The following is a 228,838-nucleotide window of genomic DNA, read 5'->3' on the forward strand; positions in this document are numbered from 1 at the left end:
CGCTGCCCGACGCCGACCCGCAGGTCGCCTCGTCGTACGCCCAGGCGGTGGCCAACGAGGTGCGCCGCCTCCTCGCGCTGCCCGGCCCGGACCCCGCGCTCGAGGTCGACGCCGACCTGCGGCCCGAGGGCAAGCAGGGGGCGCTGGTGCGCACGCTCGACTCCTACGCCTCCTACTACGCGAAGTGGTCGAAGGTCTGGGAGGCGCAGGCGCTGCTGCGCGCCGACGCGGTCGTGGGCGACCGCGACCTCCGCGAGCGGTTCGAGGCGATGATCGCGCCGCTGCGCTACCCGCCGGACGGCATCAGCGACGACGACGTCGTCGAGGTGCTCCGGATCAAGGCCCGCATCGACGACGAGCGGCTGCCCCGCGGCGCCGACCCGCACACCCACCTCAAGCTGGGCCGCGGCGGCCTGGCCGACATCGAGTGGACCGTCCAGCTCCTGCAGATGCGATACGCCGGACGCGTGCCCGAGCTGCGCACCTCCCGCACCCTCGAGGCGCTGACGGCGGCCCGCGAGGCCGGCCTGATCGACGAGGACGACGCCGCCGTGCTGCAGCAGAGCTGGCGTCGGGTCAGCCGGGTCCGCAACGCGGTGACCCTGGTGCGCGGCCGGCCCGGTGACGAGCTGCCCCGGGACATCCGGGAGCGGGCCGCGGTCGCCGCGGTGCTCGGCTACCCGGCGGGTTCCTCCGACGCGATGGTCAACGACCAGCTGCGCTACACCCGCCTCGCCCGGGGTGTCGTCGACCGGGTCTTCTGGGGGTAGACCGGCGTCGGCACCTGACATTGCGGATGCCTTGAGGAAACGTCAGGTCTAGCGCCCGGGTCGCTTGAACTGCGCCGTACAGAGTTCTGGTCATCAAGCAACTCGACCGGCGCCCGCTGGTCACCGACCAAAGGAACCAGCAATGCGTCTCGGAACCAGCTCCACCGCCGTCAAGATCTTCGCGTCCGTCGTCCTCGTCGGTGGCGCCGCCTCGGTCGCCGGCCTCGGCACCTTCGGCTCGTTCACCTCGACCACGTCGTCCAGCCAGTCGGTCGGCGACGGCAAGGTCGTCCTCAGCTCCGCCGGTGGCGCCCAGGGCATGACCCTCGCCGCCAGCAACCTGGTCCCCGGCGACACCGTGCAGCGCTCGGTCGTCCTGACCCGCTCGACCGACACGGAGTCGTTCGGCTCGGTCAAGCTCACCACCGCCGGCACGACCTCCAACCTGCTCACCACCGACACCACCAACGGCCTGCGGCTCGCCGTCGACCAGTGCTCGGTCCCGTGGACCGTCGTCGGCAGCACCAAGGCGCTGTCCTGCTCGGGCACCACGACCTCGGTCATCGGCGACCGCGCCGTCGTCGGCACCAACCTGGACCTCGGTGCGGCCACCACGACGCTCAACAGCGCCGCCGCCGCGTCCAACCTGCGCGTCACGCTGTCGCTCCCGGCCGCTGCCGACAACACCTTCCAGGGTCTGTCGAACACGATCTCCTTCACCTTCGACGCCACGCAGCGCGCCGCCGAGGCTCGCTGATCCTCACCCCTGTCCGAGACCGCACCCCACCTCCAGGAGGCACGATGAGCACCGTCATCGCGACCGGCCGGCACCGGCTGGACGTCACGCCGGCCCCGGCCGTCGTACGACGCTCGCTCGGTCGTCGCCTCCTGAGGGTGTCGGGCAAGGTCCTGGGCAACCTGCTGATGCTGGTCTGCCTCGCGGTCTTCCTGCTCATCGCGGTCGGCCCGCACGTGTTCGGCTACCGCACGGCGACGATGCTCACCGGCAGCATGGACCCGGGCATCACGCCCGGCGACGTCGTGGTCACGATGCCGAAGCCGGCGTCCGAGGTGAAGGTCGGTGACGTCGTCAGCTACCAGATCCCGGTCGAGGACCACCGCGTCGAGACCCACCGGGTCGTCAAGGTCATCCACCGGGCCGACGGCGCCATCGCGATCCAGACCAAGGGCGACGCCAACGAGGCGCGCGACCCCTGGACCGCCACGATCGAGGGCGACACCGTCTGGCAGATGAAGGCGGTCGTGCCGCAGCTCGGCAACGTCATCCACCTGCTCCGCTCGCCCGCCATCCAGCACGGTGGCTTCTGGGTCGCACTCGCCGGCCTGATCCTGCTCGGCCTGAGCAGCATCTGGCGCAAGCCGCCGCCCGACGGGTCGTCCCCGAAGCAGTCGGCATGAGCACGCTCGTCTGCTTCGACCCCGACGCCGTGCGTCGGCTGGTGGACGACGACGAGGACCTGGCCTTCGCCCGGTCCTTCGTCGCGTGCTACCTCAAGCTCCTGCCCCAACGCGTACGACGCGTCGCCCAGGCTCTCGACGGGGACGACCTCGACGACACCCGCGACGCCGTCCTCAGCCTCACCGTGTCGGCCGCGACCGTCGGCGCCCTCGAGCTCGCGGAGCTCGGGCGCGACCTCGACCGCCTCGTGTGCGAGGGAGACCGGGTCAGGGCGATCACCGCTGCGATCGCCCTGACCGAGGTCGCCGATCGCGTGGCCAGCTCCCTCGAGGAGTTCCTCGCGAGCTGGAGCTAGGTCGCGAGCTCCATCCGGTAGCCGATGCCGCGCACGGTCCGGATGTAGCGCATGTCGGTGCCGCTGCTGAGCTTGCGGCGCAGGTTGCCGATGTGCACCTCGACGAGGTGCGTGTCGGAGGCCCACTCGGTGCCCCAGACCGAGCGCAGCAGCGCCTCCCGGCTCCACACGCGTGCGGGGGTGCGCATCAGCTCGGTCAGCAGGTCGAACTCGGTGCGGGTCAGCAACAGCTCGTCGCCGTCGCGGAAGGCCCGCCGGCCGTCGACGTCGACCCGGAGCCCGGCGTGCTCCAGCACCTCGTGGTCATCGGCCGGAGCCGGCGCGTCGCCGTTCGCACCGACCGTCGGCGCGGTGCCGTTGGCGTTGCGCGGGCGCCGGAACATCGCGTTGACGCGCGCCTTGAGCTCGCGGGCGCTGAAGGGCTTCGCGATGAAGTCGTCGGCGCCGGTCTCGAGGCCCAGGAGCCGGTCGATCTCGTCGTCGCGCGCCGTGATCATCACGATGTAGGCGTCACTGAACTCGCGGATCCGGCGACAGGCCTCGATGCCGTCGATGCCGGGAAGCCCCAGGTCGAGGGTGATCAGGTCGGGGTCGGTGGCGCGGGCCGCCTCCACGCCGGACAGCCCCGAGTCGGCCGTCGCGACCTCGAATCCCTGCGTCGTGAGGGTGAACTCGATGAGCGCACGGATGTCCTCGTCGTCCTCGACGACGAGCGCCCTGCGGTCAGAGCCAGAGCCCGCGTCGGTCACCATGACCCCGATGATGCCATTCCTTGTGCGCTTCTTGAGGAATGCTCCCGCGGCACTTGAGACCGCGTCGGCATTGTTGTCCCCAGCACAACTGCTCACCCACGCTTTGGCTACGTCTCGGAGACACGATGAACCGGCTCGACCTGCTACGCCGTTCGGCGTCGGTCGTCCTCGTCGCGCTCCTGCTCGTGGCGGTCCCTGCGATCGCCCAGGCGAAGTTCGCGTCGAGCAAGAGCTCCACCCTCGCGGCCAGCACCGACCGGATGGAGACGCCGACCGGCATCACCGGCAGCTACCGCTGCACCCGCTCGGGCTCCACCGAGTCGGTCTCGGTGACGGTCTCGACGTTCACCGACACCGGGCCGGCCGGGTCGTCGTACGGCTTCGGCCTGGCGCTCGGCTCGACGGTCAAGGACACGGCGTACACCTCCTCGAAGACGCAGACGCTCACCGGTTCGCGGAGCTACGACGGGTCGAGCACCACGTGGACGATCGGGATCCAGGGCTACCTCAGCCGGTGGACCAGCGACATCGGGACCACGACCGTTGTGTGCCCGGCCAGCGCGTCCAAGACCGGCACCTTCTAGGACACCCGCTCGTCGGCACCGCCTGACATCCTGGGTCCGTGCCCGTCGACCTGAGCCGCGCGCTGCGGCACCCGGTCCTCGTGGCGTGCCTCCTCGTCGTCGCCGTCCAGGCCGTGGTGCTGGGCATGGCCGTGCGTGGCGACGGCACCCCGCACCGCGTACCTGTGACGATCGCAGCGCCGGCCATGGTGGCCGGCTCCCTCGCCGACCTCGCGGACAAGATGCCCGGCGAGCCGTTCGACGCGACCCCGACCGACGACGACGCCGCGGCGCGCCGGTCGGTCGAGGACGGGACGGCGGTCGCCGCGCTCGTCGTCGACCTGCGGGGCACGACGGACCAGGTCTACCTCTTCTCCGCGCGGGACGCCGACCTCAACGCGGCCGTGCTCGACCGGCTCCGCGCCGTCGAGCAGACCTACGACCGCACCGTCGAGGTCCAGCACCTCGGTCCGGCCGGCGGGGACCGCTCCGGGAGGCTCGCGAACGTCGTCCTGCTCTGCTCCCTCGTGGGCTTCGCCACGGTCCTGGTCATCTCGCTGGTCCGCGGACCGGTCGCCCAGACCTTCGGGCGCGGGCTGCTCCGGGTCGCGATCCTGGCCGGCACGTCGCTGGCGGCTGCGCTCCTCGTCGCGTTCCTTCCCGTCGTCGACCTCGGCGACGCCCCGCTGCGCCTGACCGCGCTCGCCTTCGCGACCTCGTTCGTCGCCGGCGTACTGACCCTGGCGTGCGAGTCGCTCGCGGGCCTGGCGGGCCTGGCGGTCGCGGCTGCGAGCTTCTTCGTGCTGGCGACCCCGTTGCTGACCCACTCCAGCCGCTACCTGCTGCCGCGGCCGTGGCCCCGGGTGGCGGCCTGGACCCCCACCGGGGCCGCCCAGGACGCCGCCGCCAGCGTGCTCTGGTTCGACTCCCACCACGTCCTGCGCCCGGTCCTCGTGATCAGCGCGTGGGGCATCACCGCGGTGCTCGTCCTGCTGTTCGCCCGGTCCGCGCGCGAGGAGGCCACGCCGGTGCGGATGGCTCACTGGCGGGTGCGGGTCGTCGGGGCGGTGGTGCCGCTGGTCGCACTGATGGTGGTCACGATCGTCGTGCTCCCGAGCGACGCCGCCAAGGCGCGAGCGCTGCCCAGCCGGGCCTCCGAGACCGAGTGCACCCGGGCGAAGGTGCCCACGAGCGTGGCCGACCTCAACGCCTTCAGCGCGACCACCGACGGCTCGCCGGCCTTCCAAGGCGCCGACGTCGGTGCCGACGTGCTGCTGCAGGACGGTCGGCGGCTCTGGGTCTTCGGCGACACGTTGCGCAGCGCTGACTTCGACGGGCCTGAGTTCGTCCGCAACTCGATGCTGGTCGAGACCGGCAGCTGCGTGGCGGTCGTGCTCCCGCACGACCACGGTGCGCTGATCCCGGACCGGTACGACGACGTCGGCTACTGGCCGATGTCGATCGGGAGGATCGAGCGGCCCGGCTACGACCTGGTCGCCGTCGCCTCCCAGCGCGTCGAGTCGACCGGCTCCGGCACCTTCGCCTTCGAGAACCTCGGACCGGCGGTCGCGGTGTTCGTCGTCCAGCGGGGCGAGACGCCCCAGCTGATCGCCCAGCAGGACCTCGGCCGGGACAGCGACGACAAGTCGCGGCCGATGTGGGGAGCGGCGATGGCGGTGGACGACCAGGGCTGGCTCTACCTGTACGGCACGTCGAACCCCGAGCAGGAGGGCGTGTTCGGCTTCTCGCTGTCGGTCGCCCGGGTCCACCCGGACGACGTGCTCGACCAGTCGAGGTGGCGCTACTGGGACGGCGGGGGCTGGGCGCGGTCCGAGGGCGACGCGACCCAGCTGATCCCGGCGCAGGGCGGGGTCTCGCAGACGCTGAGCGTCTTCCACCGGGGCGGGCGGTGGTACGCCCTGAGCAAGCGTGACGACTTCCTCGGCAGCGACCTGATGTTCTGGACCGCGCCAGGACCGACCGGCCCCTTCACCCCGACCGACCCGGTCGCCGAGATCCCGTCGGACGCCGACTCGGGGGAGCTGCGCTACATGCCGCTCGCGCACCCGACCCTCCTGCCGAGGAAGCACACGATGGTCGTCTCCTACAGCCGCAACCGGACCGACTTCGACGCGGTGAAGAAGGACCCGTCGCTCTACCGGCCGCGGTTCCTGCGGGTGCCGCTCCCGGACTGACGGTGCCGCAGCTCGGTCATGCCGGATCCTCGGGGACTGCCCACTTCGGGATGATGAAGACGCCTTCGGCCTCGACCGTCGGCCCGTCCGCATCGCCGATCGAGGCGACCACCCAGACCTTGCGGCCCTCCTCGCGGTCGATGCGCGCGTCGAGGCGCAGGGGGCCGAGCGGCGTCCCGCGGCGGTAGACCATCGTCAGCGTGCCCGTGAACGTCACCCGCGTGAAGTTGGCCGCAGCGGTCTCGCCCATCAGGTGGTCGAGCAGCAGTGCCGTCACGCCCCCGTGGACCAGCCCCGGAGGTCCTTCGTACGCCGCGCCGAGGTGGACGGTCCCGTAGGACAGGCCGGACTCCACGTGGGTGATCTCCAGGGGCGGCGCGATCGCGTTGCGCAGGCCGACGGCCGCGTTGCCCCAGTTCCACGCCCGCGCGTGGGAGTTGAAGCGCACGCCGGCCGGTCCCGGGAGCTGCTGGGTGCGCAGGCGCGCGACGATCGCGTCGATCTCGGCCCGCGCGGCCTCGGCCTCCGCGCGCGGCACCGTCGTCCGGATCGTCACGTCGACCAGCTCGCGGACCGAGGCGGCCAGCGGGCCGAAGGCCGCCTCCATCTCGTCCAGCTCCTCGTTGGAGATCTCCTCGTGGGTGAACCCGCCGATGCTCAAGTCCTGCTCCTGTCGGGGTGGAGGTAGTGGGTCAGCACGTCGACGAGCAGGGCGCGCTCGCGACGGGAGTCGATCTCGCGCACCAGCATCATCTGGTTGAGCGCGAGCCCGCGCAGCGCGGAGAACATCAGGTCGCCGACGTCGGGCCGCTCGGGGGAGAGCAGGGCGCCGAGGCGGTGGAACTGGCGGCCGACCTCGGCCAGCCGGGCGTCGTCGGCGGGGTCGCGGTGCGGGCGGGTGGCGACCAGGATCTCGAAGCCTGCGCGGGTCAGCGGGCTCGAGAACGCGGCCCACGCGGCGTCGACCACCCCCTGCACGCGTTCGCGCACCGACTCACCCGCCACGGTGACGGCCTCGAGACGCGCGACGGTGTCGTCGTACCCCGCCTGGACGACCGCCTCGAACATGCCGGCCGGCCCGCCGAAGTGGTACTGCACCACGCCCCAGGTCACCCCGGCCCGCTCCGCGACGTGCTTGGCGCTGGCCGCGGGGAACCCCTCGTCCAGCACGCACTGGACGGTCTCGTCGATGATCGCGGCCCGGGTCCGGTCGCCGCGCGTCTGGCTGCCGGTGAGGGGCCTGGTGGGAGTGGGCACGGCACCTCCTCGGGGCTCGGCGAAAGCATAGAGGACTCTAGGTTTTGCGGACGGTGACGCCGCGACGCGACGGACCAGACCACTTGCGGTCGGTCGGCATCTGACACCCGCCCGAAACAGATCCGACACGTGCCTCACCTACGTTCGCGGGACCAGCCGTGGGGAGCGGCGTACGTGGGCAAAGGGAGCGGCTACACATGAGTGCGAACAAGGTCCGTCTGCAGGCGATCACGGACGTCGAGGCCTACGTGCCTCCGGCGATCAGCTTCGACCCGGGTGAAGAGCCCGGTGAGATCTTCGGGCAGAACGTCTTCAGCCTCAACGTCATGCAGAAGCGACTGCCGAAGTCGGTCTACAAGTCGATGCTCGCGACGATCGGGAAGTCGACCCCGCTCGACCCCGACGTGGCCGACGCCGTCGCCTCCGCGATGAAGGACTGGGCGCTCGAGAAGGGCGCCACCCACTACGCGCACGTGTTCTACCCGCTCACCGGCCTGACGGCCGAGAAGCACGACAGCTTCCTCGACCCGGTCGGCGACGGCACGGCGCTCGCGTCGTTCTCCGGCAAGACCCTGGTCCAGGGCGAGCCCGACGCCTCGAGCTTCCCGAACGGCGGCCTGCGCAACACCTTCGAGGCGCGCGGCTACACCGGCTGGGACGTGATGAGCCCGGCGTACGTGCTCGAGAACCCCAACGGCAACACGCTGTGCATCCCGACCGTCTTCATCTCGATGACCGGTGAGGCGCTCGACCACAAGACGCCGGTGCTGCGCTCGCAGCAGGCCATGGCCGTGCACGCGGAGCGCGTGCTGCGCCTCTTCGGGCACACCGACCCCGAGCACGTCGTCGCCTACTGCGGCCCCGAGCAGGAGTACTTCCTGGTCGACAGTCACTTCTTCCTGTCGCGGCCCGACCTGCTGAACGCCGGCCGCACCCTCTTCGGCGCGAAGCCGCCGAAGGGGCAGGAGTTCGACGACCACTACTTCGGTGCCATCCCCGAGCGCGTGCTCGGCTTCATGATGGACACCGAGCGAGAGCTCTTCAAGCTCGGCATCCCGGCCAAGACCCGCCACAACGAGGTCGCTCCGGGCCAGTTCGAGATCGCGCCGATGTTCGAGCGCGCCAACGAGGCCTCCGACCACCAGCAGCTGCTGATGACGACCTTCAAGTCCGTCGCCAAGAAGCACGGGATGGAGTGCCTCTTCCACGAGAAGCCCTTCGCCGGTGTCAACGGCTCGGGCAAGCACGTGAACTTCTCGGTCGGCAACTCCGAGCTCGGCAGCCTGCTCGTCCCGGGCGACACCCCGCACGACAACGCGCAGTTCCTGGTCTTCTGCGCCGCCGTCATCCGGGCGGTCCACCTGTACGGCGGGCTGTTGCGCGTCTCGGTGGCCTCGGCGTCCAACGACCACCGGCTCGGCGCCAACGAGGCCCCGCCGGCGATCATCTCGATCTTCCTCGGCGACCAGCTGGCCGACGTGTTCGACCAGATCGCCAAGGGCGGCGCGACGCACTCCAAGGAGCGCGGCACCCTCACCATCGGCGTCGACACCCTGCCGAACCTGACGAAGGACCCGGGTGACCGCAACCGCACCAGCCCGTTCGCCTTCACCGGCAACCGCTTCGAGTTCCGGGCGCCGGGCTCGCTGCAGACCGTCGCCGCGCCCATGGTCGTGATCAACACGATCATGGCCGAGGCGCTCGACCACTGCGCGACGGCGCTGGAGACCGCCGTCGCCGACGGCACCGACTTCAACGAGGCGGTCCAGTCGCTGCTGACCTCGATCATCAGCGACCACGGCGCGGTGATCTTCAACGGCAACGGCTACTCCGACGAGTGGCCGATCGAGGCCGAGCAGCGGGGTCTGAAGAACCTGCGTACGACGGTCGACGCGTTGCCCGAGCTGATCTCCGCCGAGGCGGTCGAGCTCTTCTCGAAGTACGCCGTGTTCAGCGAGCGCGAGATGCACAGCCGCTACGAGGTCGGCATCGAGCAGTACTGCCTGACCGTCGGTGTGGAGGCCAACCTCACGCTCGAGATGGGCACGACGATCATCCTGCCGGCGGCCCTGCGCTACCAGACCGAGCTGGCGTCGAACGTCGCTGCGCTCAAGGCCGCCGGGGTCGAGGCGGACCTCTCGTCGCTCGAGCAGGTCTCCGCTCCGATCGCCGACCTCCGGGCCGGGCTGGCCGACCTCACGGCGGCGATCCACGCGATGCACGAGCTCGGCGGCATGGAGGAGGCCACCTTCGCCCGCGACAACGTGCTGCCCGCGATGTCGGCGGTGCGCGAGGCGGCGGACACCCTCGAGGGCCTGGTCGCCGACGACCTGTGGTCGCTGCCGACCTACCAGGAGATGCTCTACATCCTCTGACCGGCATTCCGGACGGTTTGTGACCGAGATCGCCCGGCCCGCGGGAAGCGTGACCCGCGGGCCGGCGTTCTGGTCATGTGATGCAATCTTCAAGCACTCAGGTCGTCGACTCGAAGACCGCCAGCTCGGCGGTCCCGCTGCACCCGCTGCTGGCCGAGCGCTGGAGCCCGCGCTCCTTCAACGCTGACCACCGCTTGAGCGAGGCGCAGGTCACGGCGCTGCTCGAGGCCGCCCGTTGGGCGCCGAGCGCGTCCAACACCCAGCCCTGGCGGTTCCTGGTCGCGCACCGCGGCACGCCCGCGCACGCGGCCGTCCTGAACGCGCTCGCGCCCGGCAACCAGGCGTGGGCGCACGCCGCCTCCGCCCTCGTCGTCGTCGCCGCCGAGACCTACGGCGTCGACGGTGCGCCGCGCCCCTGGGCGGCGTACGACACCGGCCAGGCCGTCGCCCACCTCTCGATCCAGGCCGAGCACGAGGGCCTCGCGGTCCACCAGCTCGGCGGCTTCGACCCGGTCCGGGTCGCCAACCTCCTGGCCAGTCCCGGAACCGTCGCGCAGGTGGTGCTCGCCGTCGGGGCCCGCGGGGACTTCGGCCAGCTGGCCGAGCCGTTCGCGAGCCGCGAGACCGCCGCACGCGACCGGCTCCCGGTCGCCGACCTGCTGATCACCCCGCACGTCCCCGCGGCCGCGCTCGCGAGCTGAACCCGGTCAGCCCGCGAAGACGGTCTCCCAGTCGTCGGCCATGCTGACGACCGTCCACCCGAGGCGGGCGCCGACCTCGGTGATCGGCTCCGGGTCGGCGAAGGTCGCCGCACTGCTGACGTAGGCGGCCTCGCGCTCGGCGTCGTCGTGGTCGACCAGCACCGCGAGCGTCGGTCCGTCCCCGCCCGCTGCCCACTCGAGCATCTCCCGGTCGCCCCCGGAGTTGCCCGCCGCGAAGATCGGCCGGCGGCCGAGCTGCATCTGGATGTTGTTGACCTTGATCGCGCCCTCGTTGGCGCCCGAGACCAGCTCGCTCGTACGCCGCAGCCCCGGGCCGCCGTCGGCCGTGGGCACGAACTCGTAGGCGATCAGGCTGCCCACGACGCTCTCGGGAGGTACGCCGTACAGCTCCTGACTGACGGCACGGACGAACTCGGTCCCGCCGCCGGTCACCACGCAGACCGTGAACGCGCGCCGGCGCAGCTCCTCGACGAGCTCGAGCATCGGGACGTAGGTCGGCGCCGTCGTCCGGCTCATGAACTCGCGCACCCGAGCCGTGAACTCCTCCGGCGAGATGCCCGCGAAGAGCCCGGTCAGCGCGTGGGCGATCCGCTCGAGCCCCAGCTCGCCGATGGCCGCCTGGTCGCCGCTGATCAGGGCGGCGAACTCGGGCCGCTCGGCAGCGCTCGGGTCGTCGTGCACGGCCTGCTTCATGGCGTCGACGAAGAAGTCGAGCTGCACGTAGCTGGGCTTCTCGGACCACAGGGTGCCGTCGTTGTCGAAGCACGCGACCCGGTGCTCGACGGGCACGGCTGCCGACGCCTCGAGGAAGGCCAGGACCGCGTCGCGGGTCGCGCCCGGACGCCAGGACGGGAGCAGGTCGTCAGTCATCGACGGTCCCTCCTGTGGTCCGTCGTACGCACCGGAAGCCCTGGTGGCTCGTGCCGGTGTCGATCATCTGCGGCCGGCGCGCGGCCGGGCGGTAGCGCAGGCAGTAGGAGTCGGCGCACAGGTGCGACCCGCCCTTGACCACCTTGCGCGGGATCGCGAACTGCGGCTGGGCGGGGTCGTAGCTCTGCTCACGGACGCCGGGGCGCGGGTTGCTCGGGATGCAGCAGGGCTTGTCGGCGTCCTCGGGGTGGCTCTCGGTCCACCAGTCGTCGGTCCACTCCCAGACGTTGCCGGCCATGTCGAAGAGGCCGTAGCCGTTGGGCGGGAAGCTGCCGACCGGCGCGGTGCGCAGGAAGCCGCTCTCGCCGCTGCTGCGCCACGGGAAGTCGGGGCCGTCCCAGGTGTTGGCCATGATCCTGCCGCCCGGGCGCGCCTCGTCGCCCCAGGTGTACGCCGCGCCCTCGAGCCCGCCCCGGGCGGCGTACTCCCACTCGGCCTCGGTCGGGAGCGCGGCGCCGACCCATGCGGCGTACGCCGCCGCGTCCTCGTGGGCGACGTGCACGACGGGGTGGTCGAGCCGCTTGTCGATGTCGCTCCTCGGACCGTGGGGGTGCTTCCAGCAGGCGCCGGGCTTCCACCGCCACCACTGGCTGAGGTGGCGCAGGTCGACCGGACCCTGGGTCGGGACGAACACCATCGAGCCGGGCTGCAGGTTCTCCGCGGGAGCGTCCGGGAAGTCCGCCGGGTCGAGCTCGCGCTCGGCGACCGTCACGTAGCCGGTCGCGTCGACGAACGCCGCGAACTCGGCGTTGGTCACCGCGGTCGCGTCGATCGAGAAGGCGTCGACGCGCACGCGGTGCGTCGGTGCCTCCTCGGGGTAGTGGTCGTCGGAGCCCATCGTGAACGTGCCACCAGGGAGGGCGACTGGCATCTAGCTGCTCCCGATGCCTGCCTTGAGCTTCGCCATCACCTGGTCGACGTTGAAGCTGGCGGGCTCCTGACGGGGAGGGAACTCGATCAAGGTCTGGAGCATCTGCGCGACGTAGGTCTGCGCCGGGATGAAGAGCCAGATGTGGTCGAGCACCCAGTCGTAGTAGGTGTTCGACGTGATGTCGGCACGCTCGTAGGGATCGGTCTTCAGGTTGAAGAGCTTCGGGAAGCGCAGCTCGGTGAACGGCTCCTGCCAGATCTGCAGGGTTCCCGTTGCGCGCTGCTCCAGGAAGACGAACTTCCAGTTGTCGTAGCGCATCGCCGTCAGGTCACCGTCGTCGGACACGTAGAAGAAGTGCTGGCGCGGACTCTTCTCGGCCGCCCCCGTGATGTATTCGAGCTGGTTGTGGCCGTCGAGGTGCACCTTGTACGACGTACCGGCCAGCTCGGTGCCGCCCCTGAGCCGCTCCGCCACGTCGGTGTCGCCGGCAGCGGCGAGCAGCGTGATGAACCAGTCGTTGTGGCTGACGATCCCGTTGCGGACCTCGCCGGCGGGGATGTGCCCGGGCCAGCGGACCATGACCGGCACCCGGTAGGCGCCCTCCCAGTTGGAGTTCTTCTCGCTGCGGAACGGCGTCATGCCGGCGTCAGGCCAGCTGTTCATGTGTGGACCGTTGTCGGTGGAGTACATGACGATCGTGGAGTCGGCCAAGCCGTTCTCGTCGAGGTAGTCCAGCACCGAGCCCACCAGCTCGTCGTGGTCGCACATCACGTCGTGGTACTCCGACTGCCAGCGCCCCGCCTTGCCGCGGCTGCCGTCCTTGATGTGGGTGCGGAAGTGCATGTGCGTCGTGTTGAGCCACACGAAGAAGGGCGTACCGCTCTGCTGGGCGTCGGTCATGAAGCGCAGCGCCTCGGGGACGACCTCGTCGTCGATGGTCTTCATCCGCTCCTTGGTGAGCGGGCCGGTGTCCTCGATGCGCTGGGTGCCGTCCGCGTTGGCCCACGAGTGGATGACGCCGCGCGGTCCGAAGTTCTTCTTGAAGTTCGGGAACTCCTCCTCCGAGGGGTAGTCGTAGAGCTCCGGCTCCTCCTCCGCGTTGAGGTGGTAGAGGTTGCCGAAGAACTCGTCGAACCCGTGCGCGGTCGGCAGGAACTCGTCGCGGTCGCCGAAGTGGTTCTTGCCGAACTGGCCGGTCGTGTAGCCGAGGTTCTTCAGTGCTGTCGCGATCGTCGGGTCCTCGGCTCGCAGCCCGATGTCCGCACCCGGCATGCCGACCTTGGTCAGACCGGTGCGGTAGGGGTTCTGCCCGGTGATGAACGCGGCGCGGCCCGCCGTGCAGCTCTGTTCTCCGTAGTAGTCGGTGAACTTCACGCCCTCGGCGGCGACCCGGTCGATGTTGGGGGTGCGGTAGCCCATCAGGCCGTCGGAGTAGCAGCTCAGGTTGCTGATCCCGATGTCGTCGCCCCAGATGATCAAGATGTTCGGCTGATCGCTCATGGATCGACGCTAGACCGGCCGCTGCGCGCGGCGCCTCACCCGAGGCGGGGGATAGGAGGTCGGAGCTCAGGCCACGGCGATGGCGCCGACGGCGTACGTCGTCGCGCTGGTGGCGGCGAACCCGAGCGCGAAGAACGCGGCCACGACCACCGTGCCGGCGGCTCGGCGCAGCCGGGAGGCGTCGTGGGGGAAGAGGACCCGTCGTACGGCGGCGCCCTGGACCCGGGCGACGTGCAGGACCTTGAGCGCCCACGGCCACTCGGTGGCGAGGACGCCCACCCCGATGCCCATCACGACCAGACCCGGTCCGGGCAGCACCAGCATCGCGATGCCCGCGACGATGACGACGACCCCTGCGATCGTCGCGCCGATCTTCATCACCAGGGACCGCACCGGGCCTCGGTGCGACCAGGTGTGCAGGCGACGCAGCTGCCCGAGCGTACGGGCGATGTGATCGGACAAGACGGCCTCCAGGTGTCGCTCGACGGTAGCGTCGGACGACCACCCGAGGACAATCCGGTCAGGGTCCTCTCAGGAAGAGTCCTAGGTCACGTCCATCCCACCCCGCGGGGTGGGATTGGCTCCCCGGCGCCGGGATACCGTGAGTACGTCGGGAACACAGTCCCGACTTCACCGCGTGCGGACTATCTGCTCGTTCTGAGCCCGTCGTCGCACGCATCAGTCTCTGGGGGGAGACAACCTATGCTCAAGCCTTCTCGAATCCTTGCTGCCCTGGCCCTGATGGCCGTCGCGGTCCTCGGTCTCGCCACGCCAGCCCAGGCCCATGACGCAGCGGGTACGGCGTCGTGTTCCGGCGCCGTCCTCGACGCCGGCAGCTACGACGGCTCGCTGGCCAACACCTACACGCTCAGCGTCGACCAGGACACCCGCACCGGGACGTTCGGTGCATCGGTGCACGTCACCGTCCCCGTGCCCCAGGACGGTGCTGTCCACAGCTGGTCCTTCACGGTTGCGGCCGCTGACGGCTCCTACCACTTCGCCGACTCGGGACAGGTCGGGCCGTGCGGCACGCCGCCGCCCACTGACGTCTGCACCGGACTGCCGGGCGACCAGCCGACCGGCACCACCTGCACCCCGCCCCCCAACCAGGTCACCTCGACCCACGTGACCGAGCTGGACTGCGCGAGCACCGAGCAGGTCACCACGACGACCACCACGACGACTGCGTTCGTCTTCGACCAGCCCACCCAGACCTGGGTCCCCGGAACTCCGGTGGAGACGCAGGCCGTGACGACCCAGGCCGTGAAGCCGGGCGACTGCAGCACCACCCCTCCGGTCGATCACTGCCCGGGTGTCAAGGGCGGCACGAACGGTCACCCGTGCGTCGCCAGCCACCACGAGACCCGCCCGCCGGTCGCCGTGAAGGCCGTTCCGAAGCAGGTCGCCTACCACGCGCCGGCGCTCGTGCTCCCCGAGACGGGTGCCCCGGCAGCGTCCGGCACCTCGGACTCCGCTCCGCGCCTTGCCGGCGCGGGTGCCCTGACCGGCGGCGTGCTGCTGCTGGCCGGCCTGATGTGGTTCAGGCGCCGAGCACTGTCGGTCTGACCCATCGAGCTCGCGCTGCGCCGAACAGCACCCCTGTTCGGCGCAGCGCGGCAACCACGCGACCCGTGAACGGAACACCATGACCACGCCCCGGGGCGTCCGCGCCCTGACCGCATGCCTGACCGCCGGCCTGGCGGTCGCACTCATCGTCACCGGAGCCGTCCTGCTGCTCGACGGCCCGGACGAGTCGGCCACCGCCGGTCCGGACGTCGCCGCCCAGCAGGCGCAGGCCGCTCTTGTCCAGGGCATCGAGCGCGATCTCGCTGACCCTGCGCCGTCGCCGACGTCGTTCGCCAGGACCCGGGCGCAGCTGCCGAAGCGTCGACCGCTCGCCTCCGGCGTGTGGAGCCTGGTCACCGTTCCTCGGCTCGGGCTGCGCGTCCCGGTGCGCGGGGGCACCGATGCGCAGGTCCTCGCCACCGGTCTGGGCCACTGGCAGAACGGGGTCGGGGTGGGACGGCGGGGCAACTTCGTGCTCGCCGGGCACCGGGTGACCCACACCGAACCGTTCGCAGCGTTCCCGACGCTCCGGTCGGGTGACCGCGTCCTGGTCCGGACCAGCAACGCCGTCTACACCTATGTCCTCGACACGCCGGGCACGGACCTCCGCGTCGACCAGCACGCGCTCTGGGTCACCGGTCCGCATCCGGCCGGGAGCCGGACCCGCCACGTCATCACCCTCATCACCTGCGCGGAGACCTTCCACACCGACGACCGCTCCGTCGTCTTCGGGCACCTCGTCAAGGTCCAGCCCACGAGGTGACGCCGGGGGCCGGTCACGGTCAGCGGGCTCGGCGTACCGCCGGCGCTGGTCGCACGAGGAGGGCCGGATCGATGGTGCGCAGGGTGTCGGGCTTGAACCCGTTCTCGACGCCCCAGACCGCCGCCTGAGCGCGGGTGGTGACCCCGATCTTGCGGTAGGCGGAGCGGATGTAGGTCTTCACGGTGTTGGCACTGAGGAAGGCGCGGGCCGCGATGTCCCCGTTGCTGAGCCCCTGGGTGATCAACGCCAGGATCTCGGCCTCGCGCGACGACAGGCCCACCGAGCTCCCCGGCCAGTCCCCGGCGCCGCCCACGCTGGTCTCGTGGTCACCGGTCAGGACGACGATCTCTCCCCGCATCACACGCTCGAGAGCAGCGACGATCTCGGGTCCGGTCAGCACCTTGGACAGGTAGCCCCGCGCGCCGGCCGTGACGGCTTCGTTGATCAGGCGCGGCTCGAGGTTCCAGCTGTAGATCACGACCTTGGCGCCGCTGTCACGGACGAAGTCCTCGATATCGAGGCCTTCGCCCTGGATCTGACCGAAGGTGTCGTAGAGCACGATGTCGACGTCGCTGACGACGGACGTCGAGGCCCCGGTCTCGACCAGGTCGATGTCATGGTCGGCGAGGAACGAGGCGACACCGGCGACGACGACGGCGTAGTCGTCGACGATCGCCAGCCGCAGGGGCCGTGTCATCCGAGTTCCATGGACCGACTCTAGGCGCTCGTTGCTCGAACGGTCAGCGGTAGTCGACGGCTCCGCAGGTGCAGCCGAGCTCCCGCACGTCGACGCCGTCCTCGAGAAGCACGGCCTGCAGCTGCCAGATGTGCTCGTGAGCACCGGCGATCATGATCGTCACCGAGCGGGTGTACCCAGCGTCGTCCGGGCGCATTCCTGTCGACCGAGCGTTTGGATTCCGGCCGGTGCGGGCACCGACTGATCTCGTACGTCAATCGGAGGGAATCTCATCATGCTGTGGACGATCCTGATCATTCTGGCCATCGTTGCTCTCGTGCTCTTCATCCTGGGCCGGGTCCGTGGGGGCCGCGGGGTCTGAGCACCGCACCAGGAACATCCCTGTCGGGAACCGACCCGGCGGGCAGCCTCAGCAGCCCAGCCACCACCTCAGGCTGGTCGAGCTGCACGTAGTGGTTGCCCGCGGGCACCCGCCAGTACGCCGCCGGCGTCGGCCGATCACGGAGCTGGGTCTCCCACACGTGGTCGGCCACGCGGGTCGGCGCGATCGTGTCGAGCCCGCCCCAGATCAGCGTGGTCGGCACGGTGCTTCTCCCCAGCGCCGCGAGCCACGCGCTCTCATGTGCCTTGCGCTCGTCGAGGTACTGGATCAGCCGGTGCTGCACCCGCATACCGCCCTGGTGGGCGAGCATGCCCTCGAGCGCCGCGACCTCGGCGGCATCGGGCATCGGCGTGCACGTCTTGCGCGCCAACCCCCGGGCGAAGACCCGGGCGGGCAGGAGCCGTGACACCACCGGCCCCGTCACCGGGTTGAGCAAGGCCTTCTGGATCCCGGTGAGCTGCGCGAGCGGTAGCCAGACGTTGCCGTTGAGGACCACCAGCCCGGTGACGGCGTACGGCGCTTCGTGCCGCTGGAGGTGGTCGAGCAGGGCCAGGCCGACGCTGTCGCCCCGGTCGTGGGTGACCAGCGTGAGCTCGTCGAGCGCGAACGTCGTCCGGACCAGCTCGTCGACGAGGCGCACGTCGTCGGCGATCGTGTAGCGGTGGTCGCGAGGCTTGTCGGACAGGCCGTAGCCGGGCAGGTCCACCAGGCAGAGGAAGAACTCGTCCTCCAGCAGGTCAGCCACACGGTGGAAGTCGTAGCTGCTGGTCGGGTAGCCGTGCACGAAGAGCAGCGCCGGCCTGCCGCGGTGGCCGCGTGTCTGCGTGTAGACCTCGAGCCCCTCCCACGTCGTACGACGTCCGCGCTCGGCCCACGCTCGCGTCAGCTCTGAGGACGTCACGGGGGACATCGTGGCGGGGATGCGGGTCGCGAGGAAGGGGTACCGGCCGGACATGACCACCAGAACCGTTGCCGAGCTGCTCGTGGACGCCCTCGCCGAGCACGGGGTCACCCAGGTCTGGGGCGTGGTGGGCGACGCGCTCAACCCGGTGACCGACGCCATCCACCACAGCGACCAGGTGACCTGGATGGGCGTGCGCCACGAGGAAGCAGGGGCGTTCGCCGCCGGTGCGCAGGCCCAGCTGACCGGACGCCTCGGCGTCTGCATGGGCACCGTCGGACCCGGCGCGATCCACCTGCTCAACGGCCTGTACGACGCGAAGAAGTCGCACGCGCCGGTGCTCGCGATCTGCGGCCAGGTGCCGCGCCCCGAGATCGGCAGCGACTTCTTCCAAGAGGTCGACAACGACGTGCTCTTCGCCGACGTGGCCGTCTTCAGCGCCACGGTGAGCAGTCCCGAGCAGCTGCCCGCGCTGATCGAGCAGGCGGGCAACGCCGCGCTCCAGCAGCGCGGCGTCGCCGTGATCACGCTGCCGGGTGACGTCGGCGACCTGGACCTGCCGAAGGACACCCCGGTCCCGCGCTTCGTCACTGACCACCCGCCGGTGCCGCCCCTTGCCGCGTCGGTCTCGGAGGCAGCGGCCGCGATCAACGCGGCCGGCCGGGTCACGATGCTGGTCGGGGCGGGCGCACGCGACGCCCGGGCCGAGGTGCTCGCCGTCGCCGACCGGTTGTCGGCCCCGATGATCCTCACCCTCAAGGGCAAGGAGGGGCTGGAGGACGACAACCCCTTCGAGGTCGGGCAGTCCGGCCTGCTGGGCAACCACGCGAGCGCGGTCGCCTTCGACGGCTGCGAGCTGCTGCTGATGGTCGGGACGGACTTCCCCTACAAGGAGTTCTACCCGTCCGGGAAGGTCGTCGTGCAGATCGACGCCGTGGGCGAGCACATCGGCCGGCGGCACCCGGTCGACCACGCCGTCGTCGGCGACGCCCGGGTGACGCTCGAGGCGCTGCTCCCGGTCCTCGAGGCGAAGACCGACACCTCGCTGCTCGACAAGGCGCGCTCGTCGTACGACGCCTGGCGCGAGCGCCAGCAGCACCTCACCGACCCCGACTACGAGCGCAAGCCGGTCGGCCTGCTCCGGCGCAAGGTCGACAACCCCGACGACCGGATCCGCCCGGAGCTGCTGGCGTCGGTCCTGGACCGCCAGGCCTCCGACGACGCGATCTTCACGACGGACACCGGGATGGCGACCACCTGGCTGGCGCGGTTCGTGCGGATGCGCGGCCGCCGACAGCTGCTCGGATCGTTCAACCTCGGTTCGATGGCCAACGCCATGCCGCAGGCGCTCGGCGCCCAGGCGCTCGACCGCGACCGCCAGGTGATCGCGTTCTGCGGTGACGGCGGCATCTCGATGCTGCTCGGGGACCTGATCACGGCGGTCACCCACGACCTGCCGGTCAAGCTCGTCGTCTTCGACAACGGCAGCCTCGGCATGGTGAAGCTCGAGATGGAGCAGGCCGGGCTGTCGCCCTACGGCACCCAGCTCGACAACCCGGACTTCGCCGCCGTCGCCGAGGCGATCGGGATGAAGGGGATCCGGGTCGAGGACCCGCACGACGTCGAGGACGCGGTGCTCCGGGCGTTGACGCACGACGGGCCGGTGCTGCTGGACGTGCTCACCAACCCGGACGAGATTGCGATCCCGCCGAAACCCACGCTGGAGCAGGGCTGGGGCTTCGCGATCGCGAAGTCCAAGGAGTTCCTGGAGTCGTCGCAGTGACGTCCGAGCTCATCGACTTCGGCAGCCTACGGATCGAGTTCGACGACCGGGTGCTGCGGCCCCGGGCGTGGACGGCCGACCAGTCACGGTGGGCGGCCGAGCTGCTCGCGACCGCTCCGACCGGTCCGGTGCTCGAGCTGTGCTCGGGAGCGGGTCAGATCGGCCTCCTCGCGGTCGCCGAGTCGGAACGGTCGTTGGTCTGCGTCGACCTGTCCCCGGTCGCCTGCGACTACGCCCGCCGCAACGCGGCCGCCGCCGGGATGGCAGACCGGGTCGAGGTCCGGGAGGGGTCGATGGACGCAGTCCTGCACGAGGACGAGCAGTTCGCGCTGGTCGTCGCGGACCCGCCGTGGGTACGCCGTGCCGAGGTCGGCCGCTTCCCCGAGGACCCGCTGCTCGCCATCGACGGTGGCGACGACGGGCTGGACGTGGCCCGGCTGTGCCTCGAGGTCGCGCGGGCGCACCTGCGTCCGGGCGGGACGGTCGTGCTGCAGATCGGCACGCTCGAGCAGGTCGAGGCCCTGGGCTCCGAGGCCGACGGCTTCACCGTCGCCGAGGTTCGCCAGGGCGAGCGTGGCGTGCTGGTCCGGCTGGACCTCAGCTAGGCCGCAGATGCGCGGGCAGCACCTTGTGGGTGCCGTCGCACCAGGGGAGCGACGCCGACTTGTCGCAGCGGCACACGGCGGTGACCGGCCGGGTCGTCTCGTGGCCGACGCCGTCGGCGTCCTCGACGACGTGCTTGCCGCGCAGCAGCAACGGCCCACCTGGGCAGGTGATCTGATCGGCGTGCTCGAACGCGCTCACGCGACGTCCCGCTCGTCGTCGGCCCAGCCCGCGAGCATCCGGCTCGCGGCGCGGTCCTCCAGGTCCAGGCAGGTGAACGCGCCGAACCACGCGTCCGCCTCGAGCTCCGGCTCGTCGTCGAGCAGCGCGCCGAGCACCGTGCGGACGGCGAGCTGCTCGTGGACGGCATCGGCCTCGACATGCTCGGCGTAGTACCCGACCAGCTCGTCGGGGAAGCCGAGGCGCTCCAGTCCCTGCACCATGCGCCTCGACGGCAGTGAGCTGGTGGCCTCGAAGGCCGCCAGGTGGCCGAGCGCCGCGGACCGGAGCCGGCGGTGCAGGCCGAAGAGCGTCATCGCGTTGTTCTGCTCGAGGATCTCCGTCGAGGCGTCGTCGACGTAGGCGCCGTACGCCGGGTCGAGACCGCTGGCCTCCATCCCGAGGGCGAAGAGGTGGTGGTGCAGCCGGTTGGGGTCGCCAGCGCCGTACTCGTCGTACTGGAGCTCCATCAGCGCCGCCTTGGCGCGGACGCCGAGCCGCGGCACCAGCCAGGCGGTCGGGTCGGACTCCATCAGGTGGTAGAGCGAGCGCTCCCGGAGCATCCCGAGCACCTGCTCGCGGGTCGCGTCGCGGTGGACGTGCGTCGCGAGCGACGCGCCGTCGTGCTCGGCGACCCAGTCGAAGAAGTCGTCGACCAGGGTGAGGCCGGTCGGCGGAGTGAACCGCTCCCGGAGACGTCGCTCGAGGTCCTGCTCCAGCTCCACGCGCAGTCGGAGCAGCTGCGGGTCCCACTCGAGCTCGTCGGCCACGCCGTCGAACCCGCGGTAGTGCAGCTGGTGCAGGATCCACAACGACAGGGTGCGGTCGTCCCAGGAGGCGCTGGCCGGACCCACCGGCACCGGTACGTCGCTCGACCGCAGGCAGGCGCTCAACGTCTCGCTCAGGGGTCCGCGAGGGGTGGGCAGCTTCATGGGTGTCACGTACCCGCGGGGCGCGAACCCACCCTCACCCTTCCGGGGGACCCGGGACCCAGTCGAGTGCGAGCAGGTCGCTGGGGAGCTCCGCGACCCGGAGCGCACCGGCATCGACGAGCTCGGCGCGGCCGAAGCCGCCCGAGCGCAGGGCGACGCAACCGAGGTCTGCGCGGAGGGCAGCCTCCACGTCGTAGACCGTGTCGCCCACGAAGATCGCGGCCTCGGCCCCGTCGAGGCGTCGGAGCGTCTCCTCGATGAGATCCGGTTCTGGCTTGGAACCCTCGACGTCGTCACTCGTGACGAGGGCGGAGACGTCCTCGCCGATGCCGAGCAGGTCGATCGCCTCCTGGGCGAACTGCGGGTCGCCGGAGGATGCGAGCGCGACCACGAAGCCTTCGCGAGCGAGCCGGTGCACCAGGTCCGCGGCTCCGGGCAGCGCCCGCACCTCTGCCCGCAGGTCGAGGTACTCCTCGCGCCACGCGTCGCGCAGGTCGTCGCCGTGCCGCTCCTCGGTCTCGTCGTCGGCGACCTCGGCGACCAACCGGTCGCCGCCCATCCCGATCGTCCGGTGGATGCGCCACAGCGGCGGCGCCTCGGTGATCCGGGCGAAGGCGCGGTGCCAGGCGACGGCGTGGTGGTAGGTCGAGTCGACCAAGGTCCCGTCGATGTCGAAGAGGACGGCGGACGTCACGGCGCAGCGGCCCGCAGCTTCTCGAGCAGCGGCTCGGCCGCCTCGGCGAGGAAGCGGTCCTGGCCGTCGTCGCCGATCTGCACGAGTGCGACGTCGGTGAAGCCGGCCTCCCAGTACGCCGAGACCGCCTCGACGACGGCGTCCAGGTCGGGTCCGCACGGGATGGACTCGGCCACGTCCTCGGGCCGGACGAACTGGGTTGCGCCCGCGAAGCCGGCCGGGGTCGGCAGGTCGGCGTTGACGGACCAGCCGCCACCGAACCAGCGGAACTGCTCGTGCGCCTTCTTCACGGCCGTGTCGCGGTCGGGGTCCCAGCAGATCGGGATCTGGCCGATGGCGCGCGCCTCCTTGCCGATCTGCGGCGCGCCGTCGACGGCGTTCCACTCCTCGACCAACGACGACTTCGGCTCGACCCCGACCAGGTGGTCTGCGAGGGCGGCGAAGGTCGCGATGGCGCGCTCGCCCGCTACCGCGATCGCGAGGTCGACGCCCTCGTCCGGGAGGTCCCAGATCCGCGCCGAGTCGACCTGGAAGAACTCACCGCGGTGGTCGACGAGCTCACCGGTGTGCAGCGCGCGGATGATCTCGACGGCCTCGGCGAGCATGTCCTGCCGGTCCTGGATGGCCGGCCAGCCCTCGCCGACGACGTGCTCGTTGAGGTTCTCGCCGCTGCCGAGGCCGAGGGTGAAGCGGCCCTCGGCGAGGATCTGGAGGGTCGCAGCCTGCTGAGCCACGATCGCCGGGTGGTAGCGCAGCGTCGGGCAGGTCACGTAGGTCATCAGCCCGACCCGCTCGGTCGCCTGGGCGACTGCGCCCAGCGTCGTCCAGGCGTGCGGCGCGTGGCCCTGCTCGGTCAGCCAGGGCGAGTAGTGGTCGCTCATGACCTCGAAGTCGAAGCCGTGGTCCTCGGCGGCCACGGCGTACTCGACCAGCTCGCGCGGGCCGCTCTGCTCGGTCATCAAGGTGTAGCCGAATCGCGTCATGCGGGAGACGTACCCACGCGCGGCGATCGCATCCGCGGTTCGGGTGGAGCTAGGCGCCGAGCCGGTTGAGCACCGCGACCATGGTGTCCTCGGTGTCGCTGCCGACCTTCTCGAACACGAGCTTCACGAACGGGGCGGCCAGCTTCGCGGCGCCGTTCATCTCGATGACGGCCTCGTAGGTGACCTCGCTGCCGTCGGCATGCGGCTCGACGGTGATCGTGTCGGTCGACGTGGCGGTCTTGTTGGTGCCGACGAAGACGACGCGTCGGTCGGTCAGCTCGACGAGCTCGTAGGTGAGCTCGGTCGAGATGCCGGCGATCTTGGACTCGTTGTGCCAACGGCTGCCCACGTGGATCGGGCCGTCGTCGATGCGGGTGCACTTCTCGGTGCCGGGGTCCCACTCCTCGGTGCGGCTGAAGTCCTGGAGGTAGTCGAGGACGACTGCGGGAGGCGGTGAGACGACGAAGGTCCTGCTGACGGTGGTCATGCCTCCACAGTGCCCCGCACCCCAAGGGGTGAGACCGGCTGCATCGGTCACCGTTGTGTCAGCACGGCGACAGAAGTCGTCCGGCCGGGACCGTACTGTCAGGACCCGAAGGGGTGAAAGCACCGAACTCCGCAGTGCCGCGGAGCCACTTCACCTAGCGTGTCAGTGCGCAAACTCGGGGGCCGTGGGGGCTGTCGGGCATCCGTCCGTTCGTGAGAAGAGCTTGCCGTGCCCGGTCCGTCGTTCCGCTCCTTCCTGCCTGCCGTCGTCGTGGGCAGCCTCCTGACGCTGACCCCGGTCGCGCTCGCTGCTCCGGCGCACGCCGCCGGCTACACGCAGTACCGGCCGACCTGCGACACGTCGACGTACGGCGTGCCCGCGGGTGTCACCCTCCTCAACGTCACGGTGTACGGCGAGCCGGGCAACGCCGGGACCCCCGGCGCCTACTCGGCCGGTGCCGGCGGGCGCGGCGGCAAGGTCGAGGTGACGCTCCCGGTGACGCCGGGCCAGGTGCTGTGGGCGGCGCCGAACTCCAAGATCATGCGCGGCGGCGGCGAGTACAGCTACGGCATCGGCGGCAACGGCTCGCTGGTCACGAACATCGACCCTGCTCCCTACTGTGCGACCGGCACGACGCTGCCGAAGGACGCGATCCTGGTCGCTGCCGGTGGTGGTGGCGGTGGCGCGGACGGTGACACCGGCACCGGAGGCAGCGGCGGCGACGCCGGCGCCTACGGCGGCAACGGCGGTCACAACGACAAGAAGGACGGCGCCGGCGGTGCGCCCGGCTCGCAGACCGCGGGCGGGGGTGGCGGCAACAACGGCTCCTACCCCTTCGCCAGGTCGGGCCAGGTCGGTCAGCAGGGCAGCTACCTCCTCGGCGGCCACGGCGGCTACGACGGCGGCTTCGACAGCGCCTACCCGGGGGCGGCGCCCGTCACCCAGATGAACGCCGGAGGCGGGGGCGGCGGCTTCTACGGCGGCGGTGGTGGCGGTGGCGCGGCCGCAGGTGCTGCGGCCGGTGGCGGTGGCGGTGGCTCCAACTACGTGTCGTCGATCGTGCCGACCACCGCGCCGACCGAGATCGCCCAGGCCGGCGTGCGCTTCAACGGCGCGGCGTCCGACCGGGTCGAGCCCCGCGTCGACTTCGTCCCTGTCTACACCAGCAGGACCTCGGCGATCAGGACTCCGCTCAACCCGATCCACGAGGGCAACCCGGTGAGCCTCAGCGTCACGGTCACCAGGAACGACGGCGGCTTCCCGCAGGGGGGCACGGTCGAGTTCCTCGACGGCGACAAGGCCATCGCCACCGGTCAGGTCGACGCCAGCACCGGTGTCGCGTCCGTGAGCGTCTCGAACCTGTCCGCGGGCACCCACCTGATCCAGGCCCGCTTCCTCGGCGCCAAGCTGTGGATGCAGCAGGTCGAGACGAGCTGGGCCGAGAACCCGAACAACCAGCCGCTCCGGTTGGTGATCGACCCGGCCTTCCGGCCGGTCGCCCCGGTGGTGACGAAGGACCCGGTGGGGTCGCCCAAGCTCTACAGCTCCAGCGGTCACTTCGACGCCGAGGCGACCGGCAACCCGACGCCGGCGGCGCAGTGGCAGCAGTCGCCGAACGCCGGACGCAACTGGGTCGACATCCCGGGCGCGACCGACCGCCAGCTGGTCACTCCCGGCGCCGTCGCGAAGAACGGCTACCTCTACCGCGCGGTCTTCACCAACGGGACCGGCATCGCTATCACGAAGCCGGCCATGATGACCGTCCTCAAGGAGCCGATGCCCGTCGTCCCGGTCGACGCGTCGATGTACCCGGGTTCCGAGGTGCCGGCGCTCACCGCGACGTATCCCTTCACGCACCCGCCGTTCGGGCGCTCGGTCAGGGAAGAGGTCACGAAGGCGCCGAAGTGCACCACCACCGCGACGTCGCAGAGCCCGGTCGGCACCTACCCGATCACCTGCTCCGGCGGGGTGATGCCCAACTACGACCCCGACTACCGCACCGGCACCCTCACGATCGCCGCCCACAGCCACGCGACGTCGTTCACCGTCCCGCATGCCGCCCACGGGTGGTACCGCGGCGACTGGATCCACCTGACGGCGCGCGGCGGGGAGGCCGACAACCCGGTCGAGTTCTCCATCGACCACGGCACGCCGGCCGGACTGTGCGAGGTGCACGGCTCGATGCTGGTGCTGACGGCCAACCTGACCCACACGGACGACTGCCTGGTCACCGCCAAGCAGCCGGGTGTCTCCCACGCGCCCCCGGTCACCCGCGCCGTCCGCATCAACGTGCCGCACCGCAACGCGATGCTCCTGGCCCCGGCCACCGGCGCGGTCGGGGAGACCGCGGCGCTGACCGCTCACGGCTACCGCCTGGTCGGCGAGACGTCCACGCAGACCGCGGACGTCGAGGTCACGCGCCGTCACCACGACAGTGCGGTCTGCACCGTGTCGAAGGTCGACGGGGTCGTGCTCGTGCACTACCTGGCCGTGGGCCACTGCACGGTGCACGCCCAGCAGCCGCACCAGGACGGACGGGCCGGAGGCACGTCGGAGACCATCGCTGTCCACCTCCCGAAGGAGCAGACCATCACCTTCGGCACGGCGTTCCCGAGCGCTCCCCAGGCGGGCACGACCCTGACGGTCACCGCCACCGGCACGGGTTCGGCGACGCCGGTGGTCGTCGGCTCGGAGACCACGGACATCTGCTCGTTCAAGGGGAGCACGCTCTACCTCCTCAAGCGCGGCACCTGTGTCGTCGCCGCGACGAAGGCCGGGGGAGGCGGCTACGCCGCCACCGTCCTGCGACAGACCATCACGGTCGCCGTCAACGACCGGATCGTGTTCTTCCCGCCGGAGTCGGGACGGGCGGGCCAGGTGATCACGCTGACAGCGACGAAGGTGCCCTTTGGTCGCCCGCCGGTGAGCTTCTCCTCCAAGACCACCGGGATCTGCACCGTGTCCGGGGCGGCGTTGACGCTCCGCACGGCGGGCGCGTGCATCGTCGTCGCGACCCAGCCCTACGCGGGGGAGTTCCCCGGCTCGCGGGTGGAGCGGACGATCACGGTCACTCCCTGACCCGATCCGGTGTGGGTTGGGCCCACCGGGGCAGAGTGTCCGGGTGAGCGACGATCCGAGTGAATGGCTGCTGACCAAGGCGCAGCGGGGCAACCACAGCACCCGCCTCGACGACGGCCACCCGGGGGACCACGCCTGGTCGGACGGCAACCTGGTGCGGCCACTGGTCCACGGCGCGACCTACTTCGCCGAGCTCTACGAGCGGATCGAGGCGACCCGGGCCGGCGACCTGGTGTTCTTCACCGACTGGCAGGGCGACGCCGACGAGCAGCTGATCGGCGAGCCGGGCAGCGAGGTGTCCGAGGTGCTCGGCCGCGCGGACGAACGCGGGGTCGACGTACGCGGTCTCGTCTGGCGGTCCCACACCAGCGCGATCGGCTTCACGGCGGACGAGAACCTCCGGCTCGGGCGGGCGCTCCAGAAGCGTGGGGTCGAGGCGATCCTCGACATGCGGGTGCGCACCGGTGGCTCCCACCACCAGAAGATGGTCGTGATCCGGCACCGCGACGACCCGACCCGCGACATCGCCTACGTCGGCGGCATCGACCTCTGCCACGCGCGCCGCGACGACGCCGACCACGGCGGGGACCCTCAGGCGCAGCTGCTGACCGAGGAGTACGGCGACAACCCGCCGTGGCACGACATCCAGGCCGCCATCAGCGGCCCGGCCGTCCACGACGTCGAGACCGTCTTCCGCGAGCGCTGGGAGGACCCGACCACGCTCAGCCAGAGCCCGGTCATCCTGCTCCGCGACCGGCTTCGCGGGCTGGACACGACGCCGGACCCGTTGCCCGAGCAGGCACCGCCTCCGCCACCCGTCGACGGTGGCACCCATCACGTCCAGCTCCTGCGCACCTATCCCGACCTGCGCCGGGGCCGCGACTACGCCTTCGCCCAGGGAGGCGAGCGCAGCGTGGCGCGCGGCTACACGAAGGCTGTCGAGAGGGCGCGGCACCTGGTCTACGTCGAGGACCAGTACCTCTGGGGAGCCCACGTCGGCAGCGTGTTCGCCGAGGCGCTGCGGACCCATCCCGACCTGCACGTCATCGCCGTCGTGCCGCTGCACCCCGATGTCCCGGGCTTCAGCCGGACCGCCGAGCTCGTCGGTCGGCGCCGCGCCATGATCGAGCTGGCCCGGACCGCTCCGGACCGGGTCGCCGTCTACGGGATCGAGAACCACGAGGGCACCCCGGTCTACGTGCACGCCAAGACCTGCATGGTCGACGACACGTGGGCGACGATCGGCTCGGACAACTTCAACCGCCGCTCGTGGACCCACGACTCCGAGCTCTCCGCGGTCGTCGTCGACAGCGCCGGCGACTACGCGCGCACGCTCCGGTTGCGGCTCGCGGCCGAGCACCTCGACCGCGACGCTGACGACCCGATGACCGACTGCATCGACGCCGCCGGGATGTTCGCGGCGTACGCCGACGCGGCGGCGGGCCTGGACGGTTGGTACGCCGGAGGCCAGGTGGGTCCTCGTCCGCCCGGCCGCCTGCGGCGGCTCGCCCCGCCCGAGGTCGGGCGCTTCGCGCGTGCGCTGGCCACCCCGGCGTACCTCTTCCTGCACGACCCGGACGGCCGGCCACGATCACTCCGCAAGCGCGACGCGTTCTGACCGGCTGGGGTCAGCCTGTCGTCTCCACGTCGTCCTTGCCGGGGTGGCGGTCCTGACGCTCCTCGTTGGTGACGGCGTTCGGACCGGTGGGACCTTCGTCGGTCTTCCCGCTCTCGCCCTCGGGCGCACCCGCGACCGAGTCCTCGGGGGAGATCTCCTCGCCCGGCTTCTTGAAGCTCGCCACCTCGGAGACCTGTCCGTCGGTGTCTGATCCGGGCTTCGGCTGGGACGTGCTGGGAGAGGTCATGAGCCAGCGGTACCCACGTCGCCGTCGTTCAGCCGCAGGCGGCGCGCGAGGTACGGCGCGGTCGCGCTGCCCTCGGCCGACGCCACGGTGGCGGGCGTGCCGGTCGCGACCACCTGGCCACCCGCGTCGCCGCCGCCGGGGCCGAGGTCGATGACCCAGTCGGCGGTGGCGATCGCGTCGAGGTCGTGCTCGACCAGCACGACGGTGTTGCCGGCGTCGACCAAGCGGTGCAGCTGGCGCAGGAGCAAGGCCGTGTCGGCCGGGTGCAGGCCGGAGGTCGGCTCGTCCAGGAGGTAGAGGGTGTGGCCGCGGCGGGCGCGCTGGAGCTCGGTCGCGAGCTTGATGCGCTGCGCCTCCCCGCCGCTGAGCTCGGTCGCCGGCTGGCCCAGCCGCAGGTAGCCGAGTCCGACGTCGCGCAGGGTCTCGAGGCTGCGGGACGCGGACGGCGCGTCCGCGAGGAACGTCGCGGCGTCGTCGACCGACATCGCGAGCACCTCGGCGACGTTCTTGCCGCGGTAGGTGACCTCGAGGGTCTCGGCGTTGTAGCGCGAGCCGTGGCAGGTCGGGCACGGCGCGTAGGTGCCGGGCAGGAAGAGCAGCTCGACGGCCACGAAGCCCTCGCCCTGGCAGGTCTCGCAGCGACCCTCCGCGACGTTGAAGGAGAAGCGCCCGGCGTCGTAGCCGCGGGCCATCGCCTCGTCGGTGGCGGCGTACAGCTTGCGGACGGCGTCGAACATCCCGGTGTACGTCGCGAGGTTGGAGCGCGGCGTCCGCCCGATCGGCCGCTGGTCGACGAGCACCAGCCGGTCGAAGGACTCCAGGGCGGTCGGGTCCTCGGCGAGCACCTGGCTGACCAGGGTCGACTTGCCGGAGCCGGACACCCCGGTGACCGCGGTCAGGACGCAGAGCGGGATGTCGACCGACACGTCCTGCAGGTTGTGGCGGGACACCCCGCGCAGCTCGACCCAGCCCTGCGGGGTGCGCACGTCGTGCTCCAGCCGCTCCGCGCGGCCGAAGAGGTAGGCGCTGGTGGCCGACTCGGTGACCTCCTCGAGGCCCGCGACGGGGCCGCTGTAGAGGACGCGGCCACCGGCCTCGCCGGCGCCCGGACCGATGTCGACGACCCAGTCCGCGCGTCGTACGACGTCGAGGTCGTGCTCGACCACGAACAGCGAGTTGCCGGACGCCTTCAGACGGTCCAGCACGTCGAGCAGCGGCTCGGCGTCGGCCGGGTGCAGGCCCGCCGACGGCTCGTCGAGCACGTAGGCCACCCCGAAGAGGCCGGAGCGCAGCTGGGTCGCGATGCGCAGCCGCTGCGCCTCGCCGGGTGAGAGCGTGGTCGAGCTCCGACCGAGGCTGAGGTAGCCCAGGCCCAGGTCGAGGAGGACCTCGACCCGCGCGACCAGGTCGGCGCAGATCCGCACCGCGACCTCGTTGGTCTCCTCGGGCAGCTCCGCGACCGGTCGCAGCACCGTGACGACCTCGGTGAAGGGCAGGGCGTTGATCTCGGCGATCGAGTGACCGGCGACGGTGACCGCGAGGGCCTCCGGTCGCAGACCGCTGCCGTGGCACTCGGGGCACGGCGCGTCCTCGACGAACCGCAGGGCCCGCTCGCGCATCCGCTCGCTCTTGGAGTCCGACAGGACGTGCATGACGTGCTTGCGCGCGCTCCAGAACTTCCCGTAGTAGCCGTAGTCGATGCGGTCGCGCTCCGGCTTGATGAGCACGGACGGCTGCTCGTCGGTGAAGAGCAGCCAGTCACGGTCCTTCTTCTTGAGCTTGCTCCAGGGCTTCTCGATGTCGATCCCGAGCCCCGTGACGATGCTGCGCAGGTTGGCGCCCTGCCACGCCCCGGGCCACGCCGCGATCGCGCCGTCGCGGATGCTCAGCGAGCGGTCGGGGACCAGCAGCTCCTCGGTGACGTCGTGGACCACGCCCAGGCCGTGACACCGCGGGCACGCGCCGGCGACGGTGTTGGGGGAGAATGCCTCGGCGGCCAGGTGCTCCGCGCCCGCCGGGTAGTCACCGGCCCGCGAGTAGAGGATCCGCAGCAGGTTGGACAGCGTGGTGATCGTGCCGACCGACGAGCGCGAGGTCGGCGCTCCTCGGCGCTGCTGGAGGGCCACCGCAGGCGGCAGCCCGGTGATCTCCCGGACGTGCGGCGCACCGACCTGCTGGAGGAGTCGACGTGCGTACGGCGCGACCGACTCGAAGTAGCGGCGCTGCGCCTCGGCGTACAACGTGCCGAAGGCGAGGGACGACTTCCCGGACCCGGACACCCCGGTGAACGCGACCATCGCGTCGCGGGGGATGTCGACGTCGACGTTGCGGAGATTGTGCTCACTGGCGCCGCGCACGTGCACGAAGTGGTCGGTCGGGTCGATGGTCACTGCCTCCCTGTACCCGTTCGGACCGCCGGGCACCGACGGTGTGACTCAACGCTCCCAGTGGATCGCCGCGTGGGCGAGCGCCGGCTTCTCCAGCACCGAGACCAGGCGCTCGAAGATCGCGGCCGCCGCCGGTCCGCTCCAGTCCTTGTCGAGCAGCTCCGTGGGCAGCCCGGGGTCGCGGAACGGGAGCTTGCGCCAGTGGTCGACGACGCCGAGGTACATCGCGAAGGCCTCGGCCGGCTCGGGCGTCTGCTTCTCCACCCGACGGACCCGCGCCTTGTAGGCGGCGGAGAAGTCGCGGTAGCTCTGGTCGATCGCGGCGAGGTCCCAGCTCCCGTAGAGCAGCGCCGTCAGGTCCTGCGGCCCGACGTAGTCGCCGACGAAGATGGTCGCGTAGTCGCTGAGCTCGAGCTCCTGGACGGCGGTCTCGACGGCGGCGCGCATGCGGGCCGGCGCGATCCACATCGCGGTGCCGATGTTGCCGAAGCCCAGGTGGGCGAGGTGCGAGCGCAGCTGGTAGCGCTTGGAGCGGATCGACTCCGGCACGCTGAAGTTGACCACGCACCAGCCCTCGGAGAGGTCGGCGGGCTGGCGGGAGTGCCAGATGACCTCGTCGCCCGCGGCCAGGGTCGCTGTGGCCTGGTCGGTCAACGCATAGCCGCGTACGCCGTGCCGCGCCTCGGACTGCAGCCAGCCGTTCGCCTTGAGGCGTGACACGGCCGTGCGCACGCTGGCCGAGTCGAGGCCGATCTGCGAGAGCAGGTCGACGGTGCCGGAGATCGGCATCCACGCGCCCATGGGCCGCACGATCGCGCCGAGGAAGCTCACGACGACCGTCCGTGAGCGTTGCGCGGTGGGCGCACGCCTGCCCTCTGCTGACTCAACCATCGCGCGACATTGTGCCCGAACCCACAGTCGGCTCCCAGGTGTTCGTACCGGGCCGCCGACCGTGGTTCAGACCGGTTGCGGCTTCCACCGCAGGTGCACCTGCTCCGCGTTGCCGTCGCGCAACAGCTGGAGGCGTGGGGGGACCTTGTCGGTGCGTGCCGTCGGAGGCTTGCGACGACCGGCCTCCCACGGCACCGGCCAGGCTGCCCCGTCGCCCACGTAGTCCTGCTCGGCGGCCGCGTGGAGCGTCCAGCTCGGGTCGTAGAGGTGCGTGCGGCCGAGCGCGCAGAGGTCGGCGCGGCCGGCCAGCAGGATCGAGTTCACGTCGTCATAGCTGGAGATCGCGCCCACCGCGATCACCTTGACGCCTGCGGGTCCGGCGACCTCGTGCCGGATCCGGTCGGCGAACGGTGTCTGGTAGGACCGGCCGAAGGCCGGCTTCTCCTCCTGCGAGACCTGGCCCGACGACACGTCGATGGCGGCCGCGCCGTGCTCGATGAACGCGCGCGCGATCTCGACCGCGTCGTCCTCGGTGTTGCCGTCGGGCATCCAGTCGGTCGCGGAGATCCGCACGGTGACGGGCATCGAGGACGGGACGGCGTCGCGGACGGCGTCGAAGACCTCCAGGGGGAAGCGGAGGCGGTTCTCCAGCGAGCCGCCGTACTCGTCCGTGCGGCGGTTGGCCACGGGACTGAGGAAGGAGCTGAGCAGGTAGCCGTGCGCCGCGTGCACCTCGACCAGGTCGAACCCCGCCTCGGCCGCACGCCGCGCTGCCGCCGCGAAGTCGGCGACGACCGTGTCGAGGTCGGCGCGCGTCGCCTCCCGCGGGACGTGGCAGCCGGACCCGTAGGGGAGCGGTGAGGGGCCGATGACCTCCCAGTTGCCCTCGTCGAGGGGTTCGTCCATCCCGTCCCACATCAGCTTGGTGGAGCCCTTGCGGCCACTGTGGCCGAGCTGCACGCCGATGTGGGCGGTCGACCGGGCGTGCACGAAGTCGGTGATCCCGCGCCACGCGTCGCGCTGCTCGTCGGTCCACAGGCCGGGGCAGCCGAGCGTGATACGGCCCTCGGGTGACACGCAGGTCATCTCGGTCATCACCAGGCCCGCGCCGCCGAGCGCCTTCGAGCCGAGGTGGACCAGGTGGAAGTCGCCCGGCATGCCGTCGTGGGCGACGTACATGTCCATCGGCGACAGGACCACGCGGTTCTTCAGCTCGAGCTCGCCGATCTGCACCGGCTGGAACATCGCAGGCGCCACCTCCTTGGCGTCCTGGTGGCGCGCGAACTCCGCCTCCATGCGGTCGGCGAAGTCGAGGTCGCGGTCCTTGAGGTTCTCGAAGGTGATCCGGCGCGAGCGCGTGAGCAGGTTGAAGACGAACTGCGCCGGGTCCTGGTCGGCGTACATGCCGATGTTCTCGAACCACTCCAGCGAGGCCTGCGCGGCGCGCTGGGTCGACTCGACGACCGGCTTCCGCTCGGTCTCGTAGGCCTGCAGGGCGTGCTCGACGGCGTCGTGCTCGTGCAGGCACGCGGCCAGCGCGAGGGCGTCCTCCATCGCGAGCTTGGTGCCCGACCCGATCGAGAAGTGCGCGGTGTGCGCCGCGTCGCCCAGCAGGACGACGTTGCCGTCGTGCCACCGCTCGTTGCGGACGGTCTGGAAGCTGAGCCAGCGGGAGTTGTTGGTGAGGACCTCGTGGCCGCCGAGCTCGTCGGCGAAGATCTCGCGGATCCGCTCCACGGCGTACTCGTCGGAGGCGCCGGGCGGGAACGCCTCCGCCTCGGTCCGGTCGAACCCGGCGCGGCGCCAGACGTCCTCGTGCATCTCGACGATGAACGTCGACCCCTGGTCCGAGTAGGGGTAGCCGTGGATCTGCATCGTTCCCCACGTCGTGTGCTTGACGAAGAACTGGAACGCCTCGAAGACCAGGTCCGTGCCCAGCCAGATGTACTTGTTCTTGCGCCGGTCCAGCGTGGGGCAGAAGGCATCGGCGTACCTGCTGCGGATCGTGGAGTTGAGGCCGTCGGCCGCGAGCACGAGGTCGTACGACGCGCGCAGCTCGTCCGGGTCCGGGGCCTCGGACCGGTAGTGGACGGTGACGCCCAGCTCGACGACGCGCTCCTGCAGGATCTGCAGGAGCTCCTGGCGGTTCATCGCCGCGAAGCCCTGCCCGCCGACGGTGAAGGAGGTCCCGTCGACGTCCACGTCGATGTCGGTCCACCGGGCGAAGCGGCTCTCCATCCGCTCGTGGACGACCCGGTCGGCGCCCTCGATGCTGCCGAGCGTCTCGTCGGAGAAGACGACGCCGAAGCCGAAGGTGTCGTCGGGGGCGTTGCGCTCCCACACGGTGATCTCGTGGCTGGGGTCCAGCGACTTCATCAGGACGGCGAAGTAGAGACCGCCCGGTCCGCCGCCTGCGATCGCGATCTTCATGCGTGTGTCCTCGGCTCGAAGCCCTCGCGGAGCTTGTAGTGCTGCAGCTTCCCGCTGGTGTTGCGCGGCAGCGAGCTCACGAACACGACGTCGCGCGGGTACTTGTACGGCGCGACGCGGGCCTTGACGTGGTCCTGGAGATCCCGGGCCATCTGCTCGCCGCCGACTGCGCCCTCGCGCAGCACGACGAACGCGCAGACGATCGCGCCCCGGTCCGGGTCGGGCTTGCCGACGACCGCCGACTCGACGACGTCGGGGTGGGTGTCCAGGACCGCCTCGATCTCCGGCCCGCCGATGTTGTAGCCGGAGGAGACGATGATGTTGTCGGTGCGGGAGCGGTACCAGAAGTAGCCGTCCTCGTCCTTCACGAACGTGTCGCCCGTGACGTTCCAGCCGTTGACGACGTAGTCACGCTGACGCTCGTCGTCGAGGTAGCGGCAGCCGACCGGGCCGATGACCCCGAGCCGGCCCGCGACGCCCGGACCGACCTCGTTGCCGTCAATGTCGAGGATGGTGGCCCGGTAGCCGGGCACGGGTCGACCCGTCGCGCCGGGCTGGATGTCGTCGCCGGCCGCCGAGATGAAGATGTGCAGCATCTCGGTCGCGCCGATGCCGTCGATCACCCGAAGACCGAGCAGGCGCTCGAGCTCGGACCAGGTCTCCATCGGCAGGTGCTCGCCTGCGCTCACGGCACGCCGCAGCCCGGCCAGCTGACCGGCCTTGCCCGCCTTGAGCACCTGCTTGTACGCCGTGGGCGCGGTCGCGAGCACGGTGACGCCGTGCTCCTCGACGAGGTCGGCGAGCTGGGTCGGTGACGCGGCCTCGGTGAGCAGGGAGCAGGCGCCCGCGCGCAGCGCGAAGACCACGAGCATGCCCAGCCCGAAGGTGAAGGCCAGGGGAGCGGTGCACGCGACGACGTCCTCGGACTCGAGCGCCAGCACGGCGCGGCCGAAGGTGTCGTCGATCGCGAGCAGGTCGCGGTGGAAGTGCGTGGTGATCTTCGGGACGCCCGTGCTGCCGGACGTCGGTCCGAAGAGGGCGACGTCGTCCGCCGCACTGTCGACGGCGGTGAACTCGGTGGGCTTGCCGGCGGCCAGCGCGACGAGGTCGTCGGCTGCGTCGCCGCCGAAGGTGACGACCGTCAGGTCGGGCCCGGCCGCGCCCGCGGCCTCGAGCAGGTCATCGGCGAACCGGTGGTCCACGAGCGCGACCGACGGACGGGTCTTGTCGATGATCGGCACCAGCTCGGTCCGGCGCAGCGCGGCCATCGTCGTGACGACGACCCCGCCCGCCTTGAGGATCCCGAGCCAGGCGGCGACGGTCCACGGGTTGTTGGGCGAGCGGAGCAGCACCCGGTTGCCGCTCACGAGGCCGAGGTCGTCGACGAGGACGTGTGCGACCTGGTTGGCCCGGGCCAGCAGCTCGCCGTACGTCCACACGGCACCGTCGGGTGTCCGGAGGGCCGGCCGGTCCGCGCCGTACCGCTGCGTGGGCACGTCGATGAGCTCGGTGCCGGCGTTGAGGCGGGCGGGGTACTGCAGCGACTCGGTGGTGAACTCCAGCGTCGGCCACTGGTCGGCCGGCGGCAGGTGGTCGCGGGCGAACGTGTCGGCGTAGCCGGTCGGTTCCAGCGCGGTCATCGTCCGGCTCCTTCGCGGATCATGCCCTCCTGGGCGACCGTCGCCACGAGGACACCGTCCGTGGTGAAGAACCGTCCGGTGGCCAGCGCGCGCCCGTGGGCGACCGAGACCGCCTCCTGCGCGTAGAGCAGCCAGTCGTCCATCGGGACCGGCCGGTGGAACCACATGGCGTGGTCGAGGCTGGCGGTGACCAGGCCCGGGTCGGCCCAGGCGGCGCCGATCACGCGGAGCGCGGGCTCCAGGATCGTGTAGTCGCAGACGTAGGCGAGGGCGGCCGCGTCGCGCTGGGCCGACGTGAGGCCGTCGACCTCCCGGAGCGCGTCGAAGGGGCGGACCCAGACCGCCTGGCGCGGAGCCCGCTCGCCGTCGACCGTGAGGTAGACCGGGCCGGGCACGTGCCGCATGTCGAAGCTGCGGCCGTAGGACCAGTACTCCTTGGACTCCTCGGTCATCGTGCCGCCGTCGAGGTCGCGCAGGTAGTCCGCGCTGCTCGGCAGCGAATCCGGTGCAGGCAGGCCGGTCACGGCGGCCGACTGGAAGTCCGCGCCCGCCTCGCCGGCGGCGAAGTTGGCCAGGCAGGTGTAGACGGCCTTGCCGTTCTGGAAGGCGCGCACCTGGCGGGTGCTGTAGCCGCGCCCGTCCCGGAGCACCTCGACCTCGTAGCGGACGTCCGCACCGATGTCGACGGGTCGCATGAAGTAGGAGTGCATGGAGTGCAGCGACTTGCCGTCGTCGACGCTGCGGACTGCGGCCACCAGCGCCGGTGCGACCAGGTCGCCGCCGTACGCCTTGGGCCACGGGCAGGGCTGGGTGGTGGCGGTGAACGCGAGGTCGTAGACCTCGGCGTCGACCGGGGTCAGGGCGATGGCGTCGGTGAAGATCCGGGACGTGCCGCTCACGGGCGCACCGTCCAGTCCGGCAGCGAGGCGTCGTCGACCTGCGGGAGGTTGACCACGATGTTCTCGGGGGTGCGCGTCGTCATCCAGGTCAGGGGCTTGTTGCGGTCCAGGTTGCACTCGACGTGGGGGAGGAACGGCGGCACGAAGACCCAGTCGCCTTCGGACATGTCGAGGTAGTCCTCGAACTTTGCGCCGAAGTAGATCCGCGCCCGACCGGACAGGACGTAGCCGCCGGTCTCCGCCTCGCCGTGGTGGTGCGGCACCGAGCGGTAGCCCGCGAGGTTGTGCACCTTGCCGAACCACAGCTTCGTCGCCGGGGTGTGCTGGATGCTCACGCCGCTGATCCGGGTGGCCCCGTCGCTCTGACCGGTCATGCCGGGCTCGTCACCGGCCCGGGTCACGACCGGCACCACGAGACCGCTGGCGTTCGCGTAGGCGGAGGCGTCGCCCTCCAGGACGTAGTTGCTCAGATCTGGGTCCATCGTGGATGTCCTTCCCGTCGGGTGTCCGGTGCCGGGCCTGCGCTCAGGGCGCGAGCCGGACGGTGTTGGTGAGCGTTCCGATGCCCTCGACCTCGGTCTCGACGACGTCGCCGTCGCGGAGGTAGACGGGCGGGTCCATGGCCATGCCGACGCCGCCGGGGGTGCCGGTGAGCACGACGTCCCCGGGGCGCAGCACGGTGAACGTCGAGATGTAGGAGAGCAGCGCCGCGCAGTCGAAGACGAGCGTGTTCGTGTTGCCGCGCTGGTGCTCGACGCCGTTGACGCGGCAGCTCACCTCGAGCCCTGCGAACGGGTCGACCTCGTCGGGCGTGACCACCACGGGACCGAGCGGCGTCGTCGCGTCCCAGGCCTTGCCCTGGAACCACTGCAGCGTGCGCCGCTGCCAGTCGCGGACCGAGATGTCGTTGGCGACGGTGTAGCCGGCGATCGCGTCGCGGGCCTCGTCGGCATCGGCGTGGCGCAGGGTCGAGCCCACCACGACCGCGAGCTCAGCCTCCCAGTCGACCTCCAGGCCCGCGGGCAGCTCGATCGCGTCGCCCGGGCCGAGGAGCGTGTCGGCGTACTTCGCGAAGAGCGTGGGGTACGACGGGCGCTCCCGACCGGTCTCGGCGATGTGGTCGCCGTAGTTGAGACCGCAGCAGATCACCTTCCCGGGACGGGGGAGGGGCAGCAGCGCGGTGGCCTCGGGGAGCACGTCGCCCGGCTCCAGGTCGGCCAGCGCCCGGTCCGCACCGGCGAGCAGCGCGGAGAGGTCGGCGGCCGGGAGCCGGTGCCACCGGCCGTCGACGAGCATGCCGGCCGTGGTGCCTGCGGGCGTGGCCAACGTGGCCAGGTGCATCGGTGACTCGCTCTCACGACGTATGGCAGTTTCAGAACGATCGTTGCATACGTGTCAATACCGGGGCTACGGTGGGAGCTCGCCCCAGACAGGAGATCCGGATGCCCGACCTCGCCCCCATCGCGGTCAACCCCGCGGCCTTGCCGACCCCCAGCGGCTACTCCCACGGGACGCTGAGCGGCAACACGCTCTACCTCGGTGGGCAGACCGCGCTCGACGCCGACATGCGGATCGTGCCGGGCGGGATCGTCGAGCAGTTCCGCCAGGCGTTCGGCAACGTGCTGACCACCCTGCGCGAGGCCGGCGGCGTCCCCGAGGACCTGGTCAGCATCACGATCTACCTCACCGACATCCCGGACTACCAGGCCCACGGGCGCGAGATCGGTCGCGCCTGGCGCGACCTGGCCGGCGCCGTCTACCCCGCCATGGCGGGCATCGGTACGACGGCGCTGTGGCAGCCCGAGGCGCTCATCGAGATCGTCGGCGTCGCCGTGATCCCCGACGAGCGGCTGGTGCGCCCCGCCGGCTGATGCTGGCTCAGGTGCTGGCTCAGGTGCTGGCGAGGGTCCGGCTCGTCACGGCCCGCACGTGGCGGGCCGCCGGGCCGGCCAGGACCGACTCGAGCCGCAGGAACAGCTCGATCCCGCGGTGGCCGGGCCAGCCCGGGGGAGAGATCTCGGGCGGCAGGCCGGGGTCGAGGTAGGGGATCGCCCGCCAGTCGTCGACCAGTCGCAGGTGCTCGTCGAACGCCATCGCGTCGCTGCCGTCCCAGGCCTGCTCGGTCGCGCTGTGGTCCGCGATGAAGGCGAGGTAGCGGCTCTCGAGGTCGTCGAGGTCCCACCACTGGGCCACGGCGTCGGCCAGGTCTCCGGGCGGCTGCAGGTCGACGGCCCGCAGGATCGTCGTGTAGGCGTGCAGGTCGCGCTGGCTGAGCACCTCGCTCGCCTCGTCGAAGAGGTGACCGGGGCCGATCCAGGTGCCGGGCGCGATCATCCCGCAGCCCAGCCAGAGCAGCTGGTGGCGGAGCTGGTGGCGCAGGTGGCGCTCCGAGTCGGGCACCGAGAAGACCACGACCATCCAGCCGTCCTGGTCGGGGCGCAGCTCGCGGTGGGCGAAGATCCGGCGGTCGCCTCGCTCGAGCATCGGGATCGCGGACGGGGCGAGCCGGTAGCCCGCCTGCCCGTCGCGCAGCTCGGGCTCGACCAGCCCCTTGCTCTTCAGCCTCGACAGCGCCGAGCGGGTGCCGCCCTGGTCGCGGCCCTGCGAGCAGAGCTCGACCAGGTCGGCGACGGCGATCCAGCCGCCGAGGTCACGCAGGTGCACGCCGATGAAGGTGCGCAGCACCGAGCTCGCGCTGTGGGGTCGGACGTTGAAGTCGTCCAGCTCCTCGGGTGGCATCGGCGCTCAGCTGCCGATCTCCGTACGCACGGCGTACAGCTCGGGGAAGAACGTCAGGTCCAGCGCGCGGCGCAGGAACGGCACCCCGCTGGAACCGCCGGTGCCCCGCTTGAACCCGATGATGCGCTCGACGGTCTTGAGGTGGCGGAAGCGCCACAGCTGGAAGTTCTCCTCGACGTCGACGAGCTCCTCGCAGGCCTCGTACGCCGACCAGTCCTCGGTCGGGTTGTCGTAGATCTGCTTGAAGACCTGCACCAGCTCCGCGTTGAAGACGTGCGCCTTGGTCACGTCGCGCTCCAGCACGTCGGCGGGGACGGCGTAGCCGCGGCGCGCCAGGTAGCGGAGGAACTCGTCGTAGATGCTGGGTGCCTCGAGCAGCTCGCTCAGCACCTGCTGGGCCGCCGGGTCGTGGGCGAAGACCTTGAGCATCGCGGCGTTCTTGTTGCCCAGGGCGAACTCGATGGCGCGGTACTGCGCGGACTGGAAGCCCGACGAGTTGCCCAGGACGTCACGGAACTCGGCGTACTCGCTGGGGGTGAGGGTCGCCAGCACCGACCACTGCTGGGTGAGCTGCTGCTGGATGTGCTTGACCCGCGCGAGCTGCTTGAGGGCGGGCTGGAGGTCGTCGGCCGCCAGGCACTGCTGGGCCGACCGCAGCTCGTGGAGCGCCAGCTTCATCCAGAGCTCCGACGTCTGGTGCTGGATGATGAAGAGCAGCTCGTCGTGGTGCTCCGGCGAGCTCACCGGTCGCTGCGCGGACAGCAGCGTGTCTAGCTGCAGGTAGCCGCTGTAGGTGAGCTGGTCGGCCAGGTCGGTGACGATCGTCTGCTCGACATCCCGAGTGTTGTCGGCGGTCATGGGGGTCTCCTCCTGCTCAGGCACGCAGCTGCGCCAGCACGGTGCTGCCCAGCGTCTGGACGGCGGCCCGGGGGTCGGGACCGAGCGGTGGGCCGAAGGACAGGTGCCGGACGCCGAGAGTCATCAGCGACTGGCAGCGTGCCACGACCTCGTCGGGGGTGCCAGCGATGCCGAGCTGCAGCATCTCCGGGGTGATCAGGCGGGTGGCCGCCTCGATCCCGTCCGACTCCAGGGCCGCCTGCACCGGGTGGAAGTCGGCCTGGCTGAGCCCGGCCCGCTCCAGGAGGTACGGCGCGAAGGACGCCCCGTAGTAGGCGATCTTCTCCGCCATCGCCCACCGGGCGGCGTCGCCGTCCTCGTCGACCGAGACCCAGATGCAGGCGGCCAGGTCGATCTCGTCGGCGCTGCGGCCGGCGGCTGCTGCGCCGTCGAGGATCTGCGCGGCCGCGACCGGGTAGTGCTCCGGCGGGTAGAGCAGGGGGAGTCCTCCGTCGGCGAGCTCCCCGGTGAGCGCGAGCATCTTGGGACTCATCGCGCCGAGGTAGATCGGGACGTCGTGCGGCTCGAACCGGAGGTAGGCCAGCGAGTCGGGTCCGCCGTCGCGCTCACCGCGGAGCAGGGCGCGGATGGTCTGCAGCGCCTCGCGGGTGCGGGTCAGCGGCTTGGTCTGGGTGATGCCGGCCCAGCCGAGGAACTCGGCGGCGCCGGCGCCGAGGCCGAGGGCGAAGCGGCCGCCGGAGTACTCCTGCAGGCTCGCGGCCATCATGGCGATCTCGGACGGGTCCATCGAGTAGGGGTTCATGATCCCGACGCCCAGACCCACTCGGGAGGTCGCGGCTGCGGCGGCGGTCAGCATCACGCTCGCCGAGCGGAGGTAGAGGTCGTTGGAGACCCAGACCTGGTCGAAGCCCAGCTCCTCGGCCGTGACGCACAGGTCCACGAACTCGCTGACGGTCAGGTCGTTGTTGAGCCGCAGGCTGGTGCGGATCGCGTCGGTCATGCCGGGGTCCCGCCGTCCAGCACCAGGGCCTCCAGCTCGACCTCGACCAGGAGACCGTCGCCGATCATGCCGGCCACGTGCAGCATGGTGTTCGCCGGCGCGACGGCCGCGAACGCGTCGCGGTGGGCCTGTGCCGCACCGTGCCAGTCGGCCTCGGGAGCGAGGTAGACCCGGGTCCGGACGACGTCCTCGACGGTGCCGCCGAGCGCACGCACCGCGCGCAGGCAGCGGTCGATGGCGTCGGCGGTCTGGGCCTGCGTGTCCCCGAGCAGCTCGGCCCGGCCGTCCGGCGCGGACGCGGTGGTCCCGCTGACCGCGATGAAGCCGCCACGGCGCGCGGCCCGGGAGTAGCCCGCCTCCTCCTGCCACAGTGCGTCATCGGTGAAGCGGTCGGGCCGGCTGGTCGCCGAGGTTGGATTCACGGGGCTCCCCTAGAGCGGTAGTCTCATTGCAAATCTCTTACTATCGTCAAGATAACAGCATAGTCCCGCTCTGCCGACCCGAAGGACGACGATGCCGACCGCCATTGACCACGATGATCTGATGCTCTTCTCGGACCTGGGGGAGGTACGCATCTCGCCCGACGGGTCACGGGTCGCGGCCGTCGAGGTCCGGCTGGACCCGGTGGCGAACACCTACCGCTCCGACGTCGTCCTCGGCCCGCTCGCCGGGCCGCTGGTCACGCTCGACGCGGGTGCCCCGGGCGCCACCTCGTCGCCGACCTGGGTGGGCGACGGTGACCGGCTCGCGGTCGTGGTGCGCCAGTCCGGCGGCTGGGCGATCAAGGTCGGCACCGGGGACGGCGACTGGACGACGGTGGCGGCGGACATCCCCGACCCCGTGCAGGAGCTGACGGTCGCGCCGGACGGGAGCCGCCTGCTGTACGTCGTGCGCGAGCCCGTCGACCGCACGTGGTTCGAGACGCCGGAGGACCGCCGGCCGCCGCTGCGCCTGACCTCGCTGCGCTACCGCGAGGACGGCATCGGCTGGACGGTGAACACCCGTCGGCAGGCCTACCTCGTGCCGCTCGACGGCGGTCCCGCCCAGCGGCTGACCGACGGTGAGCACGACGACAGCCAGTTCAGCTGGGACCCGACGGGCTCGTCCGTCTTCTTCGTCTCGCAGCGGCACCCGGAGTGGGACCGCTCGCCGATCAACGACGTCTTCCGGATGACCGTGGCCGCCGACGGCACGGCCGGGGAGCCCGAGCGGCTGACGGCGACCGACGGCGAGTTCGCCTGGCCGAAGTCCTCGCCCGACGGTCGGCTGGTCTCCTACGGCTCCGTCGACGTCCTCCGCTACCCGCAGGCGGTGCAGCTCGCGGTGCTGGACCTGACGTCCGGCACGAGCAGGCTGGCGACGGAGTCCGTCGACCGTGACACCCACGCCGACGCCGTCGTGTGGACCGGTCCGAGCACCCTGGTCACCCTCGTCGACCGGTCCGGCCGGATCGAGCTGCTCGAGTTCGACGCGACCACCGGCGAGACCCGCTCGCGGGTCGGCGGTGACTTCCGCGTCACGGCGTTCGACCTGCGCGGCGACGCGGTCGCCTACGTCCGGTCGGGCACGGTCGAGCCGCCGCGGCTGCTGTCGGGAGAGTCCGACCCGGCGGAGGTCCACGCACCGAACGCCGACCTCGTGGCCGCTCGCACCCTGGTCGACGCGGAGTACCGCCCGGTCGAGGTCGAGGCCGGCGTCACGGTCGACTCCTGGCTGGTCCGGCCGACGTCGGACGCCGACTCGTGGCCGATGGTCGTGTGGCTGCAGGGCGGTGGCTCGCAGTTCGGCTACCAGTGGTCGCACGAGGTGCAGCTGCTGGCGGCCCAGGGTTTCGCGGTCCTCTACCTCAACGCCCGTGGCTCGGCCGGCTACGGCACCGACTGGATGCGCACCGTCAACGGTGCGCGCGCGGAGATCCCGGGCCAGGGCTGGGGTGCGGTCGACATCGCCGACGTCTCGGCCGTCGTCGAGCGCACGCTCGCCGACGTGGCGGAGCTCGATGCCGCCCGGGTCGGCGTCATGGGCGGCTCGTACGGCGGGCTCGTGACGACGCACCTCCTCGGCCAGACCGACCTGTTCCGCGCCGGATGGGCGGAGCGCGGGCCCTACAACCTGCTCAGCGACGCCGGCACCAAGGACGAGGCGCCGTGGTTCTTCGAGGCCTACCTCGGCAGCGACCACCTGCAGGACCCGGACTCCTACTGGACCGCCTCGCCGCTCCGCGTGGTCGAGGGCATCACGGCGCCACTCGCGATCGTCCACTCGGAGAACGACTACCGCTGCACGATCGGGCAGGCGGAGGAGCTCTTCATGGCGCTCAAGCTGCTCGGCCGCGAGGTGGAGCTCGTCCGGTTCCCGGGCGAGGGCCACGGACTCACGCGCAACGGCACCCCGGTGCACCGCCTGCAGCGCTCGCACATCCTCACCGAGTGGTTCGGCAAGCACCTGACGCCGTCGAGCTGAGCGAGGCAGCGGCCCGGCTCGGCCGGGCCGCTGCTCCTCGTCACCGCGCGTCGAGTGCGTCCAGCTCGCTCGCGTCGTCGAGCAGCTCCCAGCGCTGGAGGGCCAGCGGCACGTTGCCCTCCAGCCACAGCCGGTCGTGGAAGGCCTGCAGGTCGAAGTCCGGGCCAGCGCTCGCCTTGGCGTCGGCCAGCAGGCGCAGGATCTGCGTCTTACCGACCTGGTAGGTCATGGCCTGACCCGGGGTCGACGCGAAGAACGCCGCCTCGTGCGCAGCCGTCGCGGCGTCCATCGGGACCTCGCGCTCCAGGAAGGCGGCGGCCGCCGGGATGTCGAACTCCCCGGTCGCGAGCCGCACGTCGACCACCACCCGCAGCGCCCGCAGCCGCATGAAGTTGCAGATGATCTCGCGGGACTGCGGGTCGTCGTCGAAGAGTCCGGCGGCGAGCATCATCTCCTCGTTGTAGAAGGCGATGCCCTCGTTGGGGCAGGAGTCGTAGTACCAGCGCCGGGCCGGGCGCTCGTGCCGCCAGGAGATCGTCAGCTGCTGGTAGTGCACACCCTCGTGGACGACGCCGGCCCGCGGGTCGTGCGCGTTCGCGGCGTAGAAGTAGGGCAGCGCGTCCGACGGTGCGGGGAAGTACGCCGCGCCGTCCTGGTCGAGCCGGCTAGGGCCGGTGAGGTCGTCGGCCGTGCCCGCCCACGCGATCGGCGCGAGGAAGTCCGGGATGAGGTGCGTGTGGTACGGCCGCAGGTAGTCGGGCTGGCTCAGCAGTCCCTTCCGCACGTAGAACTCGCGGACCTCGGTCTCGGCCTCGACCTCGGCCGCGGACTGCGCCGCGGCGTCGGCGAACCGCACCTCGGGAGCCCCGCCCGCCGGGCTGTCGTTGCGTCGTCGCTCGAGCATCTCGAGGAAGACCGCGCGGTCCGCCTCCATCCGCCCGATCGTGGCGAGGTCGGACGCCGAGTAGGGGAGGAGCGCCACGGTGCGCAGGAACCACTCGAAGTCCTCGCGGCCCACGGGCTCGGCGGGAGGCAGCGAGCTGCCCACCTCCGCGAGCCAGGACCGGAACTCGACCAGCGCCCGGCCGGCTGTGCGGGCCGCGGCGGTCAGCGCCTCCCGGTCGGCGTCGGTCCAGCCGGCGACGTCCAGCAGGGCCAGGGCCTCGGCGGTGGCGGCGAGGTCGGCGTCCACCGTGCCGAGCTGAGCGACGGCGAGCTCGGCGAACTCGCGGTAGCCGGTCGTGGCGAGGTTGGCGCGACCGTCGGCCAGGATCCGGGGGGCCGCCTCGAGGGCGATCCGGACGTCGTCGAGGCGGGCGGCGTCGAGGGCCGGCACGGTGAGCAGGTCGAACACGACGCCCACGGTCTGGTCGACGTAGAACGCGGGGTCCCGCTCCCAGGTGCGGAGCACGTCGAGCTCCCAGCGGACCCGCGCGATGGCCGAGCCGATCAGCCGGTGGTCGACGGCGTCCGCCCGGTCGGAGTCGTCGGGCCGCGCGGCGGCCCAGCGGCGCTCGAAATCGTCGAGCTCGCGGCGGTAGCGGGCGACGGCCGCAGCGGAGAGGTCGGGGGTCCAGCCGGCGGGCCGCTCGACCCGGGGAATGTCGTCGCTGGTCCTCGGTTGCTGGACGACGCGCCAGCTCCAGAAGTCCTCGATCAGCTCGCGCACGTCAGATCCCTTTCCCTGTAGGCGTCTCGCGATCTGAGAGATGGTCACGGAACGACCTCAATGTCATCTCAAATCCTTGACGGTAGTCACAAAGACAGTATATTCAACCGGACGACAGCGCCAACGGTCCGACCGATGAAGCAAGGTCCGGAGGCAGCCATACATAAGGAGTCCTGTTGTGACTAGCCTCCGTCCGCAAGGCCGCCCCCGGGGTCGCCGGAAGAGCCTTGCATTCATCGCGTTGGGGCTGACCTCGGCCCTCGCGCTCACTGCCTGTTCCTCCAGCGGGAGCGACTCGGGAGGCAGTTCATCCGGGGGTGCTGGCACCCTCGTCGTCGACACGTCGTTCGTGATGACGTCGTTCGACCCGGACCGCGCTCTGACGCCGACGCTGTCGGTGGCGACCCGCGGGATGTACGACACCCTGCTCAAGACGAGCGCCGACGACAGCACGCCGCAGCCGTCGGTCGCCAAGTCGTTCGACGCGTCCGAGGACGCTAAGACCTACACCTTCCACCTGCGTGACGACGTCACGTTCTCCGACGGCACCAAGCTGACGTCGGCCGACGTGCTCTTCTCGTTCCAGCGCCTGGCGAACCTCAAGCTCGGTGGCTCCTACCTCATGGACGGGCTGACCGTCAGCGCCCCGGACGCCAGCACCTTCGTGGTGAAGTCCGCGGACCCGAAGCCCGCCATCCCGGCCATGGTCTCGACCCCGGCGTTCGTGATCCTCAACTCGGCCCAGGTCAAGGCCGCCGGGGGAACCGACGCCGCCGACGCGCCCAAGACCGACAAGGCCGACACGTGGTTCAACTCGAACTCCGCCGGCAGTGGTCCCTACGTCCTCGAGTCCTACAAGGCCGATGACTCGATCACCCTGGTCCGCAACGACAAGTACTGGGGCGAGGCGCCCAAGTTCGACAAGGTCGTCATCCGGAACATGCCAGCCGCGACCCAGCTGCTGAACGTCCAGCGCGGCAGCAACGAGATCGCGCTCGACCTGTCCGCGACCCAGAGCAAGACCCTGGCGACCAACAAGTCCGTGACCGTGCTGACCGACCCGTCCTCGGCGGTGTTCCGGCTGCAGCTCAACATGGACCCCTCGGCGTCCGCGGTGTCCTCGAACCCCGACTTCCAGGCGGCGGTCCGCGACGGCATCAACTACGACGCCATGGTCCAGCTCGCCGGCGACGGCGCGATCCAGGCTCCCGGCCTGATCCCGAGCACCGTCCCCGGTGCGCTCTCGGACTCGGACGCCGTGCAGCAGGACCTCGACAAGGCCAAGCAGGAGCTCGCCGACTCGGGCATCTCGGACCCGAGCGTGACCCTGAGCTACCCGAGCGGCATCAACGTCAACGGTCTCGACTTCGCGACCCTGGCGGCGCGGGTCCAGGCAGACCTCCAGGCGATGGGCGTCACGGTCAAGCTCCAGGGGCTCCAGGTCTCGAACTACCTGTCCGAGTGGGCCAAGGGCAAGATGGAGATGACCGTCACCTACAACCTGCCGGACTACCTCGACCCGTCCTACTACTCGTCCTTCGTGCCGGGCTCGACGTCCGACGCGGTGCGAGCGGGCTGGTCGCAGGTCACCCCGGAGAACCAGGACCTGGCTGACCTGGGCGCGCAGATCAACTCCACGGTCGACGACGACGAGCGGGCCTCGCTGGCCCAGGAGCTCCAGCGCGACCTCAACGAGTCGAGCCCGTACGTCCCGCTCATGCAGACGGCTCAGACCGTCGTGAGCAGTGCCAACCTCAGCGGCGTCAAGCTCGACCCGCTCTGGACGCTCGATGTCGCTGCAATCGGCACCAACTAGCGCCGACGCGGTGACCGCTGGGCCGGGACCTTCTGAGTCCCGGCCCAGCTGGTACCGCCGGCCGCTGCCCCGGTTCGTGGCCGGGCGATTCGTCGCCTCGCTCGTGATCCTGTTCGGCATCACCCTCATCTCGTTCCTGTTGACGCGGGCCGTGCCCGCCGATCCCGCCGTGGCCGCCCTCGGGCAGCAGGCGACGCCGGAGCAGCTCGCGAACTACCGCGACCTGCACGGGTTGGACGACCCGCTCGTGGTGCAGTACGTCCACTACATGCAGAACCTCCTGCACGGTGACCTCGGCGTCTCGCAGCAGACGCACAACCCGGTCATGGACGACCTGCGGGACTTCGTGCCGGCCACGATCGAGCTCGCGCTCCTGGCGATGGTCATGGCCACCGTCGTGGGTGTCGGCTTCGGTGTGCTGGCCGCGCTCTACCGCGACCGGTGGCCCGACCACGCGCTGCGCGTCATCTCCCTGTCCGGGATCTCGGTCCCGGTCTTCTGGCTGGCGCTGGTGCTGCTCTACCTCTTCTTCTACGTGTGGGGCCTGCTGCCCGGAGGCGGCCGGCTCGATCCGAGCGTGATCCCGCCCGACCAGATCACCGGCATGTACACCCTCGACGCGCTCCTCCAGGGCCAGTGGTCGGTGTTCGTCGATGCGTTCAAGCACATCATCCTGCCGTCGGCGGTGCTCGCCGCGGCGAGCATCGGCCTGCTGACCCGCTACACCCGGTCGGCGGTGCTCGACGTCGTCGACCAGGACTACGTGCGCGCTGCGCGCGCCCAGGGTCTGTCCGAGCGGACGATCGTGTGGAGCTACGTCATGCGCGCCGCGATGCCGTCGGTGATCACCGTCATCGGGCTGCTGTTCGCCAGCGTCCTGACCGGAGCCGTCCTGGTGGAGAACATCTTCGCCTGGCCGGGCATCGGCCGGTACGGCTACCAGGCCGCGACCACGCTCGACCTGCCCGCGATCATGGGCGTCAGCATCTTCGTGGCGCTCGTCTACCTGGTCGTCAACTTCGTCGTCGACCTGCTCTACGGAGTACTGGATCCAAGGATTCGCGTGACATGACCGACCTCGAGACCACTCCTGCCGCCGCACCTCAGGCGGCGCTGCCGATGCGCCTGCGCCGGCGACGCTTCCCGGCGTCGCTGCGCCGGCCGCTGGCGCTCACCGGCCTGACGATCGTGCTCTTCTGGGTGGTCGTGATGATCGCGGCGCCCTGGATCGCTTCGCAGGACCCGATCATCCCGAGCTCCGACCTCCTGCAGGGTCCGTCGGGTGCGCACTGGTTCGGCACCGACCAACTCGGCCGCGACGTCTTCAGCCGGGTCGTGCACGCCTCGCGCGTCTCCCTGCCGCTGGGCTTCATCCTGGTGGTGATCGCGGTCAGCATCGGCTGCGTCGTCGGCGCCGTGTCGGGCTTCTTCGGGGGCTGGGTCGACTCGATCCTCATGCGCATCGTGGACATCGTGTTCGCCTTCCCGGCGATCATCCTGGCCATGGTCGTGACGGCCGTGCTCGGGCCGAGCCTCCAGAACGCCGTCTTCGCGCTGGCCCTGGTCACCTGGCCGACGTACGCACGCGTCGTCCGCGGGCTGGTGATGTCGGCAGGCAAGGCGGAGTACGTGCAGTCCGTGCGCCTGCTCGGCGCCTCCTCGACCCGGGCGCTGCGCAAGGACGTCGCGCCCAACGTGGTCGGGCCGGTGCTCGTGCTCGCGACCCTCGACATCGGCAACGCGGTGCTGCTGCTCGCCGGGCTGTCCTTCCTCGGCCTGGGTGCTCAGCCGCCCGACCCGGAGTGGGGCGCGATGGTGTCGGAGGGCACCGCCAACTTCCAGGCGTGGTGGATCGGCACCTTCCCGGGTCTCGCAATCTTCACCGTCGTCCTGGCGTTCAACTTCATCGGAGACAGCCTGCGGGACGCGATCGACCCGCGCAGCTCGTGGGGAAGCGGGGAGCGTTCGTGAGTGCACTGGTCGAGGTCGAGGGGCTGCGCGTCAGCCTGCCCGGCCCGAACGGGCCCGTGACCATCGTCGACGGACTCGACTTCACCGTCGAGGAGGGCGAGATCTTCGGCATCGCCGGGGAGAGCGGCAGCGGCAAGACCATGAGCGCGCTCGCCATGCTGCGGCTGCTGCCGCCGCGGGCGATCGTCGAAGGTCGCATCGCCTACCAGGGCCGCGAGCTGCTCGCGCTCGACAACAAGTCGATGCGAGCGGTGCGGGGCAACGAGATCTCGATGGTCTTCCAGGACCCGATGACCTCGCTGCACCCGATGCTGACGATCGGCAAGTCGCTCACCACGCAGGTGCGCCAACACTTCGGGATGAGCCGCGCCGAGGCCCGCAAGCGCGCGATCGAGATGCTCGCCGAGGTCCGGATCCCGGACCCTGAGGGCGCGCTCGCCAGCTATCCGCACCAGTTCTCGGGCGGCATGCGGCAGCGGATCGCGATCGCCTCCGCCCTCATGTGCAAGCCACGCCTGCTGATCGCCGACGAGCCCACGACGGCGCTCGACGTGACCGTCCAGGCCGGCGTGATCCGGCTGCTCGAGCGGCTCCAGCGCGAGAACGGTCTCTCCGTCATCCTCATCACCCACGACCTCGGCGTGATGAGCACAGCCGCGGACCGCCTCACGGTGATGTACGCCGGGCGCATCGTCGAGTCCGGGACGACCCGCCGGGTCCTCCAGGACCCGTGGCACCCCTACACGCAGGGTCTCCTCGCCGCGCTGCCGCGGCCGGACCGCTCCGACGACGAGCTCGTCCCGATCCCGGGCAGCCCGCCGACCCCGGCGCTGCTGCCGGCCGGGTGCGCGTTCCACCCCCGGTGCCCGAAGGTCGTCGACGCGTGCCGGACGGCCGTCCCGCCGCTGGAGCGGATCGCGGGGGACCGGATCGCCTGCGTGGTGGCCGCACCTATCGTCACCGCAGAACCCACCGTCGACATGAAGGAGGGGCGCTCGTGAGCAGCTCCGGAGCGCCCGCGCTCGAGCTGACCGACGTCGAGGTCGTCTACCAGCGCCGCCACCGGTCGTCCGTCCGGGCGGTCGCGGGGGCGAGCATCTCGGTCAAGCCCGGCCAGATCGTCGGGCTGGTGGGGGAGAGCGGCTGCGGCAAGTCGACGCTGGCCCGCGCCGCCGTGGGCCTGGTCGCGCCGAGCGCCGGCACCGTGCGCTTCCACGGGGAGCCGGTGAAGCCCCTCGGGCTGCGCTCGCGCTCGGAGTCGCTGACCGGGCTGCAGATGGTCTTCCAGGACCCGCAGTCGTCGCTCAACCCGCGGCGCACGGTCGGCTCGCAGCTCGCCGACGCGCTCGAGATCGTCCGTCGTACGCCGCGCCAGGGCCACCCGTCCCGGGTCGACGAGCTGCTCGAGCAGGTCGGTCTCCCGGCCTCCGCGAGCAACCGCTACCCGCACCAGTTCAGCGGCGGGCAGCGGCAGCGCATCGCCATCGCCCGCGCGCTGGCCGCGGACCCGACGGTCATGGTGCTCGACGAGCCGCTCTCGGCGCTCGACGCGTCGGCGCAGGCGCAGGTCGCCAACCTTCTGGTCCGGCTCTGTCGGGACCTCGAGATCGGGATGCTGCTGATCTCTCACGACCTCGCGATCGTCAACCAGGTCGCCGACGAGGTCGCGGTGATGTACCTCGGGCTCATCGTCGAGCAGGCGCCGACCGGCGAGCTCTGGCGTACGCCCCGGCACCCCTACACCGAGGCGCTGATCGGCGCGATCCCGCAGGCCGACGGCGAGCGTTCGCAGCCCACCGTGCTGCCCGGCGAGGTGCCCAACCCGGCCGCCCCGCCGCCGGGCTGCCGGTTCCACCCCCGGTGCCCGCTGGCGTTCGACAAGTGCCGCACCGAGGCGCCGCCGCTGCTGACGGTCGAGACGGGTCGCACCCAGGCCTGCTGGCTCCAGCGTTCGGACGAGCCCGCGTGAGCGCCGGGACGCCGTACGCCAACCCGACCCCGCAGGACATCGTCGAGTGGCTGCCGCGCCGCCTGCCGGACCACCGCCTGCGGTACGGCGACGACGCGCAGCAGTTCGGTGACCTCCGCCTGCCGGCGCACGACCCCGCCACCTCGGCCGGGCACCCGGTCGTCGTGGTGGTGCACGGTGGCGGCTACTCGCCGAACTGGTCGCTCGACCACATCGCCCCGCTCGCCGAGCGGCTGACCGAGGCCGCCGGCGTCGCGACGTGGAACCTCGAGTACCGCAAGCCGGGCCAGCGCGGCGGCGGGTGGCCGGGCACCTGGCTCGACATCGCTGCAGGCATCGACCACCTCGGCACCATCGCGGAGCAGTTCCGCCTCGACCTCGACCGCGTCGTGCTCGTCGGTCACTCGGCGGGCGGGACCTTCGTGTCCTGGGCCGCCGGTCGCTCGGCCGTCGCCGCGGACAGCGACGTGCACACGGCCGCGCCGCTCGCGGTCCGGGGCGTGCTGCCGCTGGCCGGCATGCTCGACCTCGAGGCCTTCATGACCGAGGGCCCCGAGCCGCCGGAGTTCCTCAGCATCCTGCTCGGCGCCCACGTGCCGCTGCCGGAGGACGAGCTCCGGGCGCGCATCGAGCAGGTGTCGCCGATGGTCCGGTGGCAGCACGTGACCGCCGGCCAGGCGCTGATCGTCGGGAGCTCGGACGCCTCCAGCCTGATCGAGCAGTCGCACGCGTACGTCGGGCTCGGCGACGCCCCGCTCGACCTCGACTACCTCGAGGGCGCCAACCACTTCGACCTGGTCGACCCGGACGGGCTGGCTTGGCCGGTCGTCCTCGGCCGGGTGCTGTCGCTCGCCGGCCTCGAGCCGTCGGACCCCACCGGAGAGGACCAGTGATGATCGGGCACGCCGGCACACCCGTCACCCGCGCCGACTGCCTGGCGTGGGACCGCGAGGACGAGCTCGCGGCGTACCGGGAGAGGTTCGTCCTCCCCGAGGGCGTGATCTACCTCGACGGAAACTCGCTGGGCGCCCTGCCGGTGCAGACCGCACCGTCGGTGGAGTCGGTGATCCGCCGCGAGTGGGGCCAGGGCCTCGTGCGGAGCTGGAACGACGCCGGCTGGTTCGCCAAGCCGGAGGTTCTCGGAGACCTGGTCGCGCCGCTGATCGGTGCCGGGCCCGGCGAGGTGGTGATCGGTGAGTCGACGTCGGTCAGCCTCTTCCAGATGCTGACGGCCGCGGTGCGGATGCGCCCGGGCCGCCGGGTCGTCGTCGCCGAGGAGCGCTCCTTCCCGACCGACCTCTACCTCCTCGCCTCCGTGCAGGAGATCGCCGGCGGTCTCGAGCGTCGGCTCCTGGGCCCCGACAGCACGCTCGACGACGTGCTCGACGACGACGTGGCCGTGGTGCTGCTCTCGCACGTCGACTACCGCACCGGCACGATGCACGACCTCGAGACGGTCACCCGCCGGATCCACGACGCCGGCGCGCTGGTCGTCTGGGACCTCTGCCACAGCGCCGGAGCTGTCCCGATCGACCTGACCGGGGCCGAGGTCGACTTCGCGGTGGGTTGCAGCTACAAGTACCTCAACGGCGGGCCGGGCGCGCCGTCGTTCATCTACGTCGCCGCACGTCACCACGAGGCCGCCGCGCCCCCGCTCACGGGCTGGCACGGCCACGTCGACCCGTTCTCCTTCACGCCCGGCTACGAGCCCGCGCCCGGCATCTCACGCTTCCGGATCGGCACCCCGCCGATGATCTCGCTCGCCGCCCTCGAGTCGACGCTGCTCATGTGGCAGGAGATCGACCTCGACCAGGTGCGCGCCAAGAGCCTCGCCCTGACCGACCTGTTCATCGACCTCGTCGAGACCAGGCTCGGTGCGTGGGTCAGCGAGGTCGTCGTACCCCGCGACCACGCGGCGCGCGGCAGCCAGGTCTCGGTCCGCGTGGACAACGGCTACGCCGTCATGCAGGCGCTGATCGACCGCGGCGTGATCGGCGACTTCCGGGCGCCCGACCTGATGCGCTTCGGGTTCGCGCCGCTCTACCTGTCCGCGACCGACGTCTGGGATGCCGTGGCCGTGCTCGCCGAGATCCTCGAGACGAACGCCTGGCAGGCGCCGCAGTACGCCGTACGCCAGAGCGTGACCTGAGCGGCTGGCTCAGGCCGCGCTGACGGCGAACCGCTCGCCGAGGCCGGCGACCTCGCTCACCCAGAGGAACTTCGGGCTGGCCGCGACGAACGACACGGAACCGCCGACCGCCGTGGCGGCCATGCTCATCTGCACCAGGGTGCCGAGGCCGCTCGCGTCCGCGAAGGTCACGCCGGAGAAGTCGAGGGTGAACGAGACGCAGCCGCGGTCGATCGCGTCGCTGATTCGTCCGCGCAGACGGACGCCCGAGAAGGCGTCCAGCTCGCCCTTGGCGACGAGGTGGGCTGTCGGCGGATGGAGCGAGATGTTCGAGAAGAAATCCATGGGACGTGTCCGATCGGGTTGAAGCCGAGAACGGAAGTGCCTTGGATGGCGGGTCGCGAGATGCTCTTGACTAACGGCAACGGTACGGATAATGACGTCATCGTTGCTCACCCCAATGGGGGTGCTCCGGGTGCGGCTCCCTTTTGGGCAAAAGCCGTCGGATCGACCTCGGTCTCGACCAGACTGTCCGCCGACAGCCCGGCCAGAGGAGAAGACTCGTGCGTCGCACACTCGGAACGTTCGTCGCCTGCCTGATGGTCGTGGCCGGGCTCGCCGCGTCGGGCTCGTCCGCCGCCGTCGCGCGGGGCGTGACCGCACCGCACCACGGCGTCTACTCCGGGCACGACGACATCGGACGCAGGGTCGCGTTCACCTTCGGTGGTCAGGACAGCGACACGATCACCCACGTGATGGTCGAGCAGACGCCTCTCGGCGCGGCGGTGGTGACCGACGGGGTGGTCGAGGAGACCTGCGTCCGACGGATCTGCTTCCGCGGGCGCTGGGTGGACGACACCACGATGCGCTTCGAGTACCGCATCGACGACGGGCGTTGGTACGTCGTGGGCGTGGTGTTCCGCCCGCCGCACTTCATCCAGGAGGGTCACTACGTCGACCGTGGCCGCGGCCCCGACCGACGGGTCACCCTCACCTACCGCGACGGTCACGTCCTCGGGGTGGCCGTCGGCGGCGGCCTCGCCGGCGACGGGGTCGTCAGCAGCCACCACTTCGACGTCTGCAACCGCCACACGCAGGTCTGCGTGCGCGGCCACTGGCAGAGCGAGGCAGTCCTTGTCGGGACCGTCTACCAGAACGGCGGCTTCTCGCGGTTCGGCTTCGAGGCCTACCCGACCAGCTGACCGTCCCGGCGCGTCACTCGTTGCGGAACGGCACGTAGTCGCGGCACGGCTCGTTGCGCAGGCTCGGGCAGGCCGGCGCGGGGGAGTCGATGCTGAGGCCCGGCACGACGGGCAGCACCAGGCGCGACGGATGCTTGCGCGACGACACGACATGGACGGTCGAGGTGCCCTTCTCGGGGCGTGAGTGCGCGAAGGACCAGATCGGCTGCTCGCCGCCGGGCGCCGAGATCGTGACCCGGATCCGGGAGCCCGCGCGGTAGGCGTGGCCCTGGAAGTAGAGGGGGATCACGACCTTGGTGTAGTGGTCGCTCGGCATCGGCCGGGCGTCGCTCGCGCGCAGGGTCGGGATCGGCTCGAGCAGGGTCGGCCGCTGCTTCATGAAGTTGTCGGACGTCGTCGCGAGCTTCCGCTCGCTGCCGCGCATCCAGCCGCTCTGGACGAAGGTCTCGTGGCCGTCGCGGACCTCGCTCACCGTGGCCTGGAAGTCCAGGTCGGGCGTCGACGAGCGCACCCAGAGCTGCACCGCTCCGGCTCCGACCGTCGTCACGTCCTTGGCCAGCGGGGCGGACACGTAGGAGACGGCACTGCCGGCCTTGCGCTGCTTCCAGTCCCAGCTCCACTGGGAGGCGTTGCCCCACAGCCCGCCGGTGGCGGTGCCGGTCCCGGTGTCCACGGTGTAGTCGGTGCCGGACATGCGGCTCGGGTCGGAGCGGTAGCGGTCGACGTGCTGCTTCGCGGGAGCCTTGCTGTGCAGGGCGCTCCCGGCGCCGAGGTACCACGACTCGGCCTTCGTGCCCGGCACGGGCAGCGAGGAGAAGGAGTGCTCGTAGCCCGGGTAGGGATCGCCGGCCTGGTTGGTGCCGAGAGGACCGGACCCGGCGCCGTTGTCGAAGAGCACCCGCACCTGCTTGAGCTGCTCGAACGCCGACTTGGCTCCGGCGTACGTCGGCTGCAGCTGGATCGGGTCGCTCGGCAGCGTGAGCGGGTCGCTGGTGCCCATCGCCTCCTGGTAGATCAGGGGAGCGGCCGCCTTGACGATGGCGGAGTTGAGAGCGGGAGCCTGGTCGGCGACGTACAGCTCGAGGAAGTCGTACCACCGGTTGAGGGTCTCGGGATCGATCGAGTCGATGTGGGCGCCGTTGGTGAAGGTGAACCACTTCTTCTTGGTGCCGGTGAAGTGCCGCACGAGCGCCGGGCAGTGGCCGCCGGTCTGCTCGTCCTCGAACTGGCACGCCATGAAGGTCGGCACGTCGATCTTGTGCACGAAGGACACCGGGTCGAGGGGGTCGGCGACCTTCGGGCGGTAGTGCGCGTTGGCACGGATCTTGCCCATCAGCGACGCAGCTTCACCGTGCATCACCTGGTTGGCCTGGCACGTGGTGTCGCCGTCGGCGACCCGCTGCTCGGCGTACGGCTGGGTGCCCTTGGCGCCGGTGCCGGCCGGCTGTGCCTCCTGCTGGCGCTCCTTGGCCCACTCGACGGCGAACCCCGTGTTGAGGTTGCCGCCCGGGTAGAGCGTGGTCGCGGTGGCGTCGAGCACCGACAGCGGCGAGATGGCCGCGAGGTGCGGGGGTCGGGTCTGCGCGGTGAAGAGCTGGCTGATCCCGCCGTACGAGATGCCCATCATGCCGACCTTGCCGCCCTTGACCCAGGACTGCCGGGCGACGGTTTCGACGATGTCGTAGCCGTCGATCGACTGCAGCGGCTCGAAGAAGTCGAACGCCCCACCCGAGCAGCCCGTGCCGCGCATCTGGATGTCGACCACCGCGAAGCCCATGATGTTGGCGATCGCCGCGATGCCGTTCGTCGGGCTGTCCGGGTTTGCGTAGCCGTAGCCGGAGTACTCGATCAGCGTCGGGTACGGCGGTGTGTAGTCCGCGCCGACCGGCAGCGGGATCGCCGCCCCGCCGATCCCGGCCGGCTTGGTCGGCGCGTGCACCGTGTAGGCCAGCTTCGTCCCGTCGCGCGTCGTCAGGTAGCCGTAGCCGTCCGACGGCATCGTCTGGTCGTAGATGCTCTTGTTCCACTGCTTCGGGCTGTTGCTGTGCACGGTCACCGGACCCGACGTGTGGCCGTCCGCGCGCACCCGGTAGCCGCCACCCGGCTTCACGTTGCGGAAGAGCGCCCCGCCCAACGAGTCGGCCCGCTGCTTCTTCACGACGTCCCCATGAGAGTCGAGCAGGCTGACCTGTGCACCCTTCGACACCCCCACGGCGTACACCTGCCGCGCGCTGCCGTGCGCACTGAACCCGCCGGCCGCCAGCGCCGCCGGTGGCCCGGTCACCGTGGCCATACCGACCAGCACGAGCGAGACGACGGAGACGACGGCGGCGAGGACGCGGGTTCTGAGGGCAGGCACGGGACGTCAACGAGCCTGGAGTGGGGGAGGTCACGACGTCTCACCGCCGGAGCTAGCGAACGCTGACCGTCCGGATGACGTTGCGTCCGCGCTGAGTCGGGAGCGGTAGCGCGCGGGGTTGAGCGCGAGGAGTGCAGTGAGTTTGAGGCCGGTTGCGGCGACCTGGGTCCGACCTTTTCAGTCTTCGACCGGCTCCAGTTCTTTGCCCGGCACCCGTATCCAGCGAACGCCAGCAACGTCGCGGAACGACCAGCCGAGCGAAATGGTCGGGGCAAAGCCGCCCTCTGTCGGCTCGGGTGGTGGGTCCTTCTCGAGCACCGCAATCATCTGCTCCACGAGCTCGGGGGTCACGATGTTCTCGATTTCGACCTCCCCGCGAGCAACGCGGCCCTGCTCAGGGTGAGCTCGTGCGAGCCGTACGAAGCCATCACTCTCGCGATCGGGGATGTAGACGTCGATCGCCACGTTGAACACGGGGAGCGATGAGGCGTTTCCAATGGTGACGGGGATGGTCTCGGGAAACATCGGACCGGGTGCCTGGGTGATGACGTTGGGGCCGTGCGCTGGCATCTCGACGGTGACCAGCGGTCCACGCCACATCGGGCGCGAGGTGGGCCACACCGCGACCTGTGCCGCCTGCTGTCGCAGGTTCTCCTCGTCTCGCTTCCGGTCTCGATCCCGTTCGAGCCGGTAACTGCGGCTGGTCTGAATCGCGGCGTACGTCGCGGCCAACAGTGCGGAGAGCGTTGCGACCGCAGCGAGCCAGTCAGCAAGGGAACCGGGCTTAGCGTCTAGCCACCACCCGATGGCTAGTGCGAGACCAAGGAGGCCCAGGCCGACGAGGGCGAGCCCGATGATCAGGTGCCGATCGCCGTCCTGCTTGTTCACGGCGTCGCGCCGCTGGTCGGGCCCCCGCGGTCAACGGGGTCGTCGTCGAGCGCGCCCATGTACTTGAACGCGTACCAGCCTTCGTCCCAACGTCCAGTCAGCCCATAGACTTGCCAGTCGGAGGTCTCTGCCTCCTCGCCGCCGATGCAGACCGTGAGGCGCATTCCGCGCATGGGGAGGCCTGGGGTGCACTCGATGTCGATTTCGTTTCCGTCGAGCGGGCCGCCGTCTGCGTTACCGCGCCACCACGATCGCTTGCTCGGCCCGATGTCTATGTCGATGACGTCATTTCCCATGCCTCGATGGTGATGGGCTGCGTCGTTGTGCCGGGCGCGACACGCCAGAACGCGGGGGTGGCCTGACCTGGCGTGGGGCGGTTCTAAGGTGCGGCCATGGCTACCAGCCGAGGTCCGCAACCTGAGCGCATCCTCGCTAAGGCTGCGACGGTCGAGAATCTGATCACGTGGGTCATCGCGGCTTCGATCTGCCGTGACCAGCGTGGTTTCAGCCTGTTCATGCGGTACGCGGCGGACCGGATCCCGATCGCCGAGAAGATCAAGCTGGTGGGCGAGGTCGTTTCCTCCTTGCCCGACCCGACTGTGGTCTACGACGGCTTCCTCGACGACTTGAGGTTTATCAATCAGGTTCGAGTCAGGGTCGCCCACGCGGTTGTGCTCCCGAAGAATCATCCGCTCGGCCAGCACTACATCACTTTCCGCAAGGGAAAGCCCGAGCACATCACCAACGACGAGATGCGTGCGCAGGTTGCAGATGCGCTGAAGCGGGTGACGCAGGTCGGCCGTGCGCTTCGCGTAATCCAGTCGGAAGCCCCGTTGCCGTTCCCTCCGCCATCGGTTGCGCCGCTGAAGGCGACCAGCACGAAGTAGCGACTCCGTGGGGCTCCCAACTGCCGCTGGGGTCTCCCCAGCCTTCGTGTCCCACGCTGGTCCCACGGATGTCCCACGTATGCCGAAAAACGGCCCCAAACGCTGCGATGCTCCCGGAGGCGCTTTCGCAGGCCAGAGGCCGTTTTCCGGCACAGTTCAGCAGGTCGGCGGCCCGCCCGGATCAGATGTCGTAGTAGAGCTCGAACTCGTGCGGGTGCGGGCGCATCTGCACGGGCAGGATCTCGTTCTGGCGCTTGTACTCGATCCAGGTCTCGATCAGGTCGGGCGTGAAGACGTTGCCGGCCGTCAGGAACTCGTGGTCCGACTCGAGCGAGTCGAGCACGGCGTTCAGCGAGGTCGGGACCTGGTCGATGTCGGCCATCTCGTCCGGCGGGAGCTCGTAGATGTCCTTGTCGATCGGGGCCGAGGGCTCGATCTTGTTCTTGATGCCGTCGAGGCCGGCCAGCAGCAGCGCCGAGAAGGCGAGGTAGGGGTTGGCCGACGGGTCGGGGCAGCGGAACTCGATGCGCTTGGCCTTCGGGTTGGAGCCCGTGATCGGGATCCGGACGCAGGCCGAGCGGTTGCGCTGCGAGTAGACCAGCGAGATCGGGGCCTCGAAGCCGGGGACCAGGCGGTGGTAGGAGTTCACCGTCGGGTTGGTGAAGGCCAGCAGCGACGGGGCGTGCTTCAGGATGCCGCCGATGTAGTAGCGGGCCATGTCGGAGAGCCCGCCATAGCCGGTCTCGTCGTAGAAGAGGGGCGAGCCGTCGTTCCAGATCGACTGGTGCACGTGCATGCCCGAGCCGTTGTCACCGAAGATCGGCTTCGGCATGAAGGTCGCGGTCTTGCCGTTGCGCCAGGCCGTGTTCTTGATGATGTACTTGAACTTCATCACGTCGTCGGCCGCCTTGAGCAGCTCGTCGAAGCGGTAGTTGATCTCGGCCTGGCCGGCGGTGCCCACCTCGTGGTGGGCGCGCTCGACCTGGAGGCCCGACTTCTCGAGCTCGATGACCATCTCGTCGCGGAGCTCGCCGAAGTGGTCGGTCGGGGCGACCGGGAAGTAGCCACCCTTGTACTTCACCTTGTAGCCGCGGTTGTCGTTCTCGAACGAGTCACCGGTGTTCCAGGCGCCGGCCGACGAGTTGATCTCGTAGTAGCCGGCGTTCTGCTTGGTCTCGAAGCGCACGTTGTCGAAGACGTAGAACTCGGCCTCCGGCGCGAAGTACGCCGTGTCGCCGATGCCGGTCGTCGAGAGGTAGGCCATCGCCTTGCGGGCGATGTTGCGCGGGTCGCGGGAGTAGGCCTCACCGGTCAGCGGGTCGTGGATGAAGAAGTTGACGACCAGCGTCTTCGCGCTGCGGAAGGGGTCGATGTACGCCGTGGTCGGGTCCGGGAACAGCGACATGTCGGACTCGTGGATGGCCTGGAAGCCGCGGATCGAGGAGCCGTCGAAGTTCAGGCCGTCGTCGAAGACCGACTGGTCGAACGACGACACCGGGACCGTGAAGTGCTGCATGACGCCGGGCAGGTCGCAGAAGCGGACGTCGACCATCTCGACGCCTTCGTCCTTGACGTACTTGAGCAGCTCGTCGCTGTTCTGGAACATTCGTCCTCCTTGGCTGCGCGAGACCGCGCCAGCCCACATTCTGAGCGAGTGGAGGCCCGGTGCGGCGCTGCGCCGGACCAGCCCGAAACTACGTACGGGCCGTTTCTGGACCGTATCGGCTTTGTTTCTCCGATGTAACAGGTGTCCCGCCAGCGGACCTCCCACGCACGCGTCCTAGGCTGGCGCGGTGAGTGGATTCGCGGGGGACACCGGCTGGGAGACCGCCTCGTGGGGGCGGCGCGTCATCGCCCTGCTGGTCGACTGGTTCGCCTGCCTGCTGGTGGTGAGCATCTTCTACCCCGTGTTCGGTACGACGGGGGGCCCGGGCAGCTTCTACACGCTCGCCGTCTTCGTCCTGGAGTCCGCGATCCTCACCAGCACGGTCGGCGGCTCCTTCGGCAAGATGGCCACCCGCCTGCGCGTGGTCCGGGTGGCCGACGGCGGACGGATCGACCTGCTGCCCTCGCTCGCCCGGGCGATCCTGGTCGCGCTCGTCATCCCGCCCCTGGTCTTCCGCCCCGACCGGCGCGGCCTGCACGACATCGCGGCCGGTTCGGCGACCGTCACCCTTCAGGTCGCGACTCAACGCTCGTAGCAGCGCAATGGCCCCACCGGGTGGGTGTGAGGCAACCACCCCCGGGACATGCTGGGGACACCATCGATCTCGGAAAGGCACTCCCGTGACCACCTTGAACATCCGCCGCTCGCTCGCCGCCGCCGCACTCTCCTCGCTGGCGATGACCGGGCTCGTCGCCTGCGGTGACTCGGGCAGCGACACGGCTGCAGACCCCGCCGGCGCCTCGAGCTCGACCCCCAGCAGCAGCCCGAGCGAGACCGCGTCCGACGTCCAGGCGGGCGACTCCGTCACGCCGGCCGACTTCACCGCCCTCATGGCCTCGGGCTTCGAGAACATCACGACCGCCCACGTCACCCTCGAGAGCAAGGCCGGCATGACCGGCGGGATGACGGGGGAGGGCGACGTCGACTACACGGGCGACAGCCCGGCCACGTCGATGACGCTCAGCTCCGACAGCCTCGGCGGCGACCTCAAGGCCGTGCTGGTCGACGGGGTGATGTACATGAACCTCGGCCAGCTCAGTGACGACAAGTTCTGGAAGCTCGACCTCAACGCCAAGGACAGCCCCTTCGGCGCCCTCGGCTCCCAGCTCGACCCGAAGTCGTCGATGGACCTCCTCGAGAAGGGCCTCGACTCCGTCACGTACGTCGGGCAGGAGGACGTCGACGGGCAGTCGCTCGACCACTACAAGGCGACCGTCGACCCGGCGTCGCTGCTGAAGGAGCTCGGCTCCACCGGGGCGGGCGGTGCCGCGGGCCTGCCGAAGAGCTTCGCCTACGACATCTGGCTCGACGACCAGCACCGGCTCACCAAGCTGACCCTCGACATGGGCTCGATCGGCTCGACGACCACCGAGCTCTCCGACTGGGACAAGGACGTCTCGATCGAGGCGCCGCCGGCCGACCAGGTCACGAAGATGCCCGACATGCCGGGCATGACCGACTCGGGCGGGTCCGCCTCGGGCGTGTGAGCCGAGGCGGGTGGCATGCGGGGCCTAGCGGCCCCGCATGTTCTGCCGCATGCCCTTCATGCTGGTCGGCACCGGGCCCTTCGGCATCGGGACGGCAGACCGGTTGGCGTCGAGCGCCTTGAGCCGGTTGAGGATGTCGGTCATCTCCGCGGGCTTGACCTTGCGGCCGAGCTTCTGGACGTGGCGGACCAGCTTGGGCAGCGGCACCTGACCCGCGTCGTTGCCGCACAGCACCTCGTGGATCGGCACGTCGGCGACGACGCGCTCGTGCTTGCGGCGCTCGCCCGACATCAGCTGGCGCAGCCGGTTGGGGTTGCCCTCGCCGACCAGCACGATGCCGGGGGGTCCGACGACCCGGTGGACGACGTCCTGCTGCTTGGTGAAGGCGATCACCGGGTCGGTCTTCCACTGGCGGCCGCGGAGCATCCGCAGCGCAGCGGCGGCCGAGCCGATCTGGCCCTCCATCTGCGTGTACGCCGCCTTCTGCGCGCGACGGCCGAAGACGATCATCGTCAGCAGCGTGCCGACCAGCAACCCGCCGACGACGGCGATGATGGTGCCGATCGGGCCGGAGCCCGGCAGCACCCAGAAGACCGTGAAGCCGACGCCGGCAGCGAGCACGAACGTGCCGAGCAGCCACAGGGGCAGCAGGGGATCGGACTTGCGGGCCATCCGGAAGGTCTCGACGAACTGGCTCCGGCGACTCATCTCGGCCGGGTCGACGGGCTTGGGGTCCTTCGCCATCTTCTGTGCTGCCTCGTTCGTTCTCGGTGGTTCGCTGGTGGGGGTCAGACGGTCGCGTCCGCGCGCGCGTCCATCGCCTGACGGTACAACCGACCGGCGCGGTAGGACGAACGCACGAGCGGACCGGAGAGTACCCCGGAGAAGCCGATCTCCTCGGCCTCGGCGGCCATCTCGACGAACTCCTCGGGCTTCACCCAGCGCTCGACGGGGTGGTGCCGCGCGGAGGGGCGGAGGTACTGCGTGATCGTGATCAGCTCGCAGCCGGCCGCGTGCAGGTCGACGAGCGCCTGGTGGATCTCCTCGCGGGTCTCACCCATGCCCAGGATCAGGTTGGACTTGGTCACCAGGCCGAAGTCGCGGGCCTGGGTGATCACGTCGAGGGAGCGCTCGTAGCGGAACGCCGGGCGGATCCGCTTGAAGATCCGCGGCACCGTCTCGACGTTGTGCGCGAGCACCTCGGGCCGCGACTCGAAGACCTCGCGCAGCAGGTCGGGCTTGCCGTTGAAGTCGGGGATCAGGTTCTCGACCCCGGTGCCGGGGTTGAGCTCGTGGATGGCGCGCACGGTCTCGGCGTACAGCCAGGCGCCGCCGTCCTCGAGGTCGTCGCGCGCGACGCCGGTGATGGTCGCGTAGCGCAGCTCCATCTTCTGGACCGACTCGGCGACCCGGCGCGGCTCGTCGCGGTCGAGCGGCTGCGGCTTGCCGGTGTCGATCTGGCAGAAGTCGCACCGGCGGGTGCACTGGTCACCGCCGATGAGGAAGGTCGCCTCGCGGTCCTCCCAGCACTCGAAGATGTTGGGACAACCAGCCTCCTGGCACACCGTGTGGAGTCCCTCGGACTTCACCAGGCTCTGGAGGTGCTGGTATTCGGGGCCCATCTTGGCCCGGGTCTTGATCCACTCCGGCTTGCGCTCGATCGGGGTCTCCGCGTTGCGCACTTCGAGTCGGAGCAGCTTGCGTCCTTCTGGGGCGGGAGCTTGCGTCACGTGGCCCAACTGTACGCCGGTCGCCCAGCGCGGATCAGGGCACGTCTCGCCGCCGGAACGACACCACCGACACGGCTCCCACGAGCACCAGCGCGATGCCCCAGTAGCCGGCCGCAGGGGCGAGGTCGAGGTGCCGCTCGCCGCTGCAGTCGACGCCCTCCGGCGGCGCCCCGTTGAAGCACGACTGGGGCGGGTCGACGTAATAGGTCGCGCCGTTCTCGACCACGGCCGACAGGTTGACCTGCGGCTGCCACCGCTCGCCGATCCCGAGCGCGGCGATCACGATGCCGCCGGCCAGTGCGACCGCGAGGAGCACGCCGAGGGTGGCGACCGTGCTGCGGAAGAGCATCGTCATCGCGTAGCCACCGAGGGCGGCGCACGCGGCGAAGGCAGCACCCCGCCAGCCGAGCTGGAGGCAGTCGAGGAGCTCGGCGTGGCTCGCCGGCAGGCCGCGGGAGTCGGCGACGGCCCAGAGCGCCAGCCAGTACGCCGAGAACACGATCGCGCCGAGCACGGCCGAGACCCCGGTGACCACGATCGCCTTCGCCGCCCAGATCCGGCCGCGCCGTGGCTCGAAGAGCAGCTGGTTGCTCATCGAGCCGGTGTTCCAGTCGTGGCCGACGAAGGTGGTGCCGACCAGGAGCAGCAGCGCCGCGAGGATCGTCGCGACGCCGAGCCCGGTGTTCTCGTGGCGCTGTTCCTGGAGGCTGAGCGGCTGGCGGCCGACGTACCAGCCGACGATCTGGGCCTGGCAGCCGTCGGCGTCCTCGAGGCCGTAGCGGTGCGGCTTCTTCTCGCAGCGGGCGATCTCGCTGGCGTTGTCGCGGGCGACGCCGGCGATCTCGGCGTCGGAGACCTGCCGGGTGTTCCAGAGGGTCACGGCCGCGACGACCGCCGGGATGACGACGGCGGCGATCAGCAGGAGCATGACTGCTCGGCGCCAGCGCAGGCGGGTCAGCTCGACCCGGACGAGTCGCAACATCACTGACCACCGCCCATCTGGTCGCCGGCGGTCAGCTGGAGGAAGACGCTCTCGAGGTCGGCCCGCACGGGAGTCAGCTCGGTGAGCCAGATGCCGGCGGCGCCGAGCGCCTGGGTGACGTCGGCCGGCCGGTCGGTCTCGACGAGCAGGTCGTGCTCGGCGACCGTGAAGCCGGCGTCGGTCAGCACGCGGCGTACGGCGTCGGGGTCGGCCGCCGCCACACGGTAGGACGTGCTCGTGCCGATCAGGTCGTCGACCCGCCCGGAGGCGAGCATCCGGCCGTTGCCGATGATCGTGGCGGACGTGCAGACCTGCTGGACCTCCGCGAGGATGTGCGAGCTGAGCAGCACCGTCACGCCGGACTCGCCGAGGTCGCGGATCGTGTCGCGGATCTCGCGGATGCCGGCAGGGTCGAGCCCGTTGGTCGGCTCGTCGAGGATCAGCAGGTCGGGCTCCTTGAGCAGCGTGGCCGCGATCGCGAGCCGCTGCTTCATGCCGAGCGAGTAGGACTTGTAGCGGTCCTTGTCGCGGTCGGTCAGGCCCACGGTCTCGACCGCCGCGGCGACGCGCGTGGTGGGTACGCCGATGGAGCGGGCCAGCAGCGTGAGGTTCTGCCGCCCGCTGAAGCTGGGCGAGAACTTCGGGCTTTCGACCACGGCGCCGATCCGGTCGATCACCGACGGCAGCTGGTGGGGGACGGGTTGGCCGAAGAGCCGCATCGTCCCCTCGCTGGCGCGGGCGAGGCCGAGCAGCATCCGGATCGTGGTGGTCTTGCCGGAGCCGTTCGGCCCGAGGAAGCCGTGCACCCCGCCGGCCGGGACCGCGAGGTCCAGTCCGTCGACGGCGACCCGCACCCCCCGTCTGGTGCGGAACTCCTTGCGCAAGCTGGCGGTCTCGATCACGAGATCGGTCATGCACGTCCTCCCCGGGTCGGTACGTGTCTGACGACCCAAGCACCCAAAAGGTTGGGGGCTCGGCAGAACTCGCCCGGGATCAGGGATAGATCAGGGTCGACTCGGGGTGAGCAGCTCGATCCGGGGGCGCTTCGCCGGGTCGGGCCGCGCGTCGTAGTCCGGCGTGGCGTCGTACGGCGCCCAGGCGAGGTAGTCGCTCAGGTGGCGTTCGACAGTCGGGATGACCTCGGCGACCCTCACGTCGCGGCCGAGCTCGCGGCTCAGGGAGGTGACGCCGGCGTCGGCGATGCTGCAGGGCACGAACCGGTCGAACCAGCCGAGGTCGACGTCGCAGTTGAGCGAGAAGCCGTGCATCGTGACGCCGCGGCTGACGCGGATGCCGAGCGCGGCGATCTTGCGCTCCGGGCCGCGGTCGTCGGCGCGCAGCCAGACGCCGCTGCGGCCGGGCACGCGGGCGGTCGTGACGCCGAGGTCGGCGCAGACCTGGATCAGGGCCTCCTCGACGCGGCGCACGTAGTCGACGACCAGGACGTGCTCGGGCAGCGCGACGATCGGGTAGCCCACCAGCTGGCCGGGGCCGTGGAAGGTGATCGTGCCGCCGCGGTCGACGTCGATCACGGGCGCGCCCGCCGGGTCGGCCGGCCGGTCCTCCGGCTGCGTGCGCTTGCCGGCGGTGAAGACCGCGGGGTGCTCGAGCAGGAGCACCGTGTCGGGCTGGTCGCCGTCGGCGACGCGCTGGTGCACCTCGCGCTGGAGGTCCCACGCGGCGAGGTAGTCGACGGTCCCGACGTGCTCGTACTTCACGCGGTCGAGCGTACGCCGGGCCTGTGGACAACCGCCGACGTGCCCGCCCCGGCGGGTAGGAGGCTCCTGTGCCGATCCGCCTCCTGCTCGTCGCCGCGACCGTGACCGCCGTCGTGGTCGGCGCTGCGCTCCTGCTCCTGCCTAGCCGCGCGCAGGCGCCGCACCGCACCGACGTGGCGGCCGTCGCGCTGCTGCGCGCGTGGGACGACCGGCGGGCCGAGGCCTGGGCGAGCGGCGAGCCGAGCCGGCTGCGGGAGCTCTACGGCACCGGGTCGGCCGCGGGTCGCGCGGACCGGGCGATGCTGCGGGCGTGGTCGGCGCGCGGGCTGCGGGTCGAGGACCTGGAGATGCAGCTGGTCGCGGTGCGGGTGCGGGTCTGGACCGCCGACCGGGTGGTGCTCGTCGTGACCGACCGGCTGGCGAGAGGGGTCGCGGTCGGGGGCGGCGTACGGCGTCCGCTGCCGGAGGACCATGTCTCGACCCGCGTCGTCGCGCTGGCGCGGGTGGCGGGGGAGTGGCGGGTCGACGCGGTCAGCCCAGTGAGCTGATCCCGGTGCGCACGACCTCGTGGACGGTGCGGTCCGCGAACTCGAAGCCCGACTCCTCGAGCACGGTCGGCCGCAGGTTGATCGAGCCGAGCACCTCGGGCGCCATCGGGCCCGCGCCGGCCTTGATCGCGAACGACGGCGCCACCAGGAAGGCCTTGCGGTCGACCGCGCGGGCGAGCGCGTCGGTGAACTCGCCGTTCGTCGGGGTCTCCGGGCAGCAGAGGTTGACCGGTCCGGAGACCGAGTCGTGCTCGGCGAGGTGCACGGCGGCGCCGACCCAGTCGCGCAGCGAGATCATCGCCATCCGCTGGCGGCCGTCGCCGAGGCGGGTCGCCAGCCCGAGCTTGGTGAGCAGGGTCAGCTGCTTCAGCGGGGCGGACCGGCGGTCCATGACCGGAGCGGTCCGCAGGAAGCAGACCCGGGCGCCCGCGTCGACGGCCGGCTGCGCGGCGTCCTGCCAGTCCCGGGTGACCTCGGTGAGCAGGCTGTCGCCGGAGCTCCCCGACTGCTCGGTGACGACCTCCTGGCCGTGGTCGCCGTACCACGCGATGGCGTTGCCCGCGAGGTACGCCGGCGTGCGCTCGCTGTCGGCGATCGCCTGGGCCAGCACGCGGGTGGTCGTCACCCGGCTCTCGCGCAGCTCGCGCGCCCAGCGCTTCGAGTGCGGGTTGCCGATCGTGGGCGTGCCCGCGAGGTTGACGACGACGTCGGCGCGCGCGATGACGTCGCGGTCGTAGACCCCGGCGTACGGGTCCCAGGTCGACTCGTCGGGCGCGGACGTCGGCCGCCTGGTCAGCGCCACGACGGCGTGGCCTCGGGCGGTGAGCTGCGTCGTGAGATGGCTGCCGAGGAACCCGGACGCACCAGCCATCACGATCTGGAGACCTGTCATGTCCCCACACAACCACGCCACGCCAACCCGTGTCGTAGGCGCGTGGTCGTTGACCCACGGCCCAGATGGAGGACCATCAGTGCATGGTTCCGGGCCCAGGCGACGCAGCAAGCGTCGGTTCGCCGTCAGACTGGATCCTCCAGGCGGCCCCGGACGGGCTCTGGGTGCTCGACGACGCGGGCATCACGACGTGGGCCAACCGGCGGCTCGCCGACCTGCTCGGGCTCGCCGAGGACGAGGTCGTGGGATTCCCGGCCGTCGAGGCGCTCGACGAGGACGGGCGCACGCAGTTCCTGGCTCACCTCGAGCGGTTGCGGACCGCGAGGGAGGCCGGTGCAGACCTCGAGTGCTTGCTGGTCCGACGCGACGGCAGCCAGTTCTGGGCGTTGGTCAGCCACGCCCCGATCGTCGACGGCGCCGGCGAGCACCGCGGCTGGCTGCACCGGGTCCGTGACCACAGCGAGCAGCGGGCCGAGCTCCTGGCGCTCGAGCGCCGCGAGCGCGAGCTCGCGGAGGCGCAGTCGATCTCGCACATCGGCAGCTGGGAGCGGCTGATGTCCGAAGACGTCCTGCACTGGTCCGACGAGCTCTACGAGGTCCTCGGGGTCGATCCCGGGTCGATCCCGCCGACCGTCGAGTCCTTTGCGGGTCTGCTCCACCCGGACGACCGCCAGGCGGTGCGCACGGCGTACGTCGAGATGGTCGCGGCCGGCAAGCCGGTCGACGTGGACGCGCGCCTCGACCGTCCGGTCGGCGAACCGACCCGGTGGGTGCGGATCCAGGGTCGGGTGGCCTTCGACGACGACGGAGAGCTCGTCCGGCTCAGCGGCACGGTGCAGGACGTCACCGAGACCAAGGAGGCCGAGCAGGGGCTCGCCTTCCTGAGCGCGATGGCCGGTGCCGCCAACGAGGCCCGCACGCTCCAGGACGCGCTGCTCGCGTCCGACACGATCGTGCGTCCCTACACCCAGTGGCCGGCGATCGTCGTGTCCGCGCCGGACCGCGACAACGACGGGGCGCTGGTCCACTTCGACGCCGGTTGGCGCGAGTACGCCGAGCCCGAGCTCGCCTTCGCCCGGCGGCTGGCCGAGGAGGTCGCTGCCGACCACCTCACCGTCCAGCGGCTCCGCGACGACGGCATCTACGTCGTCGCTGGCCCGGCCCTGGTCGGCGACCGGCTCGCCTGCGTGATCGTCTCGGACACGAGGTCCGCCATGCCGCCCCGCGCGTACGAGCTCGCGATCTTCCACCAGATGCTCAACCTGCTCGCGAGCGTCGCCGAGCGCGAGGAGGCCGACCGCGAGCTGGCGACGGCCCGCGACGAGGCGCTCGCGGCGTCCCGGGCGAAGTCGGACTTCCTCGCCACGATGAGCCACGAGATCCGCACTCCGCTCAACGGCGTGATCGGGCTCAGCGAGCTGCTCAACCGCACGGAGCTCTCGCCCCACCAGCGGCGGCTCTCCCAGGGCGTCGACCAGGCGGGCCGGTCGCTGCTCTCCCTGGTCAACGACATCCTCGACCTCTCGAAGGTCGAGGCTGGGCGCCTCGACCTGGAGGAGATCGAGTTCGACCCGCGGACCATCGTGGAGCAGAGCGTCAGCCTGGTCTCCGAGCGCGCGGTCGCGAAGGACCTCGAGCTGCTCGTCTCGAGCGTCGACAACCTCCCGCCGATGGTCACCGGCGACCCCGTGCGCTTCGGCCAGGTCGTCACCAACCTGCTCTCCAACGCCGTCAAGTTCACCCAGGCCGGCGAGGTCGTCGTCCGGGCGAGCGGGGCCGGGTCGACCGTGCGGATCGAGGTCAGCGACACCGGGATCGGGATCACCCCCGACGTCCAGCGCCGGCTGTTCTCGGCCTTCACGCAGGGCGACAGCTCGACCACGCGCGAGTACGGCGGCACCGGGCTCGGCCTGGCGATCAGCAAGAGGATCGTCGAGGCGATGGGCGGCACGATCGGCGTGAGGAGCGAGGAGGGCAGCGGCAGCACGTTCTGGTTCACGGTGCCGTTCGGGACCGCCACCGGACCGCAACCGCAGACGGCCCGGCGGGACTCGGTCGCAGGGCTCCGGGTGCTGGTCGTCGACGACAACGCCACCAACCGCTTCATCCTCGACGAGCAGCTCACCGCCTGGTCGGTCGACGTGACGACCGTCGAGTCGGCGTACGACGCCCTGATCGAGCTCGACGCCTCGGTGCGCCACGGTCACCGCTACGACGTCGCACTGCTCGACTACATGATGCCGACGACCGACGGCGAGGAGCTGGCTCGCCTGATCCGCGCCGAGTCGCGCCACCGCGGCACCCGGCTGGCCCTGCTGTCCTCCGGGCTGGAGCCGAGCCCGGAGTGGCTCGAGGCCGCCGGGATCGACGGGTTCATCGCCAAGCCGGTGCTCGCCTCGTCGCTGCTCGACGAGCTCGCCGTGCTGGGTGGTCGGTACGCCGACGAGGACCCGGCCTCGACGGTGGTCGACGCGCCGCCGACCGGGGAGATCCGCGGCCGCCTGCTCGTCGTCGAGGACAACGCGGTCAACCAGCTGGTCGCGACCGGCATCCTGCGCGGGCTGGGGTTCGACCTCGTCCTGGCGGAGAACGGCGCGGTGGCGATCGCCATGCTCGCCGACGAGCCCGAGGGGTTCGACGCGGTCCTGATGGATTGCCAGATGCCCGTCATGGACGGCTTCGACGCGACCCGCGCGATCCGGGCGATGGGTGGCTCACCCGCCACGGTCCCGATCATCGCGATGACGGCGTCCGCGACCGCCGACGAGCGGCAACGCTGCCGCGACGCCGGGATGGACGACTTCGTGTCCAAGCCGGTCGTGCCGGCGGTGCTGGAGTCGACGCTCGACCGGTGGCTGCCGTCGGGTCGCAGCGCACCGACGGCGTCGGCGGACGCTGCGGCTCCCGTCTCGGCCTCGGAGAAGCGGCTGCGCGAGCTGGTCGAGGACGGCTTCGACGCGGAGCTGGTGCTGAAGATCATCGGGCGGTTCGGCGACGGCGCGGACCGCACGCTGGCCGAGCTGCGGGACGCCGTCACGGCCGGAGACGCGCCGGTCGCCGCCGAGCGCGCTCACCGTCTGCGGGGGAGTGCCCTCAACGTCGGCCTGGTCGACCTCGCCGTGCTCTGCCAGAAGATCGAAGAGCGCGCCCGGGTCGGGGAGCTCCCCGACCCGGACGCGCTCGCGTCGCTGGGTGTCGCCGTCACCGCCGCCGTCGCCGAGCTCGACCGAGCCCGCGCCTGGCTGGAGTGATGGTTGCCGTGCCCGCTCACCGGGTTTCGAGACACCCGGTGGGCAGCCCCTCACTTCGTTCGGGACTGCCCCAGGCCCTCAACCTCTTCGCGCAGCGTCCCCGCTCCTTCGTCGCGGTGACGGCGCTCAGACCTCGAACTGACCAGCCTCCAGGCGCTGCTTGACCTCCGCGAGGAACCGACCTGCGTCGGCACCGTCGACCAGCTGGTGGTCGTAGGTCAGCGCGAGATAGACCATGTGGCGCACGGCGATCGTCTCGCCCAGGTTGGGGTCGTCGATCACGACAGCGCGCTTGACGATCGTGCCCGGGCCGAGGATCGCGACCTGCGGCTTGTTGATGATCGGGGTGTCCCACAACGCGCCGACGCTGCCCAGGTTGGTGATCGTGAAGGTGCCGCCCGAGAGCTCGTCCGGACCGATCTTGTTGGTGCGGGTGCGCTGCGCGACGTCGGCGATCTTCTTGGCCAGGCCCGCGATCGAGAGGTCGCCCGCGTCCTTGACGACCGGCGTCAGCAGGCCGCGCTCGGTGTCGACGGCGAAGGCGACGTTCTCCCGGTCGTAGTAGGTGACCTCGCCGGCCTCGGTGTCGATCGTGGCGTTGAGCGACGGGTGCTGCTTGAGCGAGTCGATCGCCGCCTTCGCGAAGAACGGCAGGTAGGACAGCTTCACGCCCTCGCGGGCCAGGAAGTCGTCCTTCACCGACGCGCGGAGCCGGGCGATGTTGGTCATGTCGACCTCGACCACCTGGGTGAGCTGGGCGCTGGTCTGCAGCGACTCCACCATCCGCGACGCGATGATCTTGCGCAGCCGCGACATCTTCTCCGTGGTCCCGCGCAGCGGCGACGGGGTGATCGGCACGGGTCCCGCGCCACCCGAGGCGGCCGGAGCGGCCGCCGCCGGGGCAGCCGCAGCGGGCTGCTGCTGGGCCTTGGCGGCGTCGAGGACGTCCTGCTTGCGGATCCGACCACCGACGCCGGTGCCGGTCACGCCGGCCAGGTCGACGCCGTGCTGGGCGGCCATCTTGCGGACCAGGGGAGTGACGTAGCCGGGACCGTCGCCACCACCGACCGGCTCGGCCGGGGCTGCGGGAGCCGGGGCGGGCTCGGGCTTCTTCTCCTCGGCCTTCGGGGCGGGCTCGGGGTCCTTGGCGGGCTCGGGCTCCGGCTCGGGCTCCGGCTCGGGCTCCGGCTCGGGCTCGGGCTCCGGCTCGGGCTCCGGCTCGGGCTCCGGCTCGGGGGCCTTCTCCTCGGCCTTCGGCGCGGGCGCGGCGTCGGCGGAGCCGATCACGGCCAGCTCGGCGCCGACCTCGACGGTCTCGTCCTCCTCGGCCTTGATCTCGAGCAGGGTGCCGGCCACCGGGGACGGGATCTCGGTGTCGACCTTGTCGGTGGAGACCTCGAGCAGGGGCTCGTCGACGGCGACCTCGTCGCCGACGGACTTCAGCCAGCGGGTGACGGTGCCCTCGGTCACCGACTCGCCGAGCGCGGGCAGCGTGACCGACGTACCGGACCCACCGGACGGCTTCGTTTCGGCGACAGGCTTCTCGACCTCCTCGCCAGCAGGGGAGGGCTCCTCGACGGCCTCGGGCTCGGTGGCCTTCTCCTCCTCCGGCTCAGGCTCGGGCTCCGGCTCGGGCTCCGGCTCAGCGGCCGCCTCGGACCCACCGGACGACTCGCCGCTCGACTCACCCTCGTCACCGATCACCGCGAGGATCGCGCCGACCTCGACGGTGTCGTCCTCCTGCGCCTTGATCTCGAGCAGGGTGCCGGCCACCGGGGACGGGATCTCGGTGTCGACCTTGTCGGTGGAGACCTCCAGCAACGGCTCGTCGACCGCCACCGAGTCGCCGACCTGCTTGAGCCAGCGGGTGACGGTGCCTTCGGTGACGGACTCGCCGAGTGCCGGCAGGGTGACTTCGGTGGCCATGGACTTCCTTCGCTTCGGATCTGCTGTGTCTGCTGAGTGTCTGGTTACTGGATATCAGGAGTGCGCGTGCAGTGGCTTCCCGGCGAGCGCCAGGTGCGCCTCGCCGAGAGCCTCGTTCTGGGTCGGGTGGGCGTGCACCAAGGGAGCGACGTCCTCCGGGTGGCCCTCCCAGTTGTAGATCAGCTGGGCCTCGCCGATGAGCTCGCCGACGCGGTCGCCGACCATGTGGACGCCGACCACCGGGCCGTCCTTGCGACGGACCAGCTTGACGAAGCCCTGGGTCTTGAGGATCTGGCTCTTGCCGTTGCCGCCGAGGTCGTAGGTGAGCGTCTCGATGCCGTCGGCGCCGTAGACCTCCGTGGCCTTGGCCTCGTCGAGCCCGACCGAGGCCAGCTCGGGGTGGGAGTAGGTCACGCGGGGGATGCCGGCCTCGTCGATCGGCTGCGGGGCCAGCCCGGCGATGTCCTCGGCGACGAAGATGCCCTGCTGGAAGCCGCGGTGGGCGAGCTGGAGACCCGGGACGATGTCGCCGACGGCGTAGACGCCCTCGAGGTTGGTGCGCAGGCGCTCGTCGGTGAGGACGAACCCGCGGTCCATCGTGACGCCCTGCTCGTCGTAGCCGAGCCCGTCGGTCGTCGGGCCGCGACCGACGGCGACGAGCAGCAGCTCGGCCTCGATGATGTCGCCGCCCTCGACGGTGACCGCGACGCCGGTGTCGGTGTGCTTGACGCTCTGGAAGGGCGTGGCGGTGCGGAAGGTGATCTTGCGCTTGCGGAAGGCGCGCTCGAGAGCCTTGGACGACGCCTCGTCCTCGGCCGCCATCAGCCGCGGGAGCGCCTCGACGATCGTCACCTCGGCGCCGAAGCTGCGCCACACGCTGGCGAACTCGCAGCCGATGACGCCGCCGCCGAGCACCACGACCGACGCGGGCACCCGGTCGAGCTTGAGCGCCTGCTCCGAGGTGATCACCCGCTCGCCGTCGATCTCGAGGCCGGGCAGCGTGCGGGAGTAGGAGCCCGAGGCGAGGACGACGTGCTTGCCGGCGTACGTCGTGTCGCCGACCGTGACCTGCTTCGGCCCGGTCAGTCGGCCGCTGCCCTCGATCACGGTGATGCCGCGGCTCTTGATCAGGCCGGTGAGGCCCTTGAAGAGCCGGCTGACGACCCCGTCCTTGTAGGCGTTGACGCCGGCCATGTCGATGCCGTCGAGGCTCGCCCGCACCCCGAAGGTCTCGGACTCACGCGTCTGGTCGGCGATCTCCGCCGCGTGCAGCAACGCCTTGGTCGGGATGCACCCGACGTGGAGGCAGGTGCCGCCGAGCGGGCCCTTCTCGACCAGCCCGACCGTCAGGCCCAGCTGGGCGGCGCGGAGCGCACAGGCGTAACCGCCAGATCCAGCACCGAGGATGAGTACGTCGAAGTCGGTGTCGGCCACGCGACCATCTTTGCACTTCTCCATGACGTGTCCACACCGACCTCCGACGTACTGAACAGTCACTTGGCACACTGGTACCCATGGCATTCCTGGACCGGTTCCGCCGCGGCTCCTCGCCGAAGATGCGAGCCCCCGCGCGCGACGCTGCCCGCACCGGTTCCACCCGGGTGCGAGCGTCGGACTCGGTCGACCTCGAGCACCTGCAGACGTGGGTCACCGCACGTCGGGGCGTCGAGGGCTTCGTGGAGCCGCGCACCGCGGTCAGCGACGTCACGCTGCTCCTCGTCGCCCACGACGGCGAGTGGACCCGGCGCCGGGTCCCGTCCGTGAAGTGGGCGCACGAGTTCTGCAACCAGCACCAGATCCCGTCGTACGACGCCGCCGTCGTCGGCATCCCGCAGCGGATGCGTGACTACAACCGCCGCAAGAAGCAGCAGGGCCTGTAGGAATCTCGACCCGCGAGGACTGACTCACCGAAGTGTGGTTGATCCGATGCACCTGGTGCATCGGATCAACCACACTTCGACATCCGGTGTCCTGCCGGCGCAGATGTTTTGAGGTCGCGATGTCACAACCGGCTCGGTGCGGATATTTCTAGGTCTGGCTGACAGCACCGAGGCGTTCACGCAGTGCTGGCGGCGGAGACGTTCGCCCGGCTCTCGTAGCTGCCCCGACTAGGGACAGACCTTGATGGTCGTCGGCCAGCCGCCACCCAGATCGAGGGCGATCTCGAAGCACGGCCTCGGGGAGGCGGCTCCCTCTCCGGCCGCCTTCTCTCCGGCCTTGAAGGTGGACGGGACCAGTGGGGTGACCGACGCCGTCACCGGGATGGCGCCGCCTGCGATCGACTCCTGCGCCGATGCCTGGATGATCGACTGGACGACCGCGCGGCCGAAGGACTCGAAGGTGTGGACCGATCCCGCGAGAGCGAGCAGATCGGTCGTGGAGGTGCCGACAGCAGCCTCGTCGGTGTGAGCGGACATCAGATCTCCCAAGAGGTCGGTGACGTCAGCTCCGTCCGGATGACGATGCGCGTCACTGACGGCCACCATGTCGCCGCGGGCCGGCGCCGCGCATGATCCAGATGGGCCGCTCGAGGCGTCAGCTCTCGGCGAGCTTCCGCGCGTAGTCGACGAGCGTGCCGACCGCGACCCCGGTGCCGCCCGAGGTGGTGTGGCCCCAGGCCGCGCCGGAGTTGAACGACGGGCCGGCGATGTCGAGGTGCGCCCAGGGCAGTCCGGCGGTGAACTCGCGGAGGAACGCGGCGGCGAAGAGGCCGCCGCCCCAGCGGACCCAGTCGTGCTGCGAGAGGTCGGCGATCTTGCTGCTGTGGATCCGGTCGGTCATCGCCTCGGGGATCGGCATCGGCCACATCTCCTCGCCGGCGACGGCGGCCGCGGCGAGGACGTCGTCGACGACCTCCGGCGAGCCCATCACGCCGGAGACCCGGTCGCCGAGCGCGACGACCATGTGGCCGGTCAGGGTGGCGACGTCGAGGATCACGTCGGGCTTCTGCTCCGTGGCCCGCACGAGCGCGTCGCCGAGCACGAGGCGGCCCTCGGCGTCGGTGTTGCTGATCTCGACGGTCGTGCCGCCGTACATCGAGAGCACGTCGCCGGGGCGGGTCGCCGAGCCGGAGACCATGTTCTCGGCCATCGGCGCGAACGTGCTGACCTTGATCGGCAGCCCGAGCGAGGCGATCACGAACGTCGCCTGGACGACCGCGGCGGCGCCGGCCATGTCGGACTTCATCTCGTTCATGCTCTGCGCAGGCTTGATGGTCAGGCCGCCGGAGTCGAAGGTGATGCCCTTGCCGACCAGCGCGAGGTGGACCTTGGCGTCCTTGGGCGCGTAGGTCAGCTCGACCAGCCGCGGGGGAGCGGACGACCCGGCGCCGACGCCGAGGATGCCGCCGCAGCCGAGCTCGGCGAGCTGGACCTCGTCGTAGACCTTGATCGCCACCTTGGGGGCGCCGCGGCCCTTGGTGAGCTCCTTGGTCGCAGCGACGACGGCGTCTGCGAACGCCGGCGGGGTGAGGTCACCGGGAGGCGTGTTGACCCAGTCGCGGGTGGTCGCGACGGCGCGGGCGACCAGCTGCGCCTCCTCGAACGCCGCGACCGTCTCCTTGCGGCGCGCGACCGACGAGAGCACGACGACCTCACCAGGACGCTTCGGGCCGCTGTCCTTCTTGTACGCCGTGTACGTGTAGCCGCCCAGCAGGTGGCCCTCGGTCACGGCCCGGACCAGGTCGGGGGAGTCAGCGGGCAGCGCGAGCGCGACCGACGCGGCGTTGGTGACCGCGCGGGAGGCGACGCCGGCGGCGCGGCGTACGGCGGAGGCATCGGGCTTCTTGCCCAGGCCGACCAGCACCAGCAGGGGAGTGGACAGGGCGCCCGACGTCGGGACCTTGAGCAGCTCGCCGGTCTTGCCGGTCACGCCCAGGGACGACAGCAGCGGGCGCAGCTTGCGGCCGTACGCCGCGGCGACATCACCGCCCCCGTCGGCGATCTCGGGTCCCTTGGCGGTCTGGACGACCCCGACGACCACCGCATCGCATCGGGTCTTCGCGGGGTTGGCGCTGCGCAAGGTGTAGGTCGTCACCCGCGAAGGATAGTCCGGGGTCTCGGCACGCCAGTCGCGTCCTCGCGAGCTCGGCCGCGCGGCTCGCTCGACCACCATCACCGAATCCGCTGTCGCGTCTCCGGTAAGTTCGCCGCCATGTCGGACCTCCTGCGCTCACCGTTGCACGACCGGCACGAGGCGCTCGGCGCCAAGTTCGCCGCCTTCGGTGGCTGGTCGATGCCGCTGGAGTACCCCTCCGGCGTGGTGAAGGAGCACACCGCGGTCCGCGAGTCCGTCGGCATCTTCGACGTGAGCCACCTCGGCAAGGCGGTCGTGGCCGGGCCCGGCGCTGCCGACTTCGTCAACCGCACGCTGTCCAACGACCTGGGCCGGATCGCTCCCGGCCAGGCGCAGTACACGCTCTGCTGCGACGACGAGACCGGCGGCATCGTCGACGACCTGATCGCCTACCTCCACTCCGACGAGCGGGTGCTGCTGGTCCCCAACGCCGCCAACACCGCCGAGGTCGTACGCCGGCTCCAGGCCGCCGCCCCGGACGGCGTCACCGTCACCGACGAGCACCGCGACCACGCGGTGCTGGCCGTCCAGGGCACGAAGTCCGACGAGGTGCTCGCTAAGCTCGGCCTTCCGGTCGGGCACGACTACATGTCCTTCGCGGTCGCTCCCTTCGAGGGCGCCGACGTCGTCGTCTGCCGCACCGGCTACACCGGCGAGCGCGGCTACGAGCTGATCGCGCCGAACGCCGTCGCGGTCGCCCTCTGGGACGCGCTGCTCGAGGCCGGCGCGGAGTTCGACATGCTGCCCTGCGGGCTCGGCGCGCGCGACACCCTGCGCACCGAGATGGGCTACCCGCTCCACGGCCAGGACATCTCCCTCGACGTCACGCCCAGCGAGGGCCGGGTCGGCTGGGCGGTCGGCTGGAAGAAGGACGACTTCTGGGGCCGCGAGGTGCTGCTCGCGGAGCGCGAGGCCGGCCCGAAGCGGATCCTGCGCGGGCTGGTCGCGACCGGCCGGGGCATCCCGCGACCGCACATGAGCGTCAGCCTGACCCCCGACGTGCTCCTCGGCGAGGTCACCTCCGGCACGTTCTCGCCGACCCTGCGCAAGGGCATCGGCCTCGCGCTGGTGCCGTCGTTCGTCAACCCCGAGGCCGAGGTCGGGGTCGACATCCGCGGGCGCCGCGAGATCTTCCAGCTCGTGAAGCCGCCGTTCCTCGACCCGTCCGTGCGAGAGGCCTGAGCATGAACCTCCCCGAGCAGCCCCCGACCTTCCGTCCGCCGACCCCGGCCGAGCGGCCCTGGTGGTGGCGGCTGGAGAACTCCGCCGGCATCGAGGTGACCGTCACCGGCGACCTCGCCGACCAGCGGTTCGCGAGCCAGGCCGACGCCGAGTCGTGGGTCGGTGAGACCTGGTCGGACCTCGCGGCGGAGGGCGTCGACGCGGTCACGCTCTTCGAGCACGACCGGCAGGTCTACGGACCGATGTCGCTGCACGCCTGACCGTCACGGAGCGGACGGAACCTTTCTCGGGGTCTCGGGGGTCTGGTCGGTGAAGGCCTCCGCGAGAAGGATGACCCCATGGCCAGGAACGACGCCGACTTCGCCGCCTACATGGCGGCGCGCTGGCCCTTCCTGGTGCGCTCGCTGGTCCTGCTCGGCTGCCCCCGGCACGAGGCCGAGGACGTCGTCCAGACCGGGCTCGCCCGCTGCTACGCGTCGTGGGACCGGGTCCGCAAGGCCGACGACGTGGACGCCTACGTCTACCGCACCGTGCTCAACTGCTGGCACAAGAGCCGTCGGCGGCGGTGGTGGGGCGAGCAGCCGAGGGGGGAGCTGCCCGAGCGGATCGAGCCCGACCAGGTCACCGACCTGGTGCTCCTGCGCCACGCGCTGGAGGCCGAGCTGCGGAGGCTGTCGGCCGAGCACCGCGAGGTGCTGGTGCTGCGGTTCGTCGCGGACCTCTCCGAGGCCCAGGTCGCCGAGGTGCTCGACGTACCCGTCGGCACCGTGAAGAGCCGGGTCTCACGGGCGCTGTCCAGCGTCGACCTGGCCGCGCTCCGGGAGGTGATCGGGTGATGTCCGAGCTGCTGGCCGAGGAGATCTTCCGCAAGGCGAGCGAGTCGATCGACGTGCTGGCCCCGCCGCTGCAAGGTGTGGTCGACGAGGCGCGCGCCCAGCGCCGGCGCCGCCGTCGGGTGGTCGCCGCGAGCGTCGCGGCCGCGGTCGTCGTGGTCGCCGGGCTGACCTGGATCGGCACCCGCCCTCCGGCCGAGCCCGACGGCATCGGGCCGGCCAAGGTCACGCGCGCGACCAACCCCGTCGACGTCGGGTGGTACGCCGCCGGCAAGCTGCACCTCGACAAGGTGACGGTCACGGTGCCCGACCTCACCGACTTCGGCGAGGTCAACGGCGGTGCGGTCTACGGCGACCGCGCCGGCCACGTCGCCTTCGTCGACGCCCAGGGCGAGCAGCGGCTGATCGGGACGAAGGCGGCCGGCGTACCCGTCGTGGTGTCCGTCGGCACGGGCTGGGCCGCCTGGATCGAACCCGTCGGCAACGGCGGACGCATCGTCGTCTGGGACGCGGTCGCGGGTGCCACGCTCGCCGAGCTGCCGGTCGGGCGCGGGGTGCGACTCATCGCCATCGACCAGGACCACGTCTTCTACGAGACGCCCGCGGGCGACTACGGCTGGACGCCGCCGAACGGCGAGCCCGTGCTGCTCGACCGCTCCGGCCTGATCGAGGTCGAGTCCGCGACGAAGGTCTACCAGGAGGGCAAGTCCATCGACATGGTCCAGCCGTTCTTCAGCGTCGACTACAAACGGCCGGGGATCGACGCGATCCTCTCGCCGGGTGGCTACTACGCCGTGTCGTCGTCGCCCGCGAACGACGGCACCCCGCCCTTCAAGCCGCTCCTGTACGACGTCCGCTCGGGCAAGTCGCTCCCGACCGGCTTCGCGGCGGACGACTTCGCGATCGACGCGACCTTCGGCGACAACCACTCGGTGGTCTACCTGGTCATCTACTCGGGCGACATCGTCGCGCCCCACCCTCTGGTGGTGCTGCGCACCTGCGAGCTCGGCGCGGCGCGCTGCTCCGACGTCGTACCCCTGTCGACCAACGAGGGAATGCCGATTCTCGGGAGCTGACGAGCAGACTGGTGCCATGCGCTTCAGCCAGGTCGACGTCTTCTCCAGCGAGCCCCTGCTCGGCAACCCGGTCGCGGTCGTCCACGACGCCGATGGCGTGACGGACGAGCAGATGGCGTCCTTCGCCCGGTGGACCAACCTCTCCGAGACGACGTTCCTGCTCAGCCCGACCGACCCGGCGGCCGACTACCGGCTGCGGATCTGGACCCCGGGGGGTGAGCTGCCGTTCGCCGGTCACCCGACCCTCGGCAGCGCGCACGCCTGGCTCGAGGCCGGGGGAGTGCCCGCCGGCGACGAGCTCGTGCAGGAGTGCGGCGCCGGCCTGGTCACGATCCGTCGGGGCGAGACGCTCGCGTTCGCCGCTCCGCCCCTCACGCGCTCCGGTCCGGTCGACGCCGACGACGTGGCCGGCATCTGCCGCGCGCTGCGGATCCCCGGGGCGGCGATCGTCGAGACCACCTGGATCGACAACGGCCCGGGCTGGGTCGGCGTCCTGCTCGAGGACGCTGCTGCCGTGCTCGCCCTCGACCCCGACTGGGCGGCCTTCGGCGACCTGAAGATCGGCGTCGTGGGGGAGTACGCCGAGGGTCCGGTCGCCGTCGAGGTGCGCGCGTTCTGCCCGGGCTACGGCATGCCCGAGGACCCGGTGACCGGTTCGCTCAACGCCGGCATCGGCCAGTGGCTGGCGGGCGAGCGCCTGCCCGCGTCGTACGTCGCGAGCCAGGGGACGGCACTCCAACGCGCCGGTCGGGTGCGGGTGAGTCGCGTGGGTCAGGAGGTGTGGGTGGGGGGCGACACCCGCACGACCATCACCGGAACCGTGGACCTCTGAGATCTAGGCTGGTGCCGTGCAGACCTACCTCGACCTCCTCCAACGCATCCTCGACGAAGGCGTGGAGAAGAGCGACCGCACCGGCACCGGCACCCGCTCGGTCTTCGGCCACCAGATGCGCTTCGACCTGAGCGCCGGCTTCCCGCTCGTGACGACCAAGAAGATCCACACCCGGTCGGTCTTCGGCGAACTGCTGTGGTTCCTGCGCGGCGACACCAACGTGAAGTGGCTGCAGGACCGCGACATCACCATCTGGGACGAGTGGGCCGACGACAACGGCGACCTCGGGCCGGTCTACGGCTACCAGTGGCGCTCCTGGCCGACCCCGGACGGCCGCCACGTCGACCAGATCGCGCAGGTCGTCGAGCAGATCCGCAGCAACCCCGACTCCCGGCGCCACATCGTGTCGGCCTGGAACGTCGCGGACATCCCCGACATGGCGCTCGCGCCCTGCCACACGATGTTCCAGTTCTACGTCGCGGACGGCCGCCTGAGCTGCCAGCTCTACCAGCGCTCGGCGGACGTCTTCCTGGGCGTGCCGTTCAACATCGCGTCGTACGCCCTGCTCACGCACATGGTCGCCCAGGTGACCGGGCTCGAGGTCGGCGACTTCGTGCACACGCTGGGTGACGCCCACCTCTACTCCAACCACCTCGACCAGGCGCGCCTGCAGCTCACCCGCGAGCCGCGGCCGCTGCCGACGCTGTGGCTCGACCCGTCGGTCACCGCGCTCGACGCGTTCGACCTCGAGCACATCGCCGTCGAGGGCTACGACCCGCACCCGGGGATCAAGGCGCCCATCGCCGTATGAGCGCACGGGTGGTGATGGTGGCCGCCGTCGCCCGCAACGGCGTCATCGGCAACGGCCCCGACATCCCCTGGCGGATCCCGGGGGAGCAGCGGCTCTTCAAGGAGCTGACGATGGGCCACGTCCTGGTGATGGGTCGGACGACGTACGAGTCGATCGGCCGCCCGCTGCCCGGACGCACCACGATCGTGCTGACCCGCGACCCGGCCTGGTCGGCCGAGGGCGCGCTCGTCGCGAGGTCGTTCGACGACGCGCTCGCGCAGGCAGCGACGCTGCCCGGTGACGTGATGGTCGTCGGCGGTGCGCAGGTCTACGCGGCGGCGCTCCCCGTCGCCACCGAGCAGGTCATCAGCGAGATCCCGCTGTCCCCGGACGGCGACGTGCTCTACCCGGCGTACGACCTCGCCGACTGGGTCGAGACCGCCCGCGAGCAGCACGACGGCTACGAGCGGGTGTTCCTGGCGCGGGCCGGTGTTGGGGAGCATCTGACAGGCTGAGCCCCATGGAGCTCAGAGTCTTCACCGAACCCCAGCAAGGCGCGACGTACGACGACCTCGTGGTGGTCGCGCAGGAGGCGGAGCGGCTCGGGTTCGGGGCGTTCTTCCGCTCCGACCACTACCTGTCGATGGGCGGCGACCCGATGCCCGGGCCGAGCGACGCGTGGATCACGCTCGCCGGCATCGCCCGCGAGACCAGCACCATCCGGCTCGGCACGATGATGACGAGCGCGACCTTCCGGTACCCCGGTCCGCTCGCGATCAGCGTCGCGAACGTCGACCAGATGAGTGGGGGTCGGGTCGAGCTCGGCATCGGTGCGGGCTGGTTCGAGGCCGAGCACACGAAGTACGGCATCCCCTTCCCGAGCACGCGCGAGCGCTTCGACCGGTTCGAGGAGCAGCTCGCGATCATCACCGGGCTGTGGGCCACCGACGGCGGCTTCAGCTTCGACGGCGAGCACTACCAGCTGACGGACTCGCCCGGCCTGCCGAAGCCGACCCAGCCCAAGCCGCCCGTCCTGATCGGCGGCCACGGCGCGAAGCGGACCCCCGCGCTCTCCGCGACGTACGCCGACGAGTTCAACGTGCCGTTCGCGGACCTCGACACCACGAAGACCCAGTTCGCCCGCGTCGCCCGGGCGTGCGAGGCCCAGGAGCGCGACCCCGCGACGATGACCTGGTCCAACGCACTGGTGCTCTGCGTCGGTGAGAACGAGGCCGACCTGGACCGCCGCGCGGCCGTGATCGGGCGCGAGAAGGCCGAGCTCCGCGAGAACGGCCTGGCCGGCACGGTGCCCGAGGTCCTGGACAAGATCTCGGCGTACGCCGAGGCCGGCAGCGAGCGCCTCTACCTGCAGATGCTGGACCTCTCCGACCTCGACCACCTCCGACTCGTGGCGCGCGACGTCATGCCGCACGTCGGCTGAGCGGACAGAGCGATAACCTGAGACCTATGACCTCTGCTGCACCTGCTGCGCCGTTCGGCCGCATGCTCACCGCGATGGCGACCCCGTTCGGTCCCGACGGGAGCCTGGACCTCGACGGTGTGCAGCGGGTGGCCAAGCACCTGATCGCCAACGGCCACGACGGCCTGGTCGTCTCCGGCACCACCGGAGAGTCGCCGACCACCACCAAGGAGGAGGACGGCGAGGTCCTCGCCGCGGTGCGCGCCGCGGTCGGTCCCGACATCAAGCTGGTCGCCGGGGTCGGCACCAACGACACCGCCACCTCGACGTACCTCGCCCGCCAGGCCCGCGAGCGCGGCGCCGACGGCGTGCTCCTGGTCTCGCCCTACTACAACAAGCCCGGCCAGCGGGGCATCCTCCACCACTTCCGCCAGGTCGTCGACGCCGCCGAGATCCCCGTGATGCTCTACGACGTCCCCGGCCGCACCGGGAGCCAGATCGCCCTCGAGTCCTTCGAGGAGATGGCCTCGTGGGAGTCGGTGGTCGCGGTCAAGGACGCGGTCGGCGACATGCCGCGCGCGGCCAAGCTCGCCCGGCTCGGCTACGCCGTCTACTCCGGCGACGACATCAACACCCTCGGCTTCCTGGCCCACGGCGCCTGCGGACTCGTGTCCGTGGTCGGCCACGCGGCCGGGAACGATCTCGCGTCGATGATCGACGCGTTCCTCTCCGGCGACCACGCCGGTGCCCTGACGATCTACCAGCGGCTGCTGCCCGCGTTCGAGGCTGTGATGGGCGTGCCCAACTACGGCGCGACCACGGCCAAGGCGTCCCTGGAGCTGTTGGGCGTGCTCGACAACCGACACGTCCGGTCCCCGCTGGTCCCTCTCGACGACGACGAGGTCGCGGCGCTCCGCGCCGGCCTCGCAGAAGCAGGTCTCTTGTGAGTCATCCCCACCCCGAGCTCTCCGAACCGGCCGCACTGGCGAAGGGGGGCCTCCGGGTCACCGCCTTCGGCGGTCTCGGCGAGGTCGGTCGCAACATGACCGCCTTCGAGTACGACGGTCGCCTGCTGCTCGTCGACTGCGGCGTCCTCTTCCCCGAGGACCACCAGCCCGGCATCGACCTGATCCTTCCCGACTGGTCCTCGATCCGCGACCGCCTCGACACCGTCGAGGCGCTCGTGCTCACGCACGGCCACGAGGACCACATCGGCGCGACGCCGTACCTCCTGCGCGAACGCGGCGACATCCCGCTCGTCGGCTCCGAGCTCACGCTGGCCCTGCTCGGCAGCAAGCTGCGCGAGCACCGGCTCAAGGAGACCATCCACCACGTGGTGAAGGAGGGCGAGCGGCTGACGTTCGGACCCTTCGAGCTCGAGTTCGTCGCGGTCAACCACTCCATCCCCGACGCGCTCGCCATCGCGATCCGCACGCCGGCCGGGATGGTGCTCCACACCGGCGACTTCAAGATGGACCAGCTTCCGCTCGACGGCCGGATCACCGACCTGCGCGCATTCGGGCGGCTGGGGGAGGAGGGTGTCGACCTCTTCCTCACCGACTCGACCAACGCCGAGACCCCCGGTTTCACGCCGTCCGAGAAGACGATCACCCCGGTCATCAACCAGGTCTTCCGCGAGTCGCAGCAGCGGATCATCGTCGCCTGCTTCGCCTCCCACGTGCACCGCGTCCAGCAGGTGCTCGACGCGGCAGTCGCCAACAACCGCAAGGTCGCGTACGTCGGCCGCTCGATGGTCCGCAACATGGCGATCGCCCGCGACCTCGGCTACCTCACGGTGCCGCCGGGCGTGCTGGTCGACGCGAAGGAGCTCGCGGACCTCGCACCCGAGCGCCAGGTGCTGATCTCGACCGGGTCGCAGGGCGAGCCGATGAGCGCGCTGTCGCGGATCGCCCAGCGCAACCACAACTTCGTGCACATCGAGGAGGGCGACACCGTCCTGCTCGCCTCGAGCCTGATCCCCGGCAACGAGAACGCCGTCTACCGGGTCATCAACGGCCTGGCCCGCTGGGGCGCCAACGTCGTGCACAAGGGCAACGCCCACGTGCACGTCTCCGGCCACGCCAGCGCCGGCGAGCTCCTCTACTGCTACAACATCGTCAAGCCGCGCAACGTGCTGCCGGTCCACGGCGAGATCCGCCACCTGCTCGCCAACGCGGCTCTGGCGCGGGCGACCGGCGTCGAGAACGTCGTCATCGCCGAGGACGGCGTCGTCGTCGACCTCGTCGACGGCGTGGCCTCGGTGGTCGGCAAGGTCGACTGCGGCTACGTCTTCGTCGACGGCGCCTCGGTCGGCGACATCACCGAGTCCGACCTCAAGGACCGCCTGATCCTGGGCGAGGAGGGCTTCATCTCGGTGATCGTGGTCGTCGACTCCGTCAGCGGGAAGGTCTCCGGCGGTCCCGAGATCCACGCCAAGGGCAACGCGCTCGACGGCTCGAACTTCGACGAGCTGCGCCAGCCGATCATCGACGCGCTCGACCGGGCCATCGCCGAGGGCAACACCGACTCCTACCAGCTGCAGCAGACCGTGCGCCGCGTCGTCGGCCGCTGGGTGAGCAACACCCACCGCCGCCGGCCCATGATCATCCCGGTGGTCATCGAGGCCTGAGCCAGCCGCCTCCGAGGAACGAGGTCGCAAGGGCGTGTCGAGACACCGGTGAGCTGACCATCAACCTCGATCGAGGTCGCCGGCCGGTTGCGGGGGGTCTCGACGAGCTCGACCAACGGCGGCAGACACACCCGCGTGTGATGCGTGTGACTGGAGTGACCGCTGCGTAGTGTGGGTTCCATGGCGACCCGTACGTCTTCCCCGCCGGGTTCGCGGAGCAAGAGCACGTCTTCCTCGTCCTCGACCTCGCGATCCCGGAGTACCAGTCCAAGGCGCAAGCCTGCCCCCAAGAAGCCGGTCAAGAGGACAGCGAGCAAGCGCAAGCCTGCTCCGAAGCGTCCCGCCCCGCGCGCCGTACGCAACGGCCCGGGTCCGATCGCGCGCTTCTTCACGGTGCTCTTCCGCGGGGTCGCTGCCGTCTGGCTGGCGATCGCCCACGGCGTGGGTGCCGTCGCCCGCAGCATCGGGCACACCGCCCGTGACCTCGAGCCCGAGCACCGCCGCGACGGCGTCGGGCTGATGCTCTTCGGTGGCGCGGTCATCGTCGCCGCCGCCGTCTGGTGGCAGCTGCCGGGCTCGATCATGGATGCCGCGCGCACCGTGGTGGAGGGGTCGGTCGGCAAGGTCGGCTTCCTCGTCCCGCTCGCCCTCCTCTTCGTCGGCTGGCGCACCATGCGCGACCCCGAGCAGACCGGCCCGGTCGGTCGTCAGGTCGTCGGCTGGGCCTGCCTGGCCTTCGGCCTCCTCGGCATCGTGCAGATCGCCAGCGACAACCCGCAGCCGGTCATGGGTGACACCAGCGACCTGCGCACCGCCGGCGGTGCGATCGGGTACGTCGTCGCGAGCCTGCTCCTCGACCTGCTCCGCTCGGAGTACGTCGTGGTGCCGCTGCTCGCGCTCATCGCCTTCTTCGGCGTCCTCATCATCACCAGCACGCCGCTCTACCAGGTGCCGACCAAGCTCGCGGCCACCCGCGACCGGCTGCTCGGCCACGAGCCGGCTCCCGAGGTCGACCCCGACGCCACCCAGGCGATGCCGGCCGTCCGCGGCCGCAAGCGCAAGGTCCTCGACGAGACCGGCGAGATCGACCCGGACATGGGCGACCCGGCGTACGACAGCCCGGTCCTCTCGGACCGTGAGCTCCGCAAGCGCAAGAAGCGCCTCGAGACCACCGACGACGGCCTCGACATCTTCGCGCCGGACGCGCCCACCGAGGCGGCCGCGCCGGTCGTGGAGGAGAAGGTCGAGCTCGAGCCGCCGCCGCACACCCCGCTCCCGCCGCGCGTCGAGCAGCTCGCGCTGTCCGGCGACATCGCCTACTCGCTGCCGGCCAACGAGGTGCTCAAGCCCGGGTCGGTCCACAAGGCCCGGTCCAAGGCGAGCGACGCCGTCGTCGACCGCCTCACCCAGGTGATGGAGGAGTTCAACATCGACGCGCAGGTCACGGGCTACACCCGTGGCCCGACGGTCACGCGCTACGAGGTCGAGCTCGGTCCTGCGGTCAAGGTCGAGAAGGTCACCGCGCTCTCCAAGAACATCGCGTACGCCGTGGCCTCGGCCGACGTCCGCATCCTCAGCCCGATCCCCGGCAAGTCGGCGATCGGCATCGAGATCCCCAACCTGGACAAGGAGATCGTCTCCCTCGGCGACGTGCTCCGCTCCAACACGGCGCGCTCCGACCACCACCCGATGGTGGCCGGTCTCGGCAAGGACGTGGAGGGCGGCTTCGTCGTCGCCAACCTCGCGAAGATGCCGCACCTCCTGGTCGCCGGTGCCACCGGCTCGGGCAAGTCGTCGTTCATCAACTCGATGATCACCTCGATCCTGATGCGCTCCACGCCCGACGAGGTCCGGATGATCATGGTCGACCCCAAGCGGGTCGAGCTGAACGCCTACGAGGGCGTCCCGCACCTGATCACGCCGATCATCACCAACCCCAAGAAGGCCGCCGAGGCGCTGCAGTGGGTCGTCCGCGAGATGGACATGCGGTACGACGACCTCGCGAACTTCGGCTTCCGGCACATCGACGACTTCAACAAGGCGGTGCGCGCGGGCAAGGTCACGGTGCCTCCGGGCAGCGAGCGCGAGCTCACGCCGTACCCCTACCTGCTGGTGATCGTCGACGAGCTCGCCGACCTGATGATGGTCGCCCCGCGCGACGTCGAGGACTCGGTCGTCCGGATCACCCAGCTCGCCCGTGCGGCCGGCATCCACCTGGTGCTCGCCACGCAGCGTCCGTCGGTCGACGTCGTCACCGGTCTGATCAAGGCCAACGTGCCGTCGCGGCTCGCGTTCGCAACCTCCAGCCTCGCCGACAGCCGGGTCATCCTCGACCAGCCGGGCGCCGAGAAGCTGGTCGGACAGGGTGACGGCCTCTTCCTGCCGATGGGCTCCTCGAAGGCCGTGCGCGTCCAGGGCTCCTGGGTCACCGAGGCCGAGATCGCCCAGGTCGTGAAGCACTGCAAGGCGCAGCTCGAGCCCAACTACCGCGACGACGTCACGGCCCCGGCCGCGGCCAAGCGCGAGATCGACGACGACATCGGCGACGACATGGACCTCGTGGTCCAGGCGATCGAGCTGGTCGTCTCCACCCAGTTCGGGTCGACCTCGATGCTGCAGCGCAAGCTCCGCGTCGGCTTCGCCAAGGCCGGCCGGCTGATGGACATCATGGAGAGCCGTGGCGTGGTCGGGCCCAGCGAGGGCTCGAAGGCCAGAGACGTGCTCGTGAAGCCCGACGAGATCGATGCCGTGATCGCGACTCTCCAGGGGGAGATGTGAGCAACCTCAGCGCAGACCTGCAGGAGCAGACCGGGACCACCCAGAGCTCGGTCGAGGTCCGCACCGACGCCCGCCTCGCAGCGGCGGTGGGCGGTGTCGCCTCGATCGTCGCGTTCGCCTACCTGGCGCGCGCGCTCGGCGACGGCGGGTGGCTGGACTGGGTGGTGGTGCTCGTCACGAGCGCCATCGCGGCCGCCCACCTCCAGTCACTCGCCGACGCCCGGGTCCCGCTGCTCGTCGTCGACGAGCAGGGCGTCCGGATGCGGAGTGCAGGACTTCGGGGAGGCCGGGTCTGGCAGGGCCTGCCGTGGGCCGACATCGAGGTCCTCGAGCACGAGCCGCGACGCGGTCTCTTCGGCGACGGCCGGATCACGCTCGTCCCCCGCGACGAGGACGACGTGCACCGCTCGGTGCCGCTGTCGATCTCGACGCGGGTCAGCGGCGCCGACGACGACCTGACCGCGGCCCTCCTGCTGCTCGCCCCCGACGCCGACCAGGTGGTCGAGACCGAGCACGTCGGCCACGACCTGCGTCCGACCCTGGCCCGCGCCATCGACCTCGTCTCCGAGCGGCTGCGCCCGCAGCACGACGACTACGACGAGTACGACGACGAGTACGACGAGTACGACGAGTACGACGAGCACGAGCACGAGGACGCCGACCTCGACGAGGTCGACGGCGACGACGAGCCCGAGCACACCGTGCCGCTGTCACCGATCGTCGCGAGCGCGACGCCGATCCCGCTGCGCGACCCGGTCGGCGGATCGCGCGCCGAGGTCCGCTTCGACGGCGCCGCCGCGCTGGCCTCCGACCCGTCCGAGACCGACGATGAGACCCGTCCCGGTCTCCCGGAGTCGCGCGAGCTGCGCCGGCCCGGCAGCGTCGACCTGGTCGAGGACACCGTGGTCTGGAGCGACCGCGTCCAGCCGATCGCCCGTGAGGGCGAGGCCGTCGCGCCGCTGGTCATCGACGACTTCTCGGTCGAGCCGGCCGAGGACCCGGTCATCGGTCCCGAGCTGGTCGCAGCCCGCACCCGGCTCGGACTGACGGTCGACCAGCTCGCCGAGCGCACCCGGATCCGCCCCCACGTCATCGAGTCGATCGAGGTCGACGACTTCGCACCGTGCGGCGGCGACTTCTACGCCCGCGGCCACCTGCGCACGCTCGCCCGGATCCTCGGTGTCGACGCGGGGCCGCTGCTGGCGTCGTACGACGAGCGCTACGCCGACGCCCCGATCAACGCCCGCCGGGTCTTCGAGGCCGAGCTGGCCACCGGGGCCGACGGCCCGATCCGCAGCACCCGCGGTGGCCCGAACTGGTCGGTGCTCGTCGCGGCCGTGATGGCGCTCGTGCTGTGCTGGTCGATCGCCCGGCTGATCATGGACAGCCCCGTCGAGCTCCACCACAAGCCGGTGCTCAACGGTTCGCCGTCCTCGCAGACCAAGCTCGGTCCCGCCGTACCCGTCGTCCTCGACGCCGCCAACGGGGGCACCCACGTGGTGGTCCGCGACGGCGCCGGGGACGTGGCCTTCAGCGGCGACCTGGCCTACGGCGACACCAAGACGGTCAAGGCCGCTCCGCCGGTCCGCATCCAGTCCTCCGACGGCTCGCTCAAGGTCACCATCGACGGTCAGGACCGCGGTCCGCTCGGCGCCGAGGGCCAGCCCGCCCAGAACACCTTCGCCGCCAGCTCCTGATCGGCGTTTCGACGCCGTACGGGGTCGGTTGACATACTCGACAGGCGATGACGACTGAGACCACACCTGCCCCCGCCCGCGAGCTGCTGTCGGTGGCGATGGTGACCCTCGGCTGTGCCCGCAACGAGGTCGACTCCGAGGAGCTGGCCGGGCGTCTCGAGGCGGGCGGGTTCCTGCTCGTCGACGACCCGGAGGACGCCGACACCGTCGTCGTCAACACCTGCGGCTTCGTCGAGTCGGCCAAGAAGGACTCCGTCGACACGCTGCTCGAGGCCGCGGAGCTCAAGGAGACCGGCCGGACCCAGGCGGTCGTCGCCGTCGGCTGCCTCGCGGAGCGCTACGGCAAGGACCTCGCCGAGTCGCTGCCCGAGGCCGACGCCGTGCTCGGCTTCGACGACTACCCCGACATCGCCGAGCGGCTCCGCTCGATCGTCGCGGGGGAGGTCCACCACGCCCACACGCCCCAGGACCGGCGCCGGCTGCTGCCGATCTCGCCGGTCGAGCGCACGCTCTCCACGACGCCCGTGCCCGGTCACGCCTCCGGCCCGGCGTCCGTACGCCGCCGGCTCGACTCGGGGCCGACCGCCTCGCTCAAGCTGGCCAGCGGCTGCGACCGCCGCTGCTCCTTCTGCGCGATCCCGGCCTTCCGAGGCTCGTTCGTGAGCCGCCGCCCCAGTGACGTGCTGCAGGAGGCCCGCTGGCTCGCCGAGCAGGGCGCCCACGAGCTGTTCCTGGTCAGCGAGAACTCCACGTCCTACGGCAAGGACCTCGGCGACCTGCGGCTCCTCGAGACGCTGCTGCCCGAGCTGGCCGCCGTCGACGGTGTCGAGCGGGTGCGGGTGTCCTACCTGCAGCCCGCCGAGACCCGCCCCGGGCTGATCCAGGCGATCGCGAGCACGCCCGGCGTCGCGCCGTACTTCGACCTGTCCTTCCAGCACGCCAGCGCGGACGTGCTGCGCCGGATGCGCCGCTTCGGCGACCCGGAGAGCTTCCTCGGCCTGCTCGAGCAGGTCCGTGCGCTCGCGCCGACCGCGGGGGTGCGCAGCAACGTGATCGTCGGGTTCCCCGGCGAGACCGAGGCCGACCTCGAGACCCTGTGCGACTTCCTGGTCGCCGCGCGCCTCGACGTGACCGGTGTCTTCGGCTACTCCGACGAGGACGGCACCGAGGCTGCGTCCTACGACGCCAAGCTCGACGACGACGAGATCCTCGCCCGCGTCGAGCACGTGTCGACCCTGGTCGAGGAGCTCACCTCCCAGCGCGCGATCGAGCGGATCGGCGAGACCGTCGACGTGCTCGTGGAGCGCGTCGACGACGACGAGACCGAGGGCCGGGCCGCCCACCAGGGTCCTGAGGTCGACGGTGCGACGTACCTCGTCGACAGCGAGGCCCGGGTCGGTGACCTGGTGCGCGCGGTGGTCGTCGAGTCGGACGGCGCCGACCTCTACGCTCGGGCACTGTGATGACCGACGTCCAGGCGCAGCCCAGCAACTGGAACGTGCCCAACGTCCTCACGACCCTCCGCATCGTGTCGGTGCCGTTCTTCGCCTGGGCGCTGCTGGTCGACGGCGGCGACTCGATCACCTGGCGGTGCGTCTCGTTCGTGATCTTCGCCGTCGCGATGATCACCGACAAGATCGACGGCGACCTGGCGCGCAAGCACAACCTGGTCACCAACTTCGGCAAGATCGCCGACCCGATCGCCGACAAGGCGCTCACCGGCATGGCCTTCATCGGGCTCTCGATCGTCGGCGACATCTGGTGGTGGGTCACGATCATCGTGCTCGTCCGCGAGTGGAGCGTGACGCTCCTGCGGCTCTCGATCCTCCAGAAGGTCGTGATCGCGGCCGCCGACCTCGGCAAGATCAAGACCACCTTCCAGGCGATCGCGCTGGCGACGCTCTGCCTCCCGCTGCGCGACCCCGACCTGGCGAGCTGGCTCGAGGTGCCCGGCGACGTGATCTTCTACCTCGCCCAGGTCTGCCTGGCGATCGCGGTCGCACTGACGATGTGGTCCGGCTACGAGTTCTTCCGCGACGTCTGGAAGCAGCGGGCAAGTCTGCGCAAGGCCTGACGCTCACGTTTGGCGGGTTCTGCTCTTGCCACGGTGAGGCAGGCGGGCGGTCTTGCGGCCGATTGCGGTGCACGGGCAAAAGGTTGCCTGTTGTTAACCGATGGGTCTGGATTTCCTGCGGGTCGGTGAGGTTAGGTGGCGCAGTCATCGACCTTCACTCGGAAAGGTTCCACAGTGCCCCCCAGTTCTCGGGCGCGCAGGGGCATGCGTGCTCTTGTCGCCGTATCCGGACTCGCCCTCGGCGCGAGCTCCCTGGTCCTCGTCTCGACTCCCGCCCACGCGGCTGGCGCCGTCGACATCAACATCCTGGCCACCAACGACTTCCACGGCCGGATCAAGTCCAACGGCGTCGAGGCCGGGGCTGCCGTGCTGGCCGGGGCGGTCAAGCAGATCCGTGGGGAGCACCCCAACACCGTCTTCGCCGCGGCGGGCGACCTGATCGGCGCCTCGACCTTCGAGTCCTTCATCAACAACGACAAGCCCACGATCGACGCGCTCAACGAGGCGGGTCTCGAGGTCTCGGCGGTGGGCAACCACGAGTTCGACAAGGGCTACGACGACCTCGTCGACCGGGTGATGGCGCCTGAGTCGGCCACCAACCCCGACGGTGGCGCGAGCTGGAAGTACATCGGCGCCAACGTGGTGATGAAGGACTCCGGCGACCCGGCGCTCGACCCGACGTTCGTCAAGGACATGGGCGGCGTCCAGGTCGGCTTCGTCGGGGCCGTGACCGAGCACCTGCCCGAGCTGGTCTCGCCGGGCGGCATCGCCGACATCAAGGTCACCGACATCCCGACGGCCGTCAACACGGAGGCCGACGCGCTCAAGGCCGAGGGCGTCGACGTGATCGTGCTCCTGGTCCACGAGGGCGCAGCGAGCACCGACTGCGCGACGATGGACGACGACCCGACCTCCGACTTCGGGAGCATCATCTCCGGCGTCGACGACAACGTCGACGCGATCGTCTCCGGCCACACCCACCTGGCCTACAACTGCAAGTTCCCGGTCGCCGGCTGGGCGGGTCGCCCGGTCACGGAGCGGCCGGTCGTCTCGGCCGGTCAGTACGGCTACAACCTCAACCAGCTCGACCTCAGCGTCGACCCCACCTCCGGGCAGATCCAGAGCGTCGACCAGAGCATCCTGTCGCTCACGACCGCGTCGACGACGGGCACCCCGCCGGTCACGACGTACACGCCCAACTACCCGGCCGACCCGGCGACCAAGTCGATCGTCGACGCCGCGGTGGCCGAGGCCGACGTCAAGGGCGCCGTGCCGCTCGGCGACATCGACGGCGCCTTCAAGCGCGCGGCCCGGCCGAAGGCGGCCGACCCGACGACCACCGAGGAGAACCGCGGTGGCGAGTCGACCCTGGGCAACCTCGTGGCCGAGGTGCAGCGGTGGGCGACCGAGTCGGAGACCACCGGCTCGGCCCAGATCGCCTTCATGAACCCTGGCGGTCTGCGCGCCGACATGGTGGGCAACACCCCGGGTTCCTACCCGACCACGCTGACCTACAAGCAGGCCGCCAACGTGCAGCCGTTCGCCAACACGTTGGTCAACATGGACCTGACCGGAGCCCAGCTGAAGACGGTCCTGGAGCAGCAGTGGCAGCCCGCGGGCTCGTCGCGCCCGTTCCTGCGCCTCGGCGTCTCGAAGGGCTTCACCTACACCTACGACCCGACCACCAAGACGGTGACGGGGATGTGGCTCAACGGCGACCCGATCAAGCCGGGCGCCAGCTACTCGGTGACGGTGAACTCCTTCCTGTCGACCGGCGGTGACAACTTCTTCGCCTTCGCCGACGGGACGCACAAGCAGGACACCGGCAAGACCGACCTGCAGGGCATGGTCGACTACCTGGCGGAGTTCGCCGCCGACAAGCCGCTCCCGGTCGACTACAGCCAGCGCGCGGTCGGCGTGACCTTCCCGTCCGGAGCGCCCGCGTCGTACGCCGCCGGCGACACCGTCGCGTTCGAGCTCTCCTCGCTCGCCATGTCCGGTGCCGGTGACGTGCAGGACAGCGAGGTGACCGTGTCTCTCGGTGCCACGAAGCTGGGCACCTTCCCGGTCGACAACGCCGTGGCCGCGGGTGCGACCGACGACGAGGCAGGGACGGCCTCGGTCAGCTTCACGCTGCCCTCCGGCATCGCCGGTGGCAGCCGGGACCTCACGGTGACGGGCGCCGACACCGGCACCGAGGTCGCCGTGCCGCTGCAGGTCGCCCAGGCCGGCTCCACGGTCTCCGCGAAGGTGACGCCGAAGCGGATCGTGGTCGACAAGACACGCGCCAAGGTCAAGATCTCCGTCACCTCCGCCGGCACGGCGTCCGGCAAGGTCGAGGTCAAGGTCGGTGGCAGGACCTACTCGGCCAAGCTCCACGACGGCAAGGCCACGGTGACGCTGAAGAAGTTCGGCAGCACGGGCACGAAGAAGGTCAAGGTCACCTACCTCGGCAACGCCGCCACGAAGTCGTCGCACGACTCCGTGACGATCAAGGTCGTCAAGAAGTAGCAGTGCCGTCGGGGTCCACCGCGTGCGGTGGATCCCGACGTGCTCCTCTCCCCACAACAGAACCCTCTCGGAAGGCTCCACCATGTTCTCGACGTCTCGGGCGTCGCGGCGTGCACTGGCCGGCTTCGCCGGTCTTGCCGTCGCTGTCTCCGGTCTGGCCATCGCCACGACCGGCCCTGCCAGCGCTGCCAGCAGCGGCCTGGTCATCAGCGAGGTGTACGGCGGTGGCGGCAACGCCGGCGCCACCCTCACCAACGACTTCATCGAGCTCTACAACCCGACGTCCGCACCGATCAGCGTCGCCGGGATGTCGGTCCAGTACCGCAGCTCCGCGAGCACGGCTGCCGCGACCGGTGTGACCACGCTGTCCGGCACCGTGCCGGCCGGTGGTCACTACCTGGTCCAGGAGGCCGCCGGCACGGGCGGTACGACGGCCTTGCCGACGCCCGACGCGACCGGCACCATCGCGATGTCCGGTACGGCGTTCACCGTCTGGCTGGCAGCCGGAACCACCGCGCTCAACCCGGCTGCCGACGGGTCCACCGCCCGGGCCGGGATCGTCGACCTGGTCGGCGTCAACAGCAACACCTTCGAGACGGCCAAGACCGGGGCGACCGCCAACGCGACGTCCGCGAGCCGCACCGCCGGCGACACCGACAACAACGCGACCGACTTCGCGGTCGGTGCCCCGAGCCCGCAGAACGCCGGCACGGTCACCCCGCCGACCGACCCCGATCCGACCGAGGCCACGATCGCGGAGATCCAGGGCACCGGCGACACCTCGCCGCTCGCCGGTGACACCGTCACGACCGAGGGGGTCGTCACCGCGGCGTACCCCACCGGCGGTTTCAACGGGTTCTACCTCGAGACGCCCGGCACCCCCGACACACCTGGCGCGTCTGACGGCATCTTCGTCTACGGGTCCGCTGCGACCGCGAAGGTCGCGATCGGCGACAGCGTCGAGGTGACCGGTGACGTCAGCGAGTTCCAGGGCACGACCGAGATCTCCGGCGTCGCTGCTGACGACGTCACGGTGCTGGCCGACTCGCTCGGCACGGTGACCCCGCTCGCCGTCCCGTGGAGCGACCTCGACACCCCGGCGGAGAAGGAGGCCCACGAGGGCGAGCTCGTCCAGCCGCAGGGTGACTTCACGGTGACCGACAACTACGACACCAACTACTACGCGTCGTTCACGCTCGCGTCCGGCGACAAGCCGCTCGTGCAGCCCACGGACGTCGCCGACGCGCAGGACACCGCGGCGATCGCGGCGATCAACGCTCAGAACGCTGCCAGGTCGGTCACCCTCGACGACGGCGCGAGCACCAACTTCAACAGCGCCGCCAACAAGTCGGTCCCGCTCCCGTGGCTCTCGAAGACCAACCCGGTGCGGGTCGGCTCGGCCGTCACCTTCCACGAGCCGGTCGTCCTGGAGTACCGCAACAGCCTCTGGAACCTCCAGCCCACCAGCCAGGTGACCGGTGACGGCGCCGATGTCGCGACCTTCACCAACACCCGCACCGCGGCGCCGGAGAACGTCGGTGGCGACATCCGTCTGGCGACGTTCAACGTGCTGAACTACTTCCCGACCACCGGCGAGGAGTACGTCGCGTCCGGCCAGGGCAGCTGCACGTACTACAACGACCGCGACGGCAACCACATCACCGACAACGTGTGCGGCACCGATGCCTCACCCGGACCGCGTGGTGCGGCCACCGAGGAGAGCCTCGCTCGTCAGCAGGCCAAGATCGTCGCCGCGATCAACAAGCTCGGTGCCAGCATCGTGTCGCTGGAGGAGATCGAGAACTCCGTGAAGCTCGGCCAGGACCGCGACGCCGGCGTCTCGACGCTCGTCGACGCGCTCAACGCGGCCGCGGGTGCCGGCACCTGGGCGTTCGCCCCGTCGCCGGCCGCCGCGGACCTCCCGCCGACCGCCGAGCAGGACGTCATCCGGACCGCCTTCATCTACAAGCCGGCCGACGTCTCGCTGGTCGGTGGCTCCAAGGTGCTCACCGGCTCGGCGGCCTTCGCGGACGCCCGGGAGCCGCTGGCCCAGGGCTTCAAGGCGACGGGTGCCCCCGACTCCGACGCCTTCGCCGTGATCGTCAACCACTTCAAGTCCAAGGGCTCGGGCGTGGACGACGGCACCGGCCAGGGCAACGCCAACCCGGACCGGGTCGCGCAGGCGCACGACCTGAGCGCCTTCGCGAGCAGCTTCGCGTCGTCGCTCGGCACCGACAAGATCTTCCTCACCGGTGACTTCAACTCCTACACCCAGGAGGACCCGCTCCAGGTGCTGTACGGCGACGGCTACGTCGACCTGCAGACCCAGTTCAACGGCGGCGAGACGACGTACAACTTCGACGGGCTCGCCGGCTCGCTCGACCACGTGCTCGCCAACGCCGCTGCCGAGGAGATGGTGACGGGCACGGACGTGTGGCAGATCAACGCGGAGGAGTCGATCGCGTTCGAGTACAGCCGCTACAACTACAACGCGACCGACTTCTACGAGGCCAACCCCTACCGGGCCTCCGACCACGACCCGGAGGTCGTCGGGCTGGACCTGCCGGCGCTGCCGGTGCCGAAGACGGCGTCGACCACGTCGGTCACCGCGGTGCCGGGTGTTGCGATCGCGAAGCTCACGCCGGTCGCGCTGATCATCCAGGTCAAGGCCACCGGCGCGACGCCGACGGGCTCGGTCACGGTCAGCTGGGACGGTCAGTCGAAGGACGTCAAGCTGGTCCGGGGATATGCCGCCACCGCGATCGGTCCGTTCAAGACCGCCGGGACGCACCACGTCACGGTGACCTACAGCGGGACGGACACGATCGAGGGCTCCACCGCCTCGACCGACGTGAAGGTCTACAAGATCTTCTGAGCTGCCTTGGTCGCCCCAGCGCAGCTCGGGCGACCAAGTCGCAGCAGCCAGATCGAGTAGCCCCGTGACCGACGAACGAGGTCGCGACGGGCGTATCGAGATCTCAGCCGATGTCTCGATACGCTCGCTCGCGCTCGGGTCAACGTTCGATCGACTCCGCGAGGGCGAAGGCGGACCGGACCAGCGCGAGGTGGCTGAACGCCTGCGGGAAGTTGCCGACCATCCGGTCGTTGCCGACGTCGTACTCCTCGGAGAGCAGCCCGACGTCGTTCGTCAGCCCGCAGAGCCGGTCGAAGAGGGCGCGCGCGTCGTCGACACGGCCGGCTCCGGCGTACGCCGCGACCAGCCAGAACGAGCACGCCAGGAACGGGTGCTCGTCACCGGCGAGACCGTCGACGCCGCTCTGGGTGCGGTAGCGCAGCACCAGCCCGTCGCGCATCAGGTCCTGCTCGATCGCCTCGATGGTGCCGAGCATGCGCGGGTCGTCCCCGGCGATGAAGCCGATCTCGGGCAGCACCAGGAGCGACGCGTCGACCTCGGTCGTGCCGTAGTGCTGCACGAACGTGTTGCGGTCGGCGTCGAAGCCCTTGTCCAGCACCTGCGCGTGCACGCGGTCGCGGAGCTCGCGCCACTCGTCGACGGGACCCTCGAGGTCGAACTCCTCGATGGCCCGGACACCGCGGTCGAAGGCGGCCCAGACCATCGCCTGGGAGTGGGTGAAGTGCTGCTGCGGCCCGCGGATCTCCCAGAGCCCGTGGTCCTTCTTCTGCCACGTCTTCGCGAGGTTCTCGACCAGGGAGCGCTGCAACGCCCACGCGTTGGCATCGGCGTGGCCGGTGACCTGACGGGTCCGCTCCAGCGCGATCATCACCTCGCCGACCACGTCGAGCTGGCGCTGCAGGGCGGCCCCGTTGCCGATGCGCACCGGCGTCGAGCCCTCGTAGCCGGGGAGGTGGTCGAGGGTGAGCTCGGTCAACCGACGGCTGCCGTCGGTGCCGTAGAGGATCTGCAGGTCCTGCGGGTCACCGGCGACCGCGCGCAGCAGCCAGCCGCGCCACAGCTGCGCCTCCTCGGTGTAGCCGGCCTGGACGAGCGCGCCGATCGTCAGGGCGGCATCGCGCAGCCAGCAGTAGCGGTAGTCCCAGTTGCGCTCCCCGCCCGGGTCCTCGGGCAGCGACGTGGTCGGGGCGGCGACGATCCCGCCGGTCTCCTCGTCGGTGAGCATCCGAAGCGTCAGCAGCGACCGCCGCACGATCCCCGGGTGCGGCATCACGTCGGGGCACCGGCCCGACCAGTCCTCGTCGTCGGTGATCGACGCGTTGATCCGGTCCTCGTGCGTGCCGAGGTCGTCGACCTCGAGGTGCGAGGGGAACCAGGTGGTCGAGAACGTGAGCTCGTCGCCCTCCGCGACGTCGAACTCGTCGGAGTGCCGGTGGTCGGTCGCCCGCGGCAGCCGCGGGCCGCGCAGGACCAGCCGGTCCGGGCCGCCGACCGCGACGATCACCTCCTCGCCGCCGATGGTCTCGCGGCGCACCCACGGCAGCACCGCGCCGTAGTCGAGCCGGACCATCCACTCGTGGCGCATCCGGACCGTGCCGCTGCAGCCGGTGACGCGTCGTACGACGTCGGCGCGGCTGTCGCCGCGGGGCATCACGTCGGTGAGCGTCACGACCCCCGTCGCCGTGGTGAACGTCGTCTCGAGCGCTCCGGACGCGCCGATGTAGCGACGGCTGACGTCGTACTCGGCGACCGGGCAGAGCTGCCAGTGGCCGTGGTCGTCGGTGCCGAGCAGACCCGCGAAGCAGGCGGGCGAGCCGAAGCTGGGCAGGCACAGCCAGTCGATCGAGCCGTTGCGGCCGACCAGCGCGCTGGTCCGCCGGTCACCGATGAGCGCGTAGTCCGCGATGGGGAGAGCCACACAGCGAGGCTAGCCTTGCCGCCATGGCTGACCTGCTCGAACGCGTGCACCGGCTGCTGCGCGACACCGGCAGCACGATCGCGACCGCGGAGTCGTTGACGGGCGGTCGGCTCGGCGTGGCGCTGACCGACGTCCCCGGTGCGTCCGAGACGTACGTCGGGGGAGTGGTCACCTACGCGACCGAGCTCAAGGCGTCGCTGCTCGGCGTCGACGAGCGGCTGATCGCCGAGCACGGGGTCGTCTCGCCCGAGTGCGCGCGGGCGATGGCCGACGGGGTGCGGTCGCTCTCGGGCGCGACGTACGGACTTTCGACTACAGGAGTGGCCGGACCTGCCGATCAGGAAGGCAAGCCGCCGGGCACCGTGTTCGTCGGCATCACCGGTCCGGGTGTGTCGGAGGCCGTGGCGCTCGAGCTGCACGGCAAGCGGCACCAGATCCAGGACCGGGCCACGAAGGAGGCGTTCACGGCGTTCGCGGCGGTCCTGCTCCGGGAAGAAACAACCCTCGGGTAGCGTTGGGACCACAGACTTCGGAAAGGGTGACGCGCATGGTGCTGTTTCGACGGCTTCTCGGCGACGTGCTCCGCGATCAGCGGATGCAGCGCGGCCTGACCCTGCGTGAGGTCTCCGCGGAGGCCCGGGTCAGCCTGGGCTACATCTCCGAGATCGAGCGCGGCCAGAAGGAAGCCTCGTCGGAGCTGCTCGCCTCGCTCTGCGGCGCCCTCGACATCCCGCTCTCGGACGTCCTCCGTGAGGTGTCCGACGCGGTCGCCCTCGAAGAGGCCGCCGCCGGTCTGACCCGGATCCCGGTCGCTCCGCGCGCCGAGGTTGTCACCTCCGCTGCCTGAGCCTCATCTCGGCGGCTGGCACCGCGGGCACCAGTAGGCGACGCGCGCGCGAGGCTGCGCACCGAGCTCGGCCTGCTCGATCGGGGTGCCGCAGCGCAGGCAGCGCTGGTGGGAGCGCCCGTAGACCCACAGGCTGTGACCGCGACGCTTGTCGCCGGTGGTGCAGATCTGCGGCAGGTTGCGGTTCTGGTCGAGCATCGACCGCGCCAGCCGGACCATCCGCAGCGGGTCGGTGACGGCGCCGACCGGTGTGCGGGGGTCGTAGCCGGTGAGGAAGCACAGCTCGGTGCGGTAGATCGTGCCGATCCCGGCCAGGTTGCGCTGGTCGAGCAGCGCCTCGCCGAGCGGCCGCTCCGGGTCGGCGGTCAGGCGCCGGACCGCCTCGGCCTCGTCCCAGTCGGGGCCGAGCAGGTCGGGCCCCAGGTGTCCGACCACGTCGTCCTCCCGGTCGCTGCGGACCAGCTCGACGAGGCCGAGCTGGAAGCCGACCGCCGTGCGCTCCGCGGTGCCGAGCACGACGCGCACCACGTGGTCGGGCTTGCCCCACCGCTCGTCGGGCCGGAAGAGCCGCCACGAACCCTCCATCTTCAGGTGGGTGTGCAGCGTCCAGGCGCCGGTCGGTCCGTCGATCCGGGTCAGCAGGTGCTTGCCTCGCGAGACGGTCTCGACGACGCTGCTGCCGCTCAGGTCGACCGTCGCGATGGCGGGCACGCGGAAGTCGGTGCGGGTCAGCTGCTTGCCGGACAGACCCCGGTGCAGGCGCTGGGCCGTGCGCCAGACGGCATCGCCCTCAGGCACCGGTCGACCTCAGCCGGAGTCCCTTCGGCGTCGCCACGAACCCGGCCGCCTGCAGCGCCTCGCGCAGTGGGGTCGAGCCGGACCCGAGGAGCTGCTCGCCGTCGGCCTTCTCGACCGTGAGCCGGCCGAGGGAGCCGCGTCGGACCGCCTCGGCCAGGGATGCGGTCGCCGGGCCGAGGAGGTCGGGCTCGTCGGTCCAGGTGAGCAGGGTGCGACCGCCGCGCTCGACGTAGAGCGTGAGGACGCCGTCGACGAGAACCACGATCGCGCCGGCCTTGCGGCCGGGGCGGTGGGAGCCGCCCTCCGGCCAGGGGAGTGCGGCACCGTAGGGGTTGGCCGGGTCGGTCGCGGCCAGGGCGACGGCCGTCGGCTTCGCGTCGGGCGCCACCTCGCTGAAGGTGCGCAGCCGGTCGACGGCCCCGGCGGTGCCGAACTGCGCGGCACCGAGGCCGGCGACGAAGTAGCCGCGCCGGCAGCGCCCGGAGTCCTCGAAGGCGGAGAGCACCTTGTAGACGGCCGCGAAGCCACCCGGCACGCGCTCGCTGACGACCGCGCCCCGCGTGACGACGCCGTGCCGGTCGAGGAGCCGCTCGGCGGTCGCGTGGGCGCGCCGGGTCGGGTCGGCGTCGAGCTCGGGCAGCAGCGCCCAGCGGCCGGCGGTCTCGGGCGGGCCGGTGCGGGTGGGTCGGCCCGGACGGTTGGTGCGCGGGGGTGGGCGCCTGCTGCGGTGGGAGGGGGTGCCGGACCGGGTGAGCGCCCGCAGCGGGGTGAGGGTGTCGTTGCTGATCCGGCCGGCCCAGACGAGATCCCAGAGCGCTGCCGACAGGGCGCGGTCGTCCGTGGAGCGGACCGAGTCGGACAGCTGGCGGAAGAACCACGCGCCACCGGGCGACAGGGCGTCGAGGACGGCCTGGTGCAGCTCGCTGTGCTCGAAGGCGGCGTGCTCGGGGAGGGTGAGCGGCGCCTGGTCGGCGAGGTGGAGCGACACCCAGCCGTCGGCTCCGGGCAGCGCCGCGTGGCCAGCCCAGATGACCTCGCCCGACGCGGTCAGCTCGTCGAGGTAGGACGGCTCGTAGTCGCGCACGCGGGAGCCGAGCACCAGGGGTTCGAGCGCGGACGCGGGCACCGGGCAGCCGGCGAGCTGGTCGATCGCGCTGAGCACGCCGTCGACGCCGCGCAGCTTGCCGCCGACGTGCTGCCACGCTGCGACGAACCGCCCCAGCGTCTCGGGCTCGACCGGCTCGATCTCCTGGCGCAGCTTGGCGAGCGAGCGACGGCGTAGCCGGCGCAGCACCTCGGCGTCGCACCACTCCTGGCCGGACCCGGACGGGCGGAACTCGCCGTCGAGCACCCGCCCCTGGGCGGCGAGCCGCTGGAGCGTGTGGCGCACGACGGCGGCGCCGAGGCCGAGCCGCTCGGCGACGTCGGCGGTGGTGAACGGACCGTGGGTGCGGGCGAACCTCGCGACCAGGTCGGCCAGCGGGTCGTCGACCGGGTCGGTGAAGGCGTCGGGTGTCCCGGGCGGGACGGGGACGCCGAGGCCGTCGCGCAGTCGTCCGATGTCCTCGATCGCGGCCCAGCGCTCCTCGCCGGCCATCCGCAGCTCGACGGCTCGACGGGTCAGCGCGAGCGAGGCCAGGGCATCGGGCACGTCGAAGTCGGCGGTGCGCTCCTCCACCTCGGCGGTGGTGAGCGGTCCGAGCAGGCGCAGCAGGTCGGCGATCCCCTCGGAGTCGCGCGCACGTCGGTCGGCGGGCAGGCGCTGCAGCTCGGCCTCGAGCTCGGTGAGCACCTCGGGGTCGAGCAGTTCACGCAGCTCGGCGCGGCCGAGCAGCTCGGCGAGCAGGCCCTGGTCGAGCGCGAGCGCGGCGGCCCGGCGCTCGGCGATCGGGGAGTCGCCTTCGTACATGAACTGCGCGACGTAGCCGAAGAGCAGGCTGCGCGCGAACGGCGACGGCTGGTTGGTGGCGACGTCGACGACCTGCACCTCGCGCCGGTCGACGCCCCGGAGCAGCGCCACCAGGCTGGGCAGGTCGTAGACGTCCTGCAGGCACTCGCGCACGGCCTCGAGCACGATCGGGAAGGACGGGTAGCGCGACGCGACCTCGAGGAGCGCGGCGGAGCGCTGGCGCTGCTGCCAGAGCGGCGACCGTCGTCCGGGGTCGCGCCGGGGGAGCAGCAGGGCGCGGGCGGCGCACTCGCGGAAGCGGGAGGCGAAGAGCGCGGACCCGCCGACCTCCTGGGTGACCAGGGCCTCGATCTCGTCGGGCTCGAAGACGATGATGTCGCCCCCGGGCGGATCCGCGTCGGTGTCGGGGATCCGGATCACGATGCCGTCGTCGGAGGCGACCGCCTGCCCGTCGACGCCGTACCTCTCGCGCAGCCGGGCGTTGATGGCGAGCGCCCAGGGTGCGTGCACCGGGACGCCGTACGGCGAGTGCACGACCAGCCGCCAGTCGCCGAGCTCGTCGCGGAACCGCTCGACGAGCAGGGTGCGGTCGGTCGGCAGCTGGTTGGTGGCCTCGAGTTGCTCGTGGAGGTAGTTGACCAGGTTGGCGGCTGCGTAGTCGTCGAGCCCGTCGTCGCGGGCCCGCTGCTCCGCCTTGGCCTTCGGCAGCGCGGAGAGCTCGCGGGTGAAGGCGCCGATCGCGGCGCCGAGCTCGGCCGGACGTCCGAGGGTGTCACCCTTCCAGAAGGGCAGCCGGCCCGGGATGCCGGGCGCGGGGGTCACCAGCACGCGGTCGTGGGTGATGTCCTCGATCCGCCAGCTGGTCGCGCCGAGCGCGAAGACGTCGCCGACCCGGGACTCGTAGACCATCTCCTCGTCGAGCTCGCCGACGCGTCGCCCGGGTCCTTCCCCGCCGACCAGGAAGACGGCGAAGAGCCCCCGGTCAGGGATGGTGCCGCCGCTGGTGACCGCGAGCCGCTGGGCTCCGGGCCGGCCGGTGAGGGTGCCCGTGACCCGGTCCCACACCACCCGCGGACGCAGCTCGGCGAACTCGTCGGAGGGGTAGCGCCCGCTGAGCAGGTCGAGCGTGGCGTCGTAGGCACTGCGCGGCAGCTGCGTAAACGGCGCGCTCTGCTTGACGAGGGCGTAGAGCTCGTCGACCGACCAGGCGTCGAGGGCGGTGGCGGCGACGACCTGCTGAGCGAGCACGTCGAGGGGGTTGGCCGGCACGCGCAGCGACTCGATCGCGCCCGACCGCATCCGCTCGACGGCCACCGCGGTCTGGGCGAGGTCGCCCCGGTGCTTGGGGAAGAGCACGCCGCGCGAGATCTCGCCGACCTGGTGGCCGGCCCGGCCGACGCGCTGGAGCGCGCTCGCGACGCTCGGCGGCGACTCGATCTGGACGACCAGGTCGACCGCGCCCATGTCGATGCCGAGCTCGAGGCTGCTGGTCGCGACCACGCAGGGCAGTCGGCCGCGCTTGAGGTCGTCCTCGATCAGCGCCCGTTGCTCCTTGGACACCGAGCCGTGGTGGGCCTTCGCGATGACCTGCTCCGCGCCCTCGCTCCGGCCGGACTGGGCCATCACCTGGGCGGGGACGCTCGCGTCCTCGAGGTCGACGCCCGCGCGATCGGTCGCGATCTCGTTGAAGCGTGCCGTCAGCCGCTCGGCGAGCCGGCGCGAGTTGGCGAACACGATCGTGGACCGGTGGGTCTCGATCAGGTCGACGACCCGCTCCTCGACGTGCGGCCAGATGCTCTGCGCGCGTTGCGGGTCGTCGGAGTCCTCGTCGTAGTCGTCCGGCGCCGTCATGTCCTCGACCGGGACGACGACCTTCAGGTCCCACTCCTTCTCGGAGGGTGGCGCGACGATCTCGACCGCGGCGTGGCCGCCGAGGAAGCGGGCCACCTCCTCGAGCGGGCGGACTGTCGCGGACAGCCCGATGCGCTGGGCGGGGCGTGCGAGCAGGGCGTCGAGGCGCTCCAGGCTGACCGCGAGGTGCGCGCCGCGCTTGGTGCCGGCGACGGCGTGCACCTCGTCGATGATCACGGTCTCGACACCGCGCAGCGACTCGCGTGCCTGGCTGGTCAGCATCAGGAAGAGCGACTCGGGCGTGGTGATCAGGATGTCCGGGGGAGCGGTGACGAGCTTGCGTCGGTCGGCCGCCGGGGTGTCGCCGGAGCGCACGCCGACGGTGACCTCGGGGACCTTCACCCCGAGCCGGTCTGCCGTGTGCCGGATGCCGGTCAGAGGTGCGCGCAGGTTGCGCTCGACGTCGACGCCCAGCGCCTTGAGCGGGGAGATGTAGAGGACCCGGCAGCGGTGCTGCTTGTCGTCGGGCGGCGGACTGGTCATCAGCCGGTCGAGGGACCAGAGGAAGGCGCTCAGGGTCTTGCCGGACCCGGTCGGCGCGACGACGAGGGCGTGGCGGCCGGCGCCGATCGCGTCCCACGCACCCGCCTGCGCAGGGGTCGGCTCGGCGAACGCCGCACCGAACCAGGTGCGCGTCGGTTCGCTGAACCTCTCGAGTGCCTCGACTGCCACGCCACCATCCTTGCTCACGGCACCGACAGTGCCCCGGAGCCGGCTACTGGCGGTAGCTGCTGTCCGGATACATCTCGGGGCACTGGCCGCCCGGGGTGGTCGCGAGCTCGAAGTGCCAGATCTCGTTGGCGAAGACCTGGCACAGCCCGTACGCCGCCCCGTGCCGACCCAGCCAGTCGTCGGCCTCGGTCGGGCCGATGTCGACCGCGTCGCCGGTGACGTGCGCGGACGCGTCAGGCGTGGAGACGAAGCGCCGGGCCGCCTCCTCGCTGCCGTACTTGGCGACGGCGGCGTCCAGGAGCTCCTGCTGGTGGGCACGGCTGCGCCAGCCGCTGGTGATCTGCAGCGCCACCCCGTCCTTCCGGGCGTCGTCCGCCGCGTCCTCGACGGCCGCGAGCAGGTCCGGGTCGAGGTTGCCGATCATCGGGTTGCTCGTGTCGAACCGGTCCCCGGGGCGGTGGTGCCCGGCCGGGTGCAGGTCGTGGTCCGGATCGGACGCGGCCGGGTGCGTCGTACGCCACCCGGCGGCCACGACGGCGACGGTCAGCAGGCAGGCGGCGGAGGTGGCGGTGATGCGGTGCTTGGTCACGCCAGCAACGCTCACAGCCGGACCGGTCCGAGACCTCCGTCGCAGGTGCCGAGCTGCAGCACCCAGGGCCAGTTGGTCCGGTGCCGTGGTACCGCCCTGAGCCAGCCGGCAAGCCGGACCGCACCTCGGTCACCCGGTGACGACGAGCGCCACTCCGGCGGTCACGACGGCGGCACCGAGCAGGGTGCGGGCGCGCAGGGGTTCCTGACCGGTGGCGGCCAGGAGCAGCACGGCGATCACGACGCTCGTCTCGCGGACAGCGGCGACGAGTCCGGCGGGCGCCGTACGCAGGGCGACGAGCACCAGGCCGTAGGCGAGGAAGAAGCCGAGCCCGGCGAGGATGGTGCGCCACCACTCGTCCCGGCTGAACGCTGCCCTCGTCAGGTCCCGGACGCCGCGGCCGCGGGCGGCGATCGCGACCTGCGTGACGGCCGTGAGGCCGAGGACCGCGAGGAGGTACGCCGCCACGCTGGCGTGGTCGACGCCGTGCGCGTCGACGAGGGTGTAGCCGGCGATGCAGGCGCCGACGGCGAGCGCCATCAGCACCCCGGACGTCGACGCGTGCTCCGGGCTGCGGGCCAGCAGGATGCCCCCGACCACGAGCGCGGCGCCGAGCGCGGGCAGCCAGCCGACCTGCGTGCCGAGCAGCACCCCGACCACGAGCACGAGCACCGGGGCGCTGCCGCGGGCGACCGGGTAGACCGTGGACATCGGGGCGACCCGGTAGGCCGCCGCGAGGAGGACGACGTACGCGAGCTCGAACGCCACCGACGCCGCGATGTACGGCCAGACCGCTGCGTCCCAGTGGAAGCCGACGAGCGCGAACGGCAGTGTGGCGACCGCGCCGACGAGCATCGCGACGCCGACGCGGGCCTGCGGGTCGGGAGAGCCGGCGAGCAGCTGGTTCCAGCCGGCGTGGACGAGCGCCGCGAGCAGGGTGAGGACGAGGGCGGTGGTGTCCACCGCTCAGCCGACGACGGCGTCCAGCTCGATCTCGACCTTCCAGCGCGGGTCGAGGAGGCCCGCCACGACGACCATCGTCGAGGCCGGCTGCACGTCGCGGAAGAACTCACCGTGGACGGCGCCGATCGCGTCTCCGTCGGCCGCGTCCACGACGTACTGCCGGGTCCGGACCACGTCCGCCGGCGTCCCGCCCAGCTCGGCCAGGGCGGCCAGCATGATCTCGAAGCAGCGACGCGCCTGGACCGCGGGGTCCGGGTCGACGGAACCGTCCGGCCAGACCGGCGCCGTACCGCTCACGGCGACGACCGACCCCACCCTGACGGCCCGGCTGAACCCGATCGACTTCTCGTACGGCGAGCCCGAACGGGCGTGTGTGCGCTCCATGACCCGAAGGCTACGGACAAACGGGGTGAGGAATGTCGGCGTCCGCGCATAGGGTCTCTCCTCGTGGCTGACACCGACTCGATGATCCTGGCGCGCGGCCTGCGCAAGTCCTTCGGCGAGTTCGAGGCGGTCCGGGGGATCGACGTCGACGTACGCCGCGGCGAGGCGTTCGGCTTCCTCGGCCCCAACGGCGCCGGCAAGTCGAGCACGATGCGGATGATCGCGGCGGTGTCGCCGGTGAGCGGCGGCGAGCTGCGCATCCTGGGTCGCGACCCCGCGAGCGACGGACCCGAGATCCGCGCGCGGATCGGCGTCTGCCCGCAGGAGGACACCCTCGACACCGAGCTGACGGTGCGCGACAACCTCTTCGTCTACGGCCGCTACTTCGGGCTGCCGCGCAGGGAGGTCCGCGAGCGGGTCGACGAGCTGCTCGAGTTCGTCCAGCTCACCGAGAAGGCCGGCGCCATGGTCGAGGACCTCTCGGGCGGCATGAAGCGTCGGCTCACGATCGCGCGCAGCCTGATCAACCGGCCCGAGCTGCTGCTGCTCGACGAGCCCACGACGGGTCTCGACCCGCAGGCGCGCCACGTCGTCTGGGACCGGCTGTTCCGGCTCAAGCAGCAGGGCGTGACGCTGGTCCTCACCACCCACTACATGGACGAGGCCGAGCAGCTGACCGACCGGCTCGTGGTCATGGACAAGGGACTCATCGTCGCCGAGGGCTCACCGCTGACGCTGATCGCCGAGCACTCCACCCGCGAGGTCGCCGAGCTGCGGTTCGGGGTCGCCGAGGAGGGCAACAGCCACGAGGCGCTGGCCGAGAAGGTCGCCGACCTCGCCGAGCGGGTCGAGGTCCTGCCCGACCGGTTGCTGCTCTACACCGCCGACGGCGAGGAGACGGTGGCCAAGGTCCACGAGCGCGGACTCGAGCCGGTCGCGACGCTGGTCCGACGGTCCACCCTCGAGGACGTCTTCCTGCGGCTCACCGGCCGGACGCTGGTCGACTGATGAGCGAGTCCACCGCTCCCACCAGCCTGCTCGGCGGCACCGCGCGGCTGGTCGACTACTGGGCGATCGCCTACCGACGCACCTGGAAGGGCAGCGTCATCACGTCGTTCGTGTCCCCGCTGCTCTACGTGCTCGCGATGGGCGTGCTGCTCGGCGGGTTCATCGAGGGCGACCCGAGCCAGCTCGAGGGCGCGACGTCCTACCTCGACTTCGTCGCACCCGGTCTGCTCGCGTCGCAGGCGATGACGATCGTCTTCGGTGAGGTGACCTACCCCGTGATGGGGATGGTCAAGTGGCACAAGACCTACTTCGGGATGACGGCGACGCCGCTCGGCATCCCCGAGGTGATCCTCGCCCACATCGGCTTCACGACCTTCCGGGTCGCCACCTCGTGCGCGGTGTTCGTCCTGGTGATGGCGCCGTTCGGCGTCTTCGACTCGGTCGGCGGCGCGGTGGGCGCGTTCTTGGCCTCGCTGCTCGTCGGGCTGGCCTTCGCGACGCCGATCTACGCCTTCTCGGCCGGCCTCAAGGACGAGAGCCCGTTCGCGCTCGTCTTCCGGCTCGGCATGATGCCGCTCTTCCTCTTCTCGGGTGCGTTCTTCCCGATCAGCAACCTCGCCCCGTGGCTCGAGGCGCTCGCCAAGCTCACGCCCCTGTGGCACGGCGTCGACCTGACCCGGATGCTCACCCTCGGCACCATGGACTGGTCGATGGCCGCGGTCCACGTCGTCTACCTCGTCGCGCTGGCGGTGGTCGGCTGGTTCTGGGCGGTCCGCCGGCTCACGAAGCGGATGGTGAGCTGAGATGGCGATCGTGACCAGCGCCGCGGCCAGGGCCGCCGCCCGCCCGCCGAGCGGCGGCGAGGCGACCCGGTTGCTGCTCTACCGCAACTACCTCGCCTACCGCCGTGCCTGGTACATCTTCGCGAGCGGCTTCCTCGAGCCCGTCCTCTACCTGTTCTCGATCGGCGTCGGCGTCGGGGCGCTGATCACCGGGTTCGAGTTCAACGGCGAGACCATCCCGTACGCCGAGTTCGTCGCTCCCGGCATGCTCGCCGCGTCCGCGATGAACGGCACCCTGATGGACTCGACCTTCAACTTCTTCTTCAAGCTGAAATACAACAAGCTCTTCGACCAGATGCTGGCCACGCCGCTGACCACGATGGACATCGCGCGCGGCGAGCTGAGCTGGTCGCTGCTGCGGGGCGGGATCTACTCCGCCGGCTTCCTCGTGATCATGGTCGCGATGGACCTCGTCTCGTCCTGGTGGGCGGTCCTGGTCGTGCCGGCCGCGCTGCTCATCGGCCTCGCCTTCGGCGGCATCTGCATGGCACTGACGACCTGGATGCGCAGCTGGCAGGACTTCGAGTACATCACCCTCGCCACGATGCCGATGTTCCTCTTCTCGGCGACCTTCTTCCCGATCACCGCCTTCCCCGAGTGGCTGCGCTGGGTCGTCGAGATCACCCCGCTCTACCGCGGGGTGGTCCTGTGCCGCGAGCTCACCACCGGCGCGCTGTCGTGGGGGAGCGCGGTCTCGGTCGTCTACCTGGTCGCGATGGGACTGATCGGCCTGGCCGTCGTACGCCGTCGTCTCGACAAGCTGCTGCTGACCTGAGCCGTGCCGGTTGTTGAGGAAGGACCAAGTCCTGTCTCGAAACGCCGGAAACCAAGGCAGCCACGTCGGCTGCGGGGGTTTCGAGACGGTCGCTGCGCGACCTCCTCAACCACCGGACAAGCGTAGCTGCCAGATCCCGGTGTCGATCCAGCGACCGAACTTGTGGCCGACCTCCGACAGCACGCCGACCCGCGTGAAGCCGCACGCCCGGTGCAGCGCCTCGCTGCCCGGGTTGGGCAGGGCGACCACGGCGACGACGAGGTGCATGTCGTCGGCGCGGAGCCGCGCCAGCAGCTCGTCGTACATCCCCCGGCCGATGCCCCGGCCGCGGGCCGAGGCGGCGAGGTAGACCGACGTCTCGCGGGTGCGGGCGTACGCCGCGCGCGGGCGGTAGTCGCCGGAGTAGACGTAGCCCAGCACCTCGTCGCCGGCGGCAGCCACGAGCAGGTGGTCGCCCGGACGCGTGAGGTCGAGCCGGGGGCGCCAGTAGTCGACGCCGGGCGGCTCGGTCGCGAACGTCGAGATCCCGTGCCGGACCTCCTCGTCGTAGATGGCGGCGATCCCGGGCAGGTCGGGCTCGGCCGCGCGTCGGATCTCCACGGGTGCAGCAGACATGGCGCCATCTTCCCGGACGGTGTCGGTATCTCGCGCGCGCCGTGTCCGACCCGGCTGGGAGGATGACGCCATGACGATCACTCCGGACACCAAGGACTGGACCTGGGTGCTCGGCCGCCCGTGCCCCGAGTGCGGCTTCGCGGCCGACGCCGTGACCGTCGACCAGCTCGGCCCGGTCATCCGCGACAACGCGACGAGCTGGGAGGCCGTGCTCACCCTGGACGACGTCGCCGTCCGCCCGGAGCCCACGACGTGGTCGCCCCTCGAGTACGCCTGCCACGTCCGCGACGTGCACCGCATCTTCGACCTCCGGGTCGGCATGATGCTCGAGGAGGTCGACCCGCAGTTCCCCAACTGGGACCAGGACGAGTCCGCCATCACGGAGAGGTACGCCGAGCAGGACCCGGCCGTCGTCTCCGTCGAGCTGATGGACGCCGCCGTGGCGGTCGCCGACCGCTACGAGTCCGTCCCGCCCGACGCGTGGAGCCGGCGCGGCTACCGCAGCAACGGCAGCGAGTTCACCGTCGAGAGCATCGGGCTCTACCACCTGCACGACATCGTCCACCACGTCCACGACGTCCGCGCCGCCGTCGCGCGGGCGACCGTCGACGCCTACAACGCGTCCGCGACGGCCTACCGCGACGGCAGCCCGCCGATGACGGCCTCGGTCCATGCCGACCTGCGCGTGTTCGCGACCGCCGTCGGGGAGGGAGGGCGCGTCCTCGAGATCGGCAGCGGTCCGGGCCGCGACGCCCGCCTCCTGGAGGAGCTCGGGCTCGACGTACGCCGCACCGACATCTCCACCGGTTTCGTCGAGCTCCTCCGTGCCGAGGGCCACGAGGCCGACCGACTCGACCCGCTCACCGACGACCTCGACGACCCGGCCCGCCCCGGCACGCCGTACGACGGGGTCTGGGCCGCCGCGTGCCTGCTGCACGTCCCGCGGGTAGACCTGCCGACCGTGCTGGCCCGGCTCGCCGAGGCCACCCGGCCCGGCGGGGTGCTCGGACTCGCGCTCAAGGAGGGCGACGGCGAGGGCTGGTCCCGCCACGGGCACGTGAGCGCGCCGCGGCACTTCGTCTACTGGCGGGCCGAGCCGTTGCGCGCAGCCCTCGAGGGGGCCGGGTGGCAGGTCGACCACCTCAACGTCCGGCTCGGCACCGAGTCCGGTCAGCCGTGGCTCGAGGTCCGGGCGAGCCGCAGATGAGGCAGCCATGAGGCACACGGAGTTCTGGGCGCGCATGGACGACGCCCTCGGCCCGGCGTACGCACGCTCCTGGGCCGACATGTTCGTGATCACCGAGCTCGGCGGCCGGACCGCCTCGGAGGCGCTGGCGGCGGGGGAGTCGCCCAAGCGGGTCTGGGCCGCGGTCTGGCGCGTGCTCGAGCTCCCGGCCACCAAGCAGTGACCACCTCGCAGCGCACGCTCGCCGATCTCGCGGTCGTCCAGCGCCGGACGGTGCGCACGCTCGTCATCACGCAGGCGGTCGGCGCGCTCGGCATGACGATCGGCATCGCCACCGCGTCGCTGCTGGCCCGCGACATCTCGGGCTCGGAGAGCCAGGCCGGCCTCGCCCAGACCTTCCAGGTGCTCGGTACGGCGGTCGCGGCCTACCTCCTCGCCCGGCTGATGTCCCAGCGCGGCCGCCGGATCGGTCTGGTGACCGGCTACGTGCTCGGCGCGTCCGGGGCCGTGCTCGCAGTTGTCGCCGGAGTGATCGGGTCGATGGTGCTGCTGCTCGTCGGCGCGCTCCTGCTGGGCGCGACATCAGCAGCCAACAACAGCGCGCGGTACGCCGCCACCGACCTCGCCGAGGACGCCCACAAGGGCCGGGCCCTGTCGACCGTGGTCTGGGCGACGACGATCGGCGCCGTCCTCGGCCCCAACCTGACCGGTCCTGCCGGAGCGCTGGCCGACCTGCTCGGCATCCCGGAGCTCACCGGGCCGTTCGCGCTCGGCGCGATCGGGATGGTCGTCGCCGCGGTCCTGGTCGGGGTGCTGCTGCGTCCCGACCCGCTGCTGCTCGCGCGCGAGGTCGCCGGCGTCGCCGAGACGCCGCCCACCGGCACCGCCTGGGCACGCGCGATCGCCGCCGGCCGCGAGCGCCCCGTGCTCTTCTTCGCGATGCTCGGCATGGCCTGCGCGCACGCGGCGATGGTCGGGATCATGATCATGACCCCGCTCCACATGGAGCACGGTCACGCCGAGCTCGAGGTGATCGGGCTGGTGATCAGCCTGCACGTGCTCGGGATGTTCGCGTTCTCGCCGGTGGTCGGCATCCTCGCCGACCGCTACGGGCGCCCGTCGATGCTCGTCGTCGGCGCCGCGCTCCTCCTGGTCGCAGCCGCGCTCTGCGCCCGCTCGCCCGAGGGCAGCTCGTGGGAGATCTTCACGGGCCTGTTCCTGCTCGGCCTCGGCTGGTCGTTCGCGACCGTCGCCGCCTCCACGTTGATCGCGCAGCACGCCCCGCTCGAGGCCCGAACCGATGTGCAGGGCGCCACCGACCTGGTGATGGGACTGACCGCCGCCACGGCTGGTGGGCTCGCCGGTCTCGTCGTCGACATCTGGGGCTACCCCGAGCTCTCGGTCTGCGCGATCGGGCTGGTCGCCCTGGTCGCGATCGCGGGTCTGGGGGCGCGGGCGACCACCCGACTGGCAGGGTGAGGCCATGAGCATCGCTGACGTCGCCGTGATCGGCGGCACCGGGTTCTACTCCTTCCTGGACGATCCGGAGGAGCACGTCGTCGAGACGCCGTACGGCGCACCCTCGGCCCCGATCGCCGTCGGCACCGTCGCCGGCCGCACGGTCGCCTTCCTGCCCCGGCACGGTCCGCACCACGAGTTCCCGCCCCACGCGATTCCCTACCGCGCCAACCTCTGGGCGCTGCGCTCCCTCGGCGTGCGCCAGGTGCTCGCGCCCTGCGCGGTCGGCGGTCTGCGACCCGAGGTCGCCCCGGGCGACATCGTCGTGCCCGACCAGCTGGTCGACCGGACCTACCGCCGGATCCCGTCGTACGTCGAGACCGGCGCGGTGCACCTGCCCTTCGGGGATCCCTACTGCGACCGGTTGTCGGCGACCGTCGCCGCTGCCGACCCGGTGATCAAGTCCGGGGGAGCGATGGTCGTCATCGAGGGTCCACGCTTCTCCACCCGCGCCGAGTCGCGCAGCTACGCCGACGAGGGCTGGACGCTGATCAACATGACCGGCCACCCCGAGGCGGCGCTGGCCCGCGAGATGCGGCAGTGCTACTCCGCGGTCGCGCTGGTCACCGACATGGATGCCGGTGCCGAGAGCGGTGAGGGCGTCGGCCAGGAGGAGGTCTTCGCACTCTTCAAGGCCAACCTCGAGCGGTTGACCGGGATCCTGTCGCGCACCATCGAGACCCTGCCCGACCCCGACGGGTGCTCCTGCTCCACCTGGGCCGACGGCATCGACCTGACCTACGAGGTGCCCGGACAGTGAGGGTCCTGCTGACCGGCTCCGCCGGCTTCATCGGTACGGCGATCGGGACCGCGCTCGAGGCGGGCGGCCACGAGGTCGTGCGGGTCGACCTGATGCTGCCGATGGCGCACGGCTCGTCCTTCGCGCCGGAGGGCACCCACCAGCTCGACGTCGGCCGCGCGGACCACTGGCCGCACCTGCTCGACGGCGTCGACGCCGTCTGCCACCAGGCCGCCGTCGTCGGTGCGGGCGTCAAGGTCGGCGACCTGCCCGACTACGCCGCCCACAACGACCTCGGGACCGCCGTCCTGCTCGCCGCGATGCACGAGGCGAAGGTCGACCGGCTGGTGCTCGCCTCCTCGATGGTCGTCTACGGCGAGGGCCGCTACACCTGTCCCGAGCACGGCGACCAGGTGCCACCGCCCCGTGGCCGCGAGGCCCTCGACGGCGGCGACTTCGACAACCACTGCCCGGTCTGTGGCGAGGTCCTGGGCTGGGCGCTGGTCGACGAGACCGCCCGGCTCGACCCGCGCTCGTCGTACGCCGCCAGCAAGGTCGCCCAGGAGCACTACACCTACGCATGGGTCCGTCAGGCCGATGCCTCGGCGGTCGCGCTGAGGTACCACAACGTCTACGGCCCGGGGATGCCGCGTGACACGCCGTACTCCGGCGTGGCCGCGATGTTCCGCTCCTCGCTCGAGCGCGGCGAACGGCCGCAGGTCTACGAGGACGGCGGCCAGATGCGCGACTTCGTGCACGTCGCTGACGTCGCGCGCGCCAACGTCGCCGCCCTGGAGTCGGTCGTCGCCTCGGGCAACGGCCGCTACGACGCCTACAACGTCTCGTCCGGTGAGCCGATCCCGATCCTCGATGTCGCGCGGATGGTCGGTGCCGGCACCGGCGCCGGGATCGAGCCCGAGGTCACGGGCGGCTACCGGCTCGGCGACGTCCGCCACATCGTCGCCTCGCCCGAGCGCGCCGCGGCCGACCTGGGCTTCCGCGCCGAGATCCGTCCGGCCGACGGGCTGCGCGAGTTCGCGACGGCTCCGCTGCGGGCGTGACCGTTCCGAGGACCCGAGCGGCGCGGCAGGCCAGGGCGCGTTGATCCGCACCCGGTCTAAGGTCGCGGGTGCCCGTGCCCCGTCCCGGAGAGGCTGAGTCGTGCCCGAGCGTCCTGAGATCGTCTGCATCTGCGCAAGATCGACCTCTCCGACCGGGTCTTGATCGTCAACCCCGGCGGGTACGTCGGCGAGTCGACGCGCAGGGAGATCGACTACGCCGAGGCCGTCGGCAAGCCGATCACGTTCACCGATCCCGTGTCGTGAAGCTGGCAGGACGCTTTCAGTCGTCCTCGACGCCACATGACCGAAGCGCTTGCTGGCGGTGGGCTCGGGGAACGGTGGGGCCATGTCCGACTCGTTCCGGCTCGTGCTGGCGTGGAGCATTCCCGTCGTTCTCATCGTGGGCGGCATCGCCCTGAACGTCTGAGTCGTCCGTCGCAGCCGTCGGCGTGCCCGTGAGCACCTGGAGCAAATTCCGCGCGGCAAGTGGCTCATCGCTCGCGTCTCACCCTTCGCGGCCCTTGCGCTCGTGCTCGGTGCGTATGCCATCGCCATCCAGGAGTGGACGATGGTGTTCTTCGCGGCGGCCGCGCTGGCCGCGTTCGGCAGGCTGATCTACAAGGCTGCACGGCACCCGAGCTACCGCCCGCCCGCGAGCACTGACCTGTCCCGGTCATCGGCAGGTGCGAGCGCCTCGCGGCAGATGAGTGCGGCAACTGGCCAGGGCGTCATACGACCTGGTCGCCCCGGCAGCCAACTCGTATGACGTCCCGGAGCAACCGCTCATCGGCATGGGCGAGCGGAATCCACCTTCGTCGGGACCGGTGCTGACGTCAGGCCACGCCGTACCCGGTGATGCGCCACTGCCCGTCGATGCGGTCGAGATAGAAACCGAACACCTGGTCATCGCCGCCAGCGAACCCGCCGAGTCCGTGAGGGGTGAACGAGAAGATGACGTGGGCGTCGTGACCGTCGTGAGGGGTGAGCTGCATGTCGTGGACGTCGCCCCAGCTTCCCGGGCGGCTCCACAGGTGGTTGTGATCGTGGGGAAGCGGGATCTTGTTGGACGTCGCGAAGTCGCGGGCGTTGAGGGCCTCGAGATAGGTCGCCACGACCTGGATCGGCGTCGCGTCAGGTCGGGGTGCTGCGACGTCGTGGCGGGGTCGCGCCCATAGGAACGGGACGACGGCCAGGATGCCGAGAGTCAGCACGAGGACGAGCGTGGTCCGCAGCGCTCTGAACGCCAACCGTCGAGGTCGCGAAGCATGCGTCCGGGCCTCCGTTGTTGCACTCACATCCAGCTCCGTCTCACTGCCCTGCGACGTACGCCGTCCGCGATTGGTTGCGGGCATCGACGCCGATGATCGCCGAGATGATGTCCTACCAGCTCGTGTAGAGCAGCTGCTGCACGAGCAGCGCGCTGACCAGCTGGAGCGCCAGTCCCCACTTCCGCCACCGCTTCGGCAGCAGGGCCGTCGAGAGCATCAGCCACGGCACGAACGGCAGCCAGATCCGCTCGACCTCGGCCTTGCTCATCCGCGACACGTCCGCGAGCACGATCGCGGCCGCCGCGGCTGACACCAGCCACAGCACCACCCGGTCCGCGCGTCGGCCCAGGGCGACCAGCTGCGCGAGACCTGCGCCGAGCAGCGGACCGGCGCAGACGAGGAGCGCGGCGAGGTTGCCCCACATCCAGTACGACGCCGGGCGGTCGGCCGCGATGCCGTCCCAGTAGCGGTCGTTGAGCACCGGGTAGGCCTCCCACCAGGAGAAGCCGCCGACCGCAAAGGCGAGCACGACGGCCAGCGCAGCGACGGCAGCGATCGGGAGTGGCAGCCAGGACCGCGCGAGCACGAGTACGGCGAGTGCCAGCAACCCGGCCAGCGGCAGGCCGTAGGACATCATCACGGCGGAACCGAAGAGCAGTCCGGACAGCGCCGACCACGCGACCATCCGGCCGCGCGAGACCGAGGTGGCGCCGATCGCGAGGCAGGCCAGCGCCCACGCGACCACCGCCCCGAAGAGCGCGTCGCCCGACACCGCCATGAAGACCGCAGCCGGCGCGAAGACCAGGAAGGGGACCGCGCGACGCGCGATCGCCTCCGCGTCCAGCGCCCGCAACGTCACCAGCACCGCCACCACCGTCGTCGCCGCGAGCACGGTCACGACCAGCCCCGCGACGAAGTCGCCGCCGAGGCCGACCTTCACCAGTCCGACGAAGAAGAGCAGCGCGCCCGGCGGGTGGCCGGCCGGGTGCGTCGGCCAGTTGTCGGGGGCCGACATCGGGATCCGGTCGACGTACGTCGACAGCAGCGTGTGCACCGAGGTGACCTCGCGCGCGCTGCGCAGGTACTCGTAGGGATCGCCCAGCACCCGCGAGATCCCGGACGTCCCGTCGACGAACGCCAGCGCCAGCATCCAGGCGAGCGCGACGGCGTACGACGTGAGGAGCAGGCGCCGCCAAGGCAGCCGTTCGGCGTACGCGAGCGCGAAGCGCCAGCCGAGCAGCGCGAGCACGATCGCCGCCAGCGTGCCGAGGTCGGCGAGCTTGGGGTCCCAGTAGCCGTGCAGCGGCGGCAGCTCGCCCGTGTCGAGGCTGCGCGGTGCGCGGGCCCAGACCTCCCACCCGAGGAGCGGCGGCACCGCGAACGCCGCCAGCACCAGCACCAGCGCGACGACCAGACCGATCCAGGGCGCACGCGCTCGCGTCGTCGGCATGCGACAGACAGTAGGGCAGAGGTCTAGCCGTCACGGCTTCGTAAGAGTTGGCGCCGTTAGAGAACCGGAGGTTCGGGCACGGTAGGTGGAACATGGAAATCATCTGCGACCTCGTGCTCCCGTGCCGGGACGAAGCGGCAGCGCTGGAGCTGCTCCTGCCGACGGTCCCGCCCCAGCTCGCGGTCGTGGTCGCCGACAACGGCTCGACCGACGGCACCGCCGACGTCGCACGCCGGCTGGGCGCGACGGTCGTGACCGAGGACCGGCCGGGGTACGGCGCCGCGGTGCACGCGGGACTGCTGGCCTCGACCAGCGAGTACGTCGCGTTCATGGACGGCGACGGGTCCTTCGACCCGGCCGAGCTGCTGCCGATGCTCGACGACGTCCGTTCCGGGCGCGCCGACCTCGCCGTCGGCCGCCGCCGCCCGGTCAGCAGCCGCGTGTGGCCCTGGCACGCCCGGGCCGGCAACAGCCTGATCGTCTGGTGGCTGCGCCGCAGGATCGGGATGCAGGCCCACGACATCGCACCCATCCGCGTGTGCCGCCGCGACGAACTCCTAGGTCTCGACGTCCTCGACCGAAGGTTCGGCTATCCCGTGGAGCTCCTGCAGAAGGCCACGTCCGCCGGCTGGCGGCTGTCCGAGCACGACGTGACCTACCACCCGCGCACTGTCGGCACGCGCTCGAAGGTGTCCGGCTCGGTGAAGGGCACGTTCCGCACCGCCCGTGACTTCTGGCGGGTGCTGTCATGAGTGCCGCCGGGACGAACGCGCGCGTCCTCGTCGTCGCCAAGGCCCCCGTCGCCGGCCGGGTGAAGACCCGCCTCGGGGCGGACGTCGGCATGGCCACGGCCGCCGACCTCGCCGCCGCCGCGTTGCTGGACACCATCGCCGCCTGCAACGAGGGCTTCGGCCCCGACGCATGCCTGCTCGCCCTCTCCGGCCACCTCGACGACGCCGTCCGAGGGGACGAGATCTCCCGCGCCGTCGAGGGCTGGTCGATCGCCCGCCAACGGGGGAGCACCTTCGCCGAGCGGCTCGCCAACGCCTACGTCGACCTGCCGCCCGGCGGACCGGTGGTCCAGGTCGGCATGGACACGCCCCAGGTCACGCCCGAGCTGCTCCACGACGCCGTCGCCGGACTGGCCGACCACGCCGCGGTGCTCGGGCCGGCCGAGGACGGCGGCTGGTGGGTGCTGGCGCTGCGCGCGCCGAACGACGCCCGCGCCCTGCACGGCGTACCCATGTCCACGCCGACGACGTACGACGACACCCGGCGCGCCCTGCTCGACCTCGGCCTCGAGGTCGGCTCCACGGCCACCCTGCGCGACGTCGACACCATCGCGGACGCCGACGTCGTGGCGCAGGACGTGCCCGACGGCGAGTTCGCCCGGGTCTGGCGGGAGCGGCCGCGATGAGCATCGACTCGCCGGTCACCCGGCTGCGCCTCGACGAGTGGGACCGCCCCGTCGACGACCACGAGTGCACGGTCCTCGCGCTCTGCGTGGGCCCGACCCTCGACGTCGGCTGCGGCCCCGGGCGGCTGACCGCCGCCCTCGCCGAGCGCGGCCACGTCGCCCTCGGCATCGACGTCGTCGGCTCCGCCGTCGGCCAGACCCGGCAACGGGGTGCGTCGGCGCTCCGTCGCGACGTCTTCGACGAGGTCCCCGGCGAGGGACGCTGGCAGACCGCGCTGCTCGCCGACGGCAACGTCGGCATCGGCGGCGACCCCGTGGCCCTGCTCCAGCGGCTGCGCGAGGTGCTCGACCCGCGTGGTCGGGTCGTGGTCGAGCTGGCGCCGCCCGGCACCGAGTGCACCGACGACTGGGCCCGGCTGGAGTACGGCGACGGCCGCGCCCGCGTGCTGCCCTGGTCGGTCGTCAGCGTCGACGACATCGAGCCGATCGCCGGACGCGCCGGTCTCTCGGTCGTCGAGCGCCTCGAGGCCGACCGCCGCTGGTGGGTCGTGCTCGAGGAGACCGAGGGGCAGGACACGTGAAGCTCGTCCCCGCTGAGGAGGACTTCAGCTCCCGGCTGCGCAGCGCGTCGGTCACCGCCCGCGTCGGGCTCTGGCTCGGCGTCTGCTTCGGCATCTGCTTCGTCACCGGGCTGATCAGCCACTACGCACAGAACCACAGCCAGCCGATCCCGTTCCCCACCAGCCCGTCGTGGGGCTACCGGGTCACCCAGGGTCTGCACGTCATCACCGGCACGGCGGCCGTGCCGCTGCTGCTGGTCAAGCTCTGGTCGGTCTACCCCAAGCTCTTCAAGCGGCCCGAGAAGGAGGCCCGCAAGCTCGTCCTCGACGTGCTCGAGCGCGGGTCGATCGCGGTCCTGGTCGCCTCGGCGATCTTCCAGCTCGCGTCGGGGCTCGCCAACGCAGCGCAGTGGTACCCGTGGAGCTTCTCCTTCCGCAGCACCCACTTCGCCATGGGCTGGATCGCGATCGGCGCCCTGCTGGTGCACATCGCGGTCAAGCTGCCGATCATCCGGGGCGCGCTCGGCGCCGACCTCGAGGACACGACGTACGACCGGCCGTCGGCGACCGAGCCCGGGGTCCTCACCCGTCGCGGTCTGCTCCGCACCACCTGGGTCGCCGCCGGTGTCGCGGTCCTCGCGACCGCCGGCAGCACCGTGCCGATCCTGCGGAAGGTGTCGGTGCTCGGCGTCCGCTCCGGCGACGGACCGCAGGACATCCCGATCAACAAGTCGGCGTACGCCGCGCAGGTCACCGGCTCGGCGACCGCTGCCGACTACCGCTTCACCGTCGCGTACGGAGACCACGAGGTCTCGATGACCCGCGACGACCTGCTCGCCATGCCGCCGTCGACCGAGACCCTGCCGATCGCCTGCGTCGAGGGGTGGAGCGCGAGCGGCGAGTGGACCGGCGTACGCCTGCGCGACCTGCTCGACCTGGTCGAGATCCCGGGCGGCTCGGACATCCTGGTCACCTCGCTGCAGGAGTCGGGTCCCTACAAGGCCACGATCCTGCAGGGCAACTTCGCCGACGACGACCGCACGCTGCTGGCCCTGGCGCTCAACGGCGAACCGCTCGCGATCGACCACGGCTACCCCGCCCGGCTGATCGCCCCGAACCGCCCCGGCGTGCTGCAGACCAAGTGGGTCCGTCGGCTCGAGGTGGCGACATGAGGTGGCTGATCGGCGCTGTCGGCGTCGTGATCGGGGCCTTCGGTGCGTGGTTCCTCTTCAGCCGCCAGGACCTCGACCAGCTGTTCAGTGCGGCGGAGTGGCTCGTCGCCGGCGTCATCCTCCACGACGGGGTGATCGCGATGATCACCGTCGCGCTCGGCGCCCTCGCGGTGCGCCTCGTGCCGGCGCCGGCGCGTGCACCGCTCGTCGTCGCCTTCGTGGTGCTCGGCTCGGTCACCCTGCTCGCCGTACCCGTCCTCGGCCGGTTCGGCGCCCGCTCCGACAACCCCACGCTCCTCGACCGCGACTACACGACCGGCTGGCTGGTGCTCGCCGGGATCACGCTCGTCGCCGTCGTGGTCGCCACCCTCGTACGCTCTCGGGCAACCCGAGGAGGTGGGCATGGCCCGAGTGCTGGTCGTCGATGACGACCACACGGTGCGTGAGGTGGTGGTGTCCTACCTACGCGCCCACCAGCACGACGTGGTCGAGGCCGTCGACGGGGAGTCCGCGCTGAGCGCCATGCGCGAGGAGCCGGCCGACCTGGTCGTGCTCGACCTGATGCTTCCCGGCATCGACGGGATCGAGGTGTGCCGCCGGCTGCGCACCATCAGCGACGTCCCGGTCATCATGCTCACCGCCCTCGGCGAGGAGACCGACCGGGTGGCGGGTCTCGAGGTCGGCGCCGACGACTACGTGACCAAGCCGTTCAGCCCGCGGGAGCTGGCCCTCCGGGTCGACTCCGTGCTGCGGCGCACCGTGACCCCGCCCGCGCCGCGGCGCCTGGTCGACGGCGACCTGGTCGTCGACGAGGCCGCGCACACGGCGCACCGCGGTGGTGTAGCGCTCGCCCTGACCGCCCGGGAGTTCGACCTGCTCCGTTTCCTGCTGGCCAACCCGGGTACGGCGTACTCGCGCGACGACCTGCTGCGCCAGGTGTGGGGCTGGTCGGTCGGAGACCACTCGACCGTCACCGTGCACGTACGGCGCCTTCGGGAGAAGATCGAGCGAGACCCGACCCGGCCGACGCGGCTGAGCACGGTGTGGGGCGTGGGTTACCGCTGGGAGGCGACGGATGAGTGACCGGATGCAGATCGTGCTGGTCGCAGCCGCCTGTGCGGTGGCGGTCGGCCTGGTCGGGCTGCTGCTCGCCTGGCTGCTCCGGCACCGGTCGATCCGCTGGCAGCTCGGCCTGATCGTGGTCATCGCGATCGGGTCGGTGCTGGCCGGCGTGGTCGTGGTGTCGCGGCTGATGTTCCTCTCGACCCACGACTGGGGCGTCGTGAGCATGGTGGCGGGCGTGGCCGGTCTGGTCTCGCTGGTCGTCGCGCTCGCGGTCGGAACCGCCATCTCGCGCTGGTCCGAGACGCTGCGCGAGGGCGCGCGGCTGCTCGACACCCAGGGCTCCTACGTCGCGGACCCCCGCGGCCCCAGCGAGCTCCAGGCCCTCTCGACCGAGCTGGCGCGCACGAGCCAGCGGCTCGAGGAGTCGCGGCTGCGTGAGGCGCGGCTCGAGGAGTCACGCCGCGAGCTGGTGTCGTGGGTGTCCCACGACCTCCGCACGCCGTTGGCCGGCATGCGCGCGATGACCGAGGCGCTCGAGGACGGCATGGCGGCCGACCCGGACCGCTACCACCGGCAGATCCGGGCCGAGGTGGACCGGATGGTGCGGATGGTCGACGACCTCTTCGAGCTCTCGCGGATCCATGCGGGCGTGCTGACGATCAGGCCGGAGCCCGTGATGCTCGGCGACCTGGTCAGCGAGGCGATCGCCGGGGCGGACCCGGTCGCCCGGGCGCGCAACGTCCGTCTCGGTGGCAGCGTCGACGAGGGCATCGAGATCACCGCGGACGCCGCCGGCCTCACCCGGGTGATGACCAACCTGATCATGAACGCGATCCGGCACACCCCCTCCGACGGCTCGGTCGAGATCCGCGGCCGGGTCGTGCCCGACGGGGTCGAGCTGAGCGTCAGCGACCAGTGCGGTGGGCTGTCCGCCGAGGACATGGGGCGCGTCTTCGACCTCGCGTGGCGGGGCGAGGCGGCCCGCACCCCCGAGCCGGACACCCGGGCCGGGCTGGGCCTGGCCATCGTCAAGGGCATCGTCGAGGCGCACCGCGGGGCGGTCAGGGTCGAGAACGTCGGCGCCCCCGGACCGACCGGGTGTCGGTTCCTGGTGCTGCTCCCGTCCTGATCCCGATCTGATCCCGGCCGATCTCGCGACACGCCGGTCGGGGTGTGTGGATCGAACAGGTGTTCGGGCTAGTTTCTCTCCACAGGTACGACGCGGGGCGAGGTTCTCCACAAGCACGACGGCGCTGATCAGGCGATGTCGGTGGCTCGCTCTAGCGTCGCCGACGTACCTGGAACCCGACGAGAGACGAGGACTCAGCACATGGCTGGAGCAGACCGCGAGAAGGCCCTGGACGCCGCGCTCGCCAACATCGAGAAGCAGTTCGGCAAGGGCTCCGTGATGCGCCTCGGCGACGAGGTGCGTGCGCCGCTGGAGATCATCCCCAGCGGCTCCATCGCGCTCGACGTCGCGCTCGGCCTCGGCGGGTTCCCGCGTGGTCGCGTCGTGGAGATCTACGGCCCGGAGTCCTCCGGCAAGACGACCGTCGCCCTGCACGCCGTGGCCAATGCCCAGGCGGCCGGCGGCATCGTGGCCTTCATCGACGCCGAGCACGCGCTCGACCCCGACTACGCCAAGGCGCTCGGTGTCGACACCGACGCGCTGCTGGTCTCGCAGCCCGACTCCGGTGAGCAGGCGCTCGAGATCGCCGACATGCTGATCCGCTCGGGTGCGCTCGACCTGATCGTCATCGACTCGGTCGCGGCGCTGGTGCCCCGCGCCGAGATCGAGGGCGAGATGGGCGACAGCCACGTCGGTCTCCAGGCCCGTTTGATGAGCCAGGCGCTGCGCAAGATGACCGGTGCGCTCAACAACTCCAAGACCACGATGATCTTCATCAACCAGCTGCGCGAGAAGATCGGCGTGATGTTCGGCTCGCCCGAGACCACCACCGGTGGCAAGGCGCTGAAGTTCTACGCCTCCGTGCGCCTCGACGTCCGCCGCATCGAGACGCTCAAGGACGGCACCGACATGGTCGGCAACCGCACCCGCGTCAAGGTCGTCAAGAACAAGGTCGCCCCGCCGTTCAAGCAGGCGGAGTTCGACATCATGTACGGCAAGGGCATCAGCCGCGAGGGCGGCCTGATCGACGTCGGTGTCGAGGCGGGCCTGGTCCGCAAGGCCGGCGCTTGGTACACCTACGAGGGCGACCAGCTCGGTCAGGGCAAGGAGAACTCCCGCAAGTTCCTCAAGGACAACCCCGACCTCGCCAACGAGCTCGAGAAGAAGATCCTCGAGAAGCTCGGGGTCGGCCCGCAGGTCGACGCCCCCGATGACCTCGCTGACCTCAACGAGCCGATCGGCGTCGACTCCTTCTGACGGCCGGTGGTTGAGGAAGGCGCGCTAGCGCCTGTCTCGAAACCCCCGCAGTGCTGAGGAGACACGTCATGACTCTCCACGAGGACCGACCCGCCCCCGACTGGCTCGGTGACGTCGCGGCCGGCGTGGACGCCTGGACCCAGGGCGTCCGCCCTGCCCCGGTCGCACCCCCGCCCGAGGACACCGCGGTCCAGGTGCCCGAGGCCGATGCGGAAGCGGTCGCCCGCAAGATCCTGCTCGACCAGCTCACGGGTCAGGCGCGCAGCCGCAAGGAGCTCAGCGACAAGCTGGCCAAGAAGCTCGTGCCCGATGACGTCGCCACTCGCCTCCTCGACCGGTTCGAGGAGGTCGGGCTGATCGACGACGAGGCCTTCGCCCGGCTGTGGGTCCAGTCCCGCCAGCCGGGCAAGGGCCTGGCCCGGCGTGCGCTGGCCCAGGAGCTGCGACGCAAGGGCATCGACGACGACACGGCTCGCGAGGTGCTCGACGAGGTCGATCCTGCCGACGAGGAGGAGGCTGCCCGGGTGCTGGTCCGCAAGAAGCTGCGCACCCTGTCCCGGGTCGACGACACCACCGCCACCCGTCGGCTGGTCGGGCTGCTGGCCCGCAAGGGCTACGGCTCAGGCATGGCGTTCGCGATCGTGCGTGAGGAGATGGCAGCCGCAGACCGCGACTGACTGGCACAATCCGTCTCGTGGTGACTGAGCGCGAGATCCTGACCTACGAGCTGTTCGGCACCGCGGTGCAGGAGCTCGCCCAGCAGGTCGTCGACAGCGGCTACGAGCCCGACCTGATCCTGTCCATCGCCCGCGGTGGCCTGGGTCTGGGCATGGGACTCGGCTACGCCCTCGACGTCAAGAACCTGTCGGCGGTCAACGTCGAGTTCTACACCGGCGTCGACCAGCGCCTCGACGTCCCGATCATGCTGCCGCCCACCCCCGCGGCGGTCGACCTGGCCGGGCTCAAGGTGCTGATCGCCGACGACGTCGCCGACACCGGCAAGACCCTCGAGATCGTGCGCGAGTTCTGCGCCGACCAGGTCGCCGAGGCGCGGATGGCCGTCATCTACGAGAAGCCGTGGACGGTCGTGCGACCCGACTACGTCTGGCGGCACACCGAGTCCTGGATCGACTTCCCGTGGTCTGCTGCGCCGCCGCTGGTGCAGCGCAAGCGGTGACCGAGACGCCGGTCCGGCTCGTGGTCCACGACCGCGGCCGCGACCTCGAGGGCGTCGTGCACGACGGCGAGTCGTGGTCGGCGGCTGCGCGGCGTACGGCCGGGAGCGTGCACGGCGACCCGGTGCCGGTCGACCTGTCCGGCGAGGTGAAGCAGTTTCTCGTCGACCACGACAACCGCTACACGATCCGGGCGATGACGCGCGGCGACCTGCCCGACGTCACGCGCTGGCGGCAGACCGAGCACCTCCACCGCTGGTGGGCCTCCGACGGGGACCCGACGGCCGAGCGGGTCGCGGAGCAGTACGGTCCGAGCATCGACGGGATGAGCCCGACCCGGATGTGGGTGGCGGAGGTCAACGGCCGCTCGGTGGGGTTCCTGCAGGACTACCGGATCGGCGACTACCCCGACTTCGCCGTCCTGGGGCCCGACCCGGAGGCGATCGGCGTCGACTACGCCCTGGCGGAGGAGTGGTCGGGTCGTGGGCTGGGCGCTCGGGTGCTGTGGGCCTGGATGGCGCGCACCCGGCACCGGTTCCCGGACGCCAGGGCCTACTTCGCCGCGCCCGACCACCGCAACGCGGCCTCCCTGCGGATGCTCGCCAAGGCCGGGTTCACCCAGGGGCTCTGGTTCGACGAGCCGCAGGGCGACGGCTCCACGACCACGGTCGTCGGTTGCTCGCTCGACGTGGGCCGCGTGCTGGGCTAGTGCTGCGATAGTGCGGGGATGACCCCTCACCCCCTGCAGCTGCCGTCCGGTCCGGTCGACCTGGCCGCGCTCCCCACCCGCGCCAAGCTCGGCTACGACGGATCGAAGAAGGACGGCAAGCAGCTGCTCTTCTCCCTGGGCGACGAGCTGTCCGACCTGCAGGAACGGCTCTTCGCCCAAGGGGTCGCCGGCTCGTCGCGCCGGGTGCTGCTCGTGCTCCAGGGCATGGACACGTCCGGCAAGGGCGGCGTGCTCCGGCACACCGTCGGCCTGGTCGACCCGCAGGGCGTGCGGATCACGTCCTTCAAGGCGCCGACCGAGGAGGAGCGGGAGCACGACTTCCTCTGGCGGGTCGAGCGCGCACTGCCCGGACCGGGGTACGTCGGGGTCTTCGACCGCTCCCACTACGAGGACGTGCTCATCGCACGCGTCCACCAGCTGGCGCCGGCCGAGGAGATCGAGCGTCGCTACGACGCGATCAACACCTTCGAGCAGCGGCTGGTCGAGGAGGGGACCGTCGTGCTGAAGTGCATGCTCCACATCTCCGCCGCGACCCAGAAGGAGCGGCTGCTCGCACGGCTGGACGACCCCACGAAGTACTGGAAGTTCCACCCGTCCGACATCGACGAGCGGGCGCACTGGGCCGACTACCAGCGTGCCTACGAGATCGCCCTCGAGCGCACCAACACCGAGCACGCGCCCTGGTTCGTGGTCCCGAGCGACCGCAAGTGGTTCCGCAACCTGGCGGTCGGTCAGCTGCTGCTGCGCGCGCTGCGCGGGATGGAGCTCGACTGGCCGCCGAGCGACTTCGACATCGAGGCCGAGCGGGCCAGGCTCATCGGCGAGGTGCCGATCGCCTGACCCGCTGGCCCGCGAGTCAGAGCCGGTAGGTCGTGTAGATGTAGTTCGACGGGGACTTCTGGAAGCCGCCCGACTTCGGGGTGAAGGCGCGGAAGTACCAGTCACCGCGCCGCGGGGCGGGGAGCTGGACGGACCACTGGCTCTTCTTGTTGGTCCGGATCTTCTTGAACTTCTTCCACTTCCCGTGCTTGCTGGTGCGGCGCTCGACGATGATCGCCTTCTTGCTGTACTTCGGCGACACCTTGCCCTTGAGCACGATCCGGTTGCCGGGCCGGGTGAGCTTGTCGTTCAGGTCGCGGAAGACCTTCACCGACTTGCCCATGGAGGTCCGAGGCGTGAACTCGTAGTCGCCGTAGGTGCCTCCGCTGTAGACGACGCGGAAGCTGCCGGTCTTCGTGGCCTTCTTCGGGTAGAAGTAGAAGCTGCCGGCGCTGTCGTCGGTCCCCATGGACTTCCACTGGGAGCCCGACTTCGGGCTGAACTGCAAGGTGGCGGTACCGGTCGGCACCGACGCCCACGTGCCGTCGGTCTGCTGACCCTGCACCTGGCCCGAGATCGAGAGCTTGTCGCCGTAGTGAGCCTTGGGGTGGCTCACCTGCAGGACGATGCGGGTCGGCACGGCGGCGTCCGCGGGTGCGGCGGTCGTGATGACACCGACGCCGGTAGCGGCGAGTGCGGTGACGAGGAGAGCTGTGAGCTGGCGGCGTATGCGCATAAAGGGTTCCTGTCCTCCCGAGTGGCGTCCCCACCGGACGCCTGCCCTCCGATACCCGAGGAGGGCGACGGTAAACAGGACTCGGGGCGCCCGGGCCGATCGCTAGGGTGTGCCGGTGATCCCCACCGTCTCCGTCACCCGCTACGTCACGCCCCTGCGGGAGGGCGGCAGCCTGCCGGGCATCGTCGAGGGAGACGACCTCGGGACCTACGTCTGCAAGTTCCGCGGGGCCGGCCAGGGCGTGCGCGTGCTGGTCGCCGAGGTGATCGTCGGTGAGCTGGCCCGAAGGATCGGTCTGCGGACGCCCCAGCTGGTCGCCCTCGACCTCGACCCCGCGATCGCCCGCTACGAGGCCGACGAGGAGGTCCAGGACCTGCTCAACGCCAGCCCGGGCCTCAACCTCGGTGTCGACTTCCTGCCGAGCGCCTTCGGCTTCGACGGCGAGCTCCCGACCGGTGCGGGCATCGCCGCGAAGGTGCTGTGGCTGGACGCCTTCACCGCCAACGTCGACCGCTCCTGGCGCAACCCCAACCTGCTCTTCTGGCACGGCGACCTGTGGGTGATCGACCACGGTGCCGCGCTCTACTTCCACCACGCGTGGAGCGGGGGCGCCCTGCTCAAGGAGGGCGCCCCGGCGCGGTTCGCCGCTCAGCCGTGGAGCCCCGACGACCACGTCTTCGGCGACCGGGTCGCCGAGCTGCCCGAGGTCGACGCCGAGCTCACCGCGCTGCTCGACGAGCGGGTCCTCACCGAGATCCTGGCCGAGGTGCCCGACGTGTGGCTCGAGGCGGTGCCCGGTGCGGAGACGCCCGACGCCGTACGCGCGGCGTACGTCGCCTTCCTCTCGGCGCGCCTCGAGACGCGCCAGTGGCTGCCGGTGGCGGCGCCGCGATGACGACCAAGCTCGCCTACCAGTACGTCGTGCTCCGGTGCGTGCCGCGCGTCGACCGCGAGGAGTTCGTCAACGTGGGCGTGGTCCTCTACTGCCACGCGACCGACTTCCTCGACGTCGCCTGGCGGGTCGACCGTGACCGGCTCCGCTCCTTCGACCCCGGGCTCGACATCGACCAGGTCTGCGAGGCGCTCAACTTCGTCGAGGGTGTCTGCGCCGGTGACGAGCGCGGAGGAGCGGCGGCCTCGGCCCCGGTGAGCCAGCGCTTCGGCTTCGTGAAGGCACCGCGCAGCACGGTCCTCCAGCCGGGCCCGGTCCACGGCGGCGTCACCCTCGACCCGGCCCGACAGCTCGACCACCTCGTCGAGAAGCTGGTGGGTTAACCGACCAGTCCGTGCTCGTGGGCGAAGACCACGATCTGCACCCGGTCGCGCAGCCCGAGCTTGCGCAGCACGGCGCCCACGTGGGTCTTCACCGTCGACTCGCTCGCGAAGACGCGCCCGGCGATCTCGGTGTTGGACAGGCCCTGGGCCACCGCGTCGAACACCTCGCGCTCCTTCTCGGTCAGCGAGAGGTACGCCGGGGGCGTGGGCGTCCGGGACCGGAACTGACCGTCGAGCAGGGTCGACAGGTCCTGCGGCGCGAGCACGGCGTTGCCGGCATGGACCGTGCGGATCGCGTCGGCGAGCATCACCGGCGTGGTGCCCTTGAGCAGGAAACCGCTCGCTCCGTGGCGGATCGCGGTCGCGGCCCGGTCGTCGAGGTTGAAGGTGGTCAGCACGACCACCCGCACCGGCGTCGCCCGCCGTGACACCCGCTCGGGCAGGAAGATCTGCCGGGTCGCCTCGACGCCGTCCATCTCGGGCATCCGGATGTCCATCAGCACCACGTCGGGCGCCAGGTCGTCGACGAGCTGGATCGCCTCGAGGCCGTCGCTCGCCGAACCGACCACCTCCATGCCGTCCTGGGCGTCGACGATCACGCGGACGCCCTCGCGGAACAGGTCCTGGTCGTCGACCAGCAGCACCCGGATCGGCGCGCTCACCGGGCCCTCACCGGCACCCAGGCGGTCGCGGTGAACGTCGGGCCAGCGGCCTCGGCGCGACGGCGTACGTCGAGCCGGCCACCGACCCCCTCGAGCCGGCGCCGCATCCCCTCGAGGCCCTGTCCCTGGCGCTCCGGGACCGGGTCGGCCAGGACCATCGGCTGGGTCTCGTCGGCCGTCGTGTCGATCACGTTGCGGACCTCGATCCTCAGCTCGCCCTCCCAGTGGCGCTCGACCAGGATCGGCGAGCCCCGGTGCCCGTGCTTCATCGCGTTGGTCAGCATCTCCTGCAGGACACGGTAGGCGACCACCTCGAGCTCGGGTGGCAGCGGCTGGGGGCTGCCGACCTCGGTCGAGGCGACCTCGTGACCGGAGGCGCGGACGCCGTCGACCAGGCTGTCGAGGCTGCCCTGCCGGGACGTCGGTGCCGCCGTGCCGTTGGTGCTGCTCAGCACCTGACGGACGTCCTCGAGCGAGGTGCGTGCGGTGGTCGCGATGTTGGTCATGGTGCGCTTCAGCCCCGGGGTGTCGTCGTCCTTGAGGTATTGCGCCGACTCCGCCTGGGCCAGGATCACGGCCAGCGAGTGGCCGACCACGTCGTGGACGTCGCGCGCCAGCCGGGCCTGCTCCTCGCGCAGGTGGGCGATCTCCTCGGCCTGGTCGCGCTGGGCCTCGGCCTCGACCTGGGAGACCTGGGACCGGCTGGCGGTCGCCGAGAAGCGCAACGCCAGTCCGAGCAGCCACGGCGCGGCGACCAGCGCGAGGAGCATGATCCCGACGGTCGGCCGCCAGTCGCTCCCGCGAGACGCCGTCTCCGCGAGCGTGCGCAGACCGGTCCGGCTCATCACGCTGTAGAACGTGTCGATGTCCAGCCAGACCATGGCGATCGCCACGCTGGCGGGGATCGACAGCCCGCTGAGCCAGACGACCGTGGTGCTGCCCCACCGTGCGCAGCCGAAGGCGACCACGGCGAACGCCAGCTCGGTGACCATCGCCGGGGTCCCGGCCGAGACCTGCATCGCGCCGATCGCCCAGGCGAGTGCCAGCGCGACCCCCGGCATCGCCCGGGACAGGCCGACGGCGACGGCGAGCCCGACCACGATGCTGATCGGGGCCGGCTCCAGCCCGAAGAAGATGTTGCCGTCGATCTCGACGAGACCGGCGACCAGCACGATGAGACCCAGGACGGCGTCCGGGATCCACTTCTGCCAGCCGGTCATGGACGCAAGGGAATCACAGGGCGCCACGGACCAGCTCGTCGAGGAGGTCGGCGTAGGACATCCCCGCAGCCGCGAACATCCGCGGCACCTGGGAGTGCTCGGTCATCCCCGGGACGGTGTTGACCTCGTTGAGCACGGGACCGTCGTCGGTGAGGAAGAAGTCGACGCGGGCGACCCCGGAGCAGCTGAGCGCGTCGTACGTCGCCGCCGCCGCGTCCAGGAGCGCCTTGGCGTCGACCCCGCCGAGCGGCGCGGGGACGCGGAAGTCGGCGTGGCCGCCGTACTTCTGCTCGTGGTCGAAGAGACCGTCCGTGACGATCTCGAGCGCCGGCGGCACGAACAGCGAGCCGTCCGCGCGGCGCAGCACGGCGACGTCGATCTCCCGGCCGAGGACGACGTCCTCGACCAGCGCGCGGGTGTCGAGGGCGAGCGCGGCGTCGAGTGCCGCGGGCAGCGCGTCCGACTCGGCCACGAGGCTGACCCCCAGGCTCGAGCCGGCGGCCACCGGCTTCACCACGACGGGGTGGGTCCAGCGCTCGTGCGCGGCGGTCGCCCGGGTGACGAGGTGGCCGGGTGCCGTGGCGATGCCGAGCGCGTTCGCGACCAGCTTGGTCGCCCACTTGTCCATCGCGAGCGCTCCGGCTCCGACACCCGAGCCGACGTAGGGGAGACCGGCCAGCTCGCACAGCGCGGCCAGGGTGCCGTCCTCGCCGCGGGGGCCGTGGACGACCGGGAACACGACGTCGCAGCTGCGCAGCACGCAGGCCGCGCCGGAGAGCCCGATCGGGCGGCCGCCACGATCGCGCCAGGTGCCGTTCGACTCGATGGTCAGGGCCACGACGTCGTACGCCGTGACGTCCAGCGCCGCTGCCACCGACGCGGCAGAGGCGAGGGACACGTCGTGCTCGCCGTTCTGGCCGCCGCCGATCACGGCGACGCGCTTCACGACAGGCTCCGCAGGTGGGCGACCGCGCGGACCCGGCGGCGCACCCGCGCGCCGATCCCGGTCACGATCTCGTGCTCGATCGTGTCGGCCCAGGTCGCCCAGTCGGCGACCGTCGGCTCCCCGGCACCTCCGGGTCCGAAGACCGTGACGGTCTCGCCCGGCTCGGCCGCGCGGTCGCCGAGGTCGATCACCAGCTGGTCCATCGAGATCGTCCCGACGACCGGGTGCCGCCGCCCGCGCAGCTGCACCTCGGCCCGGTTCGAGGCCGAGCGGGGCAGTCCGTCGGCGTAGCCCAACGGCACCAGCGCGAGCTGGGTCGGGCGCGACGTGAGGTGGGTGTGGCCGTAGCCGACCGGCGTCCCGGCCCGGACCCGGCGTACGGACACGATCGGTGCCGTCAGCGTCATCGCCGGGCTCAGCCGGGTGCTCCCGGACGGGTCGATGCCGACCAGGCCGGCGCCGACCCGGGTCATCGTGTGGTGGGAGAGCGGGTCGGTCAGGGTGGCTGCCGTGGCGGCGAGGTGCCGCTGACCGGGTCGCAGGCCGGACGACCGGGCGGTCTCGATCGCCCAGGCGAAGCGGGTGCGCGCCAACGTGTTGCACGCGTCCCTCGGGTCGTCCGCGCACCCGAGGTGACCCATCACCCCGACGACCTCGACCTCGCCACGCTGCTCCGCTCGCCGGGCGGCCCGGCAGAGCTGCGCCCAGGTGTCGGGTGCGGCGCCGTCGCGGGCCATCCCGGCGTCGACGTGCAGGTGAATGCGGGCGCGACCCGGCACTCGTGCCACCGCCTCGAGGTGCGCGACGGTCGGCACCGCGACCTCGATGTCGCGCGAGGTCGCTGACGCGAAGTCGGCGTCGACCGGGTTGAGCCAGCTCAGGAGCGGCGCACGGATGCCGGCGTCCCGCAGGGGCCACGCCTCGTCGAGGCTGGTCACGCCGAGCCGGGACGCGCCGTGTGCGAGGGCGGTCCGCGCGACGTCGACCGCGCCGTGGCCGAACCCGTCGGCCTTCACCACAGCCATCAGCTCGCCGGTGGACCGCTCGCTCAGCAGCCGCGTGTTGCGCCCGATCGCCTCCAGGTCGATGTCGAGGCAGGGGCTGCCGCTCGTGGCGCTCCGCGCCGCGACCGCCAGGCCGGTCATGCCGCCACCGTCGCCGCAAGCGGACCGTAGAGCGCATGCCTGGCGCCGGAGACCAGGGCCCAGTAGCGATCGCCGAAGCTCCAGTGCCACCACTCGGTCGGGTAGTTCACCAGGCCCTGCCGGCCGAGCACGTCCGCCAGGAGCGCCCGGTGCGCCCGCGCGTCGGCACCGATGCCCGCGGCGGCGAAGTAACAGCGACCGTCGCTGTCCTCGGGCGTCGCGTCGATCGGCGTGCCCAGGTCGAGCTCCTCGCCGCACACGTCGACCAGCGTCAGGTCCGCTGCCGCACCGGCCACGTGCGGTGCGACGTCGACGGGCGCGACGAAACGGCTGGTCAGGCGCGCCAGCTCGACCTCGTCGGCCCCGGGGTGATGCGCGCGCACCTGGGCGGCGTACGACGTGATGATCGTCTGCTGATCGGCGAGGGGCCGGAATCCCTCGACGACACGCAGCTGGATGCCCCGCGGCAGCTGCAGGTCGGCCGCCATCAACCGGTCGGCGAGACCGGCGCGCACCAGTGCTCCGGCAGGGGAGAGGCTCGCAGGCAGCCGCACCAGCGGCTCGCCCGTCTCGACCACGGGCACGGCGCGGACACGGTCGTCCGAGAGCAGGATCGTCATGCTCGCAACGCTAGGAAGCGAGCACCCTCACCTGCCTCCACCGCAGGTGCCGTTCACCTGCCCGGAAGTGCCGTCCTGCTCAGACGGGCACCAGCTCGACGGCACCGACGGCGTAGCGCGCCAGCACCGTGCGGGCCAGCTCGGGGTGGGCGCCCAGCGGCGCGGAGACCGCGATCGCCCCGGCCTCGAGCGCCAGCTCCGCGGCCCGGTCCGGGAGGAATCCCGGCGCCAGGAACAGCGAGGCGACGGCGATGTGCCGACGGCCCTCGCCGCGGAACGCGCGGACGGCCTCACCGGTCGCGGGCGGGGACGCGGAGGCGAACGCCGCCGTCACCGGCAGCTTGTGCCGGGCGCCCCAGACCCGGGCCAGCCGGGCCACGGCCTGGTTGGCGAGCGGGTCGCTGGAGCCGGCCGCGGCGAGCACGAGTGCGTCGAGCTCGCGGACACGGGACTCCTTGAGCGCCTCGCGCATCCGGACGTCGAGCACCTCGAGGAAGCGCGGCTCGAGCCCGAGGATCGAGGTGGCCCGGATCTGCACGCCGGGGTGGCGCGCACCGGCCTCTGCGATGGCGCTCGGGACGTCGACCTTCGCGTGGTAGGCCTCGGTGAGGAGGAGGGGCACGACGACGATCTCGTCGTGGCCGGACCGGACCAGGCGGTCGATCACCGTCGTGAAGGTCGGCTTCGAGAGCTCGAGGAAGGCGGCCTCGACCTTGAGGTCGGGGCGCATCGTCCGGACCTCGTCGATGAGGGCCTTGATCGTGGCGGCGGACCGCGGGTCACGACTGCCGTGAGCCAGGGCCACCAATGCGGGAGCTGCCATCAGAGGAGCCTCCGTTCTGTGTTCGAGCCAGGGTTCGTGCTGCTCATGAGTGGATTCCGCACTCGGTCTTGTTGGTGCCGGCCCAGCGACCGCTGCGCGGGTCCTCACCGGGCGCCACGCGCCGGGTGCAGGGCCAGCAGCCGATCGACGGGTAGCCGTCGTAGACGAGCGGGTTGACCAGGACCCCGTTGTCCGCGATGTACTTCTCGACCTGCTCGTCCGACCACCGGGCGAGCGGCGAGATCTTGACCTTGCCCTTCTTGGCGTCCCAGCCGATGACCGGTGCGATGACCCGGTTCTTCGTCTCGGCGCGCCGCAGACCGGTCGCCCACGCGTCGTACTCCGCGAGGCGCTCCGCCAGGGGCTGGACCTTGCGCAGCTTGCAGCAGAGGTCCGGGTCGGTCTTGTAGAGGTCCTTGCCGTACGTCGCGTCCTGCTCCGCGACGCTCTGGACCGGCGTGATCGAGATCAGGTTGACCGGCATGGTCGCCTCGACGGCGTCGCGGGTGCCGACGGTCTCGGCGAAGTGGTAGCCGGTGTCGAGGAAGAGGACGTCGATGCCGGGCACCACCTTGGAGACCACGTCGGTCAGCACGGCGTCACCCATCGACGACGTCACGCAGAAGCGCTCGCCGAAGGTCGCGGCCGCCCACTCGACGATGACCTCGGCCGGGGCGAGCTCGAGCTCGGCGCCCCAGTGGGACACGAGCTCGCGCAGCTCCTCGGGCGAGCGACCCGCGGTCTCGATCCCGCGGTAGTTGCGGGCGGACGTGGTGGTGGCGGCAGTCATGAGGAACCAGCTCCTGAAGGGCGGATCAAGCCGAGCATCTTCAAGGAGAAGGCGCGCAGGCAGCCGCGGCATTCCCACGTGCCGTGCGGAGAGCTGATCTCGCCAGACTCTGAGACGACCTCGTGCGGGCGCAGGTCCTGCTCGCCGCAGAAGGGGCAGTGGAACGGAACGGCTCGTTCGCTCATGACCCCACTCCCTCCAACGTCCTCTCGCCGCGCAGCAGGTCCTCGTCGGCCCGGAGCACCCAGGTCGTGAAGGACTCGCCTTCCTCGCGGTCGGCCTGGAAGTTCAGGACCAGGCTGCTGACGTAGTCGTCGAGCCCGGCGCTCGTCACCTTGTGGGCCCGCAGCTTGCGACCGAAGTTGGCCTGCAGCCCGGTGGCACCGCCGAGGTGCACCTGGAAGCCCTCGACCTGCTCGCCCTCGTGCATCACCAGCTGGCCCTTGAGGCCGATGTCGGCGACCTGGGTGCGGGCGCAGGCGTTGGGGCAGCCGTTGACGTTGACGGTGATCGGGGTGTCCAGGTCGGGGAAGCGCTTCTCGAGCTCGGTCACCAGGTCGCGGGCGCGGTTCTTGGTGTCGACGATCGCCAGCTTGCAGAACTCGATACCGGTGCAGGCCATCGTGTTGCGACGCCAGTACGACGGACGCGCGGACAGCCCGATCGCGTCGAGCTTCTCGACGAGCGGCTCGACGGCGGTCGGCGGCACGCCGACCAGCACGATCTTCTGGTAGGGCGTGAGCCGGGCCCCGGCGACGCCGTGCTCCTCGATCAGGTCGGCCAGCTGCACCAGCAGCGTGCCGGAGACGCGGCCGGCGGTCGGCGCGATGCCGACGTAGAAGTTGCCGTCCTGCTGCTCGTGGACACCGATGTGGTCGCGGTGGCCGGTGGGCGAGGCGGGCGACTCGCAGGAGACGAGCTTGCGATCGAGGTACTCGTTCTCCAGGACCTCGCGGAACTTCTCGATGCCCCAGTCGGCGACCAGGAACTTCAGCCGGGCGCGCGAGCGCAGTCGGCGGTAGCCGTAGTCGCGGAAGATCGAGGCCACGCCCTCCCAGGCGTCGGCCACCTCGTCGAGCGGGATCCAGACGCCCATCTTCTGGGCGAGCATCGGGTTGGTCGACAGGCCGCCGCCGACCCACAGGTCGAAGCCCGGGCCGTGCTCGGGGTGGACGGTGCCGACGAAGGAGATGTCGTTGGTCTCGGGCGACACGTCGTGCGACGGGTGGCCGGTCAGCGCCGTCTTGAACTTCCGGGGGAAGTTCGCGAAGTCCGGGTTGCCGATGAAGCGACGCTTGATCTCCTCGAGCGCCGCCGTCCCGTCGATGATCTCGTCCTGCGCGACCCCGGCGACGGGGGAGCCGAGGAACGGCCGCGGCGAGTCGCCGCAGGCCTCCATGGTGTCGAGCCCGGCGGCCTCGAGCCGCTCCCAGATCGTCGGGACGTCCTCGATGCGGATCCAGTGGTACTGGATGTTCTCCCGGTCGGTCACGTCCGCGGTGTCGCGGGCGAAGTCGACGCCGATGGTGCCGAGGGCGCGTACGGCGTCGTGGGAGAGCAGCGCGCCGTCGGAGCGGACCCGCATCATGAAGAACTCGTCGTCGAGCTCCTCCTCCTCGAGCATCGCCGTCTTGCCGCCGTCGAAGCCCGGCGCGCGCTGCGTGTAGAGGCCCATCCAGCGGAACCGCCCCCGCAGGTCGGCCGGGTCGATCGAGGCGAACCCGCGCTTGGAGTAGGTGTAGAGGATCCGGTCGCGGACGTTGAGCGGGCTGTCGTCCTTCTTGGACTGCTCGTTCTTGTTCAGCGGCTCGGTGTAGCCGAAGGCCCACTGACCCTCACCGCGCTTGGGGCGCGGGACGTCGGTCTTGGAGGGCTTCTTGGCGGTGAAACGCAGGTCGGTCATCGAGAGACGCATTCCTTGACGAGAGTGAGGCCAGCGACCTACGACCGGCGACGTTGCCGGGAGATCAGTGACCAGCGAGCTGGGCAGAGGTCAGGAATGCCAACACATCATGCTGCGGGTGCGCCCGAAGTCCACGTGGCGTCGAACCACGAGGTACGTCGTCACAGCAGATGTCATGTCAAGCAGTCTCAGGGAGCGGACGCGCTTCCCACAAGTTGAAATCCCATGATGTGAGACCCAGATCCATGATGTGAGACACGGCGTCCGCGTCAGGCGGCCGCTCGGCGTACCCGCCCGACCGACACTAGGCTTGCGCGCATGACCGATCTTTCCCAGTTGACCAGCAGCGCCTACTCGCAGGCCCTCGAGGTGATCGCCTCGGTCGAGCCGCGGATCGCCGACGCCACCCGCCAGGAGCTGGCCGACCAGCGAGGTTCGCTCAAGCTGATCGCCAGCGAGAACTACGCCTCGCCCGCCGTGCTCCTCACCATGGGCACCTGGTTCAGCGACAAGTACGCCGAGGGCACGGTCGGTCATCGCTTCTACGCCGGCTGCCAGAACGTCGACACCGTCGAGGCGCTCGCCGCCGAGCACGCCCGCGAGCTGTTCGGCGCGGACTACGCCTACGCCCAGCCGCACTCCGGCATCGACGCCAACCTGGTCGCCTTCTGGTCGATCCTCGCCCACCGGGTCGAGGGCCCGTGGCTCGAGCGCCTGGAGAAGAAGAACGTCAACGACCTGACCGACGAGGGCTGGGAGGAGCTGCGTCACGAGCTCGGCAACCAGCGCCTGCTCGGCATGGCGCTCGACGCGGGTGGCCACCTCACCCACGGCTTCCGCCCGAACATCAGCGGCAAGATGTTCCACCAGCAGCAGTACGGCACCGACCCCGAGACCGGGCTGCTCGACTACGACGTCGTGCGCGCCAAGGCGAAGGAGTTCAAGCCGCTGGTGCTCGTCGCCGGCTACTCGGCGTACCCCCGTCGCGTGAACTTCGCCAAGATGCGCGAGATCGCCGACGAGGTCGGCGCCACGCTGATGGTCGACATGGCCCACTTCGCGGGTCTGGTCGCCGGCAAGGTCTTCACCGGCGACGAGGACCCGGTGCCGCACGCCCACCTCGTCACGACCACCACGCACAAGTCGCTGCGCGGCCCGCGCGGCGGCATGGTGCTGGCGACGGAGGAGTACGCCCCGAGCGTCGACCGTGGCTGCCCGATGGTCCTCGGCGGCCCGCTCTCGCACGTGATGGCCGCCAAGGCCGTCGCGCTCGCCGAGGCCCGGCAGCCAGCGTTCCAGACCTACGCCCAGCAGGTCGCCGACAACGCCAAGTCGCTCGCCGACGGCTTCATGTCCCGTGGCGCCAAGCTCGTCACCGACGGCACCGACAACCACCTCGTGCTGCTCGACGTGTCGTCGTTCGGCCTCACCGGTCGCCAGGCCGAGTCCGCGCTGCTCGACGCCGGCGTGGTCACCAACCGCAACTCGGTCCCGTCCGACCCGAACGGCGCCTGGTACACCTCCGGCGTCCGCCTCGGCACCCCGGCGCTGACCACGCGCGGGTTCGGGCACGACGAGTTCGACAACGTCGCCGAGCTCATCGTCCACGTCCTCCAGAACACCCAGCCCGGCACCACCAAGGCGGGGGAGCCGTCCAAGGCGTCGTACACGCTGGGCGACGGGGTCGCCGACAAGGTCAAGGACGCGTCCGCCGAGATGCTCGACAAGCACCCGCTCTACCCGGGCCTGAACCTGTCCTGAGCGCGCCGGTCGCGGTGGTCAGGACAGGGTCAGCCCGGCGCTGAGCAGCTCCGAGAGGGCCGTGACCGAGGTGCCGGGAGGCCCGCTGGGCGTCGAGGTCGCGCTGAACACGACCACGGCGATCTGGCCGGCCTGGAGGCTGACGCTCAGGCCGGTCGTCCGGCAGGTGCCGGTGGTGCCCGCGACGGCGATGGTGTTGTACGGCGGGCTCAGGGTGCAGGTGGCCGAGGGGACTGCGGTGAACGGCGTGGATCCGTCACCTGCCGCGGTGTAGAGCTGGGCCTTGATCGTCAGGAACGCGCCGGTCCCGAAGAACCCGACGTTGCTGGCGAGCGTCCCGCGGGCGGAGAACGCGCTGAGCGTCATGTTCGCGGGGATCACCTGGGCGACACTGGCCGGCCCCACGGGGCTGACACCGCTCAGCGAGCTCGTCAGGTCGAGACTGCCGACGGACCCGGTCCCGGAGATCGGCAGAGCGACGGCCGCGCCCGTGCCGCCCCCGGGGGGCGTGGTGAGCGTGGCCAGGCCGCCGCTGCTGGACGTCATCACCGTGACGCCCGAACCGTCGGTGCCGTCCGCACCGTCGGCGCCGTCCGAGCCGTCGGCACCGGGTGAACCGTCGGCGCCGTCCGAGCCATCGGCACCGGGCGAGCCTGCGGGGCCGGACGGGCCCGCAGGTCCCGAGGGTCCGGGGGGTCCCGGGGGTCCCGCCACGCCACCGCCGCCAGGACCCGCCGGGCCAGCGGGGCCGATCAGGCTGATCCCGTCCGTGGGCCACACGTCGGTCTTCGGGCCGTAGATCAGCCGTCCCACCGAGTCGAAGTAGAGGTCGCCGGTGGTCCCGAGGTCGTCGCCGGGTGCACCCTCGCCCGTCAGGATCGAGGTGCCGTCGCTCCCGTCCGCCCCGGCGACTCCGCGCTTGTTCCAGGAGATCCGTCGCTCGCGGACACTCCTCTTGCCGTCCGTGACGCACGGCGCCTTGTTCTTCTCGATCCGCACGGCTCCGGTCTTCACCTGCACGCACGCCGTGACGACGCCGTTCTTGACGGTGCGATCGACGGAGGCGGCATAGCCGACGGCCATGGTGGTGGTGAGTCCGACAGCGACGACGGCGATGGCGGCGACGCGCGACCGAGAGGGCTTCTTCACTGACACTCCTGGCGGGTGGGGGCCTTCCCAAACGCTAGAACTGTGCTCGGTCGGCCGCCGTGGATTTCCGCGAACGCGTGCTCGCCGACGCGGTGGGCTAGACCAGCCCTCGATGAGTGCGGAGATCGACGACTGTGCTCCTGGTCCGCGGTCCGGGCTGGGCTCCCTCAGCGGGCGACGGCGTCGATCTCGAGCCGCACGTAGTCGACCACGGGCTGGTCCATCGCCAGCCGCACCTCGGTCACGAAGCCGGCGCGCTCGGACTCGGGCAGCGCGTCGAGCTGTGAGCCGAGGATGACGAAGGCGAGGTAGCGCTCCAGGATCTCGACGTCCTCGCAGCGGAAGGGGTCCGGGCGCAGGGCCACGGAGAGCACCTCGAAGCCAGCAGCCGAGAGCCGCGAGCGGGTGTCGTCGACGCCCGCGAACTCCCAGCCGTCGTGGTCCTCGCCGGTCACCCGGGCGAGCGCACGGTTGACGCCCGCCACGTTGCCGAGACCGCCGCAGTCGGTCGTGAGCGTGGCGCCGGGCTTCATGACCGCGTGCAAGTTGGCAAAGAGAGTGGCGTGGTCGCTGATCCAGTGGAACGCGGCCACGCTCATCACGGCGTCGACCGGTTCGGGGACGGGGAGGGGCGCGACCGTCAGGTCGGCGCGCACCAGGGTCACCCCGTCGCCGAGGCGGGTGCGGGCCTGGTCGAGCATCTGCTGCGACCCGTCGAGCCCGATCACGCGCACGTCGGGCCACCGCTCGAGCAGCGCTGCGGCGTCGCGACCGGTGCCGCAGCCGGCGTCGAGGACGAGCTCGTCGCCCGTGAGGGCCATGCGGTCCAGCACCCGCAGGCCCCAGCCGACGTGGGGGAGCGGGAGGGCGTCGTACGACGCCGCGTCCCACTCGCGGGTGCTGCTCACGAGAGGACCGGGGTCGCGCGCTCGACGACGGCGCGCAGGTTGCCGCCGGCGAGGGTGCCGAAGACCCCGTCGTACGACGAACCCAGGCGGGACCCGCAGAAGATGTCGGACACGGCGGGCGGGGCGAACTGCACCAGCAGCGCGCCCTGCAGGCAGAGCGCCATCCGCATGGCGAGCCGCCGTGCGTGCCGCTCCATCCCGTCGGGCTCGCCCATCAGCGAGCCGAGCAGGGCGAGGGTGTCCTCGATCGCCCGGTCGAGACGGGCGTCGCCGCCGCGAGCGCGGCCGACCTCGGTGATCCACGCGTCGAGCACCTCGGGCTCGCGGCCCAGGGCGCGGAGCACGTCGAGCGCGTTGACGTTGCCCGAGCCCTCCCAGACCGAGTTGAGAGGCGCCTCGCGGTAGAGGAGCGGCATGCCGGACTCCTCGACGTAACCGTTGCCGCCCAGGCACTCGAGCGCCTCCGCGACCAGGGCGGGCGTGCGCTTGCAGACCCAGAACTTCGAGAGCGGCAGCGCGATCCGGCGCAGCGCCGCCTCGTGCGGGTCGGCGAGGTTGTCGACGGCGGCCGCAAGCCGGATCGAGAGGGCCGTCGCGGCCTCGGCCTCGACGGCCAGGTCGGCGAGCACGTTCTGCATCAGCGGCTTCTCGCTCAGCAGCGAGCCGAAGGCCGAGCGGTGCGACGCGTGCCAGGTCGCCTCGTTGACCGCACGGCGCATCAGGGCGGTCGAGCCGAGCACGCAGTCGAGGCGGGTCGCTGCGACCATCTCGATGATCGTGCGGACCCCGCGGCCCTCGTCACCGAGCCGGTGCGCGAGCGTGCCGTCGAACTCGAGCTCCGACGACGCGTTGGACCGGTTGCCCAGCTTGTCCTTGAGGCGCACGACGTCGAGCTGGTTGCGCGTCCCGTCGGCGAGCACCCGCGGCAACACGAAGCAGGTGACCCCGCCCTCGGTCTGGGCGAGCACCAGGAAGACGTCGTTCATGGGCGCCGACGTGAACCACTTGTGCCCGTGCAGGGTGTAGTCGCCGTCGACGGACGTGCGCCGCGCCTCGGTGACGTTGGCTCGGACGTCGGACCCGCCCTGCTTCTCGGTCATGCCCATGCCAGCGAGCGCGCCGAGCTTGGTCGACGGCGCCCGGACGCCGGGGTCGTACGTCGTCGACGCCAGCAGGGGAGTCCACTCCTTGGCGAGAGCATCGTCCGCGCGCAGGGCCGGGATCGCGGCGTAGGTCATCGAGATCGGGCAGCCGTGCCCCGGCTCGGTGTGCGACCAGGCCATGAAGCCGGCGGCCCGGCGTACGTGCGCGTGCGCCTCGTCGGACTCCCACGGCGCTGCCGCCAGCCCGTGGCCGACCGCGCGCTCCATCAGCCAGTGCCACGCGGGGTGGAACTCGACCTCGTCGATCCGGTTCCCGTAGCGGTCGTACGGCGTGAGCTCCGGGTGGTGCTCGTTGGCGAGCATGCCCTGCTCACGGGCTTCGGCGGTGCCGGCCTCGGCACCCAGTCCGACCAGGTCGAGAACGACGTCGGAGGACCCGTGCCGGGTGACCGCCTCGACCAGGGCGACATCGGCCGTGACCACGTTGTGACCGACCAGGAGGGGCGCTTGGTTCGTGGCTACCCGGATCTCGGAACGCATGTGTCTACGGTAGTTCCATGGCGTCGGTGGAGGAGACTCAGAGTCCCTCGCGCCCGACCGCCGAGTCCGTCCGGGAGTGGCTGCGCAGCACCGCCGACGTCGTCTGGCGGCTCATCACGGCGACCGTCGCCTCATGCCTGAAGTACCGCGTCACCGGGCTGGCCGCCGAGGCCGCGTTCTTCGCGGTGCTGTCCGTGCCGCCGCTGATCTTCGCGATGGCCGGCGCGATCGGCTTCGTCACCGACCAGTTCAGTCCCGGTCAGGTCGACGACGTGCGCAACGCCATCGTGGAGCTCTCGCAGCGGGGGCTCACCGACGGTGCCGTGCACAAGATCATCGAGCCCACGATCGACGACGTGCTCCGCGGCGGCCGCTTCGACATCATCTCGATCGGGTTCGTGCTCGCGCTCTGGTCCGGCTCGCGGGCGCTCAACGTCTTCGTCGACACCATCACGATCATGCACGGGCTCGGCGGCCACCGCGGGATCGTGCAGGCGCGGGCCCTCTCGTTCCTCCTCTACGTCCTCGCGATGGTCACCGGCGTCGTGTCGATCCCCCTGGTGGTGGCCGGGCCGACCCTCGTCGAGGACTGGCTGCCAGAGCGTCTCGACTTCCTCATGCACTTCTACTGGCCCGTCGTCATCGTGATCTGCATCTGCTTCCTCGCGACGCTCTACCACGTGTCGGTGCCGGTCCGGACGAACTGGAGCTTCAACCTCCCGGGCGCGACGTTCTCGCTCTTCTGCTGGATCGTCGGCTCCTACGTGCTGCGCGAGTTCCTGACCGTGACTGCGACCGACTCGCGCTCGATCTACGGTCCGCTGGCCGCGCCGATCGCCGTGCTCCTCTGGCTCTACCTCGTGTCCATCGCCGTGCTCATCGGGGCGGCGGTCAACGCCGCCTTCGACACCGTCTTCCCGCAGAAGACGACGATGCTGGCGAGGCTCGAGCTGATGCAGCGGCTACGCCGCATCGGCTCCCGCGAGACGACCGGCTAGATTGCCCACCGTGCCGGACGACTCCAGCGACATCACCGTCGGTCGCGTCCGCGGGAACCTCTCCCTGCCGGACAACAACCGCTCACCCTGGTGGGAGCTCGGCAGGCGTCTCCTGCTGGCGGTCGCGATCCTCGTCGGCACGGTCCTGATCGTCTACTTCGACCGCGGTGCCTACCGCGACGGCAACGACCCGGCGAGCAACTACTCCGTCGACCTGGTCGACTCGATCTACTACACGACCGTCACGCTCAGCACGACCGGGTACGGCGACATCGCGCCGGTCGCCCCGCACGCCCGGCTGATCAACGCCTTCGTCATCACCCCGCTCCGCATCGCCTTCCTGGTGCTGTTGATCGGGACCACCCTGGAGGTGCTCGCCTCACAGGGTCGCGAGATGCTCCGCGTCGCTCGTTGGAGGAAGAAAATGGGAGCCCACGTCGTCGTGATCGGCTACGGCACCAAGGGCCGCGCCGCTGTCGACACCCTCGTCAACAACGGCCAGGACCGCGAGTCGATCATCGTCGTCGACCCGGGTGCGGAGGCGCTCCAGGAGGCCCACGCCGACGGGCTGGCCGTCGTCACCGGCGACGCGACCCGTCGCGACGTGCTCCGCCGAGCGGGGGTGAAGGACGCCGAGCGGGTCATCATCACCACCAACCGCGACGACTCCAACGTCCTCGCGACGCTCACCGTGCGCCAGCTCAACCCCGAGGTCTGGATCGTGGCCGCCGTGCGCGAGCAGGAGAACGTCGCCCTGATGCGCCAGTCCGGCGCCAACTCGGTGATCACCTCGTCCGACGCGGTCGGCCGCCTCCTCGGCCTCTCCTCGCTGTCGCCGACGCTCGGGTCGGTCATGGAGGACCTGCTGACGTACGGCGAGGGCCTCGAGGTCGCCGAGCGCGACCTGATCGTCTCCGAGGTCGGCAAGCAGCCCCAGCAGCTGCCCGACCAGGTGATCGCGGTCGTGCGTGACGAGAAGGTCTACCGCTACTTCGACCCGGTGGTCACCCAGCTCGCCCGCGGCGACCGGCTGATCGTCGTACGACCCGCGCGTGAGCTGCCCTGGGCGCCTCGCCCGGGCACGCACGACGAGGAGTTCGCCACCGACGAGTCCTGACCCCTGGGATCCCCCCATTCGCCCGGCGATCCCGCTAGCCTGCTGGCCGTGGGTGGGGGCCCGGATAGGTGGGTGGGATGCCGGGAGACCGGAAGCAACTGCATGCGCTGGTGAGCCCCGGCTGGGCCGTGGCCTTCGCAGCGCTCATCGGCGTGCTCGCAGTCGCCGCCGAGCGCACCGACTACCCCGAGCCCGGCTTCACCAGCGCGGTGCCGATCGGCGGCGTGGCGGTCCTGTGGTTCCTGCTCCGCGGCGCTCGCGTGCTGAGCATCGAGACCCTCGTCCTGGCCGCGGTCGCGTACGGCGCGAACACCCTCACCGGTGCCGAGCCCCAGCAGGCCGGTGTCTTCACCGCGACCACGGTCGTCCAGACCCTGCTCGCCGTGGTCCTGCTGCGCGCGTGGTGCCCGCAGATCTGGGGCTGCGGAGGCGAGCGCGCGCTCGACCGGCCGCGGGCCCTGGCCCGCTTCGGGGCGGCGCTCGTGATCGCGATGGCGGTCGGCGCGATCCTCACCTCCGTCGGCATCACCGCGCTGACCGGCGACGACACCACGATGGCCGGCCTGCTCTGGTTCGGTCGCAACCTCTGCAGTGCCTGCATCATCGTCACCTTCGGCCTCCTGCTGGGCCAGCGGCTCAGGACCGACCTGCCGCGCCGCCCGCTGCTCGGCGACGGCACCTGGGCCGAGCTGGTCGCCATGGCCGCGTTCACGGTCGCGATGTACGTCGTGGCGTTCTCCTTCGAGGACCTGCCGATCGCGTTCCCGCTGCTGGCGGCGACCGTCTGGTGCGGGCTCCGGTTCTCGACGGTCTTCAGCGCCGGCCACTCCCTGGTCATCGGTCTCGCCACCCTGGGCCTGACCATGGTCCAGATCGGCCCCTTCGCCTCGGTCGACCGGCTCGAGTTCGGCTACCTCCTCGCGGAGTTCTACATCGCCACGATGGTGATCACCGGCCTCGGCCTCTCGACCGGCCGCGACGAACGGCAGTCCCTCGCGGACGAGCTGCGTCGGGCGCAGGAGGAGGCGGAGTACAGCGAGCGCATCCGCTCCGCGGTCATCGGGTCGATGACCGAGGGAGTCCTCGTGGTCGACGAGACCGGCGAGCTGCTGATGCACAACGAGGCCGCAGCCCAGGCGCTCGGCGTCGACGGCGAGCCGCTGACCACTGGCTCGCGGCTGTCGCTGAGCAGCTGGTCGGTCGACGGCGTCCTGCTCTCGGACGCCGAGCGGCCCACTGCTCGCGCGCTGCGGGGTGAGACGGTCCAGGACACGGAGATCATGATCAGGGTCGCGGACAGCGGGGAGTCACGCATCCTCAACGTGTCCGCGATCCCGCTGCCGCGCGACGAGCGCCTCAACCGGGCCCGGGCCCTGCTGCTGCTCCGCGACACGACCAGCGAGCACGCCCATCGCGAGGAGCTCTCGGCGTTCGCCGGCGTTGTCGCCCACGACCTGCGCAACCCCCTGGCCGCGATCGACGGCTGGACGGAGATGATCGCCGACGAGCTGGATGCCGGTGCGCTCGACGCCCAGCTCGCCCGCGAGTTCGTCTCGCGCGTGCGGTCGGCCTCGCGTCGGATGCGTGAGCTGATCCGCGACCTGCTCGCCCACGCGACCAGCAACGCTCGCGACCTCGACGTCAGCCGCACCGACGTGACCGCGATCGCCGCCGAGATCGTGGCGGCCCGTCACGCAGAGGGCTTCGTCAGCGTCGAACCCGTGTCGCTGGTGCTCGCCGACCCCGTGCTGGTGCGCCAGGTGCTCGACAACCTGGTCGGCAACGCCGTCAAGTACGTCGCCCCCGGCGAGGAGCCCAAGATCATGGTCCGCGGCTGCCGCAGCGACGCCCGCCTGGTCACGATCGAGGTCGTGGACCACGGCATCGGCGTCCCTGACGGGGATCGCGAGAAGATCTTCGACGAGTTCCACCGTGCCCACTACCGCGAGTACGAGGGCAGCGGGCTCGGCCTCTCGATCGTGCGGCGGATCATCAACCGGCACGGCGGGACCATCGAGGCCCTGCCGAACCCCGCCGGACAGGGCTCGATCTTCCGGTTCACGCTCCCGGCGTACGACGCCTGAGCGTCTTCATCCGTGCGGGTGAGCCGAGGGGGGCATGTCGTCACGGATCCTGACCGGGCCCCGGCGGCCTGCGCGCCCTTCCGACATGCACGGGGGACGGGAGCGGGTGCGGCGCCGCCGGGTGTCCACGTTTATCTCCAGATTTCCGCAAGCACGCCCGCTTCGGCGGCGCCCGGGCTTAGTCTCTGAGAAGACCGCTTCCGGTGACCCGAGACGCTGGTGTGGTCGCCTCCGGGACACGGATCCGGGGGACGCAACGTCGACAGGGAGGTGGCCCGAGGTCGTCGCTGCCCTCGGGCCCTCCCTGTCCTCGGAGGATCCTTCGCAGCGAAGTCGCTGAGCGACCGCTGCTCCGCCTGCTACAGGCGGGTCATCTTGCTGAACGGGCTCGGGATGCGCACCGTTCGCGACGTGAAGTCGACGGACACCGCCGCGGGCTCGACCGACACGACGCGGCCCAGGCCGTAGGAGTCGTGGGACACGAGGTCGGAGACCTCGAAGGTCTCGATCGGCCGCTCCAGCTTGGGAGCGAAAGGACTCGTGGCCAGGTGACGCGGCTGGCGGGATGAAGTAGACATTCCCTCCAGTATGCGCTCCCCGTGGGCGCAAGTGTGAAACGGCGGGATATTCGCCGAAGTCAGGAAGTCGCCCTCGAGATGGGCTCTGACCTGGGGTAACTCTGGTCGGCGAGACCGGGTGCTGGCCACTTTCCTCCAGGTTCCCGCAAGTCCCTTTGGTCGCGCTCGTGGCGTGGCTACTGTCATCCTCGACCCCGCTGGAGACCCGAGACTCCGGCGGGGTCACCCATGTCCTGAGGACTTCCAGTCGGCCACGATCATCGGCCGGATGCACTGCGACCGCATCCAGGTGCACCCGCTGGACCAGCGACCCGAGCCCGCGTTCGCCCAGATGATCAAGCCCTCCCACGACGGCCGGCCGCGGATGTCCACCGCCTGGCGCCACTCGAGCAGGATGCCGACGCTCGGCGGGCTGCCGCCGTGGTGGTTCCACAAGCTGGTGGAGTCGATCCAGACAGGACGGGGGAGGGACCCAACACGTGCTGAGCGTCCCTCCATCGACCCAGTGTAGAACGTGTGTTCGAATACAGAACTGGTGGTCTCGTGCTGGGCGGGACCGGCTGGGGACGCCTGCTGGACCCGCGTCCAGGATGAACAAAGCCCCTGCTCTGCGTCTCCGCAGATCAGGGGCTGTGTCTTTGCTGGTGGGCGATACTGGGTTTGAACCAGTGACCTCTTCCGTGTCAGGGAAGCGCGCTACCACTGCGCCAATCGCCCGGGTCTTGAATTGTGAGAGTGACTGCATGGAGGTGGGTACGGGATTTGAACCCGTGTACACGGATTTGCAGTCCGTTGCCTCGCCTCTCGGCCAACCCACCACGGAGGCCAAACTGGGGAGAGACCTCTCCGAGCGGACAACGAGACTCGAACTCGCGACCTCAACCTTGGCAAGGTTGCGCTCTACCAACTGAGCTATGTCCGCCTGCGCTCCGGCCGGTCTCCCGGTCGGCGTGCTTGAGAACAGTAGCCGATGCCCCGGACCGCGCAAAATCGGGTCCGCCCCGGCGCGTTGCCTGCCGTTCGCGGGGTGTTCGGCGCTCCTAGAGTGACGGTATGCGTGCCTGGATCAACGGTTCCCTCCTCGACGACCCGACCGCACCGGCGGTGTCCGTCACCGACCACGGGCTGACGGTCGGCGACGGCGTCTTCGAGGCGGTGAAGGTCGTCGACGGGCTGCCCTTCGGGCTCGACCTGCACCTCGCCCGGCTCCAGCGGTCCGCGCAGGCGCTCGGGCTGCCGGCGGTCGACGAGGGCGACGTACGCCGGGGGATCGAGGCCGTCCTGGGCGGCGCCGAGCTGCCGCTGGGTCGCCTGCGGATCACGGTCACCGGCGGGCCGGCGCCGATGGGGTCCGGGCGCGGCGACGGCCCGACGACCCTGGTCGTGGTCGCCGACGCGATGCAGCCGTGGCCCGCGACCACCCGGGTGGCGACCGTGCCGTGGCCGCGCAACGAGCGGGGGGCGCTCGCCGGCGTGAAGACCACGTCGTACGCCGAGAACGTCGTCGCGCTCGCCCACGCGAAGGCCCAGGGCGCGACCGAGGCGATCTTCGCGACGACCACGGGCAACCTCTGCGAGGGCACCGGGTCCAACGTCTTCTACGTCGTCGACGGTGAGCTGCGGACGCCGACGCTCGCCAGCGGCTGCCTCGCCGGCGTGACCCGTGGGCTGATCCTCGAGTGGTACGGCGGCCGCGAGGTCGACGAGCCGATCTCGGTGGTCGAGCGGGCCACGGAGGTGTTCCTGGCGTCGACGACGCGCGACGTGCAGGCGGTCTCGCACTGGGACGGCCGCGAGCTGCCCGCCCCGGGACCCGTCACCCTCGAGGCGCAGGAGACCTGGGCCAAGCGGGAGCCGGAGCTACTGGGACTCTGAGTCCCTGGTCAGCTCGCCGACCAGCAGGTCGAGGTCGATCCACTCGGTGCCCCGGGGCACCAGCGCGAGGGTGCGGGTCAGGAACCGGTAGAGGTCGTGCGTGCGGAGCTGGGTGACCAGCCGGCCGTCGGGGGAGCACAGCTCCATGACCACAGCTGCCCGGCCGTTCTCGTCGATGCTCGGCCAGAGCAGGACGTCGCCCTCGCCGGCCGGGTCGGTGACGCCCTGCAGCAGCAGGTCGCGGCCCACCACCCAGCAGACCTGCTCACCGGGACCGCCGAAGGTGATCGCCACGGCCCACGGGTCGCTCGGGTCGTAGCCGAGCGACGCCGGCAGGTCGATGCTGCGGCCTCGGGCGTCGAGGCACTGCAGGGTCACCTGCTGGGTCAGCGTGGGCGAGATCGGCTGCTGGGTCACGTCAGGGAGACGACCGAGGGGGCGGTCCGTGACGCGGGTGCCCGAATGTGTTCTGAGCCGAACCGTGCGCTAGAGTCTGCGACCGCACAACTCGGGCGATTGGCGCAGTGGTAGCGCGCTTCGTTCACACCGAAGAGGTCACTGGTTCGAACCCAGTATCGCCCACCGAGAGGCACCGAGAAGGCCGCACGCAGAGCGTGTGGCCTTCTGTCATGTGACGGCCCGGATAACCCGGGAGCGTCGCCGGTCCGGTCCTCGATACGATCGAACGAGCCCGGAGAGCGCCGGGCGGCCACCCAGTCAAGGAGTCACCGTGTCCGACCTCAAGATCGTCCTCGTCCACGCCGACGCGCGTGAGGACCGGACGGTCACGACGGGCACCAAGGCCTGGGAGCTCTTCGCCGACGACACCGCGGTCATCGCGGCCCGGGTCAACGGCGGCCTGAAGGACCTCGCCTACGAGCTCAAGGACGGCGACGAGGTCGGGGGAGTGGCGATCGACAGCGCCGACGGCCACGACATCCTGCGCCACTCGACGGCCCACGTGATGGCCCAGGCCGTGCAGCAGCTCTTCCCCGAGGCCAAGCTCGGCATCGGCCCGCCGGTGGAGAACGGCTTCTACTACGACTTCGACGTCGAGACCCCGTTCGTGCCCGAGGACCTCGTGAAGATCGAGACCGCGATGCGGAAGATCATCAAGGAGGGCCAGCGCTTCGAGCGCCGGGTCACCAGCGACCACGACGCGATCCACGAGCTGCAGGACGAGCCCTACAAGATCGAGCTGATCGGTCTCAAGGGGTCGGGCAAGGCCGAGGACGCCGCCGAGGGCGCGAGCGCGGAGGTCGGCGCCGGCGAGCTGACGATCTACGACAACGTCCGACGCAACGGCGACGTCGCGTGGAGCGACCTCTGCCGCGGCCCGCACCTGCCGACCACCAAGCGGATCCCGGCGTTCAAGCTGATGCGCAGCGCGGCGGCGTACTGGCGCGGCGACGAGAAGAACAAGCAGCTCCAGCGCATCTACGGCACCGCGTGGGAGTCCAAGGAGGCGCTCGAGGAGCACCTCCACCGCATCGAGGAGGCCGAGCGGCGCGACCACCGCAAGCTCGGGCGCGAGCTCGACCTCTTCAGCTTCCCGGACGAGATCGGCTCGGGCCTGCCCGTCTTCCACCCCAAGGGCGGCGTGATCAAGCGGGAGATGGAGGACTACGTCCGCCGGCGGCACATCGAGGAGGGCTTCGAGTACGTCGGCACGCCGCACATCGCCAAGGAGGGGCTGTTCTACACCTCCGGGCACCTGCCGTACTACGGCGAGGGCATGTTCCCGGCGCTCGACGTCGACGGCATGGACTACCGCCTCAAGGCGATGAACTGCCCGATGCACAACCTGATCTTCCGCTCGCGCCAGCGCTCCTACCGGGAGCTGCCGCTGCGGCTCTTCGAGTTCGGGTCGGTCTACCGGCACGAGAAGTCGGGCGTCATCCACGGCCTGACCCGGGTGCGCGGCTTCGCGCAGGACGACTCGCACTCCTACGTCACCAAGGAGCAGGCGTCCGACGAGATCAAGCACCTGCTCGACTTCTGCCTCGGACTCTTCCGCGACTTCGGCCTCGACGACTTCTACCTCGAGCTGTCGACCCGCGACGACTCCAAGCCGGACAAGTTCATCGGCTCCGACGAGGACTGGGAGATCGCGACCAAGGTCCTCGAGGACGTCTGCATCGAGTCCGGCCTCGAGCTGGTCCCGGACCCGGGCGGCGCGGCCTACTACGGCCCCAAGGTCTCCGTGCAGGCCCGGGACGCCATCGGCCGCACCTGGCAGATGTCGACGATCCAGTACGACTTCAACCAGCCGTCGGCCGACCGGTTCAACCTCGAGTACGTCGCCTCCGACGGCACGCGTCAGCAGCCGGTGATGATCCACTCCGCGAAGTTCGGCTCCATCGAGCGGTTCATCGGGGTGCTCGTCGAGCACTACGCCGGCGCGTTCCCGCCGTGGCTCGCGCCCGTGCAGGTGCAGGCGATCCCGGTCGCCGACGCCTTCTCCGACTACCTCTACGACGTCGCGAGGCAGATGAAGGCGCAGGGCCTGCGGGTCGAGGTCGACGACTCGGACGACCGGATGCAGAAGAAGATCCGCAACGCCCAGCTGCAGAAGGTGCCGTTCATGATGATCGCCGGCGCCGACGACGTGGCCGCCGGTGCGGTGTCGTTCCGCTACCGCGACGGCCGTCAGGACAACGGGGTGCCGATCGACGAGGCCATCAAGCGGGTCGCCGACGCGGTTGCCTCGCGCGAGCAGGTCTAGCGGCTAACCGACGTAGATCAACCCGTCCTCGCTCGCCGTCGCGAGCCACGTCCTGCCGCCGGCGAGCGAGGAGATCTGCTTGACCCCGGCGACCGAGGAGCCCTCGGTGTCGGTCGGGTCGGGCTCGCCGTCGTCGAACCAGAACATGCCGTACGCCGGCGCGTCGCCGGCAGCCTTCAGGCCCGTCGTGATCACGGCCGGGTCCCACGACCCGTTGCTGTTCGCCGGGCCCACCTCGGCGAGCGCCATCCGCGGTGAGACGGCCGCCATCGCGGCGTACGACCCGAGCACGAGCTCGTCGGTGTCGTCGCCGCAGGCCTCGAAGTCATAGCTCGACAGGCCGGCGATGTCGTACGCCGCCGGACGCGTCGCCACCGGGTCGGCGGCGTTGTAGTCGGAGCGAGGCACGAACGAGCAGCACCAGAGCAGGTTGTGGATGCCGTGCGCCCAGGCCCGCTTCTGGACCAGCCGGTAGAGCTTCCTGATGTTGGAGCGCCATGCGGCGGACCCGCCGTGCCCGTTGTCGCAGCCCCACCAGAACCAGTAGCTGTTGGCCTCGATGAGCGGCCGGAAGACGGTGGCGACGCCGGCCTTCTGCAGCTGCAGGAGGTACGGCGCGACCTCGTGGTCGAACTCCGCGAGGAAGCGCTTGCGCTCCGGCGTCCCCTCCTCGAGCACCCGGGCGACCACCTTCGGCCCCGGCTGCTCGTGCGCGCCGGCGCGGGTACGGGGGTTGCGGGGGTACCAGCTGGTGACCAGGACGTCGCCTGCCCGGGCGCGAGCGATCAGGTCGCCCAGCACCTCCTGGTTGTAGTCGTGCTTGACGGCGTACTGCCACTCGTTGGTCGTCCACCCGAGGAGCCGCACGCGTCCGGAGAGCGCCGGAGCCTCGGCGTCGAGGGCGGTCAACGGCCCGAACGGGTCGTCGCCGTTGACGTTGAGCTGCTGACCGACGGCCATGGTCCGCGCCGCCGTGAAGCCGTCCAGCAGGGCGGCGAGATCCCTCGCCGACCGGTACGCCTTCGGGTCCGCCAACGACGTCGCGGCCACCGCGCGCGGCCCGAGCATCCCTCCGCCCAGGGCGACGACGGCGCCGCCGAGCACCGCGCGCCTCGTCGCCCCGACCTCGGTCATCTCGCGACCCTAGACCCGCTTGACGTAGCGGCGACAGGGCGAGATGTACGTCGTGCCCTCCGCCGTGACCTCGTAGGGCAGGTCCTCCTCGTTGGTCCACCCACGCTTCTCGTAGAACGCACGGGCCCGCAGGTTGCCGATCGCGACGGCCAACCACGCGACGTCGTACCCCGCCGCCGCGACCTGGCGCTCGGCCTCGTCGAGCAGCGTGCTGGCGACCCCGCTGCCGTGCGCGGCCGGGTCGACGAAGACCTGCTCGACCTCGTCGCGGTCGATCATGATGAATCCGACGATCCGGCCGTCGACCTCGGCGACCGTGGTGTCCCCGACCCGGGACGGCGTACGTGCGTGGAAGGCCGCCAGGTTGCGGGCCGCCGTCAGGCCGTTGGGCACGTGCCCGGGGTGGCTGGTGTGCCAGGCCGTGTGCCAGATGTCGGCGACCGTGGCCATGTCCTCGGGACGCGCAGGGCGGAGGTTCATGTCCTCACCCTAGGGGCGCGCGTCGCGATGCCATGGCCTGCTGCGCGCCGCCCATCACGCACGCTGGACTGCGTTGTCGTCAGTCGCCGGGACTCCGTCCCGCCTCCCTCCTCCGCCTTGCCAGCGCACGCGCTGGACGACGCTCGCGACGGCCGAGCATCGGGACGCACACCCTAGGGTTGTCCCATGACTGATCCCGGTGGCCACGAGCGCGACGGGTTCGAGGGTTTCGACCGGCTCTGGACGCCGCACCGGATGGCGTACGTCGCGCCCGGTCGACCGACCGACGACGGCTGCCCGTTCTGCGCGATGGAGGACCTGCCGGACGACCAGAGCCTGGTCGTCCGCCGTGGGGAGACCTGCTTCGCCGTCCTCAACCTGCACCCCTACAACCCCGGTCACCTGATGGTGCTCCCGCACCGCCACGTCGCCGAGCTCGAGGACCTGACCGAGCAGGAGGTCACCGAGCTGATGACCACCACGCAGCAGGCCGTGCGCGCGATCCGCGAGGTCAGCGGGCCGCACGCCTTCAACGTCGGCCTCAACCTCGGTGGTGTCGCCGGCGGTTCCCTGTCGCAGCACCTGCACCAGCACGTCGTGCCCCGGTGGTCGGGTGACGCCAACTTCATCACCGTCCTCGGTGCCACCAAGACCCTTCCGCAGCTGCTCTCCGACACCCGCTCGCTGCTGGCGGAGGCGTGGGCGTGATCGCCGATGCCGAGCTCGCGGCCCGGTTGGTCCGCGAGGCCGGCACCCTGGCGCGACGGATGCGGGCGGACGGTCTCGAGACCGAGCGCAAGACCTCGATCTCGGACGTCGTGACCGCTGCGGACCACGCGGCCGAGCAGCTCGTCGTCGACACCCTCCGGGCCGAACGTCCCGACGACGGCATCCTCGGCGAGGAGGGCGCCAGTCACGACGGGACCAGCGGCCGGACCTGGGTGATCGATCCCGTCGACGGCACCTACAACTTCGTCGCCGGCCTCGACTGGTGGTGCTCGGCCATCGCACTCACCGACGGCGACGATCTCGTCCTGGGCGCGGTCCACCACCCCGCGACCGGTCGCACCTACGTCGGCGGACCCGACCTGCCGACCACGCTCGACGGCGTACCACTGCCACGCCTGGTGGACCGGCCGCTCGCGGCGTCCTGCATGACGACCTACCTGCACCCCCCGTCGTACGGCGGGGAGGTCGGTGCGGCCTTCGACCGGTTGGTCGGTGGCGCGGCGACGCTGCGCATGCTGGGGTCAGCCTCGATGGACGCGACGGCCATCGCGACGGGCGCGCTGCACGTGCGCTGCCAGCACTCGCTCCCGCCGTGGGACGACCTGCCCGGCCGGGCGCTGGTCCTCGGCGTCGGCGGCACGGCGGCCCGCGTCGACGCGGCAGGTGTCTCCTGGGCTGCGGTCGGTGTGCCGACCGCTGTCGCCGACGTCGAGGTCGCCCTCAGCGCAGGCGGGCCGCCACGACCGTGACGTCGTCGTGGAGGCGTTCGTCGGCGAGGTCGGCCAGGCCGGCGACCAGCGCCTCCAACGAACCGCCCGCCAGCTCCGCAGCCCGCTGACGCAGCAGCTCGATGCCCTCGTCGATGTCGCGGTCCTTGGACTCCACCACGCCATCGGTCACCAGCACGACGGTCGCACCCGGCTCGACCGGCACCCGGACGGACGTACGACCCTCGAGGGGCTGCACCGCCAGCGGCAGACCGGCGCCGCCCTCGACCACCTCGGCCGTGCCGTCGGCGTGGATCAGCACGAGGGGCGGGTGCCCGGCGTTCGAGAGCTCCAGCGTGCCGCTGTCCGGCTCGATGTGGAGGGCGGCCGCCGTCACGAACTGGTCCGGCGCGTCGCGCGCCATCATCTGGTCGGCGGCCGTCAGCAGCTTGTCCGGGGCGGTCTCGACGGTCAGAAGTCCGCGCAGGGCGGAGCGCACGTGGATCATCGTGGTCGCGGCTCGGACGCCGCGACCCATGACGTCCCCGACGACCAGGACCAGCCCGCCCGTGGGGGAGCCGATGGCGTCGTACCAGTCGCCCCCGACGTGCTCGAGGTCGTCGCCACCGGGCGCGTAGTAGGCCGCGACCTCGAACCGGTCGAGTGCCGGGAGCGGGCTCGCCGCGAGGCTGAACTGCAGCTCCTCGGAGATCGTCGTCGTGTGCAGGAAGAGATCGGCGCGCGCCGCCGCGATCTCGTACTGCGAGGCCAGCGTGTCGAGCAGCTGGGCGTCCGCCTCGGACACCGGAGCACCGGAGTCGGTGTCGATCAGCCCGCGCACCCGCTCCAGGCTCGCGGAGTGCACGGCCGCGACCTGGTCCGGCGTCCGCGCCTCGGAGAAGTCCGCGGTGACCTGCTGCAGGAGCAGGGCTCGGGCCGAGGCGTCGGCCTGTTGCTGCTCCAGCAGGATCCGCGCGGTCACGTCCTGGAGGCAGCCGATGGTGCCGGCCGGTCCACCATCGGGACCGACGAGCACCTTGCCGTGGGCCTCGATCCAGGTCGGCTTCCCGTCGGGTCGCACGATGCGGTTGCGGAGCACGTAGCTGGAGAGGTTGCCCATCGCCTCCTGGACGATCGCGATGGCACTCTCCCGGTCGTCCGGGTGGATGCTCGCGACCCAGGCGTCCCAGGTGCCGTCGAAGCCACCCGGCGGCAGGCCGTAGATGCGGTGCATCTGGTCGTCCCAGACGTTGGTGCCGTCCAGGGCGTTCCAGTGCCAGGTGCCGAGCTCGGCGGCGGCGTGGGCGAGCCGGAGGCGGATCTCGCCCTCCGCGGCCTCGGCCTCGGTGCGACGGATCTCCGTCATGTCCTCGAGCGCGGCGATGGCACCGACGACCTCGCCGTCCGGACCGAGGATCGGGTTGACGGTTGCCTCGGCGACGATGTCGTCGTCCGGCCCGCGGCTGACGGTGAGGTCTCCCCGCCACGGCACGCCTTGAAGCACTGCTGGCAGTGCCGGTGTCTCTCCGGGACCGAGGGCGACGAGGTCCACGACCTGGCTCCCCAGCAGCTCCTGGACGCTGCGCCCGAACATCTGCGTCGCAGCGTTGTTGGCGAACGTCACGACGCCACCGGCGTCGGAGGCCAGCACCGCAAGGCTCAGCGCGTCCAGCAGCTGCAGTTCGTCATCTTGACGCTGCACGGTGCACCCCTCCCACGGTCTGGGCTCAGTATCCACAGCCACCGGGCTGGGCGTGTCCGAATCGCCGACAGGGTCAGACCAGGGCGTACGGCGACTCGGGCGACCGACCCTGGAAGGCGAGGATGCTCGGGTTGACAACGCGCCCCTCCCGGATCTCGATGGCGTTGCTCAGGGTCTCGTCCGCGTCCCACGACGCGGGACCCTCGAGGACCGGTCGCAGGAAGGGGATCAGCGCGTTGCTGTTGTCCCAGGTCGCCGAGTTCCAGAGGTACGACGGGCTGTGGTCGACCGCGTAGTAGAGGACGTGGTTGCCGACCTCGAAGGTCGGGTCGTCGAACGTCGTCGGCCGGGCCCACTCGAAGCCCATGCCGAGGTCGCAGGAGACGTCGACGATCACGCTCCCGGGACGGAACGCGTCCACCTCGTCGGTCTGGAGGTAGGTCAACGGCTTGGCGGTGTCCTGGAGCGTGCAGTTGACGATGATGTCGTTCTCGGCGAGGTAGGCGGCGAGGGGCTCACGACCGCGCTCGGTGATGACGTGGCTCAGGTTGACGTCCCCGGGCTCGTGGTCGAACTGCCGGATCCGCACCGAGTGGATGGGGGAGCCGACGGCTGCGACCTCGCGGTTGGTCAGGACGGCGACCTCGTGGACCCCGTGCGCGTTCAACGCGGTGACCGCGCCGCGCGCGGTGGCGCCGAAGCCGATCACGATCGCGGTGAGGCGACGACCGTAGTCACCGGTGAGGCCGGCCAGCTGGAGCGCGTGGATCACCGAGCAGTAGCCGGCGAGCTCGTTGTTCTTGTGGAAGACGTGCAGGCCGACGGAGCCGTCCCGCGTCCAGTGGTTCATCGCCTCGAAGGCGATCAGCGTGAGCTTGCGGTCGATCGCCAGCTGGGTGACCTCGGTGTCCTGGACGCAGTGCGGCCAGCCCCACAGCACCTGGCCGGGGCTCAGCGCCGCGACGTCCGAGTGCTGCGGCTTGGGCAGCAGCACCACGTCCGAGGTCGCCAGGATGTCGGCGCGCGATGCAAAGCCGGCGACGTGGTCGGCCAGGGACGCGTCCGAGGCGCCGAAGTGCTCGCCGTACCCGTGCTCGAGGGTGATCCGCGACCGGATGTCCGCGTCGAGCAGCGGGATGTGCTCGGGATGCAGGGGGAGACGGTGCTCGTTCTCCTTGGCCGACGAACCGATGACGCCCAGCCCGAGGAGCCTCACTTCTTCTTCGTCGGGATCGGGTCAGCGATCGTGGAGGATCCCTTGTCGCGCTTGTCGGCCCGCTTCTCCTTGATCGACTTCCCGGTCTTCTTGGTCATGCCCTGCCGTGGCGACTTGTCGCTCATGGGAGATCTCTCTGAGGGGGAAGCCTGAACGGCCGCCGTGCCACGACACTACGCCCCCGCTCGCGACCGGGGTCGCGAGCGAGGGCGTGGCTCGGAGCTGGTCAGGTCAGCCGCGTACGCCGTACAGGTGCTCCAGGGCGAGCTGGTCGAGGTGCTCGAACGCCATGCCGCGCTGGGCCGCCTCGTCCGGGTCGAACGAGTCGGCCCGCAGGTCGGCCACGGTCTCGCCGGCGGCGAGGCTCGGCTGGGCGAGCTCGTCGAGGCGAGCGTCCTTGAGCGCCTGCACCACCTCGGGGTCCGCGCGGAAGGCCCGGACCTTGTCGCGCAGGATCAGGTAGTTGCGCATGCAGCCGCGGGCGGAGGCCCAGACGCCGTCCATGTCCTCGGTCCGCGGCGGCTTGTAGTCGAAGTGGCGCGGACCCTCGTAGCCACCGTTCTCGACGATGTCGACGGTCCAGAACGCGCCGCGCGCGTTGCCGGCACCGAAGCGCAGGTCCTGGTCGTAGCGCGGGCCGGTCTGGCCGTTGAGGTCGATGTGGAAGAGCTTGCCGTGCCACAGCGCCTGGGCCAGGCCGTGCGCGTAGTTGAGCGACGCCATCTCCTCGTGCCCGGTCTCCGGGTTGAGGCCCACCATCTCGGGGTGGTCGAGCTCGTTGATGAACGCGAGCGCGTGGCCGATCGTCGGCAGCAGGATGTCACCGCGGGGCTCGTTCGGCTTGGGCTCGATCGCGAACCGGATGTCGTAGCCCTTCTCGATGACGTAGGCACCGAGCGTGTTGAACGCCTCTGCATAACGATCCAGCGCCGTCTTCACGTCCTTGGCGGCTCCGGACTCGGCGCCCTCGCGGCCGCCCCAGGCGACGAAGAGCTTCGCGCCCAGCTCGGCGGCCAGGTCGACCTGGTCGGCTGCCTTGCGGATCGCGAACCGACGTACGTCGCGGTCGTTGTTCGTGAAGCCGCCGTCGCGGAAGACCGGGTGGGAGAAGAGGTTGGTCGTCACCATCGGGACGACCAGGCCGGTCTCCTCGAGCGCCTTGCGGAAGGGGGCGAGGTGCTGCTCCTTCGTGGCCGCGTCGGCGTCGAAGGGGAAGACGTCGTTGTCGTGGAAGGTGACGCCGTACGCACCCAGGTCGCTCAGGCGGTGGATCGCCTCCGCGGGGGCGAGCTCGGGCCGCACTGCGCCGCCGAACACGTCGACGCCCTGCCAGCCCACGGTCCACAGGCCGAAGGAGAATCGGTCTTCGCGGGTGGGGGTGTAGTCGCTCATCGGGCTCCTCGTCTCGATTACGATTTGGTCACGCTCAGGCGTGAATCGACTTAGTTTGAACGTGCAACAAAACACGCACTCTGAAGCGCTTGCCCGGCTCGGACAGCCGTGAGTATGTTGTCGCCCACAACATACCCGGTGACTGTCGTCACATGACAGTGGTCACGGATCCCGAACCATGGAGGTCGAGGAAATGGTCAGGAAGAACGGTGCGCGTCTCGCGTCCCTCGCAGCAGTGGGAGTGCTGGCATTCGGCGCACTCGCCGCGTGCGGCGGCAGCGACAGCGACGGCGGCAGCGATGGCGGTAGCGACGGCGGCAGCGCCACCAAGGCAACCGGCAAGGTCGGGGTGATCCTCCCCGACTCGAAGTCGTCCGTGCGTTGGGAGACGCAGGACCGCCCGAACCTCGAGGCCGCCTTCAAGGCTGCTGGGCTCGAGTCGGACATCCAGAACGCCGAGGGCTCGCCCGACACGTTCGGTCAGCTGTGCGACCAGATGATCACCGAGGGCGTCAACGTCCTCATCGAGACCGACCTTGACCCCGACTCGGGCAAGGCCTGCATCGACAAGGCCAAGAACGCCGGCATCGCAGTCATCGACTACGACCGCCTCACCCTCGGCGGCGGCGCTGACTACTACGTGTCCTTCGACAACGTGGTCGTCGGCCAGCTGCAGGGCCAGGGCCTGATCGACGGCCTGAAGGCCAAGGGCGTCACGAGCGGCAACATCGCCTTCATCAACGGCGCTGCGACCGACAACAACGCCACGCTCTTCAAGCAGGGCTACGAGCAGGTCATCAAGGACGACGGCAGCTTCGACGTCGTCGGCGACCAGACCGGCGACTGGGACCCGGACACCGCGGGCAAGGTCTTCGACCAGTTCTACGCGGCCCACCCGGACCTCGTCGGTCTGATCACCGCGAACGACGGCATGGCCGAGGGCGTCATCGCTCGCGAGAAGGCCGCCGGCGTCGAGGGCAAGATCCCGGTGACCGGCCAGGACGCGACGGGCCCCGGCCTCGCCAACGTCCTGCAGGGCTACCAGCTCGGCACCGTCTTCAAGGACACCTCGCTCGAGGCGAAGGCTGCCTCGGACCTGGCGATCGCGATCATCAACGGCGACGACCCGGCGTCGATCGCGACGGCCACGGTCAACGACTCGGTGCTCAGCGTCGACGTCCCGTCGGTGCTCGCCACCCCGGTCTGGATCACCGCCGACACCGTCAAGGACGTCGTCGCGGCCGGCCAGGCCAACGCTGCAGAGATCTGCAAGGGCATCGAGAACCTGTGCTCGAAGTACGGCGTCAGCTGACCCTCAGCGGTTGCCTGACAGCTTGAAACGCGGGGGCCCGTCCATCTGGGCGGGCCCCCGTTTCACGACCAAAACCCTCGGAAGGGCAATGCAATGTCGAGTGAAGAGCCGCTGCTGCAGTTGCGCGGTGTCCAGAAGTCCTTCGGCGCCGTGGAAGTGCTGCGCGGCGTCGACCTGACGGTCCGCCCCGGCCGCGTGACGGCACTGGTCGGCGACAACGGCGCCGGCAAGAGCACGTTGATCAAGGGGATCGCGGGCATCTACCCGTTCGACGAGGGCGACTACGCCTTCGAGGGCAACGCCGTCCACGTGAAGAGCCCCCGCGACTCGAACGCGCTGGGCATCGAGGTCGTCTATCAGGACCTCGCCCTGTGCGACAACCTGGACGTCGTCCACAACATGTTCCTCGGCCGTGAGCTCACCAAGCGCGGCATGGTGGACGAGGACACGATGGAGGCCCGGGCGCGCGAGACGCTCGACGGCCTCTCGGTCCGCACCCTGAAGTCCGTGCGCACGCACGTCGCCGCCCTCTCGGGTGGCCAGCGCCAGACGGTCGCCATCGCACGCGCGGTGCTGTGGAACTCGAAGGTCGTCATCCTCGACGAGCCGACCGCCGCTCTCGGCGTCGCGCAGACCGAGCAGGTCCTCCTGCTGGTGCGCCGGCTCGCGGAGCGCGGCCTCGGAGTCGTGCTGATCAGTCACAACCTGAACGACGTGTTCCAGGTCGCCGACGACGTCGCGGTCCTGTACCTCGGCCAGATGGTCGCCCAGGTGGACGTCGCCGACACCAGCCGCGAGCGGATCATCACCGCGATCACGACCGGCAAGCTGAACGAGGGAGACGCGGCATGAGCGCCGGGACCGAAGAGACCCAGGACACCCACGGCGGAGACACGCTCGGCAGCATTGCGCGCGACTACGTCGCCAAGCTCCGCGGAGGAGACGTCGGCTCGATGCCGGCCGTCCTCGGGCTGGTCGTGCTCGTCATCGCCTTCTCCCTCCTCCGACCCGAGACCTTCACGAAGGCCTTCAACTTCGGCAACCTGATCCAGCAGTCGGCCGGCGTCACGATCATCGCGATGGGGCTCGTCTTCGTGCTGCTCCTCGGCGAGATCGACCTCGCAGCGGGCTACACGGCCGGCACCGCAGCGGCCGTGACGTCGCTCGTGATCACCTCCCACGGCTGGCCGGTCGCGCCGGCGCTCCTGATCGGGCTGCTGACCGGCACGGTGATCGGGTTCTTCATCGGGACGATGGTGTCCCGGCTCGGGATCCCGTCCTTCGTCGTCACGTTGGCGCTGTTCCTCGCGCTGCAGGGCGTCGTGCTGTCGATCATCGGCGAGAAGGGGTCGATCGACTCGGGTGAGTGGATCGCGAAGCTCAACGCCGACAACCTCCCGGTCTGGCTCGGTTGGGTGATCGCGGTCGTGCTCGTGGGGGCTTACGCGTTGCTCACGTACACCACCAACAGTCGCCGCCGTCGCCACGGCCTGACCAGCGAGCCGACCCTGCTGTGGGCGCTCAAGTCCGGCGGGCTCGCCGTGCTGACGTTCCTGGTCGTCTACTACCTGTCGATCGAGCGCAGCCCGAACGCGAACATCAAGTCGATCAAGGGCGTGCCGATCTCTCTCCTGGTCATCATCGGTCTCGCCATCGTGCTCACCGTGCTGCTGAGCCGGACCACCTGGGGCAGCCACGTCTACGCCGTCGGCGGCAACGCCGAGGCCGCGCGTCGTGCTGGCATCAACGTCAAGCTGGTTCAGCTGAGCTGCTTCATGATGTGCTCCACGGTCTCGGCGGTCGGCGGCATGATGCTGGCGAGCTACAGCGGTGGCGTCAACAACGTCACCGGCGGCAACCAGACACTGCTCTTCGCTGTCGGTGCAGCGGTCATCGGCGGGACCAGCCTCTTCGGAGGCAAGGGTCGCGTCGTCGACGCCATCATCGGTGGCACCGTCGTCGCGGTGATCGCCAACGGCATGGGCCTGATGAACCAGCCCGACAGCCGCAAGCTCATCGTCACCGGCCTGGTGCTGCTCGTGGCGGCCAGCGTCGACGCGATCAGCCGTCGCAAGGCCGCGGCCAGCGGCCGAGTCTGACCGGAGGAGCACGTGCCCACCCCCACCGGCGTCGGCACCGAGGAGCTGAGGCGTGCGAACCTGCGCGCCATCCTCCAGACGGTGCACACGCACGGCCCCACGACGCGCGCGGTCCTGACGCGTCAGCTGGGACTCAACCGCAGCACCATCGGTGCTCTGACCGGCGAGCTGCAGACCCTCGGCCTGGTGTCGGAGGAGACGTCGGCGGTGGGTGGGCGCTCCGGGCGACCGTCACATCTGGTCGTGCCCCGTGAGGACAACATCGTCGTCGCGGTCGACGTCGGCGTCGACCGGATCGCGGTCGCGCTCGTCGGCCTCGGCGGCGAGTTCCTGGACCGTCGTACCCGCGGCCACCAGCGCGGCGAGCACGACGTCGAGCACGTCGTGGAGTCGGTCGCCCAGATGATCGACGACATCCTCGTCGGGTCCGACCAGCGTCGGTGCCTCGGCGTCGGCGTCGCCGTGCCCGGCGCGGTGCGCGCCGACGACGGGCTGGTGCGGTTCGCGCCCAACCTCGGCTGGGTCGAGGTGCCGTTCACCGACCTGCTCGCGGAGCGGCTCGGCCGGCCGGTCTCGACCGGCAACGACGCCAACCTCGGGGTGCTCGCGGAGCACACCCGCGGCGCCGCGGTCGGCTTCAGCGAGGTCGCCTACCTCAGCGCGAGTGTCGGCATCGGTGGCGGCTTCCTGGTCGGCGGGCGCCCGCTCGCCGGCGCCCGGGGGTACGCCGGCGAGGTCGGCCACATGCAGGTGGACAGCCGCGGGCCGGCGTGCCGCTGCGGCGCGCTGGGCTGCTGGGAGATGAAGGTCGGAGAGAACGTCCTGCTCCAGCAGGCCGGCCGGCTCCCCGGGGGCGGACCTCCAGCCGTCGCCGAGGTCATCGCGGCCGCGCGGGCGGGGGAGGAGCGGGCCGCTGAGGCGGTCGACGGCGTCGCCGAGTGGTGCGGCGTCGGCATCCGGGCCCTGGTCAACCTCCTCAACCCCGAGATCGTCGTCCTCGGTGGCACGCTCGCCCAGGTGTGGCGCGCCGCGGAGGACCGGGTCAACCAGGCGCTGCAACGCAGCACCTTGGTGTCACCACGCGCCGAGACACTCATCCGGTCCGCCCGGCTCGGCGACGACTCGCCGCTCGTCGGCGCGGCCGAGCTCGCCTTCGGGCCGGTGCTCGAGCACCCCCAGGCCGTGCCGCAGGCAGTCTGACCGTCTCCGACCGGTAGCCTGCTGCCGCCATGATGGAACGTTTCCGCGCCTTCTTCACGAAGGTCATCTCCCCGATTGCCCACCTCTTGATCCGTCTCGGGGTGAGCCCCGACGCCGTGACCTTCGTCGGCACCCTCGGTGTCTGCGCCGGAGCGCTGATCTTCTTCCCGCAGGGCAAGCTGCTGACCGGCGTCCTGGTCATCACCGCCTTCGTCTTCAGCGACCTGCTCGACGGCTACATGGCCAGGACCACCGGTCGGGTGAGCAAGTTCGGCGCCTTCTGGGACTCCACCCTCGACCGGGTCGGAGACGGTGCGATCTTCATCGGGCTGGCGCTCTACTTCGCGTGGGAGGACCCGGACAAGCTCTACCTCGTGCTCTGCCTCGTCTGCCTGCTGATGGGCAGCGTCACGTCGTACGCCCGCGCCCGCGGCGAGACGCTGGGGTTCTCGGTCAAGGTCGGCATCGCGGAGCGTGCCGACCGGCTGGTCGCGATCCTCGTCATGACCGGGCTGGGCGCGATCTTCGACCTTCCCGTGCTGATGTACATCGCCCTGTGGTTCCTCGCGATCGCGTCGACCCTGACGGTCGCGCAGCGGGTGTGGGTGGTCCGGAAGCAGGCGCTGGCGGAGGCGGCACTACCCTCTCCCCATGAGTGACAGCACTGGCACCACCCGGGTCAAGCGCGGCATGGCCGAGATGCTCAAGGGTGGCGTGATCATGGACGTCGTCAATGCCGAGCAGGCCAAGATCGCCGAGGACGCAGGCGCCGTCGCGGTGATGGCCCTCGAGCGTGTTCCCGCCGACATCCGCGCCGAAGGTGGCGTGTCCCGGATGAGCGACCCGGACATGATCGACGGCATCATCGAGGCCGTCTCGATCCCGGTGATGGCCAAGGCCCGGATCGGTCACTTCGCCGAGGCGCAGGTGCTGCAGAGCCTGGGTGTCGACTACATCGACGAGTCCGAGGTGCTGACCCCGGCCGACTACGAGAACCACATCGACAAGTGGGCCTTCACGGTCCCCTTCGTCTGTGGTGCGACCAACCTCGGCGAGGCGCTGCGACGGCTCACCGAGGGTGCGGCGATGATCCGTTCGAAGGGCGAGGCCGGCACCGGTGACGTCTCCAACGCGGTCACCCACATGCGGACCATCCGCAAGCAGATCCGCCGTCTCGGCGCCCTCGAGGAGGACGAGCTGTACGTCGCGGCCAAGGAGCTGCAGGCGCCGTACGAGCTGGTCAAGGAGGTCGCCGAGGCCGGCAAGCTCCCCGTCGTCCTCTTCACCGCGGGCGGCATCGCCACCCCGGCCGACGCGGCGATGATGATGCAGCTCGGCGCGGAGGGCGTCTTCGTCGGCTCCGGCATCTTCAAGTCCGGCAACCCTGCGCAGCGCGCCGAGGCGATCGTCAAGGCGACCACGTTCTTCGACGACCCCGACGTGGTCGCGAAGGTCTCGCGGGGTCTCGGCGAGGCGATGGTCGGCATCAACGTGGACGAGATCCCGCAGCCGCACCGCCTGGCCGAACGCGGCTGGTAGTCCCACCGTGGTGACCATCGGCGTGCTGGCCGTCCAGGGCGACGTGCGCGAGCACGTGCGGATGCTGGAACGGCTAGGCGTCGAAGCGCGCACCGTACGCCGCGAGTCCGAGCTCGAGGCCTGCGCCGGCCTGGTGGTCCCGGGCGGTGAGTCGACCACGATGGCCAAGCTGGTGCGCACCTTCGACCTCTTCGAGCCGTTGCGACAGCGGATCAAGGAGGGCATGCCGACCTTCGGCACCTGCGCCGGGATGATCATGCTCGCCGACCGGATCGAGGACGGCACGCGCGACCAGGAGACGCTCGGTGGCCTGGACATCACCGTCCGGCGCAACGCGTTCGGACGGCAGGTCGACTCGTTCGAGGGCGACGTGCACGTGACCGGGCTCGACAAGCCGGTGCACGCGATTTTCATCCGGGCGCCGTGGGTCGAGGCCGTGGGATCGGGTGTCGAGGTGCTTGCGCGCGTCGAGCACGGTGCGGCCGCAGGTAGGATCGTCGCGGTCCGCCAGGGCCCGTTGATGGCGACGTCGTTCCATCCCGAGGTGGGTGGCGACACCCGGATCCACCAGTTGTTCGTGGATCTGGTTCGCGAGAGCTGAGTAGAAGAGGGACGCATGTCTGGCCACTCCAAGTGGGCGACCACCAAGCACAAGAAGGCCGCGATCGATGCCAAGCGCGGCAAGCTGTTCGCCAAGCTGATCAAGAACATCGAGATCGCGGCCAAGATGGGCGGCCCCGACCTCTCCGGCAACCCGACGCTCTACGACGCCGTCCAGAAGGCGAAGAAGCAGTCGGTGCCGAACAAGAACATTGACTCCGCGGTCAAGCGTGGCGGCGGTCTCGACGGTGGTGGCGTCGACTACGAGACGATCATGTACGAGGTCTACGGACCCCAGGGCGTCGCGCTGCTGGTCGAGTGCCTGACCGACAACCGCAACCGAGCCGCGATGGAGGTCCGCACCGCGGTCACCCGCAACGGCGGCACGATGGCCGACCCGGGCTCCGTCTCGCGCCTGTTCACCCGCAAGGGCGTCGTCGTGGTCGACAAGAGCCAGGAGCGTGGCGGCAAGCCGTGGGAGGTCACCGAGGACGACGTCCTCGAAGCGACCCTCGACGCCGGTGCCGAGGACGTCAACGACCACGGTGACAGCTTCGAGGTCCAGTCCGAGCCCGGCGACGTCGTCGCCGTGCGTACGGCGCTCCAGGCGGCCGGCATCGACTACGACTCCGCCGAGGTCCAGTTCGTGGCGACCATGGACATCCCGGTGGGCGAGGTCGACGTCGCGGGCAAGGTCTTCCGGCTCGTGGACGCGGTCGACGACCTCGACGACGTGCAGAACGTCTACAGCAACGCCGACATCCCCGACGACGTGATGGACGCGATCGACGAGGAGTGACGCTCGGCGTCCCCGCTGTAACGCCGGGTTAGCTGCTGTTCCCACGAGGTTGCAACCCCCTGGGAACAAGGTCTAACCGGGCGTTACAGCCGGCGGACAGCGCGTCAGCGCCGGCGGTCGGCTGGCCGGTACGCCGCCAGGTCGCTGATGTCGGTGCCGAACCGTGCGCAGGTGTCGGCGTACTCCCGGAGCAGTCGTCGGCCGGTCTGCGGCCAGCTGCGGCAGTCGGCGGCGGTGATCCGCGAGACTCCGAGCTTGAACCCGGTGATGAAGTCCTGACGATCCTTCTCGTCTCGGAGGATCTGCGCTGGTGACCGCGTCTCGAGGCCGTACTTGCTCCAGCCGTCGAGCTCGAAGACGTGACGCCCGATCCGCAGGTCGCAGTACACCGTGCGACCGCCGTAGGTCAGACCGAACTGCGTCTGGGGTCTCCCCAGCCCGAGGCTGGTGACCAGCACCCGTCCTTCGGACTCGAGCCACGACTCTGCGCCGGGGTCGGCAAGCCTGAGCGAAGCGTCCATGACCCGACTGCCGGGCCAGCACCGCATCGCAGCGCGAGCCTGTGCGAGATCGGTGCGGGTGATGCCGGCCCGAAGCGCGGCATCCGTGCACGCCACCCCCGCGACGAGGCCGTGCTCGCGCGCCATGTCGAGCGCGGTCCTGGCTCGGTCGAGGACCCGCAGCCCGTCGACGACCACCACCTGCTCGGAGGAGTACGGCGCGAGGTGGTGCTTCACCCCCGCTCTGACCGCATCGCCATGGACCTTGCGGCGCGTGACGTGGACCAGGGCGGCGCGGGTGTCGGGGACGCCCAGCCGGTGCACCAACGCAGCCGAGTCGTGACTGAGCACGTGATCGCACCGCAGGACCATCTGGGCGGCGCGGATGCGGAGGAGCGGCTGACCGCGGTGCGGCTCGGCCGCGCGCCACACCTCTCCGTCGACGTACACGCCCCGCCGGAGCGACTGGATCTGGCCGGCTGCCTCGAGCCGACGGAGGTCCGGGTCGGTCACGCCGGCCGACCGCGCGACGTGTCTGGTCACCAGGCCGTGCTGATCGAGCGGGAGCAGTGCCGAGAGGGTCATTGCCCCACGGTCGGCGATCCTCAGGCGGGCCACACGGCCGTCGCCCGCTCCGGTGGACAACCGTGCGGCAGGCGACCACGGTGGACAAATCGTGGTGCGATCGTGAGCTGTAACGCCGAGTTAGGTGCTGTTCCCACGAGGTTGCAACCCCCTGGGAACAATGTCTAACCCGGCGTTACAGCCGGCGCGGGCGTGTCGCGCCGACGCCCAGCCACCACCAGGGTTAGCGTTGCCTCCGAACACCTGTTCGGACGAAAGGGCTGACCGATGCGCGTGCTGGGGATCGATCCCGGCCTGACCCGCTGCGGCATGGGCGTGGTCGAAGGGTCCGTCGGCCGACCGCTGACCCTGGTCGACGTCAACGTGCTGCGTACGTCGTCCGACCTGGCCGTCCCACACCGGCTGGTGACGATCGAGAAGGGCATCGACGCCTGGCTGGACGAGTTCCAGCCCGACGCGGTGGCCATCGAGCGGGTCTTCGCGCGCTCCGACGTCAGCACCGTGATGGGCACCGCCCAGGCCAGCGGGATCGCGATGGTCTGCGCCGCACGGCGCGGTCTGCCCGTCGCGCTGCACACCCCGAGCGAGGTCAAGGCCGCGGTGTCCGGCAACGGCCGCGCCGACAAGGCCCAGGTGGGTGCCATGGTGACCCGGATCCTGCGGCTCGACGCGATGCCCAAGCCCGCGGACGCCGCCGACGCGCTCGCGCTGGCCATCACCCACATCTGGCGCGGTGGCGCCCAGGCCCGGATCGATGCGGCCCTCGCGGTCGCGAGGAGCAGAGCATGATCGCGTTCGTGCGCGGCCAGGTCGCCGCCGTCACCCTCAACAGTGCGGTCCTCGAGGTCGGGGGAGTCGGCCTCGAGCTGATGTGCACCCCCGGCACGCTGGCCACGCTCCGTCCGGGCCACAGCGCCACGCTGCCGACGAGCATGGTGGTGCGCGAGGACTCGCTGACCCTCTTCGGCTTCGTCGACGAGGACGAGAAGCAGATCTTCGAGCTCGTCCAGACGGCGTCCGGCGTCGGGCCGAAGGTCGCCCAGGCGATCACCGCCGTCCTTGCGCCCGACGACCTCCGCCGGGCGATCGCGTCCGACGACGTCAAGACGCTCACCCGCGTGCCGGGCATCGGCCAGAAGGGTGCTCAGCGGATCATCCTGGAGCTCAAGGACCGGATCGGGTCCCCGACCGGCGGGCGGCCGTCCACCGCCGCCTCGGCCGAGTCGTGGCGCGAGCAGGTCCACCAGGGCCTCATGGGTCTGGGCTGGACCACGCGCGACGCCGAGAAGGCCGTGGACGCCGTCGCCCCCGAGGCCGGCTCGACCCCTGACGTCGGCGCGCTGCTGCGCGCGGCGCTGCGCACGCTGAGCAAGGCCTGAGCATGTACGAGGACGACCTGGCCGCTGCGGAGGAGGTGCACCTTGCATCGCTGACCGCTGCGGAGGCCGACGGCGACGAGCGCACCATCGAGGCGGCACTGCGCCCGCGCTCGCTCGACGAGGTGGTCGGCCAGGTGCGCGTCCGTGACCAGCTCGGTCTGGTCCTCGAGGCCGCCCGCCGTCGGGGCCGGGCGCCCGACCACGTGCTGCTCTCGGGGCCCCCGGGTCTGGGCAAGACGACCCTCGCGATGATCATCGCGAGCGAGATGACCTCCCCGCTCCGGCTCACCAGCGGTCCGGCCATCACCCACGCAGGTGACCTCGCGGCGATCCTGTCGGGCATGAACGAGGGCGACGTCCTGTTCGTCGACGAGATCCACCGGATGGCGCGGCCGGCGGAGGAGATGCTCTACATGGCGATGGAGGACTTCCGCGTCGACGTCGTCATCGGCAAGGGGCCGGGCGCGACCGCCATCCCGCTCGAGATCCCGCCGTTCACGCTCGTGGGTGCGACCACCCGCGCCGGACTCCTGCCCGGCCCGCTGCGCGACCGGTTCGGCTTCACCGCTCACCTGGAGTTCTACGAGCCGCACGAGCTCGACCTGATCATCCACCGCTCGGCGGGCCTGCTCGGCGTCGAGCTGGAGGCCGACGGCGCCGCCGAGATCGCGTCCCGCTCCCGAGGCACCCCCCGCATCGCCAACCGGCTGCTGCGCCGGGTCCGCGACTACGCCCAGGTCAAGGCCGACGGTCTGGTCACCATCGACGTCGCCCGCGCGGCGCTGGCGCTCTACGAGGTCGACGAGCTCGGCCTCGACCGGCTCGACCGGGGAGTCCTCGACGCGCTGTGCCGGCGGTTCGGCGGGGGACCGGTCGGTGTCTCCACCCTCGCGGTCGCGGTCGGCGAGGAGCGCGAGACCGTGGAAGAGGTCGCGGAGCCGTTCCTGGTCCGCAACGGCTTCCTGGCGCGTACGCCGCGGGGCCGGGTCGCCACGCCCGCGGCCTGGGCACACCTCGGGCTGACGGCGCCGGCGCGAGCGCTCGGCGACGGCGAGGCGACCCTCTTCGAGGAGTGACCAGGCCCTGACCGGGGGGATTCGTGAGGTGGACCACCCTCACGGTTACACTTGCCCGTCGGTCGGCCCCCTTCGTGGCCAACCGCTCCCTGATCGCGCTCGAGAGGTTGTTTCGTGCTGGAGTTGCTGCCGCTTGTCGGCATCGCGCTGCTCTTCTGGCTCTTCATCATCCGTCCGGCAAGTCGGCGGCAGAAGGAACTCCGGAGCATGCAGTCGTCGTTGTCCGTAGGTGACGAGATCGTGCTCACCTCGGGTGTGTTCGGCACCGTGCGCGAGATGGACGACGAGACCGTCCGGGTCGAGATCGCCGACGGGGTGACCATCAAGGTCGCCCGTGGCGCGGTCGGCACGATCGACACCCGGGCCGAGCAGCCGACCGATGCGGCCGACAGCGCCGACACCCACGAGCACCAGGGCCCCGTCACCGACGGCCCGCAGGAGAACTGACATGGCACGCAAGACCGCACGCCCGGGGCGCACCCTCGTGGTGTTCTTCATCGCGGTGGCGATCATCTTCGGCCTCGTGGCCATCGGTGGCACCTGGAAGCCCGCGCTCGGGCTCGACCTCAAGGGCGGCACCCGGATCACGCTGACCGCCTCGGGCAACGACGTCACCAAGGACAACCTCAACGAGGCTGCCGACATCATCGACCAGCGGGTCAACGCCAACGGTGTCTCCGAGGCCGAGGTCACGACCCAGGGCAACAAGTACATCGTGGTCGAGGTCCCCGGCGACACCGACAACCAGCTCGTCGACCTCGTGAAGCGTCAGGCGCAGCTCCGGTTCCGCACGGTCGCGTGCACCAGCCAGGTCCCCGGGCCGTGTGCGAGCGACACGACGTCGCCGTCCGTCCCCGGCGCCAGCGCACCCGGCGACAGCGCGTCCGTCCCGGTTCCGCAGGCCTCCGGCTCCCCGTCCGCCTCGGCGAGCGACTCGGCCAGCCCGAAGAACCGCCCCGGCTTCTTCGCCGCCGACAAGAACGGCAAGAAGAAGGACGGCAAGGGCGGCAAGAACAAGCCGACCAGCTCCGCCTCGCCGACCGAGTCGCCCTCCGCGACCCCCACGGAGTCGCCCTCCGACACGGCGTCCGGGTCGCCCTCCGAGTCGCCGTCGGCGGAGCCGGCTCAGACCGACGACGCGGCGAAGCAGGGTCTTGCCTTCATCACGGATCCCGGCCAGGACGCGATCAAGGCGTTCAACGCCTACTCGTGCCCGTCCAAGAAGCCGGTCGTCGACGACCCGTCGAAGTTCCTCGTCACCTGCGGCACCGAGGACGACGTCAACACCAAGTACCTCCTCTCGCCCGCCGTGATCGAGGGCACCGACCTGGACTCCGCTGACGCCGTCGTCCCGGCGCAGCAGGTCCAGTGGATCGTCCAGCTGACCCTCGGTGGCGACGGCAAGGGTGTGTTCGGCGAGCTTTCCCAGTCGATGTCCGGCAGCGACCAGCAGTTCGCGATCGTCCTCGACGGCCAGGTCATCTCGGCCCCGACGTTCAACAGCCCGATCCTCGACGGCAACGCCCAGATCAGCGGCAACTTCACGCAGAGCTCGGCGAAGTCGCTCGCGACCAGCCTGAAGTTCGGTGCGCTCCCGATCTCGTTCGAGAAGGACGGCACCCAGGTCGAGGTGATCGGGCCCTCGCTCGCGGGCGACCAGCTCTCCGCTGGCCTGCTCGCCGGACTCATCGGCCTGCTGCTGGTGATGCTCTACTGCCTCGTCTACTACCGCGGTCTCGGCCTGGTGGTCATCGCGTCGCTGCTGGTGGCCGGTGCCGTGACCTACGGCATGGTGCTCCTGCTCGGCAAGACGGCCGGCTTCACGCTGACCCTGCCCGGCATCGCCGGTCTGATCGTGGCGGTCGGCATCACCGCGGACTCGTTCATCGTCTACTTCGAGCGGATCCGAGACGAGATGCGCGACGGCAAGTCGATGCGGGTCGCCGTCGAGGCGGGCTGGAAGCGAGCCAGGAACACCTGCCTGGCAGCCGACACCGTGTCGCTGCTCGCCGCGGTGGTCCTCTACATCTTCGCCGCCGGCGTCGTGAAGGGCTTCGCGTTCGCGCTCGGTCTCTCCACGATCATCGACCTGGCGATCTTCTTCTGGTTCACCCACCCGATGGTGAGCCTGCTGGCCAAGTACAAGTTCTTCAATCAGGGGCACAAGCTCTCTGGCCTCGACGCTGAGTCGCTGGGCATCGACAAGATCACCGTGGGAGGGAGGGCCTGATGGGCAAGTTCTCGCGATTGGGCAACGACCTCTACAACGGTCGGAAGTCGATCGACTTCGTCGGCCGCAAGTGGCTCTGGTACATCGTCTCCGCGGTCATCATCGCCGCCGCGATCCTGGGCCTCTCGGTCAAGGGTCTCGACATGGGCATCGAGTTCGTCGGCGGCGCCGAGTACAAGGTGACCGGCCTCGCCGCCGACCAGGCGACCCAGTCGGAGGCGGACAACCTCCGCGACGCCGTTGCCGGGACCGGCATCGAGGCCGCGCAGCAGGTCACCGTCACGACGAGCGGCCAGAACTCCCTGGTCGTCCAGGTCAAGCCGGTCACGGCGTCGGAGAACCGTCAGATCACCGAGGTGATCCTCGACGAGACCGGTGCCAGCGCGAGCGACCTGCAGACCACGTCGGTCGGCCCGAGCTGGGGCAAGGAGGTCGCCAAGCGTTCGGCGATCGGCCTCGTCGTCTTCCTCGTGCTCGTCGTGCTCTTCATCTGGGCCTACTTCCGTGAGTGGAAGATGTCCGTGGCCGCGATCGTGGCCCTGGCGCACGACATCCTGATCACGGTCGGCGTCTACGCGCTGTCCGGGTTCGAGGTCACGCCCGCGACGGTGACAGGCATCCTGACGATCCTCGGTTTCTCGCTCTACGACACCGTCGTCGTCTTCGACAAGGTGCGCGAGAACACCAAGAACCTGCGCGAGAGCCGTACGACGTACGCCAAGGCCGCCAACCTGGCCGTCAACCAGACCCTGGTCCGCTCGATCAACACCTCGATCGTGGCCCTCATCCCGGTCGGCGCGATCCTCTACGTCAGCGCTGTCTACCTCGGCGCCAGCACGCTCAAGGACCTGTCGCTCGCGCTGTTCGTCGGCATGGCGGCAGGCGCCTACTCCTCGATCTTCATCGCGACGCCGCTGCTGGTGCAGATGAAGGCCGGCGAGACCGACGTCATGCAGGCCGAGAAGCGGGACAAGGCTCGGCAGAAGGCCCTCGAGGCCGACCGCTACGCGGCGGTCCCGACCTTCACCGAGGACATGCCGGTCCGCGCCAGCGACGACATCGACGACGACGACGACGACGACGAGCGACCTGCCGGTCCGGCCACGGCACCGCCGCGTGCGCCCGAGGCGTCCAACCGTGGCCGGATCGCACCGGCCGCGCGCGGCCCGGTCGGGCCGAGCAACGCAGCGGGTCGTCAGCAGCCGACCCGGCAGCCGAAGTCCAAGCGCGGCAAGAAGTGACGTCTGGTCCCGGGCCGGAGCTGTCCGCGGCGCTCGCGCTGATCGCGGACGTCCCGGACTTCCCCGAGCCCGGGATCCTCTTCAAGGACATCACCCCGCTGCTCGACGACCACGCGGCCCTGACCGCCGTGATCGACGCGCTGGCCGCTCCCGGCCGCGACGAGTCGGGCCGACCGGTCGTCGACAAGGTGCTCGGGATGGAGTCACGGGGCTTCATCCTGGGCGCGCCCGTCGCGCTGGCCCTGGGAGTCGGCTTCGTGCCGGTCCGCAAGGCCGGCAAGCTGCCGCGCGCGACGTACGCCGTCTCCTACGCGCTGGAGTACGGCGAGGCCACCCTCGAGGTGCACCAGGACGCACTGCGCCCCGGTGAGCGGGTGCTGCTCGTCGACGACGTGCTCGCGACCGGCGGCACCGCGAAGGCGACCATGGAGCTCGTCGAGCGGTGCGGGGCCAGCGTCCACGCCGTCGCGATGCTGATGGAGCTCGGGTTCCTGCACGGTCGCGACGCCCTGGGTGATGTCGAGCTCACGACCCTGATGACCGTCTGAGACCTAGACTGACCAGGTGACCGAGGAAAGCACCGCCCCGCCCGAGGTGGAGGAGCGAGCCTCGGAGCCGGTCACCTCCACGTCGACCCGGAGCATGCGTGCCCGGTTGGCTCGGATGGGCGCCCGTGGGCAGTCGGCCAACCCGGTCCTCGAGCCGCTGTTCCGCTCGGTCCGTGCCAACCACCCCAAGGCCGACCTCGCCCTGCTCGAGCGGGCCTACCTGACCGCCGAGAAGATGCACGGCACCCAGACCCGCAAGAGCGGTGACCCCTACATCACCCACCCGCTCGCGGTCACCACGATCCTCGCCGACATCGGCATGACCGAGTCCACGCTGGCCGCGGCCCTCCTGCACGACACGGTCGAGGACACGCCGTACACCCTGGAGCAGGTGCGCGCCGACTTCGGCGACGAGGTCGCCCGGCTCGTCGACGGCGTCACGAAGCTCGACAAGGTGAAGTACGGCGACTCGGCCCAGGCCGAGACCATCCGCAAGATGATCGTCGCGATGTCGCGCGACATCCGGGTCCTGGTCATCAAGCTCGCCGACCGCCTCCACAACATGCGCACGCTGCGCTACGTCAAGCAGGAGACCCAGGAGCGGGTCGCCCGCGAGACGCTCGACATCTATGCCCCGCTGGCCCACCGGCTCGGCATGAACACCATCAAGTGGGAGCTCGAGGACCTCGCGTTCGCGACCCTGCATCCCAAGATCTACGACGAGATCGTGCGCATGGTCGCGGAGCGTGCGCCCTCGCGCGACCAGTTCCTGGCCGAGGTGATCGACCAGGTCGGTGCCGACCTGCGCGAGGCCAAGGTCAAGGCGACCGTCACCGGGCGCCCGAAGCACTACTACTCGATCTACCAGAAGATGATCGTCGGCGGCCGCGACTTCTCCGACATCTACGACCTTGTCGGCATCCGCGTGCTCGTCGAGGAGGACCGCGACTGCTACTCCGTGCTCGGCGTCCTGCACTCGCGCTGGAACCCGGTGCTCGGCAGGTTCAAGGACTACGTCGCGATGCCGAAGTTCAACATGTACCAGTCGCTGCACACGACCGTGATCGGCCCGCAGGGCAAGCCGGTCGAGCTGCAGATCCGGACGTACGCCATGCACCGTCGCGCCGAGTACGGCGTGGCCGCGCACTGGAAGTACAAGGAGGACGGGCGCGCCGGTGTCGACACCGACCGCGTCGGCGACTACGACGACATGAGCTGGGTGCGCCAGCTGCTCGACTGGCAGAACGAGGTCGAGGATCCGGGCGAGTTCCTGGAGTCGTTGCGCTTCGAGATCAACCGGGCCGAGGTCTACGTCTTCACCCCGCGCGGTGACGTGATCGCGCTGCCGGCCGGCTCCACGCCGGTCGACTTCGCGTACGCCGTCCACACCGAGGTCGGTCACCACACCATCGGCGCGCGCGTCAACGGGCGACTGGTGCCCCTCGAGTCGGGTCTCGAGAACGGCGACGTCGTGGAGGTCTTCACGTCGAAGGCGCCGACCGCAGCCCCGTCGCGCGACTGGCTCGGCTTCGTGAAGTCGCCACGAGCGCGCTCGAAGATCCGTCAGTGGTTCACCAAGGAGCGGCGCGAAGAGGCGATCGACCGCGGCAAGGAGCAGATCGCCAAGCTGATGCGCAAGGAGGGGCTGCCGCTCAAGCGGCTGATGTCCCACGAGTCGCTGATGCTCGCCGCGGTCCACTTCAAGCTCACCGACGTGTCGGCGCTGTACGCCGCCGTCGGCGAGGGCAACCTGAGCGCGCAGGCCGTCGTACGCCGGGTCATCGACTTGCACGGTGGCGACGACGGCGCGGCCGAGGACCTCGCCGAGGGCGTCACGATCACCGGACGGCGCGGTCGTCCCAAGGTGGCCGTCGGCGGCGACTCCGGCGTGATCGTCAAGGGCGCGCCCGACGTGTGGGTGAAGCTCGCGAAGTGCTGCACCCCGGTTCCGCCCGACCCGATCCTCGGCTTCGTGACCAAGGGCGGGGGAGTCTCCGTGCACCGCCAGACCTGCACCAACGCCGCCAGCCTGCAGTCCCAGCCCGAGCGGCTGCTCGACGTCGAGTGGGCGCCGACCGGTCAGTCCAGCTTCCTGGTCAACATCCAGGTCGAGGCGCTCGACCGGGCCCGGCTGCTCTCCGACATCACGATGGCGCTCTCCGACGCCCACGTCGACATCCTCAGCGCCAACCTCTCGACCAACCGCGACCGGGTCGCCAAGAGCCGGTTCACCTTCGAGATGGCCGAGGCCAAGCACCTCGACACGGTGCTCAAGGCCGTCCGCTCGGTCCCCGGCGTCTTCGACGCCTACCGCGTCACCCAGTAGGCGCCGCGGAGCGGTCTGGACCGCCCGGCTGTACCGGCCCGTAGCCCCGCTGGCGGCCCTACGTTGCGAGCATGTCCACTCTCCGTCCCTCCTCGAGGGCAGCTCTTGTGATCGGCGCGCTCGCCGTGACCCTCGTGGTCGGCGCGACGTCCGGCGCCGTGGCCGGCAGGCTGATCACGTCGCAAGACATCAAGAACCACACGATCGTCGCCCAGGACATCGCCGACCAGGGGGTGACGAAGCGCAACCTGGCCAAGAACTCCGTCGGCTGGAACGGCGAGCTGACCGAGTCGGCCCGGAAGCGGATCGCCGCCCTCGCCGGCACCGATGGTGCTGACGGTCCGGTCGGGCCGGCCGGGCCCGCTGGAGCACCCGGACCCGCGGGTCCGGTCGGCGAGACCGGTCCCCGGGGTTTGGAGGGCGAGCCCGGTGGCGGCGCCGTGGGTTCGAGGGTCTACGTCCCCAGCGACTTCGAGGTGGTCAACGACGGCACCGACGGTTCGGACGCCTACTCCCGCGTCGATCCCACCAAGCTGATCGACCTGCCCGGCCCGGGGACGTACTTGATCTCGGTGCAGACGGTCGGTCTGACCGGCGGCGGCACGGTCGTCTTCCTCGACGATCCGGGTGGGTCGCTCGACCTCCTCGACGACGCGGTGGCGACGCCGTTCTACGAGCGTGCCTGCCTGGCGCTGGTGCTGTCGTGTCAGTCGAGCATCCCGTACGTCGTGTCCGGTCCGGGGAGTGTGCCGCTCGACGTGTTCGCGCTCGGTGGCGGCTGCCTGTGCGGCGGTCTCCCGGACGAGGTGACGGTGACTGCCTTCAAGATGGACGACACCCCGCTCATCCGCGGTGCCGTGCGCCGGCCCCGGTTGCACGGACACGCGCTGCGGGAGATGACCAGCCGGCTGCGCGAGCTGCGCGCGCAGCTCACCGAAGCGGCCGGCTGACTCGTCGGGCGGGTCAGCCCGAGTAGTCGGCGCTGGCCCGCTTCGCCATCTCGAGGAACGACTGCCGGGACTCGAGGTTCTCCTCGAGCTCCTTGATCTTCTTGTCGTTCCCAGCTGCCTTCGCCTTCTCCAGGTCGGCCTCGACCTTCGCGATGGCGGCCTCGAGCTTGGAGACCATGTCGTCGGCGCGGGCGGACTTCTCGGGGTCGGAGCGCTTCCAGGCCTCCTCCTCGACGCCGCGGATCTCGGTCTCGACCTTGCGGATCCGGCCCTCGAGCTCCTTCATCCGGTCGCGCGGGACCTTGCCGGCCGCGTCCCAGCGGTCGGCGATGTCGCGGAAGGCCTTCTTCGCGGCGTCGAGGTCGGTGACCGGCAGGAGCGCCTCGGCCTCGACCAGGATCTGCTCCTTGACGACCGCGTTGGCGGCGAACTCCTGGTCCTGCTCGGCAGCAGCCGCGTCGCGGGCGCCGAAGAACGCGTCCTGGGCGCCGCGGAACCGCTTCCACAGGGCGTCGTCGATCTCGCGCGGAGCGGGCCCGGCGGCCTTCCACTCGCGCATCAGGTCGCGGTAGCGCCCCGCGGTGAGGCCCCAGTCGGTCGACGTGGCGAGGCTCTCGGCCTCGGTCGCGAGCCGCTCCTTGACGGCCCGGGCGGCGTCGCGCTTCTCGTGCTGCTCGGAGAAGTGCGACTTGCGCCGGCGCGTGTACGCCGTGCGCGCGGTCGAGAAGCGCCGCCACAACGCGTCGTCCGAGGACCGGTCGATGCGGGGGAGCGCCTTCCACTCGTCCAGCAGCTCGCGCATCCGGTTGGCGCCGTTGCGCCAGTCGGAGCCCTCGGCGAGGACCTCGGCCTCGCCGACGATCTTCTCCTTGGCGGCCTTCGACTCCGCGGACTTCTGGGCGCGCTCGATCTTGCGGGCCTCGCGCTGGGTCTCGAGGATCGGTCCGAGTGCGTCCAGGCGCGCGGAGAGCGCGGCCAGGTCGCCGACGGCGTTGGCGCCGGCCACCTGCTCCTGCACCGTCTTGATCGAGGTGGCGGCCTCGTCGGGCGACATCACGCCCGAGCCGACCCGCTTCTCGAGCAGCTCGACCTCGAAGGCGAGCGCGGCGTACCGCTCGGTGAAGAAGTGGAGCGCCTCCTCCGGGGTGCCCTCGGGGTACTGCCCGACGGAGCGTTCGCCGTCGGCGGTCGTCACGTAGACGGTCCCGTCGTCGTCGACTCGGCCCCACTGATCACTCGTCACAGCTGCACTCCGCTCGATCCTCGTTCGCCACTCCGGGCAGGACGTGGTGACCATGCTAGTCAAGAAGGTCGGGTCACTCGCGCGGGCGACCAGCACCGATGCGACGACCCGTCGGTCGGCTCGATAGTCTGCCGGGGTGTTGATCGCCGGCTTCCCCGCGGGTCCTTGGGGCACCAACTGCTACGTCGCCGCCACCGGACCCGGCAGCGAGTGCGTGGTCATCGACCCCGGCAAGGACGCTGCAGCGGGTGTCGCGGAGCTCGTCAGGGAGCACCGGCTCAAGCCGGTCGCCGTCCTGGTGACGCACGGGCACATCGACCACATGTGGTGCGTCGCGCCCGTCGCCGGCACGTACGACGCCACGGCATGGATCCACCCCCGCGACCGGCACCTGCTCGCCGACCCGATGTCCGGGATGTCCCGCGAGACCAGCCAGATGCTGCTGGGCGGCGACTACACCTTCGCCGAGCCGGACGACGTCCAGGAGCTCACGGACCTCCAGGAGCTCGAGCTCGCGGGTCTGCAGTTCGTCGTCGACCACACGCCTGGGCACACCGAGGGCTCGGTGACCTTCCGCTCGCCGTACGCCGGGGAGGACATCTCCGAGGTGATGTTCTCGGGCGACCTGCTCTTCGCCGGCTCGATCGGGCGGACCGACCTCCCGGGCGGCGACCACCCGACGATGCTGCAGAGCCTCAAGAGCAAGGTGCTGACCCTGCCCGACGACATCGTGGTGCTGCCGGGTCACGGCGAGCAGACCTCCATCGGCCGCGAGCGCGCGACCAACCCCTTCCTGCAGGATCTCTGACATGGCCAAGCCCACCCCGCTGAGCGGGTTCCCCGAGCTGCTGCCCGCGGCACGCGCTGTGGAGCGCGAGGTCATCTCCTCGCTCTCGCGCACCTTCGAGCTGCACGGCTTCGCCAACATCGAGACCCGGGTCGTGGAGCCCCTCGACCGCTTGGCCAAGGGCGGCGAGATCGACAAGGAGATCTACGTCCTGCGCCGGCTGCAAGCCGGTGAGAGCGACAGCGACGCCGGCCTCGCCCTGCACTTCGACCTGACCGTGCCGTTCGCGCGCTACGTGCTAGAGCACGCCGGTCACCTCGAGTTCCCGTTCCGCCGCTTCCAGATCCAGCCCGCCTGGCGCGGCGAGCGGCCCCAGGAGGGTCGCTACCGCCAGTTCACCCAGGCCGACGTGGACATCGTCGGCCGCGACGAGCTGCCGTTCCACCACGACATCGAGGTGATGCGGGTGATGGTCGACGCGCTCGACGCGTTGCCGATCCCGCCGGTGAGCTTCCAGTTCAACAACCGCAAGCTGATCCAGGGCTTCTACCGTGGCCTCGGCGTCCCCGACGTCACGGCCGCGATCCGCACCATCGACAAGCTCGACAAGCTGCCTGCCGAGCGGGTCGCGGAGCTGCTGGTCAGCGACGCGGGCGCCACGCCCGAGCAGGCGCAGCGGTGCCTCGAGCTGGCCACGATCCGCGTCGCCGACACGTCGTTCGTCGAGCGGGTCCGTGCGCTCGGTGTCGAGGACGAGCTCCTGGAGCAGGGCCTCACCGAGCTCGCCGCCGTCGTCGAGGGCTGCGCCGCCGGCGGACACCGGCACGTGAGCGTCGAGGCCAACCTGCGCATCGCGCGGGGTCTCGACTACTACACGGGCACCGTCGTGGAGATCTTCATGGAGGGCTACGAGCGCCTCAAGTCGGTCGGCGGCGGAGGCCGGTACGACGCCCTCGCCTCGGACGGGAGGACGACGTACCCCGGTGTGGGTGTCTCGTTCGGCGTCTCCCGCTCGCTGATCCCCCTGCTGGCCGACGGCGTGCTCGCCGGCAGCCGTCCCGTCCCGAGCTGCGTCCTGGTGGCCGTCACCGACGAGGAGTCGCGGTCCGCCAGCACCACGGTCGCCGATGCGTTGCGCGCCCGCGGCATCGCCTGCGAGGTGGCGCCCCACGCCCAGAAGTTCGGCAAGCAGATCCGCACGGCCGAGCGACGCGGAATCCCGTTCGTCTGGTTCCCCGGCTCCGCCGATGATGGTGACCAGGTCAAGGACATCCGATCGGGGGACCAGGTGGCCGCAGACCCGGCGACCTGGACCCCACCCGAAGAAGACCTGCGACCGCAGGTGATCAGCAACCAGGAGAAGACACAGTGATTCGCAACCAGGACGCCGGCGCACTCCGCGCCGAGCACGTCGGCCAGACCGTCACCCTCGCCGGGTGGGTGGCCAACCGTCGCGATCACGGTGGCGTCGCCTTCATCGACCTCCGCGAGGCCAGCGGCGTCGTCCAGGTGGTGATCCGCGACGAGGCGGTCGCCCACCAGCTGCGGGCCGAGTACTGCCTCAAGATCACCGGCGAGGTCGCCGCCCGCAAGGAGGGCAACGAGAACCCCAACCTCGCGACCGGCGCGATCGAGGTCGTCGCCACCGAGGTCGAGGTGCTCAGTGCCGCCGCGCCGCTGCCCTTCCCGATCAGCGACCACGTCGACGTGGGGGAGGAGGCCCGGCTCAAGCACCGCTACCTGGACCTCCGCCGGTCCGGGCCCAACCACGCGATCCGGCTGCGCAGCAAGATCAACAAGGCCGCTCGCGACGTCCTCGACGCCCACGACTTCGTCGAGATCGAGACGCCGACGCTCACCCGCAGCACCCCCGAGGGCGCACGCGACTTCCTGGTGCCGGCGCGCCTGCAGCCGGGCAGCTGGTACGCCCTGCCGCAGAGCCCGCAGCTCTTCAAGCAGCTGCTGATGGTCGCGGGCATGGAGCGCTACTTCCAGATCGCGCGCTGCTACCGCGACGAGGACTTCCGCGCCGACCGGCAGCCGGAGTTCACCCAGCTCGACATCGAGATGAGCTTCGTCGACCAGGACGACGTCATCGCGCTGATGGAGGACGTCCTCGCCGCGATGTGGCGGCTGATCGACGTCGAGATCCCACGGCCGATCCCGCGGATGACCTACGCCGACGCGATGGCGCGGTTCGGCTCGGACAAGCCCGACCTGCGGATGGGTCTGGAGCTGGTCGAGTGCACCGACTACTTCAAGGACACGCCGTTCCGCGTCTTCCAGGCGGAGTACGTCGGCGCGGTGGTGATGCCGGGTGGCGCCAGCCAGCCGCGCAAGAAGCTGGACGCCTGGCAGGAGTGGGCCAAGCAGCGCGGCGCCCGCGGCCTGGCCTACGTGCTGGTGCAGGAGGACGGCGAGCTCGGCGGTCCCGTCGCCAAGAACCTCTCCGACGAGGAGAAGGCCGGCCTGGCCGCCCACGTCGGCGCGGCTCCCGGCGACTGCGTCTTCTTCGCCGCCGGGGCGACGAAGCCGAGCCGGGCCCTGCTCGGCGCTGCCCGGCTGGAGATCGGTCGTCGCGGCGGGCTCATCGACGAGAGCGCGTTCGCCTTCACGTGGGTGGTCGACGCCCCCATGTTCGAGCCCGCGTCCGACGCGGTCGCGAGTGGCGACGTCGCCGTCGGTGCCGGCGCCTGGACGGCGGTCCACCACGCCTTCACCGGCCCGAAGCCGGAGTTCCTGGACACCTTCGACACCGACCCGGGCTCGGCGCTGGCGTACGCCTACGACATCGTCTGCAACGGCAACGAGCTCGGTGGCGGTTCGATCCGGATCCACCGCGAGGACGTGCAGAAGCGGGTCTTCGCGGTCATGGGGCTCACCGACGAGGAGGCGCACGAGAAGTTCGGGTTCCTCCTGGACGCCTTCACGTTCGGCGCACCTCCCCACGGCGGGATCGCCGTGGGCATGGACCGGATCTGCGCGCTGCTGGCCGGCACCGACTCGATCCGAGACGTGATCGCGTTCCCCAAGTCGGGTGGCGGCTTCGACCCGCTCACCGCGGCTCCGGCCCCGATCACGCCCGAGCAGCGCAAGGAGGCCGGGGTGGACGCCCGACCCGACGTCACCCCGGCGCAGGACACAGCTCCTGCATAACAAGCGGATAACGGAGCCCCTCCGTCCGGAATGTGATCTGAGCCCGGACGGACCCTCCGCAATGTGGACGCCTACGGAGGACCTGTCGTGACAACCGGGTCTCGACGCAAGGTCCACGGTCGGGGCGGCGTACGACGCAATGCCCTTGCGTCGGACGGCCGATCCGACGGATGCAGGCGGTGCTCCGCCGAGATCAGATCGTTACACGCGGATGACCCGGTGAAGCGCCGGCGTCACATAGAGTCGCTGCGGTCGTCGACCCCCGCTCCCACTCGCGATCCGAGCGGGAAGCGGCCGAGGACCAGCACGCCCGACCAGACAGAGGTGCCATGACCGCCACTCCGGTGAACGAACTCGCGGAGCAGACCCCCGAGCCGAACGGCGAGGGTCCGCGTACGAAGGCCATCACGAGCAACTCGCCGACGAAGTTGGCGATGACCCGGTTCCGCAAGGACCGGAAGTCCATGGTGGCCGCGGCGATCGTGGTCTTCTACTTCATCGCCGGTATCTCCGGACCGATCCTCGTTGCTCTGGGCGTCCTCGACCCCTACAGCACCAACCAGGACCTGATCGGGCCCGACAACCTGCCGGTCGGTGACTGGTGGGGGATCAGCTGGTCCCACCCGCTCGGCGTCGAGCCCGGCATCGGCCGCGACGTGCTGAGCCGGATCTGGCTCGGGATCACGTTCTCGCTGGTCGTCTCGATCTCCGCCTCGATCATCGCGGTGGTCATCGGCGTCGTGCTCGGCATCGTCTCCGGCTTCTCCGGCGGCTGGGTCGACTCGATCGTCGGCCGGTTCACCGACCTGATCCTCGCCTTCCCGCAGACGCTGCTCCTCCTGGCGGGCTCGTCGATCGGCCTCGCGGTGCTGACCGAGACGCTCCACGTCCCGGACGGCGCGATCTCGCAGGGCCTCTTCGTGATCCTGGTGCTCGGCTTCTTCGGCTGGACCGGCACCTGCCGCCTCATCCGCGGCCAGGTCCTGTCGCTGCGCGAGCGCGAGTTCGTCGACGCCGCGCGCCTGTTCGGCGCCAGCAAGCGCCGGATCTGGTTCAAGGAGCTGCTGCCCAACCTGTGGGCGCCGGTCCTCGTCACCTTCACGCTCTACATGCCCGCGTTCATCTCGGCCGAGGCCGCTCTCGCCTACTTGGGTGTCAGCGTGCGTCCGCCGACGCCGACGCTCGGCAACATCCTGCACGACGCGATCACCTACGCCACCGGAGACTTCCTGTACTTCTTCGCGCCGGCGTTCCTGATCGCGATCATCGTCGTCTCGTTCAACCTGCTCGGCGACGGACTCCGCGATGCCCTCGACCCCAAGGGCGACCGATAACAAGACTTCGGCGGCATTCGTCGCCGAATAGTGCCGCCGATTCGGCGCGACACTCATCCAAGGAGAAGTAAGAATGGCCAAGATGCGAAAGCGGATGGTCGCCCTGAGCGCCACAGCAGTCATGATGGCTGCTGCTCTGGCGGCTTGTGGCGGCGGATCCGACAACTCGCCCGGCAACGCCGAAAGCGGTGCGCCGAGCGCCAAGGGCGGAACGCTGGAGTACCTCCAGCACTTCCCGTTCGAGAGCACGGACCCGCAGCGGATCTACTACGGCGTCGAGCTGGCGAACTTCCGCCGGACGCTGTACCGCTCCCTCGTGGCATTCCCCTTCGACGACGACGCGGATGTCGCCAACACGCCGCTCCCGGACCTCGCGACCGACACCGGCACCCACAACGATGACAACACGGAGTGGTCGTTCACTCTGAAGGATGGCATCAAGTGGGAGGACGGCTCCGACATCACGTGTGAGGACTTCAAGTACGGCGCCTCGCGTGCGTTCGCCGACGACATCCTCACCGGCGGTGCTGGCTTCTACATCAAGGGCTACCTCGACATCCCGGCCGACCCCAAGGGCGGCTCGATGTACAAGGGTCCCTACCGCAAGACCGGCCAGGAGCTGTTCGACAAGGCCGTCACCTGCGATGGCAAGACCATTACCTACCACTTCAACAAGCCGTGGCCCGACTTCCCGCTCTCCGTGGCGTCCCTGATGGCGACCGACCCCTACAAGGAGTCGATCGACAAGGGCGACAAGAGCAAGTGGATCGTCATGTCCAACGGCCCGTACAAGGTCGAGGGCGGCACCTGGGACGTCAACAAGGGTGCGACGTTCGTCCGCAACGAGAACTACGACCCGTCGACCGACACCCCGGACAAGCTCCGCGAGGCCAACCCGGACCAGATCAACTACGAGCTGTACACCGACTCGGAGCCGATCCTGGACCGTCTGATCGCGGACTCGGGTGACGACAAGAACGCCGTCACCTCCGCTCGGATCCCCCCGGCCTACTTCAGCCAGATCGAGGGCCCGATCGCGGACCGCACCAAGCTGGTCGACTCGCCGTACACCAACTACCTGGTCCCGAACCAGCAGACGCTGACCGACCCGAAGGTCCGCCAGGCCCTCGCGCTCGCGACCAACGTCAACGGCTACATCAAGGCCGAGGGTGGCGACAAGGCTGGTACTCCCGCCGAGTCGATCATCAACCCGGGCCTGCCGGGCTACACCGAGCAGGAGGCCTTCTCCGGCTCCAACGACGGTGACCCGGACGCTGCCAAGGCTCTCCTCGAGGAGGCCGGCGTGACGCTGCCGTACCCGATCAAGTACACCTACGGCCAGTCCGAGACCCAGGACAAGACCGCTGCCGTGCTGAAGGAGGGTTGGGAGAAGGCTGGCTTCAAGGTCACCCTCGACCCGCTCGCCGACACGTACTACGACGTCATCAACCAGCCCGACAAGGACAGCGATGTCGTGTGGGCCGGTTGGGGTGCTGACTGGCCGTCGGCCATGACGGTGCTGCCGCCGCTGTTCGACAGCCGCGCCAACTTCGCTCGCGACGCCAACGGCAACGTGACGAACCTCGGCCAGGACTACGGCTACTACCAGAGCGACGAGTTCGAGGGTCTCATCGACAAGGCCGCCACGGCGCCCGACATCGACACCCAGAACGACCTGCTCACCCAGGCGGACACCGTTCTCGCGAACGACACCGCCTACATCCCGCTGGACACCAGTGTCTTCTACTGGCTGTACGGCTCGGGCATCACGGGCTTCATGACGGATGCCGCCTCGTCGACGTACCCGGACCTCGGTCCGATCGGCGTCACGCAGTGATTGACCGCTAGGTCTAGCGTTAACTAGTCCCAGCAGGGTGGGGGCCCGGTCCGCCGGGTCCCCACCCCTCCACGGGCTCTCGAGCCCACCCCCCGACCTAAGAAGGCAGATCCGGCCTTGCTCGCCTATCTCGTGCGCCGCATCTTCATCGGCATCGTCCTGCTGCTCGCCCTGAGCCTGATGACGTTCTTCCTCTTCTTCGCCTCTCCGGTGGATGTCACCAGGTTCGCCTGTGGCAAGAACTGCACCCCGGAGAAGCGCGCGACGACGGAGAAGGCGCTCGGCTACGACAAGCCAGTGCTCGAGCAGTGGACCGACTTCCTCAAGGGCATCGTGGTCGGTCGTGACTACCCCGACGACCCCGAGCTGCAGGCAGCGGCACCCGACGTGGTGACGCACTGCGCGGCTCCCTGCTTCGGCTACTCCCAGGTCAACGCCCAGACGGTCAACCAGCTGATCAAGGAGGCCGCGCCGGTCTCCGTCTCGCTGGCCCTGATGGCGGTGTTCATCTGGGTCCTGCTCGGGGTCCTGTTCGGACTCCTGGCAGCGGTGACCAAGGGCTCGCTCATCGATAGAGGCATCGTGGGGCTGACGCTGGTGGTCTACGCGTTCCCCACGTTCTTCGTCGCCATCTTCTTGCTCAAGTACGTCGCCATCAAGTGGCAGTGGCTGCCGTTCCCTCAGTACGAGACGATCGCCGAGGGCGGCATCGGCGGCTGGCTGACGAACCTGATCCTGCCGGCGACGACCCTCGCGCTGTTCTACCTGGCCGGCTACGTCCGGATCACCCGAGCCTTCGTGCTCGAGTCGCTCTCGGAGGACTACATCCGGACGGCCACGGCCAAGGGACTGGCGCCACGCAAGGTCCTGTTCAAGCACGCACTGCGTGCCGCACTGACGCCGTTGGTCACGATGATCGGTCTCGACTTCGCCAGCCTGCTCGGTGGCGCGATCATCACGGAGACGGTCTTCAGCTACCACGGACTCGGTGCCCTCGCCGTCCGCGCGAACGTGTCCTACGACCTGCCGGTCCTCATCGGGCTGCTGCTGCTCGCCGGTGCGTTCGTGATCTTGGCCAACATCGTCGTCGACGTGTTGTACGCCTACATCGACCCCCGTGTCCGGCTGGACTGAGCGGACTAGGAAGCACTGATGACCACACCGTTCCTCTCTGTCCAAGACCTGAAGGTCCACTTCCCGACGCCTGACGGCATCGTGAAGGCGACCGACGGGCTCTCCTTCACCCTCGAGAAGGGCCGCACCCTCGGCATCGTGGGTGAGTCGGGCTCCGGCAAGTCCGTGTCGAGCTCGGCCATCCTGGGGCTGCACCGCAAGACCAGCGCCCAGGTGAGCGGCCAGATCCTCCTCGAGGGCACCGACCTGCTCCAGATCAGCGACGAGCAGATGCGCCGCAAGCGTGGTGCCGAGGTCGCGATGATCTTCCAGGACCCGCTGTCCGCGATGCACCCCTACTACACCGTGGGCAACCAGATCTCCGAGGCCTACCGCGTCCACCACAGCGTGAGCAAGAAGGCCGCGCGGACCCGCACCATCGAGATGCTCGACCGGGTCGGCATCCCGCAGCCGGACCGGCGGGTCGACGACTACCCGCACCAGTTCTCGGGCGGCATGCGCCAGCGCGCCATGATCGCGATGGCGCTGATCAACAACCCGAGCCTGCTGATCGCCGACGAGCCGACCACCGCACTCGACGTGACGGTGCAGGCGCAGATCCTCGACCTGCTGCAGGACCTGCAGCGCGAGTTCGAGTCCGCGGTCATCATCATCACCCACGACCTCGGCGTGATCGCCGAGATGGCTGACGAGGTCCTGGTGATGTACGCCGGTCGTGCGGTCGAGTACGGCATGGCCAAGGAGCTGATGACGCACCCGGAGATGCCCTACACGTGGGGCCTGCTCTCCAGCGTGCCGGACGTCGCCGGCGACACGAGCGCCAAGCTGATCCCGATCCCGGGGAGCCCGCCGAGCCTGCTCAACACCCCGTCGGGGTGTGCGTTCCACCCGCGGTGCACGCACTCTGCGAAGGTGCAGGGCGACCTGTGCCGCACCGTGATGCCTGAGCTGGTGCCAGGGACGCGGACCGAGTCGCACCTCAAGCGGTGCCACCTGGCCAACCCTGACGCTATCTACGAACAAGAGGTCCTGCCGGAGATCGCGCCGGACCTGGTGGAGGAACGATGAGCGAGAAGGACCGCAGCTGGTCGAGCCAGCCCCTGGCCACGGGGATGATGCCGAACGAGGACCCCCGGCCCCGCGGTGAGGACCCGACCGACGAGGTCGCCGAGTACATCTCCCCGGAGGGGGGACACGCGGCGACCCAGTTCAACCCGGACGCGCGACCGATCCTCGAGGTCAAGGACCTCAAGATGTACTTCCCGGTGAAGTCCGCCGGCGTGATCCGCCGGACCATCGGCCACGTCCAGGCGGTCGACGGGGTGTCCTTCCAGGTCCCCGCCGGCGGCTCGCTGGGACTCGTGGGCGAGTCCGGGTGCGGCAAGTCGACGACCGGCCGACTGGTCACCCGGCTCTACGAGCCGACCGGTGGCTCGATCGAGTTCGACGGCGAGGACATCACGAAGACCTCGGCGCGGGCCCTCAAGCCGCTGCGCCGTGAGATCCAGATGATCTTCCAGGACCCCTACACCTCGCTCAACCCGCGCCACTCCGTCGGCGCGATCGTCGGCGCTCCGCTGGCGATCCACGGCGTCGTGCCGAAGGACAAGATCCTGCCGCGCGTGCAGGAGCTGCTCGAGGTCGTGGGCCTCAACCCGGAGCACTACAACCGCTACCCGCACGAGTTCTCGGGCGGCCAGCGTCAGCGCATCGGCATCGCCCGGGCGCTCACGCTCCAGCCCAAGCTGCTCGTCGCGGACGAGCCCGTGTCGGCGCTGGACGTGTCGATCCAGGCGCAGGTGATCAACCTGCTCCAGGATCTGCAGAAGGAATTCAACATCGCGTTCCTCTTCATCGCCCACGACCTCGCGGTCGTGCGGCACTTCTGCCCCGAGGTCGCGGTGATGTATCTCGGCAAGGTCGTGGAGATCGCCGACCGGGAGACGCTCTACAACCGGCCCTACCACCCCTATACGCAGGCGCTGCTCTCCGCGGTGCCCGACGTGAAGCAGGCGGTCATCGGCGGTCGGCGTGAGCGGATCCGTCTCGAGGGCGACGTGCCCAGCCCGATCAACCCGCCGTCGGGTTGCCGGTTCCGGACCCGGTGCCCGCTGGCGCAGGAGATCTGCGCCCGGGTCGAGCCCCCGCTCCTGCAGATCGGCAAGCGCCACAAGGTCGCCTGCCACTTCGCGGGCGAGCTGGGCAACCACCCGGTCAAGCCGGTCACGGCGTCGCTCCTCGGGGTCGACGACTCCGGCACCCCGGACCCCGGGGCCACGCCGGCGACGGACCTCGGCAACGAGCCCGGCTACGCCGACACGTGGTTCGACCTCGAGCGCAACACCATGGCGTCTGCCTGACCGTCCCACCCACCGCCTAACCTGAGCGCGTGGACGACGGACTCTTCGACACCCCCGGTGCCGCCCAGCGGCCCGGGGGTGGCGGCTCTCTGAACGCCAACACGCACGCCTCGGCGCCGTTGGCCGTTCGGATGCGCCCGCGCACCCTCGAGGAGCTGGTCGGCCAGGCCCAGCTGCGCGCCCCGGGCTCGCCGCTGCGACGGCTGGTCGAGGGCGACCAGTCGATGTCGCTGCTGCTGTGGGGGCCGCCCGGCACCGGCAAGACCACGATCGCGGCGATCGTCAGCCAGCAGACCGACCGACGCTTCGTCGAGGTGTCCGCGGTCTCGGCCGGCGTGAAGGAGGTGCGCGCGGCGATCGACGCCGCTCGCGCCGAGCTGGTCGCGACCGGCAAGGAGACCGTCCTCTTCGTCGACGAGGTGCACCGGTTCAGCAAGGCCCAGCAGGACGCGCTGCTGCCCGGCGTCGAGAACCGGTGGGTCACGCTGATCGCGGCGACCACCGAGAACCCCTTCTTCAGCGTGATCTCGCCGCTGCTCTCGCGCAGCCTGCTGCTGCGGCTCGAGTCGCTGACCGACGACGACATCCGCGCGGTGGTCTCCGAGGCGCTCGCGGACGAGCGCGGGCTCGGCGGGACCGTGACGCTCGAGGACGACGCCCTCGACCACCTGGTCCGGCTCGCGGGTGGTGACGCCCGGCGCTCGCTGACCTACCTCGAGGCGGCGGCCGGGTCCGCGATCTCGCAGGGTCGCGACGTCGTCGACCTGAAGACGGCCGAGACCGCGGTCGACCAGGCGGCGGTGCGCTACGACCGGCAGGGCGACCAGCACTACGACGTCACCAGCGCCTTCATCAAGTCGATCCGGGGCTCCGACGCCGACGCGGCGATGCACTACCTCGCCCGCATGCTCGAGGCGGGGGAGGACCCGCGCTTCATCGCCCGGCGGCTGGTGATCCTGGCGAGCGAGGACGTCGGCCTGGCCGACCCGACGGCGCTCCCGATCGCCATCGCCGCCGCCCAGGCGGTGCAGCTGATCGGGATGCCCGAGGCCAAGCTCAACCTCGCGCACGCGACGATCGCGCTCGCGGTCGCGCCGAAGTCCAACGCCGTCACGACGGCGCTCGGCGCGGCGTCCGCCGACGTCAAGGCTGGCAAGATCGGGCCGGTGCCCGCCCATCTTCGCGATGCCCACTACGCCGGGTCGAAGAAGCTCGGCCACGGCACGACGTACAAGTACAGCCACGACGAGCCGTTCGGGATCGCCGAGCAGCAGTACGCCCCCGACGTGGTCGTGGACGCCGAGTACTACAAGCCCACCTCGCTCGGCGCCGAGGCCGCGATCAAGGAACGCTGGGAGCGGGTTCGTCGCCTGATCCGCGGGAGATAGGGTCGGGGACCATGCAGGACTGGATCGCGCCCGTCGCCGCGGGGGTGCTGGCGCTCGTCGCGCTCGTGCTCGCCGTGGCCCTGGCGCGCGCTCGTTCCCGCACCGACCGCGCGGTGGCCGCCGCGCGCGCCGAGACCGCGGCGTTGCGCGACCAGCTCGAGGAGCTGGCCCGCCGGGTCGACCGTCCGGCGCCGGTCCGCGCGCCCGTCGACGCGGAGTTCGTGATCACCGACCTCGGCCAGCCCGCAGACGAGCCGCCGCCGGCCGCGCAGGTCAGCACCGCGCTCTTCGCCGACCTGGTGCTCCGCGAGACCGTCGTGAAGGCCGCCTCGCTCGCCCACGGCGTACGCCGAGCACTGGCCCCCGAGACCCGCAACCGGATCCGCTTCGAGATGAAGCGCGAGGTCAAGCGTGCGCGCAAGCAGCGCCGCCTCGACACCCGCGAGGCCCGCCGCGACTGGGAGGCCCGCCAGCGAGCCGAGGGCACCGCCGCATGAAGCGGGGGCTCTGGTTCGTCGCCGGGGCCGGCACGGCCGTCTACGTGATGGTGCGAGGCCGGCGCGCGGCCGAGGTCTTCACCGTCGACGGCCTCAAGGACCGCCTGGGTGCGCTCGAGCTCGGCGCCCGGATGGTGCGCGAGGAGGTCGCCCAGGGCCAGGCCGAGAAGGAATCCGAGTTGCGTGAGCGGCTCGGTCTCGTGCCTCATGGAACACCCGAGCTCACCGGAGGCCGCCACAAGGCGATCCCTCCCCAGGAAGCGACACCCACCGAGGAAGGCAGCACCTGATGGACACCGCGGAGATTCGCCGGCGGTTTATCGCGCACTTCGAGCGCGACGGCCACACCCCGGTGCCCTCGGCATCGCTGCTGCTCGACGACCCGAACCTGCTGTTCGTCAACGCCGGCATGGTGCCCTTCAAGCCCTACTTCCTGGGCCAGGAGACGCCGCCGTACGACCGCGCGACCAGCGTGCAGAAGTGCGTGCGCACCCCCGACATCGAGGACGTCGGCAAGACCACCCGCCACGGCACGTTCTTCGAGATGTGCGGCAACTTCTCCTTCGGCGACTACTTCAAGGAGCACGCGATCGAGCTCGCGTGGGACCTCGTCACCAAGCCGCAGTCCGAGGGTGGGTGGGGCTTCGACGAGAGCCTGCTCTACCCGAGCGTCTACGTCGACGACCCGGAGGCGGTCGCGCTCTGGCGCAAGATCACCGGCCTCCCCGACGACCGCATCGCGCGGCTCGGCAAGGCCGAGAACTACTGGTCGATGGGTGTCCCCGGCCCCGGCGGCCCGTGCTCGGAGATCCTGATCGACCGTGGCCCGGCGTACGGCGCCGACGGCGACTTCTCCGCCGAGGACCGCTACCTGGAGTTCTGGAACCTCGTCTTCATGCAGGACGAGCTCAGCGCGGTGCGTTCCAAGGTCGACTTCGACATCTCCGGCTCGCTTCCGAAGAAGAACATCGACACCGGCATGGGCCTCGAGCGCGTCGCGTTCATGACGCAGGGCGTCGAGAACATGTACGAGATCGACGTGATGTTCCCGGTCATCCAGATGGCCGAGCAGCTGACCGGTCGTCGCTACGGTGCCAACCACGAGGACGACGTGCGCTTCCGGGTCGTCGCCGACCACGTGCGCAGCTCGATGATGCTGATCGCCGACGGCGTCACGCCGGGCAACGAGGCGCGGGGCTACGTGCTGCGTCGCCTGCTGCGCCGTGCGGTCCGCTCGGTGCGCCTGCTCGGCTACGAGGACCCGGCGCTGCCCGAGCTCTTCCCGGTCAGCCGCGACAAGATGGGGGAGACCTACTCCGACCTGCACACCGACTGGGACCGGATCTCCCGGGTCGCGTACGCCGAGGAGGAGGCGTTCCGCAAGACGCTCCAGTCCGGCACGCAGATCTTCGACCTGGCCGCCCAGGACGTGAAGAAGGCCGGAGCGACCACGCTCTCCGGCGACAAGGCGTTCGCGCTGCACGACACCTACGGCTTCCCGTTCGACCTGACGCTCGAGATGGCGTCCGAGGCGGGCCTCGCGGTCGACGAGCAGGGCTTCCGGGCGCTGATGGCCGAGCAGCGGGAGCGCGCGAAGGCGGACGCCCGCGCGAAGCGCGGCCAGCACGCCGACACCGGTGTCTACCGCACCGTGCTCGACGAGCACGGTCCGACGGACTGGCGCGCCTACGAGACGCTCGAGACCGAGTCCAACGCCCTCGCGCTGCTGGTCGGCGGTGCCCCGGCGTCGTCGCTGACCGCGGGCGACGTCGGTGAGCTGGTGCTCGACCTCACCCCGTTCTACGCGGAGTCCGGCGGCCAGGCCGCGGACGCCGGCACCATCGAGTTCGACGGCGGTCGGCTCGAGGTCCTCGACGTCCAGCGGCCGATCAAGGGCCTCGTGGTCCACCAGGTCCGCGTCGTCGACGGCGAGTTCACCCCCGGGCACCTGCTGCACGCGCGGGTCGACCCCGAGTGGCGGACCGGTGCGCGGCAGGCGCACTCCGGCACGCACGTCGTGCACGCGGCGCTGCGCGAGGTGCTCGGCCCCTCCGCGCTGCAGTCCGGCTCCTACAACCGGCCCGGCTACCTGCGTCTCGACTTCGGCTGGACCACCGGCCTGTCGCCGGAGCAGGTGCACGACATCGAGCAGGTCTCCAACCAGGCGCTGCGCGCCGACCTGCCCGTGGGCTGGCAGTACATGACGCTCGCGGAGGCCAAGGAGTGGGGCGCGATCGCGCTCTTCGGCGAGACCTACGACAACACCAAGGTCCGCGTCGTGGAGATCGGTGGCCCCTGGTCGCGCGAGCTCTGCGGTGGCACCCACGTCGACCACTCGTCGCAGATCGGCACCGTCGTCGTCACCGGTGAGTCGTCGGTCGGCTCCGGCAACCGTCGGATCGAGGCGCTCACGGGCGTCGAGGGCTTCGCCTACCTGGCTCGGGAGCGCGACGTCGTCGCCCAGCTCACCGGCCTGCTCAAGACCCAGCCCGACGACCTGGTCGGCCGGGTCGGCGACCTGGTCGAGCGGCTCAAGAGTGCTGAGAAGGAGATCGAGCGGGCGCGGGCGAGCCAGCTGCTCGCCGGCGCGGGCGCGCTCGCGGCCGGTGCGACGAAGGTCGGCCCCGTCAACGTCGTGGCCCACCGGGCTGACGGTGTCGGCGGAGGCGACGTCCGCACCCTCGCGCTCGACGTCCGAGGCCGGCTCCCGCAGGGCGAGCCGGGGGTCGTGGTGGTCATCGGTGCGGTCGACGACAAGGTCTCGGTGGTCGCGGCGGTCACCGACGAGGCCCGGGCTCGTGGTCTGAGCGCCAACGACCTGGTCCGCGCGGTCGGCCCGCTGGTCGGCGGCAAGGGCGGTGGCAAGGACGACGTCGCCCAGGGAGGCGGCACCGACGCGTCGCGGATCGACGAGGCGATCGCCCTCGTGACGGCCGAGGTCGGCCGGGTCGCGGCAGGCTGATGCGCCACGGCGTACGGATCGGCATCGACCCCGGTGACGCGCGGATCGGGGTCGCGCGCAGCGACCCGTCCGGCTTCCTCGCGTCGCCCGTCGAGACCGTGCGCCGCGGCAAGGGCGACCTGGCCCGGATCGCGGCCATCCTGGCCGCCGAGCAGGCGGAGAGCACGGTCGTGGAGGTGGTCGTCGGACTCCCTCGCTCGCTGTCCGGGGGAGAGGGCCCGTCGGCGCTCAAGGTGCGCGAGTTCGCGGCCGCGCTGGTCGCGCGCGTGGCGCCCGTCCCGGTGCGGCTGGTCGACGAGCGGATGACCACCGTGTCTGCGGAGGCTATGCTGCGCGACCGAGGCCGCAAGGGGGGCAAGCGGCGGGCCGTGGTCGACCAGGCGGCCGCCGTACTCATCCTGCAGCACGCACTGGACACCGAACGCGCCACGGGGGCCGCGCCGGGCGAGATCGTCGGGGAGACGTAGATGCGCGACGAGCAGGACCCCACCGGGGACGACCAGATGACGTACGACGACAGCGTGCCGTTCGACGAGGAGCCGGCCCACGAGCCGGGTCGGCGTCGGGGCGCCAAGCGTCGCAGCCTGCCCGGCTGCATCGCCGTGCTGGTGGCCCTCGCGATCATCGCCGGCGGCTTCTACTTCGTCGTCACGTGGGGGATGGGCGTCCTCAAGGACCAGTTCGACTCCGCCGACGACTACTCCGGCCCCGGCCACGGGAAGGTCAGCTTCGAGGTCCACGAGGGCGACACCATCGCCCAGATGGGGCGCAACCTGAAGTCCGACGGGGTGGTCGCCTCGGTCCAGGCCTTCACCGACGCGGCCGCCGCCAACGCGGACTCGACGAAGATCCAGGTCGGGTTCTACCCCCTGAAGAAGGAGATGGCGGCCGACGACGTGGTCGAGATCCTGGTCGATCCCGACAACCAGGTGAAGGACACCGTCACCATCCCCGAGGGACTGCGCGCGGTGGACACCATCGCGATCCTCGCGAAGAAGACGAAGTTCTCGGAGGAGGACTTCCAGAAGGTCATCGACAAGCCCGACGCGCTCGGCCTGCCCGACTACGCGAGCGGCAACGTCGAGGGCTACCTCTTCCCGGCCACCTACGACTTCGGGCCGACGGCGACGCCGACCACGATGCTCAAGGCGATGGTCGACCGGTGGCGCCAGGCCGCGGACGACGCGGACCTCGAGAGCGCGGCCGCCGACCTCGGCTACACGCCCGGCGAGCTGATGACCGTCGCGAGCCTGGTGCAGGCCGAGGGTCGAGGCGACGCCATGCCCAAGATCGCACGCGTGATCTACAACCGGCTCGAGAACCCCGACAACGGGATCACCAACGGGCTGCTGCAGATCGACGCCACGGTCAACTACGCGCTGGACCGCTCGCTGATCGCCGTGCCGACCGAGGAAGACACCAAGGTCGACAGCCCCTACAACACCTATGCCAACACCGGCCTGCCCCCGGGGCCGATCGAGGCGCCCGGCGACGACGCGATCGAGGCCGCTGCGCACCCGGCCGAGGGTGACTGGCTGTTCTACGTGACCGTCAACCTCGCGACCGCGGAGACCAAGTTCACCGCCAGCTACGACGAGTTCCTCCAGTTCAAGCAGGAGCTGCGCGACTACTGCGCCACCAAGTCCGACCGCTGCTAGGCCTGGTCGCCGATGAGATGCGCCGTGCTGGGTGACCCGATCGCCCACTCCCTGTCGCCGACCCTGCACCGGGCTGGCTACCGGGCGGCCGGGCTCGCCTGGGAGTACGACGCCGTACGCGTGCCCGAGGCGGGGTTCGAGGACTTCGTGCTCGGCCTGGGGGCGGGCTGGCGCGGGCTGTCGCTCACCATGCCGCTGAAGCGCCGGGCGATCCCGCTGGCACGCACCGTGACCGAGCGGGCCGCGCTCGCGGGCGCCGCCAACACGCTCGTCCTCGAGGACGGCGCCGTCGTCCTCGCCGACAACACCGACCTCCCGGGCGCGTCCGCTGCCGTCCGGGAGCGCTACGACGGCCCGGTCACCGCCGCGACCGTGCTGGGTGGTGGCGCGACGGCCGCCTCGACCGGGCTGGCCCTGGTCGAGCTCGGTGCGCGCCGGGTGCGCCTGCTGGCCCGCACGCCCGAGCGCGCCGCCGAGGCAGCGGCCGTGATCGCCGCCCACCCCGCCGCTCCGGCCGTCGAGGTCGGGACCCTCGCCGACGGACGTGTCGACGGTGAGGTGGTCGTCTCGACGATCCCTGCGACCGCGCAGGACGACGCGTTGGTCGCGCGCTGCGCCGACCTGCCCGTCGTCTTCGAGGTGATCTACGACCCGTGGCCGACGCCGCTGGCAGCGGCCGTCGGCGACCGCGTCCTGGTGAGCGGGCTCGACCTGCTCGTGCACCAGGCCGTGCTGCAGTTCGAGCTCTTCACCGGCGTCCCGGGTCCGCTGGCTGCGATGCGCGCCGCGGGCGAGGAGGCGCTGGCCGCGCGTCAGGCCGGCAGGTGAGCCTCGACCCGGCGGCGGCGCTGCTCGGTCTGCTGCTGTGCGGCAATGCCGGCCTGCTCGTCCCGGCCCTGATCGCCCGGATCCCGGAGCACGACCCGCCGGCGTACGGCGCGGTCGCCGCCCGGCCCCACCTCGCGGTCGTGAGCGCCCTGGTGGCCGGCGCCTCGGGCGCGCTCGTCGGCGCGGTGACCGGCCTCGCCTGGCCGCTCCTGCTCCTGCTCCCGCTCGTCCCCGTGTCCGTCGCGCTGGCCGTCGTCGACTGGCACACCCACCTGCTGCCCACCGCGGTGGTGCGACCGGTGCAGGTCGGCGTGGTCCTGCTCGGCGTCGCCAGCGCGCTGCTCGACGACGACCTCCCGGCCCTCGGCCGCGCAGCCGTCGGCGGCGTGGTCGTGCTCGCGTTCTTCCACGCGCTCTGGTGGATCCACGCCGCGGGGATGGGGTACGGCGACGTGCGGCTCGCCGCCGCGCTCGGGTTCGCCCTCGGCTACGTCGGCTGGGCCGCGCTGTTGATCGGCATCTACGGGGCGTTCCTGGTCTTCGGGCTCGGCGGCCTCGCCGTCGCGCTGGTCCGGTGGGACCGGTCCCGCCTCAAGGTGGCCTACCCGTTCGGGCCGTTCCTCCTGGCCGGCGCGCTGGCGGGCGTCGTGGTCGGCCAGCCGCTGTGGAGCCATCTCGCGACCGGGTGAGCCGTCCGGCCCGGCGTACGCACGTGAAAGACTGGTCCCATGCTTCGTTGGCTCACCGCGGGCGAGTCCCACGGCCCGTCCCTGGTCGCGATCCTGGAGGGGCTGCCCGCCCATGTCCGGGTGACGTCTGACGACATCTCCGACGCGCTGGCTCGTCGCCGGCTCGGCTACGGCCGTGGCGCCCGGATGAAGTTCGAGCAGGACGAGGTGACCCTGGTCGGTGGTGTCCGCCACGGCGAGACCCAGGGCGGCCCGGTCGCGATCCAGGTCGGCAACACCGAGTGGCCGAAGTGGGAGAAGGTCATGTCGGCCGACCCGGTCGACCCCGACGAGCTCGCCACGATGGCCCGCAACGCGCCGCTCACCCGCCCGCGTCCAGGGCACGCCGACCTGGCCGGCATGCAGAAGTACGACTTCGACGACGCCCGCCCGATCCTCGAGCGCGCCTCGGCACGCGAGACCGCGGCCCGGGTGGCCCTGGGGCGCGTCGCCTCCAACTTCGTCGAGCAGGCCACCGGCGCCCGCATCGTCTCCCACGTCATCGAGCTCGGCGGCGTCCGCGCCCCGGCCGGCGTGTGGCCCGAGCCCGACGACGTCGCGAAGCTCGACGCCGACGAGGTGCGCTGCCTCGACACCGACACCAGCAAGCTGATGGTGGAGCGCATCGACCAGGCTCACAAGGACGGCGACACCCTCGGCGGCGTCGTGGAGGTCGTGGTCCACGGGCTGCCGCCGGGCCTGGGCTCCCACGTCCACTGGGACCGCCGCCTCGACTCGCGGCTGGCCGGCGCCCTGATGGGCATCCAGGCGATCAAGGGCGTCGAGGTCGGCGACGGCTTCGAGCTGGCGGCCACCCCCGGCTCCCTGGCCCACGACGAGATCGTCCCGACCCCCGAGGGCATCCGCCGCGTCAGCGGCCGCTCCGGCGGCACCGAGGGCGGCATGACCACCGGCGAGGTCCTGCGGGTCCGGGCCGCGATGAAGCCGATCGCCACCGTCCCGCGCGCGCTGCGCACCGTCGACCTCGCGACCGGCGAGGAGTCCGTGGCCCACCACCAGCGCTCCGACGTCTGCGCGGTGCCCGCAGCCGGCATCGTCGCCGAGGCGATGGTCGCGCTGGTGCTGGCCGAGGCCGTCCTGGAGAAGTTCGGCGGCGACTCGGTCGGTGAGACCGCGCGCAACGTCTCGTCCTACCTCGACAACCTCCGCTTCAAGTGACCGTCGTGCTGATCGGCCCGATGGGGGCCGGGAAGACCACGGTCGCGGGCCTGCTCGCCGACCGGTGGGGCACCTCGGTGCGCGACACCGACCACGACGTCGAGGCGGCCGAGGGGCGGACCATCGCCGACATCTTCGTCGACTCCGGCGAGGCGACGTTCCGGGCGCTGGAGCGTGCTGCCGTCGCGGAGGCGCTGGCCACCCACGACGGCGTGCTCGCGCTGGGCGGGGGAGCGGTGCTCGACCCGGGCACCCGCGAGCTGCTGGCCGGCCACGACGTGGTCTTCCTGCGGGTCGGCCTCTCCGACGCGGTGAAGCGCGTCGGGCTGGGCTCGTCGCGCCCGATGCTGCTCGGCAACGTGCGGGGGCGGATCAAGGCCCTGCTCGACGAGCGCACCCCGGTCTACGAGTCGGTCGCGACGCTCGTTGTCGAGACCGACGGCCGCAGCGCTGCGGACGTCGCGAACGAGATCGTTGCCGCCCTCAGCCACCCGGCGGACGCATGAGCGACACCACGATCCGGGTCGCCGGCCCCGCGCCGTACGACGTCGTGGTCGGTCACGACCTCGCCGACCGGTTGCCGTCCCTGCTCGGTGCTGGGGTCACCCGCGTCGCCGTCGTCCACCCGCAGGGCCTCGACGCCTCGGTCGTCGCGGCAGCGCTCGGTGACTACACCGTCCTGGACCTGCCGATCCCCGACGGCGAGACCGCCAAGACCGCGGCGGTCGCCGCGAGCTGCTGGGAGGCGCTCGGCGGAGCCGGCTTCACCCGCTCCGACGCCGTCGTCACCTACGGCGGTGGCGCGACGACCGACCTCGGCGGCTTCGTTGCTGCGACCTGGTTGCGCGGGGTCCACGTCGTGCACGTGCCGACGACGCTGCTCGGCATGGTCGACGCGGCCGTCGGCGGCAAGACCGGCATCAACACCGGGTCCGGCAAGAACCTCGTCGGCTCCTTCCACGAGCCGGCCGGCGTGCTCTGCGACCTCACCACCCTGGCGACCTTGCCGCGGGCCGAGCTGGTCGCCGGGCTGGGCGAGGTCATCAAGTGCGGCTTCATCGCCGACCCGGCGATCCTCGACCTGGTCGAGCGCACCGAGCCCGAGGCCCTCACCGCGGAGTCACCGGAGCTGCGCGAGCTGGTCGAGCGCGCCATCCGGGTCAAGGCCGACGTGGTGGCGGGCGACCTCAAGGAGACGGGCGGCGCCGACGGCCACCCGGGACGCGAGGCGCTCAACTACGGCCACACCCTCGCCCACGCCATCGAGCGCCACGAGGACTACGGCATCCGCCACGGCGAGGCGGTCGCGATCGGCTGCGTCTACGTCGCCGAGCTGGCCGGTCGCGCCGGCACCCTCGACCCGGCCGTGGTGGCGCGTCACCACAGCGCCTTCGGCCGCGTCGGGCTGCCCACGTCGTACGACGGCGCCGCCTTCGAGGACCTCCACGCGGCGATGAAGGTCGACAAGAAGTCGCGCGGCTCCCAGCTGCGCTTCGTCGTGCTCGCCGACCTGGCCCGGCCCACGGTCCTGGCCGGTCCGTCCGAGGCCGACCTGCGTGCGGCCTACGCAGCCATCGGAGGTCCCGCATGACCGTGCTCGTCCTCAACGGCCCCAACCTCGGCCGGCTCGGCAAGCGTCAGCCCGAGATCTACGGCACCACCACCCACGCCGAGCTCGCCGAGCTCTGCGTCGGCTGGGGACGCGAGCTCGGCCTCGACGTCGAGGTGCGCCAAACCAACCACGAGGGCGAGATGCTCGACTGGCTCAACGCCGCCGCTGACGACGCGAGCCCCGTCGTGCTCAATGCCGCGGCCTGGACCCACTACTCCTACGCGATCTTCGACGCGTGCGCCCAGCTGGTCGCCCCGCTGGTGGAGGTCCACATCTCCGACCCCCACCAGCGCCCCGAGGAGTTCCGGCACACCTCGGTCGTCACGCCGTACGCCGTCGAGGTGGTCGCCGGCCACGGCATCGACGGCTACCGGATGGCTCTCGAGGTCATCGCCCGTTCTAGCTGAGCGAGCCCAACCAGGTCAGCGAGGCCGACTCGAACCCGCTGAAGCCGAGTGCGCCGCCCGAGGTCTGGGTGACCGTGGCGGTGATGAACTCGCCGGCGTTCAGCTTCACGACGCAGGTCGCGTTGACGAACGTCGCGAGCGCGGCTCCCGCTGAGGCGCGGCGGTCGAAGCAGGCCGGGTTGGAGTTGGACCCGTTCGTGGCGATCGCGACCGTCCGGACGCCGGTGGCGTTGCCGTTGAACCCGATCGATGCGTGGGCGAGGTAGAGCCCGGTCACGGGAGCGACCAGCTTGGTGCCCTCGGCCGGGTCGTACATCGAGGCGACCGTCTCGTACTGCTGGCCGGTGCCCCAGTTGACCGTGGTGATCGTGTCGTTCGGGACGGACGTCGCGGACCCGGTGATCCGCACCGCCGGGATCGTCGCGATCTCCGCGATGTCGACCGAGTCGGGGCCGAGCTGCGGGTTGGGGTAGGTCCCGGTCAGGTCGCCGCCGGCGGGGACGCCGTTGATGGTGGCATCGGTGCCGGGCGGGCCCTGCGGGCCCTGCGCGCCCGGCTCACCCTGCGCACCCGGGGAGCCGTCGGCGCCGGCCGGACCGCGCTCACCCTTGAGGGATGCCTGGGCCTTCTTGCTCAGGTCCTTGGTCTCGATCGACCCGTCCTTGATCTGCTTGCCGGTGATCAGCTTCCCGGCCTGTCGCGCTGCGTCGTTCGCCATCGCCGGTCCGTTGAGCGCGATGAAGAGCGCCAGGATGCCGATGGTGATGCCGAGCCATTGCCGCTTCAAAGTGGTCATCGTTCGACGGTAGGAAGGCCTCGTGCCAACCGGAATGGCCCATCCGGGGGTGGACTAGACCGACGGGCCGGGAACCGATCGGCGGCCCTCCACGTCCGACCGTCCATGAGCGCACAGGTGACGGTCAGTGTCCGCAGCATCGTGATCACGGCCGTCGTGGCCCTGGCCCTGGTGGCCGCCTACGTCCTCGGGAGCGCCGGCGGAGGGCCGGCCAACGCGGCCGACGACGAGTCGTCCTCTACGAAGCCCGACCACCGGGTGCTCACGATGAGCGGGACGGGCGAGGCCACGGCCGTGCCCGACGAGCTCTCCTTCGCCGTCGCGGTGAGCCTGACCCGCGACGACCTCGACACCGCGCTCGACGACGCCAACGCGGCCATGGAGCGGGTGCTCGCGTCCCAGACGGACTACGACGTCGCGAGGTCCGACGTCCAGACGACGGGTCTCTCGATGACCCCGGTCTACGACTACCACCAGTACAGCCCGCCGACGATCCGCGGCTACCGGGTCTCCGAGCGTGCGCGGGTCCTCGTCAAGGACGTCAAGCAGGGCGGCTCCGCCGTGAGCGCCGCGGTCGCGGCCGGCGGCAACGACGTCCGGGTCAGCGACATCCGGCTGCTGGTCGGCGACTCCGACGCCGTGATGGCCGAGGCCCGCGACGCGGCCGTCGCCGAGGCGAAGGCCAAGGCCGAGCAGTACGCCGAGGCCTCGGGGCAGGAGCTCGGCGAGGTGATGACCCTGCGGGAGGTCCACGCCCGGCCGGTGCCGACCCCGACAGCGAGCATCGGCCGCGGCGCGATGGCCTACGACAGCGCGATGGTGGGCCTGTCGAAGACGCCGATCCGGGCCGGGAAGGAGACCGGCAAGGTGACCGTGCAGATCGTGTGGAGCCTCGCCTGAGTCACACCCCGGAGGTGGGTCGGCTCGGCAGTTCGGCAGACCGCACGCCTGCCGATAGACTCGGTCGCTGCTGCTCGGACCCCGTCCGGGGCGGCACTCCGACTCTCGACTGCAGTAAGGCTGACACGCGCGCATGGCAACCACGAACGACCTGAAGAACGGCATGGTTCTCAACATCGACGGCCAGCTCTGGGCCGTCGTCGAGTTCCAGCACGTCAAGCCGGGCAAGGGCCCCGCCTTCGTGCGCACCAAGCTCAAGAACGTCGAGTCCAACAAGACCGTCGACAAGACGTTCAACGCCGGCACCAAGGTCGAGACCGCCACGGTCGACCGCCGCACGATGCAGTACCTCTACAACGACGGCTCGTCCTTCGTCTTCATGGACGTCTCCGACTACGAGCAGATCGAGATCGCGCCCGAGATCGTTGGCAACGCCGCCAACTTCCTCCTGGAGAACCAGGAGGCCGTCGTGGCCACCAACGAGGGCCGCGTGCTCTTCATCGAGATGCCGGCCTCGGTCGAGCTGGTCGTCACCTTCACCGAGCCCGGCCTCGCCGGCGACTCGGCCACCGGCCGCACCAAGCCGGCCACCCTCGAGACCGGTCACGAGATCCAGGTCCCGCTCTTCATCAACCAGGGCGAGAAGGTCAAGGTCGACACCCGCGACTCGTCCTACATGGGGCGCGTCAAGTCTTGAGCGCTCGTTCGAAGGCCCGCAAGCGCGCCCTGGACATCCTCTTCGCCTCCGACGTGCGGGGCGAGTCCGCGGTCGCGGCGCTCGACACGGCGATCGCCGACGGCGAGGGTCCGACCAACGACTACACCGGGGTGCTCGTGCGCGGCGTGGTCGAGCACCAGGCCCGGCTCGACGAGCTGCTCTCGTCGTACTCCGAGGGCTGGACCCTAGACCGGATGCCTGCGGTCGACCGCAACGTGCTGCGCCTGGGCCTGTGGGAGATGCTGTACGCCGACGACGTCCCGGACACGGTCGCGATCAGCGAGGCCATGGCCCTCGTGCAGGACCTGTCCACCGACGAGTCACCGCAGTTCGTCAACGGCATCCTCGGCAACCTGCAGCGCAACAAGGCCTCGCTCGCCTGAGCCTGCTCCTGGTGCGTGCGCTTGACTCCTCCGCAATGCTGGTGCCATGAGCGAGCATGAGGTCGACCTGGTCGTCATCGGTGCGGGACCCGGGGGCGAGGCCCTCGGCAGCGGCGCCGCGAAGGCGGGCCTCGAGGTCGTGGTCGTCGACCGGCACCTGGTCGGTGGCGAGTGCCCCTACTACGGGTGCATCCCGACCAAGATGATGGTGCGCGGCGCCGACGCCGTGGCGGAGGTACGCCGGGCTGCCGAGGTCGCGGGCGAGGCCACCATCGTCCCGGCCTGGTCCGTGGTCGCCCGGCGCATCGACGAGCAGGCCACCACCGGCTGGGACGACACGATCGCCGTCGACCGCCTCCGCGACGCCGGCGCGACCGTCCACCACGGCATCGCCCGTCTCGACGGCGTCGGCCGGGTGAACGTCGAGGAGCCGGACGGCACCGTCCACACCTACACGACCCGGCGCGGCGCGGTGATCAACACCGGCACGCGTCCGGCCGTCCCGCCCGTCGACGGGCTCGCGGACACGCCGTACTGGACCAACCGCGACGCCGTGCAGCTCACGGAGCTGCCGGGCTCCCTGGTCGTCGTGGGTGGGGGACCGATCGGCTGCGAGATGGCACAGGTCTTCTCGCGCTTCGGCGTGCGGGTGACCGTCGTCCAGCACGGTCCGCGCCTGATCCCGGCCAACGAGCCGGAGGCCGCCACCCTCCTGGCCGACACCTTCGCCCAGGAAGGGATCCGGGTGCTGACCGACGTCGAGCTGCAGAGCGCGGCGTACGCCGACGGCGCCTTCACGCTCGGGCTCGACACGGGAGAGACGCTGACCGCCGACAAGGTGCTGGTCGCGGCCGGACGGACGCCCAACCTCGACGACCTCGGCCTGGAGACGGTCGGGCTCGACCCGAGCGCGCGGACCGTGAGCGTGGACGAGTGGCTGCGTGCCGGTGAGAAGCTCTGGGCGATCGGGGACGTGACCGGCAAGGGGGCGTTCACGCACGTGTCGATGTACCAGTCCGCGATCGCGCTCCGCGACATCCTCGACCAGGGCGGGGCCTCGGCCACCTACCACGCCCTCCCGCACGTGACCTTCACCGATCCCGAGGTCGGCGGCGTGGGGATGACGGAGCAGCAGGCGCGCGACGCCGGTCTCACGGTGCGCGTCGGCTCGACGCAGCTGGAGTCCTCCTCGCGGGGTTTCACCCACGGTTCGGGCGGGCACGGCCTGATCAAGGTCGTGGAGGACGCCGACCGTGGGGTGCTCGTCGGTGCGACCGCGATGGGGCCCGCGGGCGGGGAGATCCTCGGCTTCCTCGCCGTCGCGGTGCACGCGGAGGTCCCGGTCGACACCCTGAGGAACATGATCTATGCCTACCCGACCTTCCACCGCGCCATCGAGTCGGCGCTCGCCGATCTCTCCTGACCCCACCGCCGCGCGGGCGCGGCACCTGTCGCGGTGAGCGTCGACGTGGTGGTCCTCGGGCTCGGCCCCGGGGGAGAGCACGCCGCCCGCAAGCTCGCCGAAGCGGGGCTGCAGGTCGTCGGTGTCGAGAGGGAGCTGGTCGGCGGCGAGTGCCCCTTCTGGGGATGTACGCCGTCCAAGCTGCTGGTCCACTCGGCGCACGCCCACCAGGGCTGGCCGCGGGCCGCGGCGCGCATCCGTGAGGCCAACCACGACTGGACCGACGACCAGCACGCCGGGCCGCTCGAGGAGGCCGGGGTGCGGATCGTTCGCGGCGAGGGCCGGCTCGTCGGACCCGGCCGGGTCGAGGTCGACGGCACGACGTACGACGCCCGCCTGGGCGTGGTGCTCGACACCGGGACCGCCCCGGCGGTGCCCCCGATCGACGGTCTGGCCGGCACGCCGTACTGGACCAACCGCGAGGTGATGAAGCAGACCGAGGCGCCGAAGTCGTTGGTCGTGCTCGGCGGCGGACCGATCGGCTGCGAGCTCGCTCAGGCGGCGGCGCGGCTCGGCAGCCGGGTCACGCTGCTGGAGACCGCCGATCGCATCCTCGGACCCGAGGAGCCGGAGGCCGCCGAGGTCGTCGAGGCCGCACTGCGCCGCGTCGGCGTCGACGTCCGCACCGGCGTGGAGGTCGCCCGGGTCGACCACGACGGCTCCTTCACGCTCACGCTCGATGACGGGACCGTGACGGCTGCCCACCTGCTGATCGCCACGGGTCGCGAGCTCAACCTCGGTGGCCTCGACGACACCGACCACGTCGAGACCGACGAGCGGATGCGTGCGGGAGAGAAGCTCTGGGCGGTCGGTGACATCACCGGCCACGGAGCCTTCACGCACGTCTCGATCTACCAGGCCCAGGTCGCCGTGCGCGACCTGCTCGGGGAGGACGGCCCGTGGGCCGACTACCGCGCCGTCAGCCGGGTGACGTTCACCGACCCCGAGGTGGGCTCGGTCGGCCTGACCGAGAAGGCTGCTCGCGAGGCGGGGGTCCGGGTCGCGGTCGGCCACGCGCAGATCCCGAAGGCGAGCCGTGGCTGGATCGACGAGGCCGACGGCGTGGTCAAGGTGGTCGCCGACGCCGACCGCGGTGTGCTGGTCGGCGGCACCGTCGTCTCGCCGTACGGCGGGGAGGTGGTCGGACTGCTCTCGGCTGCGGTCCACGCCGAGATCCCGGTCGCGACCCTGCGCGGGATGCACTTCGCCTACCCGACCTTCCACCGCGCGATCGCCGCCGCGCTGGGTGACCTGGCGGGCTGAGACGTTTCGCGGTCCCGGCCGCGGGAGACATGTCGGGAGTGACTGTCTCGGTGAAGCTCCGCGTCGCGATCGCCGTCGCCGTCGGCGGCTTCCTGGTCGCGGGCTGCTCGTCGTCCGACGACGCGCCGAGCGCCGACCCGGGCCAGCCGACCTCTGCCAGCCCGACAGCCGCCACGACCGCGAGCGCCACGCCGGCCGAGTGCCAGGTGGCGGGCTTCGTCCCGCGGACGGCCATCGCCCTGCAGCGCCAGCGGCCGGTGGTCGTCTACGCCCACGGGATCACCCTCGCTCCCGGGAGCCAGGTCGGCAGCAAGGCCCTGGACCTGAACCGCGCGGACTACATCCGGCTGAGGGTGCACGCGGACGACCCGGACGCCACCCTCACCGCTGCCGATCGAGCGCAGATCCTCGCCTCCGGTGGCGGCCCGGTCGAGAACGGTGAGATCGACGACGTCGTCTACGGCCGGATGTTCCTGAAGAACACCGGGCCCCGCAACCAGAGCTATGTCGTCTACCGCGGCTCGAACGTCTACTCCGGCACCTGGACCAAGCGGGTCTGCGGGGCGCCGTACAACGACGGGACCTCGGTCGACAGGATCACCGGCACCTACTCGACCCTGAGCGAGATCGGCCCGGTCAAGGTCGCGGGTTGCCACGTGGCGGCCAGCGACTCCCGCATCGACCGCTACGCGGCACGCCGCGCCTGTCGAGACTTCTGAGCCAGGTCGGTGTGACCGGCCGAAATCGGGGGAAGGAACACCGCAGCAGGACCCACCTGCCACCTGAGGGAGGACACCGATGTCGCAGGAAGCTTGGAGCTCGGGAGGCTCGCGACACGACGCCGACGACACCAGTGACCGGCTCTACACGCCCGAGGACTTCGCGGCATACGCAGCGCGCCGCGAGGGTCGGCCCGACGGAGCCGGAGCGCGTGACCCGCTGACGGACCCACTGGGCGACCCGCTCGTCGACCCGCTCGTGGACCCGCTCGGCGAGGTCCCGGCAGCGGCAGCGGCACCGACCGCCCCGCCGACCAGCCCGCCCCTGGCGTACCGCCCCACGACGCCGCCGCCCGCCGGCCCGCCGCCGAGCGCCCCGCCGGCCGCCCCTCTGATGCTCCCGACGGCCCAGGCACCCGCCCAGGCTCTCCCCGAGGTGTCCGCCGAGGCGCCCGCAGAGGCCGACGGCGAGGTACGCCGGTTCATGACCGCGACCGACTTCCTGGACCGGCGGGACGCCGACCAGGAGCACGGCCCCGCGACCTGGGGCTGGCGCGGCAAGATGCGCAAGTGGAGCGGTGGCCTGATCACGCCGCGGATGGGACCCGAGGAGCTCGCCTACGAGCTCGACCGCCAGTCGATCCAGCGCGACTTCGACGGCCCGCGCACGATCGCCTTCATCAACCCCAAGGGTGGCGCGGCCAAGACCACCGGTGTGCTCGCGGCGGGCTACACCTTCGGCACCGTGCGCGGTGGCGGCGTGGTCGCCTGGGACAACAACGAGACCCGCGGCACCCTCGGCATCCGGGGCACCCGCAGCACCCACCGCAACACCACCCGCGAGCTGCTCGAGGACCTCGAGCGGTTCACCGACGTCTACCAGTCGCGCATCGGCGACCTGGGGGCGTTCGTGCGCTCGCAGGGCGACGCCCACTTCGACGTGCTCGCGTCCGACGAGCGACCCGACGTGACCGGCACGATCCGGGCCCAGGACTTCGACGCGGTGCACAAGCTGCTCGAGCGCTTCTACCGGATCATCCTGATCGACACCGGCAACAACATGCGTGCCGAGAACTGGCTCGCGGCCGCCGGTGCCGCCGACCTGCTGGTCGTGACCAGCACCGTCCGCGAGGACACCGGCTACAGCGGGCTGTGGATGCTCGACGCCCTCCAGGACGCGGGCTACCAGAACCTCAAGTACAAGACCGTCACGATCCTGTCGGACCCCTCAGCGAACGTGGACGCCAAGCTCGCCGCCGACCTGGTCGACGTCTACCAGCAGCGCACCCGCGGGGTCTACCGCGTGCCCTACGACCCGGCGCTGGTCGCCGGCTCGGTGGTGCCCTACAACCAGCTCTCGCAGCACACCCGGATGCAGTGGCTCAAGGCCTGCGCAGGCATGGCGGCTGCCCTCTGACCTGACCCGGCTCTTCTGCACGTCCCAGACCCACTGACCCGGCTCTTCCGCTCGCTCGACCCGAGCGGACGGGCCGGGTCGGTGCTATTTCCGCGTGCACACGGGCCGGGTCAGCGCTTGGCGGCGCCCCAGCCGTGCCACTTCTCGACGGTCAGCCAGCAGCTGGTGCGCGGGCTCTCGCGGTCGGGGTACGGCGACCCGCCGTAGTGGACGCTCAGTCGGTCGATGTCGGTGAGACCGTCGTCGGCCACCAGACCCTCGACCCGGCCGATGAGGGAGACGTGGGTGTACCAGCTGTTCTCGTCGAGGACCGTCAGCGTGGCACGGGGGTCACGCCGGAGGTGCTGGAGGCGCACCCGGGTGTCGTCCATGTTCAGCAGCACCCGGTCGTCGTCCTCGAGGAGGTACCAGGTGGCGACCGAGATCGGCTGGCCGTCGGAGCGCAGCGTGGTCACCACCGCCGGGTTGGGCTTGAGCAGCAGGGCGCGTACGTCGTCGGGGAACGGGAGCTCGGGCATGGATCCTCCAGGTGTCGGGTTGTGTCCACCGTAGGAGTACCCACCGATCGAGAGGTGTCATCACCGTGCGAGCAGTCGTCTACCGCCAGACAGGTCCGTCGTCCGTCCTCGAGACCGTCGACCGTGAGCTCCCCGAGCCCGGTCCGGGCGAGGTGCGGGTGCGGGTCGTCCGTGCGGGCGTGAACCCGACCGACTGGAAGTTCCGCGCCGGCATGATGGCGGGCCACGACGAGGTGGTGCCCGGCCAGGACGGCGCCGGGGTGGTCGACGCGGTCGGCCCGGGGGTCGACGAGCTCGCGGTCGGCGACCGCGTCTGGTTGGTGCTCGCTCAGCACGGTCGGCCCTACGGCACCGCCGCCGAGTTCACCGTCCAGCCGGTCGAGCGGGTCGCGCGACTGGCCGACGCGGCGTCGTACGACCTCGGCGCGAGCCTCGGGGTGCCGGCGGTGACCGCCCACCGGGCGCTGACCGCGGCCGAGGACGGCCCGAGCCGGCTGGGGCCGGGCACCCTCGCCGGTCGCGTCGTCCTGGTCGCCGGGGGAGCGGGAGCCGTGGGAAACGCTGCCATCCAGCTGGCCCGCTGGTCCGGCGCCACGGTCGTGACCACGGTCAGCAGCGACGAGAAGGCCGAGCTGGCGCGCGCGGCCGGTGCCGACCACGTCGTCAACTACCGGGAGACCGATGCCATGGCCGCCATCCGGGCGATCGCACCCGACGGCGTGGACATCGCGGTCGAGGTCGCGCCGGCCCAGAACATCGGCATCGACCTCGACGTCGTCAAGGTGCACGGGCTCGTCTCGATCTACGCCAACAACGGCGGCGACGAGCTGACGATGCCGCTGCGGGCGGCGTTCGGGAAGAACCTGCGCTTCCAGTTCCTGATCCTCTACACGCTGCACGCCGCGCTGGTCCGCGCCGCGATCGAGGACGTCAACGCGGCGGTCGCGGCCGGGGCGCTCCGCGTGGGCGAGGACGCCGGGGTGCCGCTGCACCACTTCCCGTTGGAGCAGACGGCCGCGGCCCACGACGCCGTCGAGGCCGGCGCGATCGGGAAGGTGCTCCTCGACGTCACCGATGCGTAAGACGCGCGGGCGTCGTGCTCAGGCACTGCGTGGTTGAGTGGAGGAATGGCAAAGCCGTTGTGGGTGGTGGCGGGTGTGGTGGTCGCGCTCGTGGGGCTGCTCTGGACCCTCCAGGGACTCGACGTCGTGAAGGGCAGCTCGATGAGCGGTACGACGACCTGGTCGATCATCGGACCGATCGTGCTGGTCGTCGGCGTGGTCGTCATGTCGGTCGGCTTCCGTGGGCGCCGACCCTGACGGCGTACCCGTCGGCCGACGGGTCGTCCTCGGGCTGATCGGGCTGGGTGCCGTCGGCGTGGTCGCCGGCGCCTCGGTGCAGGACGGGCTCAGCCGGCTTCTCGCCCCGATCACGATGAACGACCCCACCGGGCTCACCACGCTGGTCCCGCTCGGCAACACCTTCCGCTACTACTCGGTGACCGGCACGGTCGAGCCGCGCGACGCCACGACGTACGCCCTCAAGGTCTTCGGGCGGGTCGACCACCCGGTCACCTACTCGCTCGCGGACCTCCAGGCGCTGCCGCAGGTCCACATGACCTGGGACTTCCAGTGCGTCACCGGCTGGCACGTGCCTGACGTGCCGTGGACCGGCGTCCGGCTCTCCTCGATCCTGGACCTCGCCGGCCCGACGGCGGAGGCTGCTGCGGTCCGCTTCCGCTCCTTCGACGGCGTGTACGCCGAGAACATGACGCTCGACCAGGCGCGGGCCGACGACGTGATCGTCGCCCTGCAGATGTACGGCAAGCCGGTGACGCACGACCACGGCGGACCGGTGCGGATCTACTCCGCCTCCATGTACGGCTACAAGAGCACCAAGTGGCTGTCCGAGATCGAGCTCGTGCAGCGCAACCTCCCGGGCTACTGGGAGGACCGCGGCTATCCGCTGGACGGGATCATCGGTGAGTGAGCAGGTGTCGCTGCCGCGGTTCACCCCCGCCGAGCGGCTGATCCACCGCAGCGTGGCGGTCCTGATGGGCATCTGCCTGCTGACCGCGTTCGTGCTCTACAACGGCTCGATCATGCTGGCCGTCGGCCACCGGCACCTGGTCGAGACGATCCACGTCTGGAGCGGGCTCGCGCTGCCGGTGCCGATGGTGCTGGGCGCCCTGTCGGCGGCGTACCGCCTCGACGTACGGCGCCTCAACCGGGTCACCGGCGACGACTGGCGGTGGCTGCGGTCGCGGACCCGCCGCGACGGCACGATCCGGGTCGGGAAGTTCAACGCCGGGCAGAAGGTGAACGCGTGGCTGGTCGCCGGCTCGACCGCCGTGCTGCTCGGCACCGGCGCGATCATGTACTGGACCGGCTTGGTGCAGCTGTCCTGGCGCTCGGGCGCGACGTTCGTCCACGACTGGTCCGCCCTGGGCCTGGGCTTGCTGATCCTGGGTCACATCGCCTTCGCCGTACGCGACCCGGACGCGCGCCGCGGCATGCGCTCCGGCACCGTCTCGACCCGCTGGGCGCGCCAGGAGCACGCGGCGTGGGCCGACGAGCTCGAGGGTTGAGATCCGTCGTCCTCCCGATAGCGCCAGGGTGCGGCCTCCACCGGGGCCGTCAAGGGTCCGCTTCGCCGCTTCGAGCCCTTGACCTTGCCGCCTCCGGCCGAGATCGGCTGGCTATGGGGACGACCCCGACCTGTGGTCGGTCGCTTGCGGGTCGGCGGTGGGTGATCCACCGTTTCGCGGCACCGGAAGGGTGGATGGCGCACCGCTGGCCCGGATCGGCGACTGTCAAGGGCGCGAAGCGCCGCAGGGAACCCTTGACCGGCGCCGTACGGGTCAGACAATCAAGCGCCCGGAGGACGCCGACTCGAGTTCCGAGCGCGAGCCCCGTCCACCAGCCGAGAAACGCCGCTGCCGGTTCGCCGGGGCGGCCGCGACGGAGGTAGGGTCACTCCCGATCGACATCCTTTAACGAGCCGTCCCGTGAGGCGGAGAAGGAGGTCCGAGGCAGTTGCCTGCGCACCCTCAGCACGACCCCACCCGCGTCGTTCTCGACGCCGGTGACATCACCCGGGCGTTGACCCGCATCGCGCACGAGATCCTCGAGCGCAACAAGGGCGCCGACGATCTCGTCCTGCTCGGCATCCCGAGCCGTGGCGTCCCGCTCGCCGAGCGCATCGCCGAGCGGATCGCCTCCGTCGAGGGGTACGACGTGCCCGTCGGGTCGCTCGACGTGACGATGTACCGCGACGACCTGCGGCTGAAGCCGGCCAGGGCGCTCCTGCCCACCGACATCCCGGCAGGCGGCATCGACGGCAAGGTCGTGGTGCTCGTCGACGACGTCCTCTTCTCCGGCCGCACGATCCGCGCCGCGCTGGACGCCCTCAACGACATCGGGCGGCCCACCGCCGTCCGCCTCGCGGTCCTCGTCGACCGGGGCCACCGCGAGCTGCCGATCCGCGCCGACTTCGTCGGCAAGAACCTCCCGACCTCGCTCGTCGAGCGGGTCAAGGTGCGACTGGTGGGCGTCGACGACGTCGACGCCGTCACGATCGAGGGAGTGGCATGAAGCGACACCTGCTGAGCGCGGCCGATCTCAGCCGCGACGACGCCGAGCTGGTCCTCTCGACCGCGGCCGAGCTCCGCGAGCTGGCCGACCGCCCGATCAAGAAGCTGCCCGCGCTGCGCGGCCGCACCGTGGTCAACCTCTTCTTCGAGGACTCCACCCGCACCCGCATCTCCTTCGAGGCGGCTGCCAAGCGGCTCAGCGCCGACGTCATCAACTTCTCCGCGAAGGGCTCGAGCCTCTCCAAGGGCGAGAGCCTCAAGGACACCGCGCTGACGCTCGAGGCGATGGGCGCGGACGCGGTGGTCGTCCGCCACGGCGCCAGCGGCGCCCCGCACCGGCTCGCCCACTCCGGCTGGGTCCGCTCCAGCGTGGTCAACGCCGGCGACGGCACCCACGAGCACCCCACCCAGGCGCTGCTCGACGCGTTCACGATGTGGCGCCACCTCGGCGAGTCGAAGCCGGGCGGGCTCGAGGGCCGCAAGATCGCGATCGTCGGAGACGTGCTCCACAGCCGGGTCGCCCGGTCCAACGCCCTGCTGCTGCGCACGCTCGGCGCCGAGGTCACGCTGGTCGCGCCGCCGACCCTGCTGCCGGTCGGCATCGAGGGCTGGCCGGTCGAGACGTCGTACGACCTCGACAGCGTGCTGCCCAAGGCCGACGCCGTGATGATGCTGCGGGTCCAGCGCGAGCGGATGCACGGCGGGTTCTTCCCGACCGCGCGCGAGTACTCCCGCCGCTACGGCCTCGACGGCAAGCGGATGGCGAGCCTGCAGGACCACACCATCGTCATGCACCCCGGCCCGATGGTCCGCGGCATGGAGATCTCGGCCGACGTGGCCGACTCCTCCCGGTCTGTGATCGTCGAGCAGGTCACCAACGGCGTCGCCGTGCGGATGGCCGTCCTGTACCTGCTGCTCGGTGGGTCCGAGCCGGCTGTCGGAGGAGAAGAGTGAGCGAGCGAAGCGAGCTCACCAATCAACACAGCGCGCCATGTGCCTCATGCGCGCACGGAGCGAAGCGAGTACGTGCATGAGCATCTCGTACCTGATCAAGAACGTCGCCGTCCTGGGCGGTACGCCGACCGACCTGCTGCTGCAGGACGGCGTGATCGCCGACGCGGCGATCGCACCGGCCGACGCCGAGGTCATCGACGCCACCGGGCTGGTCGCGCTCCCCGGCCTGGTGGACCTCCACACCCACCTGCGCGAGCCGGGCCGCGAGGACGCCGAGACCGTCGAGACCGGCACCCAGGCCGCCGCGCTGGGCGGCTTCACCGCCGTGCACGCGATGGCCAACACCGAGCCCGTCGCCGACACCGCGGGTGTCGTCGAGCAGGTCTGGCGACTGGGTCGCGAGGCCGGCTACTGCGACGTCTACCCGGTCGGTGCGGTCACCGTCGGGCTGCGCGGCGAGGCGCTCGCCGAGCTCGGCGCGATGGCCGACTCGGCCGCCCGGGTCCGGGTCTTCTCCGACGACGGCAAGTGCGTGAGCGACGCGGTGCTGATGCGCCGGGCGCTGGAGTACGTCAAGGCGTTCGACGGCGTCGTCGCCCAGCACGCCCAGGAGCCGCGGCTCACCGAGGGCGCGCAGATGAACGAGGGTGAGCTCTCCGGTCGCCTCGGGCTGGCCGGCTGGCCGGCCGTCGCCGAGGAGGCGATCATCGCCCGCGACGTGCTGCTCGCCGAGCACGTCGGGTCGCGGCTACACGTCTGCCACGTCTCCACCGCCGGCTCGGTCGACATCGTGCGCTGGGCCAAGGCCAAGGGCGTCAACGTGACCGCCGAGGCCTGCCCCCACCACCTGCTGCTGACCGACGACCTGGCCGCGACGTACGACCCGATCTACAAGGTCAACCCGCCGCTGCGCTCGGCGACCGACGTCGCCGCGCTGCACGAGGGTCTCGCCGACGGCACCATCGACATCGTCGCCACCGACCACGCCCCGCACCCCCACGAGGACAAAGACTGCGAGTGGGCGGCCGCGGCCTTCGGCATGCTCGGCCTCGAGACCGCGCTCTCGATCGTGCAGCAGACGATGGTCGACACCGGCAGGCTCGACTGGGCCGGTGTCGCCGAGCGGATGTCCTACGCGCCCGCCCGGATCGGCCGGGTCACCGACCACGGCCGTCCGGTCGAGGTGGGTGAGCCCGCCAACGTGGTGCTCTACGACCCGGCAGCGCTGCGCACCATCGAGCCGAGCGAGTCCGCGAGCCTGAGCCGCAACACGCCGTACGCCGGCATGGAGCTGCCCGGCCGGGTGGTCGCGACGTTCCTGCGCGGCAAGGCCACCGTGCTCGACGGGAAGCTGGCATGACCGCCGCGATCCTGGTCCTGGAGGACGGCCGCACCTTCACCGGTCAGGCGTACGGCGCGGAGGGCGAGACCTTCGGGGAGGCGGTCTTCAACACCGGCATGACCGGCTATCAGGAGACGCTCACGGACCCGTCGTACCACCGCCAGGTCGTCGTGATGACGGCTCCGCACATCGGCAACACCGGCGTCAACGACGAGGACCCGGAGTCCTCGCGGATCTGGGTGGCGGGCTACGTCGTGCGCGACCCCGCGCGCCGGGTCTCCAGCTGGCGCTCGCAGCGCAGCCTCGACGACGAGCTGCGCGCCCAGGGCGTCGTCGGGATCTCCGGGATCGACACCCGCGCGCTGACCCGCCACCTGCGCGAGCGCGGCGCGATGCGGGTCGGGATCTCCTCGATCGAGACCGACGCCGGCGCGCTGCTCGAGCGGGTCCGTGCGTCGGGCGAGATGACCGGCGCCGAGCTCGCGTCCGAGGTGTCGACGGGGGAGACCTACGTCGTCCCGGCGATCGGTGAGAAGAAGTTCACGGTCGCGGCCCTCGACCTCGGCATCAAGACGATGACCCCCCACCGGATGGCCGAGCGCGGCATCGAGGTCCACGTCATCCCCGCCACCGCCACGCTCGAGGAGATCCAGGCGGTCTCCCCGGACGGCCTGTTCTTCTCCAACGGCCCCGGCGACCCGGCCGCGACGACCCACCAGGTCGAGGTGCTCCAGGGAGCGCTCGGTGCCGGGATCCCCTACTTCGGGATCTGCTTCGGCAACCAGCTCTTCGGCCGCGCGCTCGGCTTCGGCACCTACAAGCTGAAGTACGGCCACCGCGGCATCAACCAGCCGGTCATGGACCGCACCACCGGCAAGACCGAGGTGACCGCCCACAACCACGGCTTCGCGGTCGACGCGCCGCTCGAGGGCAGCACCACCACGCCGTACGGCGACGCGACGGTCAGCCACGTCTGCCTCAACGACGACGTGGTCGAGGGCCTCGAGCTGCGCCAGGACGGGAAGCTGACCGGCTTCTCCGTCCAGTACCACCCCGAGGCCGCCGCCGGCCCCCACGACGCGGCGTACCTCTTCGACCGCTTCGTGCAGCTCATGGAGTCTCGATACGCCGGTGGTTCGTCCCTCACCACCGGCCACTCGACCACCGAAAGCGAGGGAGTCTGATGCCCCGCCGCGAGGACATCAAGTCCGTGATGGTGATCGGCTCCGGGCCGATCATCATCGGCCAGGCCTGCGAGTTCGACTACTCCGGCACCCAGGCGTGCCGGGTGCTCAAGGCCGAGGGGATCCGGGTGATCCTGGTCAACTCCAACCCGGCCACGATCATGACCGACCCGGAGTTCGCCGACGCGACGTACGTCGAGCCGATCACGCCCGACTTCGTCGAGAAGGTGATCGCCAAGGAGCGCCCCGACGCGCTGCTGCCGACGCTGGGCGGACAGACCGCGCTCAACGCGGCGATCGCGCTGCACGAGAACGGCGTGCTCGAGAAGTACGGCGTGGAGATGATCGGCGCCAGCTTCGACGCGATCCACCGCGGCGAGAACCGCGAGCTCTTCAACGCCATCGTCGAGAAGGTCGGCGGCGAGACCGCCCGCAGCTTCGTCTGCCACTCGCTCGACGACTGCGAGAAGGCCGTCGCCGAGCTCGGCTACCCGGTCGTCGTCCGGCCGTCGTTCACGATGGGCGGCACCGGCTCCGGGATCGCCTACAGCGTGGACGACCTGGCCCGGATCGCCGGCGCCGGCCTGGCTGCCAGCCCGACCACCGAGGTGCTGATCGAGGAGTCGATCATCGGGTGGAAGGAGTACGAGCTGGAGGTGATGCGCGACAAGGCCGACAACGTCGTGATCATCTGCTCGATCGAGAACTTCGACCCGATGGGCGTCCACACCGGCGACTCGATCACCGTCGCGCCGGCGATGACGCTGACCGACCGCGAGTACCAACACCTTCGCGACCTGGCGATCGACATCATCCGCGAGGTCGGCGTCGACACCGGCGGCTGCAACATCCAGTACGCCGTCAACCCGGCCGACGGTCGCGTCATCGTGATCGAGATGAACCCCCGGGTGTCGCGCTCCAGCGCGCTCGCCTCCAAGGCGACCGGCTTCCCGATCGCGAAGATCGCGGCCAAGGTCGCGATCGGCTACACGCTCGACGAGATCCCCAACGACATCACCATGCGGGCCGACGGCTCGAGCACGCCGGCGGCGTTCGAGCCGACGCTCGACTACGTGGTCGTGAAGGTCCCGCGCTTCGCGTTCGAGAAGTTCCCGGGCGCCGACCCGAGGCTGACGACGCACATGAAGTCGGTCGGCGAGGCGATGGCGATCGGCCGCAACTTCACCGAGTCGCTGCAGAAGGCGCTGCGCTCGCTGGAGTCCAAGGACGCCGTCTTCGACTGGCACCAGGAGTGGGTCGAGCTCGACAAGGAGGCCCTGCTCGCCGAGATCGAGGTCCCGCACGACGGCCGGCTGAAGAAGGTCATGGACGCGATCCGGGCCGGTGCCACGGCCGAGGAGGTCTTCGACCACACCAAGATCGACCCGTGGTTCGTCGACCAGCTGATGCTGATCAACGAGATCGCCGCCGAGGTCACCGCCGCCCCGGAGCTCACGCCCGACGTGCTGCGCCTGGCCAAGCGGCACGGCTTCTCCGACGTGCAGATCGGCAAGATCCGCGGCATGTCGGCCGACGTCGTCCGCGGCGTGCGGCACGCGCTCGGGATCCGGCCCGTCTACAAGACGGTCGACACCTGCGCCGCCGAGTTCGCCGCTGCGACGCCCTACCACTACTCGTCGTACGACGAGGAGACCGAGGTGTCGCCGCGCGAGAAGCCGGCCGTGATCATCCTCGGCTCCGGGCCCAACCGGATCGGCCAGGGCATCGAGTTCGACTACTCCTGCGTCCACGCAGCCCTCACGCTGAGCGAGGCCGGTTACGAGACGATCATGGTCAACTGCAACCCGGAGACGGTCTCGACCGACTACGACACCTCCGACCGCCTCTACTTCGAGCCGCTGACGCTCGAGGACGTGCTCGAGATCGTGCACGCCGAGGAGCAGACCGGTCCGGTGCTGGGTGTCATCTGCCAGCTCGGCGGCCAGACCCCGCTGGGCCTCGCCCAGGGGCTCAAGGACAACGGCGTGACGATCCTCGGCACCTCGCCCGAGGCCATCCACCTGGCCGAGGAGCGCGGCGCCTTCGGGCGGGTGCTCGCCGACGCCGGGCTGCCCGCGCCGAAGTACGGCATGGCGACCAGCTTCCCCGACGCCCACCGGATCGCCGCCGAGATCGGCTACCCGGTCATGGTGCGACCGTCGTACGTCCTCGGTGGTCGCGGCATGGAGATCGTCTACGACGACACGTCGCTCGAGAGCTACATCGCCCGGTCGACCGAGATCGGTCCGGCCCACCCGGTGCTGGTCGACCGCTTCATCGACGACGCCGTCGAGATCGACGTCGACGCGCTGTACGACGGCGAGGACCTCTTCCTCGGCGGCGTCATGGAGCACATCGAGGAGGCCGGCATCCACTCCGGCGACTCGTCCTGCGCGCTCCCGCCGATCACCCTCGGCAAGGCCGAGATCGACCGGATCCGGACGGCGACCGAGTCGATCGCCCGCGGGGTCGGGGTCCGCGGCCTGCTCAACATCCAGTTCGCGCTCGGCTCCGACGTCCTCTACGTGCTGGAGGCCAACCCGCGCGCCAGCCGGACCGTGCCGTTCGTGTCCAAGGCGACCGCGACGCCGCTCGCCAAGGCCGCGGCCCGCGTGATGATGGGCGAGTCGATCGCGTCGCTGCGCGCCGCGGGGATGCTCCCGGCCGAGGGCGACGGCGGCACGCTGCCGGCCGACCAGCCGATCGCGGTCAAGGAGGCGGTGATGCCGTTCAACCGGTTCCGCACGCCCGACGGCAAGCAGGTCGACACCGTGCTCGGTCCGGAGATGAAGTCGACCGGCGAGGTGATGGGCCTCGACGCCGACTTCGGCTCGGCGTTCGCGAAGGCCCAGGCCGGCGCGTTCGGGCCGCTGCCCACCAGCGGCAAGGTCTTCGTGAGCATGGCCAACCGCGACAAGCGGCACATGATCTTCCCGATCAAGGTGCTCGCCGACCACGGCTTCGAGATCCTCGCGACCCAGGGCACCGCCGAGGTGCTGCGCCGCAACGGCGTGCAGACCACCGTGGTCCGCAAGCACTGGGAGGGCGAGGGGCCGAACGGCGAGAAGACCACCGTGCAGCTGATCCTGGCCGGCGAGATCCAGCTGGTGATCAACACGCCCAACGGCTCGGCCAGCGGCTCGTCGGCCCGGCTCGACGGCTACGAGATCCGCACCGCCGCCGTGATGGCCAACATCCCGTGCATCACCACGGTCCAGGGTCTCGGCGCGGCCGTGCAGGGCATCGAGGCCCTCGAGCGCGGCGACATCGGCGTCCGGTCGCTGCAGGACTGGGCACGCCGCTGATGTATCGGGCCCTCTTCGACCACGTCCTGACCCGGAGCGACCCCGAGAAGGCGCACCACACCGGCTTCCGCGCGATCCGGGCGGCCAAGCCGGTCCTGGCCCTGCGGCGTACGCCGGGGGAGCCGGTGCAGGCGCTGGGCCTGACCTTCCCCAACGCGCTCGGGCTGGCCGCGGGCTTCGACAAGAACGCCGTCGGCATCGACGCCCTCGGGGCGCTCGGCTTCGGTCACGTCGAGGTCGGCACGGTCACGGGGGAGGCGCAGCCGGGCAACCCGAAGCCGCGGCTCTTCCGGCTCACCGACGACCGGGCCGTGATCAACCGGATGGGCTTCAACAACGACGGCGCGGAGGTCGTGGCCGCCAGGTTGAAGGCCCGCGCGGAGTCTTTCGGTGGTCGAGTAGGCCGTCGTGAGGAACGAACGACGGACGTATCGAGACCCGGCCCGGTGCTCGGCATCAACATCGGCAAGAGCAAGGTGGTTCCGGAGGACGAGGCGGTCCGCGACTACGAGAAGTCCGCGCGCCTGCTCACGCCGTACGCCGACTACCTGGTCGTCAACGTCAGCTCGCCCAACACGCCCGGCCTGCGCAACCTCCAGGCCGTCGAGAAGCTCGAGCCCATCCTGACCGCGGTGCAGACGATCGCCGACGGCCTGCCGCTGCTGGTGAAGATCGCCCCGGACCTGTCCGACGACGACGTGCTCGCGGTCGCCGACCTCGCCCTCGCGATCGGGCTCGACGGGATCATCGCCACCAACACGACCATCTCGCGCGACGGCCTGCGCACACCCGCCGCGAAGGTCGAGGAGATCGGTGCGGGCGGCCTCTCCGGCCGGCCCCTCACGGCACGCTCGCTCGACGTGCTGCGCCTGCTCCGCGACCGGGTCGGCCCCGAGCTCACCCTGATCGGCGTCGGCGGGATCACCACGGTCGAGGACGCGCAGGCGCGGCTCGACGCCGGCGCGACCCTCCTGCAGGGCTACACCGCGTTCATCTACGAGGGCCCGCTGTGGCCGCGACGCATCGCGGGAGGCGTCCGGGCATGACGGTGCACGTCACGGGGGAGGTGCTCGACGCCAAGCGGGTCGGTGCCTACCTCCACCTGACGTTGGTCGCCCCCGGGGTGCCCGAGCGGTTCCGCCCCGGCACGTTCGTCAGCGTCACCCTGGGCGACTCGGCGCACCTCGCCCGCCGCTCGTACTGGATCCACCGGATCCGCACCGTCGGTGGGTACGGCGCCGCGGTCCAGCTCGTCGTCGAGCCCTCCGGTGCCGGCGGCACCTGGCTGGCCTCGCTCAAGCCGGGCGCGAAGCTGACCCTCACCGGACCGCTCGGTCGACCCTTCGCGCTCCCGAAGGAGCCGGTGAGCTGCCTGCTCGTCGGCGAGGACTGGTCGGCGGCGCCGCTCTTCCCCCTGGCCGAGCGGCTCCGCGAGCGCGGCTGCTCGGTCACCCTGCTGGTCGCCGGCCGCGACGAGGCGCACCTGCTCTCCGCGCTCGAGGCGCGCCGCTCCGCACGCGCGGTCACGGTCGTCACCGCCGACGGCTCGGTCGGCCAGCGCGGTCGGGTCGCCGACGTGGTCAAGGAGGCGCTGGCCCGCTCCGAGGCCGAGGTCGTCTACGCCGCCGGACCCCACGACACCCTCCACGCCGTCGCCCAGGCCGCCGAGGAGCACGGCGCCTGGAGCCAGACCGCGGTCGAGGTCGCCCACCCGTGCGCGACCGGGCTGTGCCACGGCTGCCCGGTGCCGGTGGTCGGCGAGGACGGTGTGGCGCGCGTCGTACGCGGCTGCACCGAAGGTCCCGTCCTCCGTGGCGACCGGGTCCGGTGGGGTGAGCTGACGTGACCGATCTCGCCGGACTCACCCTCGCCAGCCCGGTGCTGGTCGCCTCGGGCTGCGGCGGCACCGGCCGCGAGCTCGAGCCGTACGTCGACCTCGCCGCGCTCGGCGGCTTCGTGACCCGCTCGATCTCCCTCGACGCCCGCGACGGCGCCGACGCCCCCCGCGTCGTCGAGACACCGTCCGGTCTCCTGCACGCCGAGGGACCCAACCCCGGCCTCGAGCACTTCCTCGCCACCGAGCTGCCCTGGCTGGTCCGCTCCGGCACCCGTGTCGTCGTGTCGATCGCCGCCCGCAGCCTGGGGGAGTACGCCGAGCTCGCGCGCCGCCTCGGCCGCGCGCCGGGTCTGTCCGCGATCGAGGTGGCCGTCGCCGGTGAGCCGTTCCAGGCCGCCAGCGTGGTCGCCGCCGTCCAGCGTGACCTTCCGCGCGGTCTGCCCGTCCTCGCGAAGCTCCGCCCCGACCTGCTCCGCGTCGTCGAGACCGCCCGCGCGGTCGTCGACGCCGGGGCCGCGGCGGTCGTGGTCGGCGACTCCCAGCCCGGCGCGCTGCCCGACGGGCGACCCGCCGGACTCTCCGGGCCGGCCGTCCGCCCGATCGCGCTGCGCTGCGTCGTCGAGGTCCACGCCGCCCTGCCCGACGTCCAGGTCGTCGGAGGTGGCGGCATCGTCACCGTGGCCGACGCCCGGACCTTCCTCGACGCGGGCGCCGTCGCGATCCAGGTCGGCACGGCGCTGCTCCACGACCCCACCACCGCTGCGAGACTGGCAGCGGACCTGACCCGAGAGGACGTCCCGCAGTGACCTTCGGAGCCCGCCTGCACGCCGCGATCGCCGATCGCGGCCCGTTCTGCGTCGGCATCGACCCGCACGCCGGTCTGCTCCACGAGTGGGGGCTCGACGACGACGTGGCCGGGCTCGAGCGCTTCGCGCTCACCACGGTCGAGGCCGTCGCCGCGCACGTCTCCGTGGTGAAGCCCCAGTCGGCGTTCTACGAGCGCTTCGGCAGCCGTGGCGTCGCGGTCCTCGAGCGCGTGATCGCCGACTCCCGGGCCGCCGGCGCGCTGGTGCTGCTCGACGTGAAGCGCGGCGACATCGGTTCCACGAGCCAGGCCTACGCCGACGCCTACCTCGACCCGTCCTCGCCGCTCGCGTCCGACGCGATCACGGTCAGCCCGTTCCTCGGCTTCGGGTCGCTCGATCCGATCTTCGACACCGCTCGCAAGCACGACGGCGGTGTCTTCGTGCTGGCGCTCACCTCCAACAAGGAGGGCCCCGAGGTCCAGCACGCGACGGTCGACGGCGGCGGCACCGTCGCCGGGCTGATGCTCGACCACCTCCGCCGGCTCAACGCCGACGCCGAGCCGCTCGGCTCTTTCGGTGCGGTCATCGGGGCGACCATCGGCGATGCCACGGAGGACTTCGCCTTCAACGGTCCGGTCCTCGCGCCCGGGTTCGGTGCCCAGGGCGGCACGCTGGCCGACGTACGCCGCCTCTTCGGCGCGGCCGCCGCCGTGCTGCCGAGCTCGTCGCGCGAGGTGCTCCGGCTCGGGCCAGACCAGGACGCGATGCGTGACCTGGTCCTGCGGACGAACGACGAGCTGCGCGCGTGAGACGCGTCGCGGTCCTCGGGCTGCTCCTCCCGCTGCTCGTCGGCTGCGGTGACTCGAAGGACGACTACTGCGACGCGGTCGCCGACAACCAGCAGCACCTGAGCGAGGTCGTGGGCTCCGGCGAGCCCGACGCGCTGCTCGACGCGCTGGACATCTTCGAGGAGCTCCAGGACAAGGCCCCCGGTGACATCACCGACGAGTGGCAGCAGGTCGTCAGCCGGATCGAGGCGCTGCGCGACGCTCTCGACGACGCCGGGGTCGACCCGGCGACGTACGACCGCGACAAGCCGCCCGCCGGAGTCACCGCGGAGCAGAAGGCGACCATCGACGCCGCCGCCAAGGAGCTCGGCAGCGGGACGACCTTGCGGGCCTTCCAGGACCTCGACCAGCAGGCCCGCGACGTCTGCAAGACGCCCCTGACCCTCTGAGCGCCGCGGTGCTCAGCCGGCGAGCCGCACCGTGCGGCGCGCGGAGACCGGATCGCCGTTGAGCCGGAAGGCGGTCACGCCCAGCGAGATCGAGCTGCCCGACATGCGGGGCGGGCAGGTGAAGTCCGCCACCGGGCCGTGGACCCTCTTCCGACAGCCGGGAGCGGCCGCCCACCGCCAGAAGACGTGGTCGTCGCCGCCGAATGCCTGCACCGTGAACGGCTGCCCGGCCACCGGCTGCCCGGCGACCTCGACGCTCACCGGCGCGGTTCTCAGGACCACGCGGCCCGACCCGTAGCCGACCCGCCCACCTGTTCCCAGGGCCTGGACGGTGATCGACGCCGTGCTGCCCTCCTTCTGGAGACACGAGTACGTCGCGCTCCCACCGACCCGCGACACGTCGGACGACGTCACGAGGCGGCACGAGCCGGCGACGTTCGGGAAGCTCCAGCCGGTCACCGACTCGTCGGCGACGGCCCGGACGGTGACGGTCTGACCCTGCCGGGTGCGGGAACCGGTCGCGGCCGCCGGCGCCGCTGTCACCCGGACCGCGGGTGGCGCCGGGAGCGCTGGGACGGTGTCGAGGAACGGAGAGCGGGCGATGTTGCGGGAGGAGTCCAGGTAGGAACCGGGCGCCGGGTCCGTGGAGAAGTAGTCGTCGTTGCCGCAGTCGAACCAGTTCCGCTGCCACGACGGGCAGGTGCGCACCACCGGGTCGTCGTCGCCCTGCTCGCCGTTGCACATCAGGTCCGCCGCTTCGTTGCAGTGGCCCCACCCCGAGTAGTGCGGCGCGTCGCCGGCAACCGCACCTAGACCGTGGCCCAGCTCGTGCGCGGCGATCGCGGTGCCGGTCAGGGGCCAGCAGGGCGCGTCCACGCGAGAGATCGAGCCGGGCACGTTGCCGTCCGACAGCCCGCAGTTCCTCGTCGACTCGGTGAAGGCGAGGTACTTGCGGTCGCTCCGGTCGTAGCCGAGCGCGCGCAGCTCCGTCTGCATGACGTCCCAGCCGTCCTTGATCGCGGCCGGTGACACGGTGACGTCGTCGATGACCGGGACGCAGCGGGCGCCGTGGACCCAGCGGACCCGTAGCCCGCCTCCGGTCTTGGCCGCCGAGGCTGCGAAGACGTCGTCGACGGTGCGGACCTCGTCGAGGATCTGGTCGCGCTTCCGGCCGAGTCCGGGCGGCGCTGCGGACGAGTGCACGTAGAGCACCTGCACCCGGTCGCCGTCCGTACCGTCGCCGGTGCACGACGGCTTGACGTGCTGGGTCAGGCCGGCCACCCGTTGGGTCGGCACCTGACGCATGAGGAGCCGCTGGGGAAGCACGCGTTGCGTCGTGGCCGGCAGCGGAGCGCCGAAGGGCGCTGCACTCGCACCCGCCGGGTCAGCGGGGACTGGGATGTCGGCGACGGACGCCGTCGGTGCCGACAGGGCGGCGACCACTGCGGCGGCCACCAGTGCCGTGCGCATCATGGGTTGGCTCCCATCCATGGAAGGTTGGCCCGGGTGCTCCGGGCCGGTCGCCAGTCCGTTGGCGACCCGTTGATGCGCTCATCGGCCGAACATCGGCGGACCTTCGCCGAACGCGTGTCGAAGTGAGGTGGGATTGCTCACCGCGTGCCGACCCGGGCAGCGGTCCGATTGCTGGCCCGGTCGGGTTCTGACTAGATTGACCCGACACCAGCACCGACCCTCGATAGAAGGACCCGCGCACGTGGCCCTGCCCCCGCTCACTCCCGAACAGCGCCAGGCGGCGCTCGACAAGGCCGCCGCCTCCCGACGGGAGCGAGCCGAGGTGAAGAACCGCCTCAAGAACTCCGGGGCGTCGATCTCCGACGTCCTCCACGAGGGTCAGCGCAACGAGGTCATCGGCAAGATGCGGGTCGTCGACCTGCTGCAGTCGATGCCGGGCCTGGGCAAAGTCCGCGCACGCCAGCTGATGGAGAAGCTCGGCATCGCCGAGAGCCGTCGGGTCCGAGGTCTGGGTGCCAAGCAGGTCGCGGCGCTCGAGAAGGAGTTCGCGGCGCGTGACTGACGCCAGCGGCCGCTCGCGTCTCGTCGTTCTCGCGGGACCGACCGCCGTCGGCAAGGGCACCGTCGCGGCCGACGTACGCTCCCGGCACCCGGAGGTGTGGATCTCCGTGTCCGCGACGACGCGCAAGCCACGTCCGGGCGAGGAGAACGGCGTCCACTACTGGTTCGTCTCCGACGAGGAGTTCGACAAGATGATCGCCGAGGACGACCTGCTCGAGTGGGCGGTGGTCCACAAGTCCGCCCGCTACGGCACGCCGCGGCAGCCGGTCGACCTCGCGCTGGCCTCGGGCCGGCCCGCGATGCTGGAGATCGACCTGCAGGGCGCGCGCCAGGTCCGCGAGACCATGTCCGACGCGCTCTTCGTCTTCCTGAAGCCGCCGTCGTGGGACGAGCTGGTCCGCCGGCTGGTCGGTCGGGGGACCGAGTCGGAGGAGGAACGCGAGCGTCGGCTCGTCACCGCTCGCGAGGAGCTGGCGGCCGAGGAGGAGTTCGACGTGACGATCGTCAACCACGAAGTTCACGATGCAGCCGAGCAGTTGGTAGCCTTGATGGTGCAATCCCCAACAGATCTGTGAGGCATCCAAGCGTGTCTGCTCCCAACATCGCCGCCGAGGGCGTCACCAACCCCTCGATCGACGACCTGCTCACCAAGACCGACAGCAAGTACGAGCTGGTCCTCTACAGCGCCAAGCGCGCGCGGCAGATCAACGCCTACTACTCCCAGCTCGGCGAGGGCCTGCTCGAGTACGTCGGCCCGCTGGTCGACACTCACGTCCAGGAGAAGCCCCTCTCGATCGCGCTGCGCGAGATCAACGAGGACCTCCTGACCTGTGAGGACATCGACCCGGCCGAGCTCGCCGCCGAGGAGGCCGCTGCCAAGGCCGCTGCCGCCGACGCGGGCTTCTCGTCGAACGAGTGATGCTCGAGTCGCGCAGGTGACCACCAGCCCCGTCCACGAGGCCGCTTCCCCCCAGGGGACGCGGCCCCGTGTCGTTCTCGGGGTCTCCGGGGGGATCGCCGCCTACAAGGCGTGCGAGCTGCTCCGTCAGTTCACCGAGTCCGGCCACGACGTCACCGTCGTACCCACCGCGGCCGCGCTGGAGTTCGTCGGCGCCCCGACCTGGGCGGCCCTGTCCGGCAAGCCGGTGTCGACCGACGTGTGGTCCGACGTCCACGAGGTGCCCCACGTCCGGATCGGCCAGTCGGCCGACCTGGTCGTGGTCGCCCCGGCGACCGCCGACCTGCTCGCGAAGGCCGCCCACGGGCTCGCCGACGACCTGCTCACCAACACGCTGCTGACCGCGCGCTGCCCGGTGGTCTTCGCCCCGGCGATGCACACCGAGATGTGGGAGCACCCCGCCACGCAGGCCAACGTCGCCACGCTGCGCTCGCGCGGCGCGCTGGTCATCGAGCCCGCCGAGGGCCGCCTGACCGGCAAGGACACCGGCAAGGGCCGGCTGCCCGAGCCGCGGGAGATCTTCGAGACCTGTCGCGAGGTCCTGGCCCGGGGCGTCGGTGCGCTCGACCTGAGCGGTCGCCACGTCGTCGTGTCGGCCGGCGGCACCCGCGAGTACCTCGACCCGGTCCGCTTCCTCGGCAACCGCTCCTCGGGCCTCCAGGGCTACGCCCTCGCCCGCGCGGCTGCTGCCCGCGGAGCCGAGGTCACGCTCGTCGCGGCCAACGTGACGCTGCCCGACCCGGCCGGCGTCAAGGTCGTCCGGGTGGAGACCACCGCCCAGCTCCGCCAGGAGGTCGTGGGTGCCGCGGCGTCCGCCGATGCCGTGGTGATGGCGGCCGCCCCTGCCGACTTCCGGCCGGTCGGCACCAGCGAGGCCAAGATCAAGAAGGCCGCCGACGGCTCGGCCCCGAGCCTCGAGCTCACCCAGAACCCCGACATCCTCCACGAGATCAGCACCGACCGCTCCCACGCGGGCTCGGTGATCGTGGGCTTCGCCGCCGAGACCGGCGACGAGACCGGCTCGGTCCTCGAGCTCGCCCGCGCCAAGCTCGCCCGGAAGGGCTGCGACCTGCTCGTCGTCAACGACGTCAGCGGGGGAGCGGTCTTCGGCAGCCCCGACAACGAGGCCGTGATCCTGGGCGCCGACGGGGCGGTCGTCGAGGTCCCGCGCGGGTCGAAGAGCGTGCTGGCCCACGTCATTTGGGACGAAGTCGCCACCAGGCTGCAGGATTGAGACCGGCGTCCCGCGATCCGGGACGCTGGCTATCGTGTGCCACACGCCATCTCAGATAACAGGAGTGCTGCTTGTGACTGGACGTCTCTTCACCTCGGAGTCCGTGACCGAGGGTCACCCGGACAAGATCGCTGACCAGATCAGCGACTCCGTCCTCGACGCCATGCTGGAGCAGGACCCGCACAGCCGGGTCGCCGTCGAGACGCTCCTGACGACCGGGCTCGTCGTGGTCGCCGGTGAGGTCACCACGACCGGCTACGTCGACATCAAGCAGAAGGTCCGCGACCGGATCCTCGCGATCGGCTACGACTCCTCGCTCAAGGGCTTCGACGGCGCCTCGTGCGGCGTGATGGTCGCGATCGGCGGCCAGTCCGGCGACATCGCCCAGGGCGTCGACACGGGCCACGAGAGCCGCACCGGCTCCGTCGACGCGATGGACAAGCAGGGCGCCGGCGACCAGGGCCTGATGTTCGGCTACGCGTGCGACGACACCGACGTGCTGATGCCCCTCCCGATCGTGATCGCGCAGCGCCTCGCCGAGAAGCTCTCCGAGGTCCGCAAGGACGGCACGCTCGACTACCTGCGGCCCGACGGCAAGACCCAGGTCACCATCGAGTACGACGCCGACAACCGCCCCGTCCGCGTCGACACCGTGGTGCTCTCGACGCAGCACGCCGAGGAGACCGAGCTCGACGCCCTCGAGGCCGACATCAAGAAGCACGTCATCGACCCGGTGCTCGACACGTTCACCATCCCTTCC

The 228,838-nt window shown here is 70.9% G+C and carries 217 protein-coding genes, 4 tRNA genes and 1 pseudogene (2 of these 222 cut by a window edge); 142 read left to right on the forward strand and 80 right to left on the reverse strand.

The genetic code is table 11. The features are described 5' to 3' along the window. The 4 genes from ABLE68_RS16660 to ABLE68_RS16675 all read left to right on the forward strand — a co-directional run. A protein-coding gene (locus tag ABLE68_RS16660; protein WP_348872859.1) for a bifunctional [glutamine synthetase] adenylyltransferase/[glutamine synthetase]-adenylyl-L-tyrosine phosphorylase crosses the window boundary here: on the forward strand, positions 1-770 show its 3' portion. It extends 2,176 nt beyond the left edge of the window; only the last 770 of its 2,946 coding nucleotides appear in the window; its start codon lies beyond the left edge, outside the window; the stop codon is at positions 768-770. Between the two features lie 142 nt (positions 771-912). Beyond that, positions 913-1,527 carry a hypothetical protein gene (locus ABLE68_RS16665; RefSeq protein WP_348872861.1) on the forward strand — a complete coding sequence of 205 codons (615 nt, stop codon included), beginning with the start codon at positions 913-915 and terminating at the stop codon, positions 1,525-1,527. 44 nt (positions 1,528-1,571) lie between these two features. Continuing rightward, entirely contained in the window at positions 1,572-2,189 is a 618-nt protein-coding gene (locus tag ABLE68_RS16670) for a signal peptidase I (protein ID WP_348872863.1), read from the forward strand. Further along, positions 2,186-2,545, forward strand: coding sequence for a hypothetical protein (locus ABLE68_RS16675; RefSeq protein ID WP_348872865.1), 360 nt, complete (start codon positions 2,186-2,188; stop codon positions 2,543-2,545). Before ABLE68_RS16670 ends, ABLE68_RS16675 begins: the two co-directional genes overlap by 4 nt. On the opposite strand, the gene ABLE68_RS16680 is transcribed toward ABLE68_RS16675, so the two are convergent. Next, complete coding sequence (locus ABLE68_RS16680; protein WP_348872867.1) at positions 2,542-3,297, reverse strand: response regulator transcription factor; 756 nt, start codon at positions 3,295-3,297, stop codon at positions 2,542-2,544. The genes ABLE68_RS16675 and ABLE68_RS16680 overlap by 4 nt on opposite strands. A 125-nt stretch (positions 3,298-3,422) precedes the next feature. Between ABLE68_RS16680 and ABLE68_RS16685 the strand changes: the two genes are divergently transcribed. Together ABLE68_RS16685 and ABLE68_RS16690 are read left to right on the forward strand one after the other, a co-directional pair. Further along, a complete protein-coding gene (locus tag ABLE68_RS16685; RefSeq protein WP_348872869.1) occupies positions 3,423-3,881 on the forward strand; it encodes a hypothetical protein in 459 nt (152 codons plus the stop codon). Between the two features lie 38 nt (positions 3,882-3,919). Then, a complete protein-coding gene (locus ABLE68_RS16690; protein ID WP_348872871.1) occupies positions 3,920-6,055 on the forward strand; it encodes a DUF4185 domain-containing protein in 2,136 nt (711 codons plus the stop codon). A 16-nt stretch (positions 6,056-6,071) separates the two neighbouring features. On the opposite strand, the gene ABLE68_RS16695 is transcribed toward ABLE68_RS16690, so the two are convergent. Both ABLE68_RS16695 and ABLE68_RS16700 read right to left on the reverse strand, forming a co-directional pair. Next, positions 6,072-6,716 (reverse strand): PaaI family thioesterase, encoded by a 645-nt coding sequence (locus ABLE68_RS16695; protein ID WP_348872873.1) that lies wholly within the window; start codon positions 6,714-6,716, stop codon positions 6,072-6,074. Then, positions 6,713-7,312 carry a TetR/AcrR family transcriptional regulator gene (locus ABLE68_RS16700; protein WP_348872874.1) on the reverse strand — a complete coding sequence of 200 codons (600 nt, stop codon included), beginning with the start codon at positions 7,310-7,312 and terminating at the stop codon, positions 6,713-6,715. The genes ABLE68_RS16695 and ABLE68_RS16700 overlap by 4 nt, the downstream gene beginning before the upstream one ends. A gap of 197 nt (positions 7,313-7,509) precedes the next feature. On the opposite strand from ABLE68_RS16700, the gene ABLE68_RS16705 reads away from it, so the two are divergent. Then, on the forward strand, positions 7,510-9,687 hold the full coding sequence (locus ABLE68_RS16705; RefSeq protein WP_348872875.1) for a glutamine synthetase III family protein: 2,178 nt from the start codon (positions 7,510-7,512) through the stop codon (positions 9,685-9,687). An 80-nt stretch (positions 9,688-9,767) separates the two neighbouring features. Then, positions 9,768-10,388, forward strand: coding sequence for a nitroreductase family protein (locus ABLE68_RS16710; RefSeq protein ID WP_348872876.1), 621 nt, complete (start codon positions 9,768-9,770; stop codon positions 10,386-10,388). Positions 10,389-10,394: 6 nt separating this feature from the next. Here ABLE68_RS16710 and ABLE68_RS16715 read toward each other — a convergent pair whose 3' ends face one another. The 4 genes from ABLE68_RS16715 to ABLE68_RS16730 form a co-directional block, all read right to left on the reverse strand. Then, positions 10,395-11,279, reverse strand: coding sequence for an HAD family hydrolase (locus ABLE68_RS16715; protein ID WP_348872877.1), 885 nt, complete (start codon positions 11,277-11,279; stop codon positions 10,395-10,397). Next, positions 11,272-12,210 carry a formylglycine-generating enzyme family protein gene (locus ABLE68_RS16720; protein WP_348872878.1) on the reverse strand — a complete coding sequence of 313 codons (939 nt, stop codon included), beginning with the start codon at positions 12,208-12,210 and terminating at the stop codon, positions 11,272-11,274. Before ABLE68_RS16720 ends, ABLE68_RS16715 begins: the two co-directional genes overlap by 8 nt. Continuing rightward, positions 12,211-13,710 carry an arylsulfatase gene (locus ABLE68_RS16725; RefSeq protein WP_348872879.1) on the reverse strand — a complete coding sequence of 500 codons (1,500 nt, stop codon included), beginning with the start codon at positions 13,708-13,710 and terminating at the stop codon, positions 12,211-12,213. A gap of 66 nt (positions 13,711-13,776) precedes the next feature. Next, a complete protein-coding gene (locus ABLE68_RS16730) occupies positions 13,777-14,172 on the reverse strand; it encodes a PGPGW domain-containing protein (protein WP_348872880.1) in 396 nt (131 codons plus the stop codon). A 279-nt stretch (positions 14,173-14,451) separates the two neighbouring features. Here ABLE68_RS16730 and ABLE68_RS16735 point away from each other — a divergent pair, with 279 nt between their 5' ends. Together ABLE68_RS16735 and ABLE68_RS16740 are read left to right on the forward strand one after the other, a co-directional pair. Further along, entirely contained in the window at positions 14,452-15,276 is an 825-nt protein-coding gene (locus ABLE68_RS16735; protein WP_348872881.1) for a hypothetical protein, read from the forward strand. A gap of 79 nt (positions 15,277-15,355) precedes the next feature. Continuing rightward, positions 15,356-16,039 carry a class E sortase gene (locus ABLE68_RS16740; protein WP_348872883.1) on the forward strand — a complete coding sequence of 228 codons (684 nt, stop codon included), beginning with the start codon at positions 15,356-15,358 and terminating at the stop codon, positions 16,037-16,039. A gap of 19 nt (positions 16,040-16,058) precedes the next feature. Here the strand turns inward: ABLE68_RS16740 and ABLE68_RS16745 are convergent, their stop codons facing one another. Together ABLE68_RS16745 and ABLE68_RS16750 are read right to left on the reverse strand one after the other, a co-directional pair. Then, positions 16,059-16,736, reverse strand: a complete 678-nt coding sequence (locus ABLE68_RS16745) for a LuxR C-terminal-related transcriptional regulator (protein WP_348872884.1) — start codon at positions 16,734-16,736, stop codon at positions 16,059-16,061. A gap of 323 nt (positions 16,737-17,059) precedes the next feature. Beyond that, positions 17,060-18,019, reverse strand: a complete 960-nt coding sequence (locus tag ABLE68_RS16750; protein WP_348872885.1) for an alpha/beta fold hydrolase — start codon at positions 18,017-18,019, stop codon at positions 17,060-17,062. Positions 18,020-18,071: 52 nt separating this feature from the next. Here ABLE68_RS16750 and ABLE68_RS16755 point away from each other — a divergent pair, with 52 nt between their 5' ends. Further along, positions 18,072-19,802 (forward strand): thiamine pyrophosphate-dependent enzyme, encoded by a 1,731-nt coding sequence (locus ABLE68_RS16755; RefSeq protein WP_348872886.1) that lies wholly within the window; start codon positions 18,072-18,074, stop codon positions 19,800-19,802. Then, positions 19,799-20,407 (forward strand): methyltransferase domain-containing protein, encoded by a 609-nt coding sequence (locus ABLE68_RS16760; protein ID WP_348872887.1) that lies wholly within the window; start codon positions 19,799-19,801, stop codon positions 20,405-20,407. Before ABLE68_RS16755 ends, ABLE68_RS16760 begins: the two co-directional genes overlap by 4 nt. Here the strand turns inward: ABLE68_RS16760 and ABLE68_RS16765 are convergent. From ABLE68_RS16765 to ABLE68_RS16785, 5 genes are read right to left on the reverse strand one after another with little or no spacing between them, the layout of a single operon-like run. Beyond that, a complete protein-coding gene (locus ABLE68_RS16765; RefSeq protein WP_348872888.1) occupies positions 20,400-20,606 on the reverse strand; it encodes a CDGSH iron-sulfur domain-containing protein in 207 nt (68 codons plus the stop codon). The two genes, ABLE68_RS16760 and ABLE68_RS16765, sit on opposite strands and share 8 nt — an antisense overlap. Beyond that, on the reverse strand, positions 20,603-21,556 hold the full coding sequence (locus tag ABLE68_RS16770) for an iron-containing redox enzyme family protein (protein ID WP_348872890.1): 954 nt from the start codon (positions 21,554-21,556) through the stop codon (positions 20,603-20,605). Before ABLE68_RS16770 ends, ABLE68_RS16765 begins: the two co-directional genes overlap by 4 nt. Positions 21,557-21,590: 34 nt before the next feature. Further along, positions 21,591-22,250 carry an HAD family hydrolase gene (locus ABLE68_RS16775; protein WP_348872891.1) on the reverse strand — a complete coding sequence of 220 codons (660 nt, stop codon included), beginning with the start codon at positions 22,248-22,250 and terminating at the stop codon, positions 21,591-21,593. Beyond that, positions 22,247-23,233, reverse strand: a complete 987-nt coding sequence (locus ABLE68_RS16780; protein ID WP_348872892.1) for an LLM class F420-dependent oxidoreductase — start codon at positions 23,231-23,233, stop codon at positions 22,247-22,249. The genes ABLE68_RS16775 and ABLE68_RS16780 overlap by 4 nt, the downstream gene beginning before the upstream one ends. Positions 23,234-23,282: 49 nt before the next feature. Further along, the gene (locus ABLE68_RS16785; RefSeq protein ID WP_348872893.1) at positions 23,283-23,720 is read right to left on the reverse strand and encodes an SRPBCC family protein; all 438 of its coding nucleotides are present in this window, start codon (positions 23,718-23,720) and stop codon (positions 23,283-23,285) included. 228 nt (positions 23,721-23,948) lie between these two features. Between ABLE68_RS16785 and ABLE68_RS16790 the strand changes: the two genes are divergently transcribed. Together ABLE68_RS16790 and ABLE68_RS16795 are read left to right on the forward strand one after the other, a co-directional pair. Then, a complete protein-coding gene (locus tag ABLE68_RS16790; RefSeq protein WP_348872894.1) occupies positions 23,949-26,798 on the forward strand; it encodes an Ig-like domain repeat protein in 2,850 nt (949 codons plus the stop codon). A gap of 43 nt (positions 26,799-26,841) precedes the next feature. Then, positions 26,842-28,416, forward strand: coding sequence for a phospholipase D family protein (locus tag ABLE68_RS16795; RefSeq protein ID WP_348872895.1), 1,575 nt, complete (start codon positions 26,842-26,844; stop codon positions 28,414-28,416). A gap of 10 nt (positions 28,417-28,426) precedes the next feature. Here the strand turns inward: ABLE68_RS16795 and ABLE68_RS16800 are convergent, their stop codons facing one another. From ABLE68_RS16800 to ABLE68_RS16835, 8 genes are all read right to left on the reverse strand, one after another. Next, positions 28,427-28,663, reverse strand: coding sequence for a hypothetical protein (locus ABLE68_RS16800; RefSeq protein ID WP_348872897.1), 237 nt, complete (start codon positions 28,661-28,663; stop codon positions 28,427-28,429). After that, entirely contained in the window at positions 28,660-31,053 is a 2,394-nt protein-coding gene (gene uvrA, locus ABLE68_RS16805; RefSeq protein WP_348872898.1) for an excinuclease ABC subunit UvrA, read from the reverse strand. Before uvrA ends, ABLE68_RS16800 begins: the two co-directional genes overlap by 4 nt. Before the next feature lie 45 nt (positions 31,054-31,098). After that, complete coding sequence (locus ABLE68_RS16810; protein ID WP_348872899.1) at positions 31,099-31,941, reverse strand: PaaX family transcriptional regulator; 843 nt, start codon at positions 31,939-31,941, stop codon at positions 31,099-31,101. A gap of 66 nt (positions 31,942-32,007) precedes the next feature. After that, the gene (locus ABLE68_RS16815; protein WP_348872900.1) at positions 32,008-34,371 is read right to left on the reverse strand and encodes a bifunctional salicylyl-CoA 5-hydroxylase/oxidoreductase; all 2,364 of its coding nucleotides are present in this window, start codon (positions 34,369-34,371) and stop codon (positions 32,008-32,010) included. Then, positions 34,368-36,011 (reverse strand): AMP-binding protein, encoded by a 1,644-nt coding sequence (locus ABLE68_RS16820; RefSeq protein ID WP_348872901.1) that lies wholly within the window; start codon positions 36,009-36,011, stop codon positions 34,368-34,370. Before ABLE68_RS16820 ends, ABLE68_RS16815 begins: the two co-directional genes overlap by 4 nt. Then, complete coding sequence (locus ABLE68_RS16825; RefSeq protein ID WP_348872903.1) at positions 36,008-36,910, reverse strand: acyl-CoA thioesterase; 903 nt, start codon at positions 36,908-36,910, stop codon at positions 36,008-36,010. Before ABLE68_RS16825 ends, ABLE68_RS16820 begins: the two co-directional genes overlap by 4 nt. After that, positions 36,907-37,392 (reverse strand): cupin domain-containing protein, encoded by a 486-nt coding sequence (locus ABLE68_RS16830; protein ID WP_348872904.1) that lies wholly within the window; start codon positions 37,390-37,392, stop codon positions 36,907-36,909. The genes ABLE68_RS16825 and ABLE68_RS16830 overlap by 4 nt, the downstream gene beginning before the upstream one ends. 43 nt (positions 37,393-37,435) lie before the next feature. Then, positions 37,436-38,251, reverse strand: coding sequence for a fumarylacetoacetate hydrolase family protein (locus ABLE68_RS16835; protein WP_348872906.1), 816 nt, complete (start codon positions 38,249-38,251; stop codon positions 37,436-37,438). A 101-nt stretch (positions 38,252-38,352) separates the two neighbouring features. Between ABLE68_RS16835 and ABLE68_RS16840 the strand changes: the two genes are divergently transcribed. Next, positions 38,353-38,781 carry a RidA family protein gene (locus ABLE68_RS16840; RefSeq protein WP_348872907.1) on the forward strand — a complete coding sequence of 143 codons (429 nt, stop codon included), beginning with the start codon at positions 38,353-38,355 and terminating at the stop codon, positions 38,779-38,781. Positions 38,782-38,800: 19 nt separating this feature from the next. Here ABLE68_RS16840 and ABLE68_RS16845 read toward each other — a convergent pair whose 3' ends face one another. Genes ABLE68_RS16845 through ABLE68_RS16860 form a run of 4 tightly spaced genes read right to left on the reverse strand, consistent with a single transcriptional unit; the run spans position 38,801 to position 41,929 of the window. Continuing rightward, positions 38,801-39,649, reverse strand: a complete 849-nt coding sequence (locus ABLE68_RS16845) for a PaaX family transcriptional regulator (protein WP_348872909.1) — start codon at positions 39,647-39,649, stop codon at positions 38,801-38,803. A gap of 6 nt (positions 39,650-39,655) precedes the next feature. Further along, a complete protein-coding gene (kynA, locus tag ABLE68_RS16850; protein WP_348872910.1) occupies positions 39,656-40,507 on the reverse strand; it encodes a tryptophan 2,3-dioxygenase in 852 nt (283 codons plus the stop codon). Between the two features lie 16 nt (positions 40,508-40,523). Next, positions 40,524-41,507 carry an LLM class flavin-dependent oxidoreductase gene (locus ABLE68_RS16855; protein WP_348872911.1) on the reverse strand — a complete coding sequence of 328 codons (984 nt, stop codon included), beginning with the start codon at positions 41,505-41,507 and terminating at the stop codon, positions 40,524-40,526. Beyond that, positions 41,504-41,929 carry a Rid family hydrolase gene (locus ABLE68_RS16860; protein WP_348872912.1) on the reverse strand — a complete coding sequence of 142 codons (426 nt, stop codon included), beginning with the start codon at positions 41,927-41,929 and terminating at the stop codon, positions 41,504-41,506. The genes ABLE68_RS16855 and ABLE68_RS16860 overlap by 4 nt, the downstream gene beginning before the upstream one ends. A gap of 121 nt (positions 41,930-42,050) precedes the next feature. On the opposite strand from ABLE68_RS16860, the gene ABLE68_RS16865 reads away from it, so the two are divergent. Beyond that, positions 42,051-43,970, forward strand: coding sequence for a S9 family peptidase (locus tag ABLE68_RS16865; protein ID WP_348872913.1), 1,920 nt, complete (start codon positions 42,051-42,053; stop codon positions 43,968-43,970). A 40-nt stretch (positions 43,971-44,010) separates the two neighbouring features. Here ABLE68_RS16865 and ABLE68_RS16870 read toward each other — a convergent pair whose 3' ends face one another. After that, positions 44,011-45,639, reverse strand: a complete 1,629-nt coding sequence (locus ABLE68_RS16870) for a DUF885 family protein (RefSeq protein WP_348872914.1) — start codon at positions 45,637-45,639, stop codon at positions 44,011-44,013. A gap of 352 nt (positions 45,640-45,991) precedes the next feature. Between ABLE68_RS16870 and ABLE68_RS16875 the strand changes: the two genes are divergently transcribed. The 7 genes from ABLE68_RS16875 (at position 45,992) to kynU (ending at position 53,544) form a co-directional block, all read left to right on the forward strand. Beyond that, entirely contained in the window at positions 45,992-47,455 is a 1,464-nt protein-coding gene (locus ABLE68_RS16875; protein WP_348873300.1) for an ABC transporter substrate-binding protein, read from the forward strand. Between the two features lie 76 nt (positions 47,456-47,531). Then, entirely contained in the window at positions 47,532-48,527 is a 996-nt protein-coding gene (locus ABLE68_RS16880) for an ABC transporter permease (protein WP_348872915.1), read from the forward strand. After that, positions 48,524-49,426, forward strand: a complete 903-nt coding sequence (locus tag ABLE68_RS16885) for an ABC transporter permease (protein WP_348872917.1) — start codon at positions 48,524-48,526, stop codon at positions 49,424-49,426. The genes ABLE68_RS16880 and ABLE68_RS16885 overlap by 4 nt, the downstream gene beginning before the upstream one ends. Beyond that, positions 49,423-50,427 (forward strand): ABC transporter ATP-binding protein, encoded by a 1,005-nt coding sequence (locus ABLE68_RS16890; protein ID WP_348872918.1) that lies wholly within the window; start codon positions 49,423-49,425, stop codon positions 50,425-50,427. Before ABLE68_RS16885 ends, ABLE68_RS16890 begins: the two co-directional genes overlap by 4 nt. Then, the gene (locus tag ABLE68_RS16895) at positions 50,424-51,395 is read left to right on the forward strand and encodes an ABC transporter ATP-binding protein (protein ID WP_348872919.1); all 972 of its coding nucleotides are present in this window, start codon (positions 50,424-50,426) and stop codon (positions 51,393-51,395) included. The genes ABLE68_RS16890 and ABLE68_RS16895 overlap by 4 nt, the downstream gene beginning before the upstream one ends. Then, entirely contained in the window at positions 51,392-52,288 is an 897-nt protein-coding gene (locus tag ABLE68_RS16900) for an alpha/beta fold hydrolase (RefSeq protein WP_348872921.1), read from the forward strand. Before ABLE68_RS16895 ends, ABLE68_RS16900 begins: the two co-directional genes overlap by 4 nt. Further along, entirely contained in the window at positions 52,288-53,544 is a 1,257-nt protein-coding gene (kynU, locus tag ABLE68_RS16905; RefSeq protein WP_348872922.1) for a kynureninase, read from the forward strand. Before ABLE68_RS16900 ends, kynU begins: the two co-directional genes overlap by 1 nt. A gap of 9 nt (positions 53,545-53,553) precedes the next feature. Here kynU and ABLE68_RS16910 read toward each other — a convergent pair whose 3' ends face one another. Beyond that, positions 53,554-53,868, reverse strand: a complete 315-nt coding sequence (locus ABLE68_RS16910) for an STAS domain-containing protein (protein ID WP_348872923.1) — start codon at positions 53,866-53,868, stop codon at positions 53,554-53,556. A gap of 218 nt (positions 53,869-54,086) precedes the next feature. Between ABLE68_RS16910 and ABLE68_RS16915 the strand changes: the two genes are divergently transcribed. Further along, positions 54,087-54,725 (forward strand): hypothetical protein, encoded by a 639-nt coding sequence (locus ABLE68_RS16915; protein ID WP_348872924.1) that lies wholly within the window; start codon positions 54,087-54,089, stop codon positions 54,723-54,725. Positions 54,726-54,738: 13 nt separating this feature from the next. On the opposite strand, the gene ABLE68_RS16920 is transcribed toward ABLE68_RS16915, so the two are convergent. From ABLE68_RS16920 to ABLE68_RS16930, 3 genes are all read right to left on the reverse strand, one after another. Then, positions 54,739-57,084, reverse strand: a complete 2,346-nt coding sequence (locus ABLE68_RS16920) for a CocE/NonD family hydrolase (protein ID WP_348872926.1) — start codon at positions 57,082-57,084, stop codon at positions 54,739-54,741. A gap of 177 nt (positions 57,085-57,261) precedes the next feature. Next, positions 57,262-57,972, reverse strand: coding sequence for a hypothetical protein (locus ABLE68_RS16925; RefSeq protein ID WP_348872927.1), 711 nt, complete (start codon positions 57,970-57,972; stop codon positions 57,262-57,264). Then, the gene (locus ABLE68_RS16930) at positions 57,969-58,268 is read right to left on the reverse strand and encodes a hypothetical protein (protein ID WP_348872929.1); all 300 of its coding nucleotides are present in this window, start codon (positions 58,266-58,268) and stop codon (positions 57,969-57,971) included. Before ABLE68_RS16930 ends, ABLE68_RS16925 begins: the two co-directional genes overlap by 4 nt. Before the next feature lie 96 nt (positions 58,269-58,364). Between ABLE68_RS16930 and ABLE68_RS16935 the strand changes: the two genes are divergently transcribed. Next, entirely contained in the window at positions 58,365-58,859 is a 495-nt protein-coding gene (locus ABLE68_RS16935; protein WP_348872930.1) for a hypothetical protein, read from the forward strand. 181 nt (positions 58,860-59,040) lie between these two features. Here the strand turns inward: ABLE68_RS16935 and glnA are convergent, their stop codons facing one another. Beyond that, positions 59,041-60,465 carry a type I glutamate--ammonia ligase gene (gene glnA / locus ABLE68_RS16940; RefSeq protein ID WP_348872931.1) on the reverse strand — a complete coding sequence of 475 codons (1,425 nt, stop codon included), beginning with the start codon at positions 60,463-60,465 and terminating at the stop codon, positions 59,041-59,043. Between the two features lie 187 nt (positions 60,466-60,652). Between glnA and ABLE68_RS16945 the strand changes: the two genes are divergently transcribed. After that, a complete protein-coding gene (locus ABLE68_RS16945; protein ID WP_348872933.1) occupies positions 60,653-61,060 on the forward strand; it encodes an RDD family protein in 408 nt (135 codons plus the stop codon). Positions 61,061-61,145: 85 nt separating this feature from the next. Further along, positions 61,146-62,012: an SCO4651 family lipoprotein gene (locus tag ABLE68_RS16950; protein WP_348872934.1), complete on the forward strand. Its 867-nt coding sequence runs from the start codon at positions 61,146-61,148 to the stop codon at positions 62,010-62,012. Positions 62,013-62,036: 24 nt separating this feature from the next. Here the strand turns inward: ABLE68_RS16950 and ABLE68_RS16955 are convergent, their stop codons facing one another. The 5 genes and pseudogenes from ABLE68_RS16955 to lipB form a co-directional block, all read right to left on the reverse strand. Beyond that, complete coding sequence (locus tag ABLE68_RS16955; RefSeq protein WP_348872936.1) at positions 62,037-62,756, reverse strand: DUF4191 domain-containing protein; 720 nt, start codon at positions 62,754-62,756, stop codon at positions 62,037-62,039. A 44-nt stretch (positions 62,757-62,800) separates the two neighbouring features. After that, positions 62,801-63,742, reverse strand: coding sequence for a lipoyl synthase (gene lipA / locus ABLE68_RS16960; RefSeq protein ID WP_348872937.1), 942 nt, complete (start codon positions 63,740-63,742; stop codon positions 62,801-62,803). A gap of 34 nt (positions 63,743-63,776) precedes the next feature. Continuing rightward, complete coding sequence (locus ABLE68_RS16965) at positions 63,777-64,724, reverse strand: hypothetical protein (RefSeq protein WP_348872938.1); 948 nt, start codon at positions 64,722-64,724, stop codon at positions 63,777-63,779. Then, entirely contained in the window at positions 64,724-65,638 is a 915-nt protein-coding gene (locus ABLE68_RS16970) for an ATP-binding cassette domain-containing protein (protein ID WP_348872940.1), read from the reverse strand. Before ABLE68_RS16970 ends, ABLE68_RS16965 begins: the two co-directional genes overlap by 1 nt. A 90-nt stretch (positions 65,639-65,728) precedes the next feature. Continuing rightward, positions 65,729-66,451 (reverse strand): annotated as a pseudogene (gene lipB, locus ABLE68_RS16975) (lipoyl(octanoyl) transferase LipB); the annotation flags it as partial. A 59-nt stretch (positions 66,452-66,510) separates the two neighbouring features. On the opposite strand from lipB, the gene ABLE68_RS16980 reads away from it, so the two are divergent. Continuing rightward, positions 66,511-66,990, forward strand: a complete 480-nt coding sequence (locus ABLE68_RS16980) for a hypothetical protein (RefSeq protein WP_348872941.1) — start codon at positions 66,511-66,513, stop codon at positions 66,988-66,990. Here the strand turns inward: ABLE68_RS16980 and ABLE68_RS16985 are convergent. Beyond that, complete coding sequence (locus tag ABLE68_RS16985; RefSeq protein WP_348872942.1) at positions 66,974-67,882, reverse strand: TIGR01777 family oxidoreductase; 909 nt, start codon at positions 67,880-67,882, stop codon at positions 66,974-66,976. The two genes, ABLE68_RS16980 and ABLE68_RS16985, sit on opposite strands and share 17 nt — an antisense overlap. A gap of 83 nt (positions 67,883-67,965) precedes the next feature. Between ABLE68_RS16985 and ABLE68_RS16990 the strand changes: the two genes are divergently transcribed. Further along, a complete protein-coding gene (locus ABLE68_RS16990; RefSeq protein ID WP_348872943.1) occupies positions 67,966-71,133 on the forward strand; it encodes a response regulator in 3,168 nt (1,055 codons plus the stop codon). Between the two features lie 126 nt (positions 71,134-71,259). Here ABLE68_RS16990 and sucB read toward each other — a convergent pair whose 3' ends face one another. Both sucB and lpdA read right to left on the reverse strand, forming a co-directional pair. After that, complete coding sequence (gene sucB, locus ABLE68_RS16995; protein ID WP_348872944.1) at positions 71,260-73,059, reverse strand: 2-oxoglutarate dehydrogenase, E2 component, dihydrolipoamide succinyltransferase; 1,800 nt, start codon at positions 73,057-73,059, stop codon at positions 71,260-71,262. A 54-nt stretch (positions 73,060-73,113) separates the two neighbouring features. Then, positions 73,114-74,493, reverse strand: a complete 1,380-nt coding sequence (gene lpdA / locus ABLE68_RS17000) for a dihydrolipoyl dehydrogenase (RefSeq protein WP_348872945.1) — start codon at positions 74,491-74,493, stop codon at positions 73,114-73,116. Between the two features lie 80 nt (positions 74,494-74,573). Here lpdA and ABLE68_RS17005 point away from each other — a divergent pair, with 80 nt between their 5' ends. Beyond that, positions 74,574-74,939, forward strand: coding sequence for a hypothetical protein (locus ABLE68_RS17005; protein ID WP_348872946.1), 366 nt, complete (start codon positions 74,574-74,576; stop codon positions 74,937-74,939). Between the two features lie 228 nt (positions 74,940-75,167). Here the strand turns inward: ABLE68_RS17005 and ABLE68_RS17010 are convergent, their stop codons facing one another. Both ABLE68_RS17010 and ABLE68_RS17015 read right to left on the reverse strand, forming a co-directional pair. Then, positions 75,168-75,476, reverse strand: a complete 309-nt coding sequence (locus ABLE68_RS17010; RefSeq protein WP_348872947.1) for a hypothetical protein — start codon at positions 75,474-75,476, stop codon at positions 75,168-75,170. A 118-nt stretch (positions 75,477-75,594) separates the two neighbouring features. Continuing rightward, positions 75,595-77,094, reverse strand: a complete 1,500-nt coding sequence (locus ABLE68_RS17015; RefSeq protein ID WP_348872949.1) for a leucyl aminopeptidase — start codon at positions 77,092-77,094, stop codon at positions 75,595-75,597. 117 nt (positions 77,095-77,211) lie between these two features. Between ABLE68_RS17015 and gcvT the strand changes: the two genes are divergently transcribed. The 16 genes from gcvT (at position 77,212) to ABLE68_RS17095 (ending at position 97,830) form a co-directional block, all read left to right on the forward strand. Further along, complete coding sequence (gene gcvT / locus ABLE68_RS17020) at positions 77,212-78,315, forward strand: glycine cleavage system aminomethyltransferase GcvT (protein WP_348872950.1); 1,104 nt, start codon at positions 77,212-77,214, stop codon at positions 78,313-78,315. A 2-nt stretch (positions 78,316-78,317) separates the two neighbouring features. Then, the gene (locus ABLE68_RS17025; RefSeq protein WP_348872951.1) at positions 78,318-78,575 is read left to right on the forward strand and encodes a hypothetical protein; all 258 of its coding nucleotides are present in this window, start codon (positions 78,318-78,320) and stop codon (positions 78,573-78,575) included. 78 nt (positions 78,576-78,653) lie between these two features. Further along, positions 78,654-79,151: a SigE family RNA polymerase sigma factor gene (locus tag ABLE68_RS17030; RefSeq protein ID WP_348872952.1), complete on the forward strand. Its 498-nt coding sequence runs from the start codon at positions 78,654-78,656 to the stop codon at positions 79,149-79,151. Next, on the forward strand, positions 79,151-80,224 hold the full coding sequence (locus tag ABLE68_RS17035) for a hypothetical protein (protein WP_348872953.1): 1,074 nt from the start codon (positions 79,151-79,153) through the stop codon (positions 80,222-80,224). The genes ABLE68_RS17030 and ABLE68_RS17035 overlap by 1 nt, the downstream gene beginning before the upstream one ends. Before the next feature lie 16 nt (positions 80,225-80,240). Beyond that, positions 80,241-81,056, forward strand: coding sequence for a PhzF family phenazine biosynthesis protein (locus tag ABLE68_RS17040; protein WP_348872954.1), 816 nt, complete (start codon positions 80,241-80,243; stop codon positions 81,054-81,056). A gap of 16 nt (positions 81,057-81,072) precedes the next feature. Next, positions 81,073-81,867, forward strand: a complete 795-nt coding sequence (locus tag ABLE68_RS17045) for a thymidylate synthase (protein ID WP_348872955.1) — start codon at positions 81,073-81,075, stop codon at positions 81,865-81,867. Continuing rightward, the gene (locus tag ABLE68_RS17050) at positions 81,864-82,361 is read left to right on the forward strand and encodes a dihydrofolate reductase (protein ID WP_348872956.1); all 498 of its coding nucleotides are present in this window, start codon (positions 81,864-81,866) and stop codon (positions 82,359-82,361) included. Before ABLE68_RS17045 ends, ABLE68_RS17050 begins: the two co-directional genes overlap by 4 nt. A 5-nt stretch (positions 82,362-82,366) precedes the next feature. After that, a complete protein-coding gene (locus tag ABLE68_RS17055; RefSeq protein ID WP_348872957.1) occupies positions 82,367-83,287 on the forward strand; it encodes an LLM class F420-dependent oxidoreductase in 921 nt (306 codons plus the stop codon). A gap of 26 nt (positions 83,288-83,313) precedes the next feature. Then, on the forward strand, positions 83,314-84,213 hold the full coding sequence (gene dapA / locus ABLE68_RS17060; protein ID WP_348872958.1) for a 4-hydroxy-tetrahydrodipicolinate synthase: 900 nt from the start codon (positions 83,314-83,316) through the stop codon (positions 84,211-84,213). Next, complete coding sequence (locus ABLE68_RS17065; RefSeq protein WP_348872959.1) at positions 84,210-85,895, forward strand: ribonuclease J; 1,686 nt, start codon at positions 84,210-84,212, stop codon at positions 85,893-85,895. Before dapA ends, ABLE68_RS17065 begins: the two co-directional genes overlap by 4 nt. A 180-nt stretch (positions 85,896-86,075) precedes the next feature. Beyond that, positions 86,076-88,673, forward strand: coding sequence for an FtsK/SpoIIIE family DNA translocase (locus ABLE68_RS17070; RefSeq protein WP_348872961.1), 2,598 nt, complete (start codon positions 86,076-86,078; stop codon positions 88,671-88,673). Continuing rightward, complete coding sequence (locus tag ABLE68_RS17075) at positions 88,670-90,370, forward strand: helix-turn-helix domain-containing protein (protein ID WP_348872962.1); 1,701 nt, start codon at positions 88,670-88,672, stop codon at positions 90,368-90,370. The genes ABLE68_RS17070 and ABLE68_RS17075 overlap by 4 nt, the downstream gene beginning before the upstream one ends. Before the next feature lie 47 nt (positions 90,371-90,417). Further along, entirely contained in the window at positions 90,418-91,833 is a 1,416-nt protein-coding gene (gene rimO / locus ABLE68_RS17080) for a 30S ribosomal protein S12 methylthiotransferase RimO (RefSeq protein ID WP_348872963.1), read from the forward strand. Next, complete coding sequence (gene pgsA / locus ABLE68_RS17085; protein ID WP_348872965.1) at positions 91,833-92,444, forward strand: CDP-diacylglycerol--glycerol-3-phosphate 3-phosphatidyltransferase; 612 nt, start codon at positions 91,833-91,835, stop codon at positions 92,442-92,444. The genes rimO and pgsA (ABLE68_RS17085) overlap by 1 nt, the downstream gene beginning before the upstream one ends. Positions 92,445-92,648: 204 nt before the next feature. Next, positions 92,649-94,955, forward strand: coding sequence for a bifunctional metallophosphatase/5'-nucleotidase (locus ABLE68_RS17090; protein WP_348872967.1), 2,307 nt, complete (start codon positions 92,649-92,651; stop codon positions 94,953-94,955). Positions 94,956-95,037: 82 nt separating this feature from the next. After that, a complete protein-coding gene (locus ABLE68_RS17095) occupies positions 95,038-97,830 on the forward strand; it encodes an ExeM/NucH family extracellular endonuclease (protein WP_348872969.1) in 2,793 nt (930 codons plus the stop codon). A 139-nt stretch (positions 97,831-97,969) separates the two neighbouring features. Here ABLE68_RS17095 and ABLE68_RS17100 read toward each other — a convergent pair whose 3' ends face one another. Continuing rightward, positions 97,970-99,748, reverse strand: coding sequence for a glycoside hydrolase family 15 protein (locus tag ABLE68_RS17100; protein WP_348872971.1), 1,779 nt, complete (start codon positions 99,746-99,748; stop codon positions 97,970-97,972). A 23-nt stretch (positions 99,749-99,771) separates the two neighbouring features. On the opposite strand from ABLE68_RS17100, the gene ABLE68_RS17105 reads away from it, so the two are divergent. Together ABLE68_RS17105 and ABLE68_RS17110 are read left to right on the forward strand one after the other, a co-directional pair. Further along, positions 99,772-100,260, forward strand: a complete 489-nt coding sequence (locus ABLE68_RS17105) for a CinA family protein (protein WP_348872973.1) — start codon at positions 99,772-99,774, stop codon at positions 100,258-100,260. 35 nt (positions 100,261-100,295) lie between these two features. Continuing rightward, positions 100,296-100,595 carry a helix-turn-helix domain-containing protein gene (locus ABLE68_RS17110; RefSeq protein ID WP_348872975.1) on the forward strand — a complete coding sequence of 100 codons (300 nt, stop codon included), beginning with the start codon at positions 100,296-100,298 and terminating at the stop codon, positions 100,593-100,595. Between the two features lie 3 nt (positions 100,596-100,598). Here the strand turns inward: ABLE68_RS17110 and ABLE68_RS17115 are convergent, their stop codons facing one another. The 5 genes from ABLE68_RS17115 to ABLE68_RS17135 form a co-directional block, all read right to left on the reverse strand. Beyond that, on the reverse strand, positions 100,599-101,393 hold the full coding sequence (locus tag ABLE68_RS17115; protein WP_348872977.1) for a DNA-formamidopyrimidine glycosylase family protein: 795 nt from the start codon (positions 101,391-101,393) through the stop codon (positions 100,599-100,601). Further along, positions 101,386-105,885 carry an ATP-dependent helicase gene (locus ABLE68_RS17120; RefSeq protein ID WP_348872979.1) on the reverse strand — a complete coding sequence of 1,500 codons (4,500 nt, stop codon included), beginning with the start codon at positions 105,883-105,885 and terminating at the stop codon, positions 101,386-101,388. Before ABLE68_RS17120 ends, ABLE68_RS17115 begins: the two co-directional genes overlap by 8 nt. 43 nt (positions 105,886-105,928) lie before the next feature. After that, positions 105,929-106,474 (reverse strand): M15 family metallopeptidase, encoded by a 546-nt coding sequence (locus ABLE68_RS17125; RefSeq protein WP_348872981.1) that lies wholly within the window; start codon positions 106,472-106,474, stop codon positions 105,929-105,931. Positions 106,475-106,603: 129 nt separating this feature from the next. Beyond that, on the reverse strand, positions 106,604-107,437 hold the full coding sequence (locus tag ABLE68_RS17130; RefSeq protein ID WP_348872983.1) for an EamA family transporter: 834 nt from the start codon (positions 107,435-107,437) through the stop codon (positions 106,604-106,606). Positions 107,438-107,440: 3 nt separating this feature from the next. Continuing rightward, positions 107,441-107,821: a RidA family protein gene (locus ABLE68_RS17135; protein ID WP_348872985.1), complete on the reverse strand. Its 381-nt coding sequence runs from the start codon at positions 107,819-107,821 to the stop codon at positions 107,441-107,443. Between the two features lie 63 nt (positions 107,822-107,884). Between ABLE68_RS17135 and ABLE68_RS17140 the strand changes: the two genes are divergently transcribed. The 3 genes from ABLE68_RS17140 to ABLE68_RS17150 are packed head-to-tail and all read left to right on the forward strand — an operon-like array spanning position 107,885 to position 110,446. Then, positions 107,885-108,829, forward strand: coding sequence for an ABC transporter ATP-binding protein (locus ABLE68_RS17140; RefSeq protein WP_348872986.1), 945 nt, complete (start codon positions 107,885-107,887; stop codon positions 108,827-108,829). Further along, positions 108,829-109,632, forward strand: coding sequence for an ABC transporter permease (locus tag ABLE68_RS17145; protein ID WP_348872988.1), 804 nt, complete (start codon positions 108,829-108,831; stop codon positions 109,630-109,632). Before ABLE68_RS17140 ends, ABLE68_RS17145 begins: the two co-directional genes overlap by 1 nt. A 1-nt stretch (position 109,633) precedes the next feature. After that, positions 109,634-110,446, forward strand: coding sequence for an ABC transporter permease (locus ABLE68_RS17150; RefSeq protein WP_348872989.1), 813 nt, complete (start codon positions 109,634-109,636; stop codon positions 110,444-110,446). Positions 110,447-110,551: 105 nt separating this feature from the next. On the opposite strand, the gene ABLE68_RS17155 is transcribed toward ABLE68_RS17150, so the two are convergent. After that, positions 110,552-111,061 carry a GNAT family N-acetyltransferase gene (locus tag ABLE68_RS17155; protein WP_348872990.1) on the reverse strand — a complete coding sequence of 170 codons (510 nt, stop codon included), beginning with the start codon at positions 111,059-111,061 and terminating at the stop codon, positions 110,552-110,554. Between the two features lie 70 nt (positions 111,062-111,131). On the opposite strand from ABLE68_RS17155, the gene ABLE68_RS17160 reads away from it, so the two are divergent. Genes ABLE68_RS17160 through ABLE68_RS17180 form a run of 5 tightly spaced genes read left to right on the forward strand, consistent with a single transcriptional unit; the run spans position 111,132 to position 115,565 of the window. Then, positions 111,132-112,268, forward strand: a complete 1,137-nt coding sequence (locus ABLE68_RS17160) for a class I SAM-dependent methyltransferase (protein ID WP_348872991.1) — start codon at positions 111,132-111,134, stop codon at positions 112,266-112,268. Positions 112,269-112,275: 7 nt separating this feature from the next. Then, a complete protein-coding gene (locus ABLE68_RS17165; RefSeq protein ID WP_348872992.1) occupies positions 112,276-112,470 on the forward strand; it encodes a DUF3046 domain-containing protein in 195 nt (64 codons plus the stop codon). Continuing rightward, positions 112,467-113,726 (forward strand): MFS transporter, encoded by a 1,260-nt coding sequence (locus tag ABLE68_RS17170; RefSeq protein ID WP_348872994.1) that lies wholly within the window; start codon positions 112,467-112,469, stop codon positions 113,724-113,726. Before ABLE68_RS17165 ends, ABLE68_RS17170 begins: the two co-directional genes overlap by 4 nt. A gap of 4 nt (positions 113,727-113,730) precedes the next feature. After that, the gene (locus ABLE68_RS17175; protein ID WP_348872996.1) at positions 113,731-114,525 is read left to right on the forward strand and encodes an S-methyl-5'-thioadenosine phosphorylase; all 795 of its coding nucleotides are present in this window, start codon (positions 113,731-113,733) and stop codon (positions 114,523-114,525) included. After that, complete coding sequence (locus ABLE68_RS17180; protein ID WP_348872998.1) at positions 114,522-115,565, forward strand: NAD-dependent epimerase/dehydratase family protein; 1,044 nt, start codon at positions 114,522-114,524, stop codon at positions 115,563-115,565. The genes ABLE68_RS17175 and ABLE68_RS17180 overlap by 4 nt, the downstream gene beginning before the upstream one ends. A gap of 833 nt (positions 115,566-116,398) precedes the next feature. Here the strand turns inward: ABLE68_RS17180 and ABLE68_RS17185 are convergent. Beyond that, a complete protein-coding gene (locus ABLE68_RS17185) occupies positions 116,399-116,776 on the reverse strand; it encodes a hypothetical protein (RefSeq protein WP_348873000.1) in 378 nt (125 codons plus the stop codon). A 169-nt stretch (positions 116,777-116,945) separates the two neighbouring features. Further along, the gene (locus ABLE68_RS17190) at positions 116,946-118,283 is read right to left on the reverse strand and encodes a hypothetical protein (RefSeq protein ID WP_348873001.1); all 1,338 of its coding nucleotides are present in this window, start codon (positions 118,281-118,283) and stop codon (positions 116,946-116,948) included. A 92-nt stretch (positions 118,284-118,375) separates the two neighbouring features. Between ABLE68_RS17190 and ABLE68_RS17195 the strand changes: the two genes are divergently transcribed. From ABLE68_RS17195 to ABLE68_RS17250, 12 genes are all read left to right on the forward strand, one after another. Beyond that, positions 118,376-119,035, forward strand: a complete 660-nt coding sequence (locus tag ABLE68_RS17195; RefSeq protein ID WP_348873003.1) for a glycosyltransferase family 2 protein — start codon at positions 118,376-118,378, stop codon at positions 119,033-119,035. Next, positions 119,032-119,700, forward strand: coding sequence for a TIGR04282 family arsenosugar biosynthesis glycosyltransferase (locus ABLE68_RS17200; protein WP_348873005.1), 669 nt, complete (start codon positions 119,032-119,034; stop codon positions 119,698-119,700). The genes ABLE68_RS17195 and ABLE68_RS17200 overlap by 4 nt, the downstream gene beginning before the upstream one ends. Continuing rightward, the gene (locus ABLE68_RS17205) at positions 119,697-120,281 is read left to right on the forward strand and encodes a class I SAM-dependent methyltransferase (protein ID WP_348873007.1); all 585 of its coding nucleotides are present in this window, start codon (positions 119,697-119,699) and stop codon (positions 120,279-120,281) included. The genes ABLE68_RS17200 and ABLE68_RS17205 overlap by 4 nt, the downstream gene beginning before the upstream one ends. Further along, a complete protein-coding gene (locus ABLE68_RS17210) occupies positions 120,278-121,432 on the forward strand; it encodes a molybdopterin-dependent oxidoreductase (RefSeq protein ID WP_348873009.1) in 1,155 nt (384 codons plus the stop codon). The genes ABLE68_RS17205 and ABLE68_RS17210 overlap by 4 nt, the downstream gene beginning before the upstream one ends. Beyond that, positions 121,429-121,860, forward strand: a complete 432-nt coding sequence (locus ABLE68_RS17215) for a hypothetical protein (protein WP_348873010.1) — start codon at positions 121,429-121,431, stop codon at positions 121,858-121,860. The genes ABLE68_RS17210 and ABLE68_RS17215 overlap by 4 nt, the downstream gene beginning before the upstream one ends. After that, the gene (locus ABLE68_RS17220; RefSeq protein WP_348873012.1) at positions 121,835-122,515 is read left to right on the forward strand and encodes a response regulator transcription factor; all 681 of its coding nucleotides are present in this window, start codon (positions 121,835-121,837) and stop codon (positions 122,513-122,515) included. The genes ABLE68_RS17215 and ABLE68_RS17220 overlap by 26 nt, the downstream gene beginning before the upstream one ends. Beyond that, entirely contained in the window at positions 122,508-123,626 is a 1,119-nt protein-coding gene (locus ABLE68_RS17225) for a sensor histidine kinase (protein WP_348873014.1), read from the forward strand. Before ABLE68_RS17220 ends, ABLE68_RS17225 begins: the two co-directional genes overlap by 8 nt. 201 nt (positions 123,627-123,827) lie before the next feature. Then, positions 123,828-124,883 carry a recombinase RecA gene (recA, locus tag ABLE68_RS17230; RefSeq protein ID WP_348873015.1) on the forward strand — a complete coding sequence of 352 codons (1,056 nt, stop codon included), beginning with the start codon at positions 123,828-123,830 and terminating at the stop codon, positions 124,881-124,883. Between the two features lie 68 nt (positions 124,884-124,951). Then, positions 124,952-125,560, forward strand: coding sequence for a regulatory protein RecX (locus ABLE68_RS17235; RefSeq protein ID WP_348873017.1), 609 nt, complete (start codon positions 124,952-124,954; stop codon positions 125,558-125,560). A gap of 17 nt (positions 125,561-125,577) precedes the next feature. Further along, positions 125,578-126,060, forward strand: a complete 483-nt coding sequence (locus tag ABLE68_RS17240) for a phosphoribosyltransferase (protein WP_348873018.1) — start codon at positions 125,578-125,580, stop codon at positions 126,058-126,060. Continuing rightward, complete coding sequence (locus tag ABLE68_RS17245; protein WP_348873020.1) at positions 126,057-126,767, forward strand: GNAT family N-acetyltransferase; 711 nt, start codon at positions 126,057-126,059, stop codon at positions 126,765-126,767. The genes ABLE68_RS17240 and ABLE68_RS17245 overlap by 4 nt, the downstream gene beginning before the upstream one ends. Before the next feature lie 18 nt (positions 126,768-126,785). After that, positions 126,786-127,628 (forward strand): polyphosphate kinase 2 family protein, encoded by an 843-nt coding sequence (locus tag ABLE68_RS17250; protein WP_348873022.1) that lies wholly within the window; start codon positions 126,786-126,788, stop codon positions 127,626-127,628. Between the two features lie 16 nt (positions 127,629-127,644). Here the strand turns inward: ABLE68_RS17250 and ABLE68_RS17255 are convergent, their stop codons facing one another. Beyond that, positions 127,645-128,343 (reverse strand): hypothetical protein, encoded by a 699-nt coding sequence (locus tag ABLE68_RS17255; RefSeq protein WP_348873024.1) that lies wholly within the window; start codon positions 128,341-128,343, stop codon positions 127,645-127,647. A 115-nt stretch (positions 128,344-128,458) separates the two neighbouring features. Here ABLE68_RS17255 and ABLE68_RS17260 point away from each other — a divergent pair, with 115 nt between their 5' ends. Both ABLE68_RS17260 and ABLE68_RS17265 read left to right on the forward strand, forming a co-directional pair. Next, a complete protein-coding gene (locus ABLE68_RS17260) occupies positions 128,459-129,238 on the forward strand; it encodes a HipA family kinase (protein ID WP_348873025.1) in 780 nt (259 codons plus the stop codon). Continuing rightward, a complete protein-coding gene (locus ABLE68_RS17265; protein WP_348873027.1) occupies positions 129,235-129,618 on the forward strand; it encodes a DUF3037 domain-containing protein in 384 nt (127 codons plus the stop codon). The genes ABLE68_RS17260 and ABLE68_RS17265 overlap by 4 nt, the downstream gene beginning before the upstream one ends. On the opposite strand, the gene ABLE68_RS17270 is transcribed toward ABLE68_RS17265, so the two are convergent. The 8 genes from ABLE68_RS17270 to ABLE68_RS17305 all read right to left on the reverse strand — a co-directional run bounded on the left by ABLE68_RS17270 (position 129,615) and on the right by ABLE68_RS17305 (position 137,727). Then, complete coding sequence (locus tag ABLE68_RS17270) at positions 129,615-130,280, reverse strand: response regulator (RefSeq protein WP_348873028.1); 666 nt, start codon at positions 130,278-130,280, stop codon at positions 129,615-129,617. The two genes, ABLE68_RS17265 and ABLE68_RS17270, sit on opposite strands and share 4 nt — an antisense overlap. Next, positions 130,277-131,500: a sensor histidine kinase gene (locus ABLE68_RS17275; protein ID WP_348873029.1), complete on the reverse strand. Its 1,224-nt coding sequence runs from the start codon at positions 131,498-131,500 to the stop codon at positions 130,277-130,279. The genes ABLE68_RS17270 and ABLE68_RS17275 overlap by 4 nt, the downstream gene beginning before the upstream one ends. A gap of 13 nt (positions 131,501-131,513) precedes the next feature. Next, positions 131,514-132,446 (reverse strand): D-alanine--D-alanine ligase family protein, encoded by a 933-nt coding sequence (locus ABLE68_RS17280; RefSeq protein WP_348873031.1) that lies wholly within the window; start codon positions 132,444-132,446, stop codon positions 131,514-131,516. Further along, the gene (alr, locus tag ABLE68_RS17285) at positions 132,443-133,591 is read right to left on the reverse strand and encodes an alanine racemase (protein ID WP_348873032.1); all 1,149 of its coding nucleotides are present in this window, start codon (positions 133,589-133,591) and stop codon (positions 132,443-132,445) included. The genes ABLE68_RS17280 and alr overlap by 4 nt, the downstream gene beginning before the upstream one ends. Beyond that, complete coding sequence (locus ABLE68_RS17290) at positions 133,588-134,211, reverse strand: M15 family metallopeptidase (RefSeq protein ID WP_348873033.1); 624 nt, start codon at positions 134,209-134,211, stop codon at positions 133,588-133,590. The genes alr and ABLE68_RS17290 overlap by 4 nt, the downstream gene beginning before the upstream one ends. A gap of 79 nt (positions 134,212-134,290) precedes the next feature. Next, a complete protein-coding gene (locus ABLE68_RS17295; RefSeq protein WP_348873034.1) occupies positions 134,291-135,034 on the reverse strand; it encodes a sirohydrochlorin chelatase in 744 nt (247 codons plus the stop codon). A 43-nt stretch (positions 135,035-135,077) separates the two neighbouring features. Beyond that, entirely contained in the window at positions 135,078-135,824 is a 747-nt protein-coding gene (locus tag ABLE68_RS17300) for a phosphoadenylyl-sulfate reductase (RefSeq protein WP_348873035.1), read from the reverse strand. Between the two features lie 181 nt (positions 135,825-136,005). Beyond that, a complete protein-coding gene (locus ABLE68_RS17305) occupies positions 136,006-137,727 on the reverse strand; it encodes a nitrite/sulfite reductase (RefSeq protein ID WP_348873036.1) in 1,722 nt (573 codons plus the stop codon). 318 nt (positions 137,728-138,045) lie between these two features. Here ABLE68_RS17305 and ABLE68_RS17310 point away from each other — a divergent pair, with 318 nt between their 5' ends. After that, complete coding sequence (locus tag ABLE68_RS17310; protein WP_348873037.1) at positions 138,046-139,488, forward strand: glycine hydroxymethyltransferase; 1,443 nt, start codon at positions 138,046-138,048, stop codon at positions 139,486-139,488. A gap of 18 nt (positions 139,489-139,506) precedes the next feature. On the opposite strand, the gene ABLE68_RS17315 is transcribed toward ABLE68_RS17310, so the two are convergent. The 3 genes from ABLE68_RS17315 to ABLE68_RS17325 all read right to left on the reverse strand — a co-directional run bounded on the left by ABLE68_RS17315 (position 139,507) and on the right by ABLE68_RS17325 (position 143,188). Then, entirely contained in the window at positions 139,507-140,637 is a 1,131-nt protein-coding gene (locus tag ABLE68_RS17315) for a hypothetical protein (protein WP_348873038.1), read from the reverse strand. Between the two features lie 167 nt (positions 140,638-140,804). Then, entirely contained in the window at positions 140,805-141,545 is a 741-nt protein-coding gene (locus tag ABLE68_RS17320) for a class I SAM-dependent methyltransferase (RefSeq protein WP_348873039.1), read from the reverse strand. After that, entirely contained in the window at positions 141,542-143,188 is a 1,647-nt protein-coding gene (locus ABLE68_RS17325) for an acyl-CoA dehydrogenase family protein (protein ID WP_348873040.1), read from the reverse strand. The genes ABLE68_RS17320 and ABLE68_RS17325 overlap by 4 nt, the downstream gene beginning before the upstream one ends. Positions 143,189-143,205: 17 nt before the next feature. Here ABLE68_RS17325 and ABLE68_RS17330 point away from each other — a divergent pair, with 17 nt between their 5' ends. The 3 genes from ABLE68_RS17330 (at position 143,206) to ABLE68_RS17340 (ending at position 147,387) form a co-directional block, all read left to right on the forward strand. Next, positions 143,206-144,186 carry a YihY/virulence factor BrkB family protein gene (locus ABLE68_RS17330; protein ID WP_348873041.1) on the forward strand — a complete coding sequence of 327 codons (981 nt, stop codon included), beginning with the start codon at positions 143,206-143,208 and terminating at the stop codon, positions 144,184-144,186. 10 nt (positions 144,187-144,196) lie between these two features. After that, positions 144,197-145,303 (forward strand): potassium channel family protein, encoded by a 1,107-nt coding sequence (locus tag ABLE68_RS17335; RefSeq protein ID WP_348873043.1) that lies wholly within the window; start codon positions 144,197-144,199, stop codon positions 145,301-145,303. 110 nt (positions 145,304-145,413) lie between these two features. Then, entirely contained in the window at positions 145,414-147,387 is a 1,974-nt protein-coding gene (locus ABLE68_RS17340) for an ATP-binding protein (RefSeq protein ID WP_348873044.1), read from the forward strand. A gap of 359 nt (positions 147,388-147,746) precedes the next feature. Here ABLE68_RS17340 and ABLE68_RS17345 read toward each other — a convergent pair whose 3' ends face one another. From ABLE68_RS17345 to ABLE68_RS17365, 5 genes are all read right to left on the reverse strand, one after another. Continuing rightward, complete coding sequence (locus tag ABLE68_RS17345) at positions 147,747-147,965, reverse strand: hypothetical protein (protein ID WP_348873045.1); 219 nt, start codon at positions 147,963-147,965, stop codon at positions 147,747-147,749. A 222-nt stretch (positions 147,966-148,187) separates the two neighbouring features. After that, positions 148,188-148,463 (reverse strand): hypothetical protein, encoded by a 276-nt coding sequence (locus tag ABLE68_RS17350; protein WP_348873046.1) that lies wholly within the window; start codon positions 148,461-148,463, stop codon positions 148,188-148,190. Positions 148,464-148,607: 144 nt separating this feature from the next. After that, positions 148,608-148,682, reverse strand: a tRNA-Val gene (locus ABLE68_RS17355). 27 nt (positions 148,683-148,709) lie between these two features. Continuing rightward, a tRNA-Cys gene (locus ABLE68_RS17360) sits at positions 148,710-148,783 on the reverse strand. 31 nt (positions 148,784-148,814) lie between these two features. Then, positions 148,815-148,887 (reverse strand) — tRNA-Gly (locus ABLE68_RS17365). A 131-nt stretch (positions 148,888-149,018) separates the two neighbouring features. Here ABLE68_RS17365 and ABLE68_RS17370 point away from each other — a divergent pair. Further along, positions 149,019-149,840, forward strand: a complete 822-nt coding sequence (locus ABLE68_RS17370) for an aminotransferase class IV (protein ID WP_348873048.1) — start codon at positions 149,019-149,021, stop codon at positions 149,838-149,840. Here ABLE68_RS17370 and ABLE68_RS17375 read toward each other — a convergent pair. Then, positions 149,826-150,257 carry an SsgA family sporulation/cell division regulator gene (locus ABLE68_RS17375; protein WP_348873049.1) on the reverse strand — a complete coding sequence of 144 codons (432 nt, stop codon included), beginning with the start codon at positions 150,255-150,257 and terminating at the stop codon, positions 149,826-149,828. The genes ABLE68_RS17370 and ABLE68_RS17375 overlap by 15 nt on opposite strands. Before the next feature lie 93 nt (positions 150,258-150,350). On the opposite strand from ABLE68_RS17375, the gene ABLE68_RS17380 reads away from it, so the two are divergent. Both ABLE68_RS17380 and thrS read left to right on the forward strand, forming a co-directional pair. Further along, positions 150,351-150,422 (forward strand) — tRNA-Val (locus tag ABLE68_RS17380). 148 nt (positions 150,423-150,570) lie between these two features. Next, entirely contained in the window at positions 150,571-152,565 is a 1,995-nt protein-coding gene (gene thrS / locus ABLE68_RS17385; protein WP_348873051.1) for a threonine--tRNA ligase, read from the forward strand. 3 nt (positions 152,566-152,568) lie between these two features. Here thrS and ABLE68_RS17390 read toward each other — a convergent pair whose 3' ends face one another. Beyond that, positions 152,569-153,699 carry a glycosyl hydrolase gene (locus ABLE68_RS17390; protein WP_348873053.1) on the reverse strand — a complete coding sequence of 377 codons (1,131 nt, stop codon included), beginning with the start codon at positions 153,697-153,699 and terminating at the stop codon, positions 152,569-152,571. Positions 153,700-153,708: 9 nt separating this feature from the next. Beyond that, the gene (locus ABLE68_RS17395; protein ID WP_348873055.1) at positions 153,709-154,179 is read right to left on the reverse strand and encodes a GNAT family N-acetyltransferase; all 471 of its coding nucleotides are present in this window, start codon (positions 154,177-154,179) and stop codon (positions 153,709-153,711) included. Positions 154,180-154,365: 186 nt separating this feature from the next. On the opposite strand from ABLE68_RS17395, the gene ABLE68_RS17400 reads away from it, so the two are divergent. After that, positions 154,366-154,887, forward strand: coding sequence for an HIT family protein (locus tag ABLE68_RS17400; RefSeq protein ID WP_348873057.1), 522 nt, complete (start codon positions 154,366-154,368; stop codon positions 154,885-154,887). Further along, the gene (locus ABLE68_RS17405) at positions 154,884-155,657 is read left to right on the forward strand and encodes an inositol monophosphatase family protein (protein ID WP_348873059.1); all 774 of its coding nucleotides are present in this window, start codon (positions 154,884-154,886) and stop codon (positions 155,655-155,657) included. Before ABLE68_RS17400 ends, ABLE68_RS17405 begins: the two co-directional genes overlap by 4 nt. Here the strand turns inward: ABLE68_RS17405 and ABLE68_RS17410 are convergent. From ABLE68_RS17410 to xylA, 4 genes are all read right to left on the reverse strand, one after another. Further along, positions 155,629-157,317: a SpoIIE family protein phosphatase gene (locus tag ABLE68_RS17410; protein ID WP_348873061.1), complete on the reverse strand. Its 1,689-nt coding sequence runs from the start codon at positions 157,315-157,317 to the stop codon at positions 155,629-155,631. The two genes, ABLE68_RS17405 and ABLE68_RS17410, sit on opposite strands and share 29 nt — an antisense overlap. Before the next feature lie 73 nt (positions 157,318-157,390). Beyond that, complete coding sequence (locus ABLE68_RS17415; protein WP_348873063.1) at positions 157,391-158,533, reverse strand: N(5)-(carboxyethyl)ornithine synthase; 1,143 nt, start codon at positions 158,531-158,533, stop codon at positions 157,391-157,393. Beyond that, positions 158,530-158,658 (reverse strand): hypothetical protein, encoded by a 129-nt coding sequence (locus tag ABLE68_RS17420; RefSeq protein ID WP_348873065.1) that lies wholly within the window; start codon positions 158,656-158,658, stop codon positions 158,530-158,532. The genes ABLE68_RS17415 and ABLE68_RS17420 overlap by 4 nt, the downstream gene beginning before the upstream one ends. Positions 158,659-158,764: 106 nt before the next feature. Then, a complete protein-coding gene (xylA, locus tag ABLE68_RS17425; RefSeq protein ID WP_348873067.1) occupies positions 158,765-159,925 on the reverse strand; it encodes a xylose isomerase in 1,161 nt (386 codons plus the stop codon). Between the two features lie 178 nt (positions 159,926-160,103). Between xylA and ABLE68_RS17430 the strand changes: the two genes are divergently transcribed. The 8 genes from ABLE68_RS17430 (at position 160,104) to ABLE68_RS17465 (ending at position 167,474) form a co-directional block, all read left to right on the forward strand. Beyond that, the gene (locus tag ABLE68_RS17430) at positions 160,104-161,237 is read left to right on the forward strand and encodes a sugar ABC transporter substrate-binding protein (RefSeq protein ID WP_348873069.1); all 1,134 of its coding nucleotides are present in this window, start codon (positions 160,104-160,106) and stop codon (positions 161,235-161,237) included. A gap of 93 nt (positions 161,238-161,330) precedes the next feature. Continuing rightward, positions 161,331-162,089 carry an ATP-binding cassette domain-containing protein gene (locus ABLE68_RS17435; protein ID WP_348873071.1) on the forward strand — a complete coding sequence of 253 codons (759 nt, stop codon included), beginning with the start codon at positions 161,331-161,333 and terminating at the stop codon, positions 162,087-162,089. Beyond that, positions 162,086-163,336, forward strand: coding sequence for a sugar ABC transporter permease (locus ABLE68_RS17440; protein WP_348873073.1), 1,251 nt, complete (start codon positions 162,086-162,088; stop codon positions 163,334-163,336). The genes ABLE68_RS17435 and ABLE68_RS17440 overlap by 4 nt, the downstream gene beginning before the upstream one ends. Positions 163,337-163,348: 12 nt before the next feature. After that, a complete protein-coding gene (locus ABLE68_RS17445; RefSeq protein ID WP_348873075.1) occupies positions 163,349-164,536 on the forward strand; it encodes an ROK family transcriptional regulator in 1,188 nt (395 codons plus the stop codon). 29 nt (positions 164,537-164,565) lie between these two features. Next, positions 164,566-165,195, forward strand: a complete 630-nt coding sequence (gene pgsA / locus ABLE68_RS17450; RefSeq protein ID WP_348873077.1) for a phosphatidylinositol phosphate synthase — start codon at positions 164,566-164,568, stop codon at positions 165,193-165,195. Beyond that, positions 165,188-166,075 carry a pyridoxal 5'-phosphate synthase lyase subunit PdxS gene (gene pdxS / locus ABLE68_RS17455; protein WP_348873079.1) on the forward strand — a complete coding sequence of 296 codons (888 nt, stop codon included), beginning with the start codon at positions 165,188-165,190 and terminating at the stop codon, positions 166,073-166,075. Before pgsA (ABLE68_RS17450) ends, pdxS begins: the two co-directional genes overlap by 8 nt. 7 nt (positions 166,076-166,082) lie before the next feature. Next, on the forward strand, positions 166,083-166,676 hold the full coding sequence (gene pdxT, locus ABLE68_RS17460) for a pyridoxal 5'-phosphate synthase glutaminase subunit PdxT (protein ID WP_348873081.1): 594 nt from the start codon (positions 166,083-166,085) through the stop codon (positions 166,674-166,676). 15 nt (positions 166,677-166,691) lie between these two features. Further along, positions 166,692-167,474, forward strand: coding sequence for a YebC/PmpR family DNA-binding transcriptional regulator (locus ABLE68_RS17465; RefSeq protein WP_348873083.1), 783 nt, complete (start codon positions 166,692-166,694; stop codon positions 167,472-167,474). A gap of 104 nt (positions 167,475-167,578) precedes the next feature. Here ABLE68_RS17465 and ABLE68_RS17470 read toward each other — a convergent pair whose 3' ends face one another. Further along, positions 167,579-168,559, reverse strand: a complete 981-nt coding sequence (locus tag ABLE68_RS17470; protein ID WP_348873085.1) for a type IV toxin-antitoxin system AbiEi family antitoxin domain-containing protein — start codon at positions 168,557-168,559, stop codon at positions 167,579-167,581. Between the two features lie 276 nt (positions 168,560-168,835). Here ABLE68_RS17470 and ruvC point away from each other — a divergent pair, with 276 nt between their 5' ends. The 9 genes from ruvC (at position 168,836) to ABLE68_RS17515 (ending at position 178,309) form a co-directional block, all read left to right on the forward strand. Then, positions 168,836-169,348: a crossover junction endodeoxyribonuclease RuvC gene (ruvC, locus tag ABLE68_RS17475; RefSeq protein WP_348873301.1), complete on the forward strand. Its 513-nt coding sequence runs from the start codon at positions 168,836-168,838 to the stop codon at positions 169,346-169,348. Next, positions 169,345-169,938, forward strand: coding sequence for a Holliday junction branch migration protein RuvA (gene ruvA / locus ABLE68_RS17480; RefSeq protein WP_348873087.1), 594 nt, complete (start codon positions 169,345-169,347; stop codon positions 169,936-169,938). Before ruvC ends, ruvA begins: the two co-directional genes overlap by 4 nt. Before the next feature lie 2 nt (positions 169,939-169,940). Continuing rightward, positions 169,941-171,014: a Holliday junction branch migration DNA helicase RuvB gene (gene ruvB / locus ABLE68_RS17485; protein WP_348873089.1), complete on the forward strand. Its 1,074-nt coding sequence runs from the start codon at positions 169,941-169,943 to the stop codon at positions 171,012-171,014. Positions 171,015-171,128: 114 nt separating this feature from the next. Continuing rightward, the gene (gene yajC / locus ABLE68_RS17490; protein ID WP_348873091.1) at positions 171,129-171,461 is read left to right on the forward strand and encodes a preprotein translocase subunit YajC; all 333 of its coding nucleotides are present in this window, start codon (positions 171,129-171,131) and stop codon (positions 171,459-171,461) included. Position 171,462: 1 nt separating this feature from the next. Beyond that, positions 171,463-173,244 carry a protein translocase subunit SecD gene (gene secD, locus ABLE68_RS17495; RefSeq protein ID WP_348873093.1) on the forward strand — a complete coding sequence of 594 codons (1,782 nt, stop codon included), beginning with the start codon at positions 171,463-171,465 and terminating at the stop codon, positions 173,242-173,244. Then, complete coding sequence (gene secF / locus ABLE68_RS17500) at positions 173,244-174,485, forward strand: protein translocase subunit SecF (protein ID WP_348873095.1); 1,242 nt, start codon at positions 173,244-173,246, stop codon at positions 174,483-174,485. Before secD ends, secF begins: the two co-directional genes overlap by 1 nt. Further along, positions 174,482-175,033, forward strand: a complete 552-nt coding sequence (locus ABLE68_RS17505; protein ID WP_348873097.1) for an adenine phosphoribosyltransferase — start codon at positions 174,482-174,484, stop codon at positions 175,031-175,033. Before secF ends, ABLE68_RS17505 begins: the two co-directional genes overlap by 4 nt. A gap of 94 nt (positions 175,034-175,127) precedes the next feature. Beyond that, positions 175,128-177,359 carry a RelA/SpoT family protein gene (locus ABLE68_RS17510; protein ID WP_348873302.1) on the forward strand — a complete coding sequence of 744 codons (2,232 nt, stop codon included), beginning with the start codon at positions 175,128-175,130 and terminating at the stop codon, positions 177,357-177,359. Between the two features lie 71 nt (positions 177,360-177,430). Continuing rightward, a complete protein-coding gene (locus tag ABLE68_RS17515; RefSeq protein ID WP_348873099.1) occupies positions 177,431-178,309 on the forward strand; it encodes a hypothetical protein in 879 nt (292 codons plus the stop codon). 13 nt (positions 178,310-178,322) lie between these two features. On the opposite strand, the gene ABLE68_RS17520 is transcribed toward ABLE68_RS17515, so the two are convergent. Further along, positions 178,323-179,606: a DUF349 domain-containing protein gene (locus ABLE68_RS17520; RefSeq protein ID WP_425475639.1), complete on the reverse strand. Its 1,284-nt coding sequence runs from the start codon at positions 179,604-179,606 to the stop codon at positions 178,323-178,325. Positions 179,607-179,688: 82 nt separating this feature from the next. Between ABLE68_RS17520 and ABLE68_RS17525 the strand changes: the two genes are divergently transcribed. The 20 genes from ABLE68_RS17525 (at position 179,689) to ABLE68_RS17620 (ending at position 201,419) form a co-directional block, all read left to right on the forward strand. Next, positions 179,689-180,360, forward strand: coding sequence for an MBL fold metallo-hydrolase (locus tag ABLE68_RS17525; RefSeq protein WP_348873103.1), 672 nt, complete (start codon positions 179,689-179,691; stop codon positions 180,358-180,360). Position 180,361: 1 nt separating this feature from the next. Beyond that, a complete protein-coding gene (hisS, locus tag ABLE68_RS17530; RefSeq protein ID WP_348873105.1) occupies positions 180,362-181,711 on the forward strand; it encodes a histidine--tRNA ligase in 1,350 nt (449 codons plus the stop codon). Then, positions 181,708-183,495, forward strand: a complete 1,788-nt coding sequence (gene aspS, locus ABLE68_RS17535; RefSeq protein ID WP_348873107.1) for an aspartate--tRNA ligase — start codon at positions 181,708-181,710, stop codon at positions 183,493-183,495. The genes hisS and aspS overlap by 4 nt, the downstream gene beginning before the upstream one ends. Before the next feature lie 329 nt (positions 183,496-183,824). Next, positions 183,825-184,829 (forward strand): ABC transporter permease, encoded by a 1,005-nt coding sequence (locus ABLE68_RS17540; RefSeq protein WP_348873109.1) that lies wholly within the window; start codon positions 183,825-183,827, stop codon positions 184,827-184,829. A 73-nt stretch (positions 184,830-184,902) separates the two neighbouring features. Next, complete coding sequence (locus ABLE68_RS17545; protein ID WP_348873111.1) at positions 184,903-186,666, forward strand: ABC transporter substrate-binding protein; 1,764 nt, start codon at positions 184,903-184,905, stop codon at positions 186,664-186,666. 117 nt (positions 186,667-186,783) lie between these two features. Beyond that, entirely contained in the window at positions 186,784-187,800 is a 1,017-nt protein-coding gene (locus ABLE68_RS17550; RefSeq protein ID WP_348873113.1) for an ABC transporter permease, read from the forward strand. A gap of 18 nt (positions 187,801-187,818) precedes the next feature. Next, positions 187,819-188,868, forward strand: coding sequence for an ABC transporter ATP-binding protein (locus ABLE68_RS17555; protein ID WP_348873115.1), 1,050 nt, complete (start codon positions 187,819-187,821; stop codon positions 188,866-188,868). Then, the gene (locus ABLE68_RS17560) at positions 188,865-190,160 is read left to right on the forward strand and encodes an ABC transporter ATP-binding protein (RefSeq protein WP_348873117.1); all 1,296 of its coding nucleotides are present in this window, start codon (positions 188,865-188,867) and stop codon (positions 190,158-190,160) included. Before ABLE68_RS17555 ends, ABLE68_RS17560 begins: the two co-directional genes overlap by 4 nt. 29 nt (positions 190,161-190,189) lie before the next feature. Beyond that, complete coding sequence (locus ABLE68_RS17565; RefSeq protein WP_348873119.1) at positions 190,190-191,548, forward strand: replication-associated recombination protein A; 1,359 nt, start codon at positions 190,190-190,192, stop codon at positions 191,546-191,548. A gap of 11 nt (positions 191,549-191,559) precedes the next feature. After that, positions 191,560-192,045, forward strand: coding sequence for a hypothetical protein (locus ABLE68_RS17570; RefSeq protein WP_348873120.1), 486 nt, complete (start codon positions 191,560-191,562; stop codon positions 192,043-192,045). Then, positions 192,042-192,335: a DUF6167 family protein gene (locus ABLE68_RS17575; RefSeq protein WP_348873122.1), complete on the forward strand. Its 294-nt coding sequence runs from the start codon at positions 192,042-192,044 to the stop codon at positions 192,333-192,335. The genes ABLE68_RS17570 and ABLE68_RS17575 overlap by 4 nt, the downstream gene beginning before the upstream one ends. Next, complete coding sequence (alaS, locus tag ABLE68_RS17580; protein WP_348873124.1) at positions 192,335-195,007, forward strand: alanine--tRNA ligase; 2,673 nt, start codon at positions 192,335-192,337, stop codon at positions 195,005-195,007. The genes ABLE68_RS17575 and alaS overlap by 1 nt, the downstream gene beginning before the upstream one ends. Further along, complete coding sequence (ruvX, locus tag ABLE68_RS17585) at positions 195,007-195,474, forward strand: Holliday junction resolvase RuvX (RefSeq protein WP_348873126.1); 468 nt, start codon at positions 195,007-195,009, stop codon at positions 195,472-195,474. Before alaS ends, ruvX begins: the two co-directional genes overlap by 1 nt. Then, positions 195,475-196,665, forward strand: a complete 1,191-nt coding sequence (gene mltG, locus ABLE68_RS17590) for an endolytic transglycosylase MltG (protein ID WP_348873127.1) — start codon at positions 195,475-195,477, stop codon at positions 196,663-196,665. A 12-nt stretch (positions 196,666-196,677) separates the two neighbouring features. Further along, on the forward strand, positions 196,678-197,493 hold the full coding sequence (locus tag ABLE68_RS17595) for a shikimate dehydrogenase (protein ID WP_348873129.1): 816 nt from the start codon (positions 196,678-196,680) through the stop codon (positions 197,491-197,493). Continuing rightward, a complete protein-coding gene (locus tag ABLE68_RS17600) occupies positions 197,490-198,182 on the forward strand; it encodes a prepilin peptidase (RefSeq protein WP_348873131.1) in 693 nt (230 codons plus the stop codon). The genes ABLE68_RS17595 and ABLE68_RS17600 overlap by 4 nt, the downstream gene beginning before the upstream one ends. Before the next feature lie 39 nt (positions 198,183-198,221). Beyond that, on the forward strand, positions 198,222-199,400 hold the full coding sequence (aroC, locus tag ABLE68_RS17605) for a chorismate synthase (RefSeq protein ID WP_348873133.1): 1,179 nt from the start codon (positions 198,222-198,224) through the stop codon (positions 199,398-199,400). A gap of 20 nt (positions 199,401-199,420) precedes the next feature. Beyond that, positions 199,421-199,906 (forward strand): shikimate kinase, encoded by a 486-nt coding sequence (locus ABLE68_RS17610; protein WP_348873303.1) that lies wholly within the window; start codon positions 199,421-199,423, stop codon positions 199,904-199,906. Then, positions 199,903-200,991 carry a 3-dehydroquinate synthase gene (gene aroB, locus ABLE68_RS17615; RefSeq protein ID WP_348873135.1) on the forward strand — a complete coding sequence of 363 codons (1,089 nt, stop codon included), beginning with the start codon at positions 199,903-199,905 and terminating at the stop codon, positions 200,989-200,991. The genes ABLE68_RS17610 and aroB overlap by 4 nt, the downstream gene beginning before the upstream one ends. Next, positions 200,988-201,419 carry a type II 3-dehydroquinate dehydratase gene (locus ABLE68_RS17620; protein ID WP_348873137.1) on the forward strand — a complete coding sequence of 144 codons (432 nt, stop codon included), beginning with the start codon at positions 200,988-200,990 and terminating at the stop codon, positions 201,417-201,419. Before aroB ends, ABLE68_RS17620 begins: the two co-directional genes overlap by 4 nt. Here ABLE68_RS17620 and ABLE68_RS17625 read toward each other — a convergent pair. After that, positions 201,412-202,215 carry a collagen-like triple helix repeat-containing protein gene (locus tag ABLE68_RS17625; protein WP_348873138.1) on the reverse strand — a complete coding sequence of 268 codons (804 nt, stop codon included), beginning with the start codon at positions 202,213-202,215 and terminating at the stop codon, positions 201,412-201,414. The two genes, ABLE68_RS17620 and ABLE68_RS17625, sit on opposite strands and share 8 nt — an antisense overlap. A gap of 117 nt (positions 202,216-202,332) precedes the next feature. On the opposite strand from ABLE68_RS17625, the gene ABLE68_RS17630 reads away from it, so the two are divergent. The 7 genes from ABLE68_RS17630 (at position 202,333) to ABLE68_RS17660 (ending at position 209,077) form a co-directional block, all read left to right on the forward strand. Beyond that, entirely contained in the window at positions 202,333-203,115 is a 783-nt protein-coding gene (locus tag ABLE68_RS17630; protein WP_348873139.1) for an SIMPL domain-containing protein, read from the forward strand. Positions 203,116-203,248: 133 nt separating this feature from the next. Further along, on the forward strand, positions 203,249-203,812 hold the full coding sequence (gene efp / locus ABLE68_RS17635; RefSeq protein WP_348873140.1) for an elongation factor P: 564 nt from the start codon (positions 203,249-203,251) through the stop codon (positions 203,810-203,812). Beyond that, positions 203,809-204,216, forward strand: coding sequence for a transcription antitermination factor NusB (gene nusB, locus ABLE68_RS17640; protein WP_348873141.1), 408 nt, complete (start codon positions 203,809-203,811; stop codon positions 204,214-204,216). The genes efp and nusB overlap by 4 nt, the downstream gene beginning before the upstream one ends. A gap of 46 nt (positions 204,217-204,262) precedes the next feature. Then, positions 204,263-205,639 carry a dihydrolipoyl dehydrogenase family protein gene (locus ABLE68_RS17645; protein ID WP_348873142.1) on the forward strand — a complete coding sequence of 459 codons (1,377 nt, stop codon included), beginning with the start codon at positions 204,263-204,265 and terminating at the stop codon, positions 205,637-205,639. Positions 205,640-205,672: 33 nt separating this feature from the next. After that, positions 205,673-206,941, forward strand: a complete 1,269-nt coding sequence (locus tag ABLE68_RS17650) for a dihydrolipoyl dehydrogenase family protein (RefSeq protein WP_348873143.1) — start codon at positions 205,673-205,675, stop codon at positions 206,939-206,941. A gap of 50 nt (positions 206,942-206,991) precedes the next feature. Further along, positions 206,992-207,660, forward strand: coding sequence for a hypothetical protein (locus tag ABLE68_RS17655; protein WP_348873144.1), 669 nt, complete (start codon positions 206,992-206,994; stop codon positions 207,658-207,660). Positions 207,661-207,739: 79 nt separating this feature from the next. Then, positions 207,740-209,077: a hypothetical protein gene (locus ABLE68_RS17660; RefSeq protein ID WP_348873145.1), complete on the forward strand. Its 1,338-nt coding sequence runs from the start codon at positions 207,740-207,742 to the stop codon at positions 209,075-209,077. 110 nt (positions 209,078-209,187) lie between these two features. On the opposite strand, the gene ABLE68_RS17665 is transcribed toward ABLE68_RS17660, so the two are convergent. After that, complete coding sequence (locus tag ABLE68_RS17665) at positions 209,188-209,595, reverse strand: PPOX class F420-dependent oxidoreductase (protein WP_348873146.1); 408 nt, start codon at positions 209,593-209,595, stop codon at positions 209,188-209,190. Between the two features lie 65 nt (positions 209,596-209,660). Here ABLE68_RS17665 and ABLE68_RS17670 point away from each other — a divergent pair, with 65 nt between their 5' ends. The 14 genes from ABLE68_RS17670 to ABLE68_RS17735 all read left to right on the forward strand — a co-directional run bounded on the left by ABLE68_RS17670 (position 209,661) and on the right by ABLE68_RS17735 (position 223,852). Further along, positions 209,661-210,677: an NADPH:quinone reductase gene (locus ABLE68_RS17670; protein WP_348873147.1), complete on the forward strand. Its 1,017-nt coding sequence runs from the start codon at positions 209,661-209,663 to the stop codon at positions 210,675-210,677. Between the two features lie 45 nt (positions 210,678-210,722). Then, a complete protein-coding gene (locus ABLE68_RS17675) occupies positions 210,723-210,914 on the forward strand; it encodes a hypothetical protein (protein WP_348873148.1) in 192 nt (63 codons plus the stop codon). After that, entirely contained in the window at positions 210,898-211,584 is a 687-nt protein-coding gene (locus tag ABLE68_RS17680) for a molybdopterin-dependent oxidoreductase (protein WP_348873149.1), read from the forward strand. The genes ABLE68_RS17675 and ABLE68_RS17680 overlap by 17 nt, the downstream gene beginning before the upstream one ends. Beyond that, a complete protein-coding gene (locus ABLE68_RS17685; RefSeq protein ID WP_348873150.1) occupies positions 211,577-212,182 on the forward strand; it encodes a cytochrome b/b6 domain-containing protein in 606 nt (201 codons plus the stop codon). Before ABLE68_RS17680 ends, ABLE68_RS17685 begins: the two co-directional genes overlap by 8 nt. 448 nt (positions 212,183-212,630) lie before the next feature. Continuing rightward, positions 212,631-213,188, forward strand: a complete 558-nt coding sequence (gene pyrR / locus ABLE68_RS17690) for a bifunctional pyr operon transcriptional regulator/uracil phosphoribosyltransferase PyrR (RefSeq protein WP_348873151.1) — start codon at positions 212,631-212,633, stop codon at positions 213,186-213,188. Next, complete coding sequence (locus ABLE68_RS17695) at positions 213,185-214,141, forward strand: aspartate carbamoyltransferase catalytic subunit (protein WP_348873152.1); 957 nt, start codon at positions 213,185-213,187, stop codon at positions 214,139-214,141. Before pyrR ends, ABLE68_RS17695 begins: the two co-directional genes overlap by 4 nt. Positions 214,142-214,217: 76 nt before the next feature. After that, positions 214,218-215,501, forward strand: coding sequence for a dihydroorotase (locus ABLE68_RS17700; protein ID WP_348873153.1), 1,284 nt, complete (start codon positions 214,218-214,220; stop codon positions 215,499-215,501). After that, positions 215,498-216,667 (forward strand): glutamine-hydrolyzing carbamoyl-phosphate synthase small subunit, encoded by a 1,170-nt coding sequence (carA, locus tag ABLE68_RS17705; RefSeq protein ID WP_348873154.1) that lies wholly within the window; start codon positions 215,498-215,500, stop codon positions 216,665-216,667. The genes ABLE68_RS17700 and carA overlap by 4 nt, the downstream gene beginning before the upstream one ends. Next, complete coding sequence (gene carB / locus ABLE68_RS17710; protein WP_348873155.1) at positions 216,667-219,972, forward strand: carbamoyl-phosphate synthase large subunit; 3,306 nt, start codon at positions 216,667-216,669, stop codon at positions 219,970-219,972. The genes carA and carB overlap by 1 nt, the downstream gene beginning before the upstream one ends. Continuing rightward, on the forward strand, positions 219,972-221,018 hold the full coding sequence (locus tag ABLE68_RS17715; RefSeq protein WP_348873156.1) for a quinone-dependent dihydroorotate dehydrogenase: 1,047 nt from the start codon (positions 219,972-219,974) through the stop codon (positions 221,016-221,018). The genes carB and ABLE68_RS17715 overlap by 1 nt, the downstream gene beginning before the upstream one ends. Continuing rightward, positions 221,015-221,818, forward strand: coding sequence for an iron-sulfur cluster-binding protein (locus ABLE68_RS17720; RefSeq protein WP_348873157.1), 804 nt, complete (start codon positions 221,015-221,017; stop codon positions 221,816-221,818). The genes ABLE68_RS17715 and ABLE68_RS17720 overlap by 4 nt, the downstream gene beginning before the upstream one ends. After that, positions 221,815-222,615 carry a tRNA-dihydrouridine synthase gene (locus ABLE68_RS17725; protein ID WP_348873158.1) on the forward strand — a complete coding sequence of 267 codons (801 nt, stop codon included), beginning with the start codon at positions 221,815-221,817 and terminating at the stop codon, positions 222,613-222,615. The genes ABLE68_RS17720 and ABLE68_RS17725 overlap by 4 nt, the downstream gene beginning before the upstream one ends. Beyond that, entirely contained in the window at positions 222,612-223,424 is an 813-nt protein-coding gene (pyrF, locus tag ABLE68_RS17730; RefSeq protein WP_348873159.1) for an orotidine-5'-phosphate decarboxylase, read from the forward strand. The genes ABLE68_RS17725 and pyrF overlap by 4 nt, the downstream gene beginning before the upstream one ends. Then, a complete protein-coding gene (locus ABLE68_RS17735) occupies positions 223,421-223,852 on the forward strand; it encodes a hypothetical protein (RefSeq protein ID WP_348873160.1) in 432 nt (143 codons plus the stop codon). The genes pyrF and ABLE68_RS17735 overlap by 4 nt, the downstream gene beginning before the upstream one ends. A gap of 12 nt (positions 223,853-223,864) precedes the next feature. On the opposite strand, the gene ABLE68_RS17740 is transcribed toward ABLE68_RS17735, so the two are convergent. After that, positions 223,865-225,325 (reverse strand): hypothetical protein, encoded by a 1,461-nt coding sequence (locus tag ABLE68_RS17740; protein WP_348873161.1) that lies wholly within the window; start codon positions 225,323-225,325, stop codon positions 223,865-223,867. A 241-nt stretch (positions 225,326-225,566) separates the two neighbouring features. Between ABLE68_RS17740 and mihF the strand changes: the two genes are divergently transcribed. The 5 genes from mihF to metK all read left to right on the forward strand — a co-directional run. Continuing rightward, positions 225,567-225,887 (forward strand): integration host factor, actinobacterial type, encoded by a 321-nt coding sequence (gene mihF / locus ABLE68_RS17745; protein WP_348873162.1) that lies wholly within the window; start codon positions 225,567-225,569, stop codon positions 225,885-225,887. Next, a complete protein-coding gene (gmk, locus tag ABLE68_RS17750; RefSeq protein WP_348873163.1) occupies positions 225,880-226,461 on the forward strand; it encodes a guanylate kinase in 582 nt (193 codons plus the stop codon). The genes mihF and gmk overlap by 8 nt, the downstream gene beginning before the upstream one ends. 11 nt (positions 226,462-226,472) lie before the next feature. Beyond that, a complete protein-coding gene (rpoZ, locus tag ABLE68_RS17755; RefSeq protein ID WP_348873164.1) occupies positions 226,473-226,805 on the forward strand; it encodes a DNA-directed RNA polymerase subunit omega in 333 nt (110 codons plus the stop codon). Positions 226,806-226,821: 16 nt separating this feature from the next. After that, entirely contained in the window at positions 226,822-228,078 is a 1,257-nt protein-coding gene (gene coaBC / locus ABLE68_RS17760) for a bifunctional phosphopantothenoylcysteine decarboxylase/phosphopantothenate--cysteine ligase CoaBC (protein ID WP_348873165.1), read from the forward strand. 73 nt (positions 228,079-228,151) lie between these two features. Continuing rightward, a protein-coding gene (metK, locus tag ABLE68_RS17765; protein WP_348873166.1) for a methionine adenosyltransferase crosses the window boundary here: on the forward strand, positions 228,152-228,838 show its 5' portion. 504 nt of this gene lie beyond the right edge of the window; the window shows 687 of its 1,191 coding nt (coding positions 1-687); it begins with the start codon at positions 228,152-228,154; the stop codon falls past the right edge of the window.

It is taken from the genome of Nocardioides pollutisoli, assembly GCF_040045055.1.
Taxonomy (GTDB): Bacteria; Actinomycetota; Actinomycetes; order Propionibacteriales; family Nocardioidaceae; genus Nocardioides; species Nocardioides tweenelious.

Coding starts and splice junctions, on each gene's coding strand:
- ABLE68_RS17190 (WP_348873001.1), bottom strand. CDS start 118,283: ATGCCGACGACGCGAGCGCGTGCGCCCTGGATCGGTCTGGTCGTCGCG.
- ABLE68_RS17540 (WP_348873109.1), top strand. CDS start 183,825: ATGACCGCCACTCCGGTGAACGAACTCGCGGAGCAGACCCCCGAGCCG.
- ABLE68_RS17720 (WP_348873157.1), top strand. CDS start 221,015: ATGACGGTGCACGTCACGGGGGAGGTGCTCGACGCCAAGCGGGTCGGT.
- ABLE68_RS16745 (WP_348872884.1), bottom strand. CDS start 16,736: ATGACACGGCCCCTGCGGCTGGCGATCGTCGACGACTACGCCGTCGTC.
- ABLE68_RS17440 (WP_348873073.1), top strand. CDS start 162,086: ATGAGCGCCGGGACCGAAGAGACCCAGGACACCCACGGCGGAGACACG.
- aroC (WP_348873133.1), top strand. CDS start 198,222: ATGCTTCGTTGGCTCACCGCGGGCGAGTCCCACGGCCCGTCCCTGGTC.
- hisS (WP_348873105.1), top strand. CDS start 180,362: ATGGCCAAGCCCACCCCGCTGAGCGGGTTCCCCGAGCTGCTGCCCGCG.
- ABLE68_RS17090 (WP_348872967.1), top strand. CDS start 92,649: ATGCGTGCTCTTGTCGCCGTATCCGGACTCGCCCTCGGCGCGAGCTCC.
- ABLE68_RS16710 (WP_348872876.1), top strand. CDS start 9,768: ATGCAATCTTCAAGCACTCAGGTCGTCGACTCGAAGACCGCCAGCTCG.
- ABLE68_RS16970 (WP_348872940.1), bottom strand. CDS start 65,638: ATGACCGATCTCGTGATCGAGACCGCCAGCTTGCGCAAGGAGTTCCGC.
- ABLE68_RS17165 (WP_348872992.1), top strand. CDS start 112,276: ATGAGGCACACGGAGTTCTGGGCGCGCATGGACGACGCCCTCGGCCCG.
- ABLE68_RS16685 (WP_348872869.1), top strand. CDS start 3,423: ATGAACCGGCTCGACCTGCTACGCCGTTCGGCGTCGGTCGTCCTCGTC.
- ABLE68_RS17070 (WP_348872961.1), top strand. CDS start 86,076: ATGGCGACCCGTACGTCTTCCCCGCCGGGTTCGCGGAGCAAGAGCACG.
- ABLE68_RS17325 (WP_348873040.1), bottom strand. CDS start 143,188: ATGCGTTCCGAGATCCGGGTAGCCACGAACCAAGCGCCCCTCCTGGTC.
- ABLE68_RS16815 (WP_348872900.1), bottom strand. CDS start 34,371: ATGAAGATCGCGATCGCAGGCGGCGGACCGGGCGGTCTCTACTTCGCC.
- ABLE68_RS17110 (WP_348872975.1), top strand. CDS start 100,296: ATGGTGCTGTTTCGACGGCTTCTCGGCGACGTGCTCCGCGATCAGCGG.
- carA (WP_348873154.1), top strand. CDS start 215,498: ATGACCGCCGCGATCCTGGTCCTGGAGGACGGCCGCACCTTCACCGGT.
- ABLE68_RS16770 (WP_348872890.1), bottom strand. CDS start 21,556: ATGAAGCTGCCCACCCCTCGCGGACCCCTGAGCGAGACGTTGAGCGCC.
- pdxS (WP_348873079.1), top strand. CDS start 165,188: ATGAGTGACAGCACTGGCACCACCCGGGTCAAGCGCGGCATGGCCGAG.
- ABLE68_RS17470 (WP_348873085.1), bottom strand. CDS start 168,559: ATGACCCTCTCGGCACTGCTCCCGCTCGATCAGCACGGCCTGGTGACC.
- ABLE68_RS17435 (WP_348873071.1), top strand. CDS start 161,331: ATGTCGAGTGAAGAGCCGCTGCTGCAGTTGCGCGGTGTCCAGAAGTCC.
- ABLE68_RS16755 (WP_348872886.1), top strand. CDS start 18,072: ATGACCACCAGAACCGTTGCCGAGCTGCTCGTGGACGCCCTCGCCGAG.
- ABLE68_RS17570 (WP_348873120.1), top strand. CDS start 191,560: ATGCAGGACTGGATCGCGCCCGTCGCCGCGGGGGTGCTGGCGCTCGTC.
- ABLE68_RS16930 (WP_348872929.1), bottom strand. CDS start 58,268: ATGGGAAATGACGTCATCGACATAGACATCGGGCCGAGCAAGCGATCG.
- ABLE68_RS16855 (WP_348872911.1), bottom strand. CDS start 41,507: ATGACCGACGCGATCCGCACCAGCCTGCGGCTCAACAACGACCTGACC.
- pgsA (WP_348873077.1), top strand. CDS start 164,566: ATGATGGAACGTTTCCGCGCCTTCTTCACGAAGGTCATCTCCCCGATT.
- ABLE68_RS16985 (WP_348872942.1), bottom strand. CDS start 67,882: ATGACAGGTCTCCAGATCGTGATGGCTGGTGCGTCCGGGTTCCTCGGC.
- ABLE68_RS17025 (WP_348872951.1), top strand. CDS start 78,318: ATGAACCTCCCCGAGCAGCCCCCGACCTTCCGTCCGCCGACCCCGGCC.
- ABLE68_RS16780 (WP_348872892.1), bottom strand. CDS start 23,233: ATGACGCGATTCGGCTACACCTTGATGACCGAGCAGAGCGGCCCGCGC.
- ABLE68_RS17665 (WP_348873146.1), bottom strand. CDS start 209,595: ATGCCCGAGCTCCCGTTCCCCGACGACGTACGCGCCCTGCTGCTCAAG.
- ABLE68_RS16665 (WP_348872861.1), top strand. CDS start 913: ATGCGTCTCGGAACCAGCTCCACCGCCGTCAAGATCTTCGCGTCCGTC.
- ABLE68_RS16680 (WP_348872867.1), bottom strand. CDS start 3,297: ATGGTGACCGACGCGGGCTCTGGCTCTGACCGCAGGGCGCTCGTCGTC.
- ABLE68_RS17330 (WP_348873041.1), top strand. CDS start 143,206: ATGGCGTCGGTGGAGGAGACTCAGAGTCCCTCGCGCCCGACCGCCGAG.
- ABLE68_RS16840 (WP_348872907.1), top strand. CDS start 38,353: ATGCCCGACCTCGCCCCCATCGCGGTCAACCCCGCGGCCTTGCCGACC.
- ABLE68_RS16800 (WP_348872897.1), bottom strand. CDS start 28,663: ATGACCTCTCCCAGCACGTCCCAGCCGAAGCCCGGATCAGACACCGAC.
- ruvB (WP_348873089.1), top strand. CDS start 169,941: ATGTACGAGGACGACCTGGCCGCTGCGGAGGAGGTGCACCTTGCATCG.
- ABLE68_RS17625 (WP_348873138.1), bottom strand. CDS start 202,215: ATGACCACTTTGAAGCGGCAATGGCTCGGCATCACCATCGGCATCCTG.
- ABLE68_RS17225 (WP_348873014.1), top strand. CDS start 122,508: ATGAGTGACCGGATGCAGATCGTGCTGGTCGCAGCCGCCTGTGCGGTG.
- ABLE68_RS17035 (WP_348872953.1), top strand. CDS start 79,151: ATGTCCGAGCTGCTGGCCGAGGAGATCTTCCGCAAGGCGAGCGAGTCG.
- sucB (WP_348872944.1), bottom strand. CDS start 73,059: ATGGCCACCGAAGTCACCCTGCCGGCACTCGGCGAGTCCGTCACCGAA.
- xylA (WP_348873067.1), bottom strand. CDS start 159,925: ATGAGCGACTACACCCCCACCCGCGAAGACCGATTCTCCTTCGGCCTG.
- ABLE68_RS16845 (WP_348872909.1), bottom strand. CDS start 39,649: ATGCCACCCGAGGAGCTGGACGACTTCAACGTCCGACCCCACAGCGCG.
- ABLE68_RS17510 (WP_348873302.1), top strand. CDS start 175,128: ATGCGTGCCCGGTTGGCTCGGATGGGCGCCCGTGGGCAGTCGGCCAAC.
- ABLE68_RS17055 (WP_348872957.1), top strand. CDS start 82,367: ATGGAGCTCAGAGTCTTCACCGAACCCCAGCAAGGCGCGACGTACGAC.
- ABLE68_RS17010 (WP_348872947.1), bottom strand. CDS start 75,476: ATGTCCGCTCACACCGACGAGGCTGCTGTCGGCACCTCCACGACCGAT.
- ABLE68_RS16735 (WP_348872881.1), top strand. CDS start 14,452: ATGGCCGTCGCGGTCCTCGGTCTCGCCACGCCAGCCCAGGCCCATGAC.
- ABLE68_RS17345 (WP_348873045.1), bottom strand. CDS start 147,965: ATGTCTACTTCATCCCGCCAGCCGCGTCACCTGGCCACGAGTCCTTTC.
- ABLE68_RS17740 (WP_348873161.1), bottom strand. CDS start 225,325: ATGATGCGCACGGCACTGGTGGCCGCCGCAGTGGTCGCCGCCCTGTCG.
- ABLE68_RS16810 (WP_348872899.1), bottom strand. CDS start 31,941: ATGGTTGAGTCAGCAGAGGGCAGGCGTGCGCCCACCGCGCAACGCTCA.
- kynU (WP_348872922.1), top strand. CDS start 52,288: ATGATCGGGCACGCCGGCACACCCGTCACCCGCGCCGACTGCCTGGCG.
- ABLE68_RS17040 (WP_348872954.1), top strand. CDS start 80,241: ATGCGCTTCAGCCAGGTCGACGTCTTCTCCAGCGAGCCCCTGCTCGGC.
- ABLE68_RS17275 (WP_348873029.1), bottom strand. CDS start 131,500: ATGACCGGCTGGCAGAAGTGGATCCCGGACGCCGTCCTGGGTCTCATC.
- ABLE68_RS17515 (WP_348873099.1), top strand. CDS start 177,431: ATGTCCACTCTCCGTCCCTCCTCGAGGGCAGCTCTTGTGATCGGCGCG.
- mltG (WP_348873127.1), top strand. CDS start 195,475: ATGCGCGACGAGCAGGACCCCACCGGGGACGACCAGATGACGTACGAC.
- ABLE68_RS16885 (WP_348872917.1), top strand. CDS start 48,524: ATGACCGACCTCGAGACCACTCCTGCCGCCGCACCTCAGGCGGCGCTG.
- ABLE68_RS17390 (WP_348873053.1), bottom strand. CDS start 153,699: ATGACCGAGGTCGGGGCGACGAGGCGCGCGGTGCTCGGCGGCGCCGTC.
- ABLE68_RS17295 (WP_348873034.1), bottom strand. CDS start 135,034: ATGGCAGCTCCCGCATTGGTGGCCCTGGCTCACGGCAGTCGTGACCCG.
- ABLE68_RS16965 (WP_348872938.1), bottom strand. CDS start 64,724: ATGTTGCGACTCGTCCGGGTCGAGCTGACCCGCCTGCGCTGGCGCCGA.
- alr (WP_348873032.1), bottom strand. CDS start 133,591: ATGACCGGCCTGGCGGTCGCGGCGCGGAGCGCCACGAGCGGCAGCCCC.
- ABLE68_RS17145 (WP_348872988.1), top strand. CDS start 108,829: ATGAGCGAGTCCACCGCTCCCACCAGCCTGCTCGGCGGCACCGCGCGG.
- ABLE68_RS17675 (WP_348873148.1), top strand. CDS start 210,723: ATGGCAAAGCCGTTGTGGGTGGTGGCGGGTGTGGTGGTCGCGCTCGTG.
- ABLE68_RS16725 (WP_348872879.1), bottom strand. CDS start 13,710: ATGAGCGATCAGCCGAACATCTTGATCATCTGGGGCGACGACATCGGG.
- ABLE68_RS16740 (WP_348872883.1), top strand. CDS start 15,356: ATGACCACGCCCCGGGGCGTCCGCGCCCTGACCGCATGCCTGACCGCC.
- ABLE68_RS16830 (WP_348872904.1), bottom strand. CDS start 37,392: ATGGACCCAGATCTGAGCAACTACGTCCTGGAGGGCGACGCCTCCGCC.
- efp (WP_348873140.1), top strand. CDS start 203,249: ATGGCAACCACGAACGACCTGAAGAACGGCATGGTTCTCAACATCGAC.
- ABLE68_RS17465 (WP_348873083.1), top strand. CDS start 166,692: ATGTCTGGCCACTCCAAGTGGGCGACCACCAAGCACAAGAAGGCCGCG.
- ABLE68_RS16670 (WP_348872863.1), top strand. CDS start 1,572: ATGAGCACCGTCATCGCGACCGGCCGGCACCGGCTGGACGTCACGCCG.
- ABLE68_RS16910 (WP_348872923.1), bottom strand. CDS start 53,868: ATGGATTTCTTCTCGAACATCTCGCTCCATCCGCCGACAGCCCACCTC.
- ABLE68_RS17105 (WP_348872973.1), top strand. CDS start 99,772: ATGGCTGACCTGCTCGAACGCGTGCACCGGCTGCTGCGCGACACCGGC.
- ABLE68_RS17555 (WP_348873115.1), top strand. CDS start 187,819: ATGACCACACCGTTCCTCTCTGTCCAAGACCTGAAGGTCCACTTCCCG.
- ABLE68_RS17195 (WP_348873003.1), top strand. CDS start 118,376: ATGGAAATCATCTGCGACCTCGTGCTCCCGTGCCGGGACGAAGCGGCA.
- gcvT (WP_348872950.1), top strand. CDS start 77,212: ATGTCGGACCTCCTGCGCTCACCGTTGCACGACCGGCACGAGGCGCTC.
- ABLE68_RS17050 (WP_348872956.1), top strand. CDS start 81,864: ATGAGCGCACGGGTGGTGATGGTGGCCGCCGTCGCCCGCAACGGCGTC.
- ABLE68_RS17645 (WP_348873142.1), top strand. CDS start 204,263: ATGAGCGAGCATGAGGTCGACCTGGTCGTCATCGGTGCGGGACCCGGG.
- carB (WP_348873155.1), top strand. CDS start 216,667: ATGCCCCGCCGCGAGGACATCAAGTCCGTGATGGTGATCGGCTCCGGG.
- ABLE68_RS16715 (WP_348872877.1), bottom strand. CDS start 11,279: ATGACTGACGACCTGCTCCCGTCCTGGCGTCCGGGCGCGACCCGCGAC.
- ruvA (WP_348873087.1), top strand. CDS start 169,345: ATGATCGCGTTCGTGCGCGGCCAGGTCGCCGCCGTCACCCTCAACAGT.
- ruvX (WP_348873126.1), top strand. CDS start 195,007: ATGCGCCACGGCGTACGGATCGGCATCGACCCCGGTGACGCGCGGATC.
- ABLE68_RS16675 (WP_348872865.1), top strand. CDS start 2,186: ATGAGCACGCTCGTCTGCTTCGACCCCGACGCCGTGCGTCGGCTGGTG.
- ABLE68_RS16955 (WP_348872936.1), bottom strand. CDS start 62,756: ATGGCGAAGGACCCCAAGCCCGTCGACCCGGCCGAGATGAGTCGCCGG.
- ABLE68_RS17660 (WP_348873145.1), top strand. CDS start 207,740: ATGTCGCAGGAAGCTTGGAGCTCGGGAGGCTCGCGACACGACGCCGAC.
- ABLE68_RS17175 (WP_348872996.1), top strand. CDS start 113,731: ATGAGCATCGCTGACGTCGCCGTGATCGGCGGCACCGGGTTCTACTCC.
- ABLE68_RS17305 (WP_348873036.1), bottom strand. CDS start 137,727: ATGACCGACCTGCGTTTCACCGCCAAGAAGCCCTCCAAGACCGACGTC.
- dapA (WP_348872958.1), top strand. CDS start 83,314: ATGACCTCTGCTGCACCTGCTGCGCCGTTCGGCCGCATGCTCACCGCG.
- ABLE68_RS17700 (WP_348873153.1), top strand. CDS start 214,218: ATGAGCATCTCGTACCTGATCAAGAACGTCGCCGTCCTGGGCGGTACG.
- pgsA (WP_348872965.1), top strand. CDS start 91,833: ATGACCGACGTCCAGGCGCAGCCCAGCAACTGGAACGTGCCCAACGTC.
- ABLE68_RS17430 (WP_348873069.1), top strand. CDS start 160,104: ATGGAGGTCGAGGAAATGGTCAGGAAGAACGGTGCGCGTCTCGCGTCC.
- ABLE68_RS16990 (WP_348872943.1), top strand. CDS start 67,966: ATGGTTCCGGGCCCAGGCGACGCAGCAAGCGTCGGTTCGCCGTCAGAC.
- ABLE68_RS17715 (WP_348873156.1), top strand. CDS start 219,972: ATGTATCGGGCCCTCTTCGACCACGTCCTGACCCGGAGCGACCCCGAG.
- ABLE68_RS17545 (WP_348873111.1), top strand. CDS start 184,903: ATGGCCAAGATGCGAAAGCGGATGGTCGCCCTGAGCGCCACAGCAGTC.
- ABLE68_RS16875 (WP_348873300.1), top strand. CDS start 45,992: ATGACGTCGTTCGACCCGGACCGCGCTCTGACGCCGACGCTGTCGGTG.
- ABLE68_RS17695 (WP_348873152.1), top strand. CDS start 213,185: ATGAAGCGACACCTGCTGAGCGCGGCCGATCTCAGCCGCGACGACGCC.
- rimO (WP_348872963.1), top strand. CDS start 90,418: ATGACGACTGAGACCACACCTGCCCCCGCCCGCGAGCTGCTGTCGGTG.
- ABLE68_RS17095 (WP_348872969.1), top strand. CDS start 95,038: ATGTTCTCGACGTCTCGGGCGTCGCGGCGTGCACTGGCCGGCTTCGCC.
- secD (WP_348873093.1), top strand. CDS start 171,463: ATGGCACGCAAGACCGCACGCCCGGGGCGCACCCTCGTGGTGTTCTTC.
- ABLE68_RS17160 (WP_348872991.1), top strand. CDS start 111,132: ATGACGATCACTCCGGACACCAAGGACTGGACCTGGGTGCTCGGCCGC.
- ABLE68_RS16865 (WP_348872913.1), top strand. CDS start 42,051: ATGCTCTTCTCGGACCTGGGGGAGGTACGCATCTCGCCCGACGGGTCA.
- ABLE68_RS17200 (WP_348873005.1), top strand. CDS start 119,032: ATGAGTGCCGCCGGGACGAACGCGCGCGTCCTCGTCGTCGCCAAGGCC.
- ABLE68_RS16705 (WP_348872875.1), top strand. CDS start 7,510: ATGAGTGCGAACAAGGTCCGTCTGCAGGCGATCACGGACGTCGAGGCC.
- ABLE68_RS17395 (WP_348873055.1), bottom strand. CDS start 154,179: ATGAACCTCCGCCCTGCGCGTCCCGAGGACATGGCCACGGTCGCCGAC.
- ABLE68_RS17300 (WP_348873035.1), bottom strand. CDS start 135,824: ATGACTGCCGCCACCACCACGTCCGCCCGCAACTACCGCGGGATCGAG.
- ABLE68_RS17265 (WP_348873027.1), top strand. CDS start 129,235: ATGACGACCAAGCTCGCCTACCAGTACGTCGTGCTCCGGTGCGTGCCG.
- ABLE68_RS17620 (WP_348873137.1), top strand. CDS start 200,988: ATGACCGTGCTCGTCCTCAACGGCCCCAACCTCGGCCGGCTCGGCAAG.
- ABLE68_RS17150 (WP_348872989.1), top strand. CDS start 109,634: ATGGCGATCGTGACCAGCGCCGCGGCCAGGGCCGCCGCCCGCCCGCCG.
- ABLE68_RS17290 (WP_348873033.1), bottom strand. CDS start 134,211: ATGACGATCCTGCTCTCGGACGACCGTGTCCGCGCCGTGCCCGTGGTC.
- ABLE68_RS17350 (WP_348873046.1), bottom strand. CDS start 148,463: ATGGAGGGACGCTCAGCACGTGTTGGGTCCCTCCCCCGTCCTGTCTGG.
- ABLE68_RS16785 (WP_348872893.1), bottom strand. CDS start 23,720: ATGACCACCGTCAGCAGGACCTTCGTCGTCTCACCGCCTCCCGCAGTC.
- recA (WP_348873015.1), top strand. CDS start 123,828: ATGGCTGGAGCAGACCGCGAGAAGGCCCTGGACGCCGCGCTCGCCAAC.
- ABLE68_RS17595 (WP_348873129.1), top strand. CDS start 196,678: ATGAGATGCGCCGTGCTGGGTGACCCGATCGCCCACTCCCTGTCGCCG.
- secF (WP_348873095.1), top strand. CDS start 173,244: ATGGGCAAGTTCTCGCGATTGGGCAACGACCTCTACAACGGTCGGAAG.
- ABLE68_RS16820 (WP_348872901.1), bottom strand. CDS start 36,011: ATGACCGCGCTGGAACCGACCGGCTACGCCGACACGTTCGCCCGCGAC.
- glnA (WP_348872931.1), bottom strand. CDS start 60,465: ATGTTCCAGAACAGCGACGAGCTGCTCAAGTACGTCAAGGACGAAGGC.
- ABLE68_RS17255 (WP_348873024.1), bottom strand. CDS start 128,343: ATGCGCATACGCCGCCAGCTCACAGCTCTCCTCGTCACCGCACTCGCC.
- ABLE68_RS17030 (WP_348872952.1), top strand. CDS start 78,654: ATGGCCAGGAACGACGCCGACTTCGCCGCCTACATGGCGGCGCGCTGG.
- kynA (WP_348872910.1), bottom strand. CDS start 40,507: ATGACCGCCGACAACACTCGGGATGTCGAGCAGACGATCGTCACCGAC.
- ABLE68_RS17560 (WP_348873117.1), top strand. CDS start 188,865: ATGAGCGAGAAGGACCGCAGCTGGTCGAGCCAGCCCCTGGCCACGGGG.
- aroB (WP_348873135.1), top strand. CDS start 199,903: ATGAGCGACACCACGATCCGGGTCGCCGGCCCCGCGCCGTACGACGTC.
- ABLE68_RS16835 (WP_348872906.1), bottom strand. CDS start 38,251: ATGCACCTGGCCACGTTGGCCACGCCCGCAGGCACCACGGCCGGCATG.
- ABLE68_RS17520 (WP_425475639.1), bottom strand. CDS start 179,606: ATGGTCACCACGTCCTGCCCGGAGTGGCGAACGAGGATCGAGCGGAGT.
- ABLE68_RS17400 (WP_348873057.1), top strand. CDS start 154,366: ATGACTGATCCCGGTGGCCACGAGCGCGACGGGTTCGAGGGTTTCGAC.
- ABLE68_RS16720 (WP_348872878.1), bottom strand. CDS start 12,210: ATGCCAGTCGCCCTCCCTGGTGGCACGTTCACGATGGGCTCCGACGAC.
- ABLE68_RS17155 (WP_348872990.1), bottom strand. CDS start 111,061: ATGTCTGCTGCACCCGTGGAGATCCGACGCGCGGCCGAGCCCGACCTG.
- ABLE68_RS17370 (WP_348873048.1), top strand. CDS start 149,019: ATGCGTGCCTGGATCAACGGTTCCCTCCTCGACGACCCGACCGCACCG.
- alaS (WP_348873124.1), top strand. CDS start 192,335: ATGGACACCGCGGAGATTCGCCGGCGGTTTATCGCGCACTTCGAGCGC.
- ABLE68_RS17005 (WP_348872946.1), top strand. CDS start 74,574: ATGGCATTCCTGGACCGGTTCCGCCGCGGCTCCTCGCCGAAGATGCGA.
- ABLE68_RS17420 (WP_348873065.1), bottom strand. CDS start 158,658: ATGAGCGACAAGTCGCCACGGCAGGGCATGACCAAGAAGACCGGGAAG.
- ABLE68_RS17135 (WP_348872985.1), bottom strand. CDS start 107,821: ATGGAGCGCACACACGCCCGTTCGGGCTCGCCGTACGAGAAGTCGATC.
- ABLE68_RS17235 (WP_348873017.1), top strand. CDS start 124,952: ATGACTCTCCACGAGGACCGACCCGCCCCCGACTGGCTCGGTGACGTC.
- ABLE68_RS17250 (WP_348873022.1), top strand. CDS start 126,786: ATGACCCCTCACCCCCTGCAGCTGCCGTCCGGTCCGGTCGACCTGGCC.
- ABLE68_RS17610 (WP_348873303.1), top strand. CDS start 199,421: ATGGGGGCCGGGAAGACCACGGTCGCGGGCCTGCTCGCCGACCGGTGG.
- ABLE68_RS17220 (WP_348873012.1), top strand. CDS start 121,835: ATGGCCCGAGTGCTGGTCGTCGATGACGACCACACGGTGCGTGAGGTG.
- ABLE68_RS17310 (WP_348873037.1), top strand. CDS start 138,046: ATGACCGATCTTTCCCAGTTGACCAGCAGCGCCTACTCGCAGGCCCTC.
- ABLE68_RS17575 (WP_348873122.1), top strand. CDS start 192,042: ATGAAGCGGGGGCTCTGGTTCGTCGCCGGGGCCGGCACGGCCGTCTAC.
- ABLE68_RS17215 (WP_348873010.1), top strand. CDS start 121,429: ATGAGGTGGCTGATCGGCGCTGTCGGCGTCGTGATCGGGGCCTTCGGT.
- ABLE68_RS16935 (WP_348872930.1), top strand. CDS start 58,365: ATGGCTACCAGCCGAGGTCCGCAACCTGAGCGCATCCTCGCTAAGGCT.
- ABLE68_RS17205 (WP_348873007.1), top strand. CDS start 119,697: ATGAGCATCGACTCGCCGGTCACCCGGCTGCGCCTCGACGAGTGGGAC.